This is a genomic window from Achromobacter sp., from assembly GCF_032102605.1.
Taxonomy (GTDB): Bacteria; Pseudomonadota; Gammaproteobacteria; order Burkholderiales; family Burkholderiaceae_B; genus Achromobacter.
Genome location: NZ_DAMDGT010000001.1, coordinates 276,785 through 505,203, shown reverse-complemented (window position 1 = coordinate 505,203; position 228,419 = coordinate 276,785). Strand labels below are relative to the sequence as shown.

Here is a 228,419-nt window from a genome sequence, read left to right as displayed (position 1 = left end):
GCAGGCCGTAGCCGGAAATCTGGGCGACCACCGCGTACGCGCCGCGCACGCGCTTGTGCAGGGCGGCAACCGCGCGGAACATGGCGTCGTCGTCGAGGGACACGCCGTTGGCCGCCGATTGCAGCTCGTGCGCCAGCACGTTCAGCAGGACTTCGGAGTCGGAATTCGTATTGATGTGGCGGCGGTCGACGCGGTAGAGCGATTCACGCAGTTCGCGCCAGTTGGTCAGGTTGCCGTTGTGGGACAGCATGATGCCGAACGGCGCGTTGACGTAGAAAGGCTGGGCCTCTTCCTCGCTGGCGCTGGAACCGGCGGTGGGATAGCGCACCTGGCCAACGCCCGACGTGCCAGGCAGCGCGCGCATGTTGCGCGTACGGAATACGTCGCGCACCAGGCCGTGCGCCTTGTACATATTGAACTGGTTGCCCTGCGACGTTGCGATGCCTGCAGCGTCCTGACCGCGATGCTGCAAGAGCAGCAAGCTGTCATAGAGCAGCTGGTTGACCGGCCCGCGCCCGACGACGCCTACGATTCCACACATGGTGAGATTTCCTGGTTGATTTGAAGCTAATCAATACGGCAGATACGTCGCCAAGGCTGGCGGCAACCACGTCTTGATATGTTTGACGGCCTCGATGGCCGAATGCGAAAACATGGCGTCCTTCCACCACGGCTCTTCCGGCAGCGGCGTGTAGCCTGCGGCGGCGACCAACGCCAGCACGATGAGCAGACCACGGGCCAGTCCGAACATTCCGCCCAGGCCGTGGTCGGCCGGGCTGAGTCCGGTGCTGCGGATCAAGGCGGCAAGCGTCATATTGACCAAACCCACGCCGAGCAACACGATGATGAACACCACGGCGTAGGAGACTCCCATGCGCAGCAGCGTCGTTTCAATATAGGGCTCCAGCCAGGCATAGACCGTGGGGCCCCACCATATCGCGGCCACGAAGGCCAGCAAATAGGCGACCAGCGACAGCACCTCTTTGAGCAGGCCGCGCACCAGGCCCAGCACACCCGATACCACCAGGATGGCCAGCACGACGAAGTCGAAACCGGTCACTATTGGGCGGCAATGAAACCATTGTCATAGCCCAGCGTGCGCAAGCGCGCCTGGGCCGCCTGTGCCGCCTCGCGCGAGGGGAACGGCCCCACGCGAAGACGGTACTGCGCCTTGCCTCCGACGGAGGCCTGTTCGACGAATGCGTTGGTGACACCGGCCTGATGCAGCTTCGTGCGACGCGACTGGGCGTCTTCAGAGGCGGTGTACGACGCGATCTGCAGCACGAAATTGCCTTTGGTGGCCGCAGGCTTGGGGGCCGGCGTGGCGGCGGGAGCCGAACGGCCCTCCAGCAGCGCCATCGCGCGCGCGCCGTCGTCGGAGCGGCTGTCGGGTTTGGCCGGGGTAGCCGGCTTGGGCTCCGGCTTGGCCTCGGGTTTGGGCTTGGCTTCCGGCTTGGGCGGCGTGGCGGGCGTGGCCGGCTGAGCCGCGGGCGGCGTGACCTGCGCGGCCGCGACGGGCGGCACGGAGGTTACGGGCGGAGGCGTGGGAACGGCCGCGGGATCCGCGGGCGTCGGCGTGGGCGCGGCCGGCGCCGCGACCTGAGGCTCGGACACCTGGGGTTGGAACGGGGTATTGCGATCCGGCACCTTGATGGGAATGTTGTCCGCGACCGGCACCGGCTGCGAATCTAGCACCATGGGAAGAATGATGACCGCGGCCAGCACCAACGCTACCGCGCCTGCAAGCCTGCGCCGCGCGCGGCCGCGCAACTCGGCGGCCTGGACCTCGCTGGGGACGGCAGCCCGTTTGGAGGCCTGCGCCTGGTCAGCAGGATCTTTGCGTTTGAAAAAACCCATGGAAGAGAATTCCTTGCGGCGCCTTGCGGCATTACGGCGGCGGGCCGCCCGTATGCGATTGGCCCGATTTGCCTATGCCTTGCGACCCAGAGCCTGCAAAACCGAGGCTACGGTGAGAAACGATCCGAACACCACGATTCTATCATTCTCGCCTGCCCGTTCGCGCGCCGCGGCGAACGCCTGCGCGGGATCCGCGTAGGCCTCGATGCCCGGGCTTTCGCTGCCGGCAGGAAGGGGGGGAAGCGCGACGCGGACCTGGTCGGCAAGCGCCTGGCCGGTCGTGCCGCGCGGCCCCGGCAGCCCTGCGCAGTACCAGAAGTCCGCCCGGGATCCCATCTTGGCCACCACGCCGGCGAGGTCCTTGTCGTTCAGCATGCCGAACACGACGTGGGTATACGGATGGAACCCCATGTTGTCCAGGTTCTGCGCCAGCACGGCCGCCGCGTGCGGGTTGTGCGCGACGTCGAGGATCACGGTGGGCTGGCCGGGCAGGATCTGGAAGCGGCCAGGCAGCGAAGCTTGCAGAAGGCCCAGGCGCACCGCCTGCTGCTGGACCGGCAGCCGGTCGCGCACGGATTCCAGCGCAGCGAGCGCGGCCGAAGCGTTCAGCAACTGGTTTGCGCCGCGCAGGGCCGGATAGGCCATCGCGCTGCGGCGCTGCTCGCGCCCACCAAAGGCCCACTGCTGGCGGTCGCCTGAATAGTTGTAGTCGCGCCCGAAAAGCCAGAGGTCGGCGCCGATCGATTCGACGTAATCCAGCAGCGATTGGGGGGGCATCGGGTCGCTGCAGATGGCGGGACGGCCACTGCGGTAGATGTGGGCCTTTTCGAAGCCGATCTTTTCGCGGGTGTCGCCCAACCAGTCGGTGTGATCGAGGTCGACGCTGGTGACGATGGAGCAATCCGCATCGACGATGTTCACGGCATCCAGGCGGCCGCCCAGGCCGACTTCAAGGACGACGGCGTCCAGCCGCGACTGGGAGAACAGGCGCAGAATGGCCAGGGTGGTGAATTCGAAGTACGTCAGCGACACGTCGCCGCGCGCGGCCTCGACTGCCTGGAACTGGGCGATGAGGTCTTCGTCGGACGCGATCTGGCCGTTGACGCGGGCGCGTTCGTTGAAATCGATGAGGTGCGGCGACGTATACAAGCCCACCTTGTAGCCGGCGGCCAGCAGGATGGCTTCCAGCATGGCACAGGTGGAACCCTTGCCGTTGGTGCCGCCGACGACGAACTTCACGCCCGGCAGCGCCAGGCCCATGCGGTCGGCCACGGTGCGCACCCGATCCAGGCCCATGTCGATGGCAGTGGCGTGGATGGACTCCAGGTACTGCAGCCAATCGGACAGGGAGGCAGCGGCGTCAGGCGTACGGACAGAGGACATGGCAGTTCGCGAAAGAAAGTCAGCCTGCGATTTTAGCAGTCCACGCACGGTGTTTTCCCTAATCCCCCAGGGCGTGACGCGGTTTCCCCGACCAAATAATGCTTGCTCATGTTTTTCTCATACGTAAAAATAAATTCATGTATGAAAAATAAAAGGACCGAGACATGACGCAGCAAAGCACCCCAAAATGGCTGGTCCGCGAGGCGGACGTGCCCGGCTACCACCCGGCCAACCATACCGGAACCTTGAACCGCCGGTTGATAGGACCCGACACCGTCGGCTCCCGCGGCGTGGAAGTCCTGCTTGGCGTGATCGACAAGGGCAAGGGTGCGCTACCCCACGCGCATCCCGGCATCGAGCAGGTCTGCTACCTGATATCGGGCACCGCCCGCGCGCAGGTACAGGACGAATGGGCCGACATGGGCCCGGGCGATTGCTGTTATTTCCCGCCCGACATTCCCCACGTCTTCACCGTGACGAGCGACGAGCCGGCGCGACTGCTGGTGATCTACACGCCCCCGTACGAAGAATCCCCCGATCGCGTGATCCGGGACTTTCCGGCGCCACCCCCCGCCGCCTGACGCGGCGTTTCGAAAGGCAGCGGCCGCAGAAGCCGCGCCCAGTTCCATCAATACAGGAGACACACCCATGCAATCCCTACGCCTGCTAAGCGCAGCCCTTGTCAGCGGCGCGGCCTTGATGGCGGCGCCCGCCGCCCACGCCGCCGACTACCCCTCCAAGCCCATCACCCTGATCGTGCCCTTCCCCGCCGGGTCCGGAACGGACGCCGTGGGACGGATTTTTGGCGCCGAGCTGTCGACCCTGCTGGGCCAGCAGGTCGTGGTGGAAAACAAGCCCGGCGCCAATGCGACGATCGCGGCCAGCTACGTGGCGCGCGCCAAGCCGGACGGCTATACGTTGTTCGTCACCACGAACACCTCGCATTCGGCCGCGCCCTGGCTGATGAAGAATGTGCCGTACGATCCGGTCAAGGACTTCACGCCGATCGCGCGCGGCGGCAACCTGCCGTTCATCCTGGTCGTGAACCCGAAGCGCCCCTGGAAGACGGTGGGCGACCTGGTGGCCGATGCGAAGAAGAACCCCGGCCGCATCACCTATGCCAGCGGCAACAGCACCGGCATCGTTGCCGGCGCCACGCTGGCCAACCGCGCCAAGATCGATATCCTGCACGTGCCCTACAAGGGCACCCCGCAAAGCCTGACGGACGTGGTCGGCGGCCAGGTGGACTTCATGTTCACCGACCTGGCGTCGGGCCTGCCCTTCGTGCAATCGGGCCAATTGCGCGCGCTGGCCGTATCCACCGCCGAACGCAGCGCGATCGTGCCTGACCTGCCTTCGATGGCCGAATCGGGCGTTTCGGATTTCGATCTGAACTCCTGGAACGGCTATTTCGGTCCGGCCGGCATGCCGCCCGAGATCGTGGCCAAGCTGAATGCGGCCATCAACAAGATCGTGGCCAACCCGGACGTGAAAAAGCGCCTGGCCGGCCTGGGCTTCGACGCCTTCTCCAGCACGCCCGAAGCATTCGCGCAGTTCGTCGGTGAACAGCGCGACCTGTGGGGCAAGCTGATCCGCGACGCAGGGATCGAGCAGCAATGATCGACCAGCCCCTTCCCGATACGCCTTGCGCCGGCCCGCTGACGGGCGTGCGCATCCTGGACTTGAGTTCGGTGGTGATGGGGCCGTACGCAACCCAGGTCCTCGCGGACCTGGGCGCGGACGTGATCAAGGTGGAATCGCCCGCGGGAGACAACATGCGGGCCGTCGGCCCCATGCGCAACCCCGGCATGGGACACATCTACCTGCACCTGAATCGCAACAAGCGGTCCATTGTCCTGGACCTGAAGACGCCCGAGGGGCTGGCCGCCTGCCTGAAACTGGCCGAAAGCTGCGACGCCCTGCTCTACAACATCCGCCCCCAGGCGATGGCGCGGCTGGGCTTGTCCTATGAGGCGGTGGCCGCGCGCAATCCGCGCATCGTCTACGTCGGCGCCTATGGTTTCGGCGAGGCCGGCCCCTACGCCGGCCGCCCCGCCTACGATGACCTGATCCAGGGGCAGACCGGCATCGCCGCGCTGTCGGCGCAGCAGAGCGGCGACGTGCCGCGCTACGCTCCCCTGACGCTGGCGGACCGCGCGGTCGGGCTGCACGTGGCCATCGCCCTGGTGTCCGCCGTGCTGGACGCCCGGACGCGCGGCCGCGGCCAGCAGGTGGAGATCCCGATGTTCGAGGGGATGGCGCACCTGGTGCTGGGCGACCACCTGGGCGGTGCCACGTTCGAACCGCCGCTGGGGCCGACCGGCTACGCGCGCCTGCTGGCGCCGCACCGCCGTCCGTACGCCACGGCCGACGGCTACATCTGCCTGTTGATCTACAACGACAAGCACTGGCGCAATTTCTTCGACCTGATCGGGCGGCCAGAGCTGTCGCAAGACCCGCGCTTTTGCACCCATGGCGCGCGGGCCGCGCACATCAGCGAGGTCTACGCATTCGTGGCCGAGGTGATCGCCACCCGCCCGAGCCAGGAGTGGCTGGACGACCTGACGCGCGTGGACATCCCGGCGTCGCAGCTTTACACCATCGACGGCCTGTTGAAGGACGAGCACCTGGCCGCCACCGGCTTTATCCACGAAATGAACCACCCCACGGAAGGCGCGATCCGCACCACCGCGCCGCTGGGCCGGTACGAGGCCACGCCCACCTCCATACGCCGCCCCGCTCCGAAGCTGGGCCAGCACAGCCGCGAGTTGCTGGCCGAGGCCGGTTATGGACCTGAACAGATCGACGCCATGCTTGCGCGTGGCATCACCCAAGACGGAAACGAAGATGGACTTTGAATTCACTCCCGACCAGTTGGCGCTGCGCGACGCCGTATCCCGCATCTGCGATCGCTATCCCGACGAGTACTGGCTGGAACGCGACCGCGAAGGCGGTTTCCCGGAGCCGCTGCATGCCGACCTGGCTCGCGACGGGTGGCTGGGCATCGCCATGCCGCAGGAATACGGCGGCGCGGGCCTGGGCATGACCGAAGCGGCGCTGATGATGCAGACCATCGCCGCATCGGGCGCTGGTTTCACCGGCGCCTCGGCCGTCCATATGAATATCTTCGGCCTGAATCCGGTCGTGGTATTTGGCTCGGATGAACAGCGCGGCCGCTGGCTGGAACCGTTGATCGCCGGCCGTGAAAAAGCCTGCTTCGCCGTGACGGAACCGGACGCCGGGCTGGACACGACCAAGCTCAGCACCCGGGCGGTGCGCCAGGGCGACGAGTACGTCGTCCACGGCCGCAAGATCTGGATTTCCACGGCGCAGGTGGCCAGCAAGATGCTGCTGCTGGCGCGCACCACCCCGCTGTCCGAGGTGGAAAAGCCCACGCAGGGCCTGTCGCTGTTCTATACGGACCTGGACCGCGAAAAGATCGAAGTGCGCGAGATCGAGAAAATGGGCCGCAAGGCCGTGGACTCGAACATGCTGTTCATCGATGGCCTTCGGATTCCCGTGGCCGACCGGATCGGCGAGGAAGGCCGAGGGTTCGAGTACATCCTGCACGGCCTGAACCCCGAGCGCATCCTGATCGCCGCCGAGGCGGTGGGCATCGGCCGCGCGGCGCTGGACCGGGCGGTGAAGTACGCCGGCGAGCGCACGGTCTTCGGCCGTCCGATAGGCAAGAACCAGGGCATCCAGCATCCGCTGGCCCAGGCCTGGATGCAACTGGAGGCGGCGGATCTGATGGTGTTCAAGGCGGCAAGCCTGTACGACGCGGGCAAGCCTTGCGGCCCCGCCGCCAATTCAGCCAAATACCTGGCCGCGGAAGCCGGCTACAACGCCTGCCAGACGGCGGTGATGACGCTGGGCGGCATGGGCTACGCGAAGGAGTACCACGTGGAACGGCTGCTGCGCGAAAGCTTCATCCCGCGCATCGCCCCGGTCAGTCCGCAACTGATCATGTGCTTCATCGCGGAAAAAGTGCTGGGCCTGCCGAAGTCATATTGATCCGTCCAGGCCGCCCCGCCGCGCGGGGTCAGGCCTGCTGTTCCAGTCCCGTGCAGGCCGCCCGCAGAATGCGGGCGTAGGATTCCTGCTCCGGCTCGATCCGGTAGATCGGGCCGCCCACCGAAATGGCGTAATGTTCCCCGGACAGCGTGACCGGCCACGCGATGGCGCCCACGTCCGGGATGGATTCCCCGCTGTTCATGAACCAGCCCCGCTGGCGCGAGGCCTCGATGTCGGCCAGCAAGGCGTCGCGGGTGACCAGGGTGCGCTCGTTGTAGCGCGTCATGGCCATGCCCGACAGCAGCGCATCCCGCGCCGGCGCGTCCAACAAAGACAAAAGCGCTTTTCCCAGCGAATTTGCGTGAACGTCTTTGAACTCGCCGGCAACCGGCGCATAACGGATCGTATGCGGCGAATCCAGCACATCCAGGTAGACGACCCGACCATCCGACGCCAGCTTGGCGAACACGATGGTTTCGCGGGTGGCGTCGCGTAATTCGGTCAGGCTGGGATACACCCGGTCGAGCACCGGATCGGCCCGCGCGATGCGCTGGGCCATGGCCAGCAGCCGCCCCGTGGGGTAATAGCCCTGGCGCCGTCCGGTTTCATACAAATAGCCCAGGCCGGTCAGCGTGCGGATCAGGGCCAGGCAGCTTGAAACGGGCACATCCAGCAAACGGGCCAGTTCCGACAAGGGCAGCGCGCGTTTTTCGCGGGCGTAGGTTTCGATGATTTCGATAACTCGCAACGCCGTCTTGACACTCATTGCCCGATCCAGACCCTTAGCACGTGAACCATCTGTTTGCCCGGGGCTAAAGTTCCCTCTGGCGGTGTCGTTATGGTAACTGAGAATTTCCTGAAAACAGCGCGTTCCTCCGAGACGCCCCTCGCCGTTGGAGTGATCATGGCCGTAACCCCGTTAGCCCCCGCAGCGTTCGCGTCGTTACCGGTTTCGACCGTAATTGCCGCCCCCGATCCGTCAGCAACCGCCACCCCAGCCCCCGCCGCCACCAACAGCGGCGCCTCCGACAGCGCGACGTCGGACCAGTCCAACGCGCAGAAGCTGCCGCTGGACAAGGCGCTGGACGAAATCAACGAACAAATGAAGGCCTGGTCCACCCAGCTTCAGTTCGAAATCGATCCCAACGTGCACCAGGTCGTGGTGTCGGTGGTCGATGCGGAATCAGGCGACGTAATTCGCACCATCCCCAGCGAAGCGGTGCTCAAAATCGCCAAAATGATCGTCAACATGCAAGGCAATGGCATCAAGACGAGTGCCTGACGCACAAATTAAAACGGTGTTTTGGTCACGTTCGGTGCGAATCCGGCACTGAAGCGCCGAATTAGGCATGCCTTATGCCCTTACCCGGCCGATCGCCGGCTCCGAGTTTTTGACAGAATCGCATTGCTAGGAAGGATTTCACATGGCTTCTATTACCAATCTCGGCTCGACCACCGGACTCCCGCTGGAAGACATCCTCACGAAGCTTCAGGCGGCAGAGGACAAGAAGCTGAGCCTGTACACCAATCGCCAGGCCAGCTACGAGGCCCGGGTGAGCGCCTATGGGCAGATCCAAAGCGGAGTAGAAGCCCTTCAAAAGGCGGCTGCTGCGCTGGGAAAGTCCTCGACGCTGGACGCGGTGAAAGCAAACGTGGTCGGTGACGGATTGACTGCCACCATCGGCGAGAATGGCGCAACGATGGGCGAGTATGCCATCAAGGTGAAGAGCCTGGCAGCTGCGCAGACCCTTCAGTCGGGCAACGTAGGAAGCCGCACCGCCTCTAACGGCACCGCCGGCTCGTTTGAAATCGAGCTGACCAACGGCGACAAGCGCACCATTGAACTGAACGGCGACACCTCGCTGAACGGCATCGCCCGAGCCATCAACAGCGACGACAAGGCAGGCGTGCGCGCCACGATCATCACCAATGAAAGCGGCAGCTACCTGATGCTTAGCGCCAAGGACACGGGCGTGCAGGCATCTGTCAAGTCCATCACGGTGACAGGCGACCAGAAGCTGAAGGACATTCTGAGCTACAACTCCGGGGCGACAACGGAGATGGCTCTGCAAACTCCGGCAGCGGATTCGGAAATCGAGATCAACGGCATTACCGTCAAGAGCGGCAGCAACAATATTTCGACCGCCATCGACGGCATCACGCTGAACCTCACCGCCCTCACCGGCACCGACACCGCGAGCGGGCAAGACAAAGTGGTCACGCTCAAGCTGCAAAGCGACACCAGTGTCGCAACCAAGGCTGTCCAGGATTTCGTCAATGCCTACAACTCCCTGCAAAGCACAATCACGAAGTTGACGGCTTTCGATGCAGCAGCCGCCACTAATCAAGCCCTGACGGGTGACAGCACGACGCGGGGCATCCAGTCTTCCATGTCCGGCGCCTTGCAAGTCGTCACGTCCGAGGGCTCGCTGCGGTCGCTTGCCGATCTCGGCATTACGCTGGATCCCAAGACCGGCCAGTTGAAGTTGGATCAAAAGGAATTGGACAAGGCTTTGACCGCTAATCCCGCCGACGTCAAGCGCATCTTGATGTCGACCGACGGTCTCGCCGCCAAGTTCGACATCGCAACAAAGGCAGCCCTGGGCAGCAACGGTTCCATCAAGCTCAGCCAGGACGGCCTGAACGAATCCATCAAGGACGTCAAGGACCAGCTCACCCGCGCCAAGGCCTCCAGCACGGCATCCATGGATGCCATGCGCGCCCAGTTCATCGCGTTGGACAAGTTCGTGTCGCAGCAGACAGTCACGGCCAACTACCTGACCCAGCAGTTTGCCGCCCTGTCCAAATCCAAGTAATTTATAGAAGATGCGTTAATGACCTACGCCGCCCGCCGTCCTACCGGCTCCCACTCCGTGCGCTCCTACGCCGATATTGGCCTGGAAACGCAGGTTCTGGGCGCGAGCCCGGAAAAGTTGATTTCGCTGCTGTATATGGGGGCCCGGGCGGCGATCGGGCAAGCCCGCCTCCACCTGCAGGAAGGAAGGGCGATAGAGCGCGGCGCCGCTATCTCGAAGGCGATCAAGATTGTCGATGAAGGCCTGAAGACCGGACTGAATATGGCGGCCGGCGGCGAAATCGCAGTGAATCTCGCCCGTCTGTATGACTACATAGTCCGTACGCTGCTGATAGCAAACCTGCGAGCGGACGTGGAAGCGCTCGAAACGGCAGACCGCCTACTGGCGGATCTGGCCGACGCTTGGCAGATATCCATGGATCGCTCCGTCGGCAGCATGCAGCCTTGAAGGCATGACATACGCATAGCCCAGCCATCGAATGCCCGAGATTTCCATGACGTCCATTACTCAGTACACCTCTCCTATCCTGGAGCACTACCAGGAGATCGCTCTCATCACGAGAGAAATGCTAGCGGCCGCCCAGGTGGGCGACTGGGACGGGGCAATGGTTCATGGCCAGCAGTACTGTGAACGGGTGGAACGCTTGCGCCAAGTGGAATACACCAAACCGCTGGATGAAGCCAGCCGCACAATCAAGTACGACCTCCTTGTGCGCATTCTTGAAAACGATGCCATGACGCGCGATCTGGCGCTGCCCCAATTGGCGCGGCTGGGCGAACTGCTGGGACGCATGAAGCGCCAGCAGACCTTGCTGTCGGCTTACGGCAACCAGGCGCCTGACGAATGAGCATCGGTCCCGCCGCGCTTGGCAACGTCCTGGTGCAGCGGTTGGACGCCGTGCTTGGCACGACGATGTCCGCCGCGAACGCAAACCAGGTTTCAGGGGCCCGACCCGACGCCGTCAGCCAGCCCGGCAGCCCCGAGAAAGCCGGGCAGTCTGACGGCTCCGCCCGCGATCCCCGGCAAGGAATACAGACTGGCGGCGCCCGAGGCGACCGCCAGAATACCGTTGTCGACCCCAAAACCGCTGCCGCGCTGGCGCTGGCCGCCCGTGGCCTGGTCACGAGCAGCGACACCACCGCGTCGGCCCCGACCACGCTGGGCACGACCGCCCGGACCATTCTGTCGCTGCTGGCGCAGTATCCCGAATCCGCGCCGCCCGTGCAGGGTCGCGCGCCGCTCTGGAGCGCCGATGCTCAGGGCGGACAGCAGGCAGGACAATCCGGCGGGGCGACGCCAGGCCAGCCGGCCGCGGCGCAACCCGGCCAGCCGGGCCAGCCCGCGCCCTCCGCCACGGCGCAGCCTGCGAACACGACCGCCACGCCCGGCGCCGCCCTCTCCACCACCGCCACGGCCTTGCCCGCAGGCGCCGACGCCGCAGCCGCCAAGCCGGCCGCGCACCCGGCAGGCCAGGCCGCCGGCGCCAAAGGCCCCGAAGCTGCGGCGCACGCGTCGCTTGCCGCGGGCGGCCCGTCCGCGCGCGCATTGGGACAGGCCCTGCGGACGGCGCTGCAGACCAGCGGCCTTTTCTACGAATCGCACCTGACTGACATGGTCTTCGGCCGGACGAATCCGTCGACCCTCCAGAATGAACCGCAGGCCCGGCTGACCCGCGACACCGCCGCGCATGCGAATACGCAGGCTCGCGGCCGAGCCGATTCCTCGACCGCGGGCAGGACGGGCGCCGACGCGTCCGGTTCCTCGACGACCACCGGTTCGTCCGGTTCGTCCACGCCCGGCGCCCCGATCAGCGGCATCCACCAGGACCTGACCGTCCTGGTCCGCCAGCAGCTCGACGTTTTGGCGAACCAGACGCTGAACTGGCAAGGCGAAGCCTGGCCCGGCACGCCGATGGAATGGGAGGTCGAGCGCGACCCGTACGGCGCGGACCGCGAATCGGCGATGCCCACCTGGGCCACCCGCGTAAAGCTCGATCTGCCGCGCCTGGGCCTGGTCGACGCCCGGCTCAACCTGGCCGGAGATCAGATCGTGCTGCAGCTGATCGCCCCGCACAGCGCGACCGAGATCAATGACTCGTCGGACATGCTGCGCTCGCGCCTGCTGGCCGCGGGCCTTACCCTGAGCAATCTGACGGTGAGCGTGGTGGAACCGCGCCCTGTCATCCCGACCGATTTCTGATGAGCACCATCCCCTCCCCCGCGGACACCGGCCCCAACGCCAACCGCAACGCGGCGGTCGCCATTTCCTATGACGAAAAGGACGGCGCGCCGCGCGTCGTCGCCAAGGGCTATGGACAGCTGGCGGACACCATCGTCCGCGCCGCCGAGGAAAACGGGCTGTACGTGCACGAATCGCGCGAACTGGTCGGCTTGCTCATGCAAGTGGACCTGGACGCACATATTCCACCCCAACTCTACGTGGCGGTGGCAGAATTGCTCGCCTGGCTCTACCGCCTGGAATCGCGCGAAATCCCCCAAACCGCGCAGCCCGAAATCTCTACCTGAGGACTACCAACGTGTTGGACGCCAGCGACCCGGAATTCCTGCTTACCCGGCCGGAAGACATGCGCTCAGCCCTGTTTGAACTGACGCATCCCGACAGCCACATCCTGGTGCGCGACGCCGCGGATCGCGAGATCGCCGTGCTGATCCTGGGCGCGGACAAGCAGACGCGCCAGTTTTTCTGGCGCCCGCGCGACTATGACGGCGCAGACTTCGAGCAGTCCGACAGCATGGGGCTGCTCAGCGGCACGACCTTCCATTTCAATGCCACCGCCTATGGCGGCGTGCAGATCCGTTTTCGCGTGGAGCGCCCGGACGTCATCCATTTCGATGACGGCAGCGCGGCCTTGATGTCGCCCTTTCCCGACCGCCTGGCCCGCATCCAGCGCCGCAAGATGTTCCGCGCGTCGATGATTTCCAGCGCCAGCCGCTGCTTTGCCACATGGCAACCCGCGCCGGCTGACAAGCCGGTCAGCTTCACCGTGCGCGACATTTCCGTGGACGGCGCGGGACTGCGTGTCGGCCTGCCGGTACAGGACCTGCCGGAGCGCGGCACCGTGCTGGAAGATGTGGAACTGGACTTCGGCGAGCTCGGCAAGCTGCGCGCGGACCTGGAAGTGCGCAATGTGTACCCGGTGTCGGGCCAGCCGATGGGCGCGGCGGAAGCCACCGAAGGCGAAGCGCCCAAGCACGTGTCGTTGACCGGCGAACCGCCCGTCAGCCACGTGGGCGCGCTGTTCACGAACCTGAACGCCCGCCAGGAGAACTGGCTGCAGCAGGTGGTGTGGCGCCTGGAGAAAGGCGCGCAGCGCAACTGAAAACGACAAAGGGCCTTCCCGCGGGAAGGCCCTGACGCTTGCGTCCCGACGCCTCAGACGGCCATCGAGGAGATTTCCTTGTAGGCCGCAACCAGCTTGTTGCGGACCTGGACCGCCGTGGAGAAGCCAAGGCTGGCCTTCTGCAGGTCGATCATCACGTCATTCAATGAAATGTCCGGCGCACCGAGCTCGAAAGCCTTGGCTTGCGCCGTGGCGGCGTTCTGCGCGGACGTCACGCGACGGATGGAGCGCTGCAGTTCCGCGGCAAAGCCGTCAGGCTGGCCCACGACTTCGCCCGAGGCCAAGTTGCCGGTTTCCGCCTTGCTCACGACCGTGCGCATCTGCTGGAGCATGCCTTCGATGCCGGACAAGCCTGATACAGCCATTACCTGATTCCTTGCTGGTGAGGGATTACGCCAAAGTGCACACGCAGCGTAACGCCGATCAGGCCGGTCCATAGCCGATAAGAACCGCCAAAAAACCCGACATTTCGGGCAATGCCGCCGCGCCTGTCCACCGATGCGACCCCGCTTTGCGCCTTGTCATCGACATAGGGGATAAGTAACGCCAAAAAACGGCTGTTTTCATCGATTGGGATTGCCGTCTCAGGGGCAATAATCCACGCTCTCCCCAGACCAGAAGCACGTTGCATGTGTAATCGGCCCTACCCAGACATGAAGTCATTTTCCTTGCTCCGCGAAGCCAGCGGGAGCCGTCAATGAATCAGCAGGCTACCCTGAGCTCGTCGCTTCTGGCCAAGTTCCCCGTGCTGGAACGGGTCCGGGCGCTTCCCAAGCCCGTTCTGCTCGGCGCCGCAGCAGCCCTGGTGGCGGTCATCGTCGCCGTGGCCATGTGGAGCAGCGAACCGAAATACAAGGTCCTGTTCTCGAACCTGGACGATCGCGATGGCGGCGCCATTGTGACGGCCCTGGGCACGATGAACGTGCCCTACCGTTACAACGAGAACGGCACCGCCCTGCTCGTTCCCGCCGACCGCGTCTACGACGCCCGGCTGCAACTGGCATCGCAAGGCCTGCCCCGCGGCGGCTCCGTCGGCTTCGAGCTGATGGACAACGCCCGCTTCGGCGCCAGCCAGTTCGCCGAACAGATCAACTACCAGCGCGGACTGGAAGGCGAACTGGCACGGTCGATCGAAGCCATGAACACCGTGCAGCATGCACGTGTGCACCTGGCCATGCCGCGCCAGTCGCTGTTCGTGCGTGAGCGCCAGGCGCCCACCGCGTCGGTGCTGCTTAACCTGTATCCCGGCCGCAGCCTCAGCGACGCCCAGGTTTCGGCGATTTCCTGGCTGGTGGCTTCCAGCGTGCCGGAACTGACCGCTGAAAGCGTGTCCATCGTCGACCAGAATGGCCGCCTGCTGTCCGCCCCGCTGGGCGAAGGCCGCGGCATGGACGCCGACCAGCTGCGCTTCGTGCGCGAAATGGAACAGCGCACCGTCGAGCGCATCCTCACCATCCTGAATCCCCTGGTCGGCCCCGGCAACGTGCACGCGCAGGCCAGCGCCGACATCGATTTCTCGCGCCGCGAAGAAACGTCCGAGGTCTACCGTCCCAACCAGGAACCGGGCCAGGCCGCCGTGCGCAGCCAGCAGACCAGCGATTCCACCCAGCGTGGCGTGGGCCCGGCCCAAGGCGTGCCCGGCGCGCTGTCGAACCAGGCCCCCAACAACGCGCAGGCGCCGATCGCCAATCCGCCGCAGCCCCAGCCGCCCCGCCCCGGCCAGCCCCAGCAGCCGGCCAACGCGCAGCAACAGCAGCAGCAACAGCAGGCGGGCACCCAAACCCCGGCCACGAACCTGAACGAACGCCGCGACGCGACCACGAACTACGAAGTGGACCGCACGATCAGCCACATCAAGCAGCCGGTGGGCAATCTCAAGCGCATGTCGGTGGCGGTCGTCGTGAACTACGTCCGCGACAAGGACGGCGAACTGCAGGCCCTGCCGCCGGAAGAACTGAGCAAGCTCACCAACCTGGTTCGCGAAGCCATGGGCTATTCCGAAGCGCGCGGCGACTCGCTGAACCTGGTGAACAGCCAGTTCAACGATGGCCCCCCGCCGGTGCCGATGTGGCGTGATCCGGAAATGATCTCGCTGTTCAAGACGATCCTGGCGTGGCTGGTGGGCGGCGTGCTGGCCCTGTGGCTGTACCGCAAGCTGCGCCGCAGCGTCACCGAATACCTGTACCCGGCGGTCGACCCCGAAGTGGCCGAAGCCGAGCGCGCAGAAGCCGCGCGCGAGGCCCAGGATCTGGCCCGCGCCAAGGAAACGGACCGCTACCAGGACAACCTGGAGCGCGCCCGCACCATGGCCAACAAGGATCCGCGCGCTGTCGCAATGGTCCTGCGCACCTGGATGAACAAAGATGAAAAATGATTCCCAACCCATGGACGGCATGACGCGCAGCGCCGTCCTCATGATGTCGCTGGGCGAAGACGCCGCGGCCGAGGTCTTCAAGTACCTCAGCGCGCGTGAAGTCCAGCAGGTCGGCGGCGCGATGGCCAGCCTGAAGCAGGTCACGCGCAACGACGTCGCCGTCGTGCTGGAAGAGTTCCGCCAGGAAGCCGATCAGTTCATGGCCGTGACGCTGGGCTCGGACGACTACATCCGCACCGTGCTGACCAAGGCGCTGGGCAGCGACCGCGCTGCCGGCCTGATAGAGGACATCCTGGAAGCCGGCGACGGCGGCAGCGGCATCGACGCGCTGAACTGGCTGGATCCGAACACCGTGGCCGAACTGATCGGCGACGAACACCCGCAGATCATCGCGACCATCCTGGTGCACCTGGAGCGCGACCGCGCGGCGGGCGTGCTGGCGCTGTTGACCGACCGCCTGCGCAACGACGTGATGCTGCGCATCGCCACCTTCGGCGGCGTGCAGCCCGCGGCGCTGTCGGAACTGACCGAAGTGCTGAATTCCGTGCTGGCCGGCCAGGGCGCCAAGCGCAGCAAGATGGGCGGCGTGCGCACCGCGGCCGAGATCCTGAACATGATGAATTCGACCCAGGAAGAAACCGTGGTCGCCAGCCTGCGCGAACGCGACAACGACCTGGCGCAGAAGATCATCGACGAGATGTTCGTCTTCGACAACCTGCTCGACGTCGAGGATCGCGCCATTCAGCTCATCCTCAAGGAAATCGACAACGACACGCTCATGGTCGCGCTCAAGGGCGCCCAGGAAGAGCTGCGCGCCAAGTTCCTGCGCAACATGTCCAGCCGTGCGGCCGAAATGCTGCGCGAAGACCTGGAAGCGCAGGGCCCGATCCGCATGTCGAAGGTCGAGACCGAACAGAAGAAGATTCTCCAGATCGCCCGCCGCCTGGCCGAAAGCGGCCAGATCGTGCTGGGCAATTCCGGAGACGACGCGTATGTCTGAAGCGGACCACGGCGCGACGACGCTCATCTCGCGCAGCGCCGCCTGGCGGCGCTGGCAGATGCTGTCGTTCGACGAGCCGGCGCCCGTCGAAGTCGAGCCCGAGCCCGAACCCGATCCGGGCCCCGATCCCGCCGTGGTGATGGCGCAGCTGCGCGCCGAGGCGATCGCAAAAGGCCACAAGGAAGGATTGGCGCGCGGCCGTGCTGAAGGCCTCGAGGCCGGCCAACAATCCGGGTACGAAGCCGGACTGGCCGCCGGCCGCGAAGCCGGTTTTGCCGAAGGCCTGGCCCAGGGCCGCGAACAGGGCGCCGCGGAAGCCCAGCGCCTGCACGCCCTGGTGGAAGCCTGCGCCGTCTCGATCGGCTCGCTGGAAGAAAAGATGGGCCAGAGTCTGCTGACCCTGGCCCTGGACATTGCGCAGCAAGTCGTGCGCACCACCCTGTCCGAACAGCCTGAATCGGTCGTCAACGCGGTGCGCGATGTGCTGCACATCAACCCGACCGCCGGCGGCCAGATGCGTCTGTGGGCGAATCCGGACGACATCGAGCTCATCCGCCTGCACCTGGCCGACGAACTGAAGGAAGGCCACTGGCGCGTCCTGGCCGATGAGTCCGTCGCGCGCGGCGGCTGCCGCGCCGAGACGCCTTTCGGCGACATCGACGCCACCTTGCAGACCCGCTGGCGCCGTGTGGCCGCCTCGCTCGGCCGCAATGCATCCTGGGAGGAGCCGGTGTGAACGCCGCCGCCGCCCACCCGCAACCTGACCAAGCCGCGGCGTCCGCGCCGGCATCGCCCGCCGCTGCGCCGACCGCGCCCGTGCTGGACCGCTGGCAGACGCAGTTGCAGATCGGCTCGATCCGCGCCGCGTCCACCGATCCGTGGCTGGTCAGCGGCAAGGTCACGCGCGCCACGGGCCTGGTGCTGCACGCGACCGGCCTGCGCCTGCCGGTGGGCGCCGCCGCCCGCATTGAAATCGCCCGCGGCCATGACCACTGGGCCGATGCCGAAGTCGTCGGTTTCGACGGCCACACGCTGTACCTGATGCCCCAGGCCGACATCTCCGGCCTGCCGCCCGGCGCGCGCGTCGTGCCCGGCGAACCGCCCGTGCAGCGCCAGATCCCGCTGCCGCGCAAGGCCGAACTGAACGGCAACGCCAAGCCCCAGCTGGGCCGCCACCTGCCGGTCGGCAACGCCCTGCTGGGCCGCGTGCTGGACGGCGCCGGCCGTCCGCTGGACGGACTTGGCCCGCTGACGGGCGCCGAACTCGCGCCGCTGTCCGCCCAACCCATCAACCCGCTGTCGCGCGCGCCCATCGATACGGTGCTGGACACCGGCGTGCGCGCCATCAACGGCCTGTTGACCGTCGGCCGCGGCCAGCGCATGGGCCTGTTCGCAGGCTCGGGCGTCGGCAAGAGCGTGCTGCTCGGCATGATGGCCCGCTACACCAAGGCCGACGTGATTGTCGTCGGCCTGATCGGCGAACGGGGCCGAGAAGTCAAGGAATTCATCGAACACAACCTGGGCCCCGAAGGCCTGGCGCGCTCGGTGGTGGTGGCTGCCCCCGCCGACGTGTCGGCGCTGCTGCGTTTGCAGGGCGCCGCCTACGCCACCCGCCTGGCCGAGCATTTCCGCGACCAGGGGCTGGACGTGCTGCTGATCATGGACTCGCTGACCCGCTACGCGATGGCTCAGCGCGAAATCGCGCTGGCCATCGGCGAACCGCCCGCGACCAAAGGCTATCCGCCGTCGGTGTTCGCCAAGCTGCCCACGCTGGTCGAGCGGGCCGGCATGGGCGCGCCCGGTCCGTCGGGCAAGGCCGGCTCCATCACGGCGTTCTACACCGTGCTGGCCGAAGGCGACGACCAGCAGGATCCCATCGCCGACTCGGCGCGCGCGATCCTGGACGGCCACGTCGTGCTGTCGCGCCACCTGGCCGAAGCGGGCCACTACCCCGCCATCGACATCGAAGCGTCGATCTCGCGCGCCATGACGTCGCTGATCACGCCGCAGCAGTTTTCGATCGTGCGCCGCTTCAAGCAAAGCCTGTCGCGTTACCAGCGCAACCGCGACCTTATCGCCGTCGGCGCCTACGCCGCCGGCAACGACCCGCAGCTGGATGACGCCATTGCGCGCTATCCGCGCCTGGAAGCCTTCCTGCAACAGGACATCGGCGAAAACGTCGGCTATGAAGACGCCGTCAACCAGCTGCGAGCCAGTTTCGAATCACGGGACACCTATGCCTAGCCAATTGCCCCTGGACATGCTGATCAACCTGGCCAAGGAAAGCACGGATGAAGCCGCGCGCCTCCTGGGCCGGCTTACGGCCGAACGCAGCAATGCGGAACGCCAGCTGTCCATGCTGCACGACTACCGCCAGGACTACCTTGAACGCCTGCAGCAGTCCATGACGAGCGGCATGGCGGCCAGCGACTGCCACAACTATCAGCGCTTCATCGGCACGCTGGACGACGCGATCGGCCAGCAGCAAGGCGTGCTCCGCCAGGCCGAAGAGAACCTGTCGAAGGGGCGCCTCTACTGGCAGCAGGAAAAACGCAAACTCAACTCCTACGACGCCCTGGCGCAGCGCGAACTGCGCGCCCAGGCGCTGGTGGAGTCCCGCCGCGAACAGCGCGCGAACGACGAATACTCCGCCCGCCTGGTCCAGCGCCAGGCCGGCGGCATGCATTAAGCAATACCTAACAGGAAGCCAAAGATGACCGCTCCCCTGCCCCTGCCCACGATCGCGCCCGTCGCACAGACGTCGATCGCCGATGCGCTCGGCGCCAAGTCCGCGCAGTCCGACAAGAAGGGTCCGTCCTTCTCGGACGTGCTGGCCCAGCAACGCCCTTCGCAGCAGAAGCCGAACCAGGCCGCCGACTCGCGTCCCGCCAACGGCGGCGCCAAGACCCCGTCCAAGGGCAATGACGCGGACAATTCGGCCAGCACCGCGGAAGGCGCGGCCGCCGGCGCGATCGATGACGCCGTGCAGACGGCCGCCCAGGCGGAAGCCGGCGCGCTGGCCGTCGCCGCCGCGCAGCAACCCGTAACGCCGGTCGTGCTGCCGCAGCAGGCGCTGGAAATCGCCGCCCAGGCCGCCGAACAGGTCCAGCTCGCCCGCGGCAACGCCGCCGCCGCAGCCACCGCAATGAGCAGCGGCGCAGCCGTGCTGACGGCCGCTCTGAATGCGACCGACACCGCCGCCCAGCTTCCGCAGATGCCGGTCGCCGCCACCGCCGAACAGGCCCAGGCCGCCCTTGCGCAGGCAACGCGCGACGCGCAGGCCGCATTGCCGGTGGTCACCGCCGCCGTCAAACCGGGCTCCGCGCCGGTCGCCGAAGCACCCGTCGACCCCAAGCTGGCCGCGAAGGCCGAAGCCCCACGCGCAGCGCCCGAACTGCCGCTGCCGCGTGTCGCGCGCGACGCGCGCCAGGCTGCCGAGCCTGCGCCCGCGCTGCCCGCCGAGGCAACCGCCGACGACGAGCAGGCCGCGCTCCTGGCCAGCCCGGCGCCGCAATTCCAGGCTCCGCAACACGGCGCGTCCGCACAGGACGCGCTGGCTCAGGCGCTTGCCGCCGCCACGCAGCGCCAGGCCGCGCCGGTGGCCAACCAGGCTGCGATCGCGCAGCCCGTGGTGCCGCTCGTGCTGCAGGTCGCCTCGCCCGTCGGCGCCACCCACTGGGGCACCGAACTCGGCCAGCAGATGGTCATGATGAGCAGCAACGCGCGCCATGGCGTGCAGACGGCCGAACTGCGGCTGGACCCGCCCGACCTGGGTCCGCTGCGCGTCAGCCTGAACCTGTCGGACGGCGTGGCCAGCGCCTCGTTCGTGTCCGCGCACGCATCGGTGCGGCAAGCCCTCGAAGTTGCGATCCCGCAGCTGCAGCAGGCGCTTGCCCAGGCCGGCATCTCGCTGGGACAGACTAGCGTGGGCGAACAGGCCGCGCAGCAGGAATTCGCGCAACAGAGCGGCAGCGGATCTCAACGCCAGCATGGCGGCGGGGCTTCCGGCGCGGACGGCGCGGCCGACCTGGCGCAGCCTGCCGTGGCGGTGGCGCGCAACCCCAGCGCGCTGGTCGACACGTTCGCGTAATGAGTGAGCGGCCCGGGTCCGGCAACGGATGCGGGCAGTGCAGCAATAGCTTGAGATACGCGGCTTTCGCCCTGTTTTTCGCCTCCAAGCGGCGGCGGGATTTCGGGCAGAATGCTTTCATCCACCAAGAATCCGTTTTCACCAGCGGCAAACACGCATCGATATCCAGATGGCGACTATCAAACCCATTCCCGCGCCAGCGCGGGGCGCGACAACCTCCGGCGGCATCGGCCGTATCCTTCGCCCGCTGCTGGCGATCCTGGTGCTGCTGATCGTTGCGGCAGCCAGTGCGGGCGCGACCTGGTTCATCACCCAGCGCTTGCAGCAACCGCAAGGCGGCGCACCGGTGCAGCTGGGCGTCGGCCAGGCGCCCGCCGGCCAGGCAGGTCAGGCGGGGCCGGCAGGGCAAGGTTCGCAATCCACGCCGACGACCTTCGTCGCGCCGTCCGCCACCCCCATCGCCGTGCCCGCGCCGATCTTCGTTCCGATCGAAGCCTTCACGGTCACGCTGCAGAACGCGGACACGGAACGCATCATGCACGTCGGCCTGACGCTGCGCGTGAGCGACGAACAGACCCGCACGCGCCTGGAAAAGTACATGCCCGAAGTGCGCAGCCGCATCCTGATGGTGCTGTCTTCGCAATCGCCCACCGGCGTTCAGACGCTGCAGGGCAAGAACGACATGGTTGCCGCCATCAAGCAGGCGGTCAATCGTCCCTTCTCGCCCATTCCTGACGGCCAGTATGTCACCGACGTGCTGTTCACGGCGTTCGTGGTGCAATAAGCATGGCCTACGAGGCATTTCTTTCGCAGGACGAAGTCGATGCGCTGCTCGCCGGCGTCACCGGCGAGAGCGATAGCGGTGGCAAGACAGAGTCCGATGTCACGAACGCGGGTGCGCGCGCCTATGACCTGAGCTCGCCCGAGCGGGTCGTTCGCCGCCGCATGCAGACGCTGGAGCTCATCAACGAGCGCTTTGCGCGCAACATGCGCAACGTGCTCCTGAACTTCATGCGCCGCAGCGCCGACATCACCGTTGGATCCATCAAGATCCAGAAGTACGCGGACTTCGAACGCAACCTGCCCGTGCCCAGCAATCTGAACATGATTCAGATGAAGCCGCTGCGCGGCACGGCGCTCTTCACGTATGACCCGAACCTGGTGTTCCTGGTCATCGACAGCCTGTTCGGCGGCGATGGCCGCTACCACACGCGGGTCGAAGGCCGGGACTTCACCACCACCGAACAGCGCATCATCCGGCGCCTGCTCAATCTGACCCTGGAAAGCTACGGCAAGTCCTGGGACCCCGTCTATCCGATCGAGTTCGAATACGTACGCTCGGAGATGCACACCAAGTTCGCCAGCATCACCGGCAACAATGAAGTGGTGGTCGTCACCTCGTTCCACATCGAATTCGGCGCGACCGGCGGCGACCTGAACATCTGCCTGCCCTACTCCATGATCGAGCCGGTGCGCGATCTCCTGACGCGTCCGCTGCAGGAGACCACGCTCGAAGAGGTCGACCAGCGCTGGTCGCAGCAGCTTTCCCGCCAGGTGCGCAGCGCCGACATCGACGTGGTCGCCGAATTTGCGCGCATCCCCTCGTCGATCCGCGAGCTGATGGGCCTGAAGGTCGGCGACGTCCTTCCGGTCGACGTGCCTGAAACCGTCATCGCCCACGTCGACGGCGTGCCGCTGATGGAATGCGGCTACGGCGTCTTCAACGGCCAATACGCCTTGCGCGTACAGAACCTGTTTACCCACGATACAGAACCCAACGAGGCCTCTGACCATGACTGACAAGAACGAGCCCGGCACTGGCTCGTCCCCGGCCGACGACTGGGCCGACGCGCTCGCCGAACAATCCCGCGCCAACCCGCCCACGCAAGCCGACGGTCTGAAGCCGCAGGACGACTGGGCCGCCGCGATGGCTGAACAGACCGCCGCCACGCCGCCCGCCGCGGCCGCCGCTCCGGCGCCGGCTCCGGCCGCTGCACCGGCCGCACCCGCCGCGCAATCGGCGTCGCAATCGGTATTCAAGCCGCTGGCTGGCACCGCCACCGGCGCGGGCACCGACATCGACCTGATCATGGACGTGCCCGTCCAGCTGACGGTTGAACTGGGCCGCACCCGCCTGACCATCAAGAACCTGCTGCAACTGGGCCAGGGTTCCGTGGTCGAGCTCGACGGCCTGGCCGGCGAACCGATGGATATCTTCGTCAACGGCTACCTGATCGCCCAGGGCGAAGTCGTGGTCGTCGAAGAAAAGTACGGCATCCGCCTGACCGACATCATCACCCCGTCCGAGCGGATCAACCGCTTGAACAATCGTCGTTGAAGCCTGGCGCCATGACCGAACCTGCCCTGCTGCGCGTCATCATCGGCCTCGTGCTGGTGGTGGCCGCCATCCTGGTTTCGGCGTGGCTGGCCAAGCGCGCCGGACTGATGCAACGCGGCGGCGGCAACCTGCTGCGCCAGGTCGCCAGCCTGCCGGTCGGTCCGCGCCAGAGCGTCGTCGTCGTTGAAATCGAAGACACCTGGCTGGTGGTGGGCGTTGGCCCGAACCAGCTCACTACCCTGCATACCCTGCCCGCCGGCCAGTTGCCGGAGGGTTCGCCTCTGCCCACGGCCGCCTTCGCGGCAAAGCTGGGCCAGGCCCTCAAGCGCCGCTAGGGCTTTTGCCGCGGCGCGATTCAAGCGATACCCATGAGTTTGCCCACCAGCACGACTTCCGCCCGCGCCGGCCACCGCGCGCTGCCCCTGCTGGCCGCCGCCGCGGTCCTGGGCCTGGCGTTCTTTCCGGCCGGCGTCGTGGCCCAGGCCACGCTGCCCGCGCTGACCGCCACGCCGGGCGCCGATGGCTCGCAGACGTATTCGCTCAGCATGCAGACCATGCTGCTGATGACGTCGCTGTCGTTCCTGCCGGCGGCGTTGCTGATGATGACCGGCTTCACCCGCATCATCATCGTGCTGGGGCTGCTGCGCAGCGCCATGGGCACGGCCATGTCGCCGCCCAACCACGTGCTGATCGGCCTGGCGTTGTTCCTGACCTTCTATACGATGTCCCCGGTGTTCGACAAGATCTACACCGACGCCTACAAGCCGCTGTCCGAGGGTTCCATCCAGTTCGAGGCCGCGGTGGAACGCGCCGCGGGTCCGCTGCGTACGTTCATGCTGCACCAGACGCGCGAAAACGACCTGGCGCTGTTCGCCAACCTGGCCAAGCAGCCCGCGCTGGAAGATCCGTCGCAGGTGCCCATGCGCATCCTGGTGCCCGCCTTCATCACCAGCGAACTGAAAACCGCGTTCCAGATCGGCTTCACGATCTTCATTCCGTTCCTGATCATCGACCTGGTCGTGGCCAGCGTGCTGATGGCGCTGGGCATGATGATGGTGCCGCCCGTCACGGTGGCGCTGCCCTTCAAGCTGATGCTGTTCGTGCTGGCTGACGGCTGGAACCTGCTCATGGGCTCGCTGGCCCAGAGCTTCTACCAATAACGCCTGGAGGAGAATCGCCATGACCGCCGAAACCGTCATGACCATGACCTACCAGGCGATGAAGATCGTCCTGGCGATGGCGGGTCCCCTCCTGCTCGTCACCTTGGTCGTCGGCCTTGTCATCAGCATTTTCCAGGCCGCCACGCAGATCAACGAAATGACGCTGTCCTTCATCCCGAAGCTGCTGGCCATGTGCGGCGTGCTCGTGCTGCTGGGCCCGTGGCTGATCGGCGTCATGGTCGACTTCATCCGGCAGCTCATCGGCCAGATTCCCATGCTGGTGTCCTGAGCGGCGCCCGCCGCCGGCCGCCCGATTTTCCCGCCATGATCTCCTTTACGCTCGAACAGCTCAACAGCTGGATCGGCCAGTTCCTCTGGCCGTTCGTGCGTATTCTGGCGCTGGTGGGAACCGCCCCGCTGTTCTCGGAATCGCTGATTCCCGTCAAGGTCAAGGTGGGCCTGTCGTTCGTTCTGGCCGTGGCCATCAGCCCGGCGCTGGACCCCATGCCGCCCGTCTCGCCCGGATCCTTCGCCGGCTTGTGGATGGTGATGCAGCAGGTGCTGATCGGCATCGCGATGGGCTTCACCATGCGCCTGGTGTTCGCGGCCGTGCAGACCGCCGGTGAATTCGTCGGCCTGCAAATGGGCCTGTCGTTCGCGTCCTTCTTCGATCCCAGCTCGGGCGCCAACACCGCGGTGCTGTCGCGCATGTTCAACATCGTCGCGATGCTGACGTTCCTGGCGCTCGACGGGCACCTGCTGGTCCTGGCCGCGCTGGTGCGGTCCTTCGACACCCTGCCCATCGCCATGATCCAGCTTCACCAGAACGGCTGGGGCACCGTGGTGGAATGGGGCAAGACCGTGTTCGTGTCCGGGCTGCTGCTGGCCCTGCCGTTGATCTGCGCCTTGCTGACCATCAACCTGGCCATGGGCATCCTGAACCGCGCGGCCCAGCAATTGTCCGTCTTCTCCGTGGGCTTTCCCGTCACGCTCATCATCGGCGTGACCGTGCTGGCGGTCGTGCTGCCGCATTCGGGCCCCTTCCTGGAATCGCTGTTCGAATCGGGCCTCTCGGCCATGAGCCGGGTGGTCGACGCGCTGGCGGGCCGTTAGAAGAAGCCAGCAGCCCGCCGGACCAGGATCCCGCACATACGAAAACGGCCGCAATCGCGGCCGTTTTCCATTGCCCGAGGAATACTCGCTGCTACGACTGCCCCACCACGCGGAACACGCGGATGGTTTCACGCAGCGAGCCCGACTGGTTGCCAAGCTGCGTCACCGCGCCGCCAAGTTCCTGCACCAGGGCCGTGTTCTGCACCGTCATCACGTCCATCTGGGACACGGCGGTATCCACCTGTTCGATGCCGGTGGACTGCTCCTGCGAGGCGCGCGAGATCTCGCCGATGATGTCGGTGACGCGATGCACCGCCGCCACGATCTCCTGCATGGTCGCGCCGGCCTGCTCCGCCTGCGCCGAACCTTCCGTGACGCGGTCCACCGAATCCTCGATCAGGCCCTTGACCTCCTTGGCGGCCTGCGCGCTCTTTTGCGCGAGGCTGCGCACCTCGCCCGCCACCACCGCGAAGCCCTTGCCGGACTCGCCTGCCCGCGCGGCCTCGACCGCGGCGTTGAGCGCCAGGATGTTGGTCTGGAAGGCAATGCCTTCGATGATGGTGACGATGTCGGCAATCTTGCGGGAGCTGTCCGAAATGCCGTGCATGGTATTGACGACCTGTCCCACGGCCACGCCGCCGCGACGGGCCACGTCCATGCTGCTGGCCGCCAGCTCGTTCGCCTGCCGGGCGTTGTCGGCGTTCTGGCGCACGGTAGAGGTCAGTTGCTGCATGCTGGCGGCGGTCTGCTGCAGCGAGGCCGCCTGTCCTTCCGTCCGCCCCGCCAGTTCCTGGTTGCCGCGCGCGATATGCACCGCGGCATGCGTGGTGCCTTCGATGCCGCGATAGACGTCCTGGGCAATGCCGATCAGGCTCTTGCGCATGACTTCCAACGAGAACTTCAGGCTGCCCACTTCGTCGTCCGATTCCGGCACGATCTGCGTGGTGAGGTTGCCGGCGGCGACCTGGCGCGCCATGTTCGCGGCGTCGAGCATCGGTTCCAGCAAGGACCGCGACAGGCTCCATCCCATCGCGAAGATGGCCACCACGCCCAGCGCGATGGCGCCGCAACCCACCGCGGCGCCCCACGTGCTCAGGCCGGACCAGTTGGCGTGCAGGCCGTAGGCTCCGGCTGCGGCGACGATACCGGCAGACACCATCGCATGGCGCAACATGCGGCTGCGCACGCCGCGCCGGAAAGGAAACGCCAGCACGTCCAGGCCGCGGCGCCAGCCAGCGCGCACCGGTCGGCCGCGCAGGATGCGCACGCCCTTGGCCGTGCCCTCCCGCATGCGCGCATAAAGCGCCTCGGCCATTTCGATCTGTTCTTCCGACGGCCGCACGCGCACCGACGAATAGGCCACGACTTCGCCGTTCTCGACGATCGGCGTGGCGTTGGCCAGCACCCAGTAATAGCCGCCGTCCTTGCGCCGGTTCTTGACCACGCCCAACCAGGATTCACCGGATTCCAGCGTCTCCCAAAGATCCGCGTAGGCTTCCGGCGGCATGTCGGGATGGCGGACGACGTTGTGCGGCTTGCCGATGAGTTCGTCGCGGGAGAAACCGCTGACTTCGACGAAAGCGGGGTTGGCGTAGACGATTCGACCCTTGCTGTCCGTGCGGGAGATCAGGTACTGATCCTCGCGCAGCTTGGTTTCCACATCAGTGATGGGTAGGTTGACGCGCACGATCTGTCTCCGATTACAACGTGTAGGACTGCAGAGGAACAACGGCGCACAAACCGGACCCGACGCCCCGCATCGACCCGCTCCCGCCCGTTTCGTCTGGCGCCCGCCACGCGCGGACCGCCATCGAACCCTGTGTTTTCCGCCCAAAAACGGGCGCTATTGTTATTAACGGTCACATTGCAGAAAACTTAACGTGCTTATGACCGATGCGCCATCCTTAATAACTGAATTGCATAAAGACCTGCGGCGCGCCTGCAGGCGTCCCATCGGCAAGTTCACGGCACGAAAAAAAGGCCGCGCCCGACCCCGCTTGTGCGGAATCGGGCGCGGCCCGGGGTCTTGATGATCAGTTCAGGGTCGGCGCAGAGTAGCCACCGAGCTGGTGCGCGGGCACTTCGATGACTTCGCCCGTGTTGATCTTGAACACCGCCACGGCTTCGGCCAGGCGCTGGGCCTGTTCCTGCAGCGAACCGGCCGCGGCCGCGGCCTCTTCAACCAACGCCGCGTTCTGCTGCGTCACTTCGTCCATCTGCGACACCGCGCGGTTCACCTGGTCGATGCCGCTGGACTGCTCTTCGGACGCCGCCGAGATCTCGCCCATGATGTCCGTCACGCGCTTCACCGACGCCACGATCTCCTGCATCGTCGAACCTGCGCGTTCCACCTGCTGCGAACCGGCGCCGACCTTGGTCACCGAGTCCTCGATCAGGCCCTTGATTTCCTTGGCCGCCTGGGCGCTGCGCTGCGCCAGCGAGCGCACTTCGCCCGCCACCACTGCAAAGCCCTTGCCCTGCTCGCCTGCGCGGGCGGCTTCCACCGCCGCGTTCAGCGCCAGGATGTTGGTCTGGAACGCAATGCCGTCAATAACGGACACGATCTCGGAGATCTTGCGCGAGCTGGCCGAAATGCCTTCCATGGTGTTCACCACTTCCGACACCGCCGAACCGCCGCGCTCCGCCACGTCCGATGCGCTGGCCGCAAGCTGATTGGCCTGGCGCGCATTGTCGGCGTTCTGCTTCACGGTGGACGCCAGTTCTTCCATCGAGGCCGCGGTTTCCTCAAGCGAGGCCGCCTGCTCTTCGGTGCGGCTGGACAGGTCCGTGTTGCCGGCGGAGATTTCGCTCGAACCCACCGTGATCTCGTCCACGCCCCGGCGCACGGTCGACACCGTGCGGGTCAGGCTTTCCTGCATGCGCTTGAGCGCCGCGAACAGCTGGCCGATTTCGTTGTGCGAACGCACTTCCACGCGGCTGGTCAGGTCGCCGGCGGCGATCTTGTCGAAGTGCTGCCCTGCCTCGACCAAGGGGCGCACCACCAAGCGGCCGAAAAGGATGCGGGCAAGCACCATCAGCAGCAGCGCCAGTCCGACCGCAATGCCCACGGCGATCATGGCCAGGTTGAAGTTCGCTTCGGCCTGATCGATCGTCTCTTGCTGCTGGTCGGCGATGTACTTGCCGAACTGGTTGATCGCCTCGATGAAGGCGGCGCTACGCGGCGTGCCGTATTCGTTGTTCACCATATAGAACGTCGAATAGTCTTCGCTGCGCAGGGCTTCCACCATCGTGTCCACGCCGTCGTCGATGTACGAGCGGTAGCGGCGCACGAGGTTCATCGACAGCTGGCGGCCAGTGTCGTCCTCGAGCATGTTCTTCTGGAAGTCGGCGAAGCGGCTGCGCACGCCGGTCAGCAGATCCGTCGCGCCCTTGAGCGCCGCGGCCGCGTCACGTGCCGAATTCTCGCCGCTGCCCCAGCCGGACTCCTGAAGGTGGCGCGCCGCGACCATCAGGCTTACGCGAGCGCGCAACATGTCGCTATTGATGATCTCGACCTGCTTGGCGCGCTCGGTGAGCGCATTGACCTCGCGGATCGATTCATAGTTGCTCTGCAGGAAGTAGGTGGCCAGGCCCCCCACCGCGGCGATCAGCAACGCGAAGAACGCCATCACCCACAGCAGCATCGTGCCAACGCGGGCATCACGCAGCCTCAGTTTGCGCTTGACCTTGGGTGCGCGCGCGGCTTTCTTCTTGCCGGCCTTGCCGGCTTTTGCACCGGATTCGAGACTCGCTTCCATTTATTTCCCCATCCCTCAGGAACTACTCTGACCAAATAAAAAACCACCCCTGGACACGCCCTGTTACACGGGGCCTACACGTCGGGGCGACGTACATTGCGGCTTGCGCCGCAATGTTCCTACTGAACTACAGGGCTATTTGCCCTGAGGCGCCAGACCGGCCGGTTCGCCCGGTCCAGGTATGTAGATGGTTTGCACCTCGGGTTCCGTCGTGGGTTGCGTCCACGCCTGATTCAGTTCAGGCGCGGGAGCAGGTCCCAGCAATTTCTGGCGTTCCCAAGGTTCCAGCAGAATATTGGTGCTGTCGACGAGCCGCATCAGCCGGCCATCCGGACCGAACTGCAGCAGGGCTTCCTTACGGCTGTACAGGCCGTCCGTGACAAAGGTGATCTTGAAGGACCAAAGCGCCAGCAAGGTGCCGTCGCTCTGTTTGAATCGTTGGGCCGGCGGGGCAGTCAGCGCCCGCGAGGCCTCTTCCAGGGTTGTCTGCCCGGGTGTCAGGGTCGACAGCTTGCTCGGGTCGAAATTGTGACCCGTCGCCGCGCAGCCAGCGAGAAAGGCCGCAATCGCGGCCGTCGCTAGAAGATGTAGATAACCTCGCATACCCTGCCCATTTGCCGGCGACGCCGGCGTCAGAAAGATTCCCAATCGTCGTCCGAAGGCGCCTGCCGGCGGCTGGCCGCCGGTGCGGGCTTCGATTGAGTCTGTGCCGCAGCCGCCGGACGCGGCGCCGGACGGCGCGGCGGACGCACCGTCGAGGCGCCCTCGGCCGGTTCCGCCTTGGCGCGCGGGGCGTGCGTCAGGCGCACCGCGGGCGCCGCCTTGGGCGCCGACGCCGCCGGCGCGGAAGCCGGCGCCGGAGCGGCCACACGAGCCGCCGGGCGATGCTGCTGCGCCAACTGGCGCGCCGGCACTTCGATGACTTCGCCTGCGTTGATCTTGAACACGGACACGGCTTCGGCCAGGCGCTGCGCCTGTTCCTGCAGCGAGCCGGCTGCGGCCGCGGCCTCTTCCACCAGCGCCGCGTTCTGCTGCGTCACTTCGTCCATCTGCGACACCGCGCGGTTCACCTGGTCGATGCCGCTGGACTGCTCTTCGGACGCCGCCGAGATCTCGCCCATGATGTCCGTCACGCGCTTCACCGACGCCACGATCTCCTGCATCGTCGAACCTGCGCGTTCCACCTGCTGCGAACCGGCGCCGACCTTGGTCACCGAGTCCTCGATCAGGCCCTTGATTTCCTTGGCCGCCTGGGCGCTGCGCTGCGCCAGCGAGCGCACTTCGCCCGCCACCACTGCAAAGCCCTTGCCCTGCTCGCCTGCGCGGGCGGCTTCCACCGCCGCGTTCAGCGCCAGGATGTTGGTCTGGAACGCAATGCCGTCGATGACCGACACGATTTCGGAAATCTTGCGCGAGCTGGCCGAGATTTCCTGCATCGTATTGACGACTTCCGACACCGCCGAACCGCCGCGCTCGGCCACGTCCGACGCGCTGGCCGCAAGCTGATTGGCCTGGCGGGCATTGTCGGCGTTCTGCTTCACGGTCGAGGCCAGTTGCTCCATCGACGCCGCGGTTTCCTCCAGCGAGGCTGCCTGCTCTTCGGTGCGGCTGGACAGGTCGGAGTTGCCCGAGGAGATCTCGCGCGAACCCACGTTGATCTCGTCCACGCCGCGGCGCACGGTGGCCACGGTGCGAGCCAGGCTTTCCTGCATGCGCTTGACTGCTGCCATCAGCACGCCGATTTCGTTGGTGGAGTTGACGTCCACGCGCACGGTCAGGTCGCCGCCGGCAATCTTGTCGAAGCTGTCGCTCACGGCGCGCAGCGGACGCAGGACGACGCGGTTCATGAACAGGAAGGCGCCCAGCGAAACCGCCAGGATCAGCACCGCAAGCGCGATGTAGACATAGGCTATCGTCGCCGCCTGGGCGCGCGACGACGACACCATTTCTTCGCTGTAGGAATTGATGTTGCCGGCGAATTCGCCAAGCTGCTTGAAGAACAGGCCGCTGGCGGCGCCCGCCTTCGTGTTCTTCAGCGACAGGTACGTAGCGGAATCGCCCTTGTCCAGGGCGTCCATCATGCTTTGCAAGGAACCGGCGAAGTCGTTGAACGCGGAAATCAGGGCGCCTCCCGAAGTCTTTCCGATCTCGGTGGACTTCGGAATGCCCTTGAAGGTTTCCATCTTCTTCTTGGCGTCCGCGACCAGCTGCTGCACGGTGCGCGAATTCTCGGCGGCGCCGTTGGTATCCCCCGCAGCGCGCTGGGCGGCGGCGATGTCCGCCCGGATGGTTGCGCGCAGCATCTGCGTATAGGCGTCCTTGATCAGATTGCTCTGCTGGACGCTGAGACTATCCAAAGCGTTGATCGCCCGGGCGTTGGACTGCATGCTGTTCCAGCCCAGGACGATGGCAACGAGCGCGGCCAGTGCTACTGCCAATTGGGCAAGCATCAAGCCGGTGCGCACCTTCAGATTGCTAAACATTTCCGTAGTTCCGGTAGTCGTCCCGGCGGCGCTCCTTGGCCGCCGGACCGTAAAAGGGGGGTTCCTCTACTGCCTGTTCAATGCGCTGGCGGATCGCTCCGTCAGAAAGACTCCCAATCGTCGTCCGAAGGCGGCGGGCGGCGGGTGGCCGCGGGCTTGGCCGCCGACGCGGCGTCCGACGGTTCGGCCGCGCGCGGGGCGGGCCGGCGCAGCGGGCGCGCGGCGGTGGCGCCGACCGGCTTGGGCCGGGCGACGTGGGCAATGCGGGGTGCGGCTGCTGCCTTCGGCGCCGGCTCGGCTTGCGCGGCCGGCTGGACGGCTTCTTCTTCCGCCCGAGGCGCCTGCGGGGCCGGCATGCGCGGCGCGCTGCGCTGTTGCGCCAATTGGCGCGCCGGCACTTCGATGACTTCGCCTGCGTTGATCTTGAACACGGACACGGCTTCGGCCAGGCGCTGCGCCTGTTCCTGCAGCGAGCCGGCTGCGGCCGCGGCCTCTTCCACCAGCGCCGCGTTCTGCTGCGTCACTTCGTCCATCTGCGACACCGCGCGGTTCACCTGGTCGATGCCGCTGGACTGCTCTTCGGACGCCGCCGAGATCTCGCCCATGATGTCCGTCACGCGCTTCACCGACGCCACGATCTCCTGCATCGTCGAACCTGCGCGTTCCACCTGCTGCGAACCGGCGCCGACCTTGGTCACCGAGTCCTCGATCAGGCCCTTGATTTCCTTGGCCGCCTGGGCGCTGCGCTGCGCCAGCGAGCGCACTTCGCCCGCCACCACTGCAAAGCCCTTGCCCTGCTCGCCTGCGCGGGCGGCTTCCACCGCCGCGTTCAGCGCCAGGATGTTGGTCTGGAACGCAATGCCGTCGATGACCGACACGATTTCGGAAATCTTGCGCGAGCTGGCCGAGATTTCCTGCATCGTATTGACGACTTCCGACACCGCCGAACCGCCGCGCTCGGCCACGTCCGACGCGCTGGCCGCAAGCTGGTTGGCCTGGCGTGCGTTGTCGGCGTTCTGCTTCACGGTCGAGGCCAGTTGCTCCATCGACGCGGCGGTTTCCTCCAGCGAGGCAGCCTGCTGCTCGGTACGGCTGGACAGGTCCGTATTGCCCGCGGAAATCTCACGCGAACCCAGGTTGATCTCTTCCACGCCGCGACGCACCGAAGCCACGGTGCGCGTCAGGCTTTCCTGCATGCGCTTGATCGCGCCGAACAGATGGCCGATTTCGTTCGTGCTGCGCACTTCGATGCGGCCGGTGAAATCGCCGGCGGAGATCTTTTCGAAATGGTCGCCCGCTTCGTGCAGCGGACGCAGCACGGTGCGGCTGATGAACAGCCAGCAGCCCACCGCCAGCACCAGGGCAATGGCCAGCAGCACGATCGTGACCGTGCGCGAGATGTTGTGGTCGGTCTCGGCCTGCACGACGAGCTCGTCGGTGCGGGTGTCGACGAACTGCAGCACGTTGTTGACGGCTTCGCGGAATGCGGTGTTGGCGGCGCTGCCGGCGTCGTTCAGGTCCAGGTAGTCCTGGATCGCCAGATTGGCCAGCGCGGCGGCCTGGCGCTTGTAGACGTCGTCGAACTGACGGTAGGCCGCTTCCATCTTCTGAACCAGCTCTTCGGAGCCAGCCATGCGGGGCGCCTTGCGGAATGCGTCCAGCGACTTGCTGCCTTCCAGCATCAGGGCGTCGGCGCGCTTGGCCTGCGAGTTGGATTGCTCGGTCTTGCCTTGCTGCATGTCCATCAGCGAGGTCGCAAGCAGCAGCCGTCCGCGCAGGTAGGCGTTGTACGCGCGATGCAGTTGCGTAGCCTGGTTGGAGTAGGCGGCGTTGACGCGTTCCAGCTTGTCGTTGCTGGAGTTCAAACCCATCCACGCCACCCCGTTCGAAATGAACATGGCGCCAGTGAAGAGCAACAGCACCAGAATGATACAGGTGCGAACTTTCAAATTACCGAGCATGAAATATCCGAGCGTTAAGCAACGAAAAACGACACTAACTACCCAACACGCACTACGGACGCCCTGGCCTTTGGCCAGCAGCGTCCGAGTCGTGCGCCACGCGCGGCGCCCTCATGGGCGCAGCGCTGGAACCTGCCGCATTACTTGCGGCTGAACAGGCTGGACCCCTGGATGGTCATGAAAGCCGCCGAAGCTGCCTGCAGCGCCACCTGGCGCAGCGCAAGCTGGCTCGCGGCGGAGTAGTAATCCAAATCCTCCAAATCAGACAGGGACTTGGAATACGACAAGCCCTTCTGAGTGCCAGTTGCGTCGAGCGCATCCAGCTCGTTCATGCGAGCGCCCACCGATGCCGTCACGGTCAAGACGTTGTCGTACGTATTCGACATCTTCTTGTTTGCCGTCGCCAGGGCATTATTCAAGCGAGCCGTCGCTACAGGATCCCCGCTGCTGGGCGCATCCAAAGTGGATATCAGATCGTCCAGCGTGGCGAAAATGTCCATATCGGTGGACTGCACGCTTTCAACGTCAACGACGTCGCCAGCCTTGGGGTCGCCGGAGACCGCCACAGAGACACCGCCGAAATCAATTACCGACCCGGATACGTAGGGCGTCGCAGGCTGGGATAGTGGATCCGGTACGGTGACGGGATTGTTTCCAGTGGCGTCGGTCGTCGTCACCCGATACCCTATAGCTCCCGTCGCGTCGGCCTCAAAAGTGACCGAAAAATTCATGCCGAGATTGGGGCTACCCGGGGTTACCGACACCGCGCCAAACTGCGCAGTTCCCCCGTTGCCGATCGGTGTAGAAGCTACGTAGCCCTGGGAGCCAGGATTCGCACGACCAAATATGTCGACTCCGAGATCGCTGGATGAAAGCTGGCGACTCTGGTCGACTTGTATGGTGCGTTCGCCCACCGAGCCACTGTATTGAATCTTCCCGGCCGCGTCCTTCGTATAGGGCATGACATTGCCGTCATTGCCGGAGAACAAATACTGGCCGTTCCCGTCAGTCGAATTCGCTAGCCCAAGCAGTGCTTCACGCGTGCTTTTGAGCGCGGTAGACAGCGTCTGGCGGTCCGAATCAGATAACACGCCGCCCGCCTGAATGACCCGGGTGCGGGCCTCCTGCAGCGCATTCTTGACAGCGTCAAGAGCATTACTTTCCTGGCCCAAATTGGTGTTTGCCGTATGGCGGTTCATCGCATACGTCGAATTGATGCTCTGCGTTTGCGCAACCCCGATTGACAGCGCTGCACCCAGAGGATCATCCGAAGGGCTCAGGAATTTGCGTCCGCTACCGACCTGTTCGACCAGGCGATTCATATCGGATTCCTGAGCAAGCACTCCGCTCAGGCCGTTCGTGTACATCATCGTGGTGCTCAAACGCATGGCACAGCTCCGAAAATCTTCTTAGTATTCACAGCTCAACGATCCGATCAGCCGCGCAGGCCGAGCAGTGTGTCGAAAATGGTGCTGGCCACATCAATGATGCGGGCGCTGGCCTGGTACTGTTCCTGGTACAGCGACAGGCTTACGTATTCTTCGTTGAGGTTGACCCCAGATACCGCTTGCTGGGCAGCGGTGGTCTGCTTGATAAGGTTGACCTGCGCGGTCGCAGCCGTCTTGACCTGTTGGGTCTCGACGCCCACCGTGTTCACCACCCGTGCGAACATATCCGTGACACTCATAGTGCCGTGGCCTAGGACCTTGGCGGTTTGCAGCTGCGCCAGCTTCAGGGCGTTCTTGCCGTTGGCGTCGCCGCCTTCGGCGTCGGCCGCGGCAACCTTTTCAGGATCGGTAATTGCGACGTTGATGTCCCGGGCGGCGTCGCGTGTGGGCGATAGCGACCACTTGTCACCGGCCTGCGGGGGCGCATTGATCGTCAGCGTCACGCCCATTTCACTATCGAGGTTCAGCGTAGCAGTGGGCGGAGTGCCCGTGGCCGGGCCGTTGTACACCCGTGAGCCTTCCGGCATGCGCACGACCTGATAATTGGTGCCGTCGAACGAGATCTCGTAGTCCTTGGCGTTGATGTTCGCCGGGTTGGTGAACTCACCAGTGATCTGCGCGTTGCTCTTATTCTGCGTGTTCGGGACGGCTTCCGGCGAGCCGATGCTGAAAAAGTCGGTGCCGTCATTGCCGTTCTGGTCCACGCCTTCCTTGTGCTGCTTGTTGAACGACAGCGCCAGGCCGACGGCCATCTGGCCCAGCTGGTTCTGCATGACGTCCAGGGACGACGCGCGGAACTGCAGCAGGCCGCCCAGCTTGCCGCCGGTGATCTCCGAGTCGCTCATTTCGACCGCGATGGTCTTGCCCGTGCCGGCCGGCAGCGTGTAGGCCAGGACGGTGCGACCGGCGTCGGACGCCGACGCCACGGCTTGCAACGGATAGATGGTGTTGCCCGACAGCAGCGACTGGCCGCCCTTCGTGAGCGAAATGCTGATCTTGTCGCCCTGCTCGTAGGTCGTGATGCCGATGAGCTGGTTCAGCTCCATGACGGCCTGGTCGCGCTGGTCGAGCAGATCGTTCGGGGGGCTGCCGCCCGCCTTGCCGGCCGCCAGCGAAATCTGCTGGTTCAGGTCGTCGATGCGGGTCAGGTAGCTGTTGACCTGGTCCACCGTGGTGCTGATCTGCGTGTTCAGGCCTTCACGCTGGTTCTGCATTTCCTGGTAGGCCGAACGGATCTGCGTCGTCAAGCTGTTCGCCTGGCCGATCAGGTCGGCACGCGCGGCGGGATCGGCCGGCTTGCTGGCCACCGTGTTCATGCTGGTGAAGAAATTGGTCAGGCCCGGCGCGATGCCGACAGTGCGGTCGGAAAACAGGTTGTTGATCTGCGAGACCTGGTCCAGCTGGGCCTGCAACTGCGCCCCGCTGCCCTGCGCGCCGACCAGCTGCTTGTACAGGAAGCTGTCGTAGCTGCGCACGACGGTGTCCACCTGGACGCCGCGGCCAATGTAGCCGTTCGAGGTTGCCTGGGCGCCCGCGGTCGAAACCATCACGCGTTGGCGGTTGAAGCCGACCGTCGTGGCATTGTTGATGTTGTGGCCGGTGGTCGCCAGACCAGCCTGCGCCGCGTTCAACCCACCCAATGCCGTTTTATACAAATTCATGCTGACAATGCCCCGTATGTAACCGCAGCTGTTATCTCTGGATACCCCGTTTACGGCAGGAGCTCACCCAAATTTAGAGTCCTTCCAGCATCTGGCGCGAATTTTCCACGCTGGTGGCCGCGCCCCGAAGCTGGCCCATGATGCCGATCAGTTTTTGCGCATACCGCGGGTCGGTCGCATAGCCGGCGTCCTGGATACGACGAGCCGCCTCGATCTCGTTTCGGGCGGTGGTCACGCCTTCGTAGCGCGGGCTGTTGCCGATCAGGCGGGCGTAGTCCGCGAACGATTCCTCGTACGACGCATAGGCACGGAAAGGCTGCGTCACCTTCTTGGCGACGCCATCCTCGTATTCGGTGGTCAGCACGTTGACGACCTTGCCCTTCCAGCTGGAGCCCGCCTTGATGCCGAACAGGTTGTAGCTGGTGCTGCCGTCCTCGTGCTTGATTTCGCGCCGGCCCCAACCGGACTCCAGCGCCGCCTGACCCATGATCAGGCGAGCCGGCACGCCGCTTTGCTGCGAGGCCAGGTTGGCCGCCCGCGCCATCTTCGACACGAAGTCGACGACGTGTTCGGGCGCACCCTCGGCCGCGGCAAGCGCGCGGTCGGCGGGACGGTTGTTGCGCATGACGTTCAGCAGCGCGGAAACCTCGCGCGATCCGCCCGTGCGGAAGTCCAGGTCGCCGCCCTGCCCGATGCTCTTGATCGCGTCATCCGACATCTCGCCGGGCTTGCCCTGCTGCATCTGGGCAAGAATGGCCTGCGACAGCCCGATCCCGGGAGAAGCCAGGTGCAGCGCCAGTTGCTCGTCCGCCATGGACTGCAGCATCTGCGTCTGCTGGGAGTCAAAGAGGCCTTCCTTGGGCGTGGCCTCGCGCATGCGCTTGACCATCATCTGCAGGAACAGCGCCTCGAACTGCTTGGCCACCTGCTTTTGCTGATCGGTGCCCGCGGGATCCTTCTTGACGTCGCGCTTCAGGTCCGACAGGCGGCCCATGTCGAAGACCGAATCCTGCCGGGCGCCGCCGCGGGCCGCATCGTTGGTGTAAGCCATGGCCGTCAGATGATTTCCAGTTCGGCGCGCAAGGCGCCCGCGGTCTTCATCGCCTGCAGGATCGCCAGCAGGTCCTGAGGCGTGGCGCCCAGGGCATTCAGGCCCTTGACCACGTCAGCCAGGTTGGCGCTGGTGTTCACGCGCTGCAGCGAGCCATTGTCCTGGCGCACTTCGATCTGCGTATTGGGGACCACCACGGTCTGCCCTTGCGTGAAGGGAGTATCCGGCTGGAAGACCTCGTTCTGGCGATTGATGATGACGGACAGGTTGCCGTGCGCGACCGCGGCTTCCTCGATCATGACCGTGCGGTTCATGACGACGGAACCCGTGCGGGCGTTGATGATGACCTTGGCGACGGTGGGCGCGCGCGCGACCTGCAGATCTTCGACCTGCGACATGAAACGCGCCTGCGAGGCCAGCTCCATCGGCGTGCGCACCTGGATCACACGGCCGTCCAGCGCCGTGGCGGTGCCCTGGCCGAACTTGCGGTTCAGGGCCGTGGCGACGTTCTGGGCCGTGCCGAAGTCGGTGTTGTTCAGTTCGACATGGATGTAGCCGTCGCGCGAGAACGTGGTCGGCACGCCGCGCTCGACGATGGCGCCCGCGCTGATGCGGCCGCCGTTCAACTGGTTGATCTGGACGCTGGAACCGCCGGACGAGGCGCCTGCCCCGCCCACCAGGATGTTGCCCTGGGCAATGGCGTAGACCTGGCTGTCGGCGCCCTTGAGCGGCGTCATCAGCAGCGTGCCGCCGCGCAGGCTCTTGGCGTTGCCCATGGAAGACACCACGACGTCCAGCGTCTGTCCGGGGCGGGCGAACGCCGGCAAGGTGGTCGTCACCATGACGGCCGCCACGTTCTTCAGCTGCATGTTGCTGCCGGACGGCACGGTGATGCCAAGCTGCGACAGCATGTTGGTCAGGCTTTGCTGCGTGAACGGCGTCTGGCGCACCTGGTCGCCGCTGCCGTCCAGGCCCACGACGAGGCCATAGCCGATCAGCTGATTGCCGCGGACGCCCTGGATGCTGGCCAGATCCTTGAGCCGTTCGGCGTGCGCCGCGCCAGCGCCAGCCGCCAGTCCGACGCAGACGCAAACCCGCGCCAACAAAGAGAGCAAGGCGGATATCGGAGTCGGTTGTTTCATGATTTAGAACGGCGAAGCGATCAGGAAAAAGCGTTGCAGCCAGCCCATGGTCTGGACTTCGTCCATGACGCCCTTGCTGCGGTATTCGATGCGGGCGTCGGCCACCTGGGTGGACGACACGGTGTTCGTGCCCGTGATGGAGCGCGGATCCACCACACCCGCGAAGCGGACGAATTCGCTGCCGCGGTTGATGGCGATCTGCTTTTCGCCGGCGACCTGCAGGTTGCCGTTGGACATCACGCCCACGACGGTCGTTGTGATCGTGCCGGTAAAGGCGTTGTTGGCCGAGCTGTCGCCCTTGCCCTGCGACACGTTGCCGCCCTTGGCGTCGGTGTTCAGGTTGGCGTTCGCCCAGCCGTCCATGAAGGACGGCGCAGCGGCGATCCCCAGGGTGGTGGAGCCGCTGCGGTTGGTGTTCGTCGCGACGTTCTTCGAGGCATTCGTGCGCTCGTTCAGCACGATGGTGACGATGTCGCCCACATTGCGCGGACGACGGTCTTCGAACAGGGGATAGTTGCCGTAAGTCGTGGGCTGGTAGATGGAGCCCGTGGGCTGCGCCATGGGCATGGGCGGCGGCGGAGGCGCCGCCGTCGTCGGCCCGGTCACGATGGGCTCGGGCGGAATCATGGCGCAGCCGGCCGCCAGCAGAGCCAGGGCCGCAGCAAATACCAGGCGCAGGACAGACATGGGCATCACAGTTGGGTCAGGCGGGCCAGCATTTCGTCCGACGTCTTGACGGCCTTGCTGTTCATTTCGTAGGCGCGCTGGGTCGTGATCATGTTGACCAGTTCTTCAGCGACGTTGACGTTGGACGTTTCGACGTAGTTTTGCAGGATCGAGCCGGCGCCGTCCACACCCGGCTGCAGCAGGTTCGCCGGGCCGGAGGCGTCGGTTTCCAGGTACAGGTTTTCGCCGATGCTCTGCAGGCCGGTCGGGTTGATGAAGGTGGCGATCTGGAGCTGGCCGATCTGCACGTTGATGCCGGCGGCGCCAGGCTGCGTCACCGAGACCATGCCGTCCTTGCCGATCGTCAGCGACAAGGCATTGTCCGGCACGTTGATCGGGGGCTGGATGACATAGCCGCTGACGGTCACGAGCTGACCGTTCTGGTCGCGCTGCAGCGCGCCGTCGCGGGTGTAGGCCTGCGTGCCGTCGGGCAGTTCGATCTGCAGGAAGCCGCGGCCGTCGATGGCGATGTCCATTTCGCCGCCGGTGTTGTTCAGGTTGCCGGACGAGTGGATGCGCTCGGTGGCCGCCACGCGCGCACCGGTGCCCAGCTGCAGGCCGGACGGCAGTTGCGTGGCGTCGCCCACCTGGGCGCCGGGCTGGCGCAGGGTCTGGTACATCAGGTCCTGGAACACGGCGCGGCCGCGCTTGAACCCGTTGGTGGAGACGTTGGCCAAGTTGTTGGAAATCACGTCCATGGAGGTCTGCTGACCTTCCAGGCCCGTCTTGGCGATCCACAACGAACGCATCATGATGAAGTACTCCTGGTGCCGCGGCGGCGCCGCGAGCGTAATGTTTATTTAAATCAGGCGCTGACCGACAGGATGCCGTTGGCGCGTTCCGCGTTGCGGTCCGACTGCTGAATCACCTGCATCTGCTGCTCGAAGCGCCGGGCGTTTTCGATCATGCCAACCATGGACGCCATGGGATTGGTGTTGCTGCCTTCCAGCACGCCGGACAGCAGACGCAGGCCGGGATCGGCAGGCAGCGGCGCCGCCGGCTGGCCGTTGACGCCCGCCATGCGGAACACGCCGTCGTCGCCGTGAACCAGCTGCTTGTTGTCCGGGTTGACGAGCTTGAGCCGGCCCAGGTTCAGGATGTTGTTGGGCGCATCGCCCGCGCCGATGGCGGTGATCGTGCCATCCGACGTGATGGTCAGCGCCGCCTGGTCGGGCACGTCGATCGGGCCGCCCTGATCCGACAGGACCGGCTGGCCCAGCGACGTCTGCAACAGGCCGTTGACGCCCACCTGCAGGCTGCCGGCGCGCGTGTAGGCCTCGCCCTGGGGCGTCTGCACCGCGATCCAGCCGTTTTCGCTGGACAGCGCCACGTCCAGGTCGCGGCCCGTGGTCTGCATGGTGCCCATCTGGAAGCTGTTGCCGGGCGTGGACGCCACCGTCGAAACGCGCGTAGGCAGGCTCACCCCGTCGTTCACCGGAACCGAGCGGTACAGCGCGATCTGCTCGCGAAAGCCCGCCGTGTTCACGTTGGCCATGTTGTTGGCGAGCGCCGCCTGATGCTCGGTGATGCGCGCCGCGCCATTCATGGCGGTGTAGATGATTCGATCCATTGCCTATTCCGTCGGTGTCGTCGCTAGCCCTGCGGGGATTACTTCAGGTTCATCAGGACTTGCATGATTTCGTCCTGGGTCTTGATGGTTTGCGAGTTGGCCTGGTAGGTGCGCTGGGCGATGATCATGTTGACCAGCTCCTTGCTCATGTCCACGTTGGACGACTCGGTGGCTTGACCAACCACGGTCGACAGACCGTTGGTGCCGGGCTGGCCCAGGATCGGCTGGCCGGAGGCAGCAGTTTCCTTCCAGGCGTTGTTGCCCACCGGCTGCAGGCCCTGCAGGTTGGAGAAGTCGGCCAGGACGATCGTGCCGACGACCTGGGTTTCACCGTTGGTATAGCTGGCGACCAGGCTGCCGTCACTGCTGATGTTGATGCCGCTGAATTCGCCGGACGTGTAGCCGTCGGGCTTGGCGACCAGCTTGTAGTTGCTGCCGTACTGCGTCGTGCCGGTGTAATTTAATGCAATGTTCAGCGGATCGGCCGGGGTAGTGGTGCCCCCGGGCTGCACAACGCTCAGGTTCACGACCGGGGCGCTGGTCAGGGCTCCCGCATTGTTGAAGTTGAGCTTGGTCGGCGAGCCCCAGACGCCGCCCGCCTCGGACGTCGGCGCCATGGCCTTGCCGTCCATCGTGTAGTAGACGTCGTACTCGCTGCCAGCTCCGCTCGCAGGACGCTTCACGAAATACTGCATCACTTGGTGCGAGTTGCCCAGAGAGTCGTACACGGTCATGGGCGAAGCGTTGGTGTAGCTGCTTGAAATCAATGGATCGAAGGGCTTGGCCAGTTCAATCACAGGCGCCTGATATCCTGCCTGACCAGTAAGATCGTCCGCCGTCCTGCCCCCCGCGATGGTGATGGTGCCATATGTGCCGTCGGGTGGTACAGGCGCGATGTCGAACACCGCCTCATTGGTCGCGGTGTCGATCCGGAAAGAGTAGGCGACACCGGGGGTACCCAACTCGACTGTGCCGGGCTCCACCTGCGTATCTGTTTCGTAAATCACCTTGGCATTCGCGTCCAGGTTGGCCACGGTGGTGGCGGTGGACGTGGCCTGCGGCGCGACGTTGGCGGTCGGCAGTTGCAGTTCCACGGGGTTTGCGCCGATGGCGCCGGCCGGGTAGCCGGTCATGCGGTAGCCCTGGGCGTTGACGATAAAGTTGTTCTTGTCGACGAGGAATTCGCCGTTGCGGGTGTACATGACCGCGCCGCTCTGGTCGGTCACGCGGAACATGCCCTTGGCGCCGTCGATGGCGATGTCGTATTCACCGCCGCCGCCGTTCACGGTACCCACCGTGAAGCGCTGGTTGATGGCCGCGACCTTGACGCCCAGGCCCACGCGGGAGCTGGCGTACACGTCGGCGAACGACGCGGTTGCCGACTTGAAGCCGACGGTGCCCGAGTTGGCGATGTTGTTGCCGATGACGTCCAGGTTCTGCGCAGCGGCGTTCAAGCCGCTCAATCCTTGTCCGAAGCCCATGTTTTCTCTCGCTAATCTTTAATGGAGAAGCCGCCGCCCACGCGCCGGCATCGATTCATATCCGCCTGATCAGGCGCCGATCACCTTGCGCACGTCCAGCATGCTGGTCTGGCCTTCAAGGCCCAGGTCCAGTCGCAGGCCGTTGGTGGAATACGCCACGCTCTTGACCATGCCGTAGCTCAGCACTTCGGAATTCACCTTCGTGCCTTCGGCGTCGGTCGCCAGCACGGACACGTTGTATGCGCCCGCCTCCATCGCCACGCCGGCATCGTTCTTGCCGTCCCACTCCAGCGTGTACACGCCGTTCTTCTGTTCGCCCAGTTCGATGGTGCGCACGACCGCGCCGTTCGAGTCCGAAATGCGGACCTGCACCTTGGCGGCGTCGCCCTGCAGATCCAGGCCGTACGGCGTGACCACGCGTTCCGCCGGGTTCTCGCCGTCCACGCCCACCTTGACCTTGGAGCCGGGGATGAGCACGCCCTTGCCGATCATCGACACGGCGTTCATCGACTGGGACACGTCGATCTGGCCGCTGATGGCCAGCATGGTGTTCTTCAGGTTGGTGATGCCTTCCACCGTGGAAATCTGCGCCAGCTGGGACGTCAGTTCCGCGTTCTGCATCGGGTTCAGCGGATCCTGGTTCTGGAGCTGCGTCACCAGCAGCTTCAGGAACTGGTCCTGCAGGCCCTGCGCAGTGCTCGCGCCGCTGGCGCCGGTTTGCGCCAGGCCCATTGCCGTGGTGCTCGTGGTTTGATCGACGGTCGTCATGGATAGACTCTGGCTGGAAATTAGGATTGACCGATGGTCAGCGTCTTCTGCATCAACGCCTTGGCGGTGTTGAGCACTTCGACGTTGGCCTGGTATGACCGCGACGCGGCGATCATGTTGACCGTTTCGGCCACCGGATCGACGTTGGGCATGCTGATGTAGCCCTGGGCATCGGCCAGGGGGTGCTTGGGGTCGTAGACCTGCTTCAAGGGCGATTGGTCCTGGACCACGCCGGCCACGCGCACGCCGCCGATCTCCTGGCCCAGCGCCTGCCCTGCGGCGGGGTTGACCTGGAACACGACCTGGCGGGCGCGATAGGGTTGGCCGTCCGGGCCCACCACGCTGTCGGCGTTGGCCATGTTGCTCGCCGCCACGTTCATGCGCTGCGATTGCGCGCTCAGCGCCGAACCGGCGATATCGAAAATGCTCAACAAGGACATTGCCTGTTGCTCCCTTTAATGATCAATCCTGGATGGCGGTCTGCAGACCGCGGATGCGGCTGGAGATGAGCTGCATCGTGCTCTGGTAGTGCAAGGTGTTGTCGGCAAACTGGACGCGCTCGATGTCCATATCCACCGTGTTGCCGTCCATGCTGGGCTGGTACGGCAGGCGGTACAGCAGATCCGTCGGGCCCTGCGACACCGCCTTGGCGGGAATGTGGCGGGCGGACGTCAGCGTGAGCGACGTATCCTTCAGGCGCATGGATCCTTCCATGGCTTCCTGCATGGCCGCCTTGAAGTCGATGTCCCGCGCCTTGTAGTTCGGGGTGTCGGCGTTGGCGATGTTCGAGGAAAGCACTTCCTGGCGCTGCGCGCGCAGTCCCAGTGCCTGCTGGTAGAACCGGAAATCTTCGTTAATCCTGTCGAGCATCGTGGCGCCTTGATTCGTTGCAATTCGGATGAAGCGGGGCCTTTCGGGCACACCGCTATCCCATTGGATGACGGCATCATAGGGTCGAGGGACTGAACACAATCAGCCAAATAACCCGTCATTTCTCATCCAATTCACGTATTGCCGAACGCCGCCGACTTCTACAATTCATCCATCATGAAAATCTCCGCAAGACTCCTTCACGCGCGCGCAGCCTGCCTGGCCGCCCTGCTGCTGGCCCTGGCCGGCGGCGCTCAGGCGCAGGAAGCGGCCACCCAGCCCCCCGAAGCGATCATCCTTGCGGCGCAGACCTATCTGCAGGATCAACTGGCCTCCCTGCCCGGCGAGCCCTCGATTGCCATCGACCCGCCCCGCACCGACCGGCTGGCGCCGTGCGACGCCATGTCCCCATTTTTACCCTCCGGCATGAAACTGCGTTCGCGGATGACGGTAGGCGTGCGCTGCAATGCGCCCAAGGCCTGGACGGCGTACGTGCAGGCGACGGTCAGCGTGTCCGGCCACTACTACGTCGCGTCGCGCATGATCGCGGCGGGGCAGGCGCTTACCCCCGCCGACCTGGACGCCCGGGAAGGCGATCTGGTCACCCTGCCCCCCGGCGCCGTCACCGATCCGCAGGCGGTCGCCGGAATGACGGCCGCCTTCCGGATCAACGCCGGTCAGCCCATCAGAAGCTCCTCGCTGCGCAACGCGCAGTCGGTGGTGCGGGGCTCGAACGTGCGCATCAACGCCCGGGGCAACGGTTTCATGGTCAGCAGCGAGGGCCAGGCCATGGACAACGCCGCGCCCGGCGCCGTCGTCCAGGTCCGCACCGCAGGCGGACAAGTGGTCAGCGGTATCGTGCGCAATGCGACCCTGGTGGAAATACAGCTGTAGATAATGTTACAAATCGCGTTGCGGCGGGTATCCATATACCCTAAAGTTCCTTCGGCCCTTGTCGTTACAGAGACATAAGTAGGCGGATCCGTCGCAAACCGACCCAGGACGCCCTGCGGAGAAAACCTTGAAAATCAATTCGACCACCAACCGGCCCCTAGCGGCCGACGCCCTCGGTGCACGCGCCGAGTCCGCGGTTAGCCAGGCCTACGGCGCCGGCAGCGCCAGCGGCTCGAGCAGCTCCCAAGTGGCGCTGAGCTCTGCCTCGCGCAAGATGCTGGCCCTGCAAGACGGCTCGAACGACATCAACGTCGAACGCGTCGCCGCCATCCGGGCCGCCATCGCGTCCGGGCAACTGAAGATCGACACCGGCCGCATCGCCGACAGCCTGATCGCCAGCGCCCGCGATCTGCTGAAGTAGTCCTATCCACCCGCACCTGAGCAGCCTGTCATGAGCCTCGTCGAATCCCTGCAAACTTGCATGAAGCAGGAAGATGCCCTGATCACCGAGTTCTCCTCCATCCTGGAAGAGGAAACCGAGGTGCTCGTCGGACAAGGAAGCGTCGAGGCCCTGAACGAGATCACCGAGCGCAAGCGCGGCGTTGCCCAGCAACTGGTCGACCTGAGCCAGACGCGCGACAACCTGCTGACCGAAATCGGCCTGCCCGCCGGGCACGTCGGCACCGAACAGGCCGCGGCGCAGTACCCGCAGCTGTCGGGCGTGTGGCAGGCGCTGCTCAACAAATCGGCGTCCGCCAGCGAAATCAACATGCGCAATGGCGCGCTGATCGACGTGCACCTGCGTTATACCCAGCAATCGCTGGACGCCCTGCGCAACGTCGGCGTGGGCAGCGCGTCCACGTACGACGCGCAAGGCCGCGGCGCCCGTGGCGCTCCCGGGCGCAAGCCGATCGTCGCGGGCTGATCCGCATCCCGCAGGGACAAAAAAAGGCGACGTGCCCGGCACGTCGCCTTTTTCATTGGCCAGTTCCTCTATAGGGAAAGGGCCGGACGATTGCGTCACGCCCCGCCGGTCATTTCCAGCATGGCGAACATTTTCAGCAGGGCAACCGGCAGCATCCGGCCCGACAGCTTGCGTTCCGAACCAACGATGCCGGACATCGGGCCGCGCGCCACGTCGGCCGCCGGCGAGTGCGCCAACTGCCAGCACGCCGCGCCCAGCTGCCCCGCCATCAGGGATTGGCGGGCCAACGTATGCGCCCCATCCACCGCCGGCAACGCTTGCCAGGCATTCGCCATGTAGCGGAATGCGGCTTTGGCTTCGTCCTGCAGCACCAGCCAGCGCGCGATCGTGGCGGCATCGGCCTGCGACGCGGAAAGGTTCGTCGTACCGAACAGATGGCCGGCGACTTCGCCGCTGACCGTGTCGATCAGGCGCGCGCAGATCAGGCGGACGCTGGCGCCCTGCCCCTTGCCCGGCAACGCGACCTCCGTGCCGGACGCCCACAACGCCAGCGGCACGGTCTTGCCGTCCTTGACGTGGCGCAGGCCCGGCATATCGCCCGGCTGGCCTACCGGCAGGTAGCCCACGCTCTTGCCGACGGCGTTCAGATTGGTCGGGCATTCATCCTGGATCACCCGCAGGCCGCCCGGGCAGCGCGCCACCCACGACACGCCCTGGTCGGTGAAGGATTGCCACAACGCGACGGTGCCGGCCTCCAGCATGTGGACCAGCGGCACCGCCTGCAGGCGATCGCTCAGCCAGCGCACGCGCGCCTCCAGCGCCTGGACCGGGTCCGGCTGCGCCGGCGCGCCGGGCGCGAATGAGCTCAGCATGCCGTGCGGCAACACCAGTTGCTGGGCCGGCGCGGCCAGCGCGGCGCCGCGGTCGCTCATGAGGAGCGCGCTCAGCAGCGAACCGCCGGGCAAGGCCTCGCCCTTCATGGTGGTCTTGCCGTGCATGACCAGCAGGTTCTTGCTGCAGGCCGCGGAAAACTCGCGGCGCGCCATGGCCAGCGGCTCGTCGCCCAGCGCGCCCAGGCTGGAACCCGCACCGTCGCTGACATACTCGCGCCAGGCCGTGCGCGCCTGCAGGCAGGCCGCATCGCTGTCCAGCCACGAAATGGTGTCGTCCAGGCTCTGGGCCGCCGCGATCGAGGCTGCGCCGCCTTGCGTGGGCAGGATGGCCGAGGCTAGAAGCTGGCGACGACGCGCCGGATCGACCGCCTCGGGCTCGCGCGAAGAGGAAACCAGCGACGCCAGATCGGCCTCGCTGGGGGTGTACAGCGCGCGGGCGCGCTCGACCATCGAAAAGGCGCGGTCGATCAGCACGTCCGCGCGGGCCAGTTCCATGTGCTCGGGCACCTTCTGCCCGACCGACATGTAGTGGATCGGCAGGCGATGGCGGATCGCCGTGTCCAGCGCCGCGCCCAACCGGGTCGCCTCGTCCAGCTTGGTGATGATGCACCCGGCCACGTCCTCGCCGACGCCGTTGCGGTAGGCGTGCGCCACCTCGTCCAGCGTATCGCCCTGGCTGGCCGCGTTCAGCACCAGCAGCCGGCGCACGGGCTTGCCCGCGTTGCACAGCATCGCCGCCTGCTCCGCCACCAGGCGGTCGCGCTGGCTGATGCCGGTGGTGTCGATCAGCACGATCTTGCGATTGCCCAGCTCAGCCAGGATGCGGCGCAGCTCGCCCGCATCGCGCACCGAATGCGCCGGCACGCCCATCAGGCGGCCGTAGATCTGCAATTGTTCCAACGCCCCGATACGGAACAGGTCGGTCGTCAGCATGGCCACCTGCTCGCGGCCTTCCCGGGCCACGCAGCGCGCCGCCAGCTTGGCCAGCGTGGTGGTCTTGCCCACGCCGGTGGGGCCGACCAGCGCGTAAACGCCGCCGGCCAGGAATTCGTCTTCCGACCGAACCACGGGCAGGTGCGTCACAAGTTCGTTGCGCGCCCAACTGAGCGCGGCTTCGGTGCTCAGGCCCTGCGGCAGGCGCTCGACCAGCGTGCGCACCAGCTTCGTGCTGAAGCCGGCGTCCAGCAGGCTGCGGAACAGCGCCGCGCCGGCCGGTTCGCGGCCCGGTCCCTGGCGGCCGCCCCACAGCAGGCCGTCCATGCGGCTTTCCAGCGCGCCGCGCAGCGCGCTGATCGCGTCCTGCAATCCCGCGGCCGTGTCCGCGGGCAGGTTCGACGGGGGCATGGCCGGCAACTGGCGCACCGGCGCGTCCGGCGTGCGGGCCATCGAAGGCGCGGCGGGCGGCTGAGGTGCAACGGGCGCGGCGGGCGTGTGCGTCGCCGGGGTGGACGGTGCGTAGGCTTGGGGCGCATGCGTCGCAGGGGTGGACGGTGCGTAGGCCTGGGGTGTCTGATAACCGGTTGCCGTTGGGGCGGCCACGTGTGCCGTGGCCATGTGTGCGGCAGCCATGTGTGCGGCGGGCGCGGAGGTCGCGGCGGCCATGTGCATCGCGGGCGCCGGCTCGGCGTTCATGCGCACGCCGGGAGTCGGCGCGGCGGCGGCAGCGGCAGGCACCGGCACGGCAGAGGCGGCGGCAGCCTGCATGGGGGTCGGGGTCGGCGTCGGCCGCAACGCTGCGCTGCCGATGCCTGTCGACCCGATACCGGCTGTCGAACCCAGGTTGGAAGCGCCCGCGCCGTTGGAACCCGCGCTGGCGAACCCGAAGCCGGCCGCACCCATCGACGGACGCGCGGGCGGCAGGGCCGGAAGCTCGACGCGCACGGGAGCGCCCGGCATCGGAGCGGCTGGCATGGCGGCGCCCGCCATTCGCACGCTCGCAGCCGACGCGGCTGGCGTCGACATTGCCGGCGCAACAGGCTGCGGAGCAGGCGCGGCGGGCATCGCCGGAACGCCCGGCGGCATGGCGGGACGCGCCGCCAGCGACGGCGCAGGCTGCGTCTCGGCGTCCGGCGCGTAACCCGCCGGATCAGGGGATTCGTCCACCGGCCGCGCGGACGCCGCAAAAGCGGACTGGTAAGCGGCGATGGACCGCGAGGGCGCCACGTAAGCTGCAGGCGCCATCGTGGCGGGCGGCATGCCGGCCGCGGGCATGGCGGGCGCCGATTGCGGACGATCCCCCGGCGCCGGCGCACCAAACGGCGAACTGGCGGGCTGGCGTTCCTGGGCCGGCTGCGCGTACGCCGGCGCCTGGCGCGGCGGAGTCTGCGCGGGCGCGTCCTCGTAAGCGTCGTCGGCGGTGGCAAGCACCTCGATGCCGCCCTCGACGCTGCGGTTCGACACGATCAGCGCGTCCGGCCCCAGGGCCTCGCGCACCTGGCGCATCACATCACGGGTGTTCGGCCCGAAGAAGCGGGTGATCTTCATTGCCCATTGCTCCCGCCGATCAGCGCCGTCACGCGGACGATGCGCTCATCGGGAATTTCCGTATTCGACAACACGCCCAGCTGCGGCAGGTGATGCCGCAGGAAGCGCGACAGCGGCGCGCGCAGCACCGGCGACACCAGCAGCACCGGCGCATTGCCTTGCGATTCCTGCCGTTCGACCGCCGCCTGCGCCTCGCGCAGCAGCGTATCGGCCAGCCCCGGCTCCAGGCCGCCGCTGGTCGTCATGGCCTGCGACAGCACGCGTTCCAGTTTCACGTCCAGACCGATCACGCGCAGCTCGCCCTCGCCCGGGAACCACTGCTGGGTAATGGCGCGGCCCAGCGAACGGCGCGTCAGCGCGATCAGTTCGTTGATGTCGGGCTGTCCGCCAGAACCAGCCGCCTGCGCCGCCAAGCGCGGACCGTGTTCGGACAGCGTGTCGATGATGGTGCGCATGTCGCGGATCGGCACCTCTTCCGACAGCAGGCCCTGCAGCACCTTCTGCAGCGCGGTAAGCGACAGCGTCTTCGGCACCAGGTCTTCGACCAGCTTGGGCGCGTCGCGGCCGATGCGGTCCAGCAGTTGCTGGACTTCCTGGCGGCCCAGCAGGTTCGAGCCGTGGCGGTGCATCAGGTGATTCAGGTGCGTGGCGACGACCGTGCCCGCATCCACCACCGTGTAGCCTGCCACCTGCGCCTGGTCGCGCAGCGATCCGTCGATCCACAGCGCAGGCAGGCCAAAGGCCGGATCGGTAGTGGGCGTGCCCTTGATCTGCATCGTCACGCCGCCCGGGTCGATCGCCAGCCACTGGCCCGGCATCGCCACGCCATTGCCCACTTCCACGCCGGACAGGAGGATCCGGTAGTCGTTGGGCTTGAGCTCCAGGTTGTCGCGGATGTGCACCACGGGCGGCAGGAAACCCACGTCCTGCGCGAATTTCTTGCGAAGGCTGCGGATCCGATGGAGCAGTTCGCCGTTCTGCGCGTGGTCCACCAGCGGAATCAGCCGATAACCGACCTCAAGGCCCAACTGGTCCACCATGGACACGTCTTCCCAGCTTGCCTCGGCGGCGGCGGCCTGCGCCTGCGTGATCGCCTGCGGCGGAATCTCCTCGGCGGCCACTGCGGCGGCCTGCTTGCGTTTGAGCAGCATCCAGCCGCCATAAGCCAGCGCGCCCGCAAGCGTCAGGAAGGCGACGTGCGGCATGTTGGGGATCAGGCCCATGATGCCGATGATGCCGGCGGTCAGGAACAGCACGGCCGGGTTGGAGAACAACTGGCTGATGATCTGCTGGCCGATGTCCTGGTCCGTCGACACGCGCGACACGACCACGCCGGCGGCGGTGGAAATCACCAGGGCGGGAATCTGGGCGACCAGGCCGTCACCGATGGTCAGCAGCGTGTAGACACGGCCGGCGTCGCTCATGGACATGTCGTGCTGGGCGACGCCCACCACCAGGCCGCCGATGACGTTGATCGCCATGATCAAGAGGCCGGCGATGGCGTCGCCGCGCACGAACTTGCTGGCGCCGTCCATCGAGCCGAAGAAGTCCGATTCCTGCGAAACCTCCGCGCGACGCTTGCGGGCCTCGTCCTCGCCGATCAGGCCGGCGTTGAGGTCGGCGTCGATCGCCATCTGCTTGCCGGGCATGGCGTCCAGGGTGAAGCGCGCGCCGACTTCCGCGATACGGCCCGCACCCTTGGTGATGACGATGAAGTTGATGATCGTCAGGATGATGAAGACGATGATCCCGACGGCGAAGTTTCCACCCACCAGGAAGTGGCCGAAGGCCTCGATCACCTTACCCGCAGCGTCCGGGCCCGTGTGTCCGTGCAGCAGCACCACGCGGGTGGAGGCAACGTTCAGCGACAGGCGCAGCAGCGTTGCGAACAGCAGCACGGCCGGGAACGCGGCAAAGTCCAGCGGCTTGCGCGTGAACATGGCCACCAACAGGATCATCACGGACAACGCGATGTTGAAGGTGAACAGCAGGTCCAGCAGGAACGTGGGCAGGGGCAGCACCATCATGCCCAGCACCATCACGATCAGGATGGGGCCCGCCAGCAGCCGCGCGTGCGTGCCGCCGTTACTCTTCAACATGGTGAGCAATGCGCTCATTCCTTAAACTCCTTGTGCTGCGGTTTTTGCGTGCGGGTCCAGTTCGTCCGGCACCTTGAGTCGGGTGGGCGCGGTCGGTTCGACCCCCCATCCCGAGCGCCAGGAGCGCAGCTGGAAGACCCAGGCAAGCACTTCCGCCACCGCGGTATACAGTTCGCCCGGGATTTCGTGCCCCAGCTCGACGTGTTGATGCAATGCGCGCGCCAAAGGCGGCGCTTCCAATGTGGGAATCCGGTTTTCGGCGGCCAGTTCGCGGATCTTGGCGGCGATCAGGCCCGTGCCCTTCGCCACCACGCGGGGCGCGCCGCCCTTCGATTCGTCGTATTTCAGCGCCACCGCGTAATGCGTCGGGTTGGTCACCACGACGTCCGCCTTCGGCACTTCCGACATCATGCGCCGGCGGGCCGCCTGGCGCTGCTGCTGCCGGATGCGGGCCTTGACGTGCGGATCGCCTTCGCTTTCCTTGTGTTCCTGGCGCACGTCTTCCTTGGACATCCGAAGCTTTTTCAGATGGCTCCAGATCTGCCAGGGCACATCCAGCATCACGATGACCAGGAGCGAAGCCACGATGAAGGCGCAGCACATGGCCACCAGCGACAGGGCCTTGGTCAGCGCGGCGGACGGCGCCACGTGCATCAGGCTCAGCATGTCGTCGTGGTAGCGCCAGATCACCCAGACGGCCACGCCGCCCACCAGGCCGGCCTTGGCGAGCGCCTTGATCAGCTCGACCACGGTCTGGGACGAGAACATCCGCTTCAGGCCGGCAAGGGGGCTGAGCTTTGAGAAATTGGGCTGCAGGGGCTTGCCCGAGATGACGATCCCGCCCAGCACCACGCTGGACAGCACCGCGACCACCGCCAGCAGGCCGAAGATCGGCAGGAGCACCATCACCGCCTGGCCGAAGCCGGTGACCGCCTGCTCCACCATCACGCCCGGATCGGTCGCAATGCGCGGGTCGAACGCCAGCCCGCTTCGCAGCACGCCGCTCAGCCCGCGGTACAGCGACCCGCCGCCGGCCCAGATGGCCGCGACGCCCACCGCCAGCATCATGAACGTGCCCAGTTCCCGGGAACGCGCAATCTGCCCCTCCTCGCGCGCCTTTTCCAGGCGCCTGGGAGAGGCGGCTTCGGATTTCTCGAGGTCGCTTTCTTCGGACATGCTCTACGGGGTCGTTGCGGCTTGCTGACGTGGGAATGCAAGCCGCCCGCCGAGATTCTAGGAGGCGCCGGGGGTTGGCGATATGCCAAGAAACGGGGGGAAAGCGGTGCTATTCCCGGCTGCGCCCGCAGCCCGCCGACGGGGCCCTCCCCGGCCCCGCCCGTGCAAGCCCCGTCAGCCCGCCGCCGGCGCCATCCGCCCGCCCGGATGCCCGGCTTCGCAGATGGCCTGGAAGCGGGCGTAGTCCAGCCCGATGCGCACGGCGCCCCAGTGTTCCGGCCCCAAATAAATCGGCAACGAGATGTCGTTGACGATTTCGCCGGTGTCGCGGGAGTAGGTCTGGAACAGTTGCGCGCCCGTGTTGGCCGCCAGGCGGGCGCCTACGGGATCGTCGAAGATGCGCTTGTTCCGGACCCGGGCGATGTCCACCGCCGGGTCGCCGGTGGGCGCTTGCGAGAACCGGCTGTTATGGGCTGGCGCGTAGCCCCGGTTGTCCACCAGGATCGTGTAGATGGCGCCCGGCACCGACTCCAGGACGCTGTCCAGCAGACGGGTCAATGGCCCGTCGATACCCCGGTCGTAGGCGGTGTGAAAGCGCGGCGGCTCGCTGCCGGGGATGCGCTGGTAGCGGCGGTCGAAAACGTCGAGCCCCCGACGCTTCGCGTCCAGCAACAATCCGGCCGCTTCGTCGGCAAAGGACTCCAATGCGTCCGACAGGCTGTCGAACGCAGTATCTCCGGTCCGCATGTCGGCCAGCACTTCCTGCACGCTTTCGGTCTGGCGGCGGATGCGGTCGATCTCGCCCGACATGCTGCCGATGCGCTCAAGCACGTCCGCGCTCAGCGCGGCGATACGCCCGACTTCCTGGCTCATGCCGTGGTTGGTGGCGTCGACCTCGCCGATCGCCTGGACGACGTCGCCCACCTGCCGGTTCATGCTGTCGAAGTCCCGCACGAAGCGTTCGAACCCGCCGCAGGTGCGGCCCAGCACCTCGCCCGAGGCATCGACGTCCTCGCGCAGCGAGCCTGTCTGGCGCTGCGTCGTGTCCACCAGCTCCAGCATCTCGAAGGTGTGGCGGCCGATATCGCCGGTAGCGGTATTGACCCGTTCGGCAAGACGCCCCACCTCGCTGGCCACCACCGCAAAGCCCCGCCCGGCGTCCCCTGCCCTGGCGGCCTCCACGCCCGCGTTGAGCGCCAGCAGCTGGGTCTGCAGCGCGATGTCCTTGATCACCTTGCTGATGTCGCCAACCGACCGGGCGCGCGTCGCCAGCTGCCCGACCACTTCGGTGAAGGCCGCCATCTCCCGCGTCATGCGATCGACGCGCGTCTTGACCTCGGTAAGTTCGGCCAGCGCCTGCTGCGCCGCGTGCAGGTTCTGGCCGGAAACGGCCGCGATCTCGCGCGCATGCGTGGACGTGGAGGCCGACAGGTCGGCGATCTGCGCCCCGCTTGCCGCCAGGGCGTCCGCCGCGCGAGCCTGCTCGCGCGCCAGCGTAGAACAGCGCCCCGCCTGGAACTGCGTGCGCGCCGCATTCAGCGCGATCTCTATGCTGGATTGCCGCACCGTCAGCACCCGCAGGCGGATCTGCCCCAGGAAGCGGTACAACGGCCAGGAGGCCGGACTGATGGACAGGGCGCGCTCCGACAGCGTCGCGTCGCCCCGGTTGAGCCGACGCAACAAGCCCCACATGCCGCCCAGGCGGAATACGGATCTGGCCACAATGAACCTCCTCTTTCCCTGGCCCGGGCGCCTTCTTTGGACGTCCGTGGCCTGGCGCGCAAAGCGCGCCTTGTCTCGTGCTGCGAGGCCCCGATTATTGTTGGCAGGAAGTCTATCGACCGGGCGGCGTTTGCGCCCTTAGGGAATACGTCATGACACCGCGAGCGTCGGTCGCCTGGCAGACGGTCGGTGGCCGACGCTTGCGCGGCGTCATGGCGAATGAGAGAGGTCTCTCGCGGAAGCCGGACACCGGCGCAAAGGCATGGGTGTCCGACGACCGGAGGGAAAGCGGGCGCAAGGCGCCCCGCGGCTTCAGAAGCCCAGGCTGGCCAGCAGGTCGTCGACCTGATCCTGGCTGGTGACCACGTCGGTCTTGCCTTGCGGGCTGACCTGCGGCCCGTTGAGCAGGCTGTTGGCTTCGTCGCGGCGCTCTTGCGGCACGTTGTCCAGCAGCACTTGCAGCAGTTCGCGCTCGATCGCGCCGACCACGTCCATCATGCGCATGATGACCTGGCCCGTCAGGTCCTGGAAGTCCTGCGCCATGATGATTTCCATCAGCTTGGACTGGGTCTGCTGCGTCTGCTTCGGGACGTCGGCCAGGAAGGCGCGCGTGTCCTTCACCAGCTCGCGCGCCTCGGGCAGTTCCAGGGGCTGGTCGTACCACTGCTGCCAGCGGCTATCCAGCGCCTGCGCCGAACGCGCCATGCCGTCCTGGATGGGACCGGCCTGTTCCGTGGCGTTGAGCACGCGGTTGGCGGCCTGTTCCGTCATTTGCGCCACGTAACGCAGGCGGTCGCGCGCGTCCGGAATGGCGTTGGCGGCATCCTTGATCGCCTGGTCCAGCCCCAGCTCGCGCATGCTGTCGCGCAGCATGCGGGTCAGCGAGGCGATGCGATGGATCAGGTCGGGCGACTCCGCCGGGTCAACAGTTTCCGTTGAACTCATCGTGCACCTCAGCCGCCAATTTTCTCGAAGATCTTGGTCAGCTTTTCCTCCAGCGTCGCCGCGGTGAAAGGCTTGACCACGTACCCGTTGGCGCCGGCCTGGGCCGCTGCAACGATGTTCTCCTTCTTGGCTTCCGCCGTCACCATCAGCACCGGCAGCGAGGCCAGCGAGGCATCGGCGCGGATCTGCTTGAGCATCTCCAGGCCGTCGAGGTTGGGCATGTTCCAGTCGGACACGACGAACTGGAAGCCGCCGTTACGCAGCTTTTCCAGGCCGATTGCGCCGTCTTCGGCCTCATCCACGTTCTCGAAACCCAGCTCTTTCAGCAGGTTGCGGATGATCCGCCGCATGGTGGGGAAATCATCCACCACCAGAATTTTCAGGCCCTTGTCTACCATCTTTAACTCCAGGAAAAATTTGCTTGAGACCGATCGTGGCGCCAATCCGCGTCAAACGCGGTGCCCACGGTCGCCCAGGCGAGTCAGAATGCGTTCGCTCATCGCCGACAACGGCACTACTTCAGATGCAGCCCCGATGGCGATGGCCTCGCGGGGCATGCCGAAAACCACGCAGCTGGCTTCGTCCTGCGCAATCGTATGCGCGCCCGCCCGGTGCATGGCCAGCATGCCGGCGGCGCCGTCCTTGCCCATCCCCGTCAGGATGACTCCGATCGCGTTCTTGCCCGCGGCGACGGCGGCGGAGTTGAACAGCACATCCACGGACGGGCGGTGGCGATTGACGGGTTCGCTGGCTTCGAGTTCGATCACATAGTTGGCGCCGCTGCGGCCCAGCCGCATGTGGGTGTCGCCGCCCGGGGCCAGGTAAACGTGGCCCGGCAGGACGCGGTCGCCGTGCACGGCCTCGCGCACCGTCACCGCGCACAGCGCGTCAAGGCGCTGCGCGAACGACCGCGTGAAGCCGGCGGGCATGTGCTGCGTGATCAAAATGGCGGGACTGTCCGGCGGCAAAGGCTGCAGGACTTCGCGGATGGCTTCGGTGCCGCCCGTCGACGCGCCGACGATGACCAGCTTTTCCGAGCTGGCCAGCGGACGGCGCAGCATCGCCACCGGCGCGGCCTGCGCGGCGTGCGGCGTCGGGGCGCGCAGCTTGGCGCGCGACGCGGCGCGGATCTTGTCGGCAATGATTTCGGTGTATTCGAGCAGGCCGTCGCGAATGCCAAGCTTGGGCTTGGTCACGAAGTCGATGGCGCCCAGTTCCAGCGCGCGCAGGGTGATTTCACCGCCGCGCTCGGTCAGCGACGACACCATCACGACCGGCATGGGCCGCAGGCGCATCAGCTTTTCCAGGAAATCCAGCCCGTCCATGCGGGGCATTTCCACGTCCAGCGTCAGCACGTCGGGGTTGTGCCGTTTGATCAGGTCGCGCGCCACCAGCGGATCCGGCGCGGTCGCAACCACTTCCATATCCGGCTGACTGTTGATGATCTCGGTCATCAAGCCCCGCACGAGCGCGGAGTCGTCCACGCACAAAACGCTAATTTTCTTCATCTTTTGCTGCCCTGGCCCGGTCAGGCCTTATTTGCGCATTCGTAGACAGTCTGCCCGCGCAGGCGGAAATCCCGGCTGATGTACGTGAAGTTTTCGGAATGGCCTGCAAACAGCAGGCCGCCCGGCTTCATGAGCGGCACGAACCGCTCCAGGATCTTCGCCTGCGTCGGCTTGTCGAAATAGATCATGATGTTGCGGCAGAAGATCACGTCGAACTTCTCGTTGATCCCCCACGACGGCGATAGCAGGTTCAGCGTTTCGTACCGCACCATTTCCGCGATTTCCGGACGCACCCTCACGTGTCCTTCGTTCGCGCCCCGTCCCTTCAGGAAGAAGCGGCGCAGGCGCTCGGGCTCCATCTTCGCGACGCGTTCGTTGGGATAGACGCCCGTGCGCGCGCGCTGCAGCACGTTGGTGTCGATGTCGGTTGCAAACACCGTCGACGCCGACGCGCGGGGCCCCAAGGCTTCCGTCAGCGTGATCGCGATGGAATACGGCTCTTCACCCGTCGACGCGGCGCAGCACCAGACCGACACCGGTCCGCCGCGCTTCTTGGCGAAGTCCGCCAGGATCGGAAAATGGTGCGACTCGCGGAAGAACGCCGTCAGGTTCGTCGTGAGCGCGTTGATGAAATCTTCCCACTCCGCCGATTCCGGCTCGTTCTCCAGCCTGTCGAGATAGCTGCCGAAGTCGTGGCCGCCAAGGGCCCGCAACCGGCGCGCGAGGCGGCTGTAGACCATCTCGCGCTTGTGCGTGCCCAGCGAAATGCCGGCACGCGCGTGAATCATCTTCCGGACGCGGGAAAAGTCCGCGTCGCGGAAATCAAACTGGCGGTCCACCGGAATGGAAGGGGCCGCATTCGCCGAAGTTGCCACTCGAGTCCTCAGCGTCCCAGCGCGGGCGCACCGGGCGCCTGCAGCCTGCCATCGTCATAGGAGGCGTGCACCGAAGACAGCCGGTGTGCCGGCACTTCGATGACTTCGCCCGTGTTGATCTTGAACACGGCCACTGCTTCGGCCAGGCGCTGAGCCTGCTCCTGCAGCGAACCCGCCGCGGCCGCGGCCTCTTCCACCAGCGCCGCGTTCTGCTGCGTCACTTCGTCCATCTGCGACACCGCGCGGTTCACCTGGTCGATGCCGCTGGACTGCTCTTCGGACGCCGCCGAGATCTCGCCCATGATGTCCGTCACGCGCTTCACCGACGCCACGATCTCCTGCATCGTCGAACCTGCGCGTTCCACCTGCTGCGAACCGGCGCCGACCTTGGTCACCGAGTCCTCGATCAGGCCCTTGATTTCCTTGGCCGCCTGGGCGCTGCGCTGCGCCAGCGAGCGCACTTCGCCCGCCACCACTGCAAAGCCCTTGCCCTGCTCGCCTGCGCGGGCGGCTTCCACCGCCGCGTTCAGCGCCAGGATGTTGGTCTGGAATGCGATGCCGTCGATGACCGACACGATCTCGGAGATCTTGCGCGAGCTGGCCGAAATGCCTTGCATGGTGTTCACCACTTCCGACACCGCCGCACCGCCGCGCTCCGCCACATCCGACGCGCTGGCGGCAAGCTGGTTGGCCTGGCGCGCGTTGTCGGCGTTCTGCTTCACGGTCGAAGCCAGTTGCTCCATCGACGCCGCGGTCTCTTCCAGGGAGGCTGCCTGCTGTTCGGTGCGGCTGGAAAGATCCGTGTTGCCGGCCGCGATCTCGTGCGAGCCCACATTGATCTCGTCCACGCCGCGACGCACCGACGACACCGTGCGCGTCAGGCTTTCCTGCATGCGCTTGAGCGCGGCGAACAGTTGGCCGATTTCGTTGGTGTTGGCCACTTCCACGCGGGCGGTCAGGTCGCCGCCAGCGATGCGGTCAAAGTGCTGGCCCGCTTCTTTCAGCGGCTGCAGCACGCGACGGCGCAGGAAAACATAGGTCGCAAAGACAAGCAGCGCCGCGATCACGCCGCCGGCGCTCACGGCCATCAGGACGAACTTGTAGCGCACCTGGGCGACTTCGTGCGCATCCAGCATCTTGCTGGCGCGCCAGAAATCGAAGCCTTCGACGGCGCGCGCGAAGCGGCCTTCGAGCGCATCCTGCGTCTTCTGGATATGCGTCTGGTAGGCCGGCATGTCGGCCTTTTCCAGCGCGGCGACCAACGGCCCCAGCCCTTGCTGCGCAAGAGCCGCGTAGGAATCCTCGATTTCCTTGAGCGCTTCCGCCGCTTCGGGCGGACGCGGCAACGTCTTGAAAAAGTCGAACTCGGCCTGGCCCTTGTTGAGCGCAGCCTTGGCGCGCTCCAGCAGCCCGGCCGCTTCGCTCGACAGTCCCTGCGTGAGCAGCGTCGGCTGGCCCACGCTGCGGACGATGTCGGCGTAGTTCGCGGAGGCGGCGCGGCCCAGGCCGCCCAGCGTGTCCTTGGTGCTCGACACGACGCGGCCGACGGCGTCGTCCAGTTCCTGCGAGTGCTTGATTTCAGCAAGCGTCGCGTTGCTGATGCGCAGCGACAGCACGCCCAGCGCGGCACCGATCACCAACATGAATGAGAAAAACGCCAGCACCCACAACAGGCTGCTGCGTATCGTCATGTTCGCGAAAAACTTGCGCATCACAAGAACCATCCCTTGACTGCATTCGTTAAAGGAAAGCGCCACATCGCGATCAATATGGCGCCCTTACCCCGCATTCAGGCCGAACTCCGATCAGGAGGCGACCTTCTCCACCAACGCCATCTCGTCGCTGGTCATCATCTTTTCAATGTCCACCAGGATCAGCATCCGCTCATCCACGGTGCCCAGGCCCGTCAGGTACTCGGTGGACAAGGTGGCGCCGAACTCGGGAGCCGGACGGATCTGGCCCGAGTTGAGCATCAGCACGTCCGACACGCCGTCCACCACGATGCCCACGACACGGCGGTCTAGGTTGAGGATGATGACGACGGTCTGCTCGTTGTATTCGACGCGACCCAGGTTGAACTTGATACGCAGATCGACGATCGGCACGATGATGCCGCGCAGATTGGTCACGCCCTTGATGAACGGCGGGACATTCGCGATGCGGGTGACGGTGTCGACGTCGTAGCCGCGGATTTCCTGAACCTTCAGGATGTCGATGCCGTATTCCTCGTCACCCAGCGTGAAGACCAGGAATTCGCTGCCGACATCTTCGTTGCGCGCGGCTTGCGCTTGCGGTTTGGCTGCCATGATTTTTTAGAGCTCCATCAATTCAGAACGGCTTCGGGCTGCGACCAGCGCTCCCGGTTGGCGCGCGCGAGCGCAAATACGTCGACAATCAGGGCCACGCTGCCATCGCCAAGAATGGTGGCGGCGGAAATGCCCGGAACCTTGCGGTAATTCGATTCGAGGTTCTTCACCACGACCTGGTGCTGCCCGATCAGGTGATCGACGAGCAGCGCGAAACGCCGGTCCTCGGCCTGCATGATGACGGCGATCGCCTGCGTGGGATCGGTCTGGGCCTGCTCCACCGAGAACACGCGGTGCATCTCGACCAGCGGCAGGTATTCGCCACGCACGTGCATGACGCGTTCGTTGCCGGCGACCGAATAGATCTGGTCGTTGGTGGGTTGCAGCGACTCGGTCACGTTGCCCAGCGGCAGGATGAAGGTTTCTTCGCCCACGCGCACCGACATGCCGTCCAGGATGGCCAGGGTCAGCGGCAGCACGATGCGCGTCGTGGTGCCGTTGCCGGGCTCGCACGACAGCTGCACGTGGCCGCCCATGTCCTGGATGTTCCGGCGCACCACGTCCATCCCCACGCCGCGGCCGGAAATGTCCGTGACCTTTTCGGCGGTGGAAAAGCCGGGTGCGAAGATGAGTTGCCAGATCTCGTCGTCGGGCGAATTCTCGTTGACGGCCAGGCCTTGGGCCATCGCCTTCTTCAAGATCTTTTCACGGCTGAGGCCGCCACCGTCGTCGCTGACTTCGATGACGATGTTGCCGCCGTTGTGCTGTGCGGAAAGCACCAACTGGCCAACCGGATCCTTGCCGGCGGCGATACGCTTTTCGGGCGTTTCGATGCCGTGGTCCAGGCTGTTGCGCACCAGGTGGGTCAGCGGATCGATGATGCGTTCGATCAGGCTCTTGTCCAGTTCCGTCGCGCGGCCGTAGGTCTGCAGTTCGATCTGCTTGCCCATCTTGCCGGCGATGTCGCGCACCAGGCGGGGGAAGCGGCTGAACACGTAGTCCATCGGCATCATCCGGATGGACATGACCGCTTCCTGCAGATCGCGGGCGTTGCGCTCGAGCTGTTCCATGCCGTTCAGCAGGCGGTCGTGCAGCACCGGATCCAGCGTGGACGCCGTCTGCGCCAGCATGGCCTGCGTGATGACCAGTTCGCCCACCAGGTTGATGACCTGGTCGACTTTTTCGACACCGACGCGGATCGACGTGGATTCCTTGTCAGCCGCGTGCGCGGCGGCGGCCGGACGCGCGGCAGCGCGGGCTGTCTGGGTAACGACTTCGGGCGCCGCGGCGGATTCAGCCGCCGGGGCCTCGGGCGCCGCCGGCGCGGGCGCCGGTTCCACCGCCGGAGCGGCTTGCGCCACCGCGGGCGCAGCGCCGCCTTCAGCGGGCGCGGCTTCGCGGGCGATGCTCAACTGGTCGCCGTCGACGATGAAGCAACAGACGGCTTCGATGTCATCGGGCGTGCAGGTGCTTTCGACCCAGACGGTCAGCACGCCGTTGGCGCGTTCGCTGGCCTTGACGGTGCCGAGGTTGCCCATTTCTTCGAGCAGGGACGCGGCGTCCTTGTCCGATACCTTGGTGATGCGCACGCGCAGCGGCAGGCCGCCCGCATCCGCATTCGATTCGGCGGCGGGCGCGGCGACCTCGGCGGGCGCCGGCGGCACGGGCTGCGGAGCCTGTTGCACCGGGGCGGGCGCCGGGGCCGGGGCCGGAGCCACGGGCGCGGGCGCCGGGGCCGGGGCCGGAGCCACGGGCGCGGGCGCCGGGGCAGCCGCCGCGGCGGGGTCCTTATGCTCCAGCGCAAGCTGCCTCAATACGGCGCAGATACGCTCAAACACGGCTTCATCGGGCTCTTCGGAGGCCCGATAGGCATCCAGTTGGCTTTTGAGCACGTCTTTCGTTTCCAAGAAAATATCAATCATGTCCGTGCGCAGCTCCATTTCGCCGCGACGGATCGCATCCAGAAGGTTTTCAAGCAGATGGGTCGTTCCCGCCAGCTGCGTGAAACAGCCGAACGTCGCCGCGCCGCCCTTGATCGAATGCGCCGCGCGGAAAATGGCGTTGAGCTGCTCGATGTCGGGAGCGCCCACATCGAGCTCGAGCAGGAGCTGCTCCATTTGCGCGAGCAGCTCGTCCGCCTCGTCGAAAAAGGTCTCGTAAAACTGACTGAGGTCCAAACCAGAACTCATGACCCGTACGCCTTTCTAAATGAACCTGCTTATGCGCCGGCCTGCTCGTCGAGCAGTTCGGTCGCCAATTCCACCAGCACATCGGGATCCACCGGCTTGGAAAGCCAGCCGCACACGCCCAGATCCCGGGCTGCCATCTTGCTGTCCACGTCGTCTTCGGTGGTCAGCACCAGCACCGGCACATCCATGTACCGGTTTTCTTCGCGCAGACCCTGGATCAGCTCCAGGCCACCCTTGACAGGCATGTTCCAGTCGCTGACGACCAGGTCCACCGGGTTGGCCATGGCCACCTCCAGCGCTTCCTGGCCGTTGCAGGCCGTCAGAACCTTCCAGCCCGCGCCGGTCAGCGTCGCCTTCACGATCATCCGCATCGTTGCGGAGTCGTCCGCCACGAGTATCGTTGCCGCCATTGTTATCGAACCCCTTCAACGGGCGGGATGTTCTCCGCCTCGCCCTGCTTGGTTGCCGTTGCGGCCTGGCCTGCGGCTTGCACCGCCTGCACGGCCGTTCCCACCTCGCGCGCATCCTTGGCGCTCACGTCCGCGGCTGCGGCGTTCTCGCTTTCGATGCGCTTTTGGGTGCTTTGGTTGAGCACCACCAGGCTGATGCGTCTATTAACGGCCGCATACGGATCATCTTTAACCAGGCTCATGCTGGAAGACAGACCCTGGATGCGCATGACCTTGCTTTCGTTCATGCCGCCCGCCACCAATTCCTGGCGCGAGGCGTTCGCGCGATCGGCCGACAGCTCCCAGTTGCTGTAGGCGCGCTCGCCGCGTGCGTACTGCGACGCGTCCGTGTGGCCCGAGATGCTGACCCTGTTGGGCAGTTCGTTCAGGACGGGACCCAGCTCGCGGAGGATGTCGCGCATGTACGGCTGCACTTCGGCGCGGCCGGTGGCGAACATCGGGCGATTCTGGTTATCGATGATCTGGATGCGCAGGCCTTCGGTCGTCAGGTCGATCAGCAGCTGCGGCCTGAAGGACTTCAGGACCGGGCTGGTTTCGATGACGTTTTCAAGGCGCCGCTTGAGATTTTCCAGGCGATGCTGCTCGCGGCGCTCGGCGTCTCCCATGGGCTGGGATTCGACCCGATTGCCCTGCCCGCGCCGGACGTCGCCTTCGCTGCGCAGCGGATCCTGCCCGCCGCCGGGAACCGCGCTGGTCTCGGCCGAACTGCTGGGGCCGCCCGTGATGGCAACGCGCAGCGGCATGCGGAAGTACTCCGCGATACCCTTGAGTTCCTCGCGCGGCACGATGCTGATCAGCCACATCACCAGGAAGAACGCCATCATCGCTGTAATGAAGTCGGCGTACGCGATCTTCCAGCTGCCCCCGTGGTGCCCGCCGCCCTTGACCTTCTTGCGGCGGATCACCACACGGTGATTGTTTACCGTGCTCATTGCCCGCTCCGTCAGGCCTTGCCGGTCGACTTGGTCTGCCGGACGTGCTCTTCCAGCTCACCGAAGGTCGGGCGCACGGCCGAGAACAGCACCTTGCGGCCAAATTCGACCGCCAGTTGGGGCGGGTAGCCGTTCATGCTGGCCAGCAGCGTCGTCTTGATGCATTCCAGGACTTTCATGGCTTCGTCGTTGCGGCGCTCCACGCGGGAGGCCAGCGGGCCGACAAAGCCGTACGCCAGCAGAATGCCCAGGAACGTGCCGACCATGGCCTTGGAGATCAGGTCGCCCAGGATCGCGGGGGGCTGGTCCACGGCGGCCAGCGCCTTGATCACGCCCAGCACCGCCGCGACGATACCGAAAGCCGGCAGCCCGTCAGCCATCTGCTGCAGTGCGTGCGCGGGCACTTCGCGCTCGTGGCGGTAGGTCTCGATTTCCTCATCCATGAGCGTTTCGATTTCGAACGAGCTCATGTTGCCGCTGATCATGATGCGCAGGTAGTCCGTAATGAACTCCATGAGCTTCGTGTCTTTGGCGATGCGGGGATATTCGCTGAAGATCGGGCTGGAGCCCGGGTCCTCGATATGGGATTCGATGGCCATCAGGCCTTCGCGCCGCGCCTTGTTCAGCAACACATACAGGAGCGCCATCAGCTCCATGTACACGTCCTTGCTGTAGCGCGAGCTTTTCAGCGCGTCGGGCAGCGCCTTCTTGACCAGCATCAGCGACTTCTTGCTGTTGCCAGCCAAGAAAGCCCCAAAGGCCGCGCCGAAGATCAGCGTCAGCTCGAAGGGCTGGTAAAGCGCGCCCAAATGGCCGCCCAGCGCTATGAAGCTGCCGACGACCGACACGATCACCACGAGAAAACCGATAACAATCAACACAACGGGCCCCTGCCAACGAAGTCTATAACTTGCGTCAATGATCCCCTGTCACCCCTGACCCAAAAAGGCGGGTTAGGGGGAGTTTTCCAGGGCTTTTGATGTATTTGGACGCTCGGTCAGGTCGGAGCGGCGACCGCGAGGGGCGCGGCACGGGTGCCGGCGCGTGCCTTGGCCGCCGCGCGCGTCTTGCCGGCGCGGGGTGGCGGCCGGCAGATGGCGCACACGAAATCGGATTGCGGATCGTGGGCATGGGCAATGAAATGGCCGCCGCACTGGCGGCAGGCCGACAGCTGCAGCATGCCGCTGTCGAAGAACCGAACCAGCATCCAGGCGCGGGTAAAGCTCAGGACCGGTTCCCCGGATTCCGTGGCTTCCTGGCCGGCGTTCTCAAGATACAGGCGATAGGCGTCGATCGTGGCGCGTATCCCCTTGCTGGTCGTGCGCGTATTCAAGAACGAATACACGTTGTAGAAGAGCGACGAATGGATGTTCGGCAGCCAGGTCATGAACCAGTCGACCGAAAAAGGAAGCATGCCCTTGGGTGGCGAGCAGCCGCGGATTTCGCGATACAGGCGGGCGAGGCGGTCGTGGCTGAGGCTGGTTTCAGCCTCCAGCACCTGAAGCCGGGCGCCCAGCGTGATCATGGAGCTGGCAAGCAGGATGTCGTCCGCTTCCTGGGAAACGCTCTTGGAGGCCATTGCAGGTTGTATCCGAGTGGGATCTGTAAGCCGTCAGGCCAATTCTTCGACGGGTTGCTTGGCCAGCAGGATGGTGGCGTGCGCCTGTTGCAGCGCGCCGCCCAGCACGTCGTGCGTCAGCGCCGACAGCAGGCTGTAATCATCAAAGCGGAACCGGCACAGCAGCGAGCTGGAGCTGGCCAGCTTGACCAGTTGAGCCGGCGACAGCCGCATCAGGATGTCAGCAACCTCGTTGCTGAAACCCAGGCGGAACATCGACGCTGCGTAGTCATCACGCAACATGCGCTGTGCCAGTAACAGGTAAGACAGATTCACTTCGCGGATATCTGCCAGCAATGAATTTTCGACTTGTTGCACGCCGTACTCCCTATCCCTATCCCACCCGAGGGGCTTGATTACCAAGGGCGCAAACAACGTTCGTTGCCTGTCCGCCCGCTGCATCCTGTTTTAATGCGAAATGTATCATTTGTTCGCAATTTAAGTAAAATTTACCACAGGTCGTGTCATTTTCTATGACTTATATGACAAATCTTTGTTGATGTTGCGCAAAGTGTGTTTTCGGATACACATTGACATAGACGTTAGTGACAAATTTTCGGCAATTTGCCAAATAAGCATTCAAAACGTTGCGTACTTCCTGAAATGAAACACCTTCGAGTGTCCACAATGACATCTTGCCGACCGCTAAGAAGCGCCGCATGACCGTATCCGCGTTTGTCGACAATGTCTCAAATTGACAACATTGACCGCGCTTCACGATGAACACCGCCAGACATTCCCGCAATGCCCCACGCAGATGACAGCCTGGTCGAATATGCGCCGCTCGTGCGGAAGCTGGCCCTGCAATTGCTCGCCCGGCTTCCCGCCAGCGTCGAACTCGACGACCTGATACAAGCCGGCATGATTGGCCTGCTAGACGCCGTGCGTCGCTACCAGGAAACCGCCGACGCCCAGTTCGAGACCTACGCGACCACCCGCATTCGCGGCGCCATGCTCGACGAACTGCGCGGCCAGGACTGGCTGCCCCGCAGCGTCCGCACCAAGGCGCGCAAGATCGAACAGGCGATCCAGCAATTGGAACAGCGTTTGATGCGCGCGCCTACTGAAGCCGAGATCGCCGCGCAGCTCGACCTTCCGCTAAATGAGTACCAGACGCTGCTGCACGACGCCCAAGGCGTGCAGATCGTCCACTACGAAGACTTCACGACCGAACCCGACTCGGCCTCGGGCCAGGCCGACTGGTCCGCCACCCTGAACCACGGCTCGGCCAGCGGCAATCCGCTGGACTCGCTGCTGGCCGGTGATTTCCGCCAGGCCTTGATCCACGCCATCGACGCCCTGCCCGACCGCGAAAAGCTGCTGTTGTCGCTTTGCTACGAACAGGGGCTGAATTTGAAGGAAATCGGCGCGATCATGAATGTGACCGAGGCGCGGGTTTGCCAGTTGAGGTCGCAGGCGACCGCGCGGATACGCGCGAAGCTGAAGGATCAGGCCTGGCAGGAATTGCCCCAGGAGGGGCAGATCGCGCAGATTATTTAAGGGAACGGCGTCGACGATGGAGCCGGCCACCGCGCTATGTCTCATCCCGGCGATGTCAGCCAGCTGATGAACTTGATCGATAGAAACACGGGCGCCAAGGCGCCCGTTTTATTTCAGCGGCTCCCGGGCGCCCCCGGTTCTCGCATTTCGGCGATCCACGTACATCAGCGCCTGTTGCACTTTGAGACCGCCACACTTGGACACCTGCCCCACGCCCCACTCCGCTGGTCTCCATCCCGTGGGACCATTTCTGCGCTTGTTGCACTCTGCACCCGTAGCATTTCCGCCGCGTTGAATTTTTATCGACCACCATCGCGCCCGGAGTATTTGCGCTCTCAGATGCCGCCCAGACTCACAAATCTCTCATCGGACGCTGACTCTCCTAACATAGGCGCATGCCTGATTCAGAAAGACCTTTTACATAGAGCCGCCTTCGTCCAAGGGATACATCCTCCTCGGAAATATTCTTCACACAACAGCGATTCCCGGCCTGAACCATGGCCCAGAGCCACTCAGCAAGCCACAACAATACAAAAGACTTCGCGAAATAGGCCTAAAGATTGATTTTAGCCTGCCGTAATCCTGGCAACGGAGGGATTCGTAGACGCAAGTAAACGAACTTTCCCGTTAACACCAGTGGGCGGCCTAGCTGCCCAGTTTGAAGAAGCCTTTCTCTCTTGGGAGCCTGAACATGGCTGCAGTTATCAACACCAACTATCTGTCGCTGGTTGCTCAAAACAACCTGAACAAGTCGCAATCGTCGCTGGGCAACGCCATCGAGCGCCTGTCCTCCGGCCTGCGTATCAACAGCGCCAAGGATGACGCCGCTGGCCAAGCTATCGCCAACCGCTTCACGGCCAACATCAACGGCCTGACCCAAGCCGCCCGCAACGCCAACGACGGTATCTCGATCGCTCAGACGACCGAAGGCGCGCTGAACGAAATCAACAACAACTTGCAGCGTATTCGTCAACTGAGCACTCAGGCTGTCAATGGCACGAACTCCGATTCCGACCTGACGTCGATCCAGGACGAAATCAATCAGCGCCTGAGTGAAATCGATCGCGTGTCGGGCCAGACGCAATTCAACGGCGTGAAGGTGTTGGCCGCCGACAACAAGCTGACCATTCAAGTCGGTGCGAACGACAACGAAACGATCACCATCGATTTGAAGGAAATCACTGCCGACAAGCTCGGCCTGGGCGATTTCAACGTTGCTAGCGGCTCCATCAAGTTCAGCGACAGCATCGCTACCAAGGGCAGTGCCGCTGCAGCTTCGACGAACGTCCAAATTGCCGACGGCGACAGCAATGGTCAAGACGCCTTCGGTGCAGCCTTTGCTGCTAATTTTGCCAATGACGCTGCCGCTAAAACCTATCTCGGCGGCGCCGCTGCTGCCGATACGGGCGACACTACGACGGCAAACTCCGGTGCTGCCGCACATGCCGTCTACAGCGTGAAGATCGATGGCGGTGACTACTTCGTTTCGCTGGATGCGGATGCTGGCAATAAGGTCAATCTGCTGAAGCAAGACGGAGTTGGCGGCTACGCACAGGTGCAAGTCGACGGGCAAGACGTTCAAGTCGCGATGTTCGGCGGCAAACTGACTGCTTTCGCGGACGATGGCGCTGGTAATGCGGTTAAGGTCGACCTCACGGGTGGCGTTGATGGCGCCAAGCTCGGCAAGGCCCTGGCTTTCAACGATTCGAATCTGGTCGTGAACGTTGGCGGCAAGAACCTCAACGTGCACGAAATCTTGAAAGATGGCGTCGGCACGGGTCAGTACGGCGCTAAGGCCGAAGACGGCACCGTGTATGCAGTCACTGTGGATGGCGCGACCGGTAATGTCGAAGTAGCTGACGACGCGAGCGGCAACAAGGTCGAGTATGTCCTGAAGAAGGATGGCAGCGCCGAGGCTGTTCTGCGTGACGGCGACAAGATCCATTCGGCTGGCACCCCGACCTACGGCGTTGATGCTGTCAAGGGTGCTGAACTCTCCAAGGACGATTTGGGTTCGATGGCCACCATCAATCCGCTGAAGAAGCTCGACGATGCCCTGTCGCAAGTCGACCAACTGCGCAGCTCGCTCGGCGCAATTCAGAACCGTTTCGAATCGACCATCGCCAACCTGAACAACACGGTGAACAACCTGTCCGCCGCCCGTTCGCGTATCGAAGACGCCGACTACGCCACGGAAGTGTCGAACATGACCCGTGCGCAGATCCTGCAACAGGCCGGCACCTCGGTTCTGGCGCAAGCCAACCAAGTGCCGCAAACCGTTCTGTCGCTGCTGCGTTAATCACGCCGCAACGCCTGACGGTCGGGGACGGGCCGCAAGGCCATCCCCGTCAATGACGCCGGGTCTTTCGTACCCTGCCACAAACAAGCCGGCGAAAGCCGGCTTGTTTGCATTCCGCTGCAAGAAAAGGATACGCCTCGCCATGCCAGAACCAGCATCCTCTCACGACCATCGTTGGTGGGAGAACTATGCGATCCGCTACCTTGTTCCTACCATGACAAGCATGCTGTTCCTGCGATGGCTGCAACTGAGCGCCGGACATCTCTTTTCGTCCATCTTGCCGGCAGCCGGCCAACCTCGATCACACCCTTTCCAAGGACTCGACGTACCGGAACTGCTCATATGGGCAGGCAGCGGCTTTACTTTCGCCTACCTCGCTTCGCTACCGATTCTTGTATTTCACGCGACCCGCCCGCTCGACTCCGAGAATTCGCCCATGCGGGGACGTTTTTTTCGCCCGCTCATGGCAAGCATCCTGCTGATCGGCGCTGCGGCGCTGCTGATCTTGCTCAAGCATGTCTCGGTAGATGGGGGCCTATACGCGGCCGTAGGTGCAGTTCTGATCGTTCTTGCATTTAGCTCGTTCCAGGGACACCGCATCTGGCATGCGAGCCGACCGGATTTCCGGGCAGAAAAATTCGCCTGGGCTATCGCAAGCGCTCGCGTCTCGGGAGGAGTCTGGAAAACCGGGCAGGAAATAAACGAATACGTCACCTCCTACCGCCACCTGCGCGAGCATGGCAATGCCGCTTTCATTGTTCTGCTACAGGCTGCGCTTTGCGCCCTCCTTTATATCTGTCTGACGGCATCCAAGGACGAGGGCAAATGGGGAAGTTGGACGTCGTCTCAATGGATCGCGTATGGCTTGGCCCTATTGCTGCTCGTTTTGTGGATAGTCCCATCAGTCGCTATTCACTCCTTCAGCCAAAAGCTGGAAGCGGGCTTGATATTCAACCGCCCCTCCCCGGCTGCGTCGGGGCCAGCTGCCTCCACCGATCGAAATGGCGTTTTGCCGGCAGCCCCTCCCGCTCAAGCGTCGGCAATCCCATCGCCTTCGCCAGCGACCACTGCCCAGCGCTTCAAGGCACGGGTGCGCATACTCAAGACCGTTTCCCACTTTTCGCCCTGGCTGCTGCCATTGGCGTTTTGTCCACCCGTCCTGATTCTGTGGAACCATAGCAACGATCTGCATTACCCAAGTTTGGTGATGCTCGCGATCAGCGGCACCGCCGGACTAGGAACATTGCTTTTTTTAGGCAGCCTGATGTGGCTACTGTGGATACTGAGCTTGGCCCTGCCGTCTTCGCTGGTCGCAATGGTCACCTCGGCGTATGGTCCCGGCAGAGTCCCGCGACGCTTGGCGCTGGCATGGACATTGTTGTGCTTGGCCGCAGCCGGGTGGACTTACACCGTGATTCAGCTTTCGGCTACGCCACCGACATGGCTGCTCGTTCTCTTCTACGTTGCGCCGGCTCTGTTGATAGGCCTGGCCGTCGGGAGCAGCCCTCCCGATGCAATAGCGCCATCCAAGATTGGCGGCGTTCAGCGACGCAACACTTTTCTGGTGGGTATACCGGCGTTTTTCATTGCATTGATGGTGCTGTTTCTGCTCCTGCTGCCGTTCTTCCTGATGAGCCGAGCCTACGGCAAGGAACCTGATAGCATTCTCCTTGTTGTCGGTGTGGTCGCCTTCACTTTTCTCGGTGCGCTGGTGCCCGGGATTCTTTTTACCTGGAGCAACCGAAAAAGCAGACCGGCGGATCGCGAACCGATGTCTATCGGCACCTTCGCTGGCATTCTGCTCATTCCGCCATTCTTGTCCTTCATTCTGCTGACTGCCCTCAAGCAACAAGTCAACTATCTGACGCTGGTTTCTTCGGGCATTGTCGACAAGGGCGGCGACAGGGCGAGGCCCAGCCTTTACCGCTTACCGGATAAATGGACCGATCAAGACCGATTGCTTATCAATAGTTTTCCGCCCTTGAGCCTCTGTGCCAGAACGGTCACCTCGCAGCCGGAACCCGCTGCGTGGGTCTGCGGATACCGAAATTTCTCATTCGGCGCCACGCAGTTGGTCTGTGACAAGCCCTATTCGGACGAGATTGGACGATTCACGGAAGCTCCGCTCACCTGCCTCACGCTGGTCGGCAATCAGATTGTCAATCTAACCAACCTGCCGAGGCCGGGACGAGTCCCATAGGCCTGTCAGATCACGGAGGCGGTTTAAATATGAAATGCTGCCTCCCCTGCCACCTTCTCGCTTTTTGAGAAACGCGTAGGCAACGCGGCGCTGCGCTCTATACCGCAGTCGGCTCAACGATCCATGTAGCTTCGGCTTGCAAACTGACGACTGAGACCACTAGCAAGGGCGACAAGATTATCGAGGCTAAAGACGCCGGATGCGGCTTTCACCAAGCTGGACAAGCTAAGCGGGGAACAGGGTGCCGTGCGAACTTCTGGAATCGGCAACCACCAAACTAAGCCACATCACCGATAATCCGGCGTTAGTCCGCTCGTATGTTCAAGATGCGGACTACGCCACGGAAGCCTCGAACATGAGCGGGGCTCAGTGTTAGTGCGCATGCCGCCGGCACTACGTCCTCACCCTCCGCTACCGGAGCTGTCGGCGTCCTTGGTCGCGCTACGACAGCGACCGCAATTTCCATTGCGCCTCGCCGCAAGAAGCGGCAGGGGCACTAGCGAGTCTTCACAGATTGTCCGCTCGGCAATCCGTCGCCAAGCCCCGATTTTTCTCTTCTATTCAGTGTTTGACACTGCAAGCCGATGCCTCATAATCGCCCCCGCATGACTTTGTATCTATAGTTTTCTTAATATGACCGCGACGCCACCTGATCCACTCGCTACGCAGCATGGCAGCACCACGGATCCAGACTTTCAGGCGCCGGTGGATGAGCAGACCCTGCGTCTGCGCGAAGAGAACCGCGCGCTGCGCGAATTGCTGGCCGCGCAGGCGGCGATTCCCACCCATGAACCTGGCCTGCTGCGGCGGCTGTGCTGGTGGCTGATTTCCGCGCCGGGCGCGGCGCTGGTGGGCTGGCGCAGCCTGCTGGGCCGCGATGGCGGGCAGCCGATAACGGGCAAGCGGGTGGGCTACGCCACGCTGACCGTGCTCTATACGCTGGCGATCTATGGCGCGCTGGTGTTGCTGGTGGTGTCCTGGAGCTCGCCGAACACGCCGCGCTACGGCGCATCGGCGGCCGGGCCGGTGCGGGTGCCGCTGGCGCCGTTGCCGAAGCTGGGCGCGGATGGCGCTGGCTCCGAAGCGCGGTCTTCGGCCGCGCCCGGCGCTACGTCCGAGGCGGACGCCGGCACGACGCCGGATCCCGTTTCGACCGAACCGCCGTCCGCTCCCGGCGTGACCCAGGAACATGCCGGGTTGGCCGATGCGACAACATCGCAGGCCGCCGAGTCTCCCCTTGGATCAACGCAGGTGCCGGCCGTGGCGGCCGCGCCCGAGTCATCCCCTGTCCCGACGGAGGCGACAGCTGGCGCCTCCGGCACCGTTGCGGCAGCCGCCGGCCAACACGCCGGGCCCCAATCGACCTTGCGCATGACGGAGATTCCCGCCGAGGATCCCTTGGCCTGGCTGGGCGAGCTGAGAAGCGAATTGGCGCGTTGCGCCGAGCTGGGTTTCTTCGAGCGTCCGGACTGCGCATGGGAAGCTCGCAAGCAAATCTGCGAACCGCACCGCGCTTGGGGCACGGTGCAGGAATGCCCGACGCGGCCTTAGCTCGCGGAGCCAACTTCCGCGTGAACATTCGGTGACACCGGCGCGGAATGCTTTGCATCAAACCGCAAGTCTGCGCAATAATGCTGCGACCCGGCTCGTGCCGGGCGACACGCATTGGGAATTCCTGGACATGGACGCTTCGATCAACAATACCGTCAATGCCGCCCTGGCTTTGCAGGACGTGAACCTCAATCAGGAAATCCAAGCCCGGTTGCTGAAGAAGGCGCTGAACGCGCAGGCCGATACCGCGCTGACGCTGATGCAGTCGCTGCCCGTGCTGGCGGTGGATGCCACGCTGGGCTCGCGCATCGACACTCACGCCTGATCGGTTCAGCGATTAAAAAAAGCGCCGGTCCCTGAAAGGGGCCGGCGCTTTTGCTTTGCGTCAAGCGGCGGGCCGCCCGGCGTTTACTTCTTTTTCATCGGCGGCAGGTCCGTGCAGACGCCTTCCGCGACTTCGGCCGCCATGCCCACCGATTCACCCAGGGTCGGGTGCGGGTGGATGGTCTTGGCGATGTCGACGACGTCGGCGCCCATTTCCACGGCCAGGGCCAGTTCGCTGATCAGGTCGCCAGCGTGGGTGCCCACAATGCTGCCGCCCAGGATGCGATGCGTTTCCGCGTCGAAGATCAGCTTGGTAAAGCCTTCGTCGCGGCCATTCGCGATGGCGCGGCCGGAGGCGGCCCACGGGAACACGCCCTTCTCGATCTTGATGCCCTGCTTCTTGGCTTCGTCTTCGGTCAGGCCGACCCACGCCACTTCCGGATCGGTGTAGGCCACCGACGGAATGACGCGCGCGTCGAAGAAGGACTTCTGGCCGGCGGCGGCTTCCGCCGCGACGTGGCCTTCATGCACGGCCTTGTGGGCGAGCATGGGTTGGCCGACGATGTCGCCGATGGCGTAGATGTGCGGCACGTTGGTGCGCATCTGGCGATCGACCTCGATGAAACCGCGGTCGGTCACGGCGATGCCCGCCTTGTCGGCGCCGATCTTCTTGCCGTTGGGGCTGCGGCCCACGGCCTGCAGCACCAGGTCGTAGCGCTGGGGTTCCTTGGGAGCGCCCTCGCCTTCGAAGGTGACGTAGATGCCGTCCTTCCTGGCTTCCGCGCCCACGGTCTTGGTCTTCAACATGATGTTGTCAAAGCGGTAGGCGTTCTTCTTCTGCCATACCTTGACCAGGTCGCGGTCGGCGCCCTGCATCAGGCCGTCCAGCATTTCCACGACGTCCAGGCGTGCGCCCAGCGTGGAGTACACCGTGCCCATTTCCAGGCCGATGATGCCGCCGCCGACGATGAGCATCTTCTTGGGGACTTCACGCAGCAGCAATGCGCCGGTGGAGTCGACGATGCGCTCGTCCTGGGGCATGAACGGCAGCTTCACGGACTGGCTGCCGGCGGCGATGATGGCCTGCTTGAAGCGCAGGGTCTGCGACTTGCCGTCGGCGCCCTTGACGGTCAGGTGGTTGGCGTCGGCGAATTCGCCCACGCCCGTCACCACGGTGACCTTGCGGGCCTTGGCCATGCCGGCCAGGCCGCCGGTCAGCTTGGCGACCACGCTGTCCTTGTAGCCGCGCAGCTTGTCCAGGTCGATCTTGGGCTCGCCGAAGCTGATGCCGTGGGCGGCCAGTTCGCGAGCCTCGTCGATGATGGCGGCGTTGTGCAGCAGCGCCTTGGACGGGATGCAGCCCACGTTCAGGCAGACGCCGCCCAGCGTGCTGTAGCGTTCCACCAGGACCACGGACAAGCCCAGGTCGGCGGCGCGGAAGGCGGCGGAATAGCCGCCGGGGCCCGCGCCCAGCACCAGCATGTCGTATTCGGCGTCGGCCGAACCGCTGTAGGTCGCGGCGGCTGGCGCTGCGGCCTTGGCGGCGGGGGCTGCGGCCTGCTTGGCGTCTTCCTTGGCGGCGGGCTTGGCGTCGGCCTTGGGGGCCTCTTGCTTCGCAGCGCCTGCGTCAGCCGCACCTGAGGCGGTCCCTTCGACTTCCAGCACGACCGCGCCTTCGGCGACCTTGTCGCCGACCTTCACGGCGATGGATTTCACCACGCCGCCCTGCGACGCGGGGATTTCCATGGAGGCCTTGTCGGATTCGACGGTGATCAGGCTTTGCTCGGCCTTGATCGTGTCGCCCACGGCCACCAGGACTTCAATGACTTCCACTTCCTTGAAGTCGCCGATGTCCGGCACTTTGATTTGAACGGTATTGCTCATAGGGCTCCCCGTTTACAGCGCGATGCGGCGGAAGTCGGCCAGCAAGGCGCCCAGATAGGCGTTGAAGCGGGCGGCCGAGGCGCCGTCGATGACGCGGTGGTCGTAGGACAGCGACAGCGGCACGATCAGGCGCGGCACGAACTGCTTGCCGTCCCAGACGGGCTTGTGCGCCGAGCGCGACACACCCAGGATCGCCACTTCAGGGGCGTTGATGATGGGCGTGAACGACGTGCCGCCGATGCCGCCGAGCGACGAGATCGAGAAGCAGCCGCCCTGCATTTCTGCGGGCGAGATCTTGCCGTCGCGGGCCTTCTTGGACAGGTCGGTCATTTCCTGCGCGATCTGCAGGATGCCCTTCTTGTCGGCGTCGCGAATGACAGGCACCACCAGCCCGTTGGGCGTGTCGGCGGCGAAGCCGATGTGGTAGTACTGCTTGAGCACCAGGTTGTCGCCGTCCAGCGAGGCGTTGAACTCGGGGAATTTCTTCAGGGCCGCGACGACGGCCTTGATCAGGAAGGCCAGCATCGTGACCTTGATGCCCGACTTCTCGTTTTCCTTGTTCAGCGTGACGCGCAGCGCTTCCAGATCGGTGATGTCCGCTTCGTCGTTGTTGGTGACGTGCGGGATCATGACCCAGTTGCGATGCAGGTTCGCGCCGGAGATCTTCTTGATGCGCGACAGCGGCTTGGCTTCGATCGGGCCGAACTTGGTGAAGTCGACCTTCGGCCACGGCAGGAGGCCCAGCGCGGCGCCATCGGCCGAACCGCCGGCAGCGGCGGCCGGAGCCGCAGACAGGGCCTGTTTGACGAAGCCGCGGACGTCGTCGGCGGTGATGCGGTCCTTGGGACCGGAGCCCTTGACCTTGCTGAGGTTCACGCCCAGTTCGCGCGCGAACTTGCGCACCGACGGCGATGCATGCGGCAGCTGGCCGGGCTTGAGGTTGGCGTCTTCCAGCGCGGCGGCCGGGGCCGGACGCGATGCAGCCGCGGGCGCGGGGGCTGCCTCGGCCTTGGCTTGTTCCTTGGCGGCCGGAGCCGGAGCGGCTTCAGCCTTGGCGGCCGGCGCAGCGCTCTGCTGCGCGCCGCCTTCCACGACCACCACGACCGAACCCTTGGCGACCTTGTCGCCAACCTTGACCTTCACTTCCTTGACCACGCCGCCTTGCGACGCCGGGATCTCCATCGAGGCCTTGTCGGACTCGACGGTGATCAGGCTTTGCTCGGCCTTGATGGTGTCGCCGACCGCGACCATGACTTCGATGACTTCGACTTCCTTGAAGTCGCCGATGTCGGGCACTTCGATCTCGACCGGGCCGCTGGCGGCGGCCGGCGCCGACGCTTCAGCCTTGGGCGCGGCGGCTGCCGCCTGCTTGGGCGCTTCCTGGGCGGCCGGCTTGGCTTCGGCCTTGGGAGCCTCTTCCTTGGCGGCGCCCGCGTCGGCCCCTTCGACTTCCAGCACGACCGTGCCTTCGGCGACCTTGTCGCCGACCTTCACGGCGATGGACTTCACCACGCCGCCTTGCGACGCGGGGATTTCCATCGAGGCCTTGTCGGACTCGACCGTGATCAGGCTTTGCTCGGCCTTGATCGTGTCGCCCACGGCAACCAGCACTTCAATGACTTCCACTTCCTTGAAGTCGCCGATGTCGGGAACCTTGATTTGCACGATGTTGCTCATGTCTTTTTACCCTCAGGCGTATTGCGGGTTGGCTTTGTTCGGATTGATGCCGTACTTCTTGATGGCCTCGGCCACCTTCGCAACCGGCACCTTGCCTTCGTCGGCCAGCGCGCGCAGCGCGGCGACCACGACGAAGTGGCGGTCCACTTCGAAGTGCTCGCGCAGCTTCGAGCGGAAATCCGAGCGGCCGAAACCGTCGGTGCCCAGCACCTTGTATTCGCGGCCCTTGGGAACGAACGGACGGATCTGGTCCGCAAACAGCTTCATGTAGTCGGTCGACGCGATGATCGGGCCTTCCGTCTTGGCAAGCTGTTCCGTGACGTAAGCCACCTGCGGCTTCTTCTCGTCGGGGTGCAGCATGTTGTGACGCTCGGCGTCCAGGCCATTGCGGCGCAGTTCGGTGAAGCTGGTGACGCTCCAGAGGTCGGACGCGACGTCCCAGTCGGCGGCCAGCAGTTCCTGGGCGGCCATGACTTCGCGCAGGATCGTGCCCGAACCCATGAGCTGCACGCGGTTCTTGCCCTTGCCGTGCGACTTCAGCTTGTACATGCCCTTGATGATGCCTTCCTCGTCGCCCTTGGTCAGACCGGGCTGCGGGTAGTTTTCGTTCATCACCGTCAGGTAGTAATAGACGTTTTCCTGGTCTTCCACCATGCGCTTCAGGCCATGCTGGATGATGACGGCCAGTTCATGGCCGAACGTCGGGTCGTAGGACACGCAGTTCGGGATGGTGGACGCCAGGATGTGGCTGTGGCCGTCTTCGTGCTGCAGGCCTTCGCCGTTCAGCGTCGTGCGGCCGGCGGTGCCGCCCAGCAGGAAGCCGCGCGCCTGCATGTCGCCGGCGGCCCAGGCCAGGTCGCCGATGCGCTGGAACCCGAACATCGAGTAGTAGATGAAGAACGGGATCATGATGCGGTTGTTCGAGGAGTACGACGTGGCCGCCGCAATCCACGAGCTCATCGCGCCCGCTTCGTTGATGCCTTCCTGCAGGAGCTGGCCGTCGGCCGCTTCCTTGTAGTACATGACCTGGTCCTTGTCGACCGGGGTGTACTTCTGGCCTTCCGGCGCGTAGATGCCGATCTGGCGGAACAGGCCTTCCATGCCGAAGGTGCGCGATTCGTCGGCCAGGATCGGCACGACGCGCGGGCCCAGTTCCTTGTCGCGCAGCACCTGGTTCAGGATGCGCACGAAGGCTTGGGTGGTGGAGATTTCACGGCCTTCGGCGGTGGGTTCCAGCACGGCCTTGAAGGCGTCCAGCGCGGGGGCCTTCAGTTGCTCGTCGGCCTTGGCGCGACGGCGCGGCAGGTAGCCGCCCAGCGCGGCGCGACGCTCGTGCAGGTACTTCATTTCGGGCGAGTCTTCGGCCGGCTTGAAGTACGGAAGGTCTTCCAGCTTGTCGTCCGGGATGGGGATGCCGAAGCGGTCGCGGAATTCGCGGATCGAATCCAGCTCCAGCTTCTTTTGCTGGTGGGTCGGGTTCTTGGCCTGGCCCACGTGGCCCATGCCATAGCCCTTGATGGTCTTGGCCAGGATGACGGTCGGCTGGCCGGTGTGGGTGGTGGCCGACTTGAAGGCGGCGTACACCTTGTGGGGATCATGACCGCCACGGTTCAGGCGCCAGATGTCCTCGTCGCTCATGCGCGACACGGCTTCCAGCAGCTTCGGGTGCTTGCCGAAGAAGTGCTCGCGGACGAACTTGCCGTCGTTGGCCTTGTACGCCTGGTACTCGCCGTCCACGGTTTCTTCCATGATCTGGCGCAGGATGCCTTCCTTGTCGTGCGCAAGCAGCGGATCCCAGTAACCGCCCCAGATCAGCTTGATCACGTTCCAGCCCGAACCGCGGAAGTCGCCTTCCAGTTCCTGGATGATCTTGCCGTTGCCGCGAACCGGGCCGTCCAGGCGCTGCAGGTTGCAGTTGATGACGAAGATCAGGTTGTCGAGCTTTTCGCGGGCCGCCAGCGCGATGGCGCCCAGCGACTCGGGTTCGTCCATTTCGCCGTCGCCGCAGAACACCCAGACCTTGCGGTTGCTGGTGTCGGCGATGCCGCGGGCGTGCAGGTACTTCAGGAAGCGGGCCTGGTAGATGGCCATCAGCGGGCCCAGGCCCATGGACACGGTGGGGAACTGCCAGAAGTCCGGCATCAGCTTCGGATGCGGGTACGAGGACAGGCCCTTGCCGTCGACTTCCTGGCGGAAGTGGTTGAGCTGCTCTTCGGTCAGGCGGCCTTCAAGGTAGGCGCGGCCGTACATGCCCGGCGAGGTGTGGCCCTGGAAGTAGACCAGGTCGCCGCCGTGCTTGTCGTCTTCGGCGTGCCAGAAGTGGTTCTGGCCGCAGCCGATCATGGTGGCCAGCGAGGCGAACGACGCGATGTGGCCGCCCAGGTCGCCGCCGTCCGGCGGGTTGTGCTTGTTGGCCTTGACGACCATGGCCATGGCGTTCCAGCGAACGTACGAGCGGATGCGCGTTTCCAGTTCCAGGTTGCCCGGGTGCGCCGGCTCCAGGCCGGGGGGAATCGTGTTGACGTAAGCGGTATTCGGCGAGAACGGAATGTGCGCGCCGGAGCGACGGGCTTCGTCGATCAGGCGTTCCAGCAGGTAATGGGCGCGCTGCGGTCCTTCGCGATCGAGGACTGCCGCCAGGGCTTCGAGCCACTCCTGGGTTTCAAGGGTGTCTTCGTCGTTGGCGGCCAGCAAGGCGCCTGCCTGGGCGTTAGAGGACATCGTGTGTCTCCTGTTTGGGTTCGTTCGTGACCACACACCCGCTTATTTATCTACTCGCGGACATTGCATGGTAGCCGGGATCATCCGGGCTACCATGCAATGCATGGGGTCGGGGTGTTCTAAGGACCTGCCAGGGCCGGTTTCCCTATCAGGCGGCATTCTAAGAAAGAAGATTAACCGCTCGCAAGGAAAATTTCATGTTGCGGTACGGCATTTCATAATGCGGAAACTTGAACGGAAGCTGAATAGCTGATTGCAATACTTTTTACGGGCTAGGCTGAATGGAGGGCTTGATTCCCGGCAATTCCCTTCCAACACGCACTAAAATGCGCGGTCTACCGGCCCCGAATTCCATGTCCAGCGCGCCCAAGTCCAACATACCCACGCCTTTCCACGACCACGCCCGCACCCGTCGGCGCGGGGTGTACTGGGTCACGCCCGCGATGGTGCTGATCCTTTATATCTGTGTGATGGCGGTGTTCTTCTGGCTGCAGCGCATCCATGACGACAGCGTCATGTTTGTCACCATCGACCAGGAACTCCGCCAGCAACGCCTGATCTGGGTCGTGCTGGCGCTGTCGTGCGTGATCGTCATCAGCCTGCTGATGCTGTGGCGCTATACGCGCTTCCGTTCCACCGCCGAAGCCGCCCTGATCGCCGAGACCGGATTCCGGCGCGCGATGGAAAATTCCATGTCCACCGGCATGCGCGTGCTGGATATGGAAGGCCGCATCGCCTATGTGAATCCCGCATTCTGCCGGATGATCGGCTGGAACGAAGCCGACCTGATCGGCCGCAGCCCGCCCTTCCCGTACTGGGTGCCGGGCCGCCACGAACAACACCAGCACACGCTGGACGTATTGATGTCCGGCAAGACGCCCAGCAGCGGCCTGGAGGTCGAGGCGCAGCGCCGCGATGGATCGCGCTTCACGGCGCGGATGTACGTGTCGCCCCTGCTCGATCCCAACGGCAACCAGATCGGCTGGATGACGTCCATGACCGACATTACCGAACCCAAACGCATCCGCGAGGCCCTGACCGCCGCGCACGAGCGCTTCATGACGGTGCTGGAGGGCCTGGACGACGCCATTTCCGTCACCGCCGACACCCACGACGGGCTGGAACTGCTGTTCGCCAACCGCACCTACCGCCGCGTGTTCGGGGCGCAGACGGGCGGCCACGACGAACTGCTGGCCGGCCGCCGCGGCCGCTTCACCGACGAATCCGTCGAAGTCTTCGCGCCATCCGTGCAGCGCTGGTTCGAAGTCCACCACCGCATGCTGGCCTGGACGGACGGCCGCCGCGTGCGCATGCAGGTGGCCCGCGACATCACCGAGCGTCGGGTCCACGAAGAGGCCTCGCGCGTCCAGCAGGAAAAGATCCAGCTCACCAGCCGCCTGACGACGATGGGCGAAATGGCCTCGTCGCTGGCGCATGAACTGAATCAGCCGCTGACCGCCATCGCCAACTACAGCATGGGCGCGGTGGCGCTGGTCAAGGCCGGCCACACCAGCCCCAACATGCTGCTGCCCGCGCTGGAAAAAGCCGCGTCGCAGGCCGAGCGCGCCGGCAAGATCATCAGCCGCATCCGCGAATTCGTGAAGCGCAGCGAGCCGCGCCGCCAGCGCGTGGCCATCGGCCGGATTGTCGACAACGCCATTGGATTTGCCGAGATCGACGCCCGCAAGCGCCGCATCCGCATCGACAGCTTCGTGCCCTCGAACGCCCCGGACGTCCTGGCCGACCCCATCCTGATCGAGCAGGTTCTGCTGAACCTGCTGAAGAACGGGCTGGAGGCCATGGAAAAGAGCGAGTCCGACGAGCTTAAGGTTGCCGTAATTCTGCACGAGCAGCATATCGAGGTGGCGGTGGTCGACCGCGGCCACGGCCTTGCAGAACCCGAGCGCCTGTTCGAACCCTTCTTCAGCACCAAGTCCCAGGGCCTGGGCATGGGGCTGAACATCTGCCGTACCATTATTGAATCGCACCACGGCCGCCTGTGGGCGGATCCCAATCCCGCCGGCGGTACTATCTTCCGCTTCACCCTGCCCTGCGCTGCAACCCAGACGCAGGCCCAGAACGATCAGTCCGAGGAGTTGCACGCATGAACACGCCCCACCTGTCGAGCACGGTATTCATTGTCGACGACGACGAAGCGGTCCGCGATTCGCTGCGCTGGCTGCTGGAAGCCAACGGATACCGCGTTCGCGCCTACCCCAGCGGCGAGTCGTTCCTGGAAGACTACGACGCCAGCCAGGTCGGCGTGCTGATCGCCGACGTGCGCATGCCGGGCATGAGCGGCCTGGAATTGCAGGAACAACTGATCGCCCGCAATGCGCCGCTGCCCATCGTGTTCATCACCGGTCACGGCGACGTGCCCATGGCCGTGTCCACCATGAAGAAGGGCGCGGTCGACTTCCTGGAAAAGCCCTTCAATGAATCCGACCTGCGCGAAATCGTTGCGCGCATGCTGGAGCAAGCCACGCAGCGCGTCAGCAAGCACCAGGCCCAGAAGGATCACGAAGCCATGCTGGCGCGCCTGACCGCGCGCGAGCAGCAGGTGCTGGAGCGCATTGTCGCCGGCCGCTTGAACAAGCAGATCGCCGACGACCTGGGCATCAGCATCAAGACCGTCGAGGCGCACCGCGCCAACATTATGGAAAAACTTGAAGTGACTACCGTTGCAGATCTGATGAAAGTGGCCTTGGCCAAACCCGAGGCACATGCATGACCGCTAGGATTATTGACGGCGCGGCCCTGTCGCAGCGCATTCGCGAAGAAGTCGCCCAACGTGTCGCGGCCCTGGCCGCCAAGGGCACCCGCCCCGGCCTGGCCGTGGTGCTGGTGGGCGCCGACCCCGCGTCGCAAGTGTATGTGCGCAACAAGGTCGCCGCCTGCGAAAAGGCCGGCCTGCATTCCGTGAAAGAGCAGTACCCCGCCGAGATGACCGAGGCCGAACTGCTGGCCCGCATCGACGTTCTGAACCAGGATCCGACCATCCACGGCATCCTGGTCCAGCTTCCGCTGCCCAAGCACATGGACGCCCACAAGGTCATCGAGGCCATCGCGGCCGAGAAGGACGTGGACGGCTTTCATGTCAGCAACGCGGGCCTGCTCATGACCGGCCAGCCGCTGTTCCGTCCCTGCACGCCCTATGGCGTGATGAAGATGCTGGAATCCGAGGGCGTCACGCTGCGCGGCGCCGAGGCCGTGATCGTGGGCGCCAGCAACATCGTGGGCAAGCCCATGGCCATGCTGCTGCTGCAGGCCGGCGCCACCATCACGATCTGTAATTCCAAGACGCGCGACCTGGCGGCCCAGACCCGCCGCGCCGACGTCCTGGTGGTCGCCACCGGCAAGCCGGGCATGATCGACGGTTCGATGATCAAGCCCGGCGCCGTCGTCATCGACGTGGGCATCAACCGCGGCGCCGACGGCAAGTTGTGCGGCGACGTGGATTTCGCGTCCGCCAAGGAAGTGGCCGGCGCCATCACGCCGGTGCCGGGCGGTGTCGGCCCCATGACCATCGCCATGCTGCTGGTCAACACGGTCGAGGCGGCGGAACGCGCGGCGGCGGCCTGATCGGAATAGGCGCCCGGAGTCGGCCGATGACGCCGGCGCCGGGCGGCATTTCGGGAAGTATCGGTGTCTGACACCTGCGCGAGACAGTCTTCAAGCATGAACCGCTGTCTCCGGGGTGCCAGACACCTGACAAATGCGCAAATCGGCCACCCATTGGCGTCTGACACTCGCATGAAGCAGGCTTCAGGCATGAACCGCCGTCTCCCGGGTCTCCGTCAGCCGACGATTGACATGCTGTTTGCCCGGCCATCACGCCTGCGCACCTTGCGTTTGGGCGATTTGCCCTTACCTGATCCTTATCTCCATCGCCGGCGCGCCGACCGCGCCGCCCGCCCTCATTCAAGCCGGTAACACCATGACCCAGAATCCCCTGCTCGCCCCTGTTTCCGACCTGGTCGATTACGCGGCCGTCAAGCCCGGGCACATCGTGCCCGCCGTCGAGGAACTGCTGGGCATCGCCCGCAAGGCCGTCGACCACGCCGCCGACCCCGCCCTTGCGCCCACCTGGGAAGCCGTGGCCGAGCCCCTGGATACCGCGTCCGAACGCCTGTGGCGCGCCTGGTCGGTGGCGGGCCATCTGAACGCCGTGGTCAACACGCCCGAACTGCGCGAGGCCTACAACGCCGCCCTGCCCCTGGTGACCGAATTCTCCACGTGGGTGGGCCTGCACGAAGGCCTGTACAAGCAATACCAGCGCCTGGCCGCCGCCCCCGATTTTGCGTCGTGGACGCCGGTGCGCCGCCGCATCGTCGAAATGGCCTTGCGCGACTTCCGCCTCAGCGGCGTCGAACTTCAAGGCGCCGACCGCGACCGCTATGCCGAAATTTCCGACCGCGAAGCCCAAGCCTCGCAGAAGTTCTCGGAAAACGTCCTGGATTCCATCGACGCCTGGTCGCTGTTCGTGGAAGACGAAGCGCGCCTGGCCGGCATTCCGGCCGACGTGCAAGCCGCGGCCCGCGCCGCCGCCGAGGAAGACGGCAAGCCGGGCTGGAAGCTGACGCTGAAGATGCCCTGCTACCTGCCGGTGATGCAGTACGCGCAAGACCGCTCGCTGCGTGAAGCGCTGTACCGCGGCTACGGCACGGTGGCGTCCGAACAGGGCGAAGCCAAGTTCGACAATTCCCCGCTCATCGAAGAATTGCTGGCCTTGCGCGCCGAAGAATCCGGCCTGCTGGGCCTGGGCACGTTTGCCGCCCTGCGCCTGCAGACGCGCATGGCCCGCGACGCCAAGGAAGTCACCGAATTCCTGCGCGACCTGGCCGCGCGCGCCAAGCCCTACGCGCAGCGCGACCTGGCCGAACTGACGGCCTATGCCACCGGCGAGCTGGGGCTGGACAGCCTGCAGCCCTGGGACGTCGCCTATGCCTCCGAACGCCTGCGCGAATCGCGCTATGCCTACTCGGAAGACGAGGTGAAGCAGTATTTCACCGAACCGCGCGTGCTGGCGGGCCTGTTCGACGTCATCCAGACCCTGTTCGACGTGCGCCTGACGGAAACGCCGGTGTCATCCTGGCACGCCGACGTGCGCGGCGTTCGGGTGGAAAGCCCCGACGGCAAGCTGATCGGCCACCTGTACCTGGACCTCTACGCGCGCGCCGGCAAGCAGAACGGCGCCTGGGTCGACAGCGAGCGCACGCGCCGCGTCGTGGCCGGCAAGCTGCAGACGCCCATCGCGTACCTGACGTGCAATTTCTCGCGCCCCAACGGTGATCGCCCCGCCGTGCTGACGCACGACGACGTCATCACGCTGTTCCATGAAACCGGCCACGCCCTGCACGCGCTGCTGTCCGAGGTCGACGAACCCGGCGCCGCCGCGTTCGCCAGCGTGGAATGGGACGCCATCGAACTGCCTTCGCAGTTCATGGAGAACTTCTGCTGGGAATGGGCCGTGGTGCAAAAGCTGTCTGCCCACGTGGACTCCGGCGAACCGCTGCCGCGCGCGCTGTATGACCGCATGGTCGCCGCCCGCAACTACCAGAGCGGCATGCAGACCGTGCGCCAGATCGAATTCGCGCTGTTCGACATGCTGATGCATGACCGCAGCAAGGGCGCCTCGATCTCCGAGGTGCTGGCCCTGCTGCAGGATGTGCGCAAGGAAGTCGCGGTGCTGTTCCCGCCCGCCTGGCATCGCCTGCCGCACGCCTTTTCGCACCTGTTCGCCGGCGGCTACGGCGCCGGCTATTACAGCTACAAGTGGGCCGAGGTCCTCTCGGCCGATGCGTACGAGGCCTTCGAAGAGGCCGCCGCGAAACAGGCCGGCAACGCGCTGGGCACGCTGGATCCCGAAACCGGCGCGCGGTTCCGCCGCGAAGTGCTGGCCGTGGGCGGTTCGCGCCCCGCGGCGGATTCCTTCGCCGCATTCCGCGGCCGCGCGCCGCGCATCGACGCGCTGCTGCGCCACAGCGGCATGACGGCAAGCTGATGCCTCACCGGCGCGCCGGTGTCTGACGCCCTCGCGATGCTGCTGCGCAATGCAGCGCGCTTTCGCAGGGTGTGAACGATCGGCGCACCATAGCTTCTCGCCTCTGTCCCAAGACGGCCCGCCTTCGCGCGGGCCTATTTTTTGGTCGCGCTTGCGGCGGCACAAGACTGCGGCGCCCCGCCCCGCTTGCGCGCCCCGCAGCAGGTAGAATCCGGAAGGTTTACCCCTTTCCGGCTACTGGACTCATGCGACACCTCATTTCCGGCCGCGCCTTTCGCGGCCTGCTGTTGGCTTTGTGCGTGTTTCTTGCCGCCTGCGGCGACAGGAACGTCGACTGGACGCTCTACAACGTGAAGGGCCACCTGCCGGACCTGAAGTTCTCGCTGCCCGGCGCGGGCGGCAAAACCGTCAGCAGCGACGACCTCAAGGGCAAGACGGTGCTGCTGTTCTTCGGCTACGCAAGCTGCCCCGACATCTGCCCGACCACCATGGCGCAACTGACCGCGGTGCTGCAGAACCTGGGCGACAAGGCCAAGGACGTGCGCATCCTGTTCGTCAGCGTGGATCCGCACCGCGACACACCCGACATCCTGCAGGCCTACGTCAACGCCTTCAACAACAACGCCATCGGCGTCACCGGCGACGAAAAGCAGATCGCCGACCTGGCCCGCCGCTACCGCGTGGCCTACCAGATCGAAAAGCCCCGCCCCGGCGACGACGCCGACATGTACGAGGTCACGCACAGCCGCGGCGTGTACATATTCGACAAGGACGGCCGCGCGCGGCTCCTGGCGTCCGACACCGACAGCATCGAGGCGCTGACCAAGGACGTCCGCCAGCTCATCGACCTGACTTCCTGATCCTGGCGAGGCGGCGCCCCGCCAGCGGGGTCCGCACACCAGTTGTTACAGCGACGGCGCGCGGGCCGTGGGTATCATCAGTCCACCTCGCCCCTTTTACCTAGCAAGGAGTACGCGCATGAGCATCATCATCATGATCATCGTCGGGTTCATCGTGGGCCTGATCGCCCGCGCCATCATGCCCGGGGACCAGAACATGGGGATCATCATGACCACCATTCTGGGCATCATCGGCGCCGTCGTGGCCGGCTTCCTTGGCCAGTCGCTTGGCTGGTATCAGCCGGGCGAGCCCGCAGGCTGGATCGGATCCGTCGTCGGCGCGATCATCGTGCTGTTCGTGGTGGGCCTGATCGCCAAAAAGCGCACCTGACGTACCCGCCAGGCGGAAATAAAAAACGGGCCGATCGCAAGATCGGCCCGTTTTGCATGGACGGCGCCCGAAGAGCCGGCAGGACTCAGCCGGCCGGCGTGGCCGCAGCCTCCACCGTGCGTTCGGTCCAACCGCCCCCCAGCACCTTGTACAAGGTGACCAGGTTGGCCAGGCGAGCCAGACGCGTGTCGACCAGCGCCTGCTGCGAGGTGTACAGCGAGCGTTGGGAATCCAACACGCTCAGGTAGTCGTCGATGCCCTGGCGGAAGCGTTGTTCCGACGCGTCGTAGGCGCGCTGGTTGGCGTCCACCAGCAGGCGCTGCGCCTCGATCTGTTCGTCCAGCGTGCCGCGCCCGGCCAGGGCGTCGGCGACCTCGCGAAAGCCCGTCTGGATGGACTTTTCGTACTGCGCCACCTGGATGTTCTTCTGCACCTTGGCCAGGTCAAGGCCCGCCAGCAGCGAGCCGCCCGCGAAGATGGGCACGGTGATCTGGGGCACGAAGCTCCAGGCGCCGGAGCCGCCCTCGAACAGGCCGCCCAGACTGGCGCTGGCGGTGCCGGCCGAGCCCGTCAGGCTGATGGTGGGGAAGAACGCCGCGCGCGCCGCGCCGATGTTGGCGTTGGCGCCCTTGAGCTGGTGCTCGGCGGCACGAATGTCCGGGCGGCGCACCAGCAGGTCCGACGGCAGGCCGGCGGGCAGCGTGGTGGGCAGCATGCCGTCGTCCAGCTTGACCGCGCTGTCCAGCGCCGCCGTCATTTCAGGCGACATGGGCTGGCCCACCAGCAGCACCAGCGCATTGCGGTCCTGCGCGGCCTGGCGCGTGTATTGCGACAGGTTGCGCTGGGCCGTGCGCAGCGACACTTCGGCCTGGCTCAGGTCCAGCGCCGTGGACAGGCCCTGGTCATAGCTCTGCTTGGTCAGGTTGAACGAGTCTTCCTGGCTCTTGAGCGTGTCGCGAGTCAGGCTGAGCAGCTCCTGGTCGGCGCGCAGCGTCAGGTAGGCGTTGGCGACTTCGGCGATCAGCGTGAGCTGGGTCGCCGTGCGCGTCTCGTCCAGCGCCAGGTAGGATTCCAGCGCCTGGTCGCTGAGGCTGCGGATGCGGCCGAACAGGTCCAGTTCCCAGGCGGACATGGCGGCGCCCACCTGGTAGCTGTGGCTGGTGGTGGCCTGGCCGCTGGGCGACAGGTCGGCCGGCGTGCGCTGGGCCGAATTCTGGCCGGCGACGCCGACGCTGGGCAGCAGGTCGGCGCGCTGGATGCGGTACTGGGCGCGCGCCGCTTCGACGTTCAAGGCCGCCACGCGCAGGTCGCGGTTGTTCACCAGCGATTGTTCTATCAGCTGTTGCAGCAGCGGATCGCCGAAGAAGTCGCGCCAGCCGATATCGGCCACGGCCATGCCGCCCGGCGCGGCCGCCTGGGCCGCGTTGTAGGCCGCACCCGTGGGATAGGCCGTATCGATCGGCGCGTCCGGGCGTTCGTACGTGGGGGCCAGCGAGCAGCCCGCCAGGGCCGCCGCCAGGGAAACAGACAACAGGGTTCTCATCGGGAGTTTCATTACGGTTGACCCTCCGCCGGCACGTCGTGCGCGGTCTTGGCGCTGGTATCGTGCTTGTCGACGTTTTCGCTCATGCGCTTGACCTTGAATACGCGCAGCATGATCACGAAGAAGGCCGGAACGAAGAAGATGGCCAGGAAGGTGCCGGTCAGCATGCCGCCGATCACGCCCGTGCCGATGGCGTTCTGGCTGCCCGAGCCCGCGCCGCTGGAGATCGCCAGCGGGGTCACGCCCAGGATGAACGCCAGGGACGTCATCAGGATGGGACGCAGGCGCTGGCGGGCGGCGTGGATGGCCGACTCGGTCAGGCTGGCGCCCGCCTCGTAGTGCTCCTTGGCGAACTCCACGATCAGGATGGCGTTTTTGGCCGCCAGCCCGATTGTGGTGAGCAGACCCACCTGGAAGTACACGTCGTTCGACAGGCCGCGCATCAGCGTCGCCAGCAGCGCGCCGATGATGCCCAACGGAACCACCAGCATCACCGCGGACGGGATGGTCCAGCTTTCATACAGCGCCGCCAGGCACAGGAACACCACGATCAGCGAGATCGCGTAGAGCGCCGGCGCCTGCGCGCCGGACAGGCGTTCTTCGAAGGACAGCCCCGTCCATTCGAAGCCCACGCCCACCGGCAGCTTGGCCGCCAGGCGTTCCATTTCTTCCATGGCCGCGCCCGAGCTGTAGCCCGGCGCCGCCTGGCCCTGGATGTTGTACGACGGCACGCCGTTGTAGCGATTCAACTTCTGCGGACCGAAGCTCCAGGTTGCGCTGGAGAACGCCGAGAACGGCACCATGTCGCCATCCTTGTTGCGCACGTACCATTTGTTCAGGTCTTCCGGCAGCATGCGCGACGAGGCCTCGCCCTGCGCGAACACCTTCTTCACGCGGCCGCGGTCGATGAAGTCGTTGACGTACGACGACCCCCAAGCGGTAGCCAGCGTGCTGTTGATGTCCGACACGGCCACGCCCAGTGCGCGGGCCTTTTCGCGGTCGATGTCCAGCTGGTACTGCGGCGCATCCTCGATGCCGTTGGGACGCACGCCCACCAGCACCGGGCTCTTGCCGGCTTCGCCCAGAAGCTGGTTGCGCGCGGCAAGCAACTTTTCGTGGCCCACGCCCGCGCGGTCCATCAACTGGAAGTCAAAGCCGGTGACGTTGCCCAGTTCCATCACGGACGGCGGCGGCACCACGAACAGTTGCGCGCGGCGCTCGGTCTTGCCGAAATGCGCGTTGGCGCGCGCCGCCACGGCGGCAGCCTTCAGGCTGGCGTCGCCGCGTTCTTCCCAGTCGCGCAGCTTGATGAACAGGATGGACGCGTTCTGGCCGCGGCCGCCGAAGTTGAAGCCGTTGACCGCGAACACCGAGGTCACCGCGTCTTTTTCTTCGGTCAGCAGGTAGTTGGTGGCGTCGTCGATGACGGCCTTGGTGGCCTCGGCGGTGGCGCCGGCGGGCGTCTGGATCTGGGCGAACAGAATGCCCTGGTCTTCGGCCGGCAGGAACGCAGTCGGGATGCGGGTGAACATCCAGCCCATCGCGATGACCAGGGCCAGGTACACCACCATCAGGCGCTTGGTGCGGTTCAGCCCGCGCGCCACGGTGTTGGCGTAGCCGTTGCTGCTGCGCTCGAACGTGCGGTTGAACCAGCCGAAGAAGCCCTTCTTGGCGCCGTGATGGCCCTTGGGAATGGGCTTGAGCAGCGTGGCGCACAGCGCCGGCGTGAACACGATGGCCACGATGACGGACAGCACCATGGACGACACGATCGTGATCGAGAACTGGCGATAGATCACGCCCGTGGACCCGCCGAAGAACGCCATGGGAATGAACACGGCGGCCAGCACCATCGCGATGCCGATCAGCGCGCCGGTGATCTGGCTCATGGACTTGCGCGTGGCCTGCTTGGGTGTGAGGCCCTCTTCGGCCATCACCCGCTCGACGTTTTCGACCACCACGATGGCGTCGTCAACCAGCAGGCCGATGGCCAGCACCATCCCGAACATGGTCAGGGTATTGATGGAATATCCGAACGCCGCCAGCACGCCGAACGTGCCCAGCAGCACCACCGGCACGGCCAGCGTGGGGATGATCGTGGCGCGGAAGTTCTGCAGGAACAGATACATCACCAGGAAGACCAGGATGATGGCTTCGACCAGCGTCTTGAACACTTCGTGGATCGACAGGCTGACGAACGGCGTCGTGTCATACGGATAGACGACGTCCATGCCCGGCGGGAAATACGGCTTCAGGTTGTTGATGGTGTCGCGCACCGCCTGCGCCGTATCCAGCGCATTGGCGCCCGGCGCCAGCTTGATCGCCAGGCCGGAGGCCGGCTTGCCGTTGTAGAAGCTGTCGATGGCGTAGGTCTGGCCGCCGAGTTCGATGCGCGAGACATCGCCCAGGCGCACCTGCGAGCCGTCGGAATTGACCTTCAGCAGGATCTGGCCGAAGTCCTCGGCAGTCTGCAGGCGCGACGGTCCGATGATCGTGGCGTTGAGCTGCTGGCCGCGCACGGACGGCAGGCCGCCCAGTTGCCCGGACGACACCTGCACGTTCTGTTCCTTGATCGCGGTGGTGACGTCGACCGTCGTCAGCCCGTAATTGACGAGCTTGGCGGGATCCAGCCAGATGCGCATCGCGTACTGCGAACCGAAAAGCTGGAAGTCGCCCACGCCCTGCGTGCGGCTGATGGGATCCTGGACGTACGACGCGACGTAGTCGGCCAGGTCGTCCTTGGTCATCGTGCCGTCGGTGGACACGAAGCCTGCCACGATCAGGAAGTTCTTCGTGGCCTTGGTGACGCGGATGCCCTGCTGCTGCACTTCCTGCGGCAGGAGCGGCTGCGCCAGCGCCAGCTTGTTCTGGACCTGCACCTGCGCGGTGTCGGGGTTGGTGCCCTGCTTGAAGGTCAGCGTGATGGACATGCTGCCGTCGGAATTGCTTTCCGAGGAGATGTACTGCAGGCCGTCGAGCCCGTTCATCTGCTGTTCGATCACCTGCACCACGGTGTCCTGCACGGTCTGCGCGGACGCGCCCGGGTAGGTCACCGCGATGCCGATGGCGGGCGGCGCGATGTTGGGGTACTGGGCGACCGGCAATTGCAGGATGGACAGCGCGCCGGCCATCATCAGCACGATCGCGATCACCCAGGCAAAAACCGGCCTATCGATAAAAAACTTTGCCATGCATGGCTCCCTGATTACTGCTTGGCCGGAGCGGGGTTGGCCGCCTGCGGCTGCTGCGTCTTGGCGCCGGCCTCGGTGGCGACGACCTCAACGCCGGGCCGCACCATCTGCAGCCCTTCCACGATGACCTTGTCGCCGGCGGCCAGGCCGCCCGTGACCAGCCACTTGTCGCCGATGGCGCGATCGGTCTTGAGTTCGCGCAGTTCGACCTGGTTCTTGGCGTTGACGACCAGCGCCGTGGGCAGGCCGCGCTGGTTGCGCGTCACGCCGCGCTGCGGCACCAGCAGGCCGTCGGCGGCCACGCCGTCGGCCAGGCGGGCGCGCACGAACATGCCCGGCAGGAGGCGGCGGTCCGGGTTGGGGAACACCGCGCGCAGCGTGATCGAGCCCGTGCCCTGATCGACGGTCACTTCGGAAAACTGCAGCTTGCCGGTCTCTTTGTATTGCGAGCCGTCTTCCAGGGTCAGCGTCACCAGCGCGGCCTCTTCGCCGTCCGCCTTCTTCAGCTGGCCGCTGGCCAGCGCGTCCTGCAGGCGCAGCAGCTGGACGCTGGACTGGGTCACGTCGACGTAGATCGGGTCGATCTGCTGCACCGCGGCAAGCGCGTTGGTCTGGTTGGCCGTGACGAGCGCGCCTTCGGTGACCGCGGAGCGACCGATGATGCCGTCGATCGGCGACAGGACCTTGGTGTAGACGAGGTTGATGCGCGCCGTGTCCAGCGCGGCCTTGGCCGACAGCACGTCGGCGGCGGCCTGGTCGCGCGAGGCGACGGCGTTGTCGTAGGTCTGCTGGCTGACCGCGCGGGTCGCCACCAGGGGCTTGTAGCGCTCGGCCAGCAAGGCGGCCGTCTTCTGCTGCGCCTGGGCGCGCGCCAGCGCGGCCTTCTGGCTGTCTACATTGGCCTGGTAGAGGGCAGGATCGATCTGATAGAGCTGGGCCCCGGCCTTGACCTCGCCGCCTTCAGTGAAAAGCCGCTTCTGGACGATGCCGTTGACCTGGGGCCGCACTTCGGCCACCCGGTACGGTGACGTACGGCCCGGCAATTCGGTGGTCAGGGAAACGGGCTGCGTCGTCAGAGTGACAACCGTCACTTGCGGCTTGCCCGCCTGGGGCGCCTCTTGCTTCTTGCCGCAAGCGGCCAGTGTCAGAGCCGATGCCGTCATCGCAACGACGGCCGCGCTGCGCCACATAGCGCTTTTCTTATTCATAGATTGCATTCCCGATTTCAAAAAAAACAGCCCCACGCCGCGCATGCGCGGCGTGCTTGAATGCCCTGTGCGGGCCGGTTTGCCTGGGGCGATCCTGCGAAGAACATCAGCCCATCAGACCGTCTTGGCGCGGTCCGCGTGGATCGACTTGGGTGGTTTCGCGTTGAACACGCAAGGCTGGACGTTTATCGCATTGCTGCATTGCAGAACTCGCATTCTGAGTTATCCCGCTTTAGAAACAAAGGGGCCTGTTGAGAAAACATCATTCCATTTATGGGACAATTGTCCGATCCCCACTATGACAAAATCGCCGTCATGAAACGCCTACAGGGAATGGAACTCTTCGTCGAGGTGGCCAAAACGCACAGTTTTAGCCGCGCTGCGGCAACGCTGGGCGTGCCGAAGTCCACCTTGTCTCGCCAGGTGGCCGAACTGGAGCGGTCGGTGGGCCTGCGGCTGCTGAGCCGCACCACCCGCAAGGTGGAACTGACCGACGCGGGGCGGCTGTACTTCGAGCGCTGCCAGCGCATCGTGGCCGAGGCGCAGATCGCCCATGAAGAACTGCAGAAGCTGGTGGACACGCCTGCCGGACCGCTGCGGGTGAACATGCCCGCGGATTTCGGCACGGACTTCCTGGCTGAGTCATTCATGGAGTTTTCCCGGCGCTATCCCGATGTGACGTTTTTCCTGGATCTCGCGAATCCCGACCACGCGTCGCGCGTGTTCCAGACCTGCGACGTTTCGATCGAAATCGGCGATTTGCCGGATTCGACCCAGATTGCAAGGCTGCTGGGCATGCTGCCCGCCCACCTGTATGCCTCGCGCGAATACCTGGAGAAGCACGGCGAACCGCGCCACCCCAGCGACTTGACCCGGCACGAGTGCATAGAGTTCCGCGCGGAGGGCGCCGGACGCGTGACCCGCTGGCCGCTGACCAATGGCCAGCAGCACATTGAATTCACGCCGGGCAACCGGTTCTCCGTCAATGGCGTCGCCATGGCCCGCCGCCTGGCCATGCTGGGCGCGGGCATCGCGGTGCTGGTGGGCGGCCAGTTGGCGGAACAGCAATCGGGTCAGTTGCAGCGCGTGCTGCCAGACTGGCAACTGGGTCCGTTTCCGGTCCATGCGGTAACCGAGACGCGGCTTCTGCCCGCCAAGACCCGGATCTTCATCGAGTTCCTGATGGAGCGGCTGGGCAGCCACCGGCAAGCGAAGGATACCGCCGCTTTCATGAAATAAAGCTGAGACCGAAACAGATTGAAAAATCTGACGGGCCTCGACATCAGATGTCGGGGAGCGTGACCAATCGGGGACGTGTCTGACGGCGTTGGCCGGCTGGATTGCGCGTAAGGTATCCGGCACCGAGGCGGAACCGTTTTGAATCGAAGACCTTCCCCTGCGGGTGTCGGACGCCGGTTGGGGCCGAGCCCCTTCCGATCAAAACGCTTCGTCGTCGCGCAGATAGCGCCATTGGCCCAGCGGCAGGTCGCCCAGGGCCACCCGGCCGATGCGCACGCGCTTCAGGCCAATCACCTTAAGACCCACCAGTTCGCACATGCGGCGGATCTGGCGCTTCTTGCCTTCGCGCAGCACGAATCGGAGTTGGTCGTGGTTCTGCCAGCGCACCTGGGCGTGCTTGAGGGCCTTGCCGTCCAGCGACAGGCCGTGGTTGAGCAGCTTCAATCCGTTTTCCGACAGGTCGCCCTGCACTCTGACCAGGTATTCCTTGTCGATGGTGGAGTCCTCGCCAATCAGCTGTTTGGCGACGCGACCATCCTGCGTGAGCACCAGAAGGCCTTGCGAATCGATGTCCAGGCGTCCGGCGACGGCCAGCCCGTCCAGATGCGAGCGCTCGAAGCGCTGCGGCGCCCGGTCCCCGGCAAAGCGGGAGCGCGAGTCGATCAGGGCGACGGCCGGCGTATAGCCTTTTTCGGCCTGGCCGGACACATAACCCACGGGCTTGTTGATCAGGATGGTGACGCGAGACGTCTGGCGCGCCGCGGCGGCGCGTTCCAGCGTGATGACCTGATCAGGATAGGCCCGGGCGCCCAGTTCGGACACCACGACGCCGTCGACGCGGACCCAGCCGCGCTCAATATAGCTGTCAGCCTCGCGGCGCGAACACAGGCCCCGCTCGGACATGAGCTTGGAGATACGTACTTTTTCCATGGGCGGTATTGTATGCGGATGGCCGGTTAGGACGGCCGGTCAGGACGGCCGGTCAGGACGGCCGGTCAGGACGGACAGTCACAACCGCATCGCCACCGCCCGTGCGCCCCCGCCCCTGCGGCACTGCGACGCAGACGTCCCGTCAGCGGGGCTTGGCATAATACGCAGCCATGACGATATCCGCAGCACACCGCCCCCCACTTGCCGCAGGCTGGCTGGCGCAAGCCCCGGCCATTCTGTCCCCCGCCCAACGCCACTGGCTGTTCCGTCCGGGCGCGCTCACCGCGGGCCTGCGCCAGGTCGGCCAGGTCCGGCTGCGCGTGCTGGCCGAATACGCAGACGGCGCCCCGCCCGACGAGGCCCGCGCGATGCGCATCGCGCCCGGATCGCCCGTCTGGGTGCGCGAGGTGCTCATGTCGGTGAACGGCGTGGACAGCGTGCCCGCGCGCAGCCTGACGCCGCTGACCGCCTCGCACGGCGCCTGGCAAGGCATGCGCCGTCTGCTGACGCGGCCGCTGGCCGACATGCTTTATCACGACAGCACCGTCATCCGGTCGCCGTTCGCCTGCCGCCGCCTGGCGTCGCCCGTGCCCTTTCATGCGACCGCCGCCGGCGTCCTGGCGCCCGAACAGCGCGCCACGCAGGCCGGCCGCATCTGGGCGCGGCGGTCCGTGTTCTGGCGCCAGGGCCAGCCGCTGCTGGTGGCCGAGTGCTTCCTGCCCGCGTTCTGGGACGTTATCGCCGGCCAGCCGGTGCCGCCTCTGGTGCCGCACCAGCGCACGCCGCGCTGAAGCCTGGACCTGACCTGGGCCTGGACCTGACCCGGATCTGGACCTGACCCGGACCTAGACCTGGACCGAGACCAGACGATGCGCCAGGGGTTCGCCTGGTCGCAAGGCCCTTCGGAACCTGGCAGGCCGGGGCGGCCTCAACCTTCGTAGCGCCGCCCCTGCTCCAGCAGCTCGGGGGTGCCGATCACGTCGTTCAGGCCATCGAAGTCCAGCATGTTGTCCTTCCACGGCGCGGTAGTGCCGTGCTGGCGCAGGCTGCCGTAATAGCCTTGAAGCATGTGCGCAACGGCGCGCGCGGTGCCTCCGGGAAAGATGACGATCCTGAACCCCAGCGCGGCCAATTCGTTTGCGCCCTGCACTGGCGTCTTGCCGCCCTCCACCATGTTGGCCAGCAGCGGCACGCGCGCCGCAAATCGGTCACACGCCGCCCGCATCTGTTCCGGCGTGCGCAGCGCTTCGATGAAGAGCGCGTCCGCGCCGGCTTCCAGATACGATTCCGCGCGGTCCAGCGCGGCCTCCAGGCCTTCGGAAGCCAGCGCGTCGGTGCGGGCCAGGATCAGCGTGGACGCGTTGACGCGGGCGTCGACGGCCGCACGCAGCTTCCCGCACATCTCGGCGGCCGGGATCACGTTTTTGCCGTCCAGATGGCCGCAACGCTTGGGAAAGGTCTGGTCCTCAAGCTGGATCATGGCGGCGCCCGCGCGCTCGAAGCCGCGGACGGTGCGCTGCGTGTTCAGCGCATTGCCAAAACCCGTGTCGGCATCGACGATGACGGAAGCCGACACGCGCTCGGCGATGCGGGCCAGCGTGTCCTCGACCTCGGTGTACGTGGTCAGGCCGATGTCCGACCGGCCCAGGCGGGTGTAGGCGATCGACGCGCCGGACAGGTACAGCGTGTCGAATCCCGCCTGCTCCGCCACCAGCGCCGACAAGGCGTCGTAGACGCCGGGGGCCAACACCGCGCCGGCCGCCAACTGCGCTTTCAGATTCTGTTTTTGCATCATTCCCGTTCCCGAAGCCTGCGCGAGGCTTCTTTCAGTGGTTACACGCCCTGCTCCAGCGTGCGGCCCAGTAGCGCCGCCGCCGTGGCCGCGGCGATATGGCCGCCCGCTACGGCGCTGAGCAGGCCGTTGCCGGACAGATAGCCCGACACGTCATTCCCGGACACGCCGCGGGCAGCGCCGCCAGCGGCCATCAGATTGGGCAAGGGGCGGCCGGACTCGTCCAGGACGCGGCATTGCGCGTCGATATCCAGCCCGCCCTGCGTGTGAAACAGCGCGCCCGTCACTTTGATCGCGTGGTACGGCGCCTGCAGCGTCCGCTCGAAGCGGCGGCCCAGCGCGTCCGTAACGCCGGGAGCAATTCCCTCCAACGTCTGGCGCAGCGCCTGCGGATCGCAGCCGATCAGCGCCGCCAGCGCTGGCGCGTCCGCGCAGGTCTTTAGCGCCTGACCGGCCTCGGCCTCCACGAAATCCGGAAAGCCCCGCGCCAGCGCCAGCGTGCGGTCGTCGAAGACGTTCCACGCCACGGAGCCCGGTTGCGCCAGCACGTGGACGGCGGCCTCGGAATAGCCATGAGTTTCGTCATGGAAGCGGCGGCCGTCGGCATTGATCTGCACGCCGCCGTCCATCATCACGGCCCAGGAAATCAGCGCGCCCTGCGGCGTGGCCCAGGAACCGTGGCCCTGGTAGCCGCCCAGGTCGGCCAGCCGTGCGCCTAACTGCGTGCCCCATTCGACGGCGCTGCCGTCGTTGCCGACGTGTCCGCCATAGACGGCCTCACGCATGGCGGGCAGATGCTGCGCCACCATCGCGGCGTTGCCGCCGAAGCCGTTGCAGGCCAGGATCAGCGCGTCGCAGCCGATCACGTCGACCGATCCATCGGGACGCTCGCAGCCCACCGCGGTGACGCGGCCGTCATCGTCCACCCAGATCTCGCGCGCCAGCGCGCGCGTCAGCAGGTAAGCGCCCGCATCGGTGGCCGCCCGCTCCAGGGCCGCGACCAGCGCCGCGCCCGTGCGCTCCGGCAGCGTGTGCATGCGTCGCGCGGTGTGACCCGGGTACAGGAATCCGTCCAGCACTTCGAACCGCAGGCCGTGCCGCGCCAGCGTATCCATGGCGTCGGCGGCCGCGCCCGTGTAGGCGGCGACCAATTCGGGCGAAGCCGTGCCGTGGGCCTTGGCCTGGATGTCTGCGGCGAAGCGCTGGGCGTCGTCCTCGATGCCGGCAGCGCGCTGCACGGCCGAACCGGCCGCGGGAATGAAGCCGGATGACAAGGCCGACGACCCGCTGGGCGCGGCGTCGCGTTCGATCAGCACGGTCTCGATGCCGGCGTTGGCGAGCCGCAGGGCCGCCGTCAGGCCGCAGGCGCCCGCGCCGATGATGGCCACCGGCACGTGCATCGCGTCCGCGCCGGGCGCGCGCCCCCTTCTGACGACCGGGGCGCTCACGAGGCCAGCCTGTCCAGCAGGTCCTGGCACGACACGACGTCCGCCACCGTGCGCAGGTCCGCCAGCGCGGCGTCGTGCATCGCGGGCGTGGGCGCGGCGCAGCCGTCGGCAAGCACCGTCACGTGATAGTCGCGCATGTGGGCGTCGCGCACCGTGCTGGCCACGCCGCCGTTGGTGACGATGCCTGCCACCACGATGCTGGAAATGCCCGCGCGACGCAGCACCCAGTCCAGCTGCGTGTTGAAGAAGGCCGAATACGCCACCTTCCAGACCGACACGTCGACCAGCCCGTCGAGTTCGGCCACATTGGCCTGGCCCGGCGAACCGGCGACGAAGTCGCCCTTGCGCAGGAAGGGGCGCAATTGCTTGAGGTGGGGCGAGATCATGGGCTCGCCGTGCGCGTCCGGCCACAGCGTGAACTGGCTGGACGCCACGAATCCGCCCTGCGCTTTCAGGGCGCGGGCCACCGGCGCCACGCGCGCCGGCAAGGCGCGCGCCTGCGGGCTGACCGCGCCGCCGCGGTCGTAGGCGCCGGCGGGCGCGAGGAAGTCGTTCTGCAGGTCGATGATGACCAGCGCGGTGGTGCGGGGATCGAAGGTTTGCATGGCGCGCTCCTACGAAGCAGTCCGGGCGATCAGCAGATTGCCCAGGGGATCGACGCGGCCGGCAAAGCCGGGCTCGATCCAGATGGTGGTATCCGGCTGCTCCAGGATGGCGGGGCCCGCCACCTCGGCGCCCACCGGCAGGTCCAGGCGCGCATAGCGCACGGCGTCGTGCCACTGCCCGCCGTGGAAGACCGCCTGCGTGCCCAGCGCGGCCGGCATGTCCTTGCCCGTGGGCGCCAGCAGCGCCAGGTCGAACTTGGGCCGCTGGCCGATGCGGGCGTAACGCAGGTTCAGGATGCGGACCGCGATGCCGGTCAGGCTGCGGCCGAAGGCGGCCCGGTACGCGCGGTCGAACGCGGCGGCGATGCCCTCGCGGTTCAGGTCGCCACGGCCGATCTCCACGCGCACGGTATGGCTCTGGCCCACGTACAGCATGTCCAGTTCGATGCTTTCGCGGATGCCCTCGAAATTCACGCCGGCGGAGTCCAGCCGTTCCTGGCAGGCGCCGGCCAGGCCGTCGATGCGCGCCACCAGATCATCGGTATCCAGCGCGTTCAGCGCTACGTTCAGCGTCTGCACCCCGTCGTGGCGCATGTCGGCCATGACGCAGCCCAGCGCCGACGTCACGCCCGGATAACGCGGGACGATGCCGTGGGCGGCGTCGACTTCGTTCATCATGGCGCAGACGTGCAGCGCGCCGCCGCCGCCAAAGGGCATGTAGGCGAACTTGCGCGGATCGTGGCCGCGTTCGATGGACACGACGCGGATGGCGCCCGCCATCTTGGCGTTGGCCACCGTCAGGATCGCTTCGGCGGCCGCATGCGCGTCCAGGCCCAGCGGCCGGGCCACGTGCTCTTCGATGGCGGCGCGCGCAAGGTTGACGTCCATGGTGGCCAAGAGGCCGCCGCCCAGCGGACGCTCGGCCGCGATGCGGCCCAGCAGCACGTTGGCGTCGGTGACCGTGGGACGCGTATTGCCGCGGCCGTAGCAGGCCGGGCCGGGAATGCTGCCCGCGGATTCCGGGCCGACCTGCAGCAGGCCGCCGGCGTCCACGCTGGCGATCGAGCCGCCGCCCGCGCCAATGGTCTCGATCTGGATCATCGGGGCGCGCACCACCATGCCGAAGTCGATCGACGTCTGCGCCGAAAGCGAGGCCTCGCCATCGGCCACCAGCGACACGTCGAACGACGTCCCGCCCATGTCTCCCGTCACCACGTTGGGAAAGCCCGCGGCGCGCGCGATGGCGGCGCAGGCGATCACGCCCGCGGCCGGACCGGACAAGGCGGTGCGCACGGGCACGTCGCACGCCGTCTGGCGCGACATGACACCGCCATTGCTTTGCACCACCAGCAGTTCGCCCTGGAAACCGTGCTGCTGCAGGTCGGATTCCAGCCGCGTCAGGTAGCTGCCCACGACGGGTTGCAGCGCGGCGTTCAGCACCGCCGTCGAGCAGCGCTCGAATTCGCGGATCTCGGGCAGCACCTCGGTCGCGGCCGTGACGTTGCCATTGGGCCAGATGGAACGCACGCGCGCCGCGGCCTGGGCTTCGTTCGCCGGATTGGCGTAGGCGTTCACGAAGAAGATGCAGACCGCGTCGCAGCCCTGCTCCAGCAACGCGCGCGCCGCGGCTTCGACCTGGTCCAGGTCCACCGGCGTGTGCAGCGCGCCGTCGGCCAACACGCGTTCGCGCACTTCCAGGCGCAGATCGCGCGGCACCACCGGTTCATAGTTGCCGCGCAGGCCCCAGGTGCGGGGCCGGTCGCGCCGGCGCATTTCCAGCACGTCCCGAAAGCCTTCCGTCGTGATGATGCCGGTGCGCGCCACCTTGCGTTCGAGCAGCGCGTTCGTGCCCACGGTGGTGCCGTGCACGATGGTGGCGATGTCGCCCGCGCCGTCGGCGACGCGTGCGATGCCGTTCATGAAGCCGCGCGCTTCCTCGCCGCGGGTCGACGGCACCTTGACGACGCGGGCGCTACCGCCCGCCTCGTCCAGTACGAACAGATCCGTGAACGTGCCGCCCACGTCCACGCCCACCACCAATCCTTGCGCCGCGCTCATGCCGACTGCTCCTTCTGAATGTCGCTTACATAGCCCATCTTGCGGTCGTGCTCGCGGGCCGCGGGATCGCGCCGCGCGGGATCGCCGTAGCCGCCGCCGCCCGGCGTCTCCAGGCGCACGCGGTCGCCGCGCGCAAGCTGGATGCCCAGCATCTTCGAGCTCATGGGCGGGGCCTGCCACTGGCCGTCCTGCTGATAGCGGAAGACGTTCAGCGCAGCCTCTCCGCCGCCCGCGATGCCCTTGGGCGCGCTGCGGCCGCGTTCGCCGAAGATGAAGGCTTCGGCGCTGTCTTCCAGCAATTCGATTTCATAGATGGCGCCCAGGCCGCCGCGGTGCGCGCCGTCGCCCGCCGAATCCGGGCGCAGCGCCCATTGCGTGAAGCGCACCGGATAGGCGGCTTCCAGGATTTCCAGCGGCGGGATGGTGGCGGTGGAAATGGGCGCATTGCCGTGGCTCAGGCCGTCGCCGTCCGAATGGCCGCCGTGGCCGCCGCCGAAGAAGCTGAACATGACCCAGCGCTGGCCCTTGCGGGCGGCATCGCTGCGGTAGCCGGCGATCGACAGCGCGTTGATGGTGCCGTAGGCCTGGGCCATTGCGCGTTCCGGCGCGGCCTGAGCCATGGCGCAGAAGATCACGTCGATCATGCGCAGGATGGTTTCGGTATAGCCGCCCACCGGGCGCGGCCGGTCGGCCGAGATCACCAGGCCGTCGGGCAGCGTCACGTCCACGGCATCCAGCACGCCCGCGTTGGCGGGAACGTCCGGGAACAGATGCTTGAGCGCCACGTAGCAGGCCGCGATCGCCGTCGCCCGCGAAATGTTCACTGGGCCCGCGCAAGCCGGCGACGTGCCGGTGAAGTCCAGCGACAGGCGGTCGCCGGCGACGGTGAGCTTGAGCGCGATGCGCAGCGGCGTGTCGCGCACGCCATCGTTGTCCAGCATGTCCTCGAAGGCGTATTCGCCGTCCGGCAGGCTGGCGATGTGGTCGCGCATCAGGCGGCGCGCCCGCTCGCGCAGAGTGTCCAGGGACTCGAGCACCGTGGCGTCGCCGTATTCGTCCAGCAGGCCGTCCAGGCGTCGCGCGCCCAGCTCCAGCGCGGCAAGCTGGCCGTTAAGGTCGCCCCACAGGCTGTCGGGCAGGCGGGTGTTGGCCTTCAGGATGGCCAGCACGTCCTGGTCCAGGACGCCGGCGCGCACGATGCGCACGGGCGGGATCTGCACCGCTTCCTGCCAGCATTCCGTGGCGGCCGGGTTGTAGTTGCCGGGCACCGCGCCGCCCACGTCGTGCCAGTGCGCCGCCGACGCCAGGAAGCAGAACAGGCTGCCGCCGCGGAACACCGGCTTGACCAGCTTGAAGTCGTTGGCGTGCGTGCCGCCTTCGTACGGGTCGTTGAACAGCCACACGTCGCCGTCCACCATGCCGCCGCGCTCGGCCGCGGCCTTGGCGGCGGCCTTCACGGCGAACGCCATCGCGCCCACGAAGACGGGCAGGCCCGACTTGCCCTGGATCAGCGTGGCGCCCGTGGCGGCGTCGTACATGCCGTGGCACGCGTCATGGGCCTCGGCGATGATGGGGTTGAACGCGCTGCGGTACAGCGTCGCGTCCATTTCGTCGGCGATCTGTTCCAGGCGGCCCTTCAGGACCGCCAGGGTAACGGGGTCAAGCATGATGTTGTTCCTAAGAGGTTTGACGCTGTTTCAGCAGATTCAGCAGTCCGCCGGCCTGCACCATGTCAAGGAGAAAGCCGGGCACGGTCTCGCAGTGCAATTCGTCGGGCGTCCCGTCCGGCCGGGTGATGCGGCCGGCGACGGGGTCCAGCAGGATGCGTTCGCCTTCGGCCAGGCTCTCGGCCTGCCCGCAGGTCAGCAGCAGCAGGCCCACGTTGAAGGCGTTGCGGAAATACAGGCCGTTGAAGGATGGCGCAATCACCGCTGCCACGCCCAGCCGCACCAGCGCAGCCGCGGCCTGCTCGCGGGACGAGCCGATGCCGAAATTGGGCCCGGCCACCAGCACGTCGCCGGGCTGGACCTGCCCGGCGAACTCGGGCCGTACCCGTTGCAGGCAATGGCGGGCGATCTCGTCGATGCCGAATTTCATGTAGGCGCCGGGGGCCAGGGCATCGGTGTCGATGTCCGCGCCCACGCGCCAGACGCGGTGCGTCGTAGTCTGAGCGGTCATTCCATGAACTCCCGAGGATCGGCGACGCGGCCCGCCACGGCGGACGCCGCGACCGTGTAGGGCGACGCCAGATAGACCTGCGCGGTTTCCGAGCCCATGCGCCCCTTGAAGTTGCGCGCGGTGGTGGAAATCACGCTGGCGCCGTCGGGGATGGATCCGCCATAGCCGGCACAGGCGCCGCACGACGTGGCGAACACCTGCGCGCCCGCGTCCCGCAGCACCTGCATGACGCCTTCGCGGTCGGCCTCTTCCTGGTCCTGCCGGCTGGCCGGCGCCACCATCAGCTGCATGCCGTCGGCCAGACGCCGCCCGCGCAGCACGCTGGCCGCGGCGCGCAGGTCGTCCAGCTTGGCGCCGGTGCAGGCGCCGATGTAGGCCACCTGCACCGGCACGTCTTTGTATTGATCGACGTCGCGGGCGTTGGCGGGGCTGTGCGGCGCGGCCACCTGCGGCGCCAGCGCGGCCGCGTCGAACTCGTGCCATTCCGCGTCCGCGCCCGGATCGCTTTGCCAGTGCGCCAGATCCAGTTCTTCCGTGACGCCGGCCTGGCGCAGGTACGCGGCCGTGGTCTCGTCCGGGGCGATCAGGCCCACCTGCGAACCCAGTTCGGCGCTCATGTTGGACAGCGTCATGCGTTCCTGCATCGACAGCGCGCGCACGGCCTCGCCGCAGAATTCCACCGCCTGGTAGCGCCCGCCGTTCATGCCGTAGCGTCCGATCATGTGCAGCATCATGTCCTTGGCGGTGACGCCGTCGGCCAGCCGGCCGTTCCAGCGCATCATCAGCGTCCTGGGCACCTTCACCCAGATCTGGCCGGTGACCGCCACGCCCAGCATTTCGGTGCTGCCGATGCCGAACATGTAGGCGCCGAACGCCCCGCCGGTAGGCGAATGCGAATCGCCGCCCACGCAGAACATGCCGGGCCGGATGTGTCCGTGCTGCGGCACCACCACGTGGCAGATGCCCAGGGAGTCATACACGTTGGGCAGGTTCTGTTCGGCGGCCCAGTCGCGCGCGATGCGCACGATGCGGCGCGACTCGTCGTCGGATTCCGGCACGTAATGGTCGATGACCAGCACGACCTTCGACGGATCCCACAGGCTGGCACCCAGCTCCTGCAGCATGGGCTGCAGGCGCCGCGGACCGCTGGAATCGTGGAACATCGCCAGGTCGACCGCACAGGTCACGATTTCGCCCTCGGCCACCGCCGCGCGCCCGCAGGCGGCGGCGATCAGCTTCTGGGCCAGGGTTTGAGGCTGGGCCATGATTACATCCCAAGATAGGCGCGGCGCACGTCGTCGCTGGCCAGCAGGTCGGGACAGGCGCCGCTGTAGCGGATGGCGCCGTTCTCCAGCACGTAGGCGCGCTGCCCCGTTTCCAGGGATTGGCCCACGTTCTGTTCGACCAGCAGGATGGCCAGCCCGTCGCCATGCAAGCGCCGGATAAGGCCAAACAATTCCTCGACCATCAACGGCGACAGGCCGAGCGACGGTTCGTCCAGGATCAGCAAGCGCGGTTCGGCCATGAGACCCCGGCCGATCGCCAGCATCTGCTGTTCCCCGCCGGACATCGTGCCGGCCAGTTGTTCAAGGCGTTCGCGCAGCCGCGGAAAGATGTCAAGCACCTTGTCCAGATTGGCGGCGCGCCGCTCGCGGGCCCGGGTGAACGAGCCCAGTTCCAGGTTCTCGCGCACGCTCAGGTTGGGGAAAATTCGGCGGCCTTCCGGCACCTGGATCAGGCCGGCCTGCACCACCTGGCGGTAATGGCGGCCGGTCAGGTCCTGGCCCTCGAAGCGGACGGAACCGCCCCACGGCCGGCACAGTCCGCACACCGTGTTGTTCAGTGTGGACTTGCCGGCGCCGTTGCTGCCCAGCAGCACGACGATCTCGCCGGCCGCCACGTCCAGATCGACGCCGCGCAGTACTTCCATGCGCCCGTAGCCCGCACGCAGGCCCTTGACCTCCAGCAGCGCGCTCATGCCGTCGCCCCCTGCGCGGCCAGCCGGGCAGCCGCTCCATGGCCCAGATAGGCCTCGACCACCTTGGGGTCGCGCGTCACTTCGCCCGGCGTTCCCGAGGCGATCAGCCTTCCCTGCGCCAGCACCCACACGTGCTCGGCCAGGCTCATCACGGCGCGCATCACGTGTTCGATCATCAGCACGGTGACGCCATCGTCCACCAGCTTTTTCACCACCGGAATCATCTCGTCGATCTCACTGGGATTGAGCCCCGCCAGCACCTCGTCCAGCAGCAGCAGGCGCGGCCGGGTGGCCAGCGCGCGCGCCAGCTCCAGGCGTTTGCGGCCGGCCACGGTCAGGTCCGCCGCCGGCTTGTCCAGCGAGGCCTGCAGGTTGACGCGCGCGGCCACGGCCTCGGCGGCGGCCAGCGCTTCTTCGCGGTCAGCCAGCCGCAGGTGCGCGCCCACGGCGATGTTCTGGCGCACCGTCTGCGCGCCGAACGGCTGCACGATCTGGAAGGTGCGGGTCAGCCCCAGCCGCGCGGATTCGTGCGGGGCGCGGCCGGTGATGTCCTGTCCCGCGAAATGCACGGAACCGGACCCGGGCTTGAGAAAGCCGGACAGCAGCCCGAACAGCGTCGTCTTGCCCGCGCCGTTGGGGCCGACCAGCGCGGTCAGGGAGCCTTGTCGCACGTCCAGGCTGACGTCCTGCACGGCCTTCAGGCCGCCGAAGGTGATGGAGAGATTGCGCGCTTGCAGCAGGATGTCAGACACGGGCGCGCTCCTTGATGCGAAACAGGCGGCTCAGCGACTGGCCGGAACCGGTGATGCCGCGGGGCATGAACATCACGATCAGGATCAGCACCACGCCGTAGATCACCATGCTGATGCCCGGCAGTTCGCCGAACAGATTGCGGGTCAGGTCAGCCAGCGCATGCAGGGTCACCGCGCCCAGCAGCGGCCCCCACAGCGTGCCCATGCCGCCGACGATGGCGCCCACCAGGGCCTCCACCGACACGGCCGATCCGAAGGCGATGCCCGGGTCGATGTATTGAAAGACCTGGACGTAGAACGCTCCGGCCGCGCTCATGAATGCGGCCGACAGCGCGATGCCGCCGAGTTTGACGCGCAGCGGATTCACGCCGATGGCGCGCGCCGCGTCCTCGTTGTCGCGCACCGCCTGCAGGTAGGCGCCGAAGCGCGAATGGCGCAGCCAGGCGGTCACCAGCAAGGCCAGCAGCACGAAGCACAGCAGCAGATAGATATACCCGCGGCGCGAGCCGAACTGCATGTTGGCCACGCCCTCTTGCAGGGGCACCATCAGGCCAACGCCGCCACCGGTGAAGGAAACGGAAAGCGCAAGGATGCGGAAGACTTCGGCAAACGCCAGCGTGACCAGCGCGAAGTACGAACCCTTCAGCCCGTAGCGGAACGTCAGCCCGCCCACGGCCACGCCGACCAACGCGCCCAGCGCGATCGCCATGGGCAGCACCAGCCAGGGGTTGAATCCAAGGTTCAACTGGCCCAGCGCCTGCGCATACGCGCCCACGCCGAAAAACAGCGCATGGCCGAACGACAGCTGGCCGCCGTATCCGCCCAGGATGTTCCAGGCCTGCGACAGCAAGGCCGCGTACAGCGACATCATCGCGAAGGTCAGCAGTACGCCGGACTGGGCCAGCGCGGCGAAGGCCACCATGGCCACGCCGAACAGCGCGATTGCGCAAAGATCCTTTTTCATGCTCAGCCCCTCGCCCCGAACAGCCCCTGCGGGCGAAACAGCAGCACCGCAATGAAGATCGCGAAGATGCCCATCTGGCCCAGCGAATCACCCAGGAACAGGCCTCCGATGGACTCCACCACGCCGATCAGCAAACCGCCCACCAGCGCCCCCACGAAACTGCCCATGCCGCCCAGGACCACGATGGTGAAAGCCACCAGCACGAAACCGCTGCCCACCTGAGGATTGACGTAGTAGGCCGGCAACAGGAAGCAGGCCGCGGCGCCCAGGCACGCCATGCCTATGCCGAACGACACCGCGTATACCTTTTCGACGTCGATGCCCATGAGCTTGGCGCCCTGCTTTTCGCGGGCGACGGCGCGGATGGCGCGGCCCAGGTCGGTGCTGCGGATGATCCAGAACAGCACGGCCGCCACCGCCAGCGCGCCGCAGAAGGCGATGACCTTCGGCAGCGCGATCATGGCGGGCCCGATCTCGATCGTGGACAGCGTGTACGCCGTGTCGATGCTGCGCGTGTCGGACTTGAACCAGACCAGCGCCAGGTTCTCCAGCACGATCGCCAGGCCCAGCGTCACCAGCAGGATGTTCTCGTCCTTGCCATGGCTGGCGCGGTTGATCACGAAGCGCTGCAGCGCATAGCCCAGGGCGAACATCCCCGCCACCACCAGCGGCAGCGCGGCGTAGGGATCGATGCCCAGCCGGTCCTTCAGCAGGTAGACGGCGTACAGCGCGACCATGAGCGCCGCGCCATGGGCGAAGTTGATGATGTGCAGCACCCCGTAGATCAGGGTCAGGCCCAGGGCGATGAGCGCGTACACCGCGCCCGTCGTCAGGCCGTTCAGCACCGAGGAAAAGAGGATGGCGGGATCCAGCATCTGTCTGCTCAGGCCTTCAGGGGGAACACGGCGTCGGCCTGGCGGTAGTCCGTCGGGAATACCACCTTGATGTCGCCGCCGATCACTTGCGTCAGCAAGGGCTGGGCGCCGGTGTTCTGGCCGTTGACGAACTTGGTCGGACCGTACGGCATGATGTTGTCCTGGAAGGTGCTGGCGGCCAGCGCGTCGATGATCGCGGCGCGGTCGGCGGATTTGGCGCGTTCCAGCGCGTCGGCCAGCAGCAGCATCGCGGTGTAGGTCATGAAGACCTCGTAGCTGAAGTACGCGCCCTTCTCTTCCACGCGGGCCTTCAGGGGCGCCACGCGCGCATCCTTGGGGTTGAACCAGTGGTTGCAGTCGATGATGCCGTTGGCGATGTCCGGAAATTCCTTCAGGAACTTGTAGCTGGACGCCGCGCCGCCCAGCACCGAATAGATCGCCTTCGGCTGGACCTTCTGCTGCTTCATGGCGCGCAGCAACAGCGCGTATTCGTTGTAGTAGTTGGCGGGAATGACGATGTCCGGATTCACCGACTTCATGCGCAGCACGATGTTGTTGAAGTCGCGCGTCGGGTTGGGATGCTTGACCACTTCCTTCACTTCGAAGCCGTGCTGCGGCAGGGACTTGGACAGCAACGCCGCCGTGCCGGTGCCGAAGAGCGAATCCTCGTGCACGATCATCACCGTCTTGGCGGGCTTGCCCGCCGCGTCGTTCAACGCCGCCAGGTCCAGAATCGCGCGTTCGCTACAGGCGCGGTAGCCGGGCCCGAAGCGGAAGGTGTTCTTCAGGCCGCGCTCGACGATCTGGTCGGCCACGCCCACGTCCACCACGTGCGGCAAGTTGTATTTGGCCGCCGTCTGGGTGGTCGCCAGGCAGATCGCCGACGCGTAGGCGCCCACGATGGCCGACACGCCCGCTTCGTTCATCTTTTCCACTTCCGCCGAGCCCGCCTCGGGGCGCGACTGCGCGTCGCCCAGCACGGCCTGCAGCGGCGCGCCGCCCAGCGACTTGATGCCGCCCGCCTTGTTGATGTCTTCGATCGCCAGCAGCGCGCCCAGGCGGCATTGCTGCCCGGAATACGCCAGCGCCCCGGTCACGGGATGCAGCACGCCGACCTTGATGGGCGCGGCGCCCTGCGACCTGGCCACCCAGGGCGCGGACACAAGGGCCGCCGCGGCGGCGGATTGGTACAGGAAGGTGCGGCGCGAATTCATGGGGAATCTCCGAAGGGGTTCAATGGAATTGGGCCGACAGCTCTTCGCTGACCCAGACTTTGGCGTCGATGCTGCCGACGCGCGACAGTTGCAACTGATATTGGTAGCGGTCGGGCCGGTACAGGCCCTGCAGAAGCTGCACAGGGCGGTCACCGACGTCGCGCACGACCCGCGTCACGGCCAGCAGCGCGGATCCGACGGAAACGTCCAGGTGGCGCGCGACCTGCGCATCGGCCAGGCGGGCCGAAATGGTCTGCGTGGCGCCGCCGAATTCGACGCCGGCGGCTTCCAGCAGCATCAGCAGCGGCTCGCGCTCAAGGTCTTCCCGGGTGAAATCGGCCACGGCCTGCGGCACGTAGGTGGTGATGTGCGAGAGCGGCCCCGCGTCGGTGCTGCGCACGCGCAGGCTCTTGTGCACGGGCGCGCCGGGTTCGATGTGCAGGGCCTCGGCCACGGTGGGCGGCGCAAACACGAGCGTGCTGTCCAGCACCTGCACCGAGGTGCGCAGGCCCATGTTGACGATGTTTTCGAGCAGGCCGGTCAGGTGGGCCTTCTGCTGGGCGTTCGGGGCGGGCGTGCTGTGGACGCTGGGCGCGCCACGCAGGGGCCACGTGCCCAGCCCCGGCCGGCGCGACACCAGACCGTCCGCCACCAGCATTTCCATCGCCTTGCGGATGGTGATGCGGGCCACGTCGAACTGGTCCGCCAGCGCATGTTCTCCGGGCACGCCGTCCTGATCGAAGCGTCCCTCCTGCAGTTGCTCCCGCAGGACGAGATAGATCTGGTGGTACTTCGGAAGTGGTAATGAGGTTCCCATGCAGGGAACTCTAGGGGTGTCCTAATGTACCGTCAATGGAACAAATGGCCTGGCGGGTTGTTCTATCGGGAAAACACCGACTCGATCCGATTGCGTCCCCGCTGCTTGGCGAAATACAGCGCGCGGTCGCTGCGGCTGAGCGCCAGTTCGGCATCGTCGTCCATCGTGTGCAGGTCGGAAATGCCGATACTCACCGTCAGCGGAATGGGGCGCCCGCCGGACGAATAAGGCGTATCGGCGATGCGGCGCTGCACACCACGCGCGAAAACGCGGGCGCGCTCGATATCGGTGTCCGGCAAGACGACGGCGAACTCCTCGCCGCCGATGCGTCCTACCAGGTCGATTTCACGCAGCTGGGCGCGCAGCATCTTCGCGAAATGCTGCAGCACACCATCGCCGATCGCATGCCCGAAGGTGTCGTTGATGTGCTTGAAGTGGTCCAGGTCGCACATCAGCACCGCCGATCCGCGTCCGCCCAGGCCTTTGATACGCGTGAGTTCCGCCGCGATGCGCGTCATGAAATGGCGGCGGTTGGGCAAGGTGGTCAGCGCGTCGGTCGCGGCCAGTTCGCGCAGTTCCAGTTCGGCGCGCTTGCGGTCGGTGATGTCGGTGACGAATCCGTGCCAGACCACGCCGCTGTCGGCATCGCGCCGCGGACTCGCGTCGCCCTGGCGCCAGCGCACGCCCTGCAGCGGCAGGCAGACGCGGAACTCCAGGTGCCACGGCGTCTGCGCGGCCGCGGCGGCCTGCAGGGACGCGCGGTAGGCCGGCAGGTCGTCGGGATGGATGCGTTGCTCGATGGCGGTCGTGTTGGCCCGCACGTCGTCGGCCGTCAGTTCGAACATGTCCCAGATGCCCGCGCTGACGTACGAGAACCACGAGCCGCCCTCGGGCACCGGCCGGCACTGGAAGACCAGACCGGGCACCGCGTCCGTCAGGTTGACCACCAGGTCGGCGGTGCGCTGCAGCCGTTCGGACATGGCGCGCACCGCGCTGATGTCGGTGGTGGTGCCCATCATGCGCAGCGCCTTGCCGGATTCGTCGCGGCTCACGACCTTGCCGCGGCTGCAGATCCACTTGTAGCTGCCGTCCTTGCACCGGATGCGATGCTCGACCTCGTAGCTTTCCGTCTTGCCGTCGAAGTGGTTCTGCATGGCGGCGCGCACGTAGTCCAGGTCGTCGGGATGCAGGCGGGTGTAGGCGTCTTCGATGCGGGTGGTGAGTTCGGATTCGCCGTAGCCCAGAAGGGCCTTCCAGCCCGGCGAATACGTGATGTCGCCGGTGACCACGTTGCGATCCCACACGCCCGTGCCGCTGCCGGCAATCGCCAGCGACAGTTTGCGCGCCTCGTCGCGCCAGGACGCTTCGTCCGCCCGTTCCTGCGCCAGCGCCTGGCGCTTTTCAACGGCCGCCGCGGCGACGCCCGCGAGGTCTTCGAGCGCCTGACGGTCTTCGGCGGTGAAGTCGCGGGGTCGGCCGTGCAGCAGCCGGAAGACGCCCAATTGGCGGCCATCGGCGGCGCGCACCGGCGATTCGGCGGAGAAAGGAATATTCGCGGGATTTTCAGTCGGCATGCCCGCCTGCGCCTGCCAGACGCCGTCGGCGTCGGTGCACGCCACCAGCGCCATGTCCACGTCAAACAGCCGCCTGGCCAACCGCGCCAGCTTGTCCAGGGGGCCGTCGGGTTCGGGCTGCACTGCGCCCTGGCCGTTGCGCGGCAAGGAAGATTTGGACGCGTCACCTGTTGCGGGCATTTCAGGACCTGATCAATACGGATTGCATCGGTACAGCCATGCACTAAGTGGCTGACATTCTGTCACGTTCCGCACCAAAATTGCATCATTTCGGAAGATAAGATCGCGGACCTATGAGTCCCCTTATTCGCGTCATATTCCCGTGGCAGCGGCGCCTGTGGCAGTTGGCGTTTGTCGCCCTGCTCTTCCTGCAGGCCGGCATGGCCGCCGCCCAGTCCTTCGACCGGCATGCCGAAAACCTGCGTTACCAGCAATGGCTGCGCGATTTCCGGCAGGATCTTCTGCGCCTGCGCGATTCGGCGGATCCGGCGCAGGCGGACATCGACGCCCTATTCGCCCGTACCGTCGTGCCGGGGTCACGCGCCACGACGCTGTTGCGCAAGCTGGCCGCCGCCGCGCCCGACCGGACCCGAGGCGAGATCCACTTCGCGGGCATCCAGCGGGTATTCCTGGCCGTCCTGTCCGACTCCATCGTCGCCGGGGACGGCGGTATCTATCCCGATACGCACGCCGCCTACCAGAAGGATGTCTTGCACGTGCGTTACCTGCACGTGGACGGCGGCGGCCGGCTGGAGCGCTACTTCAGCGATCCCGCCGTCTTCAAGCCCTACCGGCTGCCAGATGCCGGTGTCTACCAGCGCGACGTCTACCCTTTCCTGCTGTTCGAAGAGCGGGACGGCAAGCTGCGACTGGGCGGCGTGTCCAAGGAATTCTGGGATCTGGTGAGATTCATGGACGCGCAGCAGTATGCGTAACCGCCTGCTCCCCGTGGCGACGCTGGCGGCGACCCTTGCGCTACAGGCGCCGCCGGTTTTCGCCGCCGGCGCCGTTGCAGGCGTCGTCCCTGCCCCGTCCGCCGCCTGCGGCCCGGCAGCCGGCGGTTTTCAGCCCCATGACGCGATGACGGGCATCGCGGTGTCGGTCGACCTGAACCACGAGCGCGTGCTGCTGGGCCGCAATGGCGAGCGCGTGGCGACGCGGCCCACGCCCGTATGGGCGCCGGATTCCGGCGACCTGATGCCGCAAACCTGGATGGACAAGGTGGATTGGTCCGTCTATCGCGTCGACGGCGCAGATGTCGCCGCGCCCACGCGGCTTTATGTCGACGCGGGCGGCCGCCTGTGCCGCGTCGAACAATATGACGCGCCCCGCCGCGGCCCACGCAGCGGCCGCGCCGCCGGCGGCTATGTGCTGGAATACGATGCCTCGGGCGCGCTGCGGCGCGTCGCGCACTACGAGCAGGCGCCGGGCGCGGCGTACCGGATGACCGGGCTGACCTGCCTGGCGCGGAACGCGCAGGGCGCGCTGGTGCATTTCATCGCCGACCGCTGCGACGACACACCGAATCCCACCGCCGGCCGGCATTTTGTGCGCGCCCCCGCGGGCGAGCTGCTGCGCGTCATCGACGTCACCGCCCAGGACGAACCCGTGGCCGTGCATGCCTATGACGAACAAGGACGGCCCGCGCAACGCTATGTGCGGCGGCATGCCGCCTTGTTCGGATCCGGCGGCGGCGACAGCCCCGTCGCCTATGCGTAGCCGGCCATTAACGTCGACCGTGTCGCCGTGTTGGAACGCGATGAACTGTCCCGCCTGACAACCGACGTGCCCGGCAACGCATGGCGCATCGTGCGTATCGCCGACGACGTGCCGCTGGACGACACCGATTTGCAGTCCTGGGATCCCGGCACCCAGACCGTACTGATCCAGGGAACGACCGGGCCGCAAGGCGAGGCGCCGCTTGCGCCGGACGTCCAGGAACGCGTCTGGCAAGCCATGCGCGACATGCCGGGCCGGATCTTCTGGTATCTGGATCCGATGACGCGCATGGCGCTGGTGCCGGCGATGTCGCCCGCCACGTGGCAGGCGTGCACCGACCCCTCGAACCTGGCCGCGGACGCGTGCCGCTGACGCCGCCATCCGTCCGGACAGGCGGGCGCCATCGTCCGGGTCATGCCGCCTTCGGCCGCGTGTCCACCGCCAGGCACAGCAGCGCCGTCAGCAACGCCAGCCCGACATGCCCGGCGTAGATCGGCGAGAAATCCGCGTGGCTGGCCGCGCCGTGCCCCAACAGCAGCACCGTGACCGCCACACCCAGCACCCCGCCGATCTGGCGCGTCGCCTGGTTCACCGCGCTGCCCACGGCGTAATGCTGGGCAGGCAGCTTGTTCACGGCGGCGCCGGACAATGACGGCAACACCATGCCCACGCCGATGCCGCTGAGCAGCAGGCCGGGCAGCCAGTCGGTCAGGTAGGCCGGTTCGGCGCCCGGCACCAGCAGGAACCATAGCCCGCTGGCCGCATAGATCAGTGCGCCGCCCACCAGGAACGGCCGATGGCCCATCCGACCGGCCAGCCGGCCGGTAATGATCGCCGTCGGCATCACCAGCAGCGGACCGGGGGTGACCGCCAATCCCGCCCGCGGCAGGCTGTAGTGCCACACGCCCGTCATGTAGAAAAAGAAGGCGAAGAACATCATGGCGAACGCGATGCCGAAGCTGAGCGTGGCCAGGTTCACGTAGCGATAAGTCCGATGCCGGAACAGTCCCAGATCGACCAGCGGGTGCGGCGTCACGCGCGCCCAGGCCACAAACGCGATCATCGCAATCACGCCCACGGCGGCCACGATTGCAAGATCGGCGCGCTGCCACGACGGCGATTCCGATTGCACGATGGCCAAAGCCACCGCGCCCACGCCCACCATCAGCAGCGCCATGCCCACGCCGTCCACCCGGCGGCGGGCGTCCGGTTTCACCGATTCCTTGAGCAGGCCCGCGCCGAACCACAACGACAACGCCCCCAGCGGCAGGTTGATGTAGAACGCCCACGGCCAGCCCGCGATGTCGACCACGAATGCGCCGAGGCTGGGCCCGACAGCCGCCGCCAGCCCGCCGACCGCGCCCCACAGGCTGACCGCCACCGACCGCTGCGACGCGGGAAACGCCGCCAGCACGATCGACAGCGAAGCCGGCGTCAGCAACGCCGCACCGATCGCCTGCAGCACGCGCGCGGCAATGAGCCATCCTTCGGAAGCGGCCAGGCCACAGGCCGCCGACGCCGCCAGGAACAGCAGCACGCCGCCCATGAACATGCGCTTGCGGCCGTGCGTGTCGGCAAGACCGCCTGACGGGATCAGCATCGCCGCGAACACAACCGTGTAGGCGTTGAGCACCCACGACATGTCCGCGGCCGAGGCCTCTGGAAAGCCTTCGCGCAGCGCGCCGAATGCCGCGTAAAGCATCGTGCTGTCCAGCGACACCAGGAATACGGCGATGCTGGCGACCCAGAACACGGGCCAGGGCGACGCGGGTGCATGTGCGGATGCAGGGGCGGCTGACATCGAGGAACCGGGGGCGTTGGGGCCTGCGGATTCGCGCGCGGTAATGCCTGCGGAACTGGTGTCGGGGTGGTTTGGGGAAGCGGCGGCGGGAGTACGGGCGGCCGGCGTACGGGCAGCCTGCGTATCGGCTGCGGACGTACCGTCAGCAGGCCTGCCAGCGGCGGCGGCCATGGCCTCGGCGCCGGAACCAGCCAGGGACGCGCCCGAAGATGTTGTGTTGGCGTGCATGACGGACGGCTCCCCGATTTACAGATAGACCGCCGGGCTGGCGGTCAGTCCCTGCTTGACCTGGCGCGTCTGCTCGTCGGCCAGCACTTCAAGTTCCCCGGCCTCCAGTCCATCCAGCGCCTGCTTCACGATCGCTTGCGGCGTCGACTTCGGCGCGTCGATGCCCTTGGTCAGGTCGGTGTCGACGAAACCCATGTGCAGTCCCAGCACCTGCGTGTTCTGAGCAAGCAGCTCGCGGCGCAGGCCGTTCGTCAGGGCCCAGGCGGCGGACTTGCTCATCGCGTACACGCCCAGCAGCGGCCCGTTGATCCAGCTTGCGATCGACAGCACGTTCAGCATCGCCCCGCCGCCATTGGCGGCGAGCACCGGCGCAAAGGCCTGCGCCACCATCAGGGGCCCGAACAGATTGACGTCCAGATGGCGGCGCGCCAATTCGACGCTGCCCGGGGCCAGGAACCCGCCTGGGTCGGCGATGCCCGCGTTGTTGATGACCAGTGTCACGTCCTTGGCAAGCTCGGCCGCGGCGGCCACGTCGTCGGCGTTCGTCACGTCCAGCTTCACCGGCACCACGCCTTCCAGCGCGATGCCGGACGGGTCACGCGCGGCGGCGTAGACCTTGCGCGCCCCGCGCGCCAGCGCCTCGCGGGCAAAAGCCAGGCCCAGGCCGCGATTGGCCCCGGTGATGAAAACGACGGCATTCTTGAGTTCCATGATGGGTATCCCTGTGTGGTGATCGCGCGGATCAGATCGGTTGGCACTGTTAAATATGATGATCATCATATTTATGTTCGACAAAAAGGCCGCGCAAAGCGGCCAGGCAAAAATCAGTCAATGGGAGCTTGCGGCGCCCTCGCGGTCGTATTGTTCCAAGACCGCCTGGCGAGCCGACGCCAACAAGGCGCGGCCCCGCGGGTTGTCGCCCAGCGCCCGGGCAAGCTGCAGCGCCCCGACCAGCGTACTGAGGACGGCCGCTGCCGCGTGTTCGCCCGCATCCGCCGGCAGCACCTGTTGAATGCTTTCCAGCAGCCGTTGCACCCTGCCCGCCGCTGCTTCGCGCACGTCATCGGATTGGCGGGGAATCTCCGACGCCAGGGCCGCCACGGGGCAACCGCTTTCGCACCCGACCAGATGGGCGTCGCTCAGGTACGTTTCCACCCACGCGCGCAGCGCGGTGGCCCCCTCGGCGCGGCGGCGCGCCATGGCCTGTGACAGGCGGACGGCGCCGTCCTGGCCAGCGCGTTCCATCGCCGCCGCCAGCAAAGCGTCGCGCGAGGGGAAATGGGCATAGAAGCCGCCGTGCGTCAGGCCGGCTTCCTTCATGATGTCAGCCACCCCGACGCCCGAATACCCGGCGCGCCGGATGGCGCGCGAGGCTGCGTCGACGATGCGTTCGTGGGATTCTTCCTTGCGGCGGGAGGCAGACATGTCGCGACCACCTAAAATATGATGATCGTCATATTAAGCCCGCCTTTATCCGGAGCGCAAGCCCCGGCCCCTATTTCAGCGCCACACCTCGGGTTCCACGCTGACCTCGCCCTTCGCAGCCGAGAAATACACCACACCGTCCGAGATGTTGGCATTGAGCTGCATCGTGCGTTCGGCAAGCTGGCCCAACGCCCGCGTCTGATCCGCCGGCAGGTTCACCACCTTCAGATTGCGCGTGCGTTCCAGCTTGTTGCGCACCCCGTCCCACCAGATCTTGCTGGCGGACCCGCCGTAGCAATAGACGATCACCTCGTCGGCGCGCCCGCAGGCCCGCAGGATCCGGCGCTCTTCGGGCTGCCCCACCTCGACCCACAGCTTCACCGCGCCGGTCAGATCCTTCACCCACAGGTCCGGCTCGTCCGTGTCGCTGAGCCCCTTGGTGAACGCCAGCTCCTCTTGCGCATGCAGCGCAAACGCCAGCAAGCGCACCATCATGCGCTCGTCCGTTTCCGAGGGATGGCGAGCCACCGTCAGCCCGTGGCTGCCGTAGTAATGGCGGTCGGTATCGGCGACGTTGAGTTCGGCCTTGTAGATCGTGGCGCGCAGGGCCATGGCAAAAATCCGTAGAAAAAAGCGAATTGCGAGAAGGCCGCCATGATAACCGCCCAGGGGCCGAGACCGCGGGCGCGACGGTTCTTCTATGACCACCCATGGCAACGAGACCGCCCGCGCGACGTTTCTCCTGACCAGGTTGCGGCGTTACACTGCCCGGGCGCCCGGACGTCATGCCGGCACGCCAACCTCATTCCGTCCCCGCCCTCGCCATGACCGCCACCGCCGCCCTGCTCGCCTTCACCCTGGCCGCCGCCATCCTGACCGTCACGCCCGGTCTGGACAACGCCCTGGTGCTGCGCACCGCCGCCGTCGAAGGCGGCCGCCGCGCCCTCATGGCAGGCCTCGGCATCAGCGCCGGCTGCCTGCTGTGGGGCACCATCGCCGCACTGGGCCTGGGCTCATTGCTCGCCGTATCCACCTTCGCCTACGACACCCTGCGCATCTGCGCCGCCATCTACCTGTTCTACCTGGGCGTCAAACTCCTGTGGAGCACCCGCCCCAGCCGCAAGACCGCCAACCAAACGTCCGGCATCCTGGCCGCCGCCCAACGCCCCGGCACCACCGGCACCGGCTGGTTCGTGCGCGGCTGCCTGACCAACGCCCTGAACCCCAAGGTCGGCGTCTTCTACATCACCTTCCTGCCCCAATTCATTCCGGCAGGCACCGACGTCCTGCGCTTCAGCCTGCTGCTGGCCACCGTCCACGCCCTGGTAGGCATGCTCTGGTTCGCCCTCCTGGTAGCCGCCACCCGCCCCCTGGCCCGCTGGCTCTCCCGCCCGGCAGTCACCCGCGGCCTGGACCGCGTCACCGGCGCGGTGTTCATCGCATTTGGATTGAGGCTCGCGCTGGAACGGCGCTGAGGAAATCGGTATTGCGGGTGTCCGACACCTGGTTGAAACTCACACCTCCCGCCAGCGCGCAGCGCCATCGCTACGACGCAAGACGACGCGAAGCCAAAGAAGGCCGCCCGCGCGGCCGATTTTGGCGACCCCGCAAGACCCTCCCTACCCACCCCGACCGCGGCAAAAACGCCAAGCACGCCAGTCTCCCCGCCGCCCCTAGCCAGCAAGCGCTGTAGCGTCCGGCGTCGGGCCGGGGGTGAGCGAGGGGCGTTCGATGCGCCCGAGGGAATCCGTAGGCAGCCGCCGCAGGCGGCAACGAGGATGACGCAGGGGCAGTCCGGAGCGAAGGCTCCGGACCGCAATCGTTGCCCCTCGCTCACCCCCGGCCCGGCGCCGGACGCGGCAAAAGAACCACACCCTGCGCCAGCAACAACAAACGCGACAACTACGACAACAGTTAGCAAAAGCAGCATCAGCCGCCCGCAGCAACTGCCGCCTCAATAAACCCCAATGGCATGCCGCGCCACAAAATGCCCATCCCCCACCGCCACCAACGGCTCCACCAGCGGATCATCCCCCACCTTCCGCATCGGACTGGGAATCTCATCCACCAGCAGCGACCTTTCCCGATGCCGCCGCTGCGGATCCGCGATCGGCACCGCCGCCATCAGCTTCTTCGTATAGGGATGTTGCGGGTTCTCGAAGATCGCCCGGCGCGGGCCGATCTCCACGATCTGGCCCAGGTACATCACCGCCACCCGGTGGCTCACGCGCTCGACCACCGCCATATCGTGCGAAATGAACAGGAACGACACGCCCAGTTCACGCTGCAAGTCCAGCAGCAGATTCACGATCTGCGCCTGGATCGACACATCCAGCGCCGACACGGACTCGTCCGCGATCACCACCTTCGGGTTCAGCGCCAACGCGCGCGCAATGCAGATCCGCTGGCGCTGCCCGCCCGAGAACTCGTGCGGATAGCGGTCGATCATCTCGGGCGCCAGCCCGCACTTGTCCATCAGCCAGCGCACGCGGTCCTGCGCCGCCTTGCCGCGCGCCACCTTGTGGATCAGCAGCGGCTCCATGATCGAATAGCCCACCGTCATCCGCGGATCCAGCGACGCGAACGGGTCCTGGAAAATGAACTGAATGTGCTGGCGCAGCGTCTGCATGGCGCTGCCGCGCAGCGCGCCGATGTTCTTGCCGTCGAATTCGATCGACCCGCCCTTGCTCTTGACCAGTTGCAGCAGCGACCGGCCGGTCGTCGTCTTGCCGCAGCCGGACTCGCCCACCAGCGACAGCGTCTCGCCGGGATACAGGTCGAAGCTGACCTTCTCGACCGCGTGCACGCGCTTCTGCACCCGGCCGAGAATGCCGCCGGGGATATCGAAGCTGGTGGTCAGGTCGCGCACCTTCAGCACGGGGCCGTTGTCGCGGCGCACGGTGGAAGGCGCCGCTACCGGCGTATCCACCAGCAGCGCCGGATTCGACACGCGCGCGGCCTCGTCCACCTTCAGCAGCGGGAACGGCGCCGGTTCGTCCGTGCCCTGCATCGCGCCCAGGCGCGGCACGGCCGACAGCAGCGCGCGGGTATAGGCGTGCTGCGGACGGGCGAAGATCTCGTCCGAACCGCCCTCTTCCACCTTGTCGCCGCGGTACATGACCAGGACGCGATCCGCCACTTCGGCGACCACGCCCATGTCGTGCGTGATGAAGATCACGCCCATGTCCATTTCTTCCTGGAGCTGGCGGATCAGTTGCAGGATCTGCGCCTGGATCGTGACGTCCAGCGCCGTCGTCGGCTCGTCGGCGATCAGCAGTTGCGGCTTGCACGACAGCGCCATCGCGATCATCACGCGCTGGCGCATGCCGCCCGACAACTGGTGCGGATAGCGGTCCAGGATGGCGCGGGCCTCGGGGATGCGCACGCGTTCCAGCATGCGCAGCGTTTCCGCGCGCGCCGCCGCCGCGTCCAGCCCCTGATGCAGTTGCAGGGCCTCGGCAATCTGGTTGCCGGCCGTGAAGCTGGGGTTCAGCGACGTCATCGGCTCCTGGAAGATCATCGCGACGTCGGCGCCGCGCACGCGCTGCAGCGTGGAATCGGGCGCGCTGACGAGATCCAGCACGTCGCCGCTGCGGCGGCGCAGCAGCATCCCGCCGTTGGCGATGTGGCCGCCGCCATATTCGACCAGGCGCATCAGCGCCAGCGAGGTCACGGACTTGCCGGAACCGGACTCGCCCACGATGGCCAGGGTTTCGCCACGGTTGACGTGGAAGGAGACATTGCGCACCGCTTCCACGGTGCGTTCGGGCGTTTTGAAGCGCACCGTCAGGTCGTTGACCTGCACGACGCGCTTGGGATCCATGGTTGCCATATCGATTACTTTTCCTGACGCGGATCGAGCGCGTCGCGCAGCCCGTCGCCCAGCAGATTGAAGCCCAGCACCACCAGGAAAATGGCCGATCCGGGGAAGATCGACATCCAGGGCGCCTGGGTCATGAAGTTCTTGGCCGTGTTCAGCATCGAGCCCCACGACGGCGTCGGCGGCTGCAACCCCAGGCCCAGGAAGGACAGGCTGGCCTCGGCGATGATGGCCGTGGCGATCGTGATGGTGGCCTGCACGATGAGCGGCGGCATCACATTGGGAAACACGTGCCGGCCGATGATGCGCAGGTCGGACGCGCCCAGCGCGCGGGCGCTCTGGACGTAGTCTTCGTTCTTGACCGCCAGCACCTGTCCGCGCGTCAACCGGATGAACTTGGGCGCGGCGGACACGCCGATCGCGATCATCGCGTTGGTCAGGCTGGGCCCGAGGAAGGCGGCCAGCGCGATGGCCAGGATCAGGAAGGGAATCGCCAGCAGGGCTTCCGTGGCGCGGGAGATCACGCTGTCGGTCCAGCCGCCGAAATACCCCGCGGCCAGGCCGAAAGGCACGCCCACGATCAGCGCGATCAGCACGGACACCAGGCCCGCCATCAGCGAGGCGCGCGCGCCGTAGATCATGCGGCTGAAGATGTCGCGGCCCAGTTCGTCCGTGCCCAGCCAGTAGGACGCCGACGGCGCCTTGCGGATGGTGGTGAAGCTGGTTTGCAGGGGGTCGTGATTGGCGATCAGCGGGGCCAGGAGGGCCACCACCACGAAGAACAGCACGATACCCAGGCCGAGCATCGCGATGCGGTTGCGCTTGAACTTCGTCCAGGCGCGATTGCGGCTGCGGGGCGGCGTGACGGCTGCGGCCGTTGCAGGAATAGCGCTCATGAGTGCCTCAGGCGGGGATTGACCAGGATGTACAGGATGTCGGCCAGCAGGTTCATCAGGATGAAGCCCACGGCCACGCAGAGCACGACGCCCTGCACCACCGCGTAGTCGCGCGTGAACACGGCGTCGACCACCAGCTTGCCGAAGCCCGGGATCGTGAAGACCTGTTCGGTCAGCACGGCGCCCGCCAGCAGTTCACCGAACAGCAGCGTCACCAGCGTGACGATGGGCATCAGCGCGTTGCGCAAGGCGTGGCGCAGCACCACGCTGCGCGGCGACACCCCCTTGGCGCGCGCGGTGCGCACGTAATCGGCGGACAGGGCTTCCAGCATGGACGACCGCGTGTGCCGCATCAGATAGGCCGCGATCGCGGTGGACAGGACCAGCGACGGCATCAGCATGGTCTTGATGGAGAGCCAGAAGTCTTCGGACGGTGACACATAGCCCGAGGCCGGCAGCAGCTTCCATTGCACCGACACGACCATGATCAGGATGATGCCGAGCCAGAAGTTGGGAATGGACATGCCGGATAGCGCCGCGATGTTGGCGCCCATTTCGACGGGCTTGCCCTTGCGCACGGCGGCGATGATGCCCATCGGAATGCCCACCAGCAGCGCGAAGAACATCGCCATGGCGGCAAGCTGCAGCGTCACGGGCAGCTTCTGCGCGATCAGCGTCGTGACGGGCACGTCGGTGCGCAGGGACTTGCCCAGGTCGCCTTGCAGGACCTGGCCGGCCCACGCCGCGTATTGCATCGGCAGCGGGTCGTTCAAGCGGTATTTGTCGCGCAGGTAGTCCAGCACGGCCGGATCGCGCTCTTCTCCGGCCAGGGTCAGCACCGGATCGCCGGGCAGGATTTTCTGCAGCATGAACACGATCATCGACACCAATATCAGTGTCGGTATCGCGACGATCACGCGGCGCAAGATGAGTTTAAGCATGTGGGAAACCGTAAGACAGGAACGACGGACGGCGCCGGCCGGGTCGGGCGCAACGCGCATCCGCCGCAAACAACAACCGGACGCGCGGGGCGCGTCCGGCGGGCGCGGCGGAAAAACGCCGCGCGTGCATCACTTCTGCGCGAACGTCACGCCCTTCAGGCGGATCATACCGTCCGGATAGGGCGTGAAGCCCACGACCTTCTTGCCCATGACGAAGGGCCAGGGCTGGTAGTAGTTGTACACGCCGGGCAGTTCATCCTGGATGATGGCCTGGGCTTGGTCGTAGATCGCCTTGCGCTTGGCTTCGTCGGGCACGGTGCGGGCCTGGTTCAGCAGCTTGTCGACTTCCGGATTGCAATAGTGGCCGTCGTTCAGGGCGCCCTTGCACGTGACGAAGGCGTGGATGTTGCCGTCGGGATCGACCCGGCCGGACCAGCCCAGCATCACGATCTGGAAGTTGCCGCCGGCGGATTCCTTTTGCAGGGCGGCGTATTCCGTGGGACGCAGGGAAAGATCGAAGCCCGCTTCGGCCGCCATGGCCTGGACGATTTCCGCGATGGACGACGTCGTGGTGTTGTTGCCGAACACCAGTTCAGCCTTCACGCGGTCGAAGCCTGCCTGCTTGAGCAGGCTCTTGGCCTTGGCCACGTCGCGCTTGGTGACGGGGAACTTGTCGCTGTGGAACGGGCTTGCGGGCGGGAACGGCTGTTGAGCGGGCTCGAAAATGCCGCCGCCGGCGACTTCGTTGATCGCGTTGCGGTCGATCGCGAACTGGAACGCCTGGCGCACCAGCTTGTTCTTGAACGGGTTGTCTTCCGCGCGCTTGCCGTTGTCGACGTTGAACATGAACTGCTGGAAGCCCAGGCCGGCCACCGGCGCGAACGTCAGGCTGGCGTCGCTCTTGACCGCCGGCGCGTCCGAGGGGTTCAGGCGCTCGAGCATGTCCAGGTCGCCTGCGCGCAGGTTGGACAGGCGCACGGTGGTGTCGGGGATGGGCAGGAAGGTCACGCGCTTGAACGCGTAGTCCTTGGCGCCGTAGTACTGGTCGAATTTTTCCAGGATGATGCGGTCGTTCTGGATGCGTTCGACGAACTTGTACGGACCCGAGCACACGGGCTTGCGGCCCACGGCGGCGACGTCGTCGGAGAAGGTCTTGGGCGACAGCATCATGCCTGCCCGATCCGACAATTGCGCCAGCAGCGTGGCGTCGGGTTCCTTCAGGGTCAGCACCAGCGTGCTGGCGTCAGGCGCGTCGACCTTGGCCACCGAACGCAGTTCGCCCTTGCGCAGGCTGTCCGGCAGGCTCATGGCGCGGTCCAGGTTGGCCTTGGCCGCCGCCGCGTCGAACTTGCTGCCGTCGTGGAACAGCGCGTCTTCGCGCAGCTTGAAGGTCAGCACCTTGTTGTCGTCGCTGAACGACCACGAGGTGGCCAGCTGCGGCACGAAATGCAGCTTGGGATCGATGTCCACCAGCTTGTCGCACAGCGACGTGAACACGATGCGGCCCACGTAGGTGCGGGCGCGGTGCGGATCCAGCACGTCGGGATCTTCCTGCAGGCCGATCCGGATGTTCTGGGCGCTGGCGGCGCCGGCGGCCAGCGCCAGCAGGCTGGCGCCGAAGGTCATGGCAAAGCGTTTCATATGTCTTTATTCCCCTTGTTGCGGCATGGCCGTTGGTTGGATGCGCGCCGACTAGAAACCCACCGCCTGGCCGTCGCGGCGGCTGTCGCTGGCGGCGACATAGCCCAGTTCGTTGTCGTTCTCGGACATGCGCCAGATGAATTGGCCGGCGCCAAAGTCCATGTACGGATCGTCAACGGACTTCAAAGCATGCCCGAGGTCTTTCAGTCCCGCAATCGTAGAAGCCTTCATATTGGTCTCGATATCGAGCGTGAAGTCGCGGTTGACCTTCCAGCGCGGCGCGCAGCACGCAGCCTGCGGGTTCTGGTGGTAGTCGATCATGCGGACCACGGTCTGCATGTGGCCCTGGGGCTGCATGTCGCCGCCCATCACGCCGAAGCTCATGACCGGCTTGCCGCCGCGGGTCAGGAAGCCCGGGATGATGGTGTGGAACGGGCGCTTGCCACCTTCGACCACGTTGGCCGACTTGGGATCCATCGAGAAGCCCACGCCGCGGTTCTGCATGCTGATGCCCGTGCCGGGCACCACGACGCCCGATCCGAAGCCCATGTAGTTGGACTGGATGAACGAGATCATCATGCCGTTTTCGTCGGCGGCGGTCAGGTAGATGGTGCCGCCGGCATGCGGACGACCGGCTTCGAAATGCGTGGCCTGGTCCAGGCGGATCAGCTTGGCGCGGCTGTCCAGGTAGGCGTCCGACAGCATCTGTTCGGGCGTGACCTGCATGGCGCGCGGGTCGGCCACGTACTTGTACAGGTCGGCGAAGGCCAGTTTCATGGCTTCGATCTGGATGTGCTGCGACTGCACCGAATCCACCGGAATATCAGACATATCGAAGCGTTCGACGATGCCCAGCGCGATCAGGGCGGCGATGCCCTGCCCGTTCGGCGGGATCTCGTGCAGCTCGTAGCCGCGGTAGGACTTGGAGATCGGCTTGACCCATTCCGGGCGGTAGCCGCGCAGGTCTTCCAGCGTCATTGCGCCGCCGCATTCCTTGCTGAATGCGGCGATGCGCTCGGCCAGCTCGCCTTCGTAGAAATCGCGGCCCTTGGACGCGGCGATGCGGCGCAGCGTGTTGGCGGCATCGGGGAAGCGGAAGTGTTCGCCCACCTTCGGCGCGCGGCCTTCGGGCATGAAAGCCTGGGCGTAGCCCGGCTGCGACTTGAGCTCGTCGGCGGCGGCCGCCCACTTGTGCGCCACTACCGGCGGCACGGCATAGCCGCGCTCGGCGATTTCGATGGCGGGCTCGAACAGTTGCTCGAACGGCAGCTTGCCCAGCTTTTCATGCAGGGCGGCCCAGCCGGCCACCACGCCAGGCACGGTCACGGCGTCCCAGCCGCGCTTGGGCTGGATGGCCAGGCCGTTGGCGTCCGTGCCGTACTTGCGCTTGAAGTATTCAGTGTTCCAGGCGGCAGGAGCCACGCCGGACGAGTTCAGGCCGTGCAGCTCCTTGCCGTCCCAGACGATGGCGAAGCAGTCGCCGCCCAGGCCGCAGGAAACCGGTTCGACCAGGACGATCGTGGCTGCGGCGGCGATGGCGGCGTCCACGGCGTTGCCGCCCTTGAGCAGCATGCGCAGCCCCGCTTGGGCCGCCAGCGGATGCGACGTGGAAACCACGTTGCGGGCGAACAGCGGGATGCGGACGGAAGGATACGGGTTGGCCCAGTCGAAGGTTTTCATGTGGCGGGTCTCATAACGGTTAAGCGGGCGAAGTTACTCTCGTGCTTTAATTAAATCAATTTGATTTTTTGTTCCGTCATAAAAGAATTTTTTATGAGTACGATCCGGTTCCTGCGCACCTTCCTGGCCGTCGCGCACCATGGTTCTTTCTCGGACGCCGCCGAGCAGGTGGCGCTGACACAGGCGGCCGTCAGCTTCCAGATGCGGTCATTGGAAGCGGAGCTGGGGCGCGAACTCTTCGACCGAAGCGGACGCCTGGCCATCCTGAACGCCGCCGGGCGGGAATTGCTTCCGGAAATCAAGCACTTGCTGGATTTATACGACAGACTGAGGCGCCCCAGTACGGCTCCCGGTGAATTGGCGGGCTCTGTGTCCGTGGGCAGCATCGTGTCCTGCATGGGCACGCTGTCCAAGGTGATTTCCGGCCTGAAGAAGGCTCATCCCAAGCTGGACGTGCGCATCCTGTCCGGCAAGGCCAGCGAACTGGCCGGCAAGGTGGAAGACGGCGAGCTGGACGCCGCTTTCCTGGTGGAGGCCGGGCGCAAGATGGCCAGCACGCGCTGGACCGCGCTATATGAAGAGCAGATGGTGGTGATCGCGCCGCGTTCGGCGACCGGCGAAAACGCCCGCGAGGTGCTGGCGAACAATCCTTTCCTTCGCTTTGACCGCACGCAGCGCACCGGCCTGCAGATCGACCGGCTGCTGCGGCGGATGGCGGTGCCGATCAATGAATTCCTGGAGCTCAACGCGATCGAGACCCTGGTGGAACTGGTGCGCCAGGAGGTCGGCGTGACGCTGCTGCCGCTGATCAACGGCTCGAACTGGCAGCACAGCCCGGAACTGCGGATTCTGTACCTGCCCGACGACCTGGGCCCGCTGGCCCGCTCCATCGGCATGCTCGAGCGCCGCGAGCACGCCCGCCAGAGCATTACGGCGGCGATCTGCGAGGCGTGCGCGCAGGCTTTCCGCGCACGCGAACCGCAGACCGCCGCCTGAGCGTTACAAGGCCATCGCCGGGTCGGTCACCGACGGCTTGCCGGTTTCCACGCGGCCGGCGAAGCGGCGCAGCCACGACGGATCCTCGGCCAGACGCACCGTGAAGTCGTACCAGGCTTTGCTGTCCGCCAGGGCCCAATGCTGCTCGACCTGTCCGCCCGCCGGCACCGTGAACGACCAGCGCTCGTGGCTGGCGTAATAGGCGTTGGGCGTGACTTCAAAGGTGCAAGGCGCCTTGCCGCCATTGATGAAGCTGACGTAGACGTCGCCGTTGGCGATGTCGTAGCAGACGCGGATCTCGGCATCCTGCTCCGCCGTTCGGTCCAGCGCCAGGTCGCCCGAGAAATGGCGGTGCCAGCCGTTGGGGCCCAGCACCCACAGGTCGTACTTGCCGCCATCGGCCGCCGTGTCCCAGCTGCCTTCAAGCTGCTTGTTCGCTTCGACCGTGTACCGGCGCGGCAGGCGATCCAGATGCAGGCGGTCATAGACATGGAACACGGCAGCCTGCTTGCCGGTGTTGGAAAACACCAGCCACATGTTGCCCGTGCCCGGCTGGCTGCGGCCGCTGGTGTGCAGTTCATAGGGCAAGGGGCGCGAATTGCGCACGCCCTTTTCCTGCACGCCCTTGGCCTGCGTGGACGGATCCGGCAGCGGCACGGCGGTCAGCGCTTCCTGCGCGGCGCGCTCCAGATCCGATTCCGTGCGGGTCTGGATGTTCAGGTCCGGCAGCGTCTCGTCGTTGGGCGTGACGAAGTTGAAGGCCGAGGTCAGGTCGCCCAGCACCGCGCGGCGCCACGGGCTGATGTTCTCTTCCTTCACGCCGAAGCGGGCTTCCAGGAAACGCAGCACGGACGTGTGGTCGAAGGCCTGGGAATTGACCCAGCCGCCACGGCTCCACGGCGACACCACGTACATCGGCACACGCGGGCCCGGGCCGTAGACGCGGTTGTCGGCCGCGTCCTGGGCGGAGGCGTGGGTGTGACGCTCGAGGTCGGTGTTGACGGTGGAGGCGCCAGCCATGGAGCCATCCGTGTTCAGCGACGGCGCGGCGGGCGGCGGCACGTGGTCGAAATAGCCGTCGTTCTCGTCGAAGTTGATCAAGAGTACGGTCTTGCTCCAGACGTCCGGGTTGGCGGTCAGCGCGTCCAGCGTTTCCTGGATGTACCAGGCGCCCTGCACGGGGCTGGACGGGCCAGGATGCTCGGAGTAAGTGGCGGGCGCCACGATCCACGACACCTGCGGCAGCGTGCCGTTGATGGCGTCGTCGCGCAGGGCCTGCAGGAAGCCGCCGTCGGGCATCGTGTTGGCCGTGCCCTTGTACAGCGGATTGGACGCGTCCATGCTGGGCGTCCACGCCGGGTACGGCGCCCCGTTGGTGCCGTTGCCCGCCAATTCGTTGGCGCGGCGGTACTGCTGGAAGCCGGCCAGCGGGTTGTCGCCGAAGTTCTCCGGCAGGTTCTGGTAGACCTTCCAGGTCACGCCGTTTTCCTGCAGGCGCTCGGGATACGTCTTCCAGGTCCAGCCGGTGGACGAAGCGCCCAGGCTGTCCCACTGGTTGCGGGTCGACGGGCCATTGCCCTGCGCCAGCGGATCGTTCGTGCCGGTCCAGTGGAACAGGCGGTTCGTATTGGTGCCGCCGTGGGTGGAACAGTGGTAGGCGTCGCACAGCGTGAAAGCGTCGGCCAGCGCGAACTGGAACTTCACTTCCTTCTCGCGGTAGTAGCCCATGGACTGGTTCTGCTTGTAGCGCGGCCACTGGTACATGCGGCCGCCGTCCCAGGCCATCTGCGCGTCCACGTAGTCGTGCGGCGTGCCGGCCACGCGCTGCGCGTTGCCCTGCGTGCTGTCCAGGTGATACGGCATCACGACGCGCGTGGCGTTGGTCTGTTCCCAGACCGAACGGTTCTGCGGCAGCGGAATGGTGATGCGGTCGCCGAAGCCCCGCACTCCGCGAAACGTGCCGAAGTACATGTCGAACGAACGGTTTTCCTGCATCAGGATGACCACGTGCTCGACGTCGTTGATGGTGCCGGTGCGGTTGTTGGCCGGGATGGCCAGCGCGCGCCGGATGGCGGGCGGGAACATCGACAGCGCGGTCAGGCCGGCGGTGGAGGCGGCCGCGTTGCGCAGGAAGCGGCGCTTGCCGGCGTGGATCGTGTCTTTATCGGACTTCACGGATTTTTCCTATTTGTCTACAGAGAGCGCGAGTCAGGGTGCGCAACGCAGTTCGGGCTTGGCCGGCGGAGTCGTCGGCGTCTCGGGCTGGCCGGGCGTGCCCGGGTTGCCGGGCGTGCCGGCGTCATCGCCGCCATCGTCGCCACTGCACGCGGCCAGCGTGGCGGTCAGCATCAGCACCGCGCCAGCGCGCAGGAAACCGCGAAAAATCATGGACTTGCTCATGGAGTGTCTATCCTTGGGACATCAGGGAAACAGTTCGGAGACGGACTTGCCGGACATGGCCAGGGACTTCACTTCGTCCTCGGTCAAGGCCCGCGACCAGAAGGCCAGGTCGTCGAAAATCATGGTGTACGGGCCCTTGGTGCCGGCGCAGCAGATGCCGTAGGTGCCCTTGCCGTCTTCATTCAGGCCGATGTGCGGGCCGAACACGCCGGCGATCTGCGCCAGGTTGACCGTGCCGGTGGCTTTCGAGAGGCGCGTAAAGCCCAGCTCGCTGTCGTACCGGTAGGCCACCATGGTCTTGGCCGTCTTATCGACAGTCATCGCGATGTAGACCGGCTTGTTGGCGGTGAACTTCACGCCTTCGATGTCGACGCGCGACCCGCCCGCCAGGTTGAAGCGCAGCTCGGGGCCGGCCCATTGGGCAATGGTGATGCCCGGGTTGGCGCCGGAGTTGTAGTCCTTGTTGCCGATGATCGACCGGTCATTGGCGGTGCCGTCCGACTGGTACCAGAAGCCGATGGTGAACGCCTGCACGCTGTCCATCAGGCCCGCGGGGTAGTCCAGCTTGAACGCGCCCAGCGGATTCGCATTGCGCTCGTTCCTGAAGCTCTTGCCGTAGACGCCGGGGTCGGCATAGGCCGGGGCCTGCGTGCCGTCGTACGGCGTGATCGCGCCGCCACCCGCGGCCGCGTCGGCCACGTCGCCTTCGAACGGGAAGAACATCGTCAGGCCGGTGCGCAGCGAAGGCAACAGCAGCACGGGTTTGGCGTACACCACCTTGGCTTGCGCGGCGCTGACCGCACGGCCCGCCGACACGCTGTAGTCCAACTCATGCAGGCCTTCGGAATCAAAGGTGAAGCCCGTGTCCACGTACTCGGTGGCGGTGCCGGGCAGGCGCGCGACTTCGACGCCGTCGCGGCTGACCACGATGTCGCCGGCGGGCTCGCCCACGCGCACCCAGCTGACGGTCACGCTCTTGTTGTCCATGGACGTGCGCGTGGTGACGCGGCGTAGCGCCAGGGGCTCTCTCAACGACGTGCCCGCCATGTCGTACGCGCCGGCCTCGGGCAGCGCGCCCAGGAATGACAGCACGGTGGGCGATACGTCGGCGGCGCTGGGCAGCGCGTACCAGTTGGCATCCCACAGGCCGTCGAACGACGCGTCGTCGGCGGTGCCGCCCAACAGGGCCGGCTGATTGGCGGCCAGGAGAATGGTCTTGTTGGACGAGAATGGCAGGCCGTCGCTGCCGCCGGTCTTGTCCAGGCCGTGGCTGGAAGCCACCACCATCAGCCAGTTCTCGTTGGGATGCTCCGCCTTGCGGTCCGCCAGTTGCTTTGCCAGCACGCCGATGGCGGCGTCCGTCTGACGAATGACCGCCTCGTACGCCGTGCCGAAGCCGTTGCCGGCCGCGGCGCGCTCCGGCGCGCCGAATTGCGCGACGACCATGTCGTAGCCTTCGGCGATGCGGTCGCGGGCTTGCGAGGCGACGCAATCGTCCACGCCGGCGCAGTCCGTCAGCGATTGCAGGTAGCCCGCGTCGCGGTCCGAGCCCACCAGGCCGGCAAGCAGCGAAGAATTGAACGCGCCGGCCGTGCGGGCCTGCGGCTGTACGGCCTTCAACCGCTGGAACACGCTGGGCGCCTTCATGGCCTGGTCTTGCGCGTTCGAGCGCACGCCATGCACGTCGGCCCACTGGCCAGTCAGCAGGGTGGCCCAGCCCGGCGCCGTCAGCGTGGGCTGCTGCGTCACCGTGCCGGTCACTCCGCCCGTCCAGGCACGCGTGGCGGTCAACTGGCCGATGTTGGGCAGCGACTTGTCGGCCAGGCCGCGGCGCAGCGCATCGTAGGTCAGTCCATCCACGCCGACGAACAGCACCTTGTCGGCGCGCGCCTCGCCCGGCGCGGTCACGGGCGGCTGCGTCGGCGGAACGACGGCCTCCTCGTCATCGTCATCGCCGCCGCCACAGCCGGCCAATGCGCTGGTAGCCAGCAACATGGCGCACCATCTTCTCCAATCCAGTGTTTGCATTGCTTCTCTTCTCTTTCATGAACGGGTTCTTACGCTGGCCGCCATGGTGGCGGTCAAAGGTGAAAGGTCCGTGAAGCAAAGAAGAGAAACGTTGATCGTGGGATCAGGATTCTTTTGCGCAAGACGCAAGGCGGGGATAGCCTCAATGCGGTTCTTTTGCGCGAGACGCGTGGCGGCCGGATGACTGACGCTTTCGGCTATTGCATTGCTGTCATGAAACGCCGCTATAGTCGGCCGCGTCATTTCGTCCGCCGCTGATTTCCATGCCCCTGTCCCTGCGCCTGCCCCAGTTTTCCGCGCCCGCCGCGCTGCGCGTCCTTGCCGTGCTGGCCCTTGCCGCAGGCGTGGGCGTCTGGGCATCCATCCTGCTTGCGCCGCGGCCCGGCCCCCTGCCCCCCGCGGTCTCCGCGGCCGCCCCGCGCGCGGCCGACAACACGCCGGTGGCGCTGTGGTTCGGCAAGGATGAAGCCATGCGCACGCAGATCACCGTGCTGGGCGTGATCGCGGCCGGACCCGACGGCGCCGCGGTGCTGAGCGTGGACGGCGGGCCGCCGCAGGCCTGGCGCGCAGGCGCGGAAGTGACCCCCGGCATCGTGCTGCGGGACATTGGCGCCGACGCCATCACCGTTGAACAATCGGGCCGCACAAGCCGAATCACGGCGCCGGCGGCGCAGGACGCTCCGGGCGGGATCACGCGGGAAAAGTAAGGTGCTGGTCGTACCGCGAGTCGCGAGTGACGCGCTGCTCGTGGGACTAGGCTGGTGGCGTGCGCATTACTGTCATATTTCATGTCCACAATCCCGGGCTTCTACAGAAATACCGGAGTTGTAAAGTGCGTCAGTTACCGCGTGGGCTTGCCCGCCAGCAGGGCTTCACCCTGATCGAGATCATGGTGGTGATTGTGATCATGGGGATTCTGGCCGCGCTGGTGGTGCCGCGCGTACTGGACCGTCCGGATCAGGCCCGCCAGGCTGCCGCGCGCCAGGACATCGGCGGCATCATGCAGGCGCTCAAGCTGTACCGCCTGGACAATGGGCGTTATCCCACCACCGCGCAGGGCCTGCGCGCGCTGGCGCAAAAGCCGGACGGCGTGGCCAACTGGCGCGGCTACCTGGACAAGCTGCCCAACGATCCGTGGGGCCATCCCTATCAATACCTGAGCCCCGGCGTCAAAGGCGACGTCGATGTCTTCTCGTTCGGCGCAGACAGCAAGCCCGGCGGAGAAAACGGCGATGCCGACATCGGCTCCTGGGAACTCTGAGCGCGGCTTCACGCTGGTCGAGGTACTGGTGGTGCTGGTGATCGTCGCCATCGCCGCCAGCATGGTCAGCCTGTCCGTCGGCCGCGGCGACAACCGCCTGCGGGCCGATGCCGAGCGCCTGACGGACGCGTTCACCGTGGCCCAGAGCGAGGCACGCAGCGACGGCCGGTCCATCCGCTGGCTGGCCGACGGCAATGGCTGGTCGTTCGAACGTCCGGGCCGGCCGCCCGGCCCTACCGCACAAGATGACGTTCCCGTGCCCGCCGATCGGCTTCAGAACGATGAAGTGCTTCACCCACAGACCTGGTCCGCCAGCCCCGTGCAACTGCGGCTGGACCCCGACCGTCCGCTGGTCTTCAACACTGAATGGGTCGCCTCGCCCATGACGCTGACGCTCAGCGCGGGCGACGCGCGCGTCACCGTGCAGCGCGACGCGGCGGGACGCTATGAGATCCGCTGATCCCCGCCGCATGGCCAGGCCGATCGCCAGACCGTTCGCCAGGAAGCCGCGCCCGCCCAGGCGTGAGCGCGGCTTCACGCTGATCGAAGTGCTGGTTGCGCTGGCCATCATCGCCGTCGCGATGGGCGCTGCCCTGCGCGCCACCGGCGTCATGGCGGCGAACAATCGCGCCTTGCAGGACAAGACGCTGGCGCTGCTGGCCGCGCAGAACGCATTGACGCAACTGCGGCTGGAGCAGACCCTGCCGCGCGCCGGTTCCCAGACCGTGCCCTGTCCGCAAGGCGGCCTGGCCTTGCAGTGCGAACTGGTGTTCACCAATTCCATGAACCGCAGCTTCCGCCAGGTGGCCGTGAAGGTCCACGATCCCGCGTCCGCGCGCCAGGGCGCGATCCTGCTGCAGCTTGACGGACTGCTGTCCAGCCTGCGATGACCAAGCGTCCTTCCCCGCGATCGCAAGCCGGCTTCACGTTGATCGAAGTGCTGGTGGCCCTGGCCTTGATGGCGCTGGTCAGCCTGATGGCCTGGCGCGGTTTGGCCAGCGTGTCGGGCGCGCGCGACCTGATCTCCGCTCAGGCCGAGGATACGGACGCCATCGTCCGAACGCTGGGCCAGATGGCCCGCGACGTGGAACTTTCGTATACCGGCCCGGCCTTCGACTCGGCCGGGCTCGACGCGGTGGCCTTCACCAGCGGGCTGCGCCTGCTGCGCCGCGCGGCGGGCGGCCAGACGCTGGAAATCCTGCGTCCGGATCCGGACGGCAATGGCTTGTGGCAGCGCGTCCAGTGGCAGGTGCGGGCCGACGGGCTGTGGCGCGCCGGCGGTCCGTCCGCGCCGCGCAGCCCCCTGCCCGCCGCCACCGACGGCGTGATGCTGCTGGCCGGCGTGCGGACGCTGGCGCTGCGCGCATGGGTGCCGGGCGTGGGCTGGGTGGACGCCAACTCCTCGTTCGCGGCCGCGCCCACGGGCCTGGAGATCACCTTCGAACGCGGCGCGCCCGGCGACCTGCGACGCTACACGCGCATCCTGGAGCTGCCATGAGGTCCGGACTTTGTACGCTGGCCCGTCCCGCGCCTGTTCCTCGAACGCCTGTTCCTCGAACGCCCGTCTCTCGCGCCTTTCCCCGCGAGCGTGGCGCCGCCGTCGTCAGCGCGCTCATCGTCGTCGCGATCGTGGCGGCGTTGACCACCAGCCTGTTCCAGCGCCAGACGGCCAGCACGCGGCGCGTGGAGAACGAACTGGCCCGGGTGCAGGCGCGCGCCATGCTGGCCGGCGGCATCGACTGGGCGCGCCTGGTGGTGCGCGACCACGGCCGGCGCGAACCCATCACGCGCGGCGACCAGGTCTGGGCCACCCCCGTGCTGGACACCCGCATCGAACGCCCGGATGACGATCGCGTCGCGGTGTTCTCCGGCGGTGTGCAGGACGAACAAGGGAAATACAACCTGTACAACCTGGCGCGCAATGGCGTGCCACAGCCGGAGCAGGAAGAGGTCCTGCGTCGCCTGCTGAACACGCTTCAGTTGCCCGACACGCTGGCCGCGCGCATGGTCGATATCGTGGCGTCCGCACAGCCGCCCGCCCTGGCCGCCGATGCCGCGTCCGGCGCGAACAACCCGGCCCAGTCTGCCCCAGAGGCGCGAGCGCCGCTGCCGCGCGGCGTGGACGAAGTCGCGGCGCTGCTGGGCCTGGAGCCGCCCATGCGCAATGCGCTGCGGCGCACGATGACGCTGCTGCCCGCGGCCACCAGCGTCAATGTCAACACGGCGCCCGCCGAAGTCATCGCGGCGCTGGTGCCGGGGCTGTCGCTGGCCCAGGCGCGCGCCATGGCCGGCGAACGCGACCGCGGCAACTGGTTCAACAACACCGGCGATTTCGCCAACCGGCTGGCCGGTACGGGCGTGAAAACGCCCGCGCCCGCCGTCTCCACCAACAGCGGCTGGTTCATGGCCAGCGGCACCGTGGTCTACGAACGGGCGCGCGTCTCCATGCAGGCGCTGGTGCGCAGCGCCCCGCCGGCCGCGCCCGACACGATCTGGACGAGAGAGATTCCTTGAAGAACACCCTGCGCATTGCGCTGCCCGCGCTGGAAGAATTGGGCGATGACTCGCCCGTGGCGTACGCGTGGTTCGACCGGCGCGGCCGCTGCGCGCGCCAGGGCGAACTGGCGCTGCGCGCCCTGGGCCACGCGTGGCCACAAGCCGTCTGCGAGGCCGTGCTGCATCCGGTCGACGTCATCACGGCTACCGTGCAGATCCCCGCCGTCGCCCGCGCGCACTTCGGGGCCGCCGTGCGCGGCGCGCTGGAACCGCTGGTGCTGAGCGACCTGGACGCCCTGGCCGTCGGCCACGGCACGCGCGCTGCCGACGGCTCCGTGGCGCTGGCGTGGTCGCCCCGCGAGCCCGTGCGGCGCGCCTGGGGCCTGCTCAGCCAGCAAGGCCTGCGGGTGCGCGCGCTGATCGCGCCCCAAGCCCTGGCGCCGGAATCGGACATTCCCTTGCGCGACCCCGCGGATCCGCGGTGGACGGCGCCCTCGCCCCCGTGGTCGCTGGCGATGCCTCACCTTGCGCCCGCGCGCGTCTCGCGCTGGCGGCCGGTGTGGCGCTGGGGCGCGCTGGCCGCCGTGGTCTGGATCGCGGGCCTGAACCTTTACGCATCGCAGCTGCGCGGCGAAGCCGATGCCTTGCGCAACGGCATGCGCGACCAGGTGCTGGCGGCCTTTCCCAACCTGCCCGTCGTGCTGGATCCGGCCCGCCAGGCCCAGCAGGGGCTGGACGCGTTGCAGGCCAACCGGGGCGCCGCCAGCGCCGGCGACTTCCTGCCGCTGGCCCGCGCCGCAGCGCAGGCCATGCCTTTTGCCGCCGACAAGGTCGCGCACCTGACCTACGCCGACCAGGCGCTCACGCTGCAGCTTGCCGACGCCGGTCCGCAATCGCAACGCGTCGCCGAAACGCCGGCGCTGATCCAGCAGGCCGCCGCCCTGGGGCTGAAGCTGGAGCGCGGCGACTCCGACAACACCTGGCGCATCGTGCGCAATCAACCATGAAACCGCTACATCAACTACAGGCTGCGTGGCAGGCCGCAAGCAAGCCCATCACTCCCGCACTGACGCAGGCTCGCCAGCGTTACCAGGCGCTGGCCCCGCGTGAACGCCGCCTGGTCGCCGGCGCGGGCCTGCTATTGGGCGCAACGCTCGTCTTCGTCACCCTCATCGAACCCGCGCTGAACACGGTGCGCAAGCTGCAAGGCGAGCTGCCGTCGCTGCGCGCCCAGGCTGCCACCGTGGCCGACCTGACGACTCAGGCAGCCGCGCTGCGCCAGCGCGCCGCCGCGCCCGCCGGCGCCATGCCCGCCCGGACCGAGCTGGCTGCCAGCCTGGAACGCGGCGGCCTGCCCGCCGGGCAATGGATGTTGAACGACGCCGACGGCGGCGGCGTCGAACTGTCGTTGGAACAGACGCCCTCGTCGGCCCTGATGCGCTGGCTGGATGGCGCGGGCCGCGATTGGGGCCTGGCTGTCTCGCACGTGGACCTGACGCGCGCGGCCAACGCCAATGGGCGCCCGCTGCCGGGCCTGGTGAACGGCAAGGTCGTGCTGCGGTCGCCGCAAGCCGCGGAGGCCCGTTGATGCCTTTGCGTTTACCTACACGGCGCGGGGCCGCGTTGTGGCTGGCCGGCGCCGTCTGCGCCGCGGCGGCGGGCGTCGCCGTGCTGCCCGCGCGTTGGCTGCTGGTCCTGCAACCTGACGATGCCCTGCTGACGCTGGCCGACGCCAGCGGCACGCTCTGGCACGGCAGCGCCTGGATTGCACTGGGTCCGCAGGGCGCGCGGCGTGTGCTGCCGCAAGCCGTCCAATGGCAATGGCGCTGGGACGAGATGGCGCTGGACATCTTGCACCCGTGGCTGCAGGGCACGCTGCGCGCGCGGCCGGGTTGGACCGGGCTGTCGGTGCCGGCCCAGTCCCTGCGTGTGCCCGCAACGGTGCTGCCTGCCCTGGGCGCGCCGTGGAACACCCTGTCGCCGCAGGGGATGCTGGAAATCAACTGGCAGCCGCTGCGCCTGGGCGCGCCGCTGCCGCCGGGATCGACGGTTGACCTGCGCTGGCGCAACGCCGGCGCGGCGCTCACGCCGGTGACGCCGATAGGCACCTACCTGCTGCGGGTGCAAGGCGGCGGCAAAAGCGGCGCGACGCTGGCGCTAAGCACGGAAAGCGGCCTGCTCGACGTCAAGGGCCAGGGCAGCGTAACTGCGCGTGGCGTGAACTTCCAGGGCGAAGCCACGTTCGCCAAGTCCGCCAACGAAGCCGACCGGGCGTCGTTGGACGGGCTGATGTCCTCGCTGGGCCGCCGCTCGGGCGACATCGTGACGTTCGGGACGGGGAAGGCGGCGCAATAGCGGGGGAATCCGCTTGCGTCTCACTGGTGTCTGGCGCACGAGGCATGCCCGCGCAGCCTGCGCCCGTCTCGCTCGAGTGTCGGCCACCTGATCACATTCCAGGCGCGCTACGCGTCCCGCGTCACGCGCAGGATTTCCTCGGGCGACGTCTGCCCGCTTTCCACCCAGCGCTGTCCGTCTTCGCGCATGCTGCGCATCCCGGAGGCGGCCGCGGCGCGGCGCAGTTCGCGCTCGTCGCGTCCTTCATGGATGAGCCTGCGCGCCTCGTCGTCGACGGTAAAGAGTTCGTGGATGCCGGAGCGGCCGCTATAGCCGGTGTGGTTGCAGGCCTCGCAGCCCACCGGATGGAACACCCGCACGCCGTCCAGCATGGACGGCGTCTTGCATGCCGGACACAGCTTGCGCACCAGGCGCTGCGCCAGCACGCCCAGCAGCGACGAAGCCAGCAGGAAGGGCTCGACGCCCATGTCCGTCAGGCGCGTCACCGCCGACACGGAATCGTTGGTGTGCAGCGTGGCCAGCACCAGGTGGCCCGTCAATGACGCCTGCACGGCGATCTGGGCGGTTTCCAGGTCGCGGATTTCACCGATCATGATGACGTCGGGATCCTGGCGCAGGATCGCGCGCAGGGCCAGCGCGAAGCTCATGTCGATCTTGGCGTTGACCTGCGTCTGGCTGATGCCCGAGAGGTCGTATTCGATCGGATCTTCCACCGTCAGGATGTTGCTGGTGGAGGCGTCCAGGCGGCTCAGCGCCGCGTAAAGCGTCGTGGTCTTGCCGCTGCCGGTGGGTCCGGTCACCAGCACGATGCCGTGCGGCTGGCGGATCAGGCGATCCAGTTGTTCCAGCACGCCGGGGCTCATGCCCAGCTTCTCCAGCCGCAGGCGGCCTGCCTCTTTGTCCAGCAGGCGCAGCACCGCGCGCTCGCCGTGTCCCGTCGGCAACGTGGACACACGCACGTCGATGGGACGCCCGCCCACGCGCAAGGCGATCCGGCCGTCCTGCGGCAGGCGCTTTTCGGCGATGTCCAGGTGCGCCATGATCTTGATGCGCGAGATCAGCGCCGCATGCAGCGCCTTGCGCGGCGACACCACGTCGCGCAGCGTGCCGTCCACGCGGTAGCGCACCACGGAATGCGTTTCGAACGGTTCGATGTGGATATCGCTGGCGCCGTCGCGCGCGGCCTGCGCGAACAGCGCGTTGATCATCCGGATCACGGGCGCATCGTCCTGCGCCTCCAGCAGGTCCGCCACTTCCGGCATGTCCTGCATCAGGCGGTCCAGGTCGATCTCGTTCTCGGCCACGCCCATGACGGACGCCGCGTCTTCGGAATGGCTGTAGGCCGCCGTCAGCAGGGTTTCCAGCGCCTCGTCGTCGATGTGCGTCAGCGCGATGTCGCCATGGCAGCGCCGGATTTCGCGCACCGCCCAATCGGGCGTGCGCGGGCTGACCGTCAACTGGGCCTGCCCGCCGCGCAGCGAAAGCACCGCGCGCTGCGCGCGGGCCCAGGCATAGGGCAAGGGATGCGCGCTCACAGCAGGGTCTCGGGGTCCACCGCCACCGTCATCATGACCGGCCGCGGCGCGTGGATAGGCTGCTGCGCGGGGGCCGGCGGCGTGCCGGGATACTGGCGCACCGCGAAGGTTTCGACGGTGGTGGGCGGCGGACGGCGCAGCGTCGCCGCCTGCTGTTCCGGCCGCATGTCGTAGGCGTTGTTCGACACCGACGGCGCCGAACCCGGCAGTGGCAGCATCGGCGCCTGCATGTCAGGCAGCGCCCAGTGGTCGCGCGGCTGGACGGCGCCCTGCGCGCGGCGCATGTAGTCGTAGCGGTCCATGGTGACGCTGGCGCTGCGATTGGCGTCGCGCACCACGTAAGGACGCAGGAAGACCATGAGGTTGGTCTTGGTGCGCTTGCGCGTGTCGTAGCGGAACAGCGATCCGATCACCGGCAGCGATCCCAGTCCGGGCACGCTGTTGGACGTGAGCGTCACGTTGTCTTCCAGCAGGCCGCCCAGCACGATGATCTGGCCGTCGTCGATCAGCACGCTGGTGTCGATGGCGCGCTTGTTGGTGACGATCCCGGTGGTGGCGTTCGAACGGCTTTCGTCGATGCTGCTGACTTCCTGGTAGATGTCCAGCTTGACGGCGCCGCCCTCGGAAATCTGCGGACGGATGTTCAGCTTCAGGCCCACGTCCTCGCGTTCGATGGTCTGGAACGGGTTCGAGCTGCCGTTGCTGCCCGACGTCACGTATTGCCCCGTCACGAACGGGACCGTCTTGCCCACCAGGATGCTGGCCGACTGGTTGTCCAGCGTCAGCAGGTTCGGCGTGGACAGGATGTTGGCCTCGCCGGTGTTCTGCATGGCGCGCGCCAGCACGCCCAGGTTGATGACCTCGTTGCCCAGCACGTCCACCGTGCCCTTGACCACGCCCAGGCTCAAGCCGCTGCCCAGCGCGTCGATCGACGTCGGGCCGTTGCCGGTGATGCCGCTGCCGCCCAGGTTCGTGCCGCCGATGAAGCTGGTGCCGTTGCCATTGATGTTGCCCGCGCCCGTCATCCACTGGATGCCGAATTCCGCGGCCTTTTCCTCGCTGACTTCGACGATCAGGCTTTCCACCAGCACCTGCGCGCGGCGCTGGTCAAGCTGGTCTATCACTTCGCGCAGGCTGCGGTACAGCGGCTCGGGCGCCGAGATGATCAGCGAGTTGGTCGCCGGGTCGGCCTGGATCGTGGCGCCGCCCGCGGAATACGACACGGCCTGCGACGAATTGTCTTCGCGCGCGATGCGCTCCTGTTCTCCGGAAAGCCCGCCCTTGGACGAACCCGACTGGCTGGACATACCCGTCCCGACCTGGCCGGACATGCCGCTGGACGTGTTCTGCGCGCGCGCGCCGCCCTGCGCCGTCCCGGTGCTGCTGCTTGCGCCGGGCGCCGCGCCCGGCGCGGAGTTGGCCTGCCCGGTAAGCAGCCCGCCCAGCACTTCGGCGATGCGCGTGGCCTGCGCGTTGCGCATGTAGACCACGTGCAGATTGCCCGCGCGGTTCTGTTGCGCATCCAGCTTCTGGATCAGGTCGCGCGCAAGACGCGTGCGCGCCGGGCTGCCCGATCGCACCAGCACGCTGTTGCTGCGCGGGTCCGCCACCACGGCGATGCGCTGCGTCGGGTCGCTGCTCTGCGAGTCCAGCAACTGCGACGCCAGGATGGCGATGTCGGTCGCGATTGCCGACTGGACCGGCACCACGTCCGTGTCCATGGAGCTGGGCACGTCGATGCGCGCGATGACAGCCGCGATCCGCTCCAGGTTGTCCGCGTAGTCCGTGACGACCAGCGTGTTGTTGCCGGGGTACGCGTTGATCGGGTTGTTCGGCGGCACCATGGGGCGCAGCACCGGCACCAGGTTCGCGGCGTTCTCGTACTTCAGCGGGAACACGCGCGTCAGCATTTCGCCGCTGTTGCCGCCGCCGTTCTTTGCAAAGGCCGACACGGGCACGGGCGCCCTGCCCGCTGCCGCCGGCGCGCCGCTGGCGGGCCTTGCGCCGCCCACCACCGCGCTGCCTTGCAGCTTGGCGTCGGCTTCGGGCACCACGCGCGTCACGCCGTCCACGTCGACGATGGCGAAGCCCTGCAACCGCAGTGCGCCCGTCAGCATCGACAACGCCTGAGCGCTATCGACCGGCCGATCGGACACCAGCGTGAGCTTGCCCTTGACCCGGGGGTCCACCAGGAAGTTGCGCTGCGTGAACAGGGACAGCGCGCGCAGCACGGCGGGGATGTCCGTATCGACGAAGTTCAGGCTGACGCGGTTGTCCGCCTGTTGTGCGTGGGCCGTGCTGGCGGCCGGTCCGATTTGGCTTGCGGCAAGCAGGAATGCAAGGCTGAATTGCGCGATGTGACGCATGACGAGATAGGTGCCCGAGACGTGAAGTCGTATGAAAAAACGTGAAAGCGCGTCGGAGTATACGGGGTGTGACTGCAACACTACGGTCATAATCCGAAGGCAAGGTAACGGGCTGGAAACCCTTTAAATTCGGGGCTCTTGGCGATTTTCGCCAGTCGCTCAGCTTTATTACAGCCATGCCTTCCTTTCGATATGAAGCCACCGACGCGCTCGGGAAAATCGTGCGCGGCACGATCGACGCCGACACCGAGCGCGGCGCTCGCAATCAATTGCGCGGACGCGGCCTGTTGCCGCTGTCGACGGCGCTGGCCGCGCGCGCCGAAGGCATGGGCGCAGCCCTGCGCGCGCGTCTGTCGGACGCCGATCTTGCGTGGTTGACGCGCCAGCTCGCCAGCCTGCTGGCCGCGCGCCTGCCGCTGGACGCGGCGCTAAGCGCCACGCTGGAACAGGCCGAAAAAAAGCACATCGCCGCCACGCTGGGCGGCGTGCGCGACGACGTGCGCGCCGGCCATCGCCTGTCCACCGCGCTGGCCGCAAGGCCGCGCGACTTTCCAGAGATCTACCGCGCGCTGATCGGCGCGGGCGAGGAATCCGGCGACCTGGCGCAGGTGATGGAAAAGCTGGCGGACTACATCGAGGAACGCAACACCCTGCGCAGCAAGGTCATGACGGCGTTCATCTATCCGGCGGTGGTGGCCAGCGTGTCGGTGATCATCGTCATCTTCCTGCTGGGCTACGTGGTGCCGCAGGTGGTGTCCGCCTTCAGCCAGGCAAAACAGGAACTGCCGATGCTCACTCGCATCATGCTGGGGCTGTCGGACTACGTGCGCGAATGGGGCGCTGTGACCGGCGCCGCCGTGGTGGCTGTCATCGCGCTGTGGCGCTACACGCTGCGCGCGCCGGCCGCGCGGCGGGCTTGGCATGCACGCGTGCTGCGGCTGCCGCTGGCGGGTCGATTCGTGCTGGGCGTGAACGCCGCGCGCTTCGCGTCGACGCTGGCCATTCTGTCCGGCAGCGGGGTCGCGCTGTTGACGTCGCTGGAAGCGGCGCGCCGGACGCTCAGCAACGACGTGCTGCGCCAGGCCGTGGACGAAGCCTCGGCGCGCGTGCGCGAAGGCGCGGCGCTATCGGCCTCGCTGGGCGCGCAGAAGGTGTTTCCGTCGCTGCTGGTGCATCTGATCGCCAGCGGCGAAAAGACGGGCCGCTTGCCCGAACTGCTGGACCGCGGCGCGCAGAACCTGTCGCGCGACCTGGAACGGCGCGCGATGGCGATGACGGCCCTGCTGGAGCCGGCGCTGATCTTGCTGATGGGGGGATTCGTCCTGCTGATCGTGCTGGCGGTGATGATGCCGATCCTGGAGATGAACCAGTTGATCAGGTAGGAACGCGGGCCGCGGAAGACGCGGCCCGCGCGGGATGGATCAGAGCGCCTCTTCGTCGCTCTCGCCGGTGCGGATGCGGATGGCTTGCTCGACCGGCGTCACGAAGATCTTGCCGTCGCCGATCTTGCCGGTGCGGGCGGCCTTGACCACGGCTTCGATGGCGGCTTCGACCTGGTCGTCGGGCAGGACGACTTCGACGCGGATCTTGGGCAGGAAGTCCACCACGTATTCGGCGCCGCGATAGAGTTCGGTGTGGCCCTTCTGGCGGCCGAAACCCTTGACTTCGGTGACCGTCAGGCCGCTGACGCCGACTTCCGCCAGCGCCTCGCGGACTTCGTCGAGCTTGAAGGGTTTGATGATGGCGGTGACTTGTTTCACGTTGGTCGTCCTGGTTTTTGATCTGTTGCGTCGCCCTGCGCCGCCTGCTGCGGCGGCCGGGCGCAATGGATAAGAGAATACCACCGGACCGGGGCCGGCCCGCGCGCCGCGTGCGGCGTCGGACTGCTCGTTTCCCCGGTAACCGCCGGCGCCGGAAGGCCGGTTCCCCGTGTCAGCCCCTGGGCGCGTCGTCCGGTATCTGGTCGGCCTCGCGCATCCAGACGACGGATTCGGAATCGCTGGGCGCCCGCCAGTCGCCGCGCGGCGACAGCGAACCACCGGAACCCACCTTGGGCGAGTTCGGCACGCATGTGCGCTTGAACTGGCTGAGGCGGAAGAATCGGTCCAGGAAGATCTTCAGGTTGCGCTTGATGGCGGCCAGGTCGTATTCATTGCGCACGACATGACCGGCCTCGGGCCAGGCGCCCGCCTCGCGGTCGCGCCAGGCCGTCCAGGCCAGGAAGGCGACCTTCGTAGGCGCAAAGCCATAGCGCAGCGTGTAGTACAGGTGGAAATCCTGCAGTTCGTAGGGTCCGATGGACGCTTCGCTTTTCTGATCCGGCTTGTCGTCGGCGCCGCCGGGCACGAGTTCGGGGCTGACGTCCGTACCCAGGACGTCCAGCAGCACCTGCGCCCCGTCCTCGCCAAGCCGGCAGGATTCCGCCACCCAGCGCACCAGGTGCGTGATCAGGGTCTTGGGCACGCTGGCGTTGACGCTGTAATGCGACATGTGGTCGCCCACGCCATACGTGCACCAACCTAGTGCAAGCTCGCTGAGGTCGCCGGTGCCGATGACAATGGCGTTGCTGAAGTTGGCCAGGCGGAACAGGTGATTGGTGCGCTCGCCGGCCTGCACGTTCTCGAAGGTGATGTCATAGACCGGCTTGCCTTCCGCGTAGGGATGGCCCAGGTCTTTGAGCATCTGCAGGCAGCTTGGCCGGATGTCGATTTCGGACGCCGTGCAGCCCACCACCGCCATCAGGCGGCGCGCCTGCTGCAGCGTGCGCGTGCTGGTGGCAAAGCCCGGCATCGTGACGGCCAGGATGTTCGAGCGCGGCAGTTCCAGAGCGTCCATGGCCTTGGCGCAGACCAGCAGCGCATGGGTGGAATCCAGCCCGCCCGAGATGCCGATGACGACCTTCTTCATGCCGCTGGCCGACAGCCGCTGCGCCAGCGCCTGGACCTGGATGTTGTAGACCTCTTTGCAGCGCGCGTCGCGGCGCTGCGGATCTGCCGGCACATACGGGAAGCGCGCCACGCGGCGCTCCAGCGCGAGTTCGGCGTCTTCCAGCGGCGGATTGACGGGCACGGCCACGCGGCGGAACTTGCGGACTTCGTCCTGGTGGCGTCGCACGGACTGGCCGAACGTGCTCTGGCGCATGCGCTCGCGCGACAGGCGTTCCAGGTCCACGTCCGAGAACAGCAGGTGGGAATGGCTCAGGAAGCGTTCGGATTCGGCCAGCAGTTCGCCGTTTTCGTAAATCAACGCCTGGCCGTCCCAGGCCAGGTCCGTCGAGGATTCGCCCCGCCCGGCCGACGTGTACATATAGGCCGACAGGCAGCGCGCCGACTGCTGGGCGACAAGCTGGTGGCGGTATCCGGCCTTGCCGACGACGATATTGGAGGCCGACAGGTTCACCAGCACCGTGGCGCCGGCCAGCGCGGCAAAGGACGACGGGGGGATTGGCACCCAGACGTCCTCGCAGATTTCGACGTGGAACTGCAGGAGCGGCAGCTTATCCATCTGGAACAGCAGTTCCGGGCCGAACGGCACGGATTGTCCCAGCAATGAAATCTGGTCCGCGACCGCGCAGTCGGCGGCGCTGAACTGGCGGGCTTCGTAGAATTCGCCGTAATTGGGCAGATAGGTCTTGGGCACCACGCCCAGGATGCGCCCGCCCGCCGCCACGACGGCGCAGTTGAACAGCTGATGGGCAACGCGCAGCGGCGCCCCCACGATGACGGCGATATCCAGTTCGGCCGTGGCCTCGACGACCTGGCCAAGCGCCGCCTCGCAGGCGTCCAGCAGGGCCTTCTGGTGAAAGAGGTCATCGCAGGTGTAGGCCGACAGCCCGAGTTCGGGAAAGGCCACGAGCACGGCGCCGCCCTGGGCGGCCTGCTGGGCCAGCGCGATGGTCTGCGCGGCATTGAACGCGGGGTCGGCGACCCGGCATTCGGGCACGCCGACCGCGACCCGGGCGAAGCCGTGGGAATACAGGTTGAAGAACGGGTTCGACATCGGGTTATCGCCTGGTGTTAAGAGGCCCTGGAATCAACCGCCGGATTATCTCACGGCCTTCCGCCCGCAGCCCCAGGCCGCGCGGCCTATTCGGCAAGCCCGCGCCCCGCCTAGCGCGGCATTTTGCTGTCCGTCAGGCCGCGCTCGAACGGCAGCCCCGTGTCGGCGTCCAGAACGGGCCCCTGCCGTTCGCGTTCGGCGGCCAGGGCGGTCTGGATGGCGCTGTCGCGCAGATACCCGCCCATCGCGCCGATGTCGGCCCCCGACGGCTGCTGGTACAGGCGCAGGCCCAATTCCGGCAGGATCGCCAGCAGGTGGTCGAACACATCGCCCTGGATGCGCTCGTATTCCACCCAGGCGGTCACGGCGGTAAAGCAATAGACCTCGACCGGGATGCCCTCGGAGGTGGGCTCCATCATGCGCACCATCATCGCCATGTCCTGCCGGATTTCCGGGTTCTGTTTCAGGTAGGCCAGCGCGTAGGCGCGCAAGGTGCCGATATTGGTCAGCCGGCGGCGGTTGGCCGGCACGCTGGCCAGGTCGCCCATGGTCTGGTTGGCCTGGGCGATATCCTGGGTCTTGCTGTGCAGGTAATCGTGCAGCAGGCGGAAGCGCATCAGTTGCTGGGCTTCTTCGTCGGTCAGGAAGCGCACGCTGGCGGCGTCGATGCGGATCGTGCGCTTGATGCGGCGCCCGCCCGACTCGAACATGTGCCGGTAGTTGCGGTAGCTTTCCGAGAACAGCTTGTAGGTGGGCACCGTGGTGACCGTGTTGTCCCAGTTCTGCACCTTCACGGTATGCAGGGCGATGTCCTTGACGAAGCCGTCGGCATTGCACTGCGGCATTTCGATCCAGTCGCCGATGCGCAGCATGTCGTTGCTGGTGAGCTGCGTGCTGGCCACCAGCGACAGCAGCGTGTCCTTGAACACCAGCAGCAGCACCGCCGACAGCGCGCCCAGGCCGGAAATCATCCAGAGCGGCGATCGGTCGATCAGGATGGAAAGCACCAGGACGGTGCATACCGCCGCCAGGATCAGCTTGCCGATCTGGATGTAGCCCTTGATCGAGCGGGTCTGCGCGCGGGTGGTGGCGGAATAGGTGTCCTGCCAGGCGCTGAGCACCCCGGAAAACGCCACGAACACGCAGATCCACGCGCCCGCGTGCGCCAGCCGGCCCACGACCGAGACCGCCCGCTCCACGTGGGGCACCAGGTCGATGCCGATCGAGACCACGGCAAACGGCACCGCGTACCAGAGGTTCTGATACGCGCGGCGGCGTTGCAGCGCCTTGTCCCAGTCGCCGTGGCCGCTGACGACCAGCAGCCGGTGCGCCAGCAGCAGGACGACACGGGCGACCACCCATTGCACGAAGAGCGCGGTCAGGATCAGCGCGCCGATGCCGATCAGCGTCTGCGCCCAGATTTCCCGCGGCATATGGGTATCAAATTGGGTGACTAGCTCTTCCCATTCCAGGGGCATAAGGTGCGTCTCGCTAAGGTCTTGAAACTAACCGGGGATTATCCGACAAGTCGCGCCCGTAGCGGGTTCCGGCCCCGGTAAGCCGCGGCCGGCATCGCCCCGCGCGGCGCGAGGCCCTATAATTCCGCGCATCATGGCAAACACTCCCTCCCCCGATCAAAACCAGTTCGCCAACAAGGCGCAGGCCTGGTCCGCCCGGTTCTCCGAGCCGGTTTCCGAACTCGTCAAACGCTACACGGCGTCCGTGGATTTCGACAAGCGCCTGGCGCGCCACGACATCCAGGGCTCGCTCGCGCATGCGGACATGCTGGCCGCCCAGGGCATCATCGGCGCCCAGGACCTGGCCGACATCCAGCGCGGCATGACCCAGATCCTGTCCGAAATCGACGCTGGCAGCTTCCAGTGGCTGCTGGACCTGGAAGACGTCCACCTGAACATCGAAAAGCGCCTGGTGGAGCTAGTTGGCGACGCGGGCAAGCGCCTGCACACCGGCCGCTCGCGCAACGACCAGGTCGCCACCGACATCCGCCTGTGGCTGCGCGACGAAATCGACAACCTGCAGAACCTGCTGCGCCAGCTGCGCCACGCGCTGGCCACCGTTGCGCTGGAAAACGCGGCCACCATCATGCCGGGCTTCACGCACCTGCAGGTTGCCCAGCCCGTCACCTTCGGCCATCACCTGCTGGCGTACGCTGAAATGTTCGGCCGCGACGCCGAGCGCCTGGCCGACTGCCGCCGCCGCGTGAACCGTCTGCCGCTGGGCGCCGCCGCGCTGGCCGGCACGTCCTTCCCGATCGACCGCGAACGCGTGGCCAAGACGCTGGGCTTTGACGGCGTGTGCCGCAATTCGCTGGACGCCGTGTCCGACCGCGACTTCGCCATCGAATTCTGCGCCGCCGGCGCGCTGATCATGACGCACGTCTCGCGCCTGTCCGAAGAGCTGGTGCTCTGGATGAGCCCGCGCGTGGGCTTCATCGACCTGGCCGACCGCTTCTGCACCGGCAGCTCGATCATGCCGCAAAAGAAAAACCCCGACGTCCCCGAACTTGCCCGCGGCAAGACCGGCCGCGTCAACGGCAACCTGGTCGCCCTGCTGACCCTGATGAAGGGCCAGCCCCTGGCCTACAACAAGGACAACCAGGAAGACAAGGAAGGCCTGTTCGACACCGTTGATACGGTGCGCGACACGCTGACCATCTTTGCGGACATGGCCGGCGGCATCAAGGTCAAGGCCGACAACATGCGCGACGCCGCCCTGCAGGGCTTCGCCACCGCCACCGATCTGGCCGACTACCTGGTCAAGCGCGGCGTGCCGTTCCGCGACGCCCACGAAGTGGTGGCCCACGCCGTGCGCGATTGCGAACAACGCGGCTGCGACCTGGCCGACCTGTCCACCGCCGAACTCACGGCCTACCACGCCAGCATCGGCGAAGACGTGCACCAGGTCCTGACCCTGGAAGGCTCCGTCGCCGCGCGCAAGCACGTGGGCGGCACCGCCCCCGAGCGCGTGGCCGAAGAGGCCCGCCGCGTCCTGGCGGAAACGGCCGAAGGCTGATTGCCGTTTCGGCGCTCGCGCCCATGGCAAGGCCCCCTCTCGGGGGCCTTGTTGTTTCTAGTCCGCCAGCCAGGCGTCCAGTTGGCGGGCCAGCGCATCGAAGACGCCCGCCACCCGCTTCACCCGGCGCAGGTCGCCGTGCATGGCGATCCATACGTCGACGTCAAAGCCGATCTCTTCCTCCAGCACCTGGACCAGGCCCAGCGGCCGCGCCAGCTGGCGGGGGCAGACGCCGAACCCCAGCCCTGCCTTCAGCGCGGCGAACTGGGCGACGTGATGGTCGCAGGCAACGGCGAAGTCCTGGTCGGCATCGATGACGCCCTGCTCGGCTAGCCTGCGGCGATCCGCCAGGCGACGGTCCGGCCCGATCATCGGCAGGTCGCGCAACTGCGAGCGGGATTGCGGGCGTCCATGGGCCTGGATGCAGGCGGCCGTGGCGTACACCCCCACCCGCAACGCGCCGACGCGCCGCGCCACCACGTTGGCTTCGCTGGGACGCTGCAGCCTGACCGCGATGTCGGCCTCCTGCCGCGGCAGGGCCTCCAGGCGATCCTGCACGCTCAATTCCAGCCGCACTCCCGGCATCGCCTGCCGGATGCCCAGCAGCATCGGCGGCAGCACTTCGACGCCAAGCAAGTCGCTGCTGGTGATGCGCACCACGCCTTCGTCCGCCTGCGCGCCGGCGCCCGCCCGGCGGCTGAAGGCGCGCGCGGCCGCATCCATGGCCTCGACGTGACCGCCCAACTCGCGCGCGGCGTCCGTGGGCACCAAGCCTGCCGGCGTGCGCAGGAACAGGCTGACGCCGACGCTCGCCTCCAGCTTTTCGATGCGCCGGCGCGCCGTGGCCTGCGCAATATTCAGCAGCCGCGCCGCGCCGGACAGGCTGCCGCTGCGCAGGACGGCAAGAAAAACGCGCTGGCTTTCCCATTCAAGAGAATCGATGCTCATACAAAACCTGCTAACGGATGGGTCATTCTGTCGGTTCACGGCGGCCGGCATCCAGGGCATCCTGTCGCACCCCGTTGAAGGAATACACCGATGACCCTGACCGGCCAATGCCGCTGCGCCGCCACCCGCTATACCTTGGACCTGACCGGCAAGCCGATTGTCTACGCCTGCCACTGCCTGAACTGCCAACGCTGGAGCGGCAGCGCGTTCGCGCTGCACATGCTGTTGCCGGAACCGGCGATGAGCATAACCGGTGCGCTGGCCGAGTACTCCCACGAACACGACGGGCGGCAGTCGCGTCAGTTTCTTTGCGCGCAATGCCACACGCGCATCTTCAACACCACGGACGCCGCACCCGGCATGCGCGTGCTGCGCGCCGGCACGCTGGACGAGGCGCCCGCGCTGGCGCCGGCGGCGCACATCTGGACGCGCCGAAAACATGCCTGGGTGCAACTGCCGCCCGAGGTGCCAAGCTGGCCGGAGAGCCCGTCTCCAGAGGAATTTGCGCGGGCGGTGATGGGCGGATGATGATGGCCCGGTGATGCGTAGCCGGCCGAAGCGTTCATACTTGGGACAAGCCCGCGCAACGAATCTCCCGGCTAGACGATGGAAACCTCAAGCCGGCGACCGAGCTTGCCAAGAGCCGCCTCGACCTGTTCGATCCGTGATCCGTGGCGCAGATTCAGCAGGCGATCCACCTGCGGGGTATGAACGCCGAGCCTGCGTGCCATCTCGGCCTTGCGCACGCCCTGGCGAATCATTTCATTCGACAAATACACCTTGCTGGTGACGACAGCAGGCAAGGTGACGGAATACCGCGATGAACTGTCAGTTGCCGGCAAGGGAATCGGGCGGCGTTCATCGAAATAAATCTCCAAGACCGCCTCCAGCGCCTCCAGTGCATTCGCCTGCGCATCTTGCTCATCGTCGCCGACGCTCGCCGCTTCAGGAAAGTCTGGGAAGAGCACCAGTAAGGTGCCATTCGTATCAGGAGTCAGAGTATAGGGATAGGTCAACATGGCAGCCTCACTTCAAGCCCAGTTGCTTCTTGATTTGGTTTTCCAGGTTCCTGCCCATTTCCTTGGAGCCATGAAATGGAAAAATCGTGCTTAAGCCGTTCAACGTCACTCGGTAATGGCTACCGCCGGCGCGATGAGGCACGAAGATGGCGCCCTGCTTTTCGAGCCACCGTTTGAATTCGCTGTACTTCATGCTTACTTGTTGCAGCGACGTCAGGCAGATTACAACATTTTCGTGTTGTTAACCAACATTAATGTTGTCCATATATCGCTGGTTCCTCCTGCGGCGAGGATATGCCTGCCCTCGTTCCGAACTTTGATATCCGTGGCTAAATCAGACCACTACCGGCCACCGACAAGCCCGCCTTTCTCGCATCGCGTCCCCAATAACGTCCGATATGATTGCGGCTTCCCCATTCCATCCCCCACTCATGCCCACCCTGCGTGCGCCGCTCAAGCATTTCGCCAAACCCCGAGTATCTCTAGCCCTCCTCGCCGCGGTCTGCCTGCTAAGCGCCGCGGCCAGCGATTCCGTCCATGCGCAAACCGCCCGCAAGCCGTCCCTCTACGAGAACGGCCGGCCTCTGACGTCCGACGAGCGCGAAGCCCGCAAGGCCGAGGACGCGCGCTGGGGCGGCCCCGCGTTCCTTGCCCAGATCCGCACGAAGGAAGAATTCCAGCAGCTGGCCCGCGTGTACAACGCCGGCACGCCGCTGGAAATCCCGCACGTGCTTTTCGTGATCGACCGGAAGCGCGGCAACCGCGTCTACTACATCCACACGCCCCGCTACGCGCTGCACGAGACCTTCGCGCGCGAACGGCGCCTGCTGTCGGGCGACAAGGCCGCGCTGATCGCCCAGTACAAGGATCCGGACCGGCGCCTGCTGTTCGGCACGCTGAGCTGGCAGAACGATCTGCCGGGCTACACCTATGAATTCTGGGAAGGCGATCTGCTAACGCCGGAACTGCTGCGCCTGACGACGGAAAAGCTGGCCGCGACGTTCTACGAGCCCTTGCGGTTCAAGACCAATTCGACCCGGCAGGAGCAGACAGCGCGCAGCGCGGGCCTGGAATTCGTGACCCAGGAGGCGCTGCTGCGCGAGCAGACCTTCCTGCCGCTGAACACGGGCCGCGCGCAGGGCCGGCTGCGGATCGTGAAGTCCCTGGACGACACGCCAGACCTGGCGCCCACGGACATCCTCGTGCTGGATGAAGTGCCGGTGGCGCTGACGCCCGTCGCCGGGCTGGTCACGCAGCGGCCGTCCACCCTGCTGTCGCACGTGAACCTGCTGGCCAAGGGCTGGCGCATCCCCAACGCCTATGTGCGCGACGCGGTCGCGGCGCTGCGTGAACACGATGGCCAGTGGGTGGAGCTGACGGTCAACAGCAACGGCTATCAGGTGCAGCGCATCGCCCAGCCCGCCACAGCGTCGCCCGCGCCCAAGGCCGCCGGCGCGCCGCTGCCCAAGCCGGACCTGTCGATGCGCGCGCTCAAGCCGCTGACCGGCATGACCACGCGCGACAGCCGCCACTGCGGCGTGAAGGCCGCCAACCTGGGCGCGCTGAAAGGCGTGCTGCCGCCATCGGCCAGCGTGCCAGATGGATTCTGCATCCCGTTTGCCCAATACGCGGCCTTCATGGAGCGACTGGGCGTGCCCGCGCGCGTGGCGGCGTTGGAACGCCGCGCGGACTTCGCCAACGACGCCAATGTGCGCCGTGCCGAACTGGCCGCCCTGCGCCAGGACATCATCGACGCGCAGCCCGACGCCGCCCTGGACGCCGCGTGGCGCGAGCCCTGGCAAGAGCAGCTGCAGAGCAGAGGCGTGTTCGTGCGCAGCTCGTCCAATTCCGAGGACCTGCCCGGGTTCAGCGGCGCGGGCCTGTACACCACGGTGCCGAACGTCACGCAGCCCGACGCGCTGGGGCGGGCCGTGCAGACGGTATGGGCGTCGGTCTGCAACTTCGAAGCCTACGAAGCGCGCCGCGCGGCGGGCATTGCCCAAGACGGCGTGGTGATGGCCGTGCTGGTGCAGCTGACCGCGGCCTCGGACAGTTCGGGCGTCATGATCACGCGCGACCCCTTTGACGCGTCGCGCCGCCATGTGACCTACCTGTCGGCCAAGCGCGGGCTGGGCATCAAGGTGGTGGAAGGCCGGCGCCAGGCGGAACAGGTGATGTATTCAAGCTGGTCCAAGGCCGTGCAGGTCCTCACCCGATCCGCCGAAGACACGCGGTTGGTGGCCGCCGCCGGCGGCGGCGTGCAGGAAGCGCCCATCGACGGCCCCCGGCAGGTGCTGGACGACGCCCTGGTCGCGCGACTGGCCGCCGTGGGACGGCAGATCAAGAAGCGCCTGGGCAACGTGGACCAGGACATCGAATGGGCCGTGCAGGGAGACCAGATCCTGATCCTGCAGGCGCGGCCTTACATCGACGGCAGCCGGTAGGGCGCGCCCCGCGGCGGGATAGCGGAAAACCCCGCCGCGGAGCCGCCGATGCGCGGACGATACGCGGACGATGGGCGGTCGCTTGCGGCCGATGCGCCGCCGGACGACCGCATAAAAAAAAGCGCGGGCCAGCCCGGCCCGCGCTTTTGCTTCAGGCGAACGCGTCAAATATGCAGCGCGTGCCCCAACGCCTTGAGCGCCGCTTCCTGCACGGCTTCGCCCAGCGTGGGATGCGCATGGATGGTGCCGCCCACGTCTTCCAGCGTGGCGCCCATCTCCAGCGACTGGCCAAAGGCCGTGGACAGTTCCGACACCGACCGCCCCACCGCCTGCCAGCCGACGATCAGGTGGTTGTCGCGCCGGGCCACCACGCGCACAAAGCCGTCGGTGGATTCCAGCGTCATGGCCCGGCCGTTGGCGGCGAAGGGGAAGGACGCCGTCAGGCAATCCAGTCCCGCGGCTTCGGCCTCCGACGGCGACAGCCCCGCCACCACGACTTCGGGGTCGGTGAAGCACACGGCGGGGATGGAAGCGGGCTGGAAGTGTCGCCGCTTGCCGGCCACCAGTTCGGCCACCATCTCGCCCTGCGCCATCGCGCGGTGCGCCAGCATGGGTTCGCCGGCGATGTCGCCGATGGCCCAGACGTCGCGCATGGACGTGCGGCACTGGTCGTCGATGCGCAACGCATTGCCCTTGCGATCCAGTTGAAGGTTCTCCAGACCCCAGCCCTGCGTGCGCGGACGCCGGCCCACGGAAATCAGCACACGGTCGGCGGGCAGCAGCGTTTCGGCGCCGCTGGCGTCCTGCACCCGCACCGCGTCGCCGGCGCCGTTCAGCCCCAGCACCTTGCGTCCCAGGTGCAGCGCCACGCCCATCTTGGCCAACGCCGCCGCCACGGGTTTCGTGAGATCGGCGTCGTAGGTCGGCAGGATGCGGTCCTGCGCTTCCACCACCGCGACCTCGGCGCCCAGCTTGCGGTACACGGTGCCCAGTTCCAGGCCGATGTAGCCCCCGCCCACCACCACGAGCTGCTTGGGGATGCTGGTGGGCGACAGCGCCTCGGTCGAAGACTCCACTATCCCGCCAAAGGGCATGGACGGCAGCGGCGTGGGTTCGGATCCGGCCGCCAGCAGCAGGTGGTCGCACTGGATGCGGATGCGCCCGGCATCGGGCGTCTCCACTTCCGCGGTCTTGCCGTCCAGCAGCGTGGCCCAGCCGCGCACGACTTCAACGCCGTTCTTTTTCAACAGCGCGCCGACGCCGCCCGTCAGCCTGCCGACGATGCCGTCCTTCCAGGCCACGGTTTTCGCGATGTCGATGCGCGGCGCGTCCACCGCAATGCCCAGCGCCGATTCGCCCGCGTAGTGGCGCGCCTTGTCGAATTCCTCGGACGCGTGGATCAGGGCCTTGGACGGGATGCAGCCGATGTTCAGGCAGGTGCCGCCCAACTGCGCGCCCTCGACCAGGATGGTCGGCACGCCCAGTTGCCCGGCGCGGATGGCCGCCACGTAGCCGCCGGGACCGCCGCCGATCACCAGCAATGTCGTTGTCTTTGTGATCTGGCTCATGCTTACTCCACGAAAAGCAGCGCGGGTTGTTCCAGCAGCGCGCGCACTGCCTGGATGAAGCGGGCCGCATCCATGCCGTCCACCACGCGGTGGTCGAAGGACGACGACAGGTTCATCAGCTTGCGCGCCACCACGGCGCCATTGCGGATGGCGGGCCGTTCGACGATGCGGTTGACGCCCACGATGCCCACCTCGGGATGGTTGATCACCGGCGTGGTGACGATGCCGCCCAAGGGGCCCAGGCTGGTGATGGTGATGGTGGAGCCGGACAGCTCGTCGCGCCCGGCGGAACCGCTGCGCACCGCCTGCGCCAGCCGCGCGATCTCGGCCGACATGGACCAGAGGTCGCGGGCCTCGGCGTGGCGCATGACCGGCACCATCAGGCCGCCGTCGCTCTGCGTGGCGATGCCGATGTGCACCGCGCCGTAGCGCGTGACCACCCCGGCCTCGTCGTCGTAGCGCGCATTGATCTGCGGAAAATCGCGCAGGGCCACCACCATGGCGCGCGCCAGCAGCGGCAGCAGCGTGAGCTTGCCGCGCGACTCGCCCCATTTGGCGTTGAGCTGCACGCGCAGGTCTTCCAGTTCCGTCACGTCGATTTCCTCGACGTAGCTGAAATGCGGAATGCGGCGCTTGGATTCCGCCATTTTCTGCGCGATCTTGCGGCGCAGCCCGATGACGGGCACGGCCTCTTCGTCGTTGCGCTCGGCGTACCCGGACGGGCCGCGCGCGCTGCTGGCCGCGCCCTGCCCCTGCAGATAGGCGTCCAGGTCCTCGTGCATGATGCGCCCTGCCGGGCCGCTGCCCTGCACGTAGCGCAGTTCCACGCCCAGATCCCAGGCGCGCTTGCGCACGGCTGGCGACGCCAGCGGCTTCTCGCCAGGTTGGCGGGATGCTGCGGGCGCGGCGCCGGACTGGCGCGCGGCCGGCGACTTGGCATGGGCCGTCGGCGCAGCGGAAGCCGCCGGCTTGGACGCAGCGGCCTTCGGCGGCTCGGTCGCAGCGGATTTCTCGGCGGCGGCCGGCGCCTCGGACTTGGGTGCGGCGGCGAGTGCGGCAGCAGGCGCGGCAGCCCCCGCCTTCACATTGCCCTCGCCCTCGACTTCCAGGCGAATCAGTTCGCCGCCCACGGCCATCACCTGGCCGACGTCGCCGCCCAGCGCAACCACCTTGCCCACCACCGGCGACGGGATCTCGACCGTCGCCTTGTCCGTCATCACGTCGGCCAGCGGCTGGTCCTCGGCGACGGTGTCGCCGACCTTGACGTGCCAGCCCACCAGCTCGACCTCGGCAATGCCTTCGCCGATGTCGGGCATCTTGATGATGTGAATTCCCATGTCATGCCTCCATCGCGCGTTTGAACGCTTCGCCGACCCGGCGCGGGCCGGGGAAGTACGCCCATTCCTGCGCATGCGGATAGGGGGTGTCCCAACCGGTCACGCGCTCGACGGGCGCCTCCAGATGATGGAAGCAGTGCTCCTGCACCAGGGAAATGAGTTCCGCGCCAAAGCCGCAGGTGCGCGTCGCTTCGTGCACGACCACGCATCGGCCGGTCTTCTTCACGGAATTCACGATGGCGTCCAGGTCCAGCGGCCACAAGCTGCGCAGATCGATGATCTCGGCGTCGATGCCGGTCTCTTCGGCCGCGGTCAGCGACACGTGCACCGTGGTGCCGTAAGTCAGCACCGTCAGTTCCGTTCCCGGGCGCACGATGGCGGCCGATTCCAGCGGCACGGTGTAGTAGCCGGTGGGGACGATGCTGCCGGGGCGCCCGGTCCACGGGGTCACGGGACGGTCGTGATGACCGTCGAACGGGCCGTTGTAGAGCCGCTTGGGCTCCAGGAAGATGACCGGATCGTCGTTTTCGATGGCGGCGATCAGGAGCCCCTTCGCGTCATACGGATTGGACGGCATCACCGTGCGCAACCCGCAGACCTGCGTGAACATCGCCTCGGGGCTCTGGCTGTGCGTCTGCCCGCCGTAGATGCCGCCGCCGCAAGGCATGCGGATCGTCATGGGCGCGATGAATTCGCCCACCGACCGGTAGCGCAGGCGCGCGGCCTCGGACACGATCTGGTCGGAGGCCGGATAGAAATAGTCGGCGAACTGGATCTCGCACACGGGGCGCAGGCCGTAGGCGCCCATGCCCACCGCCACGCCGACGATGCCGCCTTCGGAGATCGGCGTATCGAACACGCGCGAACTGCCGTACTTGGACTGCAGGCCCTCGGTGCACCGGAAGACGCCGCCGAAATAGCCGACGTCCTGCCCGAACACCACCACGTTGTTGTCGCGCTCCAGCATCACATCCATGGCCGAGCGCAAAGCCTGGATCATGGTCATCGGCGCCGAGGCCGGACCAGCGTTGTTATCGATTGCCATGGTCAGACTCCGAGCTGCTGACGCTGCCGGCGCAGGTGCTCCGGCATGTCCTTGTAGACGTCTTCAAAAATGCTGGCGGCGCTGGGAACGTGGCCGTCCACCAGGGTGCCGTAGCTCTCCGCTTCCTTTTGGGCCGCCAGGATCTCGGCGTCGAGTTCGGCGCGGACCGCGTCGTGCTCGGCGTCGGACCAGATGCCCAACAGGATCAGGTGTTTCTTGAAGCGCTCGATCGGGTCGCCAAGCGGGAAGTGGCTCCAGTCATCGCCGGGGCGGTACTTGGTGGGATCGTCGGACGTGGAGTGCGGACCGGCGCGGTAGGTCACCCATTCGATCAGGGTCGGGCCCAGGTTGCGCCGGGCGCGCTCGGCGGCCCAGCACGAGGCCGAATAGACCGCCAGGAAATCATTGCCGTCCACCCGCAGCGACGCGATGCCGCAGCCCACGCCGCGTCCCGCGAAGGTCGCGCCTTCGCCGCCGGCGATCGCCTGGAAGGTGGAGATGGCCCATTGGTTGTTGACCACGTTCAGGATGACCGGCGCGCGGTACACGTGCGCGAAGGTCAGCGCCGTGTGAAAGTCGGCCTCGGCGGTGGCGCCGTCGCCGATCCAGGCCGACGCAATGCGGGTGTCGCCCTTGATGGCCGACGCCATGGCCCAGCCCACCGCCTGGATGAACTGGGTGGCCAGGTTGCCCGAAATGGTGAAGAAGCCGTTTTCCCGGTCGGAATACATGACCGGCAGCTGGCGGCCCTTGAGCGGATCGCGCTCGTTGGACATGAGCTGGCACATCATCGTCACCAGCGACACGTCGCGCGACAGCAGGATGCTTTGCTGGCGATAGGTGGGGAAGCACATATCCCCCTTTTCCAACGCCATCGCATGGGCGGTGCCAATGGCCTCTTCGCCCAGACTCTGCATGTAGAACGAAATCTTCTTCTTGCGCTGCGCGGTCAGCATGCGCCCGTCGAAGATGCGCGTCTTGAGCATCGCCCGCATGCCGGCCCGCAGCATGTCGTGGCTGATCTCGGGCGCCCACGGCCCGACGGCGCGGCCGTCGTTGTCGATCACCCGGACCAGGCTGTAGGCCAGTCCGCCGGTATCGACCGCGGCAACATCAATGGGGGGTTTGGGCACCTCGCCGGGCGGCGAAAGATGCAGATAGGAAAAGTCGGTCTTGCAACCCGGGCGCCCTGTCGGCTCGGGGACGTGCAACTTCAGCGGCCCATATTGGCTCATGTATTGTCTCCACGCTTGATCGTGTCATGCGTTTTCTTCCTACCAAGGCGTTGCCAAAGGTGTGTGACCTTGGGCGCTGCCGTCGTCGGCCCGCGCCCGGGGATACATGGGCGTGGCCGTTGACGAGATTAGCACGGGGACAGGGCGAATGAGCGGGGCTGGCGGCCTTGCGGGGCCGCGTTGGACTACGGGTTTTCCTGCGTTGCGCGGGCCGGGCGGGCCGCCCTACCAGCGGTAGCTCAGGGTCGCATACAAGGTGCGCGGATCGCCGTAGCGGCAGCCCGTGCTGCCCGCGCACGCCAGATAGCCGCGGTTGAACAGGTTGCGCGCGTTCAGCGTCAGCGACAGTCCGGACATGGACGGATCCAGCGCGCCAAAGTCGTAGGCGGCCATGGCGTCCACCAGGAACTGACCCGGCACGTTGGCGGGGTAGCCGGGCAGGTTCGTCGAGCTGGCGTAACGCACCCCTGCTCCCACGGTCAGGCCGCTCACGCCCGCCGCGGTCAGGTTGTAGTCGGCCCACACGGACGCGCTGTGCAGCGGCACCAGCGCAATGCGTTGGTCCACCAGGGCCTGCGTATTGCTGCGCGTGGTGCGCGCGTCGGTGTAGGCGTAGCTGGCGGTCAGGTTCAGCGCGCCCAGGCGGGCCTTGGCCTCCAGTTCCAGGCCGCGCGAGCGCGCCTTGCCCGTCTGCACCGAATACGTGGCGTCGGCGGGGTCGCTGGTCAGCGCATTGGTCTGCGTCAGGTCGTAGACCGCCGCGCTGTACAGCATGTTGCCGCCGGGCGGTTCGTAGCGCAGGCCCAGTTCGTACTGGGTGCCCTTGGTGGGTTTGAAGGCATTGCCGGCGCGGTCCACGCCCACGGTGGGCGCGAACGACTGGCTGGCGCTGAGGTAAGGCGCCAGGCCGTTGTCGGCCAGGTAAAGCAGGCCGACGCGCCCCGTCGTCGCGGTGTCGCGCAGCCGGGTGGTGACGCCGTTGGCGTAGCTCTTCTGGTCGGTGTCCGCCCAGTCCTGGCGCCCGCCCAGCACCACCACCCACTTGTCCTGGACCTTGATCTGATCCTGAACATAGAGCCCCAGCGCGCTGGACCGCGTGTTGATGCCGTAATCGGCGGCGGTGTTCAGCACCGGCACGGCGCCGTAGACCGGGTTGTAGATGTCGGCCAACGGGGCCACCGTGCCGGAATGGCGGTGGGAATCGTAGCCGCTGCGGTAGTAATCCAGGCCGGCCAGCACGGTGTGCTGCAAGGGGCCGCCGTCCAGCTTCATTTCCAGCGAGGTATCGGTGGCGACGCCGTAGGAATGCTCGCTGCGGCTGACGACGCCGCGGCGCAGCGTGCGGCCGTTGGGCTGCAAGGCGCCGAAGGAAAGATAGTCCCAAGTCCCGTCCGCGGTGAAATAGCGCGCGCTCTGGCGCAGCTTCACCCGGTCATTGAACGCGTGTTCAAAGGCGTAGCCCACCGTGTAGGTATCGGTGTCGTAGCGGTCGAAATCCGGCTCGCCGATGAACAGGTCGCGCGGAATCTGGCCGTTCAGCGTATTCGCCGCAGGCATGGGCGCGGCGAACTTGGTGCGGATGCGCTGATACGTCGCCAGCAGGGTCAGCGACGTGGCGGCCGACGGCTGCCACGTCAACGCCGGCGCCAGATAGGTCCGATCGTCCGGCACATGTTCCACCCAGTTGTCGGCGTTGCGCGCCAGGCCGGTCAGCCGGTAGGTCCACGCGCCGTCGTCGGTCAGCGCGCCGGCGAAGTCGCCCGACACCTGACGGCGGCTATAGCTGCCCGCTTCCAGGTTCAGTTCTCGCAGCGGTTCGGCGGTGGGCCGCTTGCTGACGGTGTTCACCACGCCGCCGGGGCTCAACTGCCCGTAAAGAACGGACGACGCGCCGCGCAGCACTTCCACGCGCTCCAGCCCGTAGGGCTCCTGGCCGCCGTCGTAAACGCTGGATTGCAGCTTCAGGCCGTCGCGCAGCTGCCCGGAATTGCCGGCGGCTACGTTGAAGCCGCGCAGCATCAGGTCGTCGACCATGCGGCTGAACGCCGGCGACTGCGAGGACACGCCGGGCGTATACCCCAGCGCGTCGGCCAGGGACGCCGCCTTGACCGCGCGGATCTGGTCGCTGGTGACGACCGACACCGACTGCGGCGTCTCGATCAGCGGCGTGTCGGTCTTCAGGCCGGACATCGCCCGCTGCGCGACATAGCCTTCGACATGGCCGGTGGGCGATTCGATCGAGCCCGTCACGCGCACCGGCTCCAGCATCGTCGTATTCGCGGGTGCACGGCGTGCGCTCAACGTGCCGTTGGCCGTCACCGCCAGTTCCAGCCCGCTGCCCGCCAGCGCCTGACGCACGGCTTCCTCGGGGGTGTAATTGCCCGATACCGCAGGCGCCGTGCGTTCCGCGACCAGCGCGGGGTCCACCGACACCGCCCGCCCGCTCTGGCGGGCGATCCGGGTCAGGGTGTCGCCCAGCGCCGCGGCCGGCAGGTCGTAGCGCATGGCCGCGGGGGCCGGGGCTTGGGCGTGCGCCGCGGGCGCGGTCAGAGCGATGAACAGCGCGGCCGCCAGCGGCGCGGCCGGGTAACGATGAAACATGGGATCTCCTGCAAACAGTTTGGCGTTTCAGGAGGTATGTCCAGCGAGGCCGGGAAAAGTGATCATCTATTTTTCGGCGGCGTCCGCGCGCAGTTCGATGCCGACCAGCCAGCCGCCCAGAGAACTGACCTGGATGGGCAGCGTCTGGCGCAGCGATTCCAGCGTGCGGTCGGTGTCGTCCAGGGGAAATGCGCCCAGCACGCGCAGCCTGGCGGCGGCCGGCGTGATCCTGATGACTCCGCGCCGATACGGCCGCAGTGCGTCCACCACCGCGCCCAGGGGCTCGTCATGCACGACCAGCATTCCGTTTTGCCAGGCTGCCGCGTCGCCCAGGGTTGCATCCGGCTGCCCTACCCCTTGCGCGCCAAAACGCACGCCCTCGCCCGCATGCAACGTCCTGCGCTGCCCGCCCGCTCGCACCTCGACGCTGTGCTCGATCACGCTGGCCACACTGGCGCCGCCATCACGAGCCACGCCGAATATCGTGCCCAGCGCCTGGACCTCGCCGTCGGCGCTGACAACCATGAAGGGCCGGCTGGCGTCGGGCGCCACGCGCACGTACACGGCGCCGCTGCGCAGGCGGACCCGGCGCGCCCCGGCGCTGAAATCCAGATCCACGGCGGACCGCGCATTGAGCGTCAATTCGCTGCCGTCGGGCAAGGTGAAGATACGGCGCTCGGCCGTACCCGTGCGCAGGTCGGCGGTCAGCGTGCGCAACGGCGTCTGGCGGTCGACAAGCGCCGCCAGGCCACCGCCAGCAAGCGCCAGCACCAGCATGTTGCGCAACGCGCGCCGCCGCGCGGGCGGCGCCTGCAGCACAGCCTGCGCGGCTTGCCGCTGTCCGCCCTGCCCCAGGGCGTCGAAAGACCCCTTGACCGCGGCGTTCACCGTTTCCCAGGCCGCCGCATGCCGCGGGTCGGATTGGCGCCAGCGTTCAAAACCGGCCTGGTCCGCGGCGGCGACGTTGCCGGAGGACAGCAGCACCAACCAGTCCACGGCCGACTCCAGCTCGGCCGGCAACACGGGCGCCATCATGGCGCCAGCCGCGACACCACGCACAGCGTGATCGCCTGTTTCATGTAGCGCCGCACGGTGATGACGGACACGCCGATGCGCGCGGCGATTTCCGCGTAGCTGAGTTCATCAAGCTGGCTGTAGAGAAACGCCTGGCGCGCCTGGCGCGGCAGGCGGTGCAGGACGCGGTCGATGTGGATCAGCGCCTCGACCACCAGCGCCCGGCTTTCTTCGCTGGGCGCGTGGATTTGCGGCAGCGCGTGCAGGCTTTCAAGATAGGCGCGCTCCAGATCACGGCGGCGCCAGAACGTGAACAGCACGCGTTGCGCCAGCGTGGTCAGGAACGCCCGTGGCTCGCGAATCGCATCGGTGTGACGCCCCGACAGGATGCGCACGAACGTATCGTGCGCAAGGTCGGCGGCGTCGTGGCGGCATCCCAGTCTGCGCCTCAGCCACTCTTGCAGCCAGGCGTGATGGGCTTCATACAGCTCGGCAGCGCCGGGCTCCGTGGGCTGCGCGGATGAGGACATAACAAGACGTCAGGCTAATCAACAATAAGAATTATTGTCATTTATCGCCTGACGCGCAAGCGCGGTGGATGCCCGCGCCTGCCCTGGCCTGCCGTAATCAGACGGGACCGGTCCATTCCGTAACGAAATCACGGTAGTCCGGACGCTTGGCCGGGGGCACCGCGCAAGCCGGCGTGCCGACAGCCAGGTAACCCAGGAAGCGGTAATCCAGCGAGTCCAGCCCCAGCGCGTTCTGCACGTCTTCGACGTAGGTGCCCACGCCGGTGCTCCAGAAGGCCGCGTAGCCCAGCATGTGCACCGCGTTCAGGATGTTCATGACCGAGCAGCCGGTGGCCAGCAGTTGCTCCTGCTCGGGGATCTTGGTGTTGTCGTGCGCGATCTTTTGCGCCACGCCGATGAACAGCGGCACGCCCGCCATCCATTCGCGCACCGATTTTTCCTTTTCCGGCGTCATGCGGGGATCGCCGCTGCGCTTGACGGCGTCCAGTGCCACGTCGGCCAGCTTGCCGATGGCCTCGCCCTGGATCACCACGAAACGCCACGGACGCAACGCGCCGTGGTCGGGCGCGGCCATGGCGGCCTGCAGGATCTGTTCAAGTTCGTCGGGCTTGGGAGCCGGCGCGCGCAGGAATTTGAACGAACGGCGCGAGGTCAGGGCGTGCAGCGGCGTGGCGGTCTGGGATACGGTCATTGATTCGGAGCCAAATGGGAAAGAAACAGATTCTCATAGTAAGCGATGGCCGCGTGCCAGGGCCGTATCCCCCGGCCTCCAGCAAGGGCATCGCGCCCCGGGGCCGCCGCCGATTTCAGCCCAGGTGCGTATGCCGTTCCTGCCGCTCTTCGACCTGCATTTCGCTCAGGCCGTGCAGGATGCCGCAGTCTTCGGCATCGGGCCGCGCCGACAGGCAGCGCTGGCGAAGTTCACCCAGCTGGGCCTTCAGTTGCATCAGTTCGGCGATGCGCTCGTCGACGTGGGAGATGTGCTCGTCAAACAGTTCATTAATGGGGCCACAACCGGTACGGTGGTTGTCGGCCAGGGACAGGATGGCGCGGATTTCGTCCTGGGTCATGTCCAGCGCACGGCAATTGCGGATCAGGCGCAGCCGTTCCAGGTGGGGCTGCCCGTACGTGCGGTAGTTGTTCAAGCCACGCTGCGGCGCGGGCAGCAGCCCTTCTTTTTCGTAATACCTGACGGTTTCGACCGTGGTGCCGGCCGCCGTGGCCAATTCGCCGATACGCATCGCTGCCTCCCGGATCAAATCCGATGATTAGGGGTTGACCCTATAGTAACTCCAAGGTGTGCAATTGCGTCACCAGCTTATTTGAAGGTCCAAGCCGATGTCTTTACCTCCGATCAAACAACGCGAACATGACGCCAGAGCGCATTGCGGCCCTTGCTGCGGCGACGAACACGCACGGGGACAGGCTGCGTCGGACAACGGCGCGGCCGCCGCGGCGCACTCGGACGGCGGGCGCGGCCATGCCGGGCGCCACGGTCACGAACACGGCGACGCACACGAACATGGCCACGCACCGGGCGTCGAATCCGGTGACGCGACGGGTGCCGAGCACTCCCATGATCACGGTCACCACCATGGCCACGATCACGCGCACGACCACGCCCCTGCCCGCTCCGAGACCGACGGCGCGGCCTGCTGCGGGCACGGCCACGGCGATGCCGGCGCGGGCGCAGTCCTGGGGACGGGCGCCGCGACGCTTGCCGCGGGTCCTGGCCAGATGTTGGCCCGCCTGCGCATCGGCCAGATGGACTGCCCTACCGAAGAAACGCTGATCCGCAAAAAGCTGGGCGGCGTGGAAGGCGTGCATGCGCTGGACTTCAACCTGATGCAGCGCATCCTGACGGTCGTGCACGCGGATGGCGCGCTGGACCGCATCATCGCCGCGATCAAGTCGCTGGACATGACGCCCGAACCTCTGGCCGACGGCGCCGCGGACGGTGCTGCCGCGGGCGCCCCCGCCGCCAAGCCGGTGAACTGGTGGCTGATCGGCGGCGCAGGCGTCCTGGCCGCGCTGTCTGAGTTTTCGCATTTCGCGGGCGGTCCGCTGGCCGTCACCGCCGCGCTGGCCGTGGCCGCCATCCTGGCCTGCGGCGTCAGCACCTATCGCAAGGGCTGGATCGCCGTGCGCAACGGCAACCTGAACATCAACGCCCTGATGAGCATCGCCGTCACCGGCGCCGTGCTGATCGGCCAGTGGCCCGAGGCCGCCATGGTGATGTTCCTGTTCAACGTGGCCGAGCTGATCGAAGCCCGTTCGCTGGACAGGGCGCGCAACGCCGTGCGCGGTTTGCTGGACCTGGCGCCCGAAACCGCCACCGTGCGCCAGGCCGACGGCAACTGGACCGAGGTGGCCGCCGCCGCCTTGCAGCCGGGAGACATCGTGCGGGTGCGCCCCGGCGAACGCATCGCCGCCGACGGCATCATCGTGAACGGCAGTTCGGCCGTGGACCAATCCCCGATCACCGGCGAAAGCCTGCCTGTCGAAAAGGCGCAGGACGACCCGGTCTTCGCAGCCACCGTCAACGCCTCGGGCTCCTTCGAATACCGCGTGACCGCCGCGGCCGGCAACACGACGCTGGCGCGCATCATCCACGCCGTCGAACAGGCGCAGGGTGCGCGCGCCCCCACGCAGCGCTTCATCGACCGCTTCTCGCGCATCTACACCCCCGCCGTGGTGGCCATCGCCCTTGCGGTGGCCGTGCTGCCGCCCATGCTGTGGGGCCAGCCCTGGTTCGACGCCATCTACCGCGCGCTGGCGCTGCTGATCATCGCGTGCCCGTGCGCGCTGGTGATTTCCACGCCCGTCAGCATTGTCAGCGGCCTGACCGCGGCCTCGCGCCGCGGCATCCTGATCAAGGGCGGCGTGTACCTGGAAGAAGGCCGCAACCTGAAATGGCTGGCGCTGGACAAGACCGGCACGCTGACGCACGGCAAGCCGGTGCAGACGGACCTGGAGGACTGGGACACCGCGCAAGCGGCCCAGCCGCCCGCCGCGCTGATCGCAGCCAGCCTGGCGGCGCGGTCGGACCACCCTGTCTCTCTCGCCATCGCGAATGCGGCGCGCGAGGCCGGCCACGCGCTGCTGGACGTGGAAGCCTTCACCGCCCTGCCCGGCCGTGGCGTCAGCGCGCAGCTTGGCGGCCAGACCTTCCAGCTGGGCAACCGCCGGCTGATGCGCGAACTGGGCGTCTCCAGCGACAGGCTCGAAACACGCATGAACGAACTGGAGGCCCAGGGCAAGAGCGTGATCGCGCTGACCGACGGCCGCCGCGTGCTGGCGCTGGCCGCCGTGGCCGATACCGTCAAGCCCACCAGCGCAGACGCCGTGGCGGACCTGCACGGACTGGGCGTGCGCACGCTGATGCTGACCGGCGACAACACGCCGACCGCGGAGGCCATCGCGCGGCAGGTCGGCATCGACGAAGCCCGCGGCGACCAGCTGCCGGAAGACAAGCTTGCCGCGATTGAAAGCAAGCTGACCCCGGACGTCCGCGTGGGCATGGTGGGCGACGGCATCAACGACGCGCCCGCGCTGGCTCGCGCCGACATCGGCTTTGCGATGGGCGCGGCCGGAACCGGCACGGCCATCGAGACGGCCGACGTGGCCCTGATGGACGACGACCTGCGCAAGATTGGCACCTTCCTGCGCCTGTCGCGGGCCACGCATCGCGTGCTGGTTCAGAACATCGCGCTGGCCCTGGGCATCAAAGTGATCTTCCTGGCGTTGGCCGTAACGGGCAACGCGACGCTGTGGATGGCGGTTTTTGCCGACGTGGGCGCCAGCCTGCTGGTGGTGGCCAACGGCTTGCGGCTGCTGCGGGCCGCGCCCGCAAGCCACTAGCGCGGTCGGCGGCGCGTGCGGAAACGGCGGGGATTGCCTTTATGATGGCGAAAAACAGAGCCGCCCCGCGCGCCGCCAAGGAGACTCCCGCTTGTCCGCAGGTACGAATTCGTCCAACCCGGAAACGTTTCCCACGTTTGAATCGTCCGATTTCTCGGGAGAGAAATCCTTCTATTTCGACCTCGTGCGCCTGCAGGACCACGACGACATCCCGCGCGGGTTCCTGCACCGGCACCGCTATTACCACCTGCTCTGGATGACGGAGGCGCGCGGCACGCACATGCTGGACTTCGAACAGCATGACGTACGCGACCATTCCGTGTTTTTCCTGTCCCCCGGACAGATCCACGCATGGACGTCGACGGTCAAGCCGCGCGGCTACGTCCTGAACATCAGCACGGATTTCTTTGCGCAGATGTTCCCCCGCGCGGACGACATCGCCAAATTCCCGTTCTTCCACCTGGCGGGCGGATCGCCGGTGATCTATCTGACGCGCGACCAGCATGACGCCATGCTGCCGCTGCTGGGCGAGATCGAACGTGAAACGCGCGACCGCCAGACCGGGCGCTTCGACGTCGTGCGCTCGTATCTGCTGATCCTGCTGACGCAGATTCGCCGCCTCTACCCCGCCGACGAGCGCGAAACCGCCGCCGGCTTCAGCTATTCGCTGGCCAAGCGCTTCACCATGCTGATCGAAGATCACTACCTGGACTTCAACGCCATCCGCCAGTACGCCGATGCGCTGTGCGTCAGCGAGCGCCAGCTGAACGAGGCGGTCAAGCGCAGCGTGGGGCGCACCGCCAGCCAGCTTGTCCAGGAACGCATCGCCCTGGAAGCCAAGCGCCTCTTGAGCAATACGGCGATGGGCATCGCCGAGATCGCTTTCCAGCTCAAGATCGAGGATCCGGCCTACTTTGCCCGGTTCTTCAAGAAACACACCGGCTGCACCCCGGGCGACTTCCGCAAGAAGTACTACCGCCCCATCGAATGAGCGCCAAGCGGCCCCGACCCGCGAAAAAGTGCAAAACAAGCTCTGATCTGTCCTAACGCGGTCGGATCCCGGCTGCGTACAGTTCATCCAGGCTCAACCGCCGCCCTGCGGACCACGACCCCGGCCACACCTTCGGCACGGCGTTTTGCCGCGCCGATTCCGTGGTCTGTCGCGATTCGTTCAGCATGGGCGAAAGGAGCCAGTCGCGAGATCCTGAAAGCAGGACCCGACCGCGTCGGCCATCGTCAGGGCGGCGCGCGGCCGACACATAAAAAAATCCAACACTGGAGAGAGACATGACGACTTCACTATCCCGCTCGCGGCGCCTGGCCGCGGTTGCGACGTTGGCCGCAGCGTCGCTGGGCGCCTCGGCTTCCGCCGTCGCCGCCGACTATCCTGACCGCCCCTTGCGCATCATCGTGCCCTTTGCGGCGGGCGGCGCCACCGACGTGATCGCGCGCACCGTCGCGCAATCCATGGCCGCCCGGCTCGGCCAGGCCGTCGTGGTGGAGAACAAGGCAGGCGCCAATGGCAACATCGGCGCCGTCATGGCCGCGCGGGCCGAACCCGACGGCTACACGCTGCTGATGGCCACATCCAGCCATGCCATCAATGCCACGCTGTATCACAAGCTGGACTACAACCTGACGCGCGACTTCGCGGGCCTGTCCAACCTGGCGTCCGTGCCCCTGCTGCTGGTCGTGAACCCGTCGGTGCCCGCCAAGACGCCGCAAGAGCTTGCGGCCTACGCCAAGGCCAACGGCAACCGCGTGAACTACGCGTCGGGCGGCACCGGCACGGCGTCGCATCTGGCTGGCGCCCAGTTCAGCTCGCTGGCGGGCGCCCAGATGACGCATGTGCCGTACAAGGGCGGCTCGCAAGCGCTCAACGACCTCGTCGGCGGCCAGGTCCAGGTCATGTTCGCCAACCTGCCCGAGGTGCTGTCCCAAGTGCAGGCAGGCCGCCTCACGCCCATCGCCGTCACCGGCACGCAACGCCACGCGGCCCTGCCGGACGTGCCCGCCTTCTCCGAAACGCCCTACACGGCCATGAACGCACGCTCATGGTTCGGACTGTTCGTCCCCGCCGCCACGCCGGCTCCCGTGGTCGAAAAACTGTCGAAAGCCATCACGGAGGGCGTCGCGGACGCCGCCGTGCAGGACAAGCTGAAGGGCTTGGGCGCCGACCCTGTTGGCGACGGCCATGCCGCCTTCCAACAGTATGTGAACAAGGAAGTGGAACGCTGGAGCGTGCTGGTGAAGCAGTCCGGCGCCACGGCCGACTAGCAGATTTTTCGCAACATCTATCGAGGATGCAACATGCTTTACGACGTACGTACCTACACTTGCCGCGCCGGCACCATCAAGAAACACCTGGCGCTCTATGCCGAGCACGGCTACGACGTGCAAAGCCGGCATCTGGGCAAGCCGCTCGCCTACATGCAGACCGAGACGGGCAACGTCAACACCTACATGCACATCTGGGTCTATGACAGCGCCGCCGACCGCGACGCCAAGCGCAAGGCGTTGCAGAAGGACCCGGCCTGGGCGGATTACCTGGCCAGAAGCGCGGACGCCGGCTACCTGATCAGCCAGGAAAACTGCCTGATGACCCCTACGGCGTTCTTCAAGCCCTGATTCCGTCCGCGCCTGCCGCGCCCGCGCCATGCGGGCGAGCGGCGCGGTCGTCGCGTTGTCGTCCCTGCGCTGACGTCCCTGCGCGGTGGCCCATGCGCGCGAGGCCACCGCGGCCTTGTGTCGCCCCTTGATGGGCGGCAACCCTACCCCGCCTGCTCTTCCTGCGGCCAGTCGCGCAGCACGGGCGCATCCGGCGCGCCCGGCCCCACATCCCGCAGATGGTCATGCTGCAGCAGCGCCATCCGATACGCGTCGCGATAGGCGCCGTTGGAAAAGAACTCTTCCTTCAGCAGCCCTTCGATCTGGAAGCCGCAGCGCTCGTAGACATGCACGGCTGCCGTGTTGTCCTTGTCCACCACCAGGTACACCTTGTGCAGGTTCAGCACGCGAAACGCATAGCCCACGGCGATGCGCGTCGCGGCCTTGGCGTAGCCCCGACCCTGGTAGCTGGGCGCAATGATGATCTGGAATTCCGCGCGTCGGTGGATGTAGTCGATCTCCACCAATTCGACCAGGCCGGCGGGCTGCCCGGTGTCGTGCTCGATGATGAAGCGCCGTTCGTTCTGGTCGTGCAGGTGGCGGTCGTACAGGGCGACCAGTTCGTCGTAGGCCTCGTAAGGCTCTTCGAACCAGTAGCGCATGATGACGTCGTTATTGTTGATCTTGTGCACGAAGTGCAGGTCGCCGCGCTCGAGGGGACGTATTTTGATATCGGATATGACCGACATATTTACCTCCGAAAGTCAGGCCATTGTATGTCGTGGGCACGGCGCAATACGCGTTGTCCCTGATGGCTGCAACCCCTTGCGTGGGCCCGCGGACCGGACATACACGTTATCCTCGACGATCTCCGCGCCCGCGCGTTCCACCCTCAGGAAAACAAACATGCACATCCTGGTCGCTGGCTTCCAGCACGAGACGAACACCTTCGCGCCGTCCAAGGCGGGCTACGAAAACTTCGTGCGGGGCGAGGGCTTTCCCGCGATGGTGCGCGGCGACGACATGCTGGCGCTGCGCGACGTCAACATTCCAGCGGGCGGATTCATCAATGCCGTGACGGCCGAGGGCCACACCGTGAAGACGGTGATCTGGGCGGGCGCAAGCCCGTCGGCGCACGTCACGCAGGACGCCTACGAACGCATCGCGGGAGAGATCCTTGACGCCGTCCGGGCCGGCGGCCACGACGCCATCTACCTGGACCTGCACGGCGCCATGGTCACCGAACACCTGGACGACGGCGAAGGCGAACTGCTTGCTCGCGTGCGCGACCTTGTCGGCCCGGACGTGCCGGTCGTCGCCAGCCTGGATCTGCACGCGAACGTCACTGCGCGCATGCTGGAGATGGCCGACGGCCTGGTGGCATTCCGAACGTATCCGCACGTGGACATGGCCGACACCGGCGTGCTGGCCGCGCGCCTACTGCTTGCGCGCATCCAGGCCGGGGCGCAGTGGACGCGCACTGAACGCCGCCTGCCCTTCCTGATTCCCATCAATGGCATGTGCACGATGCTGCAGCCCTCGCAGGGCGTGTACGAGCAGCTGACGCAGTTGGAACAGACGCCGGGCGTCGCATCCATTTCGTTCGCCCCCGGATTTCCCGCCGCGGATTTCCCGGAGTGCGGGCCTGTCGTGTGGGCCTACGGCACGGACGCCGCCGCCGTGGAACGGGTCACCGAAGCGCTATACGCCCGCGTGATGGCGTTGGAACCCGATTGGTCGCCCGACTTCCTGTCGCCCGCCGACGCCGTGCGCCGCGCGCAGGCGCTTGCGGCTGACGCGAAACGGCCTGTGGTGATCGCCGACACCCAGGACAATCCCGGCGCGGGCGGCGACGCCAACACGACGGGCATGCTGCGCGCGCTGGTCGAGGCCGATGCGCAGAACGCGGCGCTGGGGCTTCTGTACGACCCGGATGCGGTGCGGCAGGCAACAGAGGCCGGCGTCGGCGCCACCGTGCAGCTCAGCCTTGGCGGCCAGTCTGGCGTAGCGGGCGATGCTGCCTTTGAAGGTGAATTCGTGGTCGAAGCGCTGTCACCCGGCAAGCTGCGCTTTGACGGGCCGATGATGAACGGCATGGACGTGGACCTGGGCGCGGTGGCCAACCTGCGGATCGGCGGCGTGCGCGTGGTGGCAAGCGCGGGCAAGGCGCAGATGCTGGACCGCAATCTCTTCCGCGTGGGCGGCGTGCAGCCCGAGGAAATGTCGATTCTGGTCGTGAAAAGCTCGGTGCATTTCCGGGCCGACTTCCAGCCCATCGCGCACGAGGTGCTGGTGGCCAAGGCGCCCGGCCCGATGCAGGCCGATCCCGCCGACCTGCCCTGGACGCGCCTTGCGCCGGGGATGCGCGTGCGGCCATTGGGAAAGCCGTTCACGGCGAATTGAAACGCCGGCACGGCGCCCGGGCGCCGTTAACCGGGTTGGGATGTTTACTTCAACTCGCCCTGCGGGCTGACGAAATCTTCCAGCGTCAGCCCTTTTTCCTTCAGGATCGCTTCCAGCAGGGGCTGCAGCTTGCCCAGGCTTTCCTGGACGGTTTCGCGCACGGTGTCGACGACGACCTGGGTGCTGCGTTCGATCTCGATATTGACGTGGTCTCCCACCTGCTTGTCCTCGAAGACCGTCATGCGGCGGGTTTCGGGGATCAGCCAGACTTCGAACCAGCCTTCGGCGCGGTTGACTTCGGATACGGTCAGGCTGGCGCCGTTGATGGCGATATAGCCTTTGGCGAACACATACTTGCGGAAGGCTTCGGGGATGCTGAAGCGCATCAGGCGATTGGTGTCGGACGACTTCACCATCACCACTTCAGACGTGAAGTCCACGTGTCCCGACAGGGGATGGCCACCGATCTCGGCGCCGTCCTTGGCTGCGCGTTCGACGTTGGCGCGGTCGCCTTCGGCGTAGCTGCCTAGCGTGGTGATCGCCAGGCTCTGCAGCATGACGTCGAAAGTCGCCTGGTTTTCCGACAGAAGCTCCGTGACCGTCAGGCATACGCCGTCGGTCGACACGCTGGCGCCAATGGCCAGGTCAACGCAAAAGCCGGGGGGGAAATCCAGGGTGAAGGTGCGCAGGCCTTCGCGATCCGCGATCTTTGCGATCTTCGCGGTGCCTTGAACAATACCGGTGAACATACTGATCCTGAAGCGGGGCGGCGGCCCCGGAAGCAAAACATCAACGTTAACCGATATTTTGCTCCGGACCGCCGCCCGCATTCCGATCAATGACGAATGGCGATCGTCTTCAGCGTGGTGAAGCCATACAGCGCTTCAAAGCCCTTTTCGCGGCCGTAGCCGGACTGACGCGAACCGCCGAATGGCAGCTCGACGCCGCCGCCCGCGCCGTAGTTGTTGATGAACACCTGGCCGGCGCGCAGCTTGCGCGCCAGGCGAAGCTGGCGGCCGCCGTCGCGGGTCCAGACGCCCGCCACCAGGCCATACAGGGTGCCGTTGGCGATTTCCAGCGCCTCTTCCTCGGTGTCGAACACCATCGCGGCCAGCACCGGGCCAAACACTTCTTCCTGCGCCAGACGGCTATCGGGCGGCACGTCGCGGAACAGCACCGGCGGCTGGTAGAAACCGGCGTCCGGCGTGCCTTCCTTGAGCTTGCCGCGCGCGGCAACCTTCATGCCTTGCGCCTCGGCCTCGGCCAGGAAGCCGCGCACGCGGTCCTGCTGGCGCGCGTTGATCAGGGGGCCGACGTCCAGGTCGGCGGCGGCAGGACCGGTGACCGTAGCCGAGAACGCGTCGGACAGTCGCTTGAGCACCGTCTCGTACACGCCGCGCTGGATCAGCACGCGGCTGCCGGCCGAGCACGTCTGGCCGGCGTTCTGGATGATCGCGGCCAGCAGCACCGGCATGGCGGCGTCCAGGTCGGCGTCGTCGAACACGATCTGCGGCGACTTGCCGCCCAGCTCCAGCGTGACGGGCACGTGGTTTTCGGCGGCGGCGTGGGCGACCATCTTGCCCGTCTGCGGCGAACCGGTGAACGAGATGTGGTCGATGCCGGGGTGCGCGGACAGCGCGGCGCCCGCTTCGTGGCCATAGCCCGTGACGATGTTCAGCGCGCCAGCGGGCAGGCCGACGTCGGCGGCGATCTCGGCAAACTTCAGGATCGACAGGCAGGCGTCTTCAGCGGGCTTGACCACGCAGGCGTTGCCCGCGGCCAGCGCGGCGCCGACGCTGCGGCCGAAGATCTGCAGCGGGTAGTTCCACGGCACGATGTGGCCGGTGACGCCATGCGCTTCGCGCACGGTCAGCACCGTGAAGCCGGGGGTGTAGGGAATGGTCTCGCCGTGCAGTTTGTCCACTGCCCCGGCATAGAACTCGAAGTAGCGCGCCACGGCGGCGGCGTCGGCGCGGGCCTGCTTGATGGGCTTGCCCGTGTCGGCCGATTCAAGCTGCGCCAGTTCTTCCTGGCGGTCCAGCAGCGCGAAGGCAATCTTCATCAACAGGCGGCTGCGCGCGGCGGGCGCCATCTGGCCCCACTCGCCTTCGAACGCCTGGCGGGCGGCCTGCACGGCACGGTCCACGTCAGCCTCGTTCGAGCGGGCGATGGCCTCGAAAGGCTTGCCATCGGACGGGTTCAGGACAGGGATGGTTTCACCGGCGGCCGCGGCCACCCATTCGTTGGCGATAAAGTTCTTCTGAGTCACGATGTGCGGAGTAAAGTAGCGGCCGGACGGCCGGTTGGGGGAATGTGGTGTGTCTCCAGGCGCGTCCGGTGGCTGGTCCGGTGGCGCCCGCCCGCGCGTCGTGCACGCAGGCTTTTTGGTGTGATGCCAAGGTACGGGAGCCCGCCAGAACTTGTCAATTGGATTGACAGCTTTTATCCCAAGCTTCAGGATATTTTTCCGGATGATCGGGTTATCCCTAATATTTCAGGGGCTTACCGCCCTGCGAGCTGGTCATGTTGAATGACAACCCGTCCCCGTCTTTAAGGAGCGCCTTTCGATGAGCAACGTGCGTGACCCGCAGCTGGAATCGCTGCTGGCCGCGGCAACCCGCCCCCGTCCCGAGCTGGACGTGCTGGCCGAAGTGGCGTCCGGCCTGGGCTATGTGCGCGCCGAACGCTTCGCCGAACGCGTCTACGAGAGCCTGTTCTACGCGATTGCCACCGGCAAGATCGCGCCGGGCAACAAACTGCCCACGGAACTGGAGCTGGCCGCGCTGTTCGAGGTGTCGCGTCCCGTCGTCCGGCAGGCGCTGGACCGCCTGCGCGAAGACCAGTTGGTTGATTCCATCCGTGGATCGGGCACCTACGTGCGGGCCAAGCCGGACCTGATGGGCGGCATGCCGGCCGTGGACCCCGCGCGCCGGGTCGGCCACATCCTTGAAGGCCTGGAATTGCGGATGGTGATCGAACCCGAGTGCGCCCATCTGGCCGCCCTGCGCCGCACGCCCGAAGACCTGCAGGAAATGGACCGCATGCTGACCGGCTACGAAGAAGCCGACGCGTCCGGCGCCATCGCGCACCATCACGACTACGGTTTTCACCGCGCCATCGCCGCCGCCACCAGCAACCAGCGCTTCGTGCAGGTGCTCAAGTCGCTGGAATACGACGTCAGCCACGCCGTCAACGTCATGCGCCACCTGGTCCACAGCGAACCCTGGAAGCGCACCCAAGCCGCCATCGACGAACACCGCCAGATCTACAGACTGATCCGCGATCAGGATGCCGACGGCGCGCGCAACGTCATGCGCGCCCACATTGAAAAAGCCCGCAGCCGCATGCTGAACAGCGGCTCGGAACACTAATAGGCAGGAACCCGTTTAGTCATGTCTTCGCAACGCCCGCAATTGAATCTGGACCAGCAACTCGTCATCGTCACCGGCGCCAGCCGCGGCCTGGGCGCCGCCATCGCGCAAGCCTTCCTGCGTGAAGGCGCCAAGGTCGTCATCAACTACCTGAACAGCGCCGACCGCGCGCAAGCCCTGGCGGCTTCCGCCCCCGACCGCACGCTGGCCGTGCAGGCCGACGTGCGCGACCCCGCCGCCGTCGCCGACATGGTCGCCCGCGCCAGCCAGCATTTCGGCCAGCCGGTCAACACCATCGTCAACAACGCCCTGCCCGCCTTCCAGTTCAACGGCGACGCCCGCCCCCATGCCGACACGCTGGACTGGGCCCAGATGAACGCCCAGATCGAAGGCAGCGTCCGCGCCGCCCTCAACACCACTCAAGCCGCCCTGCCCGGCATGCGGGCCGCCGGCGGCGGCCGCATCATCAACGTGGGCACCAACCTGGTTCAGAACCCGGTCGTCCCCTACCACGACTACACCGCCGCCAAGGCCGCGCTGCTGGCCTTCACCCGCACCCTGTCGCACGAATTGGGCGCCGACGGCATCACGGTCAACATGGTGTCGGGCGGCCTGCTGCGCACCACCGACGCGTCGGCCGCCACCCCGGACGCCGTCTTCGACATGATCGCCGCCGGCACGCCGCTTCGCGAAGTCACCACGCCCGAGCAATTCGCCGACGCCGTCCTGTTCTTCGCCAGCCCCTGGTCGCGCGCGGTGACGGGACAGAACCTGATCGTTGATGGCGGACTGGTAAAGGGCTGATCGGCGCACGCCGAACGGTCCGGAGGCTGCGTCGAAGTGTCGTGTGTTACGGTGGAACGGCGGATCCACCGCGCTACAGGAGGCATGATGAAGACGCAGATCACCTATCGAAAACTCGACGGCAGCGACGGCGTGGCACTCGTCAACGGCGGAATCTCCGAGACGCAGCAGGCCAAGCAGGAATTGGCGAACTGGCTGGAACTGCCGGAGGCAAGTGGATCGGCCGCCGGCCGCGACGATGTGGACGGCAGACTGCGCAACGGCGGCATCGCGCCGGAGAGCGTCAAATTCAATCACATCAGCGAGTAGCTGCGATCACAAAAGCCCCGACCGGAACATCCGTATGGGGGCTTTCTTCATATAAAGCGGGCTGCGGGGATCGAGTTTGCCCATGCTCATCGCCTTATCCCTTCACCCCATCTAGTGATAACGGGGCGAATCTCACAAAAGGCGCGGACCTCGTTGATCAGCCACGTCCTATCCTTCTGTGAACCAGTCTGACTAGAGCCCATACCAAGACGGTGAGAACTGAAAGTAAAGCAAAGGCAGCCACCCACAGGACAATAAATTCTTGGTCAGCACCGCCTTCGCAACACCCGACTTCAACGTGCTTGGCAAGCCACTTCCAGAACCATTTGGGTACCGGGTTCCACGCACTCGCGTTCCCCACCCAGTGACGGCAGAGAAAGAGGCTCCCAAACCCGAGCCAACCAGCAAGCAACAAATACTGAGATTTACGCATCAAATATTCCCGCACCACCTTTAACTTGAACTGCTCTTCGTACTCCGCCCTGTAAAACTCCCCGAAGGTGGGATCAACGTCCAACTTTCGGGGGTCAGTTCAATGCGTATGGGGGCTTTTGCGTTTCTGTAGCGAAAGGCTTGGCGCCTGCAGCCGCACACCTAACGCCGACGCAACCCGCGCAGCAACGCCCAGGCCAGTGCGGTGACCGCGACCATCGTCAGCATCGCAGCGGCAAGCACCACGAAATACTCCACGTTGGCCGCATGCTCGCAACAGCGAATCTCTACCCGCTTTTCCACTTGAGTCCAGATCCATTCTGGAATGGGAACCCAGGCGGTGGGCGAGCGAATCCAGAAAAGCGCCAGGCTCAGGCTCGAGACAAGCGGCCAAGTAGCCAGCGCAAGACAGTTCAAGAGGCGGCGCATCATGTATCCCGGGCGGACCGGACATTGATTGCGGGGTAGGCCTTCAGAGTGATCATTGGCCGCTCTGCAAAGTCATGGAAGCGCGAGGGTACCGTCCAGCCCGCTAGACGGAAATCGGCGGGGTCCGATATGGACGTAGAGCACGACAGGATGCCCGCAAGCCCAGACCGTCGACAATCGGGCTGTCACCCGGATCACCTTCGACAGTGGGCCGACGCGGATGGAGAGCAGAGAGCAGAGAGCAGAGAGCAGAAGACGGTAGCATGAGCGGGTATCATCGGGCCTTGTCCCAGGCGGAACGCCAACCAAGTCCCTGATGCGCAGCCAGACCGGGTTTTTGGATTTCCCTTCCGCCGAGAACCGCATCAATAATCGATCTATAAGACCCATGAAATTAGCCACCTGGAACGTCAACTCCCTGAACGTGCGCCTGCAGCAAGTCCTGGACTGGCTGGCCGCCAATCCTGTCGACGTGCTGTGCATCCAGGAGCTCAAGCTCACCGACGACAAGTTTCCCGAAGCCGCCTTCAAGGAAGCCGGCTATCACGCCGTGTGGGCCGGCCAGAAGACGTACAACGGCGTGGCCATCATCTCGCGCGTGCCTGGCACGACAATGGTGCGCAACATCCCGGGCTACGAGGATGCGCAGCAGCGCGTACTGGCGCTGACCTTCCCCAGCCCCGAAGGCGACGTGCGCGTCGTGTGCGCGTATTGCCCCAACGGCCAGTCGGTCGGGTCGGACAAGTACGCGTACAAGCTGGAATGGTTCGAAGCCATGCGCAAGTGGCTGGCCGAAGAGATCAAGCAGTTTCCCCGGCTGGCCGTGCTGGGCGACTACAACGTGGCGCCGGCGGACGAAGACGTCCACAACCCGGAAAAGTGGGAAGGTCAGGTGCTGGTGTCGGAGCCGGAGCGCAGCGCCCTGCGCTCGCTGGTCGACCTGGGGCTGACCGACTCCTTCCGCCTCTTCGAGCAGCCGGAAAAGTCTTTCAGCTGGTGGGATTACCGCCAGTTCGCCTTCCGCCGCAACGCCGGCCTGCGCATCGACCACGTGCTGCTGTCCGCCCCGCTGGTCAAGCGCTGCGTCGCCTGCGTCATTGACAAGGAGCCGCGCCGCAACGAGCAGCCCTCGGACCACGCGCCGGTCATCGCCACCCTGGAATTCGCTTAAAATTTAGTTCCGGGACGTGTTGCGCAGCCCGCGCAGGTTCCTGTATATTCTTCCTCTTGCTTGATTTGGGGCGGTAGCTCAGCTGGGAGAGCGTCGCGTTCGCAATGCGAAGGTCGGGAGTTCGATCCTCCTCCGCTCCACCAAATTCCAGACGGAAAAGCCTTGGACACTTGTGGTCCAGGGCTTTTTTGTTTCTGCGCGTCCGAGATTTCAGGTCCACCATCCGCGTTGGGAAGCCCCAGGGGCACAATCGGGGCCACCGCTACACAGGGCCATCGGACCATGAAATCGCTCATCGCAAGCAATCGACCGCCTGATAATCATTTATCCAGCCCTGGACAAAATCCTCGACGTGACGGATGGACCGACGCTGCAGATCCCCAGCCCTGCGAGGATATCGAGCAGCCGGCTGGCCGACTCAAGCTTGGTTCGTTATTGGCGCGCATGGCCCGCGAGGCCGGCGGCTTGACTGATGCAGAGGTCGAGGAAATCAACCGGCGCGACCCGCCGGAGGATGTCCTCCCCCTCTTCGACCTACCCTAGCCTCAAACCCTCTCCTGATCCAATCTCCGCACAGCCGCGCTCAACGTCGAAAAGTCGAATTCCTTGCGACCGCGCGCCACCAGGCGGATCAGCACCGTCGTCGCGACCGGCACCAGCGCCGCCAGCAGGAAGGATTCCAGCAGGTACGTGGGCTTGTCGCCCGGCGCGGGGAAGAAGAACAGGCCGGCGATCAGCCCCGTGATCGTGGCGGTGGTGGCGGTGAAGCCGTCGTGCTTGCGGCTGAACAAACCATAGAACACCGGGAAGGCGGCCGCCGAGCACAGCAGGTCGGCAAGCAGGAACAGGTACAGCACGCTGTACCCCTGCGAGGCGACGATCATGACGGGGATCGCCATCAGCAATACCAGCCAGCGCGCCATGCGCTTCATGGTGGCGGCGCGGGCGTTGGGCATCAGGCGGCGCAGGTCGACGGCGATGATGCTCGATACCGCGCTGATAGCGGTGTCGGCGGTGCTCATGACCAGGGCCAGACCCAGCGGAATCAGCGCGACGACGAACCAGGCCGGCGCATGCGGCATGATGACGCTGAAGAGCGCGATGGAGCTGTCGCCTGCCGGCGCCAGCCCGACGAAGGCCAGGCCGAACAGGCCCATCAGGAAGATGAACGGCGCCACCAGCACGCCGCCCAGCAGGAATCCGTTGCGCATGGTGCGCGCGTCGCGCGCGGCGTAGATGCGTTGCCAGTTGCCCTGGTGGAAGATGCCCGTCAGCAGGATGGCGACGAAGAATGTCAGGCCGGCCTTCACGCCGACCGGGTCGGTCAGGTCCAGAAGCTGCGGCGCCTTGGCTTGCAGGGCCTCGATGGTAGGCAAGGCGCCGCCGGCGGCCTGCCAGCCGACGAAGCACAGAACCACCAGCAGCGGCACGATGATCATCATCTGCACCTGGTCGGTGAAGATGGAGGAACGCAGGCCGCCGTAGGTGGTGTACAGCAAGGTCGTGCCCATCACGATGGCGGCGGTGGTCCACAAGGGCACGGGCGCCAGCATGGCGACCAGCTTGGCGATGGCGGTGACTTCGGCCGACAGCGCGATGAACAGATAGAACAGCATGATGAAGAGCGCCAGGCCGTACATCGGCCGGCCGTAGCGCGCCATCAGGAACTCGGTCAGCGTGTGGCCGTGCGGGATCAGTTCGCGCATGCGCCGTCCCAACGGAATCATGACCAGGCGCGGCGACATCGATCCCAGCGCGTAGCCGATCACCGCGGCCAGACCGCCCCAGGTGGCCGCCTGGGCGGGCGAGAACAAAATCCATGCGCCCAGCGTGGACGCCATCAGGGTCAGGATCGTGCCGAAGGACCCCTGGCTGTTGCGGGCCACGATGTAGTCTTCCAGCGTGCTGCGTTTGCGCCGCGTGTAGAGCACGCTGGCCAGGGCGAAGCCGCCCGAGAACAGCAGCAGCCACATCAGGGCGGTGGTTTGGGTCAGCATGAAAATCGGTCCTCCCGCGGCCGGCCGTCGGCCGCGCGCAACGCGGCGGCCCGCCCGAAGGGTGAGCCGCAAGATGAATGAAATCCAGGGAGGTCGCGCGAGACTTGCGTTGTCCTTCCCTTCGCCGGCATTACCCGGATCAGGTTCAAAGGGTTACCGCGCGCTGGCGCGGAATCTCAGCCCATACAGGGCTCCCCCAGGAATTGCCGCAAGGTTAGGAGACCCGCGCGCCAAAGTCAACGCGGGCGGCAGGCCAATGCTGGCGGGCGCTGGCCAGGCGGATTTATGCTAAGTTCGCCCGCTTTAGGCGCCCGGCAGGGCGTCCGATGACGCAACGACGAGCTGATCGCCATGATGCACCTGAACCTCTTCATATTCGGCTGCGGCCACCACCGTGCGGCCTGGCGCCATCCGGACTCGGCGGCCGAGCGTCTGGGCGACATCAGCTACTACGAGGAACTGGCCCGCACGGCCGAACGCGGCAAGCTCGACGCCATTTTCTTTGCCGACGGGCAGTCGATGGACAACATCGGCGACGGGCCGCGCTGGTACCTGGAACCCCTGACCACGATGGCGGCAATCGCGCGCGCCACCACGCGCATCGGCCTGATCAGCACGGTTTCCAGCACGTTCTTCACGCCGTTCCACGCCGCGCGCATGGTCGCGTCGCTGGACCACATCTCGAGCGGGCGCATGGGCTGGAACGTGGTGACGTCCATGTTCGACGCCGAGGCGCGCAATCACGGTTACGAAGCCATGCCGGACCACGACTGGCGCTATGCGCGCGCGGAAGAGTTCGTCGACGTGGCGCTGCGGTTGTTCGATTCCTGGGAGGACGATGCGCTGGCCATCGACCGCGACGGCTTCTTTGGCGTGCCCGACCGGGTGCACAAGATCCATCACCATGGCGAGCATTTCCTGGTGGATGGACCCTTGACCGTGCCCCGTCCCCCGCAGGGCCACCCGGTTCTATTCCAGGCCGGCGCCTCGGACCAGGGCCGCGACCTGGCGGCCCGGCGCGCCGAGGCCATCTACGCCGTCGCCTATGATCTCCCGGCCGCGCAAGCCTATTACCGCGACATCAAGCAGCGCGCGCTTGCCGCCGGCCGCGACGCGTTCGTGCCCATCATGCCGGGGCTGGTTACCTACGTGGGTTCGACAGACGCTGAGGCCCGAGCCAAGCAGCGCGAGCTGGACGAGCTGTTGCCCAGCGATGCCTCGCTGCGGCAGTTGGGCATGTTCGTCCTGCAGGACTGCACCGGGTGGGAACTGGATGCGCCGGTGCCGCCCCTGCCCCCCTTGGCCGAATTCACCGGCCCGAAAGGACGCTACGCAACTATCCTGCGCATCATCGAAACGGAGCAACCTACCGTGCGCCAGCTGCTGGGGCGGCTGGCCGCAGGTGGCGGACACTGCACGATGGTGGGCACGCCCGAAGGAATCGCGGACCGCATGGAGCACTGGTTCCGGAACGAAGGCGCCGACGGCTTCAACCTGATGCCCCCGTCGCTGCCGGGCGGCATCGACGATTTCGTGGAGCAGGTGATCCCCGTGCTTCAGAAGCGCGGCCTGTTTCGCAGCGAATACGAGCACAGCACGCTGCGCGGCCATCTGGGCCTGGAACGGCCGAAGCGCTGAAAGGCTGGGGGTGGACGCGCGCAGATGCGCCTGCCGACCGTGCAGATTTTGTGGCGACCGACTTAGACGGTTTGGGTGAGCGGCTGGCGCTCTTCGGTGTGGACGACCGGCTTGGCAGCGGGCCGAGGCCTTCTGGCCCGGGTGGCGATCCAGTCGTAGACCCTGACGCCCGGCTGGTGCATCAGCGCCGTGCCCAACATGACGAACAAAAGTCCCAGAGTCAGCAGCAGCCAGAACATCATGACGCGCTCCCGGCGAAACCGGCGAAGCTTCCGCAAGCTGCCAAGCGATCCGCCCAGATGGACAACCGGTGGCGGAACGCCGCAAGCGGCTTGAGGAGGTATTCAGTCATGGTGTGGCGCACAGAAAACGCAATCGCACAGCCATTGCCTAGCAGCTGCGCGACGAAGAAACAATAGTGTAATGTACTCTACATTACGGAATTGCGATGCCGTAACATCTCCGGGGAGAAGAAAAATCAACACCTGGAGAGGGACTAGGTGAACGATCACCCCGAATCGACGCCGCGCGCACTGACCAGCAAAGGCGAGGCGCGACGCCTGCGCCTGCTTGAAGCCGCGACCCAGTCACTGCTGGAACAGGGTTACGCGCAGACGTCCATCCAGCATGTTGTGCGGCAAGCCGGCGGATCGGCGGCCACGGCCTATCAGTTGTTCGGCAACAAGGAAGGCATGCTGGCGGCCGTACTGCAGCATGAATTGGACAAGATGCACGCGGCGGTGTTTCCCGACGCCCTGCCCGACCAGCCCGTCGGCCCTGCCCTGCACGACCTGGCCGTGCGGCTGCTGACGTACGCGGTCCACCCCAATTCGGTTGCGCTGCACCGGTTGCTGGTGGCCGAATGCCACCGCATGCCGCAACTGGCGGCGTCGTTACAGCGCGCGGTGGACAAGCAGGTCCACGGACCGCTGGAACAATGCCTGCAACACGCCTGCGACCGCGGAGAACTGAAGATCGACGATCTGCGCCAGGCCGCGCTGACATTGGGCAACATGATCAACGGCATCGCGTTCCACGCCCGCCTGGAAGGCGGCTACGCCAGCGGGCCACCCGCGGGCCTGCTGGCCACGTGCCGCTATGGGGTGAACATGCTGCTGGTTGCCTACGCGGTGTAGTGTCTACAGGTTGGGATATTTTTCGACGATTTCCAGCACGCCGTTGATGACGAACTGCACGCCCATGCACACCAGCAAAAATCCCATGACACGGGAAATGGCCTCTACGCCGCTTTTGCCGATCACGGCCACGATGCGGCCCGCCCAATGCAGGCAGACCCAGAACAGCAGCCCCAGCAAGGCAAAGACAATGACGGGCGTCACGGCCACGACCCAGCGCGCATAGTCGGGAGCGATGGCGGAATCCACCGAGGCCGCGCTGCTGATGATCATGGCAATCGTGCCTGGCCCGGCGGTGCCCGGCAGCGCCAGGGGCACGAACGCGATGTTGGGGCTTGGCCGTTCCAGGGCGTCGGCCGCCGCCTCGGCCCCCAGTGCGTGGGGATGGTCCGACGGGAACAGCATGCTGAAGCCGATGGTGGCCACGATCAGCCCTCCCGCGATGCGCAGCCCCGGGATCGAGATGCCGAAGGTGTGCATGAGCAGCGCGCCGGCGTAATACGTGACAAGCATGATGCCGACCACATAGAAGGCTGCCTGCGTCACTTGCCGCTGCCGCTCTTTGAACGGGATCTGCTGGCCGAGCGACAGCAGCAGGGTCATCGAGGTCAGCGGATTGGCCAGCGGCAGCATCAGCGCCAGGCCCAGGGAGGTCAGCTTGACCAGCTGGATCAATTCATCGGTCATGAAGGCTCGCTAGAGTGGGAGCGGCCGGCGCCCGGACTGTGAGTTCACGTCCGAAGCACCGGGCTGGGCTCGGCTGGCCAAGCGCGGCCGGTCACGTGCGACCGGCCTGGTGCACCTGACCAGCCTCAGCCAGCCAGACGCGGCCGGCGGGTCGCGCAATGCACTCTACCTTACCAAGCTTTCCTGCTCAGTTCCCCGGCGCTTGCCAGCGGCTGGCGGCCAGCGCCAGCAACGCTTCGTCAGAGCCGGCCGCGGCGACCAGTTGCAAGCCGACGGGCATGCCATTCACCCACCCGGCTGGCAGGGTGATGGCGGGCAGGCCCAGCACGTTCCAGGGATTGGTCAGGCCCAGCAGGGTTTCGCGCACGCCGGCGCTGCCCGGTCCCGCAACGCTGCGCTGCTGCAGCGCGGGCGCGGTGATGGCGACGGTGGGCAGCGCCAGCACGTCGATGTCCCGGAAAAGGCGCGCGAACTCGTCCTGCAGGCGCGCCCTTTCCTTCAGTGCGCGCACGTACTCCCAGCCCAGCACGCCGCGCGACGCGCGCAGGCGCTCCAGCACCTCGGGATCGAATTTCGCGGGCTCGTTTTCGACGCGCTCGGCATGGACCTCGTAGGCTTCGGCGCGCTGGATGGCGCCCAGCGCGCTTTGCAGCGCCCGGGCGTGGCGGGTGACGTCGGACGCTTCGCGCAGCGGGCCGCCGGCCAGGCGCTCGGCAGCCGCGCGCGCACACGCCGTGACCGCCGAATCGTCGATGGCGAATGGCGCGTTCGGCACCCAGGCCACGCGCGGACCGTCCGTGCCGGCGGCCGCCGCCGGGGCAATGGCGCCCCCGCTCAGCGCCTGCATGAACCACTGGGCGTCCTGCACTGAGTTGGCCAGCACGCCGGCGTCTTCCAACGTGGTCGACAGCGGAAACACGCCCTCGGCCGCGACGCGGCCATGGGTGGGCTTGAATCCGACCAGGCCGCACAGCGCCGACGGAACGCGCACGGATCCGCCGGTGTCGGTGCCCAGGGCCACCGGCACCATGCCGGACGCCACGGCCGCGGCGCTGCCGGCGCTGGAGCCGCCGGTGATCTGGCTGGTCCGCCAGGGGTTGCGCGACGCCCCCTGCACGCTGCGGTCGCCGGTGGGACCGTAGGCGAATTCGTGCGTCAGCGTCTTGCCCACGACGATGGCGCCGGCCTCGCGCAGCAAGGCCACGCACCGCGCGTCCGCCGCCGGACGATGCCCCAGGAAATGAGCCGCGCCCATGGTGGTGGGCATGTCGGATGTGTCGACGTTGTCTTTGATGGCGACCGGAATGCCGTGCAGCGGCCCCCGGACTTTGCCTTGCGCCCGCTCGGCGTCCAGCTCGCGCGCGGCTTCAAGCGCGGCGCCGATATCGACGTGGACGAAGGCGTTCAACAGCGGATTGAGCCGCTCGATCGCGGCGCCCGCGTGGCGCACCAGATCTTGCGCGGTGAGGCCGCCCTCGGCCATGGCCTGTTGCAGTTCGTCGATGCCGCGGCCGCGGAAAAAACCCGGTTCTACGGCCAGCGCGCAGGCGGAAACACTGAGATCGGTCATTTGGCGGCTCCAGGTTGCAGCGCCGGGCGCTCGGGCATGCGGGGCCCGACGCCAGGACGCACCTGAAGCATAGCGAACATGCCGACCGCCGTGGCGACCGACGCGGCAACGAACATCACCGAATACCCATGGCGGGCCGTCAGGTAGCCGGTCAGCGTGGGCGCCAGGATGGACGCGATGTTGGCGAAAAAGTGCATCAGGCCGCTGAAAGTGCCCACGCGGCTGGACGGCGCGGTGTCGATCACGACGGCCCAGTACACGGAATTGGGCAAGGCATTCAGGGCATTGGCCAGCGTCATCAGCGCGATCACGGCGACGACCGACTGCGCCTGCGACACGAGCAGGAAGCACAGCGTGGTGGCCAGCAGGCAACCCGCCGCGAACCAGCTGCGGGCGATCTTCAGACTGCCCGTGCGCTTGAAAAGCACGTCCGATATGCGGCCGCCCAGCAGCACGGTGAAGCACGCGCCGATCCACGGAATCATGCCCATGTACCAGAGCGAGGACAGGCTGTAGCCGAAGTTGTCCTGCAGGTACTTGGGCGTCCAGGTCAGCAGCAGGAAGTTCACGTACATGAACGAGAAATAGCCCAGCGTATTGAGCACCAGCGTCTTGCTGCGGAAAAAGCTCCACCACGGCAGCACCGGCGCGTCGGGCGCCTGGGCCGCGGTGGCCGACTGCGCGCGCGACGCCTGGATTTCCGCCAGTTCCTGCGGGGAAACGCGGGGGTTGGTCTCGGGCCGGTCGGTGAAGATCCGCATGAAGAACACCAGGACGACGAGGCCCGCGCCGCCCAGCACGAAGAACATGGCGCGCCAGCTGTCGGTCAGCGTCAGCAGGCCCACGGCCACCGGCGCGGTCAGCAAGGCGCCGAGCGGCGTGCTCAACAGGCCGAAGCCGACCACGAAACCGCGTTCGCGGGTGGTGGCCCAGTTGGCGATGGTCTTGTTGATGATGGAATACGCAGGCCCTTCGGCTGCGCCGAACAGGATGCGGATGGTGGCGAAGCCCGCGAGCGCCGAGCCTCCCAGGAAGGCCAGGCCGAAATCCCCTGCCCAGGCCGTGGCGATCTCGAACAGGGACCAGGTGACGCCGGCCACGATCCAGACCTTGCGGGGGCCGTAACGGTCGGAGAGCATCCCGCCGAACAGGGCGCCGACCATGTAGCCGTAGCCGAAGTAGCCCAGCACCGAGCCCCATTCGCCCCGGTCCAGGCCGTATTCGCCGGTGATGTGCGCGGCGGCGTAGGACATGGCGCCGCGGTCGATGTAATTGATCAGCGCCAGCAGCACGACCATGGTGAAGATCCGGTACCGGAACCGGGAATTCTGGCTTTCAGTTGTCATTGCGTTTCGATCCAGTCGGTTTTACCCAAACGTTTGGGTTGCGCAATGCTAAGGGGTAAAAAGGCAAAGATCGAACCCGTGTAAACCCTAGGTTGCCGCCATGCGCCCTGCTGCGCTATTTCCGCGTGTATCCTCCAGCCCCATGAACAAAACGCGCCCTGTCACGCTGCAAAGCCTGGCGCGGCAGCTCGGTTTGAACGTTTCGACCGTGTCCCGGGTACTGAATGGCTCCGCAGACGACGCGCGCGGCGCCGCCGCCCCCGACACCGTGAAACGCATCCGGGCGCTTGCCGCCGAACTGCAGTATCAAACGAATCCTCATGCGGCCAGCCTGAAGACGCGCCGCAGCCGCACGATCGGCGTGCTGGTGCCCCGACTGTCGGACATGGTGCTGGCCACCATCTACGAAGGCATCGACGAAGCCGCGGCCGAACACGGCTACCTGACGTTCGTGTCCAACACGCAGGACGTGCCCGACAAGCAGCGCAAGCTCATCGAAATGGCGCTGGCGCGGCGCGTGGACGGCCTGATCCTGGGCGACGCGCACAGCGGACTGGCCGGCGCGCCGTCCAATCCCCTGCTGGACGAACTGGCGCAGCGCGACGTGCCTTTCGTGCTGGTCAGCCGGCACGCCGACAGCCATTGCGCGGTCACCTGCGACGACGTCGAAGGCGGCCGGCTGGCTGCGGAACACCTGCTGGCGATGGGCCACCGGCGCATCGCCATCATGATGGGCGAACCGTTCGCCAGCACCGGCCGCGACCGCTCCGAAGGCTTCCTGCGCCTTTGCGCGCAGCACGGCGTGCAGATTCCGCCGCATTGGCGCATCGAAAGCCCCTTCGACACCGACGCGGGCCGCGTGCTGGGCGCGCGCCTGCTGGACACGCCGGACCGCCCCACCGCCATCTTCGCGGTCAATGACTTTCTGGCCGTCGGCGTGATGGGCGCGGCTCGCGACCACGGACTGGAAGCGGGCCGCGACGTCGCCATTGTTGGCTACAACGACACGCCGCTGGCCGGCGCCCTGCCCATCGGCCTGACCACGATCCACTCGCCCATGCACCAGATGGGCCGGCTGGGATTGGAACTGCTGCTGCAGAAACTCGCCGGCGGCCAGCCAGCAAGCCAGCGGCTGGCGCCGTCGCTGGTGGTGCGCGGCAGCAGCGATCGCAGGATTCCTGGCTGAGAGGATGAGCGCGAAAGCGCCGGCCCTATCGAGTGGCCGGCCTGGCTCCCAATTCGCGCGCCAGCGCCAGCACGGGAAACGCCATCAGCACCGAGGCCAGCCAGAGATTCGCCCGCAGACCCAAGGCGTCGACGCTGGGCATGCCGAGCAACGATCCGGCGGCGATGCCCAGGTTGAACAGCGCGACGAACAGCGCCGTCACGGCTTCGATCGAATCCGGCGCGGCCCGCATCATCCAGTTCTGAAGCGCGACCGACACGCCACCGTAGGCCAGTCCCCACCCAAGCAGCAGCGCGGCGGCCGCCGTCTGCGCGTGCCCGGTCCCGCCCAGCGCCAGCAGAATCGCCAGCAGCGCCGCCGCAATGATTAGCAGCGTGGCGGAGGGCCGCCTTGCGGCCGCGCCTCCCGCCGCGAAGTTGCCGGCGACGCCCGCCATCCCATACGCAAACAACAGCGGCCCGATCCAGGATTCGCTGAATCCGGCGTGCGATTGAAGCAGTGGCCGCACGAAGGTGTACGCCATGAAATGGCCGGCCACGATGAGCGTGATGCCCAGTCCCAACCGTACACGCGGATTGGCAAGTTGCGACGCCAGGGCGCGAGCCGTCAGCGCGTGTTGCGCGAGCAACGGCGGCAAAGCCAGCGCGTTCAGCAGCAACACGCCCGCGCACAGGGCCGCCATCGCGACAAAGGCCGTGCGCCATCCGGCGAGTTCGCCGATGAACGCGCCCAGCGGCACACCCAGCACCGATGCCACGGCCACGCCGCCGAAAATGATCGACGTCGCCAGTCCCGCCTTGCCTTGCCGGACGAGCCTGCCGGCCAGTCCCCCCGCGATGGCCCAGATGCCGCCAATGCAGAACCCCACCAGCACCCGCGCCGCCAGGAACATCGGCATGGCCGGCGACCAGGCGCTGGCCAGGTTCGCACCCGTCAAAAGAGCAAGCAGCCCGCAGAGAATCACCCGGCGGCCCATGCGCCGGGATCCGATGACGACCAACGGCGCAAAAACCGCCGCCAGGATGGCCGGCACGAAGAGCGCCAAGCCGCCCATGCCCACAGAGACGTTCAGGTCGCCGGTGATGGGAACCAGAAGTCCCACCGGCAGCATTTCGGTAGTGACCACGCAGAAGGTGGCCAGCCCCACGGCGGCCACGCCGGCCGGCCCCCTCAGGATGGGCAACACCGAAGCCCTGCGCGATGCCGCGCTGGCGGGCGACGGCATCGTGCAGGTCGGCGCGTACCTGGTCGCAGACGATCTGCGCGCCGGCCGGCTTGTGCCCGTGCTGGAAGCCTGGGCTTTACCGGGCGCCCCCGTGTGCGCGGTGTATCCACACCGGCGGCATCTGACTCCCAAGGTGCGCGTACTGATCGACGACATCGCGGCGCGGTGGAGCGCAGGCGCGCCGTGGGGGCACTGCGCGCAACCGCCGCGCGGGTAGCACGTCGCTCATCGCCAACGCCTCCCGGCCGGCGCAAGACCCACCTTGGCTGAGACGCAGGGAACCCACGCGCTCCCGACGTTACTCACTGTCGACTGGCGCCCGCGTCCCGGGCGCGCCAAGGCGCCCCGGCGCCGTCCCAGGAGACGCGCATGAACCCTGCACAACGATTCGCCGAACTGCTGGCGGCATTGGCCTCGAAACTCGGGCTGGACGCCCTGTCCGCCGGTGAAAACGGCATCTGCACGCTGTTGATCGACGATACGCTGCCATTGAACATCGCCGTCGATGCGTCCGGGCGGGACCTGATCCTGTTCTCGCCCCTGAGCGAGCTGCCCGCCGCGCAACGCGTTGAATTCATGGCCCGCATGCTGCGCGCCAACGGCGCCGGCGCATCGATCTACACATTTGGCCTTGCGCCCGCGGGCGACGCCGCGTTGCTCAGCGCCCGTTACCCGATGGCGGACCTGGATGCGGCGTCACTGGAGCGCTCGGCCGACGAATTCGTAAGCGTCGCGGCACACTGGCGCGCCGTCCTTGCCGCCCCCGCCCCGTCGCAGGCCGGCCAGGCTTCGGGCAACGGCTGGCTGCAAGCCTGAGGAAACCGCCATGCCCATCGGACTTGGTAACTTCCAGAGCTTTGTCGACAACAATCCGCAGGCCGACCGCCTGGCCCTGAACGAAACGGCCGACCAACCGGGTGTGGAAAACGCCCGTTCGGGCAACATGCTCACCTGGGCTATCAAGGTGATCGGCGAGTACACCCCCTGGCAGTGGAACGCCGTGACGGCGCAGAACAACGACGCGATCACCGCTTTCCGGGACGCCCTCAGCGCCGAATACGGCAACGCGGCCCTCGATCATGCGCCAGCCAGCAACACTGGGCAGCCGCTCACGTCGCGCCACATCAACGCCGCCGTCCATGGCGCCAAGGCTGCCATCTACGAAGCGGCAATCAAGCCCGATGCCTCCGCCGCAGAGCGCAAGACGGCCCTGGACACCATCATGCGCGGCGTCGCGCTGACGCCGGGACCGCTGGGCCCGATGATGAGTGCGGAGGTGGGCGAGGCGCTGCTCGACCTGTTGCCCACCGTGATGCCCCTGGACGGAACACCCAGGCTGGATTTGATCGGCAAACTGGGCACGCAGCTCGTGGCCAGGATGGAAGATCACCTGGCGCGGGCTCTCGACGCCTACGCTGACCGGAAAGACTTGAGCGTCGAGGCCCTTATAGCCAAGCTGAGCGCGGGAGAAAGCCCGATGCTCGAGCTTGCAAAACGGGTGCCCGCCATGCGCGCGCATCTGGACGCCGATATCCAGGGATTCAAGACCAGCATCGAAACCCTGCTTGGCCGTGTCGGCGCCGACCACGTCGGCATTGGCGCGCGATTCCTTGCAGGCCGGTTTTCGGACGGCCCCGACGCCGGCCTGTTGACGGACATCCAGCTGACCAATAGCGATCCGCACAAAGGTGGCAACCGCGTTGCGATCCTGAGCTTCGAGGCGGGACTGACCGTGGTGTACAAGCCCCGCGACGTGCGGATCGACGACGCCATCAGCGGCTCGGACCGGGGCTCCAAAGGCCCCAGCCTGATGCAGCAGGCTGGCGCGACCAGCGTCTACAAGTTCATGCCCAAGTCGGACAGCGGCGGCGATTACGGTTATGTCCAGCACCTGCCCAATCGCGAGGCCGCCAACCATGTCGTGGAAGGGTCCCGCGCACCCGCCATGTTCCAGGACCTGGGGCGGGCAGTGGCGGCGCTGATGGTCTCCGGCGCCACCGACATCCATCACGAAAACATGATGGTCAGCAATGGAAGCATCTACTTCACCGACCTTGAGTTCGCGCTGAACGCCGATGTGATGGGCAAATTCGGGAAACTGCTGACCTCGCAACCGCCGGCGCAGCCAAAGCAGGCGGAGCAGCCGACGAATGCGGATGAAGTCCCCGAGCCGCTGCAGGGATCTCGTGAACTCAAGTCACTGATGACCGCGATCATGCTGGATCAGGCGTTTACCTCGGCCACCGACGACAATGTGTTGCACGCGCGGCGCACATTCGAAAACGGCCAGTTGAAGGAGGCCTCCGCATTCCAGGATGTTCCTGAGAGCCTGCTTATCGTTCATTCATCCAAGGGGGAGTACGTGAACAACCGGTATACGCCCGATCTCCCCAATCGCCCGTTCTACGAAGCCTTTGGACCGGCATTTGGCGAAGGACTGGCCAGCGGCCTGGCCGCTCTCAAGAAAAAAGACAGCCTGACGACGTTCCTGAACGACGTCCAGGGCCTGAACATGAGATATCACCCGCTTTCGACGACCACGCAGCGCAGCATCCTGCAGAGCGTTTTCGAGCAGGATTACCATCCAGCGGAGATCGGCGACCATGCCAAGGCGCTGGACGGCATGCGCGCCACCCTGCGAGGCGTGAGGGGCATTGTCGACGACGAGGCCAAGCGCGAGTTGCTGGCGTCGACAATGGAAGCCGCCTACGAGAAGCACGACATTCCCTACTACAGCCGCAAGATCGGCGATACGGCCCTGCTTCCCGACGGCCAGGTCAGCGACAAGCCTGGCTGCGCCGGATTCTTCCCCGCAGACATCGATGCTCATGCGGACCAATTGAACAACACCCTGCAGAACACGCCGGACTCAAAACTCAAGGCCATCGGGGAGGACGCCGGCCGCTGGCTGTCCTCGCAGACTCCGAGCCAGGAATTTGCCATGTCGCTGGTATCCCCCCAGGAATGCGACGACATGATCCAAACGGCGACGAAGGTACGGCCCATGCATCGTTGACGCCGGCTTTTTGCATCAGAAATCTTGATTCTCAATATCCACTAAACTGATGCAAAACCGGCAGCGGGCCGCGTTGCCTAGCATTACAACGCCCGCCGTCCGCGGCTTTTCCGCGGCGCACTGCCTTCGTTACCCGGAGTTCCCCTTGAGCGACATCTACCATTTCAGCCGCGGCACCGCGCCGCTGCTGATCTCCATTCCTCATCTTGGCAGCCAGATTCCCGATGCCCAGCGCGCGCAGATGACGCCGCTCGCCCTTCAGTCCGGCGACACGGACTGGCATCTGGACACGCTGTACCAGTTTGCGCTGGCGCTGGGCGCGTCCGTGATCGGCGCGCGCTATTCGCGCTATGTCGTGGACCTGAATCGTCCGCCCAACGACGAAAGCCTTTACCCCGGGCAGACCAAGACCGGCCTGTGTCCCACCCAGACGTTCCGCGGCGATGCGCTGTACCAGAACGACGCCGTGCTCACGGACGACGAGCGCGCGCACCGCCTGCAGGCGTACTGGCAGCCCTATCACGCCAAGCTGCGCGAAGAACTGGACCGCATCAAGGCCGAGCACGGCACCGTGCTGCTGTGGGAAGCGCATTCGATCGCCAGCGTGCTGCCCCGCCTGTTCGAGGGCAAGCTGCCGGACCTGAACATCGGCACGTCCGACGGCGCCGCCTGCGCGCCCGACATCCTGGCCGCCGTGCAGGCCCGCCTGGATGACTGCAAGGACTACACCTGGGCCGTGAACGGTCGCTTCAAGGGCGGCTACATCACACGCCATTACGGCTCGCCGGCCGACAACGTCCACGCCATCCAGCTTGAAATGTGCCAGTCCACCTACATGGATGAAAAGCATCCGTACGCCTATCGTCCCGACCTGGCCGGCAAGGTGATTCCGGTGGTCGACGCAATGGTGACGGCCGCGCTGCGCCAGACCACCCGGCGCCAGCGCTGACATTCCCCCCGCCAACAGCAGGACGCGTTCGCCATGAACCGCTTTTCCTTCAGCACCACGGAAAACTATCCCGAATGGAGCCTGCTGCTGACCTGGGTGGCGGTGGTGGAGGCCGCGTCGGTTTCCGGCGCGGCGCGCCTGCTGGGGTTTTCGCAGGCGGCGGTGTCGCAGCGGATCAAGCAGCTCGAGGCCGCGATGTCCACCGAACTGCTGGACCGCAGCACGCGCCCCGCGCGGCCGACACCGGCTGGCGAGCTGCTCTTCGAACATGCCGCGCGCCTGCTTGCGCAGGCCGGCGACATGACCGAAAGCGTGCGCAACCTTAGCCGGGCCAAGCGCAATATCGTCCGCTTTGGCTGCGTGGATTCCTTCGCGGGGACGCTTGGGCCCACGCTGATCCACGGGCTGTCCGGCGCATCGCGCCAGATCCGGCTGTGGTCCGGCATCACGCCTGTGCTGGACAAGCAGCTCGAGGACCGGCAACTGGACCTGGTGGTCACCACCAGCGCGTCCGCGGGCAAGCCCACCATTCGCAAGTACAGCCTTTTCAGCGAACCCTATGTGCTGATCGTTCCGCGCTCCATGAGCATGGATCGGATCGACACGCTGGCCGAGCTTGGCAAGCGCACGCAGTTCATCCGCTACAGCGCGCGCTCGTTCATCGGCGCCGAGATCGACCGGCTGGTCGAATCGCACGGCGTGATGATCGAACGCACCTACGAATTCGACAACACGGATCCGCTGCTCAGCCTGGTCACGGCCGGACTGGGCTTCGGCATCAGCACGCCATTGTGCATTTGGCAGTCGCGCCATTTCCTGGACCAATTGCGCGTGCTGCCGCTTGCGCCGTACCTGGGCGCGGCGCGTGCCGACGACCCCGCGTTGTCGCGCACGCTTTACCTCGCCGCGCGGCAGCAGGAAGTGGGCAAGCTGCCCGCCGAGGCGCGGGACGTGATCCTGATGGCGATGGAACGCCTGATACAGAAGGATCTCGCCCCGGCCCTGGGGCTGCCGCCCGCCACGCTCTGGCGCAGCTTGCGGCGCTGATCCGGTGGGTATCAGGGCAACGCAGCCGTCAGCGTCGGCACGGCTTCGAACAGGTCACCGACCAGCCCATAGTCCGCCACGCCAAAGATCGGCGCGTCGCCGTCCTTGTTGATGGCGACGATGACCTTGGAATCCTTCATGCCCGCCAGATGCTGGATGGCGCCGGAAATCCCGACGGCCACATAGAGCTCTGGCGCCACGATCTTGCCCGTCTGCCCGACCTGCCAGTCGTTGGGCGCATAGCCCGCGTCCACGGCGGCGCGCGAAGCGCCGAGCGCCGCGCCCAGCTTTTCGGCCAACGGGTCCAGCAGCTTGAAGTTTTCTGCGCTGCCCAGGCCGCGTCCACCTGACACGACGGCGCGTGCGCCGCCCAGGTCGGGACGCTCGGACACCGCGATCTCCCGGCTGACGAAGCGCGACAGTCCCGCGCCGGCCATCGCCTCGACCGGCTCGACCGGCTCGACCGGCGCACTGCCGCCCTCGGCCGACACCGCGTCGAACGCCGTCGGGCGTATCGTGGCCACCACCACCGCATAGCCGCTCTTGACCGTGGCGATCGCGTTGCCCGCGTAGATCGGCCGCTTGAACGTGTCGGGCGCCAGCACCTCGATCACGTCGGAGACCTGCGCGACGTCCAGCAAGGCCGCGATGCGCGGCGCCACGCTCTTGCCCTGAGCCGTGGCGGCCAGGAACACGTGCGAATAATCGCCGACCACCGCCACCGCCTGCGCGGCCAGGTTCTCGGCCAGTCCGTCGGCAAACTGCGGCGCCTGCGCCAGCAGCACCTTTTCAACGCCCGCGACCCGCGCCGCGGCGTCCGCCGCCGCCCGCGCGTCGCCGCCCGCCACCAGCACGTGCACCGGCATGGACAGTTTTGCGGCCGCGGCGATGGCGCTCAGCGTGGCGCCGGCAAGCGCCCGATCATCGTGTTCGGCAATAACTAGGACGGTCATCAGATCACCTTGGCTTCGTTCTTCAGTTTGTCGACCAGCGCGGCCACGTCGGCCACCTTCACGCCAGGCGCGCGGCCCGCGGGCTCCTCGACGCGCAGCGTCTGGAGGCGAGACGCCGGATCCACGCCCAGGCCTTCCGGCGTCAGGACGTCCAGCGGCTTTTTCTTGGCCTTCATGATGTTGGGCAGCGTGACGTAGCGCGGCTCGTTCAGGCGCAGGTCCGCCGTGACGATGGCGGGCAGCGTCAGCGCCAGGACTTCCAGGCCGCCATCCACTTCGCGCGTCACGCGCGCCTCGCCGTCGCCGATCTCGATGGCGCTGGCGTTGGTGGCTTGCGGCCATCCCAACAGCGCCGCCAGCATCTGGCCGGTCTGGCACGCGTCGTCGTCGATGGCCTGCTTGCCCAGGATCACCAGCGCCGGCGCTTCCTGCTGCACGACGGCGCGCAGCAGCTTCGCGACTTCCAGCGGTTGCAACGCCACGTCCGTCTGCACCAGCACGCCACGATCGGCGCCGATGGCCAGCGCGGTGCGCAGCGTCTCCTGCGATTGCGCCGTGCCGCAAGACACGGCCACCACCTCGGCGGCGGCGCCCTGCTCTTTCAGGCGCACGGCCGCCTCGACGGCGATCTCGTCAAACGGATTCATGGACATCTTGACGTTGCCGATGTCCACGCCGCTCTGGTCGGCCTTGACGCGCACGTTGACGTTGTAGTCAACCACGCGCTTGACCGCGGCAATAACCTTCATGGAAACACTCCTGAATAAAAGGAATCAACGGCCGTCCCGGCGAAGGGACGGTGTAGCTCATTCAGCCGGCGCCGCGCGCGTGGACGACGATGTCCAGGCAGACGGCGAATGCAGCATCGGACGGCGGACCATTCAGGCCATCCGCCAGCAGGTCAGGTTCAGCCGCTTGCGCATCCGGCGCCTCGCTGCCGCCCACGCTCCACGCGAATTCACCCGCTTGCAGCGCCCATTGCTGGCCCGATGGCGCAACCTGAAACCGTCCCGCATCCACGGCGACGACGAGCCGCGTGGCCTGGCGTTCACCCGAAACCGGCAGCGATCCGGCCACACACGCGCGCCCTTCCCCGCCCAGGCAAGCCACGCGCGCTTGCGCCGCGCCGCGTTGGACGAAGAGGTTCAGCACACGCACCGGCCCGCCCACCAGCCACGATTGCAAGACCCGGTCTCCGGCAAACGGCGCCGGCGCGCGCGGCCGCAGCGCAACTGCCGGCAATGCGACGGCCGGCGGCTCAACGCCCTCGTCCTGCAGGACTACGCCCTGCCCCGACAGCACGACCGACACGCGGTCGTAGCCAGGAAAGCGGGAATACGGCCCTGCGCGATCGACATCGGCGATGCTCACGCGCCAGCGCTTCGCGGGATCGGCCGCGAGCGTGCGAGTCACGCCCCCGCCGTTCTTCCACGGCTCGGGCGGCAGCGCCAGCCAGCTCGCGCGGGTCGCGGCGCGCGGATCAGGAGACCGCGCCAAGGCCGTACTTCCCGGTCAAGAGCGCGCCGCTCTGGAAACGGCCAAGGTCATAGGGCTTGAGCGACACGTCGGTCGCCAGGCCCAGCGCTTCCTGCGCCAGCACGCGGCCCACGGTGGGCGACAGCTTGAAGCCGTGGCCCGAGAATCCGAATCCCACGATCAGCCCTTGCACGCCGGCCACGCGGCCCAGCACGGGGTTCCAGTCGGGCGTGACGTCGTACACGCCGGTCCACGACGAAGCCAGGCCCGCGGTCTCGTAGGCGGGGAAGCGGTCGGCCACCTGCGCGCCCACTTCGGCCACGTAGTCCAGCGGGATATCGCCCTGCTCGGCGTCGCTCTTCTGCAGCGCCTCGCCGACGATGCCTTCACTTACCAGCATCTGGTTGCCGCCGTAGCTGCGGCAATACAGCATGCCGGGCGAGGCCAGGTCCTTGAACACGGGCATCGAATAGGTATAAGGCGCGGCGTCGCACTCCAACGCCAGGACGGCGTGGCGTTCCGGCACGACGGGCATCGCGACGCCGGTCCAGCCGGCCAGTTCCGGCGTCCAGATGTTCTGGGTGCTGATCACCAGCGGGCTGGCGAAATCGCCCTCGGACGTGGACACGCCCGTCACGCGGCCGTTTTCCACCAAGAGGCGCTGTACGTTGACGTTTTCCCGGATGGTGACGCCGCGCCGGCGGGCGCCGCGCGCGAAGCTGGTCGCCACGAGGTAAGCGTCGGCGAAGCCAGCCTCGGGCTCATAGCCGATCAGGGCGGCGTTGTCGAAGGAAGCGATGGGCAGCAGCTCGCGCGCCTGCGCCGGGTTCAGCAGTTCCAGCGCGATACCCTGCGCCTGCTGCTGCGCCAGTGCGCCGCGCAGGGGCTCCAGCTTGTCGTCGTCGGCCGCGGTGATGAGGTAGCCGCATTTGACCAGTCCGCAGGACGCCTCGTCATCGCCCAGATAGCTGGCGAAATTGTTGAACACGCTCCAGGAACGCTGGGCCAGCTCCACGTTTTCGCGCACCGAATAATGCGTGCGCAGGATGCCGGAAGACTGCGACGTGGTGCCCGCGCCGATCGTTTCCCGATCCAGCACCAGCACGTTCTTCGCACCCAGCTCGGCAAGGTGAAAGGCCACCGAACTGCCGATCACGCCGGCACCAATCACGATCACGTCATAACTTTTCACGACAAGGCTCCAAGGACAAGTGCCGCGAGTGTGAACCGGGCATTTCGGAGCCGCCGCAATATAAGCGCCGCGAATACTTAATAAAAGCGTTCCATGAACGCGTTGCGCCAGCGGCGTTCAGGCAGCGGCGCTGACCGCGCCGCGTATCGCCTCGGCGTCCCTGCCCGGCGGCAGGCCGAACGTACGCCGGTACTCGCGCGTGAACTGCTGGACGCTCTCATAGCCCACGGCAAACGCCGCGCTGCTGGCCGTCGCGCCTTCGGCGGTCATGAGCCGGCGCGCCTCGATCAGGCGCAACTGCTTCTGGAATTGCAGCGGCGACAGCGAGGTGGCCGCGCGGAAATGCTGATGGAACGAGGACGGGCTCATTCCCGCAGCGGCCGCCAGGCGTTCGACAGGAAGGGGTTGCGCGAATTCGGCCCGCAGCAGTGCGACGGCGCGGGCAATGCGCTGCGCGCCGCTGCCGGGCCACCCCAACTGCCGGATCGCCGCACCGTGCCGGCCGGCCAGCAGCCAATAATGCATCTCGCGCACAAGCTGGGCCTGCAGGACGGGCAGCGCGGCAGGCCGTTCGATCAGGCGCATCAGGCGCAGCGCGGCGTCGGCCACCTCGGCGTCCGTCGGCTCCACCCGCACCGGCGCGCCCGGAACGGCCGGCCCCAGCTTCATCTCCAGCGCCAGTTCCGCGATCACCGCCAGATCCAGGTCCAGCACCAGCGAAAAATAGGGTTCCGCGGCACTGGCGTGCGTGATCTGGCTAAGCGTGGGCACGTCCGCCGTGATCAACAGCGAATCGCCCGCGGCGAAATCGAAGCTCTGCGCGCCCAGCGCCACACGCTTGCCGCCTTGCAGCACCAGGCACGCCAGCGGCCGCGAGATCGCATAGTCAAGGCCGCTGGGCCGGGTCGCGCGGATGGCGGCCAGGCCCGAGATGGGCGTTTGGGCCAAGCCCGCCGGGTTGGCGTGGGCCTCGGCGTAGCGGCTGACGGCGGCGCGCAAGGTGTCGCTCATGAAGAGAAATGGCGATGGTTTTCCACCGGGCCATCGTAATGGGTTCTGGCCGCGCCCGGACGCACATTTGGAGGATCAGGCCAACAACGCCGACGTTCAGGCAAAGGCGGCCCGGCGCCCGCGCCACAGAATGGAGCCTTCCCACCAGTCACCAAGGAGCCACACCATGAGCAAGATTTCTCTCGTCACGGGTTCAAGCCGGGGCCTGGGCCGCAACGCCGCCCTGGCCATCGCCCGCAAGGGCGATGACGTCGTCATCACCTACCAGCACCGCGAGGCCGATGCCCGGGCGGTCGTCGCCGAGATCGAGCGGCTTGGCCGCAAAGCGGTTGCACTGCAACTCGACGCGGGCGACGTCGCCGCCTTCCCTGACTTCACCGCGCGGCTGAAGGCGGCGCTGGCGCAAACGTGGCAGCGCGACACCTTCGATCACCTGGTCAACAACGCCGGGCACGGCGACGTGGCGCCCATCGCCGACATGAGCGTCGCGGCGTTCGACAAGCTGGTCGACGTGCATTTCAAGGGCGTGCTCTTCCTGACGCAAAGCCTCTTGCCGCTGCTGGCCGACGGCGGGCGCATCGTGAACCTGTCCAGTGGCCTCACGCGCGTGTCGGCGCCGGGCTGGTCGGCGTATGCCGCGGTCAAGGGCGCCGTCGAAGTGCTGACCGTCTACATGGCAAAGGAACTCGGCGACCGCAAAATCACCGTCAACACCGTCGCGCCGGGCGCCATCGAGACGGACTTCTTCGGCGGCGCGGTGCGCGACACGCCGGAATTCAACAAGCACTTCGCTGAAATGACCGCGCTGGGCCGCGTCGGCGTGGCCGACGACATCGGGCCAATGATCGCCAGCCTGCTGTCCGAAGACAACCGGTGGGTCAACGCGCAGCGTATCGAGGTGTCCGGCGGGCAAGGCATCTGAGCCGGTTACGCGAAGGACGGGCCTCCCTTTGCGCAGTCTCGTCCACCCCCCTGCTTGAAGCGCAACTCTTAAGCACCGCTGATTTTGACCATCGATGCTCCTTATATTCATGCCGCGGCCAGACGCTCGGGCGAAAGTCTCGTCTGCCGCACCACAGAGTGCCGGCGACATGGAATCTATCGGTCAATCTACATTCAAGTAGGGGAAAAATATGAACATGAATCGCCGCGCCATGCTGGTGCGCACCGCTGCACTGGCGGGCGCCAGCGCCCTGGGCTTTCCCATGATCGGCCGCGCCGCGAGCGCGTCCTACACCTACGGCGGCTCCGCCTGGCTGGGCCACTACTCGGCCTACATCGCCATGAAGACGGGCCTGTTCGCCAAGCAGGGCCTGGACATCAAATGGCAGAGCTTCGCCACGTCTTCGGATCGCATGAGCGCCGTGATGGCCGGCAACGTCGACCTGGCCGGCACCGGCGTGGTTTCGTCGCTGGCGCTGATGGCGGCCGGCGCGCGCCAGTTTCAGGTCATCGCCACGCCCAACAACTTCGGCCGCGCAGAAGGCGTGCTGGTGCGCGACAACGTCAAATCGGTGGCGGACCTGAAGGGCAAGAAGATCGGCGTCACATATGCCTCCAGCGCCCACGTGCTGCTGCTGGACGTGCTGCGCCAGGCCGGGCTGAATCCGGACCGCGACGTGTCCATCATCAACCTGCCGGCCACCAACATCCTGTCCGCCTACCAGGGCGGCCAGATCGACGCAGCCGTGGCCTGGACGCCGGCGTTCGACCGCATCAAGGCCGTGCCGGGCACGCACGTGCTGCTGGATGACACCGCGTTCTCGCTCTACAAGCAATACGCCATCACCCCGGGCCCGGACGTGCTGCTGACCCATGCGAAGCTGGGCAAGGACAACCCGGAAGCGGTGCGCAAGTTCCTGCAGGCCGTGTTCCAGGCCAACGCCATGCTCAGCAACCAGCCCGAGGAAGCCGCGGGCGTGCTGCTGGAACTGACGGGCCTGTCCAAGGACGAACAGCTTGCCGTCATCAAGCAGACGCAGTGGTACTCGGCCGAAGACCAGAAGTCGCTGATGATCGAACCGGGCAACTTCGTCAATGGCATGCAGAAGCTGGCCGAGATGCTGGTGTCGCTCAAGCAGATCGACCGCGCGCCCGCCGTCAAGGACTGGGTCCAGTCCTCGTACCTGTAAGCCCGGGACAGTCTGCCTATGTCCACGCGTTCGTCTTCAAGGGAAACACGCCTGCTCTGGGTCAGCGTGTTTTCGCTTCTGTGCTTTCTTTTGCTGTGGGAAGCCCTGTGCCGCGCCGGCGCGGTCGATCCCATTTTCCTGCCCGCGCCGTCCCAGGTCCTGGCGCGGGCGCTGTCCATGTCCGACCAGGGCACGCTGTTCTACAACGTGCTGGCCTCGACGCGCCGCGTCATGGTGGGTTTCCTGGCCGCCGTGATCGTGGCCATTCCGCTGGGCATCCTGCTGGGCACGTCCAAGGTGGCGCGCGCCGTCTTCGACCCCATCATTTCGTTTCTGCGCCCGCTGCCGTCCATGAGCTGGATTCCGCTGTCGCTGCTGTGGTTCGGCATCACCGAAACGCAGAAGTACAGCATCGTGTTCATGGGTTCCTTCGTGCCGGCGCTGCTCTACGTGATGGAGGCCTCGGGCAGCATCGACCCCGTCCTGGTGCGCGCCGCGCGCAACCTGGGCGCCAACCGCTGGCAGGTGATGCGCGAGGTCCTGTTCCCGGGCTGTCTGCCGCAGATCCTGTCGGGCATGAAGATCATTCTCGGCCTGTCCTGGACCTGCGTGATCTCGGCCGAACTGGTGGCCTCGAAAGAGGGCCTGGGCTTCATGATCATGAACGGAAAGGAATTCTTCCAGACCGACACCGTGGTGCTGGGCATGGTGCTGATCAGTTTCACCGTGCTGGTGACCGATCTGTGTTTGCGGCTTCTTGAACGATGGGTGCTGGCATGGCAGCGATGAACGATACGATGATCCGGCTGACCGACGTCTCCAAGGCCTACGGCGACGTCACCGTGCTGGACAAGGTCAACCTGGAGGTCCGGCGCGGGGAGTTCCTGGTGCTGCTGGGCGCCTCGGGCTGCGGCAAGTCCACCCTGCTGAACCTGATGGCGGGCTTCATCACGCCAAATACGGGTTCGGTCGAAATCAACGGCAGGCAGGTCACCGACGTGACCGCCGCCTGCGGCATGGTGTTCCAGCAGTACGCGCTGTTTCCGTGGCGCACGGTGCAGGAGAACGTCGAGTTCGGCCTGAAGATGCGCGGCATGTCCCGGCAGGAACGCGCGCCGATCGCGCGCAAGTTCATCGAGATGGTGGGCCTGAAGCACGCCGCGGACAAATACCCGCATGCGCTGTCCGGCGGCATGAAGCAGCGCGTGTCGATTGCCCGCGTGCTGGCCAACGACCCGGACGTCATGCTGTTCGACGAACCGTTCGCGGCGCTGGACGCCATGACGCGCCAGGTGCTGCAGGACCAGCTGTTGTCGATCTACGAGCAAAGCGGCAAGACCATCGTCTTCATCACGCACTCGATCGACGAGGCCCTGACTCTGTCGACCCGCATGGCGGTCATGGGCTCCAAGCCCGGACGCATCGTGCAGGACATCCAGAACGACCTGCCGCATCCGCGCAGCGCCGACGTGCAGTTGTCGCCCCGCTTCGTGGACCTGAAACGCGCCATCTGGGAACGCGTGCAGGAAGAAGTCACGCGGAGCATGGAACTGGCGGCCGATTAGCAGCCGCCGGCAGCGGATGGCGCGCTATGCGCGCCGCCCCTCTTCGGCCAGGAACTCCACCAGCGCCGGAAGGGACCGGTCCATCGGCCGGTTGGCGTGGATGCGCATGACATAGCCCCACGACCCGGGCATGCGCAGATGAGGCACCAGGGGCACCAGCCGGCCGCTGGCGATGTCCTCGTCGATCAGCGGCGCGCGGCCCAGCGCGATCCCCACGCCGGCGGCAGCCGCGGCCACCACGGTGCTCAACCCGCTCAGGACCATCGGATCCTGCCAGTCGGCCGGCGCCAGGCCTAGCCGCGGGCTCCATGTCCGCCAATCGGTTTCGGGGCTGTCGATGTGCTTTTCCTCCAGCCAGCGATGGCGCTGGAAGACGCGGGGATCACTCCGGTCGGCCGCGTCGATCAGCGTTGGACTGCATACCGGCACGACGGTCTCGGTCATCAGCGGGATGTCGCCCGCTTCCGCGATGTGCGGGCCCATCGCCCGCACGTGCAGGAACGCCAGATCGATGTCCTGCGCTTTCCAGGCGGGATCCTGGCTGGCGTGCAGGTATACCTGGATGTCGATGTCCGGGTGCAATTCAATGAAGCGGCCGATGCGCGGCGCCAGCCACAACGCCGCCAGCGACGGGTTGGCCGACACGTTCAGCGTATAGCGCCGCTTGCCTCGGGCGCTGGCCCTGGCGTTGCGGCATGCCGTCTCCAATAGGGTCAAGGCCTGTTGTACCGAGGCCAGCAGCGCCGCTCCCTCATCGGTGGTTTCGGCCCGGCGCACGGTGCCGCCGCGGCGCAGCAGGGAGACGCCCAGGTCTGCTTCCAGGGCGCGAAGCTGGTGGCTGACGGCGCTTTTCGTGACATTCAGCTCGACGGCGGCGCGGCTCAGGCTGCCCAGTCGGGCGACGGCCTCGAACGCGCGCAGCGCGGCCAGCGGTGGAGTGCGAGTAAGGGAATCAGGCATCGGTTGAGTTTATCTCAACCCATGATTGAAAAAGTATCGCTATCGCTGGCGGACGGGATCGGGGACCATGCAGGCTCTGTAGGGAGTCACGCTATGTATTTCGATTCACGTCTCTGGCGGCTGACGCTGGGCCTGCGCGCCGGCATGGCGGGCGGCATATTCCTGGGATTGCTGGCCCTGGCGGCCGGCATTGCCCGCTATGTGTTCCTGGGCCAGCTGCTGGGCCGTGTGTTCGACGGCGCGCCATGGCAGGACTGGCTGGTGCCCGCGGTATGCGTGGCGGCCATGGTCGTGTTGCGGGCCGGCTTTGACCACTGGCGCACCGTGCAGGCCAATCGCACGTCCGCCGCCATCCAGCGGACCCTGCGCGCCCGCCTGTACGACCGCATCGTGACACTGGGCCCCGCCTGGTTCGCCAACCAGCGCACCGGCGGCATCATGCTGACCGTCGTCGACGGGGTCGAGCAATTGCAGACCTTCTTCGGACAGTACCTGCCGCAGGTGGCCATCGCCGCCGCCGCGCCCTTTGCGATATTCGCCGTCATTGCCTTCTGGGACGTGCCGACCGCCCTGGTCTTCCTCGCCGCCGCCCTGTTCGCGCTGTTTGGTCCGATGGCGGTGCACATGCTGGACCGCCGCGCCAGCCTGGCGCGTTCGCGTTCGCTGAACGATTTCGGGGAAGACTTCCTGGACGCCGTGCAGGGGCTGCCCACCCTCAAGTCCTATGGCCAGGGCAAGGCCTGGGGCAAGCGGCTGGCCGCCCGCGCCCGCAGCCTGTCGGACAACACGTTCTGGGTGCTGTCGGTCAGCCTGCTGACGCGCGGCATCAGCGACCTGGGCGTGGCGCTGGGTGCGGCGCTGGCGCTGACGCTGGGCGCCTGGCGCGTGGCCGCTGGCGACATGAGCGTCGAAGCCCTGCTGATCGTGCTGATGGCCGGCACGGAAATCTTCCGCCCGCTGCGCGACCTGCGCGCCGTGCTGCACCGGGGCATGCTGGGCCAATCGGCCGCCGCCAGCATCCACGCCTTGATGGACGCCCAGCCGCTGACGCCCGCGCCCGATACGCGCGCCGCAAGCACTGCGCCCGCGGCTCTGGCGCCCACCATCGAATTCGACGACGTTGGATTTTCCTACACGCCCGAACGTCCCGCCCATCGCGGGCTGGCCTTCAACATCGCGGCCGGCGAACGCGTCGGCGTGGTCGGCGCCAGCGGCGCGGGCAAGTCCACCATCGTCCGCCTGCTGCTGCGCGAATGCGTGCCGCAGACGGGCGTGATCCGCGTCGGCGGCCAGGATGTGAACACGCTCGACACCCAGGCGCTGCTTTCCCACATCGCGCTCGTCAGCCAGGACATCACGCTGTTCCACGGCTCCATCGACGACAACCTGCGGCTGGGCCGGCCGGACGCGACGCACGAGCAAGTCCGTGCCGCGGCGCGCGCCGCCAACATCGACGACTTCATCATGGCGCTGCCGGACGGCTACGCCACGCGCATCGGCGAACGCGGGCTGCAATTGTCGGGCGGCCAGCGCCAACGCGTGGCCATCGCCCGCGCCCTGCTGCGCGATGCGCCCATCCTGATCCTGGACGAAGCGCTGTCGTCGGTGGATACGGAGAACGAAGCGCTGATACAGCAGGCGCTGGACCGTCTGATGGCGGGCCGCACGACGCTCATCCTTGCGCACCGGCTGGCCAGCGTGATCGGCGCCGACCGCATCCTGGTGCTTGACCAGGGCCGCGTGGCTGAGGCCGGTCCCCACGCCGAACTGATGCGCCAGCACGGGCTGTACTACCGGCTGATGCACGAACAGGCGGCGGCGCATCAGCATCCGCTTCAGCGTCCCGATGCGGGCGCACCCGCTGCGCAAGCCGGAAACGGCGGCCCGACCACCGTCCCGGACGGCAGCGGCGGGCAAGGCCCCGCGCTGCGCCCTCTGGACGCCGACGCCGAACAGGTGGGTTGGCGGGCCACGCTGGGCACCCTGCTGTCGGTGGTGCGGCCATGGCGCGGCACGCTGGTCTCCACCATTCTGCTGGGCGTGGCGCGCGTCGCCGCCTTCATCGGCGTGGGCGTGTTCAGCGCGCTGATCGTCGCAGCCATCCGCGACGGGCGCGATACGTCGGCCCTGGTCGCAGGCCTGCTGATCGCGGCGCCGCTGGCCGCGCTGTTCCACTGGCTGGAGTCCTGGTTGGCGCACGCCATGGCCTACCAGCTGCTGGCCGACATGCGCGTCAAGCTTTACGACAAGCTCGAACGCCTGGCGCCCGCCTATCTGCTGCAGCGCCGCTCCGGCGATCTGGTCGCGCTGGCCACGCAGGACGTGGAGATGGTCGAATATTTCTACGCCCACACCATTGCACCGGCCATCGTGTCGGTCCTGGTGCCGCTGTCCGTGCTGGGCTTCCTGGGCTTCTATAGCTGGCCCGTCGCGCTGGCGCTGCTGCCCTTCCTGGGCTATGCGCTGGTCTCGCCCGTGCGCGGCCGGCGCCGCGTCGACGCGTTGGGAGACAAGGCGCGCGAAGCGCTGGGCGAGATGAGCGCCCACACCACCGACACCATCCAGGGCCTGGCCGACCTGACCGCATTCCAGGCCACCGGCCGCCGTCGCGATCAGTTCCTGAAGGTGGCGGACCGCTACCGCGTGCGCCGCCTGGACATCCTGCGCGACCTCTCCCGCCAGACCGCCTGGTTCGAGACCGCGATGGGCCTGGGCGGTTTGGCCGTCGCCGTCGTGGGCGCATTGCAAGTGCAAGCCGGCGCGCTGTCGGCCGGCATGCTGCCGCTGCTGGTGCTGATTGCGCTGGCGACGTTCCTGCCCGTGTCGGAAATTTCGCAGGTCAGCCGGCAACTGGCCGACACCATCGCCGCCACGCGCCGGCTGCACGTGGTCGCCAACGAGCCCGAGCCGGTCGTCGACGGCCCCCTGCCCGCCCCGGTGGCCGCGAACGGTCTATCGCTGGCGTTCGAGCATGTGAGCTTCGCCTATCCCGGCAAGCACGAAGACACCTTGCGCGACCTGAGCTTTACCGCGCCCGCGGGCGCCACCGTGGCGATCGTGGGCGCCTCGGGGGCCGGCAAGAGCACCGTCGCCAGCCTGCTGCTGCGCTTCTGGGATCCGCGCCAGGGCGCGGTGAAGCTGGACGGGGTCGATGTGCGCCGGTTGCGGCTTGATGGATTGCGCGAGCGTGTCGCGCTGGTCACGCAGGACACCTATCTGTTCAACGACACGCTGGAAGGCAACATCCGGCTGGCACGGCCCGAGGCCACGCGCGAGGACCTGGCGCGCGCGCTGGAACAGGCCGCGCTGGCGGACTTCGTGAAGAGCCTGCCCGACGGGCTGGCGACGCGCGTGGGTGAACGCGGCATGCAGCTGTCGGGCGGCCAGCGCCAGCGCATTTCCATCGCGCGCGCCTTCCTGAAGAACGCGCCGGTGCTGATCCTGGACGAAGCCACGTCGCACCTGGACACCCTGTCGGAAATGCAGGTCCGCGGGGCGCTGGACGTGCTGATGCGCCACCGCACCACGCTCGTCATCGCGCACCGCCTGTCCACCATCCGCGATGCCGACCTGATCCTGGTGCTGGACCGCGGCACGCTGGCCGAGGCCGGCACGCATGACCAACTGCTGCGCAAGCAAGGCGTCTACGCGCGCCTGGCCAGCCACCAGGGCGGCTATGCGGCCGCAGCATCGGCATCCCTGCCCGACACCGCATCGCGTTGAAAAAAACCGACAGCTTGCTCCGTCCCTTCGGCACGGCCCGTTGATTCGCCTACATCGCTTCGATAGAATCGGCAATTCGGGCCTGTGCCCATTCCATTTTTCACCTCACCCACCGACAGGGAGGCCGCATGATGTACCCCATGCCGAACGCCGTCCCGCGCGTGTCCCCGCGACGCCATTAAGTCGTCGCCCGCGCGGCCCCATCGCCAGTCTGCTATCTGGCGACGGGTCCGCCGCGTCCATCTGAACCCCTGAACGCAGTTGCCGGCGCCCGACAGGCTCATGGCGTGTTTTCCCCTCTTTCCTCACAAGGATCCTGGCGTTCTTGTGGCGCCAGGTCATTGCAATGGCTAGAAAAAAAATCGACTTTCGAGGACAGGCCTTCAAGGATGTCCTGGGCTTTACCTTTCGCCACTGGGGCCGGCAACCCCTGCGCATCCTGGTCATCGCGGCGCTGGCGCTGTTGTCCGCGGTGGCCGACGTGCTGACCCCGATGTATGCCGGTCGACTGGTCGACGCCGTGGCGTCGGGCGCGGCCGGCGAACAGGTGGCCTGGAACGCCGCCATCACCGCATTCTGGCTGCTGGTGGCGCTGGGCGTGGCGGGCACTTTGCTGCGCCAGGCCGTGTTCCAGAACATCATCACTTTCACGCTGAAGATGATGAACGGCATCGCGTCCAACGCGTTCTACCGCGTGCAGCGCTTTTCCACCGACTGGCACGCCAACAGCTTCGCCGGATCCACGGTGCGCAAGATCACGCGCGGCATGTGGGCGGTGGACCTGCTGAACGACACGCTGCTGGTGGCGTTGCTGCCGTCCGTCGTGATGCTGGTTGGCGCCACCGCCCTGCTGGGCGCGCATTGGCCGTTGATGGGGCTGGTGGTCGGCCTGGGCTCGGTGCTGTACATCGCGGTCACGGCGGCGTTGTCGCTGGGCTACGTGGCGCCCGCCGCGCGCCTGGGCAACGCCTGGGACACGCGCATGGGCGGCGCGCTGGCCGACGCTGTAAGCTGCAACGCGGTGGTCAAGGCATTCGGCGCCGAAACGCGCGAAGAAGCGCGCCTGGACCGCGTGATCGACAAATGGCGCCGCCGCACGCGGCGCACCTGGATCCGCGGCACGCTGAACGGCGGTATCCAGGGCGTGATGCTGGTGGTCATGCAGGCCGCCATCCTGGGCGTATCGCTGCTGCTGTGGTCGCGCGGGCAGGCCACCGTGGGCGACATCACGTTCACGCTGACGATGTTCTTCATTCTGCAGGGCTATCTGCGCGACGTGGGTATGCACATCCGCAACCTGCAGCGCTCGGTCAACGACATGGAAGAACTGGTGGCGCTGGAAAAGCAGCCGCTGGGCGTGGAAGACCGTCCCGGAGCCGGCGCCATCGTGGTGACGGCGGGCGAGATCCGGTTCGAGGACGTGACTTTCCGCTACGGATCGCACGACACGCCGCTGTACGACAGATTCTCCGTGCGCATCGCGCCCGGAGAACGGGTCGGCCTGGTGGGCCATTCGGGATCCGGCAAGACGACGTTCATCAAGCTGATCCAGCGCCTGTACGACGTGGACGGCGGCCGCATCACCATCGACGGGCAGGACATCGCCCTGGCTGCGCAGGCATCCCTGCGCAGCCAGATCGCCATCGTTCAGCAGGAACCGGTGCTGTTCCACCGGACGCTGGCGGAGAACATCGCCTACGCGCGCCCCGGCGCCACGCAGGCCGAGATCGAGCAGGCCGCCCGGCTGGCCAGCGCGCATGATTTCATCATGTCGCTGCCCAAGGGCTATGACACGCTGGTGGGCGAACGCGGCGTGAAGCTGTCGGGCGGCGAGCGCCAGCGCGTGGCGATCGCGCGGGCCTTCCTGGCGGACGCGCCGATCCTGATCCTGGACGAAGCCACGTCCAGCCTGGACAGCGAAAGCGAGGTGCTGATCCAGCGCGCGATGGACCGCCTGATGGAAGGCCGCACGACGCTGGTGGTGGCGCACCGCCTGTCGACGGTGCGCGCGCTGGACCGCCTGCTGGTGATGGAGCATGGCCGCGTCATCGAGGAAGGCAGCCACGATGCGCTGATCCGCCTGAAAGGCGGCTTGTACCGGCGGCTGTTCGAGCGTCAGGCCCTGGAGCTGACCAAGGGACTGAGCCCTGCGGAACTGCTGGAGGACGGCGCGGCGCCGCCGCCCGCCAAGACGCAGGAGGTCGACGAGTCGTCGTTCGCCTTCGGCAAGTAAGACCGGCGGGGATGTGGGAGGGGCCGGCGTGGACACGTCCGGTGCGGAAGCGCCCGGCGAGGAAACGCCCGGCGTGGAAGCGCCCGGCGTGGAAGCCCCTGACGCGGAAGGGCCCGGCGTTAAAACGCGTCGGGCCCTTTTTTTCTGCGAAAGCCGCCGACCGGCTTTCAGCCCGGGCGCTGGGCGAAGGTCAGGCGCAGGCCGAAGCCGATCAGCGCGGTGCCGAACACGATGCCCTGGATCTTCTGCGCGCGCGGGCTGGCCGCCATCCAGCGGCCCACTGCACCTCCCGCCAGCGCGCACAGCACGTCGAAGGTCAATCCCAATCCGACCAGGATGACGCCCAGCACGGCGAACTGCTGGCCGATGGGACCGCGCTCGGGCGACACGAACTGCGGCAACAGCACCGAGCAGAACAGCAAGGCCTTTGGATTGAGCACGTTGGTCAGCACGCCGCTCATCAGCGCCGGTCCCCAGCCGGCGTGCCGCACCGCGGCGTCGCCCGCCAGCGCCGGAACGGAAGGCGGCGCGCGCAGCAGGCGCACGCCCAGCCACACGAGATAGCAGCCGCCCACCGTGCGGGCCGCGTCGAATGCCCACGGATGCGTCTTGAACAAGGCCGCCAGGCCAAGCGCCGCCAGCGTCACGTGCGCCGCCCGCGCAATCGCCAGGCCCGCCGCGACGGCCAGCGCCTGCCCGCGGCCGCGCAGCAGGCCGGTTTCCAGCAGCAGGATCATGTCCGGCCCGGGCACCACGTACACAATGAGCAACGCGCCCAGAAACAACGCCATGTCGGCCATGTCCCGCCCCTTCGCCAAGATTTCAATGGCGAGATTCTAGGGAAATGGGCGTGGCATGTGCTTGCGTATCCTGCCAATTGAACTACCATCCTTGGCACGACTCACCAATCACCACTACATCCCATTAATTTCATGCCAAAACGCGAACTCGACGCCTACGACCGCCGCATTCTGGAGGCCCTGCAGAAGAACGGCCGGCTGACGAACGTGGAACTGGCCGAGCAGATCGGCCTGTCACCCTCGCCCTGCTTGCGGCGGGTGCGGATGATGGAAGAAGCCGGCGTCATCCAGGGCTACGAAGCGCGACTTGATCCGCACGAGGTCGGCCTGGGACTGACGGTGTTCGTGGGCGTCAAAGTCGAACGGCACCACGAACGGGATGCCGAGCTGTTCCGCAAGGAGGTCAGCGCCCTGCCGGAAGTGATCGCCGCCCACCTGGTGTCCGGCGAATCCGACTTCCTTCTGCAGGTGGTGGTGCCCGACCTGCGGGGGTACGAACACTTCCTGCTGCACACCTTGCTCAAGCTGCCGGGCGTGAAGGACATCCGCAGCAACTTCGCCATCCAGACCGTCAAGCCGCAGAGTCCGCTGCCGCTGGATCATCTGGGCCGGTAACGCCACCTGCCGTCAGGGCATGGCGGCGGCCGCCCGGTCCACGGCCGCGCTGCGGCGTTCGAAGCGCGCCTGGGACATCGCCAGGTAGCGCTCCACAATCGCCGGCTCAGACGTCCGCGGGGTGCCACCGTGAAATGGCGGCTTCGGGTCGTATTCGATCTGCAACTGGATCAGCTTGGCGACGTCCTCGCCGCACAGCGCCGCCACGACCTTCAATCCCATGTCGATGCCTGATGTCACGCCGCCTGCCGTGAAGACGTTGCCGTCCACGCACAGGCGCTCTTCGGTCGGCGTCGCGCCGAAACGCGCAAGCAGCTCGCGAGCCCGCCAGTGGCTGGACGCCCGCTTGCCGCGCAGCAGCCCCGCCGCGCCCAGCAGCAACGAGCCCGTGCAGATGCCGAAGAGGTATTTCGCGCCCAGGCCCTGCCGCCGCGTGAAGGCCACCCAATCGGGATCGACGATGGCATCATCCGTGCCCGGGCCGCCTGGCACCACCAGCAGATCGCAAGGCGCGGCAGACTCCAGCGTCTGCGTGGGCATAAAGCGCAAGCCGCGATCGCAACGCACCGGATCCAGCGTTTTTGCGACAAAATCCACGGTGAAGCCCGGCGCGTTCGCCAGCACTTCGTACGGCCCGGTCATGTCCAGCTGGGTCAGTCCTTCGAACAACACGAAATTCACATGCATGACGATGCTCCCTTGAAAACGCCAATGCCCAGCATAGGCGCTAGCGCCGGCCACGGCGCGCCAGAATGCGCCCGGAACGCGCCAAATGCGCCCCGCCGCGTGGTGTTCGTCCTGTACGACGGTTTCCAGCCGCTGGACCTGGCCGGCCCGTGGCAGGCCTTCAGTTCCGCCAACGAAGAAGCGGGCCGCCCGCTCTACCAGTTGAAGACGATCGCGGCCACGCCGGTCGTCGCCACATGGGAACAGGGGCTGCGGATGCAGGTGGACGGCACATTCGAGGAAGACGGCGACGCGCCCATCGACATGCTGATGGTGCCCGGCGGACCGGGCGTGGACCGCGCGTCGGCCCATGGCGAAACGCGCGCCTGGCTGCGCCGCCGCGACGCCGGCACCCGGCGCACCTGTAGCGTCTGCACCGGTGCGTTCGTGCTGGCTGCCGCCGGCCTGCTGGATGGCCGCGCCGTCACCACCCACTGGCGCTCGGCGGACCGGCTGCGCCAGATGTATCCGGCGCTGCTGGTGGAGGACGACCGGATCTACATCGAAAGCGCCAAATACTGGACCTCGGCGGGCGTCACCGCGGGCATCGACCTGGCCCTGGCGCTGATCGAACGCGACTTTGGCGCGGCGTTGTCCCAGCAGGTGGCCCGGCGCCTGGTCGTCTTCATGCGCCGCAACGGCGACCAGCGCCAGTACAGCCAGACCCTGCGCCTGCAGGACCGCGTGGCCGCGCCCTTTCGGGAACTCGTTGAAAAGATGGAAGCGCGGCTGTCGGCGCGCTGGTCGGTGGACGAGATGGCGGACGCCTGCCACATGTCGCGCCGCACCTTCCAGCGCAAGTTCGCCGCGCACTTCGGCGTGGCGCCCACCGAAGTGCTGCGCCGCCTGCGCGAGGAGCGGGCCGGCGCGCTGGAAGGCGCCGGCAAGCTTGGTCGAAAGGCGGTCGAAAACCACGTCGGCCCGCTGAAGCGAAGCCGGCCGTAGCGCGGCCGGGACGCCCAGCGCTGACGCCCCGCGCCCGACCGGGCCATCGGCCGGCGCCCGCGCCGCGGCTACCCCGTCAGCCCCACCGACATCCCGCCGCACACGTACAGCAACTGCCCCGTCACGAAACCCGCTCGCGGATCCAGGAACATGGCGACCGTATGGGCTACCTCGTCCGGCGAGCCGACCCGGCCCACGGGGATCGACGCCTCCAGCGCCCGCGTCCGGGGCGCGCCCGGCGGGTTGGATTGATTGAACAGCTCGGTCGCCACCGGCCCGGGCGCCACGGTGTTCACCGTGATGCCGTCGCCCGCCAGCTCCAACGCCCAGGTGCGGGTCATGCCGGCCAGCCCGGCCTTGGACGCGCCGTAGACCGTCCGGCCGCCCTTGCCCAGCGCCGCGCGGCTGCCGATGTTGACCACGCGCCCGTACTTCGCCTGGCGCATGCCGGGCAGCAGCGCCTGCAGCAGCAGGATGGGCGCCGTCAGGTTCAGCGCCATCGTGCGCGCCAGTTCCTCTTGCGTGACGTCTTCGATGTTGGCGACCTGGATCATCCCGGCGTTGTTCACCAGGTTCAGCACGGGCCGCTCGGCGGCTAGTTCGCGGGCTGCGGCGATGGTCGCGGTTGCGTCGCCCAGGTCGACAGACCGGAAGGTCTCGCCGGGCAGCAGCGCATCGGGCGCCGTGCGGCTGAAGTTGACGACCTGGTAGCCATCTTCCAGCAGCCGCGCGACGATGGCGCGGCCGATACCCCGGCTGCCGCCGGTGACAAGAGCGGTGGGCGTGTTCATTGCGCAGTGATTCCTTTGTCCTTGATTAGGCCGCCCCACTTCTTGCGCTCGGCCGCCTCGAAGGCGGCCAGGTCCGCGCCGAACAGCGTGCCCGGCTTGGCGCCCATGGTGGCGAAATTGGTGGCGATGGCTTGCGTCTGCAGGCCGCTGCGGGCGGCGGCGATCAACTGCTCGACCACCGGCGCCGGCGTGTTGCGCGGCGCGTACAGCGCAAACCAGGCGGTGACGTCGAACCCGGGCAGGCCGGATTCGGCGACGGTTGGCAGGTCGGGCACCGACGGATCGCGCGCGGCCGAGGTCACGGCCACGCCGCGCACCAGGTTGCCGTCCTTGATCTGCGCCAGCGCGCCCGGCAGGTTGTCGAACAGCAAGTCGACCTGGCCGCCCGCCACCGCGGGCAGGGACGCGGACGTTCCCTTGAACGGCACGTGCAGCATCGTCACGCCCGCCATGGCCTCGAAATACGCGCCCGTCAGGTGCACCGACGAACCGATGCCGGGCGACGCGTAGGTCAGCTTCTTGTCCGGCGACTGCTTGGCCGCCTTGATCACGTCCGCCACCGTCTTGTAGGGCGACTTCGCGCTGACCGCGATGACGTTGGGCGTGGTGGACACCAGCGCGATCGGCACCAGGTCGTGCTCGGGGTCGAACGCCATGTTGCTGTAGAGAAACTGGTTGATCGTCTGCGTGCCGATCGTGCCCAGCCCCAGCGTGTAGCCGTCGGCCTTGGCGCGGGCCACGTAAGCCATGCCAATGTTGCCGCCCGCGCCGGGCTTGTTCTCGACCAGCACGGTCTGCTTCAGCCCCGGTTGTAGCGCATTGGCGATGGCGCGGCCAAACAGGTCGGCGCCGCCGCCCGGCGGATACGGCACGACGACCGTGACAGGATGATCGGGATAACCCGCGGCGTGAGCGGCAGGCAGCGCCAGAACGGCCAGCGCGGCAAAGGCGATGCGCCAGCCGGCGCGCGGATGCGGCAATTGCGTCATGGTCTTGTCTCCTATCGAACCCGCTGAGTGCGGATTTCTTTTTAAAGTACGTAAATACGTACTATATTCATAAGAACATAGAAAACCGACAGGAGACAAGCAGATGAAACGCTGGACGCAACGGCCCGAAGGATCCACCTGGGGCGATTTCGGCCCGGACGACGAACTGGGCCGCCTGAACCTGCTGACCGAGGAAAAGGTCTTGCAGGCCGTGCGCGAAGTCCGCGCCGGCAAGGTGTTCTGCCTGTCGCTGCCGCTGGACCTGCCGGGCGGCAACGTGCTGAATCCGCGCCGCCATGCGCCCACGCTCAAGCCCACGTTCCGCGAAGGCACCCCCTACCTGAACTTTGCGATGTCGCAGGTGCAGCCCGAGGCCGTCGACGTGCTGTCCGATGACCAGGTGACGCTGTCGATGCAGTACTCCACGCAGTGGGACGGGCTGTGCCACGTCGGCGCCATGTTCGACATCCAGGGCGACGGCCAGGCGCGCCGCGTCTACTACAACGGCTACGCCGCCGGCGTCGACGTCTTCGGCGGCGCCGACCCCGACACCTCCGCGCAAGCCTGCTGCCCGCCGGGCGGCTCCTTCGCGCGCAAGCTCAGCGTCAGCCGCTACGCCGAAAAGGGCATGCAGGGCCGCGGCGTGCTGGTGGACCTGGAGCGGGCGTTCGGCCCCGGCCGCACGCTGGTAAACCACGACAAGCTGCAGGCCGCGATGCACGACCAGAACGTCGTGCTCGAATCCGGCGACATGCTGGTGCTGCGCACCGGCTTCGCCGAAGTGGTCGTCGCCATGGACGGCAACCCCGACCCGCATCAACTGGAACAGACGGGCGCGGTGCTGGACGGCGCCGATCCCGCGCTGCTGGACTGGATCACCCGATCCGGCATCGCCGCGATCTGCGCGGACAACTACGCCGTGGAGTCCTACCCGGCACGCACCTCCGGCACGGGACACTCGATCCTGCCGCTGCATCACCACTGCCTCTTCAAACTGGGCGTGCCGCTTGCCGAGCTCTGGTATCTGAAGGACCTGGCCGATTGGCTGCACGAACATGGGCGCAACCGCTTCCTGTTGACAGCCCCGCCCTTGCGCATGCCCGGCGCGGTAGGTTCCCCCGTGACGCCCATCGCCACGGTGTAAGCCATGACGCTGCCGTACTCGACGTTTTCCGAACACCTGGACGCGCTGGTCTTGCGCCGCCCGGACGCCGCCGCGCTGATCGACCAGGACACGTCCATCAGCATCGCCGAGTTGCGCGCGCGCAGCCGGGCCCTGGCCGCGGGCCTGGCCAGCATGGGCGTGCGCCCCGGCCACCGCGTCGCGGTGTGGCTGCCGAACTGCGCGGCCTGGGTGGAATCCTTCCTGGCCTGCGCCCACCTGGGCGCGCTGGTGCTGGCCGTCAACACGCGCTTCCGGGCGCTGGAAGTGGCCGACATCCTTGGCCGCGGCCGCGCCGACTGGCTGGTGTATTGGCCGGGTTTCAAGGGCATCGATTTCCAGGGCATCCTGGACGGCGTGGCGCCGGCTGACCTGGACCGCCTGCAAGGCGCGGTCGCGCTGTCCGACGCGCAGGAGTCCGCCCCGGCGTCCGTGCATGGCAAACCCGTGCACCGGTATGACGCCCTGATGGCCTGCCCCGACGCGCCGCCGCCGGCCCAAGGCAATGCCGGCGTGCTGTGCTTCACCACATCCGGCACCACGTCCAAGCCCAAGTTCGTCCTGCACGACCAGCAGACCCTGCTGCGCCATGGCGCAGCGGTGGCGCAGGCGTTCGGCTATGACGACGACGCCTGCGTGCTGGCCAGCGCGCCGTTCTGTGGCGCCTTCGGATTCGCGACGCTGGTCGGGGGACTGGCGCGCGGCGTGCCCGTCGTCTGCGCCCCCGTGTTCAACGCGGCGGAATCGGCGGCGGCCGTCGCCCGCCACGCCGTGACGCACACGTATGCCAACAACGAGGCCCTGGTGGGCATGATGCAGGACGCGCCGCCAGAAACCTTTGCGTCCGTCCGGCTGTTCGGCTTCGCCAGTTTCACCCCTGCGCTGGACAACATGCTGGACCTGGCCCGCGCGGCCGGCGTTCCGCTGACCGGCCTGTATGGTTCCAGCGAGCTGATCGCGCTGGTCGCCGGCCAGCCGCGCGATGCCACGGACGGAGACGTGTCGGCCCGCCACCAGCCCGGCGGCACGCTGATCTATCCCGCGGCGCGCGTGCGCGCCCGCGATCCCGAGACCGGCCAGATCCTGCCGCACGGGCAATCCGGCGAAATCGAGATCCTGTCGCCCAGCCTGATGCAGGGCTATCTGGACAATCCCGAGGCCACGCGCGCCGCCGTGACCGAAGACGGCTACTTCAAGACCGGGGACCTGGGCTACACGCTGACACCACGCCAGTTCGTGTTCCAGACCCGCATGGGAGATTCGCTGCGACTGTCCGGCTTTCTGGTCAATCCGGTGGAGATCGAGCAGGTTGTCGAAAGCCTGCCCGGCGTGCGCGCCTGCCAGGTGGTGGGCGCCACGCGCAACGGCAAGATCGTGCCCTACGCCTTCGTGCTGCTGCACCCGGGCGCAGAAGCCGATCCGGCCGGTTGGACCGCCGCCTGCAAGGCCGCGATGGCGGGATTCAAGGCGCCTGCCGGCTTCACCGTGCTGGACGCCTTTCCGTCAGTCGAAAGCGCCAATTCGGTCAAGATCCAGAAGCATCGCCTGCGCGAGATGGCGGACGCTATGCTCTCGGGTTCGTCGTCCTAGCCTTCGTCCCCCATGCCCGCCCGCAAACTCTTTTCGCGCAGTCCCCAACCGCTTTACCTGCAGGCGGCCGCGCTGTTCCGCAGCCACATCCAGAATCGGACGTGGCGGCCCGGACAGCAGATCCCGCCGCTGGAATCGCTGATGGAGACCTACGGCATCTCGCGCGCGACCATCCGCCAGGCCTTCGGCCTGCTGGAAGAAGACGGCCTGATCCGGCGTTCCCGCGGGTCGGGCACCTTCGTCAACGCCGAGCTGCCCGAAACGCCCACGCTGCTCATTCCGAAGACCTGGGCCGAAACCGTCGAACTCAGCAACCAGCTTGGCACGGTGTCGCTGGTGGAATCCAGCGCGGATTCTCCGCTGCCGGACACGCTGGGCATGCCCTGCGGCGCGGACCGCAGCGGCAGCTTCCAGTACCTGCGGCGCGTCCACACCACCGACACCGGGCCTTTTTGCTATAGCGAGGTCTTCCTGGACAGCGGCCTCTTTCGCAAGCACCGGACTCGCATCCAGAAAAGTACGGTAGCGCCGGTGCTGGACCAATTCTATGGCGCGCGCATCTCCGAGGCGCGCCAGGTGCTGAACGTGATCGAAGCGGGCCAGGAGTCGGCGGAATCGCTGCAGATTCCGGTGTCCTCGCCCGTGGCCGAACTGCGCCGCTATGCCTGCATCGACGGCCGCGTGGTGTATTTCGCGCGGCTGGAGTTTCCGTTCCGCAAGGTGCGGATGGAATTCGACCTGCTCAGCAGCCGTTGAACCCCGACCCCACCAAGGAGCCCACCGCCCACACACGTCAATCGCCGCCGTCCGATATCAAACAGGGCGCAGCAGCCAGAACAGAACAGACAAGACACGCGCCCGCAGCATCCGACAAGAATCCGGCATACAGGGAGACAACCATGAGACATGCCGACAAGACCCGGATTTCATTGCAGTGCCGCAGCACCCTCGTTCGACTTTTCGCCACGGCGGCCCTGGCCGCGGGAGCAGGCGCGCAGGCGCAGACGCCCTCGCCCGCCATCTCCGACGACGTGGTCCGCCTGGGCCTGATCCTGGACATGAGCGGCGTCTACGCCGACGTCACGGGCAAAGGCAGCGCCGCCGCCGCCGAAATGGCGATCGCCGACTTCGGCGGCACGGTGCTGGGCAAGAAGGTGGACCTGCTGGTGGTGGACCACCAAAACAAGGCCGACATCGCCGCGGCCAAGGCGCGCGAGTGGTACGACACCCAGAAGGTGGACGCCATCATGGACGTCGCGGGCTCGGCGCCCGCGTTGGCCGTGCTGGAAGTGGCGCGGGAAAAGAAGAAGATCGTCGTCTTCAGCGGCCCCGGCACCGAACGCATCACCAACGACCTATGCTCGCCGTATTCGGTGCACTACACCTACGACACCTGGTCGCTGGCCAACACCACGGCGCGCGCAACCGTCGAGCAAGGCGGCAAGAGCTGGTACTTCCTGACGGCCGACTACGCCTTCGGCCACACGCTGCAGGCCTCGGCCACCGACGTCGTGAAAGCCAACGGCGGCACGGTGCTGGGCGCGTCGCGCCACCCGCTGGGCTCCAGCGACTTTGCGTCCTACCTGCTGCAGGCGCAGGCCAGCAAGGCGCAGATCGTAGGCCTGGCCAACGCGGGCGGCGACACCGTCAACGCCATCAAGGCGGCCAGCGAATTCGGCCTGACAAAAGGCGGGCAGAAGATGGCGGGCCTGCTCCTGTACATCAACGACATCCACGCCATCGGCCTGGACGCGGCCGCCGGCCTGACGCTGACGGAAGCCTTCTACTGGGACATGAACGACCAGACCCGCGCCTGGTCGCAGCGCTACTTCGACAAGCTGAAGAAAATGCCCAACATGAGCCAGGCGGGCACGTATTCGTCGGTGATGCACTATCTGAAGGCGGTGCAGGCGGCGGGCACGGACGAGCCCGCGGCTGTCATGAAACAGATGAAAGCCACGCCCATCAACGACTTCTTCGCGACGAACGGCCGCATCCGCGAGGACGGCCGCATGGTGCATGACATGTACCTGTTTGAAGTGAAGAAGCCGTCGGAATCCAAGCGGCCGTGGGATTACTACAAGCTGGTGGCGACGCTGCCGGGCGACCAGGCCTTCATGCCGCTGTCCCGGTCAACCTGCCCGCTGGTGAAGAAGTAGCGCGGACGCGGCGGGCGGCAAGCCCGCCGCGTTATCCTTGCGGGTTTGGATTCGACGCTCCAGCATGCCGCAACCGTCTGCTCGCATCATCGAAGGCAAGATCACCCAGATCCGGCTTGCGATTCCCGTGAACTGCAAAGACGTCTTCCTGCGCATCGGCGCCGACGCGGTATGGGGTGTGGACCTGGACACATCGCACATCGCCCGGCTTCGGGCCTGCCACGTCGATGGCGCTCCCGTTCGCGTCGGCGTCCTGGAGGTCGAGCACGGACAGAACCGCTTCTGCTGGGCCGTGCCGGCGCACGGCGATCCCATTCCCCCGACCACTTACCAGACGGCGCAACGGCGCAACGGACGCCAGGCCGCCATCTGCGGCGCGGTGGGGCTGGCGGCGCTGGGAGCTGCGTGGCTGTTCGGCCTGGCGACCATGCTGCGGATGTTCCTGATGATGTTCTCGCTGGTCGTGGCCCTGACAGCGTTGATCCTGGCCGGCTACGCCTTGCACGCGCTATGGTGCAACCGACGCGATCGGCCGCGCATCCAGGAGATCGAGGCGCTGTTCGATCCCAGGCGGCCGCCCGCTGGCCCGTCAGCCGCACCGCCACCGCCGCCGACCCGGCTGGAGCCGGAAGCGCTGCGCGAAGACGGCGATCCCCCCCTCCTGCGGATCCGCGGCCGCCTGGACGGCATCTCTCACGAAACACGGCATGTGCACAAGGGTCCCACCTACGGCCACTATCGCTTTTCGATCCAGGGCCGGAGCTTCGTGATGACCGTGGACGAATCGCTGGGCAGTCGGCGGCCGTTCCTGGCTCAGGATGACCAGGTCGAAATGGTGGTCGACGCCGACCCTGCTCCCGGAGAACCGCACGTCGTCTATGCGCTGCGCAATCTCGAGGACGGGCGCAACTACATGTGCCACCTGCGATTCCGCGGGCGCCTGGGCAAGGACACCCCGGTCGGGGTCGGCATGGGCCAGCGAGCGTCCATGCTCAAGATGATCGGCGCGCTGCTGCTTGCGGCGTGGCTGTTCTTTGTCGGCCTGGCCTGGTTTCCGGACCCCGACGCGTCGCTGGGCGATTTCCCCGAACTGGCGATCTTCATCCTGGGAATGTTCCTGCTGGTGTGGCTGGGCTTTGCCCTGCCCCTGCTCTGGCTCGACACGCGTTGGCGCATGGGCAGGCCGACCCCGCGCCAGCGGATCACCGAACGCGTTTACGCGCTGCTTGGCCTGGGGTCGCCGTTTGCGCCCACCCAACGCATCGAAGAGGTGTGACCGAGCCAGCGTATCCTTCCAGGACGCCAGACTGCCGCAGGAGACCCGCATGACCACGCCCGCCCCACGCCCCATCGCCGCCACCATCGCCGCCGTCGTGCGCGACGGCCAGGTGCTGCTGGTGCGCCGCGCCAATCCCCCGGACCAGGACCGCTGGGCCTTCCCGGGCGGCAAGATCGACGCCGGCGAGCGGATCGAGGACGCCGCCGCGCGGGAACTGTTGGAGGAAACCGGCGTCACCGCCCAGCCGCTGCGCGTGTTCGATGCGGTCGACGTGTTCGACCGCGACGACACGGGCGCGCTGCGCCGCCACTTCATCCTGATCGCCGTGCTGTGCCGCTGGCAGTCCGGCGAGCCGGTGGCGGGCGACGATGCGCGTGACGCCCGCTGGGTGCCGCTGGCCGACCTGGACGCCCATGTCCTGGCGACCAGCTTCGGTGTCGCGGAACTGGCGCACAAGGCCGCGGCGCTGATGGCGGCCTAGACCTGTTCAGGCGCCGCGCGCCCGCAGCCAGTCGCGCAAGGCCCTGACCTTGTCCTTCATCGGCCCCCTGCCCGGCCACACCAGGTAGTAGCCGAATTCCTCCAGCCAGGCGTCGTCCGCCAGCCGGACCAGCCGCCCCGCCGCAAGTTCGTCTTCAACCATTGCCGCCGGCAGCAGACCCATGCCCTGCCCGGCCGCGACCGCCTTCAGAAGCAGACTGCCATCGTCGAAGGCCGGTCCCCTGGGCATGCCCGCGTCCTCCACGCCCTGCGCCGCGAACCAGAGCTGCCAGCCCTTGCGGCCTTCGTCGTGCACGCGTGGCCAGCGCAGCAGGTCCCGCGCGCCGCCGGGCAGGCCCAGCGTAGCGACCAGGCTGGCCGACGCGACCGGCACGACTTCCACCGTCAACAGGTGTTCGCTCTGCAAGCCCGGGTAGCGGCCCAGCCCGTGCCGGATGGCGATGTCCACGCCGTCGCGATTGAAATCCGTCAACGCATTGCCGGTCACGATCTGCAGGTCGATATCGGGGTGGCGCGCATGGAAGTCGTTCAGGCGAGGGATCAGCCAGGCCGATGCGAAGAAGGCAGTGGTGCCCACGGTAAGCACACGGCTTGCCGGAGGCGCCGCGACGCGGACCGAGGCCTCCAGTATCTGGCGAAACGCATTGCGGATAGGCGGCAGGTAATTCTTGCCGGCGTCCGTCAGCAGGATGCCCCGGTTCACGCGTACGAAGAGCGGCACGCCCAGATGCTGCTCCAGCGTCTTGATCAACTGGCTGACCGCGCCGGGCGTCACGCACAGTTCTTCCGCCGCAGTCTTCATGGACTGGTGGCGGGCGGCGGCGTCGAAGGCGCGCAGCGCATTGAGCGGCGGTAGTCTTGGCGAGGTCACGAGGCTGGGTTTCCGCAACGTTTCAATATAGTTTTTCTAATCTAATCAAGATAGAAAACCGGGTTTGTGGAATCTTATATATCCCGTTAATTTTGGGCCATCTCAAGGAATCCAGTTTCAAAAAGAATAGTTTAACTATATGGATTACATCAAGCTCGAAGCCCCCACCGCAGACGCAATCCTGGATCGGGACCTGACTCAAGTCGCCGCGCTGATCCGATCCGGCGCTCTCTCGCCCGTGGAGATCACACGCGCCCAGCTGCGGCGCATCGAGGTCCGGGACGGCGCTCTGCGCAGCTATGCCTGCGTAACGGCGGCGTCGGCGCTGCGAGCGGCGCAGGCCGCCGAAACGGAGATACGCGGCGGGCGCTACCGTGGCCCGCTACACGGCGTTCCGATAGCGCTGAAGGACCTGTGCCGACGGAAAGGCGTACCGGCGGCGGCTGGCACGACCATCCTGCGCGGCGCGCCCGCGGAATATGACGCCACCGTCGTCAGGCGCTTGCGCGACGCGGGCGCAGTGCTGCTGGGGCAGTTGCAGATGACGGAAGGGGCGTACTCCGACCATCATCCCGCCGTCCAGCCCCCGCGCAATCCGTGGAACGCGGACTACTGGACCGGCATCTCGTCCAGCGGCTCCGCCGTGGCGACTGCGGCTGGCCTCTGTTTTGCGGCGACGGCGTCCGATACCGGCGGATCGATCCGCTGGCCTTGCGCCGCCACCGGACTGACCGGCATCAAGCCGACCTGGGGCCGCGTCAGCCGGCATGGCACGGTGGAACTGGCGGCCTCGCTGGATCACATCGGCGTCATCGCGCGCAGCGCGCGCGACGCGGCCGTCATGCTGGAAGCCATGGCGGGCGCCGACCCTCTGGACCCGACCACCTTGCAGGCGCCGGTGCCGCGCTACGCAGAACTGGCCGTCGGCTCCGTCCACGGCCTGCGGATCGGCATCGACCCCGGCTGGAACCTTACGGACGTGGACGCACAGACCCAAGGCATGCTTGAGGCCGCCGCGCAGACATTCCAGGAGCTGGGCGCGACGCTGGTCCCGGTGCGTTTTCCCATTGCCGAGGGCGAACAGGCGGTTCGCGACTGGGCGCCGAACTGCGCGGTGGAGGCCGCGGTGGCGCATGCGGACACCTACCCTGCCCGCCGCTCGGAGTACGGCCCGGTGCTGGCGTCGGTGCTCGATGCGGGCCACGCCTTGTCCGGCCTGGACTATCAGCGCCTCCTGCTGCGCCGCATGGTCCTACGCGGAAAGGTCGATGCCCTGTTCACCGGCATCGACGCGCTGCTGGCGCCCGTGCAACCCATGCCGCCACTGACGTTGCGCGCCATCAGCACGCTGGGCGATCAGCCCGGGTTGATCGCGGCGCTGCAACGCTATACATGCGTATTCGACATGACGGGGCATCCCTGCCTGACGCTGCCGGCCGGCCAGTGCGACGCCGGCATGCCGATGGGCCTGCAACTGGTGGGGGCCCATCTGGATGAGACCACGTTGTTGCGCCTGGGCACCGCGTTCCAGGCCGCCACGCGCTGGCATCTGCGCAGGCCCGCGCCAGGAGAACGGGAATGACGATGCGCACGCAACCGGCCGCCGCGCAGCCCCGGACCGCCTGGATCTTCCAGGGATGGCTCGTGGTGGCCGCCGCCTTCGTCATCACCTTGCTGGGGTTCGGCAGCGCGTATTCCTTCAGCGCCTTCGTCGAAGCGCTGCAGCGCGACTTCGGCGCCTCGCGCGGCGACGTCGCGCTGGTGTTTTCGCTGGCGGGGTTCCTCTACTTCGGATTTGGCGTGATCAGCGGGCCTTTGGCGGACCGCTACGGGCCGCGCCGCCTGGCGCTGGCCGGGATGCTGCTGCTGGCGCTGGGTTTGCTGCTGGCCGGCGTGGCGCAGAGCATGACGCAGATATACCTGGCCTATGGCCTGGGGGTGGGACTGGGCGTGGGGTGTTCCTATGTGCCGGTGGTCGGCGCGGTGCAGCGCTGGTTCCAGCGGCGGCGCGCGCTTGCGTCCGGGCTGGCGGTCAGCGGCATCGGCGTAGGCACGCTGCTCGTGCCGCCGCTGGCTTCGGCGCTGATAGACCTGTTGGGATGGCGGGCCGCCTATCTCGCGCTGGCCGCGGGCGTGGCGGTGATGGGAGCGGCCGCCGCTCGATGGGTGGAGAGCCCGCCGCGGGACCGGGGCCTTGCCCCTGACGGCGCGCCGCTGCCGCCTCCGTCCGGAACCGCGCCGACATCTACGGGCGTCCCCGTGCGCGCAGCCATCCGCAGCAAGGCTTTTATCCTGCTGTACCTGGCCTGCCTGGTCTGTGCTTTCGGCGTCTTCGTGCCGTTCGTGCACCTCGTACCCTATGCGCTGGACCAGGGCGTGAGGCCGGGCCTGGCCGTGCTGCTGCTCAGCATGATAGGCGTAGGCAGCACGGCCGGCCGGTTCTGCCTCGGCCCGCTGGCGGACCGCCTGGGCAGGCGCGCATCGCTTGCGGCCATGTACGCCGGGATGGCGGCCACGCTGGCGCTCTGGGGCGCATCCGGCCAGTTCTGGACGCTGGCGCTGTTCGCACTGGTGTTTGGGGTGTTCTATGGCGGCTGGGTGGCGCTGCTGCCCGCCGTGGTCATGGATTACTTCGGCGGACGCCATGTCAGCGGCATCATCGGCGTGCTGTACACGAGTGTGGCGTTCGGCACCCTGCTCGGCCCGGTTGCGGCGGGCTACGCCTATGACCTGGGCGGCAGCTACGCGTTGCCGATCATCGGGGCCGCCGCGGGCAATGTCGTGGCGGCGGCGATCACCGCCTTTCTGCCGGAAAGCGCCGCTGCCCGGCGGACAGCGCGCGTCAAGCCCAGGCGCTGCTCGAGCGCTGAACCGCCCCGGCGTAAAGATGGCGCCGGCTCGATGCGTTAAGGTGTAGCCCCTCACCCCTTATCTCTTCATTCGCGGAGCATTGAATGACCGGATTGTTCATCGTGGTGGCGGCGCTGGCGTTTCTGATGCTGGCGGCGTATCGAGGCTACAGCGTGATCCTTTGCGCGCCCATCGCGGCCATGGGCGCGGTGCTGCTGACCGACCCTTCGGCGCTGGCGCCCGTATTCTCGGGCATCTTCATGGAGCGCATGGCGGGCTTCGCCAAGCTTTATTTCCCCGTGTTTTTGCTTGGCGCCGTATTCGGCAAGCTCATCGAGCTGTCGGGCTTTTCCCGGGCCATCGTGCAGGCGGTGCTGCGGCTGATCGGCGCCGAACGCGCCATCGTCGCCATCGTGCTGGTGTGCGCGGTGCTGACCTACGGCGGCGTGTCGCTGTTTGTCGTGGTGTTCGCGGTCTACCCGTTCGCGGCCGAGATGTTCCGCCAGGGCGGCATCCCCAAGCGGTTGATGCCAGGCGCGATTGCGCTGGGCGCCTTCACCTTCACGATGACGGCGCTGCCCGGCACGCCGCAGATCCAGAACATCATTCCCACCACGTTCTTCGAGACCACGACCTGGGCCGCGCCATGGCTGGGCCTGATCGGCGCGGCGTTCACGCTGACCGCCGGCATCGCCTATCTGGAATGGCGCCGCAAGCGCGCCGCCGCCGCAGGCGAAACCTATGGCACCGACCTGCGCAACGAACCCGCCACGCCGCCCAGCGAACGCGACCACCATCCGCTGATCGCGTTGCTGCCGCTGGTGGTGGTGGGCGTGATGAATTTCCTGCTGACGCGCTGGATACCGGGCTGGTACCCCGCCGGCTCCGAGGTCGACCTGCCGGGCCTGTCCAAGCCGTTGGCCGTCAACGCGGATGAACAGGTGGCGCTGTGGGCCGTGATGGGCGCGTTGATCGCTGGCATCGTCACCATCCTGCTGTTCTCGTTCCGCGCCATCAAGGCGCATTTCGCCGAAGGCAGCAAAAGCGCGGTGTCGGGCGCGCTGCTGGCCTCGATGAACACGGCGGCGGAATACGGCTTTGGCGGCGTCATCGCCGCGCTGCCCGGCTTTCTGCTGGTGGCGCAGGCCCTGAAGGCCATCCCCGATCCGCTGGTGGGCGAAGCCGTGGCGGTGACGACGCTGGCGGGCATCACGGGCTCGGCATCCGGCGGCATGAGCATCGCGCTGGCGGCAATGTCCCAGACCTTCATCGACGGCGCGCTGGCGGCCGGCATCCCCATGGAGGTGCTGCACCGCGTGGCCGCCATGGCCAGCGGCGGCATGGACACGCTGCCGCACAATGGCGCGGTCATCACGCTGCTGGCCGTCACCGGCCTGACCCACCGCCAGTCCTACGGCGACATTTTCGCCATCACGCTGATATCGACGATGTCGGTATTCCTGGTGATCGCCGTCTTTTACCTGACCGGCATCGTCTGATCGAACGCGGCGGCAAACACCGCCGCCAGCCACTGCGTGAACACGCGCACCCGCGCCGACACCTGGCGGTTTTGCGGATACAGCACCGACACCGGCATGGGCGCCGGCGGTGCGTGGGGCAGGACCACGCGCAGATGCCCCGCCGCCAGCTCGCGCTCCACCCGATAGCGCGGCACCTGCGCCAGCCCCAGACCCGCCAGCGCGGCGCTGGTGTAGAGCTCGGCGCCGCTCACGCTGACGACGGAACGCGGGCGCACCAGCACGTTGCGTCCGTCCACCATAAAGTCCAGCGGCAGCGCGCGACCGGTGGCGCTGGACACGTAATCGACGGCCCGGTGGGCCTCCAGGTCTTCCAGCGTGGCGGGCACGCCATGGCGCGCCAGGTATGCGGGGCTGGCCACCGTCACCTGAGGCATCTGTGCGATTTGCCGGCCCGCCAGCGTGGAGTCCTGCAGCACGCCCGAGCGCAGCACGCAGTCCACGCCTTCCCGCACCAGATCCACCAGACGGTCGTCCTCGCCCAGGTGCAGCACGATGTCGGGATAGCGCTCAAGAAAATCGGGCAGGCCGGGCATGACGAAGAACCGGGCAAGCGTGCCCTGGGCATTGACGCGCAGCAGCCCTTTGGGCGCAGTGTTCAGGAAAGCGCCGTCGGCCTCTTCCAGGTCGGCCAGCAGGCGCACACAGCGCTGGTAATGCGCCTCGCCGTCATGCGTCAGGCGCACCTGGCGCGTCGTGCGTTCAAGAAGACGCGCCCCCAGCCGGGCCTCCATGCGCTTGATCAGGTTGGTGACCGTGGCCCGCGGAATCCGCAGGTCTTCCGATGCCTTGGAAAAACTGCCGCGCTCCGCGATGCGCACGAACACCTGCATTTCCTGGAAACGATCCATGCTTGCCCCGCCAATTGTTAAAGCAAATGAAATTATCTTAGCAAACAAGCGGTGATTATCTTTGCTTCGGAATAGTTGATCATTCGTCTCACCCCTTATCGGAGAGACAACATGAACGACCAAGTTGCCCAGCGCGTTGCCCTAGTCACCGGCGGCTCGCGCGGAATCGGCGCCGCGATCGCGCGGCGCCTCGCCCACGATGGTTTTGCCGTCGGCATCAACTACGCCGCCAGCGCCGCAGAGGCCGAAGCCCTGGCCGACGAAATCCGGCAAGCCGGCGGACGCGCCCTGGCCGTGCGCGCCGACGTTTCCCGCACGGCCGACGTGCGCGCCATGTTCGACGCCGTACACACCGAGTTCGGCCGCATCGACGTGCTGGTCAACAACGCCGGCATCCTGCAGATGCAGACCCTGGCCGACACCAGCGACGAGCTGTACGAAAAGACCTTCGACATCAACACGCGCGGCACCTTCAACACGCTGCGCGAGGCCGCCGCCCGACTGGCCGATGGCGGCAGCATCGTCAATGTGTCCAGCACCACTGTCGCGCTCAACCTGCCCGGCTACTCGGTCTACATCGCCAGCAAGGCCGCGGTCGAAAGCCTGACGCAGGTCTTTGCCAAGGAGCTGCGCGGCCGCCAGATCCGCGTCAACGCCGTGGCGCCCGGGCCCGTCGCGACCGAGCTTTTCTTCAAGGGCAAGAGCCCCGAACTGACCGAGCACTACGCCAAAATGCCCCCGCTGGAACGCCTGGGCCAGCCCGAGGATATTTCCAGCATCGTTTCGTTTCTTGCTGGGCCGGACAGCGGTTGGGTAAACGGCCAGATTTTGCGCGCCAACGGCGGCGTCGCCTGATTTTTTTCCAGCACGCGGCCGCCCCACCCCGCCGCTCGCTCATCCCAACGCACGAGCCCGTCCTTCCGGACGGGCTTTTTATTTGCAGCCCCAAGCGCCGCGAATTCATTGGACCCCTCATCCGTATTACCCAGGCGGGCATCGACTGATGGGCTGAGGCGTCGACGTCGAATTTCAATTTTCGGATTTTTGCGACCGGGACTTTGAGCTACGGAAAAGTCTGACCAGTTGGACGAGGTTTGCATGAGACGGAGTGCTTAAGCCGTGGTTTAGCCTGACCAGGCAGTACTCCGACTCACCTTGATCGATTGGACGAAAGCAATGAATCAACTCATTCATCCGGACTGCCACCCCTTCACCGCAGCAGGCAATCTGAAGCAGATCTCCGCGTATTACGAGGAGGGACGCCGTGTCATGTGGATGATGCTGCGCGCGCAACCGCGCCCGTGCTTTAACCATGAACTGATCGACGAGATCATGACCCTGGCGCGCGCCGCCAAGGATTCCGGCCTGCCCATCGACTTCTGGGTGACGGGCTCGCTGGTGCCGCAGATCTACAACGTGGGCGGCGACCTGAACTTTTTCGCCGAATCCATCCGCACGGGCAAGCGCGAAGCGCTGCGGGCCTATGCCCGCGCGTGCGTCGACTGCGTCCACGCCGCGACGCGCGGTTTCGACACCGGCGCCATTTCGCTGGCCATGATTGAAGGCACCGCGCTGGGCGGCGGTTTCGAGGCTGCCCTCGCCCACCACTTCGTGCTGGCGCAGAACAATGCGCGCATGGGCTTTCCCGAGATGGCGTTCAACCTGTTTCCCGGCATGGGCGGCTATTCGCTGGTCGCGCGCCGTTCAGGCATGAAGCTGGCCGAAGAGCTTATCGGCACGGGCGAATCGCACACCGCCGAATGGTTCCACGGCAAGGGCCTGGTGGACGTGCTGTTCGAACCGGGCGAGGCCTACAAGGCCACGCGCACCTTCATCGACGTGATGCGGCCGAAGCTGAACGGCATGCGCGCCATGCTGCGGGCGCGCCAGCGCGTGCTGAGCCTGTCGCGGTCGGAGCTGATGGACATTACCGAGGACTGGGTCGAGGCCGCGTTCTCGATCGACCCGAAGGACCGCGCTTACATGGAACGCCTGGTGATGGCGCAGAACCGCCGCACCGCGGGCAATTCGGAGGCCACCGAAGTGGCCACCATGCACTGACCGGCGACAGCGCCGCCGGCCGCGTCAGGCAATCAGATGCAGCCGGCGGCGCTTCGCCAGCCACGCGGTGAATTCTTCGGCGGGCATGGGCTTGGCGTACAGGTAGCCTTGCTTGGCGTCCACGCCCAGCGTATCCAGGAAGACGGTTTCTTCCTGGGTTTCCACGCCCTCGGCGATCACCTTTAGCTCCAGCGTGCGCGCCACGGCGACGATGGCGCGCGCCAGCGCCTGGGACACCGGATTCTCGTTCACGCCGCGCACAAAGCTGGCGTCGAGCTTGATCGCGTCCAGCGGAATGCGGGCCAGCTGCGACAGCGACGAATAGCCCGTGCCAAAGTCGTCCAGGTGGACGCGGGCGCCCAACTGGCGAAACTGCTTGATCAGTTCGATCGCGGCGTCTTCGTCGTCGATCAGGCAGCTCTCGGTCAGTTCGATGTCGACCAGGCAGGGATCGAGGCTGGCGTCATTGATGGCGCGCATGAATTCGCTGACCACGCCCTTGTCGTCCAGCTGGCGCGCCGACATGTTGATCGCGATGCGGATGTTCAGGCCGTCGCGTTTCCAGGCGGCGGCCTGTCGGGCGGCTTCGCGCATCACCCACACGCCCAGCGGCGAAATCAGGCCGGATTCCTCGGCGTACGGAATGAAGGTGTCGGGCCCGACCATGCCGCGTTCCGGCGAGCG

Annotated in this window: 209 protein-coding genes, 1 tRNA gene and 1 riboswitch (2 of these 211 running past the window's edge); of the genes, 97 read left to right on the top strand and 113 right to left on the bottom strand. The window is 66.6% G+C overall.

The features are described from left to right. The 4 genes from purF to folC all read right to left on the bottom strand — a co-directional run. Positions 1-541 carry the 5' portion of an amidophosphoribosyltransferase gene (purF, locus tag RT614_RS02365; protein WP_313620002.1) on the bottom strand. 980 nt of this gene lie to the left of the window's left edge, so only the first 541 of its 1,521 coding nucleotides appear in the window; it begins with the start codon at positions 539-541; the stop codon falls past the left edge of the window. Positions 542-571: 30 nt separating this feature from the next. After that, the gene (locus RT614_RS02360) at positions 572-1,060 is read right to left on the bottom strand and encodes a CvpA family protein (RefSeq protein ID WP_313620001.1); all 489 of its coding nucleotides are present in this window, start codon (positions 1,058-1,060) and stop codon (positions 572-574) included. Further along, positions 1,060-1,857 (bottom strand): SPOR domain-containing protein, encoded by a 798-nt coding sequence (locus RT614_RS02355; protein WP_313619999.1) that lies wholly within the window; start codon positions 1,855-1,857, stop codon positions 1,060-1,062. The genes RT614_RS02360 and RT614_RS02355 overlap by 1 nt, the downstream gene beginning before the upstream one ends. Before the next feature lie 72 nt (positions 1,858-1,929). Beyond that, positions 1,930-3,240, bottom strand: a complete 1,311-nt coding sequence (gene folC, locus RT614_RS02350; RefSeq protein WP_313619998.1) for a bifunctional tetrahydrofolate synthase/dihydrofolate synthase — start codon at positions 3,238-3,240, stop codon at positions 1,930-1,932. Between the two features lie 164 nt (positions 3,241-3,404). On the opposite strand from folC, the gene RT614_RS02345 reads away from it, so the two are divergent. The 4 genes from RT614_RS02345 to RT614_RS02330 all read left to right on the top strand — a co-directional run bounded on the left by RT614_RS02345 (position 3,405) and on the right by RT614_RS02330 (position 7,254). Beyond that, complete coding sequence (locus RT614_RS02345) at positions 3,405-3,821, top strand: cupin domain-containing protein (protein ID WP_313619997.1); 417 nt, start codon at positions 3,405-3,407, stop codon at positions 3,819-3,821. Between the two features lie 67 nt (positions 3,822-3,888). Further along, on the top strand, positions 3,889-4,860 hold the full coding sequence (locus RT614_RS02340; protein ID WP_313619996.1) for a tripartite tricarboxylate transporter substrate binding protein: 972 nt from the start codon (positions 3,889-3,891) through the stop codon (positions 4,858-4,860). Further along, a complete protein-coding gene (locus RT614_RS02335) occupies positions 4,857-6,098 on the top strand; it encodes a CoA transferase (protein ID WP_313619994.1) in 1,242 nt (413 codons plus the stop codon). The genes RT614_RS02340 and RT614_RS02335 overlap by 4 nt, the downstream gene beginning before the upstream one ends. Further along, positions 6,088-7,254 (top strand): acyl-CoA dehydrogenase family protein, encoded by a 1,167-nt coding sequence (locus RT614_RS02330; RefSeq protein ID WP_313619992.1) that lies wholly within the window; start codon positions 6,088-6,090, stop codon positions 7,252-7,254. The genes RT614_RS02335 and RT614_RS02330 overlap by 11 nt, the downstream gene beginning before the upstream one ends. Before the next feature lie 28 nt (positions 7,255-7,282). On the opposite strand, the gene RT614_RS02325 is transcribed toward RT614_RS02330, so the two are convergent. Next, the gene (locus RT614_RS02325) at positions 7,283-8,020 is read right to left on the bottom strand and encodes an IclR family transcriptional regulator (protein WP_313619991.1); all 738 of its coding nucleotides are present in this window, start codon (positions 8,018-8,020) and stop codon (positions 7,283-7,285) included. A 138-nt stretch (positions 8,021-8,158) separates the two neighbouring features. Between RT614_RS02325 and RT614_RS02320 the strand changes: the two genes are divergently transcribed. The 7 genes from RT614_RS02320 (at position 8,159) to RT614_RS02290 (ending at position 13,410) form a co-directional block, all read left to right on the top strand. Further along, positions 8,159-8,536, top strand: a complete 378-nt coding sequence (locus RT614_RS02320) for a flagellar protein FlaG (protein ID WP_313619989.1) — start codon at positions 8,159-8,161, stop codon at positions 8,534-8,536. 142 nt (positions 8,537-8,678) lie between these two features. After that, positions 8,679-10,070, top strand: a complete 1,392-nt coding sequence (gene fliD, locus RT614_RS02315; RefSeq protein WP_313619988.1) for a flagellar filament capping protein FliD — start codon at positions 8,679-8,681, stop codon at positions 10,068-10,070. 18 nt (positions 10,071-10,088) lie between these two features. Then, complete coding sequence (fliS, locus tag RT614_RS02310) at positions 10,089-10,517, top strand: flagellar export chaperone FliS (RefSeq protein ID WP_313619987.1); 429 nt, start codon at positions 10,089-10,091, stop codon at positions 10,515-10,517. 46 nt (positions 10,518-10,563) lie between these two features. Next, entirely contained in the window at positions 10,564-10,917 is a 354-nt protein-coding gene (locus RT614_RS02305; protein WP_313619986.1) for a flagellar protein FliT, read from the top strand. Further along, positions 10,914-12,269: a flagellar hook-length control protein FliK gene (locus tag RT614_RS02300; protein ID WP_313619984.1), complete on the top strand. Its 1,356-nt coding sequence runs from the start codon at positions 10,914-10,916 to the stop codon at positions 12,267-12,269. Before RT614_RS02305 ends, RT614_RS02300 begins: the two co-directional genes overlap by 4 nt. After that, positions 12,269-12,595: an EscU/YscU/HrcU family type III secretion system export apparatus switch protein gene (locus tag RT614_RS02295; RefSeq protein ID WP_313619983.1), complete on the top strand. Its 327-nt coding sequence runs from the start codon at positions 12,269-12,271 to the stop codon at positions 12,593-12,595. The genes RT614_RS02300 and RT614_RS02295 overlap by 1 nt, the downstream gene beginning before the upstream one ends. A gap of 14 nt (positions 12,596-12,609) precedes the next feature. After that, positions 12,610-13,410 (top strand): flagellar brake protein, encoded by an 801-nt coding sequence (locus RT614_RS02290; RefSeq protein WP_313620643.1) that lies wholly within the window; start codon positions 12,610-12,612, stop codon positions 13,408-13,410. A gap of 53 nt (positions 13,411-13,463) precedes the next feature. Here RT614_RS02290 and fliE read toward each other — a convergent pair whose 3' ends face one another. Continuing rightward, on the bottom strand, positions 13,464-13,796 hold the full coding sequence (gene fliE, locus RT614_RS02285; protein ID WP_313619982.1) for a flagellar hook-basal body complex protein FliE: 333 nt from the start codon (positions 13,794-13,796) through the stop codon (positions 13,464-13,466). Next, entirely contained in the window at positions 13,796-14,062 is a 267-nt protein-coding gene (locus tag RT614_RS02280; RefSeq protein WP_313619980.1) for a hypothetical protein, read from the bottom strand. Before RT614_RS02280 ends, fliE begins: the two co-directional genes overlap by 1 nt. A gap of 66 nt (positions 14,063-14,128) precedes the next feature. On the opposite strand from RT614_RS02280, the gene fliF reads away from it, so the two are divergent. From fliF to fliR, 13 genes are all read left to right on the top strand, one after another. Continuing rightward, entirely contained in the window at positions 14,129-15,805 is a 1,677-nt protein-coding gene (fliF, locus tag RT614_RS02275; protein ID WP_313619979.1) for a flagellar basal-body MS-ring/collar protein FliF, read from the top strand. Further along, a complete protein-coding gene (fliG, locus tag RT614_RS02270; RefSeq protein WP_313619978.1) occupies positions 15,795-16,805 on the top strand; it encodes a flagellar motor switch protein FliG in 1,011 nt (336 codons plus the stop codon). The genes fliF and fliG overlap by 11 nt, the downstream gene beginning before the upstream one ends. Beyond that, entirely contained in the window at positions 16,798-17,541 is a 744-nt protein-coding gene (gene fliH / locus RT614_RS02265; RefSeq protein ID WP_313619977.1) for a flagellar assembly protein FliH, read from the top strand. The genes fliG and fliH overlap by 8 nt, the downstream gene beginning before the upstream one ends. Continuing rightward, on the top strand, positions 17,538-19,049 hold the full coding sequence (fliI, locus tag RT614_RS02260) for a flagellar protein export ATPase FliI (RefSeq protein WP_409558415.1): 1,512 nt from the start codon (positions 17,538-17,540) through the stop codon (positions 19,047-19,049). The genes fliH and fliI overlap by 4 nt, the downstream gene beginning before the upstream one ends. Next, positions 19,042-19,494, top strand: a complete 453-nt coding sequence (fliJ, locus tag RT614_RS02255; protein ID WP_313619975.1) for a flagellar export protein FliJ — start codon at positions 19,042-19,044, stop codon at positions 19,492-19,494. The genes fliI and fliJ overlap by 8 nt, the downstream gene beginning before the upstream one ends. A gap of 24 nt (positions 19,495-19,518) precedes the next feature. After that, positions 19,519-20,895, top strand: a complete 1,377-nt coding sequence (locus RT614_RS02250; RefSeq protein ID WP_313619973.1) for a flagellar hook-length control protein FliK — start codon at positions 19,519-19,521, stop codon at positions 20,893-20,895. 169 nt (positions 20,896-21,064) lie between these two features. Beyond that, complete coding sequence (gene fliL / locus RT614_RS02245) at positions 21,065-21,679, top strand: flagellar basal body-associated protein FliL (protein WP_313619972.1); 615 nt, start codon at positions 21,065-21,067, stop codon at positions 21,677-21,679. A 2-nt stretch (positions 21,680-21,681) separates the two neighbouring features. Beyond that, positions 21,682-22,695: a flagellar motor switch protein FliM gene (fliM, locus tag RT614_RS02240; RefSeq protein ID WP_313619970.1), complete on the top strand. Its 1,014-nt coding sequence runs from the start codon at positions 21,682-21,684 to the stop codon at positions 22,693-22,695. Continuing rightward, on the top strand, positions 22,688-23,233 hold the full coding sequence (gene fliN, locus RT614_RS02235; RefSeq protein WP_313619969.1) for a flagellar motor switch protein FliN: 546 nt from the start codon (positions 22,688-22,690) through the stop codon (positions 23,231-23,233). Before fliM ends, fliN begins: the two co-directional genes overlap by 8 nt. An 11-nt stretch (positions 23,234-23,244) precedes the next feature. Beyond that, positions 23,245-23,568: a flagellar biosynthetic protein FliO gene (fliO, locus tag RT614_RS02230; protein ID WP_313619967.1), complete on the top strand. Its 324-nt coding sequence runs from the start codon at positions 23,245-23,247 to the stop codon at positions 23,566-23,568. 33 nt (positions 23,569-23,601) lie between these two features. Beyond that, entirely contained in the window at positions 23,602-24,393 is a 792-nt protein-coding gene (gene fliP / locus RT614_RS02225) for a flagellar type III secretion system pore protein FliP (protein WP_313619966.1), read from the top strand. A gap of 19 nt (positions 24,394-24,412) precedes the next feature. Next, positions 24,413-24,682 (top strand): flagellar biosynthesis protein FliQ, encoded by a 270-nt coding sequence (fliQ, locus tag RT614_RS02220; RefSeq protein WP_313619965.1) that lies wholly within the window; start codon positions 24,413-24,415, stop codon positions 24,680-24,682. A 35-nt stretch (positions 24,683-24,717) separates the two neighbouring features. Then, on the top strand, positions 24,718-25,506 hold the full coding sequence (gene fliR / locus RT614_RS02215) for a flagellar biosynthetic protein FliR (RefSeq protein ID WP_313619963.1): 789 nt from the start codon (positions 24,718-24,720) through the stop codon (positions 25,504-25,506). Positions 25,507-25,597: 91 nt separating this feature from the next. Here the strand turns inward: fliR and RT614_RS02210 are convergent, their stop codons facing one another. From RT614_RS02210 to flgB, 16 genes are all read right to left on the bottom strand, one after another. Continuing rightward, on the bottom strand, positions 25,598-27,193 hold the full coding sequence (locus RT614_RS02210) for a methyl-accepting chemotaxis protein (protein WP_313619962.1): 1,596 nt from the start codon (positions 27,191-27,193) through the stop codon (positions 25,598-25,600). Between the two features lie 346 nt (positions 27,194-27,539). After that, positions 27,540-29,264, bottom strand: coding sequence for a methyl-accepting chemotaxis protein (locus RT614_RS02205; protein ID WP_313619961.1), 1,725 nt, complete (start codon positions 29,262-29,264; stop codon positions 27,540-27,542). A gap of 135 nt (positions 29,265-29,399) precedes the next feature. Then, the gene (locus RT614_RS02200; protein WP_313620639.1) at positions 29,400-29,867 is read right to left on the bottom strand and encodes a hypothetical protein; all 468 of its coding nucleotides are present in this window, start codon (positions 29,865-29,867) and stop codon (positions 29,400-29,402) included. 29 nt (positions 29,868-29,896) lie between these two features. Then, positions 29,897-31,747 (bottom strand): methyl-accepting chemotaxis protein, encoded by a 1,851-nt coding sequence (locus tag RT614_RS02195; protein ID WP_313619960.1) that lies wholly within the window; start codon positions 31,745-31,747, stop codon positions 29,897-29,899. 101 nt (positions 31,748-31,848) lie between these two features. Next, entirely contained in the window at positions 31,849-33,708 is a 1,860-nt protein-coding gene (locus RT614_RS02190) for a methyl-accepting chemotaxis protein (protein WP_313619958.1), read from the bottom strand. Positions 33,709-33,848: 140 nt separating this feature from the next. Beyond that, positions 33,849-35,096 carry a flagellar hook-associated protein FlgL gene (gene flgL, locus RT614_RS02185; RefSeq protein ID WP_313619957.1) on the bottom strand — a complete coding sequence of 416 codons (1,248 nt, stop codon included), beginning with the start codon at positions 35,094-35,096 and terminating at the stop codon, positions 33,849-33,851. A gap of 47 nt (positions 35,097-35,143) precedes the next feature. Then, a complete protein-coding gene (flgK, locus tag RT614_RS02180; RefSeq protein WP_313619956.1) occupies positions 35,144-36,817 on the bottom strand; it encodes a flagellar hook-associated protein FlgK in 1,674 nt (557 codons plus the stop codon). 73 nt (positions 36,818-36,890) lie between these two features. Further along, positions 36,891-37,868 carry a flagellar assembly peptidoglycan hydrolase FlgJ gene (gene flgJ / locus RT614_RS02175; protein WP_313619955.1) on the bottom strand — a complete coding sequence of 326 codons (978 nt, stop codon included), beginning with the start codon at positions 37,866-37,868 and terminating at the stop codon, positions 36,891-36,893. 5 nt (positions 37,869-37,873) lie between these two features. Then, entirely contained in the window at positions 37,874-39,010 is a 1,137-nt protein-coding gene (locus tag RT614_RS02170; RefSeq protein ID WP_313619954.1) for a flagellar basal body P-ring protein FlgI, read from the bottom strand. 3 nt (positions 39,011-39,013) lie between these two features. Then, on the bottom strand, positions 39,014-39,703 hold the full coding sequence (locus RT614_RS02165) for a flagellar basal body L-ring protein FlgH (protein ID WP_313619953.1): 690 nt from the start codon (positions 39,701-39,703) through the stop codon (positions 39,014-39,016). Beyond that, complete coding sequence (flgG, locus tag RT614_RS02160) at positions 39,703-40,488, bottom strand: flagellar basal-body rod protein FlgG (RefSeq protein WP_313619952.1); 786 nt, start codon at positions 40,486-40,488, stop codon at positions 39,703-39,705. Before flgG ends, RT614_RS02165 begins: the two co-directional genes overlap by 1 nt. Positions 40,489-40,541: 53 nt before the next feature. Then, positions 40,542-41,306, bottom strand: a complete 765-nt coding sequence (locus RT614_RS02155; RefSeq protein ID WP_313619951.1) for a flagellar basal body rod protein FlgF — start codon at positions 41,304-41,306, stop codon at positions 40,542-40,544. Positions 41,307-41,344: 38 nt separating this feature from the next. Beyond that, positions 41,345-42,787, bottom strand: coding sequence for a flagellar hook-basal body complex protein (locus RT614_RS02150; protein ID WP_313619950.1), 1,443 nt, complete (start codon positions 42,785-42,787; stop codon positions 41,345-41,347). 69 nt (positions 42,788-42,856) lie between these two features. Continuing rightward, positions 42,857-43,555 carry a flagellar hook capping FlgD N-terminal domain-containing protein gene (locus RT614_RS02145; RefSeq protein WP_313619949.1) on the bottom strand — a complete coding sequence of 233 codons (699 nt, stop codon included), beginning with the start codon at positions 43,553-43,555 and terminating at the stop codon, positions 42,857-42,859. A 20-nt stretch (positions 43,556-43,575) separates the two neighbouring features. After that, positions 43,576-43,995 carry a flagellar basal body rod protein FlgC gene (gene flgC / locus RT614_RS02140; RefSeq protein WP_313619948.1) on the bottom strand — a complete coding sequence of 140 codons (420 nt, stop codon included), beginning with the start codon at positions 43,993-43,995 and terminating at the stop codon, positions 43,576-43,578. 22 nt (positions 43,996-44,017) lie between these two features. Continuing rightward, on the bottom strand, positions 44,018-44,425 hold the full coding sequence (flgB, locus tag RT614_RS02135; RefSeq protein ID WP_313619946.1) for a flagellar basal body rod protein FlgB: 408 nt from the start codon (positions 44,423-44,425) through the stop codon (positions 44,018-44,020). 177 nt (positions 44,426-44,602) lie between these two features. On the opposite strand from flgB, the gene flgA reads away from it, so the two are divergent. From flgA to RT614_RS02120, 3 genes are all read left to right on the top strand, one after another. After that, entirely contained in the window at positions 44,603-45,319 is a 717-nt protein-coding gene (gene flgA, locus RT614_RS02130) for a flagellar basal body P-ring formation chaperone FlgA (RefSeq protein WP_313619944.1), read from the top strand. 127 nt (positions 45,320-45,446) lie between these two features. Further along, positions 45,447-45,740, top strand: a complete 294-nt coding sequence (gene flgM, locus RT614_RS02125) for a flagellar biosynthesis anti-sigma factor FlgM (RefSeq protein WP_313619943.1) — start codon at positions 45,447-45,449, stop codon at positions 45,738-45,740. Positions 45,741-45,770: 30 nt separating this feature from the next. Continuing rightward, positions 45,771-46,244 carry a flagellar protein FlgN gene (locus RT614_RS02120; RefSeq protein ID WP_313619941.1) on the top strand — a complete coding sequence of 158 codons (474 nt, stop codon included), beginning with the start codon at positions 45,771-45,773 and terminating at the stop codon, positions 46,242-46,244. A 95-nt stretch (positions 46,245-46,339) separates the two neighbouring features. Here the strand turns inward: RT614_RS02120 and flhF are convergent, their stop codons facing one another. From flhF to flhD, 16 genes are all read right to left on the bottom strand, one after another. Beyond that, positions 46,340-48,976 carry a flagellar biosynthesis protein FlhF gene (gene flhF / locus RT614_RS02115; RefSeq protein ID WP_409558423.1) on the bottom strand — a complete coding sequence of 879 codons (2,637 nt, stop codon included), beginning with the start codon at positions 48,974-48,976 and terminating at the stop codon, positions 46,340-46,342. 641 nt (positions 48,977-49,617) lie between these two features. Then, entirely contained in the window at positions 49,618-51,738 is a 2,121-nt protein-coding gene (flhA, locus tag RT614_RS02110; RefSeq protein WP_313619939.1) for a flagellar biosynthesis protein FlhA, read from the bottom strand. Between the two features lie 3 nt (positions 51,739-51,741). Next, a complete protein-coding gene (gene flhB / locus RT614_RS02105; RefSeq protein WP_313619937.1) occupies positions 51,742-52,896 on the bottom strand; it encodes a flagellar biosynthesis protein FlhB in 1,155 nt (384 codons plus the stop codon). A gap of 174 nt (positions 52,897-53,070) precedes the next feature. Next, positions 53,071-54,588 carry a methyl-accepting chemotaxis protein gene (locus RT614_RS02100; protein WP_313620638.1) on the bottom strand — a complete coding sequence of 506 codons (1,518 nt, stop codon included), beginning with the start codon at positions 54,586-54,588 and terminating at the stop codon, positions 53,071-53,073. A gap of 342 nt (positions 54,589-54,930) precedes the next feature. Continuing rightward, positions 54,931-55,563 (bottom strand): protein phosphatase CheZ, encoded by a 633-nt coding sequence (cheZ, locus tag RT614_RS02095; RefSeq protein WP_313619936.1) that lies wholly within the window; start codon positions 55,561-55,563, stop codon positions 54,931-54,933. Between the two features lie 8 nt (positions 55,564-55,571). Further along, positions 55,572-55,961 carry a chemotaxis response regulator CheY gene (gene cheY / locus RT614_RS02090; protein WP_313619934.1) on the bottom strand — a complete coding sequence of 130 codons (390 nt, stop codon included), beginning with the start codon at positions 55,959-55,961 and terminating at the stop codon, positions 55,572-55,574. 51 nt (positions 55,962-56,012) lie between these two features. Next, complete coding sequence (locus RT614_RS02085; RefSeq protein ID WP_313619932.1) at positions 56,013-57,071, bottom strand: chemotaxis response regulator protein-glutamate methylesterase; 1,059 nt, start codon at positions 57,069-57,071, stop codon at positions 56,013-56,015. 20 nt (positions 57,072-57,091) lie between these two features. Further along, a complete protein-coding gene (locus tag RT614_RS02080; RefSeq protein WP_313619930.1) occupies positions 57,092-57,946 on the bottom strand; it encodes a CheR family methyltransferase in 855 nt (284 codons plus the stop codon). Positions 57,947-57,954: 8 nt separating this feature from the next. Continuing rightward, positions 57,955-59,658, bottom strand: coding sequence for a methyl-accepting chemotaxis protein (locus tag RT614_RS02075; protein ID WP_313619929.1), 1,704 nt, complete (start codon positions 59,656-59,658; stop codon positions 57,955-57,957). Between the two features lie 93 nt (positions 59,659-59,751). Continuing rightward, complete coding sequence (cheW, locus tag RT614_RS02070) at positions 59,752-60,252, bottom strand: chemotaxis protein CheW (RefSeq protein WP_313619927.1); 501 nt, start codon at positions 60,250-60,252, stop codon at positions 59,752-59,754. 17 nt (positions 60,253-60,269) lie between these two features. Beyond that, positions 60,270-62,441, bottom strand: a complete 2,172-nt coding sequence (gene cheA, locus RT614_RS02065) for a chemotaxis protein CheA (RefSeq protein ID WP_313619926.1) — start codon at positions 62,439-62,441, stop codon at positions 60,270-60,272. Positions 62,442-62,470: 29 nt separating this feature from the next. Continuing rightward, positions 62,471-62,851 (bottom strand): response regulator, encoded by a 381-nt coding sequence (locus RT614_RS02060; protein WP_313619925.1) that lies wholly within the window; start codon positions 62,849-62,851, stop codon positions 62,471-62,473. Positions 62,852-62,853: 2 nt separating this feature from the next. Next, positions 62,854-63,843: a flagellar motor protein MotB gene (motB, locus tag RT614_RS02055; RefSeq protein ID WP_313619923.1), complete on the bottom strand. Its 990-nt coding sequence runs from the start codon at positions 63,841-63,843 to the stop codon at positions 62,854-62,856. A gap of 11 nt (positions 63,844-63,854) precedes the next feature. After that, a complete protein-coding gene (gene motA, locus RT614_RS02050; RefSeq protein WP_313619922.1) occupies positions 63,855-64,724 on the bottom strand; it encodes a flagellar motor stator protein MotA in 870 nt (289 codons plus the stop codon). Positions 64,725-64,840: 116 nt separating this feature from the next. Next, a complete protein-coding gene (flhC, locus tag RT614_RS02045) occupies positions 64,841-65,422 on the bottom strand; it encodes a flagellar transcriptional regulator FlhC (protein ID WP_313619920.1) in 582 nt (193 codons plus the stop codon). 33 nt (positions 65,423-65,455) lie between these two features. Further along, on the bottom strand, positions 65,456-65,779 hold the full coding sequence (flhD, locus tag RT614_RS02040; RefSeq protein ID WP_006219025.1) for a flagellar transcriptional regulator FlhD: 324 nt from the start codon (positions 65,777-65,779) through the stop codon (positions 65,456-65,458). Between the two features lie 426 nt (positions 65,780-66,205). Here flhD and RT614_RS02035 point away from each other — a divergent pair, with 426 nt between their 5' ends. From RT614_RS02035 to RT614_RS02015, 5 genes are all read left to right on the top strand, one after another. Next, on the top strand, positions 66,206-66,961 hold the full coding sequence (locus RT614_RS02035; RefSeq protein WP_313619919.1) for an RNA polymerase sigma factor FliA: 756 nt from the start codon (positions 66,206-66,208) through the stop codon (positions 66,959-66,961). Positions 66,962-67,652: 691 nt separating this feature from the next. Then, on the top strand, positions 67,653-69,260 hold the full coding sequence (locus tag RT614_RS02030) for a flagellin (protein ID WP_313619918.1): 1,608 nt from the start codon (positions 67,653-67,655) through the stop codon (positions 69,258-69,260). A gap of 103 nt (positions 69,261-69,363) precedes the next feature. Beyond that, complete coding sequence (locus RT614_RS02025; protein WP_313619916.1) at positions 69,364-71,460, top strand: hypothetical protein; 2,097 nt, start codon at positions 69,364-69,366, stop codon at positions 71,458-71,460. Positions 71,461-72,165: 705 nt separating this feature from the next. Beyond that, on the top strand, positions 72,166-73,011 hold the full coding sequence (locus RT614_RS02020) for a hypothetical protein (RefSeq protein ID WP_313619915.1): 846 nt from the start codon (positions 72,166-72,168) through the stop codon (positions 73,009-73,011). 52 nt (positions 73,012-73,063) lie between these two features. After that, positions 73,064-73,336, top strand: a complete 273-nt coding sequence (locus RT614_RS02015; protein WP_313619914.1) for a YjfB family protein — start codon at positions 73,064-73,066, stop codon at positions 73,334-73,336. A gap of 83 nt (positions 73,337-73,419) precedes the next feature. On the opposite strand, the gene lpdA (RT614_RS02010) is transcribed toward RT614_RS02015, so the two are convergent. Genes lpdA (RT614_RS02010) through aceE form a run of 3 tightly spaced genes read right to left on the bottom strand, consistent with a single transcriptional unit; the run spans position 73,420 to position 79,617 of the window. After that, positions 73,420-75,219, bottom strand: a complete 1,800-nt coding sequence (gene lpdA / locus RT614_RS02010; protein ID WP_313619912.1) for a dihydrolipoyl dehydrogenase — start codon at positions 75,217-75,219, stop codon at positions 73,420-73,422. Positions 75,220-75,231: 12 nt separating this feature from the next. Then, positions 75,232-76,896, bottom strand: coding sequence for a dihydrolipoyllysine-residue acetyltransferase (aceF, locus tag RT614_RS02005; RefSeq protein WP_313619911.1), 1,665 nt, complete (start codon positions 76,894-76,896; stop codon positions 75,232-75,234). Between the two features lie 12 nt (positions 76,897-76,908). Further along, the gene (gene aceE, locus RT614_RS02000; protein WP_313619910.1) at positions 76,909-79,617 is read right to left on the bottom strand and encodes a pyruvate dehydrogenase (acetyl-transferring), homodimeric type; all 2,709 of its coding nucleotides are present in this window, start codon (positions 79,615-79,617) and stop codon (positions 76,909-76,911) included. Between the two features lie 353 nt (positions 79,618-79,970). Between aceE and RT614_RS01995 the strand changes: the two genes are divergently transcribed. The 6 genes from RT614_RS01995 to RT614_RS01970 all read left to right on the top strand — a co-directional run bounded on the left by RT614_RS01995 (position 79,971) and on the right by RT614_RS01970 (position 86,851). Beyond that, a complete protein-coding gene (locus tag RT614_RS01995; RefSeq protein WP_313619909.1) occupies positions 79,971-81,725 on the top strand; it encodes a PAS domain S-box protein in 1,755 nt (584 codons plus the stop codon). Beyond that, positions 81,722-82,348: a response regulator transcription factor gene (locus tag RT614_RS01990; RefSeq protein ID WP_313619907.1), complete on the top strand. Its 627-nt coding sequence runs from the start codon at positions 81,722-81,724 to the stop codon at positions 82,346-82,348. Before RT614_RS01995 ends, RT614_RS01990 begins: the two co-directional genes overlap by 4 nt. After that, a complete protein-coding gene (folD, locus tag RT614_RS01985) occupies positions 82,345-83,199 on the top strand; it encodes a bifunctional methylenetetrahydrofolate dehydrogenase/methenyltetrahydrofolate cyclohydrolase FolD (protein WP_313619906.1) in 855 nt (284 codons plus the stop codon). Before RT614_RS01990 ends, folD begins: the two co-directional genes overlap by 4 nt. Positions 83,200-83,554: 355 nt before the next feature. Further along, positions 83,555-85,621, top strand: coding sequence for a M3 family metallopeptidase (locus RT614_RS01980; RefSeq protein ID WP_313619904.1), 2,067 nt, complete (start codon positions 83,555-83,557; stop codon positions 85,619-85,621). 245 nt (positions 85,622-85,866) lie between these two features. After that, on the top strand, positions 85,867-86,481 hold the full coding sequence (locus RT614_RS01975; protein WP_313619903.1) for an SCO family protein: 615 nt from the start codon (positions 85,867-85,869) through the stop codon (positions 86,479-86,481). A 118-nt stretch (positions 86,482-86,599) separates the two neighbouring features. Then, complete coding sequence (locus RT614_RS01970; protein WP_008158223.1) at positions 86,600-86,851, top strand: GlsB/YeaQ/YmgE family stress response membrane protein; 252 nt, start codon at positions 86,600-86,602, stop codon at positions 86,849-86,851. An 85-nt stretch (positions 86,852-86,936) separates the two neighbouring features. Here the strand turns inward: RT614_RS01970 and adeC are convergent, their stop codons facing one another. The 3 genes from adeC to RT614_RS01955 are packed head-to-tail and all read right to left on the bottom strand — an operon-like array spanning position 86,937 to position 92,775. Beyond that, the gene (gene adeC, locus RT614_RS01965; RefSeq protein ID WP_313619901.1) at positions 86,937-88,406 is read right to left on the bottom strand and encodes an AdeC/AdeK/OprM family multidrug efflux complex outer membrane factor; all 1,470 of its coding nucleotides are present in this window, start codon (positions 88,404-88,406) and stop codon (positions 86,937-86,939) included. Continuing rightward, a complete protein-coding gene (locus tag RT614_RS01960) occupies positions 88,406-91,585 on the bottom strand; it encodes an efflux RND transporter permease subunit (RefSeq protein ID WP_313619899.1) in 3,180 nt (1,059 codons plus the stop codon). The genes adeC and RT614_RS01960 overlap by 1 nt, the downstream gene beginning before the upstream one ends. Positions 91,586-91,599: 14 nt before the next feature. After that, positions 91,600-92,775: an efflux RND transporter periplasmic adaptor subunit gene (locus RT614_RS01955; protein WP_313620636.1), complete on the bottom strand. Its 1,176-nt coding sequence runs from the start codon at positions 92,773-92,775 to the stop codon at positions 91,600-91,602. 351 nt (positions 92,776-93,126) lie between these two features. Here RT614_RS01955 and RT614_RS01950 point away from each other — a divergent pair, with 351 nt between their 5' ends. Beyond that, positions 93,127-94,032 carry a LysR family transcriptional regulator gene (locus RT614_RS01950; RefSeq protein WP_313620635.1) on the top strand — a complete coding sequence of 302 codons (906 nt, stop codon included), beginning with the start codon at positions 93,127-93,129 and terminating at the stop codon, positions 94,030-94,032. A gap of 198 nt (positions 94,033-94,230) precedes the next feature. Here the strand turns inward: RT614_RS01950 and RT614_RS01945 are convergent, their stop codons facing one another. Continuing rightward, positions 94,231-94,962 carry a pseudouridine synthase gene (locus RT614_RS01945; RefSeq protein WP_313619897.1) on the bottom strand — a complete coding sequence of 244 codons (732 nt, stop codon included), beginning with the start codon at positions 94,960-94,962 and terminating at the stop codon, positions 94,231-94,233. 170 nt (positions 94,963-95,132) lie between these two features. On the opposite strand from RT614_RS01945, the gene RT614_RS01940 reads away from it, so the two are divergent. Beyond that, positions 95,133-95,753, top strand: coding sequence for a chorismate lyase (locus RT614_RS01940; protein ID WP_313619896.1), 621 nt, complete (start codon positions 95,133-95,135; stop codon positions 95,751-95,753). Positions 95,754-95,890: 137 nt separating this feature from the next. Here the strand turns inward: RT614_RS01940 and RT614_RS01935 are convergent, their stop codons facing one another. The 14 genes from RT614_RS01935 to RT614_RS01870 form a co-directional block, all read right to left on the bottom strand. After that, a complete protein-coding gene (locus tag RT614_RS01935; protein WP_313620634.1) occupies positions 95,891-96,754 on the bottom strand; it encodes an oxaloacetate decarboxylase in 864 nt (287 codons plus the stop codon). Between the two features lie 41 nt (positions 96,755-96,795). Then, positions 96,796-98,202, bottom strand: a complete 1,407-nt coding sequence (locus RT614_RS01930; RefSeq protein WP_313619895.1) for an FAD-dependent oxidoreductase — start codon at positions 98,200-98,202, stop codon at positions 96,796-96,798. Beyond that, a complete protein-coding gene (locus RT614_RS01925) occupies positions 98,199-98,807 on the bottom strand; it encodes a cysteine hydrolase (protein WP_313619893.1) in 609 nt (202 codons plus the stop codon). The genes RT614_RS01930 and RT614_RS01925 overlap by 4 nt, the downstream gene beginning before the upstream one ends. A 9-nt stretch (positions 98,808-98,816) precedes the next feature. After that, positions 98,817-100,865, bottom strand: coding sequence for a hydantoinase/oxoprolinase family protein (locus RT614_RS01920; protein ID WP_313619891.1), 2,049 nt, complete (start codon positions 100,863-100,865; stop codon positions 98,817-98,819). Next, positions 100,862-102,532: a hydantoinase B/oxoprolinase family protein gene (locus tag RT614_RS01915; RefSeq protein ID WP_313619890.1), complete on the bottom strand. Its 1,671-nt coding sequence runs from the start codon at positions 102,530-102,532 to the stop codon at positions 100,862-100,864. The genes RT614_RS01920 and RT614_RS01915 overlap by 4 nt, the downstream gene beginning before the upstream one ends. Before the next feature lie 10 nt (positions 102,533-102,542). Further along, on the bottom strand, positions 102,543-103,043 hold the full coding sequence (locus RT614_RS01910) for a 3-isopropylmalate dehydratase (RefSeq protein WP_313619889.1): 501 nt from the start codon (positions 103,041-103,043) through the stop codon (positions 102,543-102,545). After that, positions 103,040-104,308, bottom strand: a complete 1,269-nt coding sequence (locus RT614_RS01905; protein WP_313619888.1) for a 3-isopropylmalate dehydratase large subunit — start codon at positions 104,306-104,308, stop codon at positions 103,040-103,042. Before RT614_RS01905 ends, RT614_RS01910 begins: the two co-directional genes overlap by 4 nt. A gap of 2 nt (positions 104,309-104,310) precedes the next feature. Next, on the bottom strand, positions 104,311-105,021 hold the full coding sequence (locus tag RT614_RS01900) for an ABC transporter ATP-binding protein (protein WP_313619886.1): 711 nt from the start codon (positions 105,019-105,021) through the stop codon (positions 104,311-104,313). Beyond that, positions 105,018-105,773, bottom strand: a complete 756-nt coding sequence (locus RT614_RS01895; RefSeq protein WP_313619884.1) for an ABC transporter ATP-binding protein — start codon at positions 105,771-105,773, stop codon at positions 105,018-105,020. Before RT614_RS01895 ends, RT614_RS01900 begins: the two co-directional genes overlap by 4 nt. Next, positions 105,766-106,737 carry a branched-chain amino acid ABC transporter permease gene (locus RT614_RS01890; RefSeq protein ID WP_313619882.1) on the bottom strand — a complete coding sequence of 324 codons (972 nt, stop codon included), beginning with the start codon at positions 106,735-106,737 and terminating at the stop codon, positions 105,766-105,768. The genes RT614_RS01895 and RT614_RS01890 overlap by 8 nt, the downstream gene beginning before the upstream one ends. Before the next feature lie 2 nt (positions 106,738-106,739). Next, entirely contained in the window at positions 106,740-107,612 is an 873-nt protein-coding gene (locus RT614_RS01885) for a branched-chain amino acid ABC transporter permease (RefSeq protein WP_313619881.1), read from the bottom strand. 8 nt (positions 107,613-107,620) lie between these two features. Beyond that, on the bottom strand, positions 107,621-108,826 hold the full coding sequence (locus RT614_RS01880) for an ABC transporter substrate-binding protein (protein WP_313619880.1): 1,206 nt from the start codon (positions 108,824-108,826) through the stop codon (positions 107,621-107,623). Positions 108,827-108,845: 19 nt separating this feature from the next. Continuing rightward, positions 108,846-109,643 carry a GntR family transcriptional regulator gene (locus RT614_RS01875; RefSeq protein ID WP_313619879.1) on the bottom strand — a complete coding sequence of 266 codons (798 nt, stop codon included), beginning with the start codon at positions 109,641-109,643 and terminating at the stop codon, positions 108,846-108,848. Between the two features lie 62 nt (positions 109,644-109,705). Then, positions 109,706-111,397 (bottom strand): diguanylate cyclase, encoded by a 1,692-nt coding sequence (locus tag RT614_RS01870; protein ID WP_313619878.1) that lies wholly within the window; start codon positions 111,395-111,397, stop codon positions 109,706-109,708. Between the two features lie 113 nt (positions 111,398-111,510). On the opposite strand from RT614_RS01870, the gene RT614_RS01865 reads away from it, so the two are divergent. From RT614_RS01865 to RT614_RS01855, 3 genes are read left to right on the top strand one after another with little or no spacing between them, the layout of a single operon-like run. Continuing rightward, positions 111,511-112,152, top strand: a complete 642-nt coding sequence (locus RT614_RS01865) for a hypothetical protein (protein ID WP_313619877.1) — start codon at positions 111,511-111,513, stop codon at positions 112,150-112,152. Then, entirely contained in the window at positions 112,145-112,936 is a 792-nt protein-coding gene (locus RT614_RS01860; protein ID WP_313619875.1) for a hypothetical protein, read from the top strand. The genes RT614_RS01865 and RT614_RS01860 overlap by 8 nt, the downstream gene beginning before the upstream one ends. Positions 112,937-112,963: 27 nt before the next feature. Then, positions 112,964-113,308 (top strand): hypothetical protein, encoded by a 345-nt coding sequence (locus RT614_RS01855; RefSeq protein WP_313619874.1) that lies wholly within the window; start codon positions 112,964-112,966, stop codon positions 113,306-113,308. 40 nt (positions 113,309-113,348) lie between these two features. Here RT614_RS01855 and RT614_RS01850 read toward each other — a convergent pair whose 3' ends face one another. From RT614_RS01850 to RT614_RS01835, 4 genes are all read right to left on the bottom strand, one after another. Beyond that, the gene (locus RT614_RS01850; RefSeq protein WP_313620632.1) at positions 113,349-114,737 is read right to left on the bottom strand and encodes a DHA2 family efflux MFS transporter permease subunit; all 1,389 of its coding nucleotides are present in this window, start codon (positions 114,735-114,737) and stop codon (positions 113,349-113,351) included. Between the two features lie 246 nt (positions 114,738-114,983). Then, on the bottom strand, positions 114,984-115,676 hold the full coding sequence (locus tag RT614_RS01845) for an SDR family oxidoreductase (RefSeq protein WP_313619872.1): 693 nt from the start codon (positions 115,674-115,676) through the stop codon (positions 114,984-114,986). 117 nt (positions 115,677-115,793) lie between these two features. After that, a complete protein-coding gene (locus RT614_RS01840; RefSeq protein ID WP_313619871.1) occupies positions 115,794-116,390 on the bottom strand; it encodes a TetR/AcrR family transcriptional regulator in 597 nt (198 codons plus the stop codon). A gap of 75 nt (positions 116,391-116,465) precedes the next feature. Next, entirely contained in the window at positions 116,466-117,002 is a 537-nt protein-coding gene (locus tag RT614_RS01835) for a YaeQ family protein (RefSeq protein WP_313619869.1), read from the bottom strand. A 212-nt stretch (positions 117,003-117,214) separates the two neighbouring features. Here RT614_RS01835 and RT614_RS01830 point away from each other — a divergent pair, with 212 nt between their 5' ends. Next, positions 117,215-117,865: a LysE family translocator gene (locus RT614_RS01830; protein ID WP_313619868.1), complete on the top strand. Its 651-nt coding sequence runs from the start codon at positions 117,215-117,217 to the stop codon at positions 117,863-117,865. A gap of 479 nt (positions 117,866-118,344) precedes the next feature. Here RT614_RS01830 and RT614_RS01825 read toward each other — a convergent pair whose 3' ends face one another. Genes RT614_RS01825 through RT614_RS01815 form a run of 3 tightly spaced genes read right to left on the bottom strand, consistent with a single transcriptional unit; the run spans position 118,345 to position 122,047 of the window. Next, the gene (locus tag RT614_RS01825; RefSeq protein ID WP_313620631.1) at positions 118,345-120,213 is read right to left on the bottom strand and encodes a dipeptide ABC transporter ATP-binding protein; all 1,869 of its coding nucleotides are present in this window, start codon (positions 120,211-120,213) and stop codon (positions 118,345-118,347) included. A 14-nt stretch (positions 120,214-120,227) separates the two neighbouring features. Beyond that, positions 120,228-121,106, bottom strand: a complete 879-nt coding sequence (nikC, locus tag RT614_RS01820) for a nickel transporter permease (protein ID WP_313619867.1) — start codon at positions 121,104-121,106, stop codon at positions 120,228-120,230. Continuing rightward, the gene (locus RT614_RS01815) at positions 121,103-122,047 is read right to left on the bottom strand and encodes an ABC transporter permease (RefSeq protein WP_056316436.1); all 945 of its coding nucleotides are present in this window, start codon (positions 122,045-122,047) and stop codon (positions 121,103-121,105) included. Before RT614_RS01815 ends, nikC begins: the two co-directional genes overlap by 4 nt. Between RT614_RS01815 and RT614_RS01810 the strand changes: the two genes are divergently transcribed. Further along, positions 121,974-122,228, top strand: coding sequence for a hypothetical protein (locus tag RT614_RS01810; RefSeq protein ID WP_313620661.1), 255 nt, complete (start codon positions 121,974-121,976; stop codon positions 122,226-122,228). The genes RT614_RS01815 and RT614_RS01810 overlap by 74 nt on opposite strands. Here the strand turns inward: RT614_RS01810 and RT614_RS01805 are convergent. Both RT614_RS01805 and ggt read right to left on the bottom strand, forming a co-directional pair. Continuing rightward, positions 122,177-123,688 (bottom strand): ABC transporter substrate-binding protein, encoded by a 1,512-nt coding sequence (locus RT614_RS01805; RefSeq protein WP_313619865.1) that lies wholly within the window; start codon positions 123,686-123,688, stop codon positions 122,177-122,179. The two genes, RT614_RS01810 and RT614_RS01805, sit on opposite strands and share 52 nt — an antisense overlap. Before the next feature lie 51 nt (positions 123,689-123,739). Beyond that, positions 123,740-125,368 carry a gamma-glutamyltransferase gene (ggt, locus tag RT614_RS01800; protein ID WP_313619863.1) on the bottom strand — a complete coding sequence of 543 codons (1,629 nt, stop codon included), beginning with the start codon at positions 125,366-125,368 and terminating at the stop codon, positions 123,740-123,742. A 93-nt stretch (positions 125,369-125,461) separates the two neighbouring features. On the opposite strand from ggt, the gene RT614_RS01795 reads away from it, so the two are divergent. Next, positions 125,462-126,364 carry a LysR substrate-binding domain-containing protein gene (locus RT614_RS01795; RefSeq protein ID WP_313619862.1) on the top strand — a complete coding sequence of 301 codons (903 nt, stop codon included), beginning with the start codon at positions 125,462-125,464 and terminating at the stop codon, positions 126,362-126,364. Between the two features lie 3 nt (positions 126,365-126,367). On the opposite strand, the gene RT614_RS01790 is transcribed toward RT614_RS01795, so the two are convergent. The 3 genes from RT614_RS01790 to RT614_RS01780 are packed head-to-tail and all read right to left on the bottom strand — an operon-like array spanning position 126,368 to position 130,792. Further along, a complete protein-coding gene (locus RT614_RS01790) occupies positions 126,368-128,539 on the bottom strand; it encodes a phosphocholine-specific phospholipase C (RefSeq protein ID WP_313619861.1) in 2,172 nt (723 codons plus the stop codon). Positions 128,540-128,572: 33 nt separating this feature from the next. Next, positions 128,573-128,764, bottom strand: coding sequence for a hypothetical protein (locus tag RT614_RS01785; protein WP_313619860.1), 192 nt, complete (start codon positions 128,762-128,764; stop codon positions 128,573-128,575). A 21-nt stretch (positions 128,765-128,785) separates the two neighbouring features. After that, positions 128,786-130,792 (bottom strand): alkaline phosphatase family protein, encoded by a 2,007-nt coding sequence (locus tag RT614_RS01780; protein WP_313619859.1) that lies wholly within the window; start codon positions 130,790-130,792, stop codon positions 128,786-128,788. Between the two features lie 263 nt (positions 130,793-131,055). On the opposite strand from RT614_RS01780, the gene RT614_RS01775 reads away from it, so the two are divergent. The 9 genes from RT614_RS01775 (at position 131,056) to gspN (ending at position 136,904) form a co-directional block, all read left to right on the top strand. Further along, complete coding sequence (locus RT614_RS01775; RefSeq protein ID WP_313619857.1) at positions 131,056-131,499, top strand: hypothetical protein; 444 nt, start codon at positions 131,056-131,058, stop codon at positions 131,497-131,499. Between the two features lie 125 nt (positions 131,500-131,624). Beyond that, positions 131,625-132,053 (top strand): type II secretion system major pseudopilin GspG, encoded by a 429-nt coding sequence (gene gspG, locus RT614_RS01770; protein ID WP_313619856.1) that lies wholly within the window; start codon positions 131,625-131,627, stop codon positions 132,051-132,053. Next, positions 132,025-132,513: a type II secretion system minor pseudopilin GspH gene (gene gspH / locus RT614_RS01765; protein WP_313619854.1), complete on the top strand. Its 489-nt coding sequence runs from the start codon at positions 132,025-132,027 to the stop codon at positions 132,511-132,513. Before gspG ends, gspH begins: the two co-directional genes overlap by 29 nt. 10 nt (positions 132,514-132,523) lie before the next feature. Further along, entirely contained in the window at positions 132,524-132,943 is a 420-nt protein-coding gene (gene gspI, locus RT614_RS01760) for a type II secretion system minor pseudopilin GspI (RefSeq protein ID WP_313620630.1), read from the top strand. Further along, positions 132,940-133,551, top strand: a complete 612-nt coding sequence (locus tag RT614_RS01755) for a prepilin-type N-terminal cleavage/methylation domain-containing protein (protein WP_313619852.1) — start codon at positions 132,940-132,942, stop codon at positions 133,549-133,551. Before gspI ends, RT614_RS01755 begins: the two co-directional genes overlap by 4 nt. Next, complete coding sequence (gene gspK, locus RT614_RS01750; RefSeq protein WP_313619850.1) at positions 133,548-134,567, top strand: type II secretion system minor pseudopilin GspK; 1,020 nt, start codon at positions 133,548-133,550, stop codon at positions 134,565-134,567. The genes RT614_RS01755 and gspK overlap by 4 nt, the downstream gene beginning before the upstream one ends. Next, the gene (gene gspL, locus RT614_RS01745; protein WP_313619849.1) at positions 134,564-135,556 is read left to right on the top strand and encodes a type II secretion system protein GspL; all 993 of its coding nucleotides are present in this window, start codon (positions 134,564-134,566) and stop codon (positions 135,554-135,556) included. The genes gspK and gspL overlap by 4 nt, the downstream gene beginning before the upstream one ends. Further along, positions 135,553-136,137, top strand: a complete 585-nt coding sequence (gene gspM, locus RT614_RS01740; RefSeq protein ID WP_313619847.1) for a type II secretion system protein GspM — start codon at positions 135,553-135,555, stop codon at positions 136,135-136,137. The genes gspL and gspM overlap by 4 nt, the downstream gene beginning before the upstream one ends. Then, positions 136,137-136,904 carry a type II secretion system protein N gene (gspN, locus tag RT614_RS01735; RefSeq protein ID WP_313619845.1) on the top strand — a complete coding sequence of 256 codons (768 nt, stop codon included), beginning with the start codon at positions 136,137-136,139 and terminating at the stop codon, positions 136,902-136,904. Before gspM ends, gspN begins: the two co-directional genes overlap by 1 nt. A gap of 107 nt (positions 136,905-137,011) precedes the next feature. Here gspN and gspE read toward each other — a convergent pair whose 3' ends face one another. Together gspE and gspD are read right to left on the bottom strand one after the other, a co-directional pair. Continuing rightward, positions 137,012-138,439 (bottom strand): type II secretion system ATPase GspE, encoded by a 1,428-nt coding sequence (gene gspE / locus RT614_RS01730; protein WP_313619844.1) that lies wholly within the window; start codon positions 138,437-138,439, stop codon positions 137,012-137,014. Beyond that, the gene (gene gspD / locus RT614_RS01725; protein ID WP_313619843.1) at positions 138,436-140,805 is read right to left on the bottom strand and encodes a type II secretion system secretin GspD; all 2,370 of its coding nucleotides are present in this window, start codon (positions 140,803-140,805) and stop codon (positions 138,436-138,438) included. Before gspD ends, gspE begins: the two co-directional genes overlap by 4 nt. 176 nt (positions 140,806-140,981) lie before the next feature. Here gspD and gspF point away from each other — a divergent pair, with 176 nt between their 5' ends. Then, a complete protein-coding gene (gene gspF, locus RT614_RS01720) occupies positions 140,982-142,187 on the top strand; it encodes a type II secretion system inner membrane protein GspF (RefSeq protein WP_313619841.1) in 1,206 nt (401 codons plus the stop codon). A gap of 39 nt (positions 142,188-142,226) precedes the next feature. Here the strand turns inward: gspF and RT614_RS01715 are convergent, their stop codons facing one another. The 3 genes from RT614_RS01715 to RT614_RS01705 all read right to left on the bottom strand — a co-directional run bounded on the left by RT614_RS01715 (position 142,227) and on the right by RT614_RS01705 (position 146,282). Beyond that, positions 142,227-142,565 carry a P-II family nitrogen regulator gene (locus RT614_RS01715; RefSeq protein ID WP_006386376.1) on the bottom strand — a complete coding sequence of 113 codons (339 nt, stop codon included), beginning with the start codon at positions 142,563-142,565 and terminating at the stop codon, positions 142,227-142,229. 172 nt (positions 142,566-142,737) lie between these two features. Next, complete coding sequence (locus RT614_RS01710) at positions 142,738-144,804, bottom strand: NAD(+) synthase (protein ID WP_313619839.1); 2,067 nt, start codon at positions 144,802-144,804, stop codon at positions 142,738-142,740. Positions 144,805-144,914: 110 nt separating this feature from the next. After that, positions 144,915-146,282, bottom strand: a complete 1,368-nt coding sequence (locus tag RT614_RS01705) for a mechanosensitive ion channel domain-containing protein (RefSeq protein ID WP_313619838.1) — start codon at positions 146,280-146,282, stop codon at positions 144,915-144,917. Positions 146,283-146,415: 133 nt separating this feature from the next. Here RT614_RS01705 and argH point away from each other — a divergent pair, with 133 nt between their 5' ends. Continuing rightward, the gene (argH, locus tag RT614_RS01700; RefSeq protein WP_313619837.1) at positions 146,416-147,837 is read left to right on the top strand and encodes an argininosuccinate lyase; all 1,422 of its coding nucleotides are present in this window, start codon (positions 146,416-146,418) and stop codon (positions 147,835-147,837) included. Positions 147,838-147,894: 57 nt separating this feature from the next. Here argH and RT614_RS01695 read toward each other — a convergent pair whose 3' ends face one another. After that, complete coding sequence (locus RT614_RS01695; RefSeq protein WP_313619836.1) at positions 147,895-148,785, bottom strand: LysR family transcriptional regulator; 891 nt, start codon at positions 148,783-148,785, stop codon at positions 147,895-147,897. Between the two features lie 90 nt (positions 148,786-148,875). On the opposite strand from RT614_RS01695, the gene RT614_RS01690 reads away from it, so the two are divergent. Next, on the top strand, positions 148,876-149,313 hold the full coding sequence (locus RT614_RS01690) for a GFA family protein (RefSeq protein ID WP_313619834.1): 438 nt from the start codon (positions 148,876-148,878) through the stop codon (positions 149,311-149,313). A 71-nt stretch (positions 149,314-149,384) separates the two neighbouring features. On the opposite strand, the gene RT614_RS01685 is transcribed toward RT614_RS01690, so the two are convergent. Further along, the gene (locus RT614_RS01685) at positions 149,385-149,804 is read right to left on the bottom strand and encodes a type II toxin-antitoxin system HicB family antitoxin (protein ID WP_313619833.1); all 420 of its coding nucleotides are present in this window, start codon (positions 149,802-149,804) and stop codon (positions 149,385-149,387) included. A gap of 7 nt (positions 149,805-149,811) precedes the next feature. Further along, positions 149,812-149,997 carry a type II toxin-antitoxin system HicA family toxin gene (locus RT614_RS01680; RefSeq protein WP_313619832.1) on the bottom strand — a complete coding sequence of 62 codons (186 nt, stop codon included), beginning with the start codon at positions 149,995-149,997 and terminating at the stop codon, positions 149,812-149,814. A gap of 238 nt (positions 149,998-150,235) precedes the next feature. Here RT614_RS01680 and RT614_RS01675 point away from each other — a divergent pair, with 238 nt between their 5' ends. After that, positions 150,236-152,248, top strand: a complete 2,013-nt coding sequence (locus tag RT614_RS01675) for a PEP/pyruvate-binding domain-containing protein (RefSeq protein ID WP_313619831.1) — start codon at positions 150,236-150,238, stop codon at positions 152,246-152,248. A 164-nt stretch (positions 152,249-152,412) separates the two neighbouring features. Here RT614_RS01675 and lpdA (RT614_RS01670) read toward each other — a convergent pair whose 3' ends face one another. From lpdA (RT614_RS01670) to RT614_RS01625, 10 genes are all read right to left on the bottom strand, one after another. Further along, entirely contained in the window at positions 152,413-153,816 is a 1,404-nt protein-coding gene (lpdA, locus tag RT614_RS01670; protein WP_313619829.1) for a dihydrolipoyl dehydrogenase, read from the bottom strand. A 2-nt stretch (positions 153,817-153,818) separates the two neighbouring features. Beyond that, positions 153,819-155,153 carry a dihydrolipoamide acetyltransferase family protein gene (locus tag RT614_RS01665; protein ID WP_313619828.1) on the bottom strand — a complete coding sequence of 445 codons (1,335 nt, stop codon included), beginning with the start codon at positions 155,151-155,153 and terminating at the stop codon, positions 153,819-153,821. 1 nt (position 155,154) lies between these two features. Continuing rightward, a complete protein-coding gene (locus RT614_RS01660; RefSeq protein ID WP_313619826.1) occupies positions 155,155-156,198 on the bottom strand; it encodes an alpha-ketoacid dehydrogenase subunit beta in 1,044 nt (347 codons plus the stop codon). 2 nt (positions 156,199-156,200) lie between these two features. Continuing rightward, the gene (locus RT614_RS01655) at positions 156,201-157,433 is read right to left on the bottom strand and encodes a 3-methyl-2-oxobutanoate dehydrogenase (2-methylpropanoyl-transferring) subunit alpha (protein ID WP_313619825.1); all 1,233 of its coding nucleotides are present in this window, start codon (positions 157,431-157,433) and stop codon (positions 156,201-156,203) included. A gap of 225 nt (positions 157,434-157,658) precedes the next feature. After that, positions 157,659-160,034 carry a TonB-dependent siderophore receptor gene (locus RT614_RS01650; RefSeq protein WP_313619824.1) on the bottom strand — a complete coding sequence of 792 codons (2,376 nt, stop codon included), beginning with the start codon at positions 160,032-160,034 and terminating at the stop codon, positions 157,659-157,661. Positions 160,035-160,100: 66 nt separating this feature from the next. Then, the gene (locus RT614_RS01645; RefSeq protein ID WP_313619823.1) at positions 160,101-161,069 is read right to left on the bottom strand and encodes a FecR family protein; all 969 of its coding nucleotides are present in this window, start codon (positions 161,067-161,069) and stop codon (positions 160,101-160,103) included. Next, a complete protein-coding gene (locus tag RT614_RS01640) occupies positions 161,066-161,578 on the bottom strand; it encodes a sigma-70 family RNA polymerase sigma factor (protein WP_313619822.1) in 513 nt (170 codons plus the stop codon). The genes RT614_RS01645 and RT614_RS01640 overlap by 4 nt, the downstream gene beginning before the upstream one ends. 97 nt (positions 161,579-161,675) lie before the next feature. After that, the gene (locus RT614_RS01635) at positions 161,676-162,269 is read right to left on the bottom strand and encodes a nitroreductase (RefSeq protein WP_313619820.1); all 594 of its coding nucleotides are present in this window, start codon (positions 162,267-162,269) and stop codon (positions 161,676-161,678) included. Positions 162,270-162,384: 115 nt separating this feature from the next. Further along, positions 162,385-162,819, bottom strand: coding sequence for a Cd(II)/Pb(II)-responsive transcriptional regulator (gene cadR, locus RT614_RS01630; RefSeq protein ID WP_313619819.1), 435 nt, complete (start codon positions 162,817-162,819; stop codon positions 162,385-162,387). Between the two features lie 103 nt (positions 162,820-162,922). After that, entirely contained in the window at positions 162,923-163,405 is a 483-nt protein-coding gene (locus tag RT614_RS01625) for a hypothetical protein (RefSeq protein ID WP_313619817.1), read from the bottom strand. Here RT614_RS01625 and RT614_RS01620 point away from each other — a divergent pair. From RT614_RS01620 to RT614_RS01605, 4 genes are all read left to right on the top strand, one after another. Then, complete coding sequence (locus RT614_RS01620) at positions 163,343-165,439, top strand: heavy metal translocating P-type ATPase (protein ID WP_313619816.1); 2,097 nt, start codon at positions 163,343-163,345, stop codon at positions 165,437-165,439. The two genes, RT614_RS01625 and RT614_RS01620, sit on opposite strands and share 63 nt — an antisense overlap. 91 nt (positions 165,440-165,530) lie before the next feature. Beyond that, on the top strand, positions 165,531-166,430 hold the full coding sequence (locus RT614_RS01615; protein ID WP_313619814.1) for a helix-turn-helix domain-containing protein: 900 nt from the start codon (positions 165,531-165,533) through the stop codon (positions 166,428-166,430). A 296-nt stretch (positions 166,431-166,726) separates the two neighbouring features. Next, positions 166,727-167,716: a tripartite tricarboxylate transporter substrate binding protein gene (locus RT614_RS01610; protein ID WP_313619812.1), complete on the top strand. Its 990-nt coding sequence runs from the start codon at positions 166,727-166,729 to the stop codon at positions 167,714-167,716. Positions 167,717-167,749: 33 nt separating this feature from the next. Beyond that, the gene (locus tag RT614_RS01605; protein ID WP_313619811.1) at positions 167,750-168,067 is read left to right on the top strand and encodes an NIPSNAP family protein; all 318 of its coding nucleotides are present in this window, start codon (positions 167,750-167,752) and stop codon (positions 168,065-168,067) included. A 143-nt stretch (positions 168,068-168,210) separates the two neighbouring features. On the opposite strand, the gene speG is transcribed toward RT614_RS01605, so the two are convergent. Continuing rightward, complete coding sequence (speG, locus tag RT614_RS01600) at positions 168,211-168,795, bottom strand: spermidine N1-acetyltransferase (protein ID WP_313619810.1); 585 nt, start codon at positions 168,793-168,795, stop codon at positions 168,211-168,213. Positions 168,796-168,952: 157 nt separating this feature from the next. Between speG and RT614_RS01595 the strand changes: the two genes are divergently transcribed. Further along, entirely contained in the window at positions 168,953-170,449 is a 1,497-nt protein-coding gene (locus tag RT614_RS01595; RefSeq protein ID WP_313619808.1) for a M81 family metallopeptidase, read from the top strand. Positions 170,450-170,493: 44 nt separating this feature from the next. On the opposite strand, the gene RT614_RS01590 is transcribed toward RT614_RS01595, so the two are convergent. Continuing rightward, complete coding sequence (locus RT614_RS01590) at positions 170,494-171,198, bottom strand: riboflavin synthase subunit alpha (RefSeq protein WP_313619807.1); 705 nt, start codon at positions 171,196-171,198, stop codon at positions 170,494-170,496. Between the two features lie 86 nt (positions 171,199-171,284). After that, on the bottom strand, positions 171,285-172,721 hold the full coding sequence (locus RT614_RS01585; protein ID WP_313620629.1) for an aldehyde dehydrogenase family protein: 1,437 nt from the start codon (positions 172,719-172,721) through the stop codon (positions 171,285-171,287). A gap of 295 nt (positions 172,722-173,016) precedes the next feature. Here RT614_RS01585 and RT614_RS01580 point away from each other — a divergent pair, with 295 nt between their 5' ends. From RT614_RS01580 to RT614_RS01570, 3 genes are all read left to right on the top strand, one after another. Beyond that, entirely contained in the window at positions 173,017-173,820 is an 804-nt protein-coding gene (locus tag RT614_RS01580; protein ID WP_313619806.1) for a FadR/GntR family transcriptional regulator, read from the top strand. Positions 173,821-173,841: 21 nt separating this feature from the next. Beyond that, on the top strand, positions 173,842-174,624 hold the full coding sequence (locus tag RT614_RS01575; protein WP_313619804.1) for a 3-oxoacyl-ACP reductase: 783 nt from the start codon (positions 173,842-173,844) through the stop codon (positions 174,622-174,624). A gap of 84 nt (positions 174,625-174,708) precedes the next feature. Next, the gene (locus tag RT614_RS01570) at positions 174,709-174,933 is read left to right on the top strand and encodes a hypothetical protein (RefSeq protein ID WP_313619803.1); all 225 of its coding nucleotides are present in this window, start codon (positions 174,709-174,711) and stop codon (positions 174,931-174,933) included. Between the two features lie 594 nt (positions 174,934-175,527). On the opposite strand, the gene RT614_RS01565 is transcribed toward RT614_RS01570, so the two are convergent. Next, on the bottom strand, positions 175,528-175,797 hold the full coding sequence (locus RT614_RS01565) for a hypothetical protein (protein WP_313619802.1): 270 nt from the start codon (positions 175,795-175,797) through the stop codon (positions 175,528-175,530). A 385-nt stretch (positions 175,798-176,182) separates the two neighbouring features. Here RT614_RS01565 and xth point away from each other — a divergent pair, with 385 nt between their 5' ends. The 3 genes from xth (at position 176,183) to RT614_RS01550 (ending at position 177,508) form a co-directional block, all read left to right on the top strand. Next, positions 176,183-176,965, top strand: coding sequence for an exodeoxyribonuclease III (gene xth / locus RT614_RS01560; RefSeq protein WP_313619800.1), 783 nt, complete (start codon positions 176,183-176,185; stop codon positions 176,963-176,965). Between the two features lie 67 nt (positions 176,966-177,032). Next, positions 177,033-177,108 (top strand) — tRNA-Ala (locus RT614_RS01555). Between the two features lie 139 nt (positions 177,109-177,247). After that, positions 177,248-177,508, top strand: coding sequence for a hypothetical protein (locus tag RT614_RS01550; protein WP_313619799.1), 261 nt, complete (start codon positions 177,248-177,250; stop codon positions 177,506-177,508). 2 nt (positions 177,509-177,510) lie between these two features. Here RT614_RS01550 and RT614_RS01545 read toward each other — a convergent pair whose 3' ends face one another. Further along, complete coding sequence (locus RT614_RS01545; protein ID WP_313619798.1) at positions 177,511-178,962, bottom strand: sodium:solute symporter family protein; 1,452 nt, start codon at positions 178,960-178,962, stop codon at positions 177,511-177,513. A 99-nt stretch (positions 178,963-179,061) separates the two neighbouring features. Then, a riboswitch (TPP riboswitch) is annotated at positions 179,062-179,170 on the bottom strand. A 143-nt stretch (positions 179,171-179,313) separates the two neighbouring features. Between RT614_RS01545 and RT614_RS01540 the strand changes: the two genes are divergently transcribed. Beyond that, entirely contained in the window at positions 179,314-180,600 is a 1,287-nt protein-coding gene (locus tag RT614_RS01540; RefSeq protein WP_313619797.1) for an LLM class flavin-dependent oxidoreductase, read from the top strand. A gap of 62 nt (positions 180,601-180,662) precedes the next feature. On the opposite strand, the gene RT614_RS01535 is transcribed toward RT614_RS01540, so the two are convergent. Further along, the gene (locus RT614_RS01535) at positions 180,663-180,842 is read right to left on the bottom strand and encodes a hypothetical protein (RefSeq protein WP_313619796.1); all 180 of its coding nucleotides are present in this window, start codon (positions 180,840-180,842) and stop codon (positions 180,663-180,665) included. A 258-nt stretch (positions 180,843-181,100) separates the two neighbouring features. Here RT614_RS01535 and RT614_RS01530 point away from each other — a divergent pair, with 258 nt between their 5' ends. Further along, a complete protein-coding gene (locus RT614_RS01530; RefSeq protein ID WP_313619795.1) occupies positions 181,101-181,736 on the top strand; it encodes a TetR/AcrR family transcriptional regulator in 636 nt (211 codons plus the stop codon). A gap of 3 nt (positions 181,737-181,739) precedes the next feature. Here RT614_RS01530 and RT614_RS01525 read toward each other — a convergent pair whose 3' ends face one another. The 3 genes from RT614_RS01525 to RT614_RS01515 all read right to left on the bottom strand — a co-directional run bounded on the left by RT614_RS01525 (position 181,740) and on the right by RT614_RS01515 (position 185,339). Then, the gene (locus tag RT614_RS01525) at positions 181,740-182,423 is read right to left on the bottom strand and encodes a MarC family NAAT transporter (RefSeq protein ID WP_313619794.1); all 684 of its coding nucleotides are present in this window, start codon (positions 182,421-182,423) and stop codon (positions 181,740-181,742) included. 187 nt (positions 182,424-182,610) lie between these two features. Further along, positions 182,611-183,993, bottom strand: coding sequence for an amidase (locus RT614_RS01520; protein ID WP_313619792.1), 1,383 nt, complete (start codon positions 183,991-183,993; stop codon positions 182,611-182,613). Beyond that, positions 183,990-185,339 (bottom strand): MFS transporter, encoded by a 1,350-nt coding sequence (locus RT614_RS01515; protein WP_313619791.1) that lies wholly within the window; start codon positions 185,337-185,339, stop codon positions 183,990-183,992. The genes RT614_RS01520 and RT614_RS01515 overlap by 4 nt, the downstream gene beginning before the upstream one ends. A gap of 142 nt (positions 185,340-185,481) precedes the next feature. Here RT614_RS01515 and RT614_RS01510 point away from each other — a divergent pair, with 142 nt between their 5' ends. Beyond that, positions 185,482-186,525, top strand: coding sequence for a LacI family DNA-binding transcriptional regulator (locus RT614_RS01510; RefSeq protein WP_313619789.1), 1,044 nt, complete (start codon positions 185,482-185,484; stop codon positions 186,523-186,525). Positions 186,526-186,550: 25 nt separating this feature from the next. Here the strand turns inward: RT614_RS01510 and RT614_RS01505 are convergent, their stop codons facing one another. Then, on the bottom strand, positions 186,551-187,651 hold the full coding sequence (locus RT614_RS01505; protein WP_313619787.1) for an MFS transporter: 1,101 nt from the start codon (positions 187,649-187,651) through the stop codon (positions 186,551-186,553). On the opposite strand from RT614_RS01505, the gene RT614_RS01500 reads away from it, so the two are divergent. From RT614_RS01500 to RT614_RS01480, 5 genes are all read left to right on the top strand, one after another. Then, entirely contained in the window at positions 187,644-187,967 is a 324-nt protein-coding gene (locus RT614_RS01500; RefSeq protein ID WP_313619786.1) for a LysR substrate-binding domain-containing protein, read from the top strand. The genes RT614_RS01505 and RT614_RS01500 overlap by 8 nt on opposite strands. A gap of 152 nt (positions 187,968-188,119) precedes the next feature. Further along, the gene (locus RT614_RS01495) at positions 188,120-188,566 is read left to right on the top strand and encodes a type III secretion system chaperone (RefSeq protein ID WP_313619785.1); all 447 of its coding nucleotides are present in this window, start codon (positions 188,120-188,122) and stop codon (positions 188,564-188,566) included. A gap of 10 nt (positions 188,567-188,576) precedes the next feature. Beyond that, on the top strand, positions 188,577-190,766 hold the full coding sequence (locus RT614_RS01490; RefSeq protein WP_313619784.1) for a DUF4135 domain-containing protein: 2,190 nt from the start codon (positions 188,577-188,579) through the stop codon (positions 190,764-190,766). A 145-nt stretch (positions 190,767-190,911) separates the two neighbouring features. Continuing rightward, positions 190,912-191,715: an N-formylglutamate deformylase gene (hutG, locus tag RT614_RS01485; RefSeq protein ID WP_313619783.1), complete on the top strand. Its 804-nt coding sequence runs from the start codon at positions 190,912-190,914 to the stop codon at positions 191,713-191,715. Between the two features lie 33 nt (positions 191,716-191,748). Continuing rightward, positions 191,749-192,762 (top strand): LysR family transcriptional regulator, encoded by a 1,014-nt coding sequence (locus tag RT614_RS01480; RefSeq protein ID WP_313619782.1) that lies wholly within the window; start codon positions 191,749-191,751, stop codon positions 192,760-192,762. 11 nt (positions 192,763-192,773) lie between these two features. Here RT614_RS01480 and RT614_RS01475 read toward each other — a convergent pair whose 3' ends face one another. The 5 genes from RT614_RS01475 to RT614_RS01455 all read right to left on the bottom strand — a co-directional run bounded on the left by RT614_RS01475 (position 192,774) and on the right by RT614_RS01455 (position 197,394). Beyond that, positions 192,774-193,715, bottom strand: a complete 942-nt coding sequence (locus tag RT614_RS01475; RefSeq protein WP_313619780.1) for an FAD-binding protein — start codon at positions 193,713-193,715, stop codon at positions 192,774-192,776. Further along, the gene (locus RT614_RS01470; RefSeq protein ID WP_313619778.1) at positions 193,715-194,464 is read right to left on the bottom strand and encodes an electron transfer flavoprotein subunit beta/FixA family protein; all 750 of its coding nucleotides are present in this window, start codon (positions 194,462-194,464) and stop codon (positions 193,715-193,717) included. The genes RT614_RS01475 and RT614_RS01470 overlap by 1 nt, the downstream gene beginning before the upstream one ends. A gap of 61 nt (positions 194,465-194,525) precedes the next feature. Continuing rightward, positions 194,526-195,212: a HutD family protein gene (locus RT614_RS01465; RefSeq protein ID WP_313619777.1), complete on the bottom strand. Its 687-nt coding sequence runs from the start codon at positions 195,210-195,212 to the stop codon at positions 194,526-194,528. After that, positions 195,196-196,383: an FAD-binding oxidoreductase gene (locus RT614_RS01460; protein WP_313619776.1), complete on the bottom strand. Its 1,188-nt coding sequence runs from the start codon at positions 196,381-196,383 to the stop codon at positions 195,196-195,198. The genes RT614_RS01465 and RT614_RS01460 overlap by 17 nt, the downstream gene beginning before the upstream one ends. Before the next feature lie 117 nt (positions 196,384-196,500). Then, positions 196,501-197,394, bottom strand: a complete 894-nt coding sequence (locus RT614_RS01455) for an AraC family transcriptional regulator (protein WP_313619774.1) — start codon at positions 197,392-197,394, stop codon at positions 196,501-196,503. 166 nt (positions 197,395-197,560) lie between these two features. On the opposite strand from RT614_RS01455, the gene RT614_RS01450 reads away from it, so the two are divergent. The 4 genes from RT614_RS01450 (at position 197,561) to RT614_RS01435 (ending at position 201,091) form a co-directional block, all read left to right on the top strand. Further along, a complete protein-coding gene (locus tag RT614_RS01450) occupies positions 197,561-198,316 on the top strand; it encodes an SDR family NAD(P)-dependent oxidoreductase (RefSeq protein ID WP_313619773.1) in 756 nt (251 codons plus the stop codon). A gap of 211 nt (positions 198,317-198,527) precedes the next feature. After that, positions 198,528-199,526 (top strand): aliphatic sulfonate ABC transporter substrate-binding protein, encoded by a 999-nt coding sequence (locus RT614_RS01445; RefSeq protein WP_313619772.1) that lies wholly within the window; start codon positions 198,528-198,530, stop codon positions 199,524-199,526. Positions 199,527-199,544: 18 nt separating this feature from the next. Then, complete coding sequence (locus tag RT614_RS01440) at positions 199,545-200,315, top strand: ABC transporter permease (protein WP_313619771.1); 771 nt, start codon at positions 199,545-199,547, stop codon at positions 200,313-200,315. Continuing rightward, positions 200,303-201,091, top strand: coding sequence for an ABC transporter ATP-binding protein (locus RT614_RS01435; RefSeq protein ID WP_313619769.1), 789 nt, complete (start codon positions 200,303-200,305; stop codon positions 201,089-201,091). Before RT614_RS01440 ends, RT614_RS01435 begins: the two co-directional genes overlap by 13 nt. Positions 201,092-201,115: 24 nt before the next feature. Here the strand turns inward: RT614_RS01435 and RT614_RS01430 are convergent, their stop codons facing one another. Then, positions 201,116-202,051 (bottom strand): LysR substrate-binding domain-containing protein, encoded by a 936-nt coding sequence (locus RT614_RS01430; protein ID WP_313619767.1) that lies wholly within the window; start codon positions 202,049-202,051, stop codon positions 201,116-201,118. A 93-nt stretch (positions 202,052-202,144) separates the two neighbouring features. On the opposite strand from RT614_RS01430, the gene RT614_RS01425 reads away from it, so the two are divergent. Both RT614_RS01425 and RT614_RS01420 read left to right on the top strand, forming a co-directional pair. Beyond that, positions 202,145-205,774 carry an ABC transporter ATP-binding protein gene (locus tag RT614_RS01425; protein ID WP_313619766.1) on the top strand — a complete coding sequence of 1,210 codons (3,630 nt, stop codon included), beginning with the start codon at positions 202,145-202,147 and terminating at the stop codon, positions 205,772-205,774. A gap of 346 nt (positions 205,775-206,120) precedes the next feature. Further along, the gene (locus RT614_RS01420) at positions 206,121-208,007 is read left to right on the top strand and encodes an ABC transporter ATP-binding protein (protein WP_313619765.1); all 1,887 of its coding nucleotides are present in this window, start codon (positions 206,121-206,123) and stop codon (positions 208,005-208,007) included. Positions 208,008-208,174: 167 nt separating this feature from the next. Here RT614_RS01420 and RT614_RS01415 read toward each other — a convergent pair whose 3' ends face one another. Further along, on the bottom strand, positions 208,175-208,807 hold the full coding sequence (locus RT614_RS01415; RefSeq protein ID WP_313619763.1) for a LysE family translocator: 633 nt from the start codon (positions 208,805-208,807) through the stop codon (positions 208,175-208,177). A 132-nt stretch (positions 208,808-208,939) separates the two neighbouring features. Here RT614_RS01415 and RT614_RS01410 point away from each other — a divergent pair, with 132 nt between their 5' ends. Continuing rightward, positions 208,940-209,422, top strand: coding sequence for an Lrp/AsnC family transcriptional regulator (locus RT614_RS01410; protein WP_313619762.1), 483 nt, complete (start codon positions 208,940-208,942; stop codon positions 209,420-209,422). 12 nt (positions 209,423-209,434) lie between these two features. On the opposite strand, the gene RT614_RS01405 is transcribed toward RT614_RS01410, so the two are convergent. Beyond that, positions 209,435-210,109, bottom strand: coding sequence for a DJ-1/PfpI family protein (locus RT614_RS01405; RefSeq protein WP_313619761.1), 675 nt, complete (start codon positions 210,107-210,109; stop codon positions 209,435-209,437). Between the two features lie 99 nt (positions 210,110-210,208). Between RT614_RS01405 and RT614_RS01400 the strand changes: the two genes are divergently transcribed. Beyond that, positions 210,209-211,093 (top strand): GlxA family transcriptional regulator, encoded by an 885-nt coding sequence (locus RT614_RS01400; RefSeq protein WP_313620627.1) that lies wholly within the window; start codon positions 210,209-210,211, stop codon positions 211,091-211,093. 68 nt (positions 211,094-211,161) lie between these two features. Here the strand turns inward: RT614_RS01400 and RT614_RS01395 are convergent, their stop codons facing one another. After that, positions 211,162-211,884: an SDR family oxidoreductase gene (locus RT614_RS01395; protein WP_313619760.1), complete on the bottom strand. Its 723-nt coding sequence runs from the start codon at positions 211,882-211,884 to the stop codon at positions 211,162-211,164. Then, positions 211,881-212,873, bottom strand: coding sequence for a tripartite tricarboxylate transporter substrate binding protein (locus RT614_RS01390; RefSeq protein WP_313619759.1), 993 nt, complete (start codon positions 212,871-212,873; stop codon positions 211,881-211,883). Before RT614_RS01390 ends, RT614_RS01395 begins: the two co-directional genes overlap by 4 nt. Positions 212,874-212,976: 103 nt before the next feature. Between RT614_RS01390 and RT614_RS01385 the strand changes: the two genes are divergently transcribed. From RT614_RS01385 to RT614_RS01360, 6 genes are all read left to right on the top strand, one after another. Beyond that, complete coding sequence (locus tag RT614_RS01385) at positions 212,977-214,017, top strand: cyclase family protein (RefSeq protein ID WP_313619757.1); 1,041 nt, start codon at positions 212,977-212,979, stop codon at positions 214,015-214,017. 3 nt (positions 214,018-214,020) lie between these two features. Then, positions 214,021-215,625 (top strand): AMP-binding protein, encoded by a 1,605-nt coding sequence (locus tag RT614_RS01380; protein WP_313619756.1) that lies wholly within the window; start codon positions 214,021-214,023, stop codon positions 215,623-215,625. A 12-nt stretch (positions 215,626-215,637) separates the two neighbouring features. After that, a complete protein-coding gene (locus tag RT614_RS01375; RefSeq protein ID WP_313619755.1) occupies positions 215,638-216,381 on the top strand; it encodes a GntR family transcriptional regulator in 744 nt (247 codons plus the stop codon). A gap of 143 nt (positions 216,382-216,524) precedes the next feature. Further along, on the top strand, positions 216,525-217,784 hold the full coding sequence (locus tag RT614_RS01370) for an ABC transporter substrate-binding protein (RefSeq protein ID WP_313619754.1): 1,260 nt from the start codon (positions 216,525-216,527) through the stop codon (positions 217,782-217,784). Between the two features lie 64 nt (positions 217,785-217,848). Next, entirely contained in the window at positions 217,849-219,060 is a 1,212-nt protein-coding gene (locus RT614_RS01365) for a hypothetical protein (protein ID WP_313619753.1), read from the top strand. 49 nt (positions 219,061-219,109) lie between these two features. Beyond that, positions 219,110-219,544 (top strand): NUDIX hydrolase, encoded by a 435-nt coding sequence (locus RT614_RS01360; RefSeq protein ID WP_313619752.1) that lies wholly within the window; start codon positions 219,110-219,112, stop codon positions 219,542-219,544. Positions 219,545-219,550: 6 nt separating this feature from the next. Here RT614_RS01360 and gcvA read toward each other — a convergent pair whose 3' ends face one another. Next, positions 219,551-220,435, bottom strand: coding sequence for a transcriptional regulator GcvA (gene gcvA, locus RT614_RS01355; RefSeq protein ID WP_313619751.1), 885 nt, complete (start codon positions 220,433-220,435; stop codon positions 219,551-219,553). A gap of 139 nt (positions 220,436-220,574) precedes the next feature. Between gcvA and RT614_RS01350 the strand changes: the two genes are divergently transcribed. The 3 genes from RT614_RS01350 to RT614_RS01340 are packed head-to-tail and all read left to right on the top strand — an operon-like array spanning position 220,575 to position 224,784. Next, entirely contained in the window at positions 220,575-222,017 is a 1,443-nt protein-coding gene (locus RT614_RS01350) for an amidase (RefSeq protein WP_313619750.1), read from the top strand. Between the two features lie 2 nt (positions 222,018-222,019). Then, on the top strand, positions 222,020-223,345 hold the full coding sequence (locus RT614_RS01345; protein ID WP_409558422.1) for an MFS transporter: 1,326 nt from the start codon (positions 222,020-222,022) through the stop codon (positions 223,343-223,345). Between the two features lie 44 nt (positions 223,346-223,389). Continuing rightward, positions 223,390-224,784 carry a GntP family permease gene (locus RT614_RS01340; RefSeq protein ID WP_313619747.1) on the top strand — a complete coding sequence of 465 codons (1,395 nt, stop codon included), beginning with the start codon at positions 223,390-223,392 and terminating at the stop codon, positions 224,782-224,784. On the opposite strand, the gene RT614_RS01335 is transcribed toward RT614_RS01340, so the two are convergent. Further along, the gene (locus RT614_RS01335; protein WP_313619746.1) at positions 224,763-225,674 is read right to left on the bottom strand and encodes a LysR family transcriptional regulator; all 912 of its coding nucleotides are present in this window, start codon (positions 225,672-225,674) and stop codon (positions 224,763-224,765) included. The genes RT614_RS01340 and RT614_RS01335 overlap by 22 nt on opposite strands. Positions 225,675-225,785: 111 nt before the next feature. On the opposite strand from RT614_RS01335, the gene RT614_RS01330 reads away from it, so the two are divergent. Both RT614_RS01330 and RT614_RS01325 read left to right on the top strand, forming a co-directional pair. Beyond that, positions 225,786-226,529, top strand: coding sequence for an SDR family oxidoreductase (locus RT614_RS01330; RefSeq protein WP_313619744.1), 744 nt, complete (start codon positions 225,786-225,788; stop codon positions 226,527-226,529). A 321-nt stretch (positions 226,530-226,850) separates the two neighbouring features. Continuing rightward, positions 226,851-227,735 (top strand): crotonase/enoyl-CoA hydratase family protein, encoded by an 885-nt coding sequence (locus tag RT614_RS01325; RefSeq protein WP_313619742.1) that lies wholly within the window; start codon positions 226,851-226,853, stop codon positions 227,733-227,735. 24 nt (positions 227,736-227,759) lie between these two features. Here RT614_RS01325 and pdeR read toward each other — a convergent pair whose 3' ends face one another. Next, positions 227,760-228,419, bottom strand: partial view of a cyclic di-GMP phosphodiesterase gene (gene pdeR / locus RT614_RS01320; protein WP_313619741.1) — the 3' end only. The gene runs 1,338 nt beyond the window's last position; only the last 660 of its 1,998 coding nucleotides appear in the window; its start codon lies beyond the right edge, outside the window; it ends in the stop codon at positions 227,760-227,762.

Excerpts from the sequence above, each read along its gene's own strand:
- folD (WP_313619906.1), top strand. The coding sequence starts at position 82,345 with ATGACCGCTAGGATTATTGACGGCGCGGCCCTGTCGCAGCGCATTCGC.
- speG (WP_313619810.1), bottom strand. The coding sequence starts at position 168,795 with ATGTCGGTCATATCCGATATCAAAATACGTCCCCTCGAGCGCGGCGAC.
- RT614_RS01690 (WP_313619834.1), top strand. The coding sequence starts at position 148,876 with ATGACCCTGACCGGCCAATGCCGCTGCGCCGCCACCCGCTATACCTTG.
- RT614_RS01440 (WP_313619771.1), top strand. The coding sequence starts at position 199,545 with ATGTCCACGCGTTCGTCTTCAAGGGAAACACGCCTGCTCTGGGTCAGC.
- RT614_RS01330 (WP_313619744.1), top strand. The coding sequence starts at position 225,786 with ATGAACGACCAAGTTGCCCAGCGCGTTGCCCTAGTCACCGGCGGCTCG.
- RT614_RS01595 (WP_313619808.1), top strand. The coding sequence starts at position 168,953 with ATGCACATCCTGGTCGCTGGCTTCCAGCACGAGACGAACACCTTCGCG.
- RT614_RS01590 (WP_313619807.1), bottom strand. The coding sequence starts at position 171,198 with ATGTTCACCGGTATTGTTCAAGGCACCGCGAAGATCGCAAAGATCGCG.
- flgC (WP_313619948.1), bottom strand. The coding sequence starts at position 43,995 with ATGTCCTTGTTGAGCATTTTCGATATCGCCGGTTCGGCGCTGAGCGCG.
- xth (WP_313619800.1), top strand. The coding sequence starts at position 176,183 with ATGAAATTAGCCACCTGGAACGTCAACTCCCTGAACGTGCGCCTGCAG.
- RT614_RS01830 (WP_313619868.1), top strand. The coding sequence starts at position 117,215 with ATGACCGCCACCGCCGCCCTGCTCGCCTTCACCCTGGCCGCCGCCATC.
- RT614_RS01575 (WP_313619804.1), top strand. The coding sequence starts at position 173,842 with ATGTCTTCGCAACGCCCGCAATTGAATCTGGACCAGCAACTCGTCATC.
- RT614_RS01675 (WP_313619831.1), top strand. The coding sequence starts at position 150,236 with ATGCCCACCCTGCGTGCGCCGCTCAAGCATTTCGCCAAACCCCGAGTA.
- flhB (WP_313619937.1), bottom strand. The coding sequence starts at position 52,896 with ATGTCCGAAGAAAGCGACCTCGAGAAATCCGAAGCCGCCTCTCCCAGG.
- RT614_RS01640 (WP_313619822.1), bottom strand. The coding sequence starts at position 161,578 with ATGTCCTCATCCGCGCAGCCCACGGAGCCCGGCGCTGCCGAGCTGTAT.
- RT614_RS01915 (WP_313619890.1), bottom strand. The coding sequence starts at position 102,532 with ATGCTTGACCCCGTTACCCTGGCGGTCCTGAAGGGCCGCCTGGAACAG.
- fliN (WP_313619969.1), top strand. The coding sequence starts at position 22,688 with ATGACTGACAAGAACGAGCCCGGCACTGGCTCGTCCCCGGCCGACGAC.
- RT614_RS01350 (WP_313619750.1), top strand. The coding sequence starts at position 220,575 with ATGGATTACATCAAGCTCGAAGCCCCCACCGCAGACGCAATCCTGGAT.
- flhC (WP_313619920.1), bottom strand. The coding sequence starts at position 65,422 with ATGGCCTCCAAGAGCGTTTCCCAGGAAGCGGACGACATCCTGCTTGCC.
- RT614_RS01430 (WP_313619767.1), bottom strand. The coding sequence starts at position 202,051 with ATGCCTGATTCCCTTACTCGCACTCCACCGCTGGCCGCGCTGCGCGCG.
- RT614_RS01925 (WP_313619893.1), bottom strand. The coding sequence starts at position 98,807 with ATGCAAACCTTCGATCCCCGCACCACCGCGCTGGTCATCATCGACCTG.
- RT614_RS01620 (WP_313619816.1), top strand. The coding sequence starts at position 163,343 with ATGGACTGCCCTACCGAAGAAACGCTGATCCGCAAAAAGCTGGGCGGC.
- adeC (WP_313619901.1), bottom strand. The coding sequence starts at position 88,406 with ATGAAACTCCCGATGAGAACCCTGTTGTCTGTTTCCCTGGCGGCGGCC.
- RT614_RS01870 (WP_313619878.1), bottom strand. The coding sequence starts at position 111,397 with ATGCCCGCAACAGGTGACGCGTCCAAATCTTCCTTGCCGCGCAACGGC.
- cheY (WP_313619934.1), bottom strand. The coding sequence starts at position 55,961 with ATGGTAGACAAGGGCCTGAAAATTCTGGTGGTGGATGATTTCCCCACC.
- RT614_RS01540 (WP_313619797.1), top strand. The coding sequence starts at position 179,314 with ATGATGCACCTGAACCTCTTCATATTCGGCTGCGGCCACCACCGTGCG.
- fliG (WP_313619978.1), top strand. The coding sequence starts at position 15,795 with ATGAAAAATGATTCCCAACCCATGGACGGCATGACGCGCAGCGCCGTC.
- RT614_RS02320 (WP_313619989.1), top strand. The coding sequence starts at position 8,159 with ATGGCCGTAACCCCGTTAGCCCCCGCAGCGTTCGCGTCGTTACCGGTT.
- RT614_RS02035 (WP_313619919.1), top strand. The coding sequence starts at position 66,206 with ATGCCCCACGCAGATGACAGCCTGGTCGAATATGCGCCGCTCGTGCGG.
- fliM (WP_313619970.1), top strand. The coding sequence starts at position 21,682 with ATGGCCTACGAGGCATTTCTTTCGCAGGACGAAGTCGATGCGCTGCTC.
- RT614_RS02325 (WP_313619991.1), bottom strand. The coding sequence starts at position 8,020 with ATGAGTGTCAAGACGGCGTTGCGAGTTATCGAAATCATCGAAACCTAC.
- gspM (WP_313619847.1), top strand. The coding sequence starts at position 135,553 with ATGAAACCGCTACATCAACTACAGGCTGCGTGGCAGGCCGCAAGCAAG.
- RT614_RS01860 (WP_313619875.1), top strand. The coding sequence starts at position 112,145 with ATGCGTAACCGCCTGCTCCCCGTGGCGACGCTGGCGGCGACCCTTGCG.
- fliR (WP_313619963.1), top strand. The coding sequence starts at position 24,718 with ATGATCTCCTTTACGCTCGAACAGCTCAACAGCTGGATCGGCCAGTTC.
- fliP (WP_313619966.1), top strand. The coding sequence starts at position 23,602 with ATGAGTTTGCCCACCAGCACGACTTCCGCCCGCGCCGGCCACCGCGCG.
- cheA (WP_313619926.1), bottom strand. The coding sequence starts at position 62,441 with ATGAGTTCTGGTTTGGACCTCAGTCAGTTTTACGAGACCTTTTTCGAC.
- RT614_RS01835 (WP_313619869.1), bottom strand. The coding sequence starts at position 117,002 with ATGGCCCTGCGCGCCACGATCTACAAGGCCGAACTCAACGTCGCCGAT.
- RT614_RS02075 (WP_313619929.1), bottom strand. The coding sequence starts at position 59,658 with ATGCGCAAGTTTTTCGCGAACATGACGATACGCAGCAGCCTGTTGTGG.
- RT614_RS01795 (WP_313619862.1), top strand. The coding sequence starts at position 125,462 with ATGAGTACGATCCGGTTCCTGCGCACCTTCCTGGCCGTCGCGCACCAT.
- RT614_RS01435 (WP_313619769.1), top strand. The coding sequence starts at position 200,303 with ATGGCAGCGATGAACGATACGATGATCCGGCTGACCGACGTCTCCAAG.
- RT614_RS01805 (WP_313619865.1), bottom strand. The coding sequence starts at position 123,688 with ATGAAACGCTTTGCCATGACCTTCGGCGCCAGCCTGCTGGCGCTGGCC.
- RT614_RS02060 (WP_313619925.1), bottom strand. The coding sequence starts at position 62,851 with ATGGCGGCAACGATACTCGTGGCGGACGACTCCGCAACGATGCGGATG.
- RT614_RS01645 (WP_313619823.1), bottom strand. The coding sequence starts at position 161,069 with ATGATGGCGCCCGTGTTGCCGGCCGAGCTGGAGTCGGCCGTGGACTGG.
- RT614_RS01520 (WP_313619792.1), bottom strand. The coding sequence starts at position 183,993 with ATGACCGATCTCAGTGTTTCCGCCTGCGCGCTGGCCGTAGAACCGGGT.
- RT614_RS01850 (WP_313620632.1), bottom strand. The coding sequence starts at position 114,737 with ATGTCAGCCGCCCCTGCATCCGCACATGCACCCGCGTCGCCCTGGCCC.
- RT614_RS01570 (WP_313619803.1), top strand. The coding sequence starts at position 174,709 with ATGATGAAGACGCAGATCACCTATCGAAAACTCGACGGCAGCGACGGC.
- RT614_RS01550 (WP_313619799.1), top strand. The coding sequence starts at position 177,248 with ATGAAATCGCTCATCGCAAGCAATCGACCGCCTGATAATCATTTATCC.
- gspI (WP_313620630.1), top strand. The coding sequence starts at position 132,524 with ATGGCCAGGCCGATCGCCAGACCGTTCGCCAGGAAGCCGCGCCCGCCC.
- RT614_RS02150 (WP_313619950.1), bottom strand. The coding sequence starts at position 42,787 with ATGGGCTTCGGACAAGGATTGAGCGGCTTGAACGCCGCTGCGCAGAAC.
- RT614_RS02355 (WP_313619999.1), bottom strand. The coding sequence starts at position 1,857 with ATGGGTTTTTTCAAACGCAAAGATCCTGCTGACCAGGCGCAGGCCTCC.
- RT614_RS01785 (WP_313619860.1), bottom strand. The coding sequence starts at position 128,764 with ATGAGCAAGTCCATGATTTTTCGCGGTTTCCTGCGCGCTGGCGCGGTG.
- RT614_RS01535 (WP_313619796.1), bottom strand. The coding sequence starts at position 180,842 with ATGATGTTCTGGCTGCTGCTGACTCTGGGACTTTTGTTCGTCATGTTG.
- RT614_RS01370 (WP_313619754.1), top strand. The coding sequence starts at position 216,525 with ATGAGACATGCCGACAAGACCCGGATTTCATTGCAGTGCCGCAGCACC.
- RT614_RS01480 (WP_313619782.1), top strand. The coding sequence starts at position 191,749 with ATGAACCGCTTTTCCTTCAGCACCACGGAAAACTATCCCGAATGGAGC.
- RT614_RS01455 (WP_313619774.1), bottom strand. The coding sequence starts at position 197,394 with ATGAGCGACACCTTGCGCGCCGCCGTCAGCCGCTACGCCGAGGCCCAC.
- RT614_RS01390 (WP_313619759.1), bottom strand. The coding sequence starts at position 212,873 with ATGACGCAATTGCCGCATCCGCGCGCCGGCTGGCGCATCGCCTTTGCC.
- RT614_RS02340 (WP_313619996.1), top strand. The coding sequence starts at position 3,889 with ATGCAATCCCTACGCCTGCTAAGCGCAGCCCTTGTCAGCGGCGCGGCC.
- fliH (WP_313619977.1), top strand. The coding sequence starts at position 16,798 with ATGTCTGAAGCGGACCACGGCGCGACGACGCTCATCTCGCGCAGCGCC.
- RT614_RS01845 (WP_313619872.1), bottom strand. The coding sequence starts at position 115,676 with ATGGAACTCAAGAATGCCGTCGTTTTCATCACCGGGGCCAATCGCGGC.
- RT614_RS02330 (WP_313619992.1), top strand. The coding sequence starts at position 6,088 with ATGGACTTTGAATTCACTCCCGACCAGTTGGCGCTGCGCGACGCCGTA.
- RT614_RS01335 (WP_313619746.1), bottom strand. The coding sequence starts at position 225,674 with ATGGATCGTTTCCAGGAAATGCAGGTGTTCGTGCGCATCGCGGAGCGC.
- RT614_RS02155 (WP_313619951.1), bottom strand. The coding sequence starts at position 41,306 with ATGGATCGAATCATCTACACCGCCATGAATGGCGCGGCGCGCATCACC.
- flhA (WP_313619939.1), bottom strand. The coding sequence starts at position 51,738 with ATGAGCGCATTGCTCACCATGTTGAAGAGTAACGGCGGCACGCACGCG.
- RT614_RS02280 (WP_313619980.1), bottom strand. The coding sequence starts at position 14,062 with ATGCAACGTGCTTCTGGTCTGGGGAGAGCGTGGATTATTGCCCCTGAG.
- RT614_RS01780 (WP_313619859.1), bottom strand. The coding sequence starts at position 130,792 with ATGCAAACACTGGATTGGAGAAGATGGTGCGCCATGTTGCTGGCTACC.
- ggt (WP_313619863.1), bottom strand. The coding sequence starts at position 125,368 with ATGAAAACCTTCGACTGGGCCAACCCGTATCCTTCCGTCCGCATCCCG.
- flgG (WP_313619952.1), bottom strand. The coding sequence starts at position 40,488 with ATGATGCGTTCGTTGTGGATCGCCAAGACGGGCCTGGAAGGTCAGCAG.
- RT614_RS01470 (WP_313619778.1), bottom strand. The coding sequence starts at position 194,464 with ATGAAGGTTATTGCCGCGGTCAAGCGCGTGGTTGACTACAACGTCAAC.
- RT614_RS01410 (WP_313619762.1), top strand. The coding sequence starts at position 208,940 with ATGCCAAAACGCGAACTCGACGCCTACGACCGCCGCATTCTGGAGGCC.
- RT614_RS02030 (WP_313619918.1), top strand. The coding sequence starts at position 67,653 with ATGGCTGCAGTTATCAACACCAACTATCTGTCGCTGGTTGCTCAAAAC.
- RT614_RS01415 (WP_313619763.1), bottom strand. The coding sequence starts at position 208,807 with ATGGCCGACATGGCGTTGTTTCTGGGCGCGTTGCTCATTGTGTACGTG.
- RT614_RS01695 (WP_313619836.1), bottom strand. The coding sequence starts at position 148,785 with ATGAGCATCGATTCTCTTGAATGGGAAAGCCAGCGCGTTTTTCTTGCC.
- RT614_RS01755 (WP_313619852.1), top strand. The coding sequence starts at position 132,940 with ATGACCAAGCGTCCTTCCCCGCGATCGCAAGCCGGCTTCACGTTGATC.
- RT614_RS01405 (WP_313619761.1), bottom strand. The coding sequence starts at position 210,109 with ATGCATGTGAATTTCGTGTTGTTCGAAGGACTGACCCAGCTGGACATG.
- RT614_RS01975 (WP_313619903.1), top strand. The coding sequence starts at position 85,867 with ATGCGACACCTCATTTCCGGCCGCGCCTTTCGCGGCCTGCTGTTGGCT.
- RT614_RS01565 (WP_313619802.1), bottom strand. The coding sequence starts at position 175,797 with ATGATGCGCCGCCTCTTGAACTGTCTTGCGCTGGCTACTTGGCCGCTT.
- RT614_RS02195 (WP_313619960.1), bottom strand. The coding sequence starts at position 31,747 with ATGTTTAGCAATCTGAAGGTGCGCACCGGCTTGATGCTTGCCCAATTG.
- RT614_RS01910 (WP_313619889.1), bottom strand. The coding sequence starts at position 103,043 with ATGACCGCTCAGACTACGACGCACCGCGTCTGGCGCGTGGGCGCGGAC.
- RT614_RS01365 (WP_313619753.1), top strand. The coding sequence starts at position 217,849 with ATGCCGCAACCGTCTGCTCGCATCATCGAAGGCAAGATCACCCAGATC.
- flgA (WP_313619944.1), top strand. The coding sequence starts at position 44,603 with ATGAAAATCTCCGCAAGACTCCTTCACGCGCGCGCAGCCTGCCTGGCC.
- RT614_RS01345 (WP_409558422.1), top strand. The coding sequence starts at position 222,020 with ATGCGCACGCAACCGGCCGCCGCGCAGCCCCGGACCGCCTGGATCTTC.
- RT614_RS01680 (WP_313619832.1), bottom strand. The coding sequence starts at position 149,997 with ATGAAGTACAGCGAATTCAAACGGTGGCTCGAAAAGCAGGGCGCCATC.
- lpdA (WP_313619829.1), bottom strand. The coding sequence starts at position 153,816 with ATGAGCCAGATCACAAAGACAACGACATTGCTGGTGATCGGCGGCGGT.
- fliJ (WP_313619975.1), top strand. The coding sequence starts at position 19,042 with ATGCCTAGCCAATTGCCCCTGGACATGCTGATCAACCTGGCCAAGGAA.
- RT614_RS01920 (WP_313619891.1), bottom strand. The coding sequence starts at position 100,865 with ATGAGCGCGGCGCAAGGATTGGTGGTGGGCGTGGACGTGGGCGGCACG.
- fliD (WP_313619988.1), top strand. The coding sequence starts at position 8,679 with ATGGCTTCTATTACCAATCTCGGCTCGACCACCGGACTCCCGCTGGAA.
- RT614_RS01420 (WP_313619765.1), top strand. The coding sequence starts at position 206,121 with ATGGCTAGAAAAAAAATCGACTTTCGAGGACAGGCCTTCAAGGATGTC.
- RT614_RS01880 (WP_313619880.1), bottom strand. The coding sequence starts at position 108,826 with ATGAATTCGCGCCGCACCTTCCTGTACCAATCCGCCGCCGCGGCGGCC.
- RT614_RS01325 (WP_313619742.1), top strand. The coding sequence starts at position 226,851 with ATGAATCAACTCATTCATCCGGACTGCCACCCCTTCACCGCAGCAGGC.
- RT614_RS01935 (WP_313620634.1), bottom strand. The coding sequence starts at position 96,754 with ATGCAAAAACAGAATCTGAAAGCGCAGTTGGCGGCCGGCGCGGTGTTG.
- RT614_RS01375 (WP_313619755.1), top strand. The coding sequence starts at position 215,638 with ATGCCCGCCCGCAAACTCTTTTCGCGCAGTCCCCAACCGCTTTACCTG.
- RT614_RS01425 (WP_313619766.1), top strand. The coding sequence starts at position 202,145 with ATGTATTTCGATTCACGTCTCTGGCGGCTGACGCTGGGCCTGCGCGCC.
- RT614_RS01605 (WP_313619811.1), top strand. The coding sequence starts at position 167,750 with ATGCTTTACGACGTACGTACCTACACTTGCCGCGCCGGCACCATCAAG.
- RT614_RS01890 (WP_313619882.1), bottom strand. The coding sequence starts at position 106,737 with ATGAAAAAGGATCTTTGCGCAATCGCGCTGTTCGGCGTGGCCATGGTG.
- RT614_RS01905 (WP_313619888.1), bottom strand. The coding sequence starts at position 104,308 with ATGGCCCAGCCTCAAACCCTGGCCCAGAAGCTGATCGCCGCCGCCTGC.
- RT614_RS01610 (WP_313619812.1), top strand. The coding sequence starts at position 166,727 with ATGACGACTTCACTATCCCGCTCGCGGCGCCTGGCCGCGGTTGCGACG.
- motB (WP_313619923.1), bottom strand. The coding sequence starts at position 63,843 with ATGAGCACGGTAAACAATCACCGTGTGGTGATCCGCCGCAAGAAGGTC.
- RT614_RS01945 (WP_313619897.1), bottom strand. The coding sequence starts at position 94,962 with ATGGAAAAAGTACGTATCTCCAAGCTCATGTCCGAGCGGGGCCTGTGT.
- cadR (WP_313619819.1), bottom strand. The coding sequence starts at position 162,819 with ATGCGTATCGGCGAATTGGCCACGGCGGCCGGCACCACGGTCGAAACC.
- RT614_RS01545 (WP_313619798.1), bottom strand. The coding sequence starts at position 178,962 with ATGCTGACCCAAACCACCGCCCTGATGTGGCTGCTGCTGTTCTCGGGC.
- flgB (WP_313619946.1), bottom strand. The coding sequence starts at position 44,425 with ATGCTCGACAGGATTAACGAAGATTTCCGGTTCTACCAGCAGGCACTG.
- RT614_RS01815 (WP_056316436.1), bottom strand. The coding sequence starts at position 122,047 with ATGCTTAAACTCATCTTGCGCCGCGTGATCGTCGCGATACCGACACTG.
- RT614_RS01960 (WP_313619899.1), bottom strand. The coding sequence starts at position 91,585 with ATGGCAAAGTTTTTTATCGATAGGCCGGTTTTTGCCTGGGTGATCGCG.
- fliQ (WP_313619965.1), top strand. The coding sequence starts at position 24,413 with ATGACCGCCGAAACCGTCATGACCATGACCTACCAGGCGATGAAGATC.
- fliF (WP_313619979.1), top strand. The coding sequence starts at position 14,129 with ATGAATCAGCAGGCTACCCTGAGCTCGTCGCTTCTGGCCAAGTTCCCC.
- RT614_RS02170 (WP_313619954.1), bottom strand. The coding sequence starts at position 39,010 with ATGAAACAACCGACTCCGATATCCGCCTTGCTCTCTTTGTTGGCGCGG.
- fliO (WP_313619967.1), top strand. The coding sequence starts at position 23,245 with ATGACCGAACCTGCCCTGCTGCGCGTCATCATCGGCCTCGTGCTGGTG.
- RT614_RS01980 (WP_313619904.1), top strand. The coding sequence starts at position 83,555 with ATGACCCAGAATCCCCTGCTCGCCCCTGTTTCCGACCTGGTCGATTAC.
- RT614_RS01940 (WP_313619896.1), top strand. The coding sequence starts at position 95,133 with ATGACGATATCCGCAGCACACCGCCCCCCACTTGCCGCAGGCTGGCTG.
- RT614_RS01580 (WP_313619806.1), top strand. The coding sequence starts at position 173,017 with ATGAGCAACGTGCGTGACCCGCAGCTGGAATCGCTGCTGGCCGCGGCA.
- RT614_RS01380 (WP_313619756.1), top strand. The coding sequence starts at position 214,021 with ATGACGCTGCCGTACTCGACGTTTTCCGAACACCTGGACGCGCTGGTC.
- RT614_RS01955 (WP_313620636.1), bottom strand. The coding sequence starts at position 92,775 with ATGTGGCGCAGCGCGGCCGTCGTTGCGATGACGGCATCGGCTCTGACA.
- cheW (WP_313619927.1), bottom strand. The coding sequence starts at position 60,252 with ATGGCAGCCAAACCGCAAGCGCAAGCCGCGCGCAACGAAGATGTCGGC.
- gspD (WP_313619843.1), bottom strand. The coding sequence starts at position 140,805 with ATGCGTCACATCGCGCAATTCAGCCTTGCATTCCTGCTTGCCGCAAGC.
- fliS (WP_313619987.1), top strand. The coding sequence starts at position 10,089 with ATGACCTACGCCGCCCGCCGTCCTACCGGCTCCCACTCCGTGCGCTCC.
- RT614_RS02250 (WP_313619973.1), top strand. The coding sequence starts at position 19,519 with ATGACCGCTCCCCTGCCCCTGCCCACGATCGCGCCCGTCGCACAGACG.
- RT614_RS01990 (WP_313619907.1), top strand. The coding sequence starts at position 81,722 with ATGAACACGCCCCACCTGTCGAGCACGGTATTCATTGTCGACGACGAC.
- gspH (WP_313619854.1), top strand. The coding sequence starts at position 132,025 with ATGCCGACATCGGCTCCTGGGAACTCTGAGCGCGGCTTCACGCTGGTC.
- fliE (WP_313619982.1), bottom strand. The coding sequence starts at position 13,796 with ATGGCTGTATCAGGCTTGTCCGGCATCGAAGGCATGCTCCAGCAGATG.
- RT614_RS02100 (WP_313620638.1), bottom strand. The coding sequence starts at position 54,588 with ATGTGGGGCTTGTTGCGTCGGCTCAACCGGGGCGACGCGACGCTGTCG.
- RT614_RS01510 (WP_313619789.1), top strand. The coding sequence starts at position 185,482 with ATGAACAAAACGCGCCCTGTCACGCTGCAAAGCCTGGCGCGGCAGCTC.
- RT614_RS01450 (WP_313619773.1), top strand. The coding sequence starts at position 197,561 with ATGAGCAAGATTTCTCTCGTCACGGGTTCAAGCCGGGGCCTGGGCCGC.
- RT614_RS01525 (WP_313619794.1), bottom strand. The coding sequence starts at position 182,423 with ATGACCGATGAATTGATCCAGCTGGTCAAGCTGACCTCCCTGGGCCTG.
- flgL (WP_313619957.1), bottom strand. The coding sequence starts at position 35,096 with ATGCGTTTGAGCACCACGATGATGTACACGAACGGCCTGAGCGGAGTG.
- RT614_RS02190 (WP_313619958.1), bottom strand. The coding sequence starts at position 33,708 with ATGCTCGGTAATTTGAAAGTTCGCACCTGTATCATTCTGGTGCTGTTG.
- RT614_RS01665 (WP_313619828.1), bottom strand. The coding sequence starts at position 155,153 with ATGGGAATTCACATCATCAAGATGCCCGACATCGGCGAAGGCATTGCC.
- cheZ (WP_313619936.1), bottom strand. The coding sequence starts at position 55,563 with ATGAGTTCAACGGAAACTGTTGACCCGGCGGAGTCGCCCGACCTGATC.
- RT614_RS01775 (WP_313619857.1), top strand. The coding sequence starts at position 131,056 with ATGCCCCTGTCCCTGCGCCTGCCCCAGTTTTCCGCGCCCGCCGCGCTG.
- RT614_RS01475 (WP_313619780.1), bottom strand. The coding sequence starts at position 193,715 with ATGACCGTCCTAGTTATTGCCGAACACGATGATCGGGCGCTTGCCGGC.
- RT614_RS01635 (WP_313619820.1), bottom strand. The coding sequence starts at position 162,269 with ATGACCGTATCCCAGACCGCCACGCCGCTGCACGCCCTGACCTCGCGC.
- RT614_RS02300 (WP_313619984.1), top strand. The coding sequence starts at position 10,914 with ATGAGCATCGGTCCCGCCGCGCTTGGCAACGTCCTGGTGCAGCGGTTG.
- RT614_RS01710 (WP_313619839.1), bottom strand. The coding sequence starts at position 144,804 with ATGTCGAACCCGTTCTTCAACCTGTATTCCCACGGCTTCGCCCGGGTC.
- RT614_RS02165 (WP_313619953.1), bottom strand. The coding sequence starts at position 39,703 with ATGCCCATGTCTGTCCTGCGCCTGGTATTTGCTGCGGCCCTGGCTCTG.
- RT614_RS01495 (WP_313619785.1), top strand. The coding sequence starts at position 188,120 with ATGAACCCTGCACAACGATTCGCCGAACTGCTGGCGGCATTGGCCTCG.
- RT614_RS02145 (WP_313619949.1), bottom strand. The coding sequence starts at position 43,555 with ATGACGACCGTCGATCAAACCACGAGCACCACGGCAATGGGCCTGGCG.
- gspF (WP_313619841.1), top strand. The coding sequence starts at position 140,982 with ATGCCTTCCTTTCGATATGAAGCCACCGACGCGCTCGGGAAAATCGTG.
- RT614_RS01705 (WP_313619838.1), bottom strand. The coding sequence starts at position 146,282 with ATGCCCCTGGAATGGGAAGAGCTAGTCACCCAATTTGATACCCATATG.
- nikC (WP_313619867.1), bottom strand. The coding sequence starts at position 121,106 with ATGAGCGCTATTCCTGCAACGGCCGCAGCCGTCACGCCGCCCCGCAGC.
- RT614_RS01385 (WP_313619757.1), top strand. The coding sequence starts at position 212,977 with ATGAAACGCTGGACGCAACGGCCCGAAGGATCCACCTGGGGCGATTTC.
- lpdA (WP_313619912.1), bottom strand. The coding sequence starts at position 75,219 with ATGAGCAATACCGTTCAAATCAAAGTGCCGGACATCGGCGACTTCAAG.
- RT614_RS02295 (WP_313619983.1), top strand. The coding sequence starts at position 12,269 with ATGAGCACCATCCCCTCCCCCGCGGACACCGGCCCCAACGCCAACCGC.
- RT614_RS01810 (WP_313620661.1), top strand. The coding sequence starts at position 121,974 with ATGAACACGATCATCGACACCAATATCAGTGTCGGTATCGCGACGATC.
- RT614_RS02305 (WP_313619986.1), top strand. The coding sequence starts at position 10,564 with ATGACGTCCATTACTCAGTACACCTCTCCTATCCTGGAGCACTACCAG.
- RT614_RS01950 (WP_313620635.1), top strand. The coding sequence starts at position 93,127 with ATGGAACTCTTCGTCGAGGTGGCCAAAACGCACAGTTTTAGCCGCGCT.
- RT614_RS01445 (WP_313619772.1), top strand. The coding sequence starts at position 198,528 with ATGAACATGAATCGCCGCGCCATGCTGGTGCGCACCGCTGCACTGGCG.
- RT614_RS01900 (WP_313619886.1), bottom strand. The coding sequence starts at position 105,021 with ATGAGCGCGCTGCTGGAGGTCAAGGGCCTGCGTGCGGGCTACGGGCGC.
- RT614_RS01340 (WP_313619747.1), top strand. The coding sequence starts at position 223,390 with ATGACCGGATTGTTCATCGTGGTGGCGGCGCTGGCGTTTCTGATGCTG.
- RT614_RS01395 (WP_313619760.1), bottom strand. The coding sequence starts at position 211,884 with ATGAACACGCCCACCGCTCTTGTCACCGGCGGCAGCCGGGGTATCGGC.
- RT614_RS01515 (WP_313619791.1), bottom strand. The coding sequence starts at position 185,339 with ATGACAACTGAAAGCCAGAATTCCCGGTTCCGGTACCGGATCTTCACC.
- RT614_RS01650 (WP_313619824.1), bottom strand. The coding sequence starts at position 160,034 with ATGTTTCATCGTTACCCGGCCGCGCCGCTGGCGGCCGCGCTGTTCATC.
- argH (WP_313619837.1), top strand. The coding sequence starts at position 146,416 with ATGGCAAACACTCCCTCCCCCGATCAAAACCAGTTCGCCAACAAGGCG.
- flhF (WP_409558423.1), bottom strand. The coding sequence starts at position 48,976 with ATGGGTGCGGCCGGCTTCGGGTTCGCCAGCGCGGGTTCCAACGGCGCG.
- RT614_RS01655 (WP_313619825.1), bottom strand. The coding sequence starts at position 157,433 with ATGAGCCAATATGGGCCGCTGAAGTTGCACGTCCCCGAGCCGACAGGG.
- RT614_RS01360 (WP_313619752.1), top strand. The coding sequence starts at position 219,110 with ATGACCACGCCCGCCCCACGCCCCATCGCCGCCACCATCGCCGCCGTC.
- RT614_RS02335 (WP_313619994.1), top strand. The coding sequence starts at position 4,857 with ATGATCGACCAGCCCCTTCCCGATACGCCTTGCGCCGGCCCGCTGACG.
- RT614_RS01685 (WP_313619833.1), bottom strand. The coding sequence starts at position 149,804 with ATGTTGACCTATCCCTATACTCTGACTCCTGATACGAATGGCACCTTA.
- gspK (WP_313619850.1), top strand. The coding sequence starts at position 133,548 with ATGAGGTCCGGACTTTGTACGCTGGCCCGTCCCGCGCCTGTTCCTCGA.
- RT614_RS01825 (WP_313620631.1), bottom strand. The coding sequence starts at position 120,213 with ATGGATCCCAAGCGCGTCGTGCAGGTCAACGACCTGACGGTGCGCTTC.
- RT614_RS02345 (WP_313619997.1), top strand. The coding sequence starts at position 3,405 with ATGACGCAGCAAAGCACCCCAAAATGGCTGGTCCGCGAGGCGGACGTG.
- RT614_RS01885 (WP_313619881.1), bottom strand. The coding sequence starts at position 107,612 with ATGCTGGATCCCGCCATCCTCTTTTCCTCGGTGCTGAACGGCCTGACG.
- RT614_RS01840 (WP_313619871.1), bottom strand. The coding sequence starts at position 116,390 with ATGTCTGCCTCCCGCCGCAAGGAAGAATCCCACGAACGCATCGTCGAC.
- flgK (WP_313619956.1), bottom strand. The coding sequence starts at position 36,817 with ATGAATTTGTATAAAACGGCATTGGGTGGGTTGAACGCGGCGCAGGCT.
- folC (WP_313619998.1), bottom strand. The coding sequence starts at position 3,240 with ATGTCCTCTGTCCGTACGCCTGACGCCGCTGCCTCCCTGTCCGATTGG.
- RT614_RS01490 (WP_313619784.1), top strand. The coding sequence starts at position 188,577 with ATGCCCATCGGACTTGGTAACTTCCAGAGCTTTGTCGACAACAATCCG.
- aceE (WP_313619910.1), bottom strand. The coding sequence starts at position 79,617 with ATGTCCTCTAACGCCCAGGCAGGCGCCTTGCTGGCCGCCAACGACGAA.
- RT614_RS02120 (WP_313619941.1), top strand. The coding sequence starts at position 45,771 with ATGAGCCTCGTCGAATCCCTGCAAACTTGCATGAAGCAGGAAGATGCC.
- fliL (WP_313619972.1), top strand. The coding sequence starts at position 21,065 with ATGGCGACTATCAAACCCATTCCCGCGCCAGCGCGGGGCGCGACAACC.
- flgJ (WP_313619955.1), bottom strand. The coding sequence starts at position 37,868 with ATGGCTTACACCAACGATGCGGCCCGCGGCGGCGCCCGGCAGGATTCG.
- RT614_RS01995 (WP_313619909.1), top strand. The coding sequence starts at position 79,971 with ATGTCCAGCGCGCCCAAGTCCAACATACCCACGCCTTTCCACGACCAC.
- gspN (WP_313619845.1), top strand. The coding sequence starts at position 136,137 with ATGCCTTTGCGTTTACCTACACGGCGCGGGGCCGCGTTGTGGCTGGCC.
- RT614_RS02200 (WP_313620639.1), bottom strand. The coding sequence starts at position 29,867 with ATGCGAGGTTATCTACATCTTCTAGCGACGGCCGCGATTGCGGCCTTT.
- aceF (WP_313619911.1), bottom strand. The coding sequence starts at position 76,896 with ATGAGCAACATCGTGCAAATCAAGGTTCCCGACATCGGCGACTTCAAG.
- RT614_RS01660 (WP_313619826.1), bottom strand. The coding sequence starts at position 156,198 with ATGGCAATCGATAACAACGCTGGTCCGGCCTCGGCGCCGATGACCATG.
- RT614_RS01865 (WP_313619877.1), top strand. The coding sequence starts at position 111,511 with ATGAGTCCCCTTATTCGCGTCATATTCCCGTGGCAGCGGCGCCTGTGG.
- RT614_RS01875 (WP_313619879.1), bottom strand. The coding sequence starts at position 109,643 with ATGGGAACCTCATTACCACTTCCGAAGTACCACCAGATCTATCTCGTC.
- RT614_RS01970 (WP_008158223.1), top strand. The coding sequence starts at position 86,600 with ATGAGCATCATCATCATGATCATCGTCGGGTTCATCGTGGGCCTGATC.
- RT614_RS02205 (WP_313619961.1), bottom strand. The coding sequence starts at position 29,264 with ATGGAAGCGAGTCTCGAATCCGGTGCAAAAGCCGGCAAGGCCGGCAAG.
- RT614_RS02085 (WP_313619932.1), bottom strand. The coding sequence starts at position 57,071 with ATGAAGAAAATTAGCGTTTTGTGCGTGGACGACTCCGCGCTCGTGCGG.
- RT614_RS01625 (WP_313619817.1), bottom strand. The coding sequence starts at position 163,405 with ATGCACGCCTTCCACGCCGCCCAGCTTTTTGCGGATCAGCGTTTCTTC.